Raw genomic sequence first — 230,686 nt, forward strand, 5'->3', positions numbered from 1 at the left:
AAAGCCGATCCGTCGCACCAATAAGGCCTTCGATGAAACCCGCGTGGTCTACGAGGGTGGCTCCGGCGAGCTGCCTCGCGCCACCAGACCCCGCTGGTCGCGTCGCGATATCCGTCCCGAAACCCCGCAGCCCGCTGTGGAGGCAGAGGAAATTGATCCCGAAGACATCCTGATTGATGACTCTCCCCGTCGCACCACCGTGACCGCAGAGCCCGTGGTGGATGAAGTCGATGGCGACGTGGTTCGAGAGCTGGAGCCAGCACGGAACACCCAGGCGGATGCAGCGGTGGATGAGGACACCTCCGACGAGGACACTTCCGATGCGGAGCTGACCGCCAACGACGAGGACGAGCAGGCACTAAGCGTCGACACCGTAGCAGCAAAGGCCCCTGCCGCCGAGGACTCCGTCTCCGAGGAGTCCGCTGTGGAGGCTGAGACGGATGAGGTCGAGGAGGACACTCCTGTGGCCGAAGACGCCTATGAGTTCGACAGCTCCTATACCGGCCCCTCCGATCTGCTACACCCAGCAGCTCACTATGAGGACGCAGACGAGGTGTCGGAGGCCGAAGCGCCTGCCGATGACACCGTTGAGCACGAGGTAGAAGCCACTGATGAGGATCGTGAGTTTGCTGCTTCTCGACGCGGCCGCGGCTGGTACGACCCCGAAGCCGACGCCAATCTCGCCCACGCCCGCTACCAGCGCCGCCAGCGCACCACGATCGGCCTAGGCGTGGCAGTCCTTTTGGGCGTTGTGCTCGGCGTCGTTGCTGGGGGCTGGGCCTGGCTGTGGAGCGTCGCTGCAGTGCTCTTGACTGTGCTCTACCTTTCTGCCCTGCGTAAACAAGTACGTGCCGAACAACAACTCCGCCAGCACCGACTGCGCCATCTGCGCCGCGCCCGCCTTGGCGTTCGCACGGACCGGGACGAAGAGATGGGTGTGCCCGAGCGCCTGCGCCATCCCGGCGCTGTTGTCCTCGACATGGACGATGAGAGCCCTGACTTCGAATACCTCGACACCAGGGATGTCAGCGCCGATTTCTACTACGATTACTACGATGAGTACGAAACGGCCTACAATGGCGGTCAGCCGCGTCGCGTAAGTTAGAGTATGTTTGCTCTCACCCTGCTGTGACGCAGTCTGGGGCCATAGCTCAGTTGGTAGAGCGTCGCGTTCGCAATGCGAAGGTCGGGAGTTCGATTCTCCTTGGCTCCACAGAGTACATTTCCCCTAGTGGTTATCCACTAGGGGTTTTGTTGTGTTCACGCTGATTGAGGGCGTTTTTCGTGGCATACAGGGGAAGGTCATATATGGGCGTGAGAGAAAGAGCAGAAGGCAGTGCGTTCCACGATCCACACCTAAGCAGAACCATATTCCTCCGAAGCAGCACACCACTGATCTGAATCCTCGTCATTTTTGGATCTCTAGAATTGACGATTGTGAGCCAACGGCCGGTCTGCTCGATATCGTGGGAGGTGACCTAGAGCAATGGCAATAGATCTACGACAGGCAACGAGGATTGCCCAAGGCTTAATCCCTCGTGGACATGAGCTCAAAGATCGAGTGCTGCATGGTGAGGGCCGCTTCGTATTCTTCGATGCCAATGTCGACAATGGCGAGGAGACTGACAGCATGCCGCTATCTATTGGTGATTTTCCCGTAGTCATTGTATGGGAGACTGATGGGTCAACTATGAGCGGGAGTGCGGCACCAACGTGCATTCCGCGAAGTTACGCGGAGCTGAACCTTAGTGGCCGTGTGGAACGGACTGAAGAGGACGTCGCTAGTGAACTCGCTGCGGAGCGCGAAGCAGAGGATCGTGCGTGGGCTGAGTATCAGAGCTCACGAGAGCACGGCGCTCATTAATACCGATCTCGCACGTATAGCGAAGAAGGAGCCACAGGGGGTGAGAGTCCCCACCGCCCCACGTGCATGCTGGGGCCACGTGGTACTCATTGAGCGAGCACCTCGGCACTGCTAGAGAGCTAGGTTGATATTTGAGGTTTCTGCTGGTGAGCTGACCACGTGGCGGCGACCGCCGGCATGTGCAGGCTTGAGCGCAGGGGCAGAGTGATTCGTGGGGAAGGTAGCGCTGATGGATTTTCCGAAGTTTGATGATCAGAAAAGCGTGTACGACTACGTAATGTCGGCGGGCCCTCAGCTATCTCCAGAGGATATGGCTCGGGTTCAAGAAGAGGCCGATGACGGTGATTACACCTTCGCCGTGCAACTCTACATGCTTATGGCAAAAGATTACGGCATGGACGACTATATCCCCTATACCGTGCGGGAAAACCTTCAGCTTTTCAGAGGAGACTACGGTTTTCCCACGCTTGCTCAGTTGTTGTCTGTTGATCCGGACACCATGACGGTGTGCTAGTCCATCGCTCTTGTACGCCATCTCCTTTTTGGGCGTGGTGGCGTTGGCTTCCTATGTGGGTGAAGCTGGGCTTGATTCCACCTGCGGCTAAGAGTCCCGCAGTGCTTGGTTGTGGATCGATCGCCGGTAGGGTGGAGGCACACTGATCGCCGCCTCCCCGGGGCTAGGAATTACAGTTCTGCCGGCCACGCGACCGAGAACATCCGGGAAGATGTCGGTTATTGAGCATGCGCATCCAGTTCAGCTATCCGTTCACAGTGGCGCCAACAACGACGATTGTGCACCGCGTTGATACAGAGATATCTGGCGAGTGGCCGCACAAGGCGCTGGAATGACACCCGAGAAGGCGTCAGCTGGGGGAGCCCACGGTTATGCATACTGAATGGGGGCTCTTAGGGTACGCTTATTTGGCTCATGGGCCGTGTGTTTGTCCCCGCATGAGGCGGAGAAGGTCACCCGGTGTGTGAGTGTGAGCGGGCTTTTGCCACGTGAGCGGGGTGCGAGTTGAGAAAAGTTTAATGGCACGGGTGTGCTTGATGGGGTAGGCAGAGCTGGTTGCGATGCGGGTGCGTCTAAGATCACAGAAATTTTATTTTCAGCCTTCTATCAGGTGCTTTAGTTCCGATCCTGCCGGGTGTTCATCCTTTGTTCATCTTTGGTTCTTGAGGCCGTTATGTCGGTTGTTTCTACTCTGTGCAGATCCTCGTCCATGCTCAACACGGAGATATGTGAACTACATGCAGACCAAGAGTCGTGAACATACCGCTACGGAAGCTTCCGAAGCGGTGCAGAGCGATGCCGCTATCCCGCGCAGTCCTCTCTCCTTCATTCCGCTGAAGGGGGCCGCAGCCAATGCCCGCGACTGGATTGGCGTGGTCCTCGGTATTTACGTGCTGATCACGGCCGTGAAGGTCATCGGTTCCGGTTTTAAAATTGCCACCGGTGATCAGGCGGAGGCCCTGTTCTCCTTCGCCTCTAACCCGCTTGTGGCCCTGATGATTGGTCTTTTGGCCACTGCCTTGACTCAATCTTCGTCCACCACCACCTCCATCGTGGTTGGTCTTGTGGCCGGCGGATTGCCCATGGCAGTGGCTATTCCCATGCTGATGGGTGCGAATCTCGGAACCACCATGACCAATACCTTGGTCAGCTTGGGTATGGCGCGAGATAAGGATGCTTTCCGACGCGCCTTCGCCGCAGCCACCGTGCATGATTTCTTCAACCTGATGGCCGTGCTCATTCTGCTTCCGCTTGAACTGATGTTCGGTGTGTTGGAGAAGAGCTCCAATTGGATGGCTACCCACACTGATGGTTCGGATGGCGGTATCGTTGCCGCAGTCTTCAGTGGTATCGGTTCCTTCGTCAAGACCATCACGACCCCGCTCGCGGACCTGTTCAAGAGTGGTGTTGGTGCTCTCGGCTTGAACGATGTGTGGACTGGCGGTCTGCTCATTGTGCTCGGTGTTGTGTTGATCCTCGCCGTGATTAACAACATCGGTAAGCTGCTCAAGGTACTCATGGTGGGTAAGGCCAAGGATGTGCTGCACAACGCCATCGGACGTGGCCCCATCACCGGTATTTTCTCCGGTGCGCTCATGACGATCATGGTGCAGTCCTCCTCCACCACCACCTCTCTGGCAGTGCCGCTGGCTGGCTCCGGCACCTTCACGCTGCGACAGATTTACCCCTTTACTATCGGCGCCAATATCGGAACCACCATCACCGCGCTGATTGCCGCCTTCGGCTTCACTGGCGCGGAGGGCACCCTGGCTATGCAGGCCGCCTTCGTGCACTTGCTGTTCAATGTGTTCGCCACCCTGATTATCTTCGGCCTTCCCTTCCTGCGCGGGCTTCCTCCGCGCGGAGCGGAAACGCTGGCACGGGTCTCCGCAGAACGCAAGATTTGGGCCGTGCTGTGGACCGTGGGCGTGTTCATCGTGGTCCCCCTCTTGCTGATCTTGGCCACTAATCTCTTCTAGGGAGCTGATTCATGTCCGAACATAGCGCGCCTGATCTTGAGTCAAGGCTCAAAGCCAAGCTCGTCGAAGCGGAAAAATATGCAGCAAGTATCCGCGAGGACATCGCTGCTCTTGTGAAGAAATCTGATGATCCTGACGATGTTGCGGAACGGAAGATGCAACATGAAGCAGTCAATCATCTCGATGAGTACGCGCAGCAGACGCACGTGCACTGGCGCACCGTGCTGCAGTTTTTGGAAGAAGCCATTGCAGAGTTGCGCGCTGGCCACGAGGGGCAGGACGCGGAGCTAGCGTCAGATGACCACGAGGCGGCGTCGACAAGCGTCGAGAGCGGCGCTGTGAGCAGCACAGCGGAGAAGGCACCATCGGTGCAGTCTGTGCCTCGCGCCGATACTGATAACGTTGCCCCCGACGATACGCACGAGCCCTGATACCTGAGGGAAACCCCAAGCGATGGACGAGCGCTTGGGGTTTGGCCGTTCAGGGGCCGGTGTAGGCGCGAGGACACGAACACCTATAGCGGAGACGAATAACACGATCGAGTGTGTGGTCCTTAGTGTCTCGGCATGAGGACTGCTCATCAGGCACCGAGGGAGTATCCTTGGTTGCACCCCACTTTTCCCAGTGAATAAAAACATCAAAGCAGGAACGAAACTGTGTAATAAGGGTTCGCGCTGGCACCACGCGCCGCGCAGGCCTTCATTGCAGTGAGAGGTCACCTGCTCGGTGGCTGTGAGGAAGACGGATCCATGAGTGAACGAAGTGATACCGAACTGGAAGCTCGACTGGAAGTCAAACTTGCCGAGGCTGAGGAATATGTAAGCCGTTTACGCAAGGAATTGGCGGAATTGCGCTCACGCAAGGCCCAAGCTCAGGCAGAGCGCGCCATAGTTGAGGCCGCCGAAGAAGAACTACGCGAGGCCGATCAGCATGCTGCTACTGATGAGCTCGACAAGTACATGCAGCGCACCGCCGTACAGTGGCGTTCCGTGCTGGAATTCCTAGAAGACTCGATCGCGGAACTGCGACGTGATCGCGAGCGATCCAGCGAATCCAGCGAGGAGCCGCGGGTGTCCGCCGAAGACGCTTTGCTCAACACGTTGCCGCCAAAGCCGTCCAATGGGGAGACTGACTAGTCTGACTCGTGGCTGCTAGGTGAGGGTGGGGACAGCTCGCCACACCTCGGCCGTGCATCTTTGGCATGCTGGAGGCATGGACTCGTACGGAGACGATGTATTCATCAAAAGACCTAACGAGCACGGGGCGGCCCTCGCTGAAGCCGCTGGGCTGAGGTGGCTCAAAGAAGGCGCGCCCGCCGCGATCGTGGAGGTGCTCGATGCCTCAGAAACAGCCATCGTGACTGCCCGAGTCACCGAGGTGCGCCCCACCGCAGAGGCGGCGTATGAGGCGGGCCGGCAGATCGCGTTCATGCACCGCGCTGGAGCAGCAGCGCATGGTGCACCACCCGCCCCAGGTGGCGAGGCGTTTCGGGGACAGAATTTCATCGGCACGAAACCCCAAGACTGCACGCCCTGTGAGCGGTGGGGCAGCTTCTACACTCAGCAGCGCGTACTGCCCTTTGCCGAGACCGCGCGGCAGCAGGGAACTCTCTCTGAGCAGGACTATCGCGACGTGCTCGTCGCCTGCCAGCGCATTGAGGCGAGTGACTATAATCCGCCGGTGGCTCGGATCCATGGTGATCTCTGGGCTGGTAATCTGCTTTTCTCTGCAGAGGGTCCCATCCTTATCGATCCCGCCGCACATGGTGGCGCCGCACTGACTGATATAGCCATGTTGGCGCTATTCGGTGCCCCCTTCTTCGATCAGATTGTGCAGGGCTACCAGAGCATCTCCGCGCTCGAGGAGAACTGGCGGGAGCTCATCCCGCTGCACCAGATGCACCCGCTCGCCGTTCACGCAGCCACCCACGGTCCGTCCTATGGCCGCGAGCTGGGCGAGGCGGCACGCTCAGTGATGTCGCTATGGAACTAAAGCGGATGCGCCCTATGTCCTCGCCGCGAGGGCACTGCGGCGCGCTGTGATCGCGCGGCTTTATTGAGACGGTCGTGGCCGCGCTGGGGTGTTAGTCTTAGAAACCATGGATAGACCAGCAATGAGGGACGCAGCGCTGTTTCTCCTGCGCGCCGTGCTCGGCTTCCTCTTCATCGCCCATGGCTGGCAGAAGGTCGCGATCGACGGCATGGATGAGACCATCGGCGCCTTCAGCGCGATGCACGTGCCGCAGCCCAAGCTCTCCGCCTATATCACCATGATGGCGGAGCTCGCCTGCGGTGGTTTATTGGTGGTGGGTTTTCTCACCACCATCGCCGCGGCTGTATTAGCTCTGGTCATGGCTGGTGCCCTGTATTTCGTGCACCTCGACTCGGGGGTATTTGTCGGCACGGGCGGGTTTGAATACGTGTTGCTGCTCATCACCGCCCTCATCATGGTGATCGTCTTTGGCTCGGGCCGGGCCAGTATCGACGGAGTGCTCACCAGATGATGGACTGCGCACAAGTCCAAGCGGCGCTATCTGCCCGTCTGGACGGCGAACCCACTGGCATCAATGATGACGCGCTCGATGCGCACCTGTCCCAGTGCAGCGACTGCCGGGCCTTTCTCAACGAGGCCGCGGCATTGAAGCGCAGCCTGAATTTTTGTGTTGCCGACGACTCCGATGGGGCGGGGGTGACCCCTCCCGATCTCTCCGAGATGATTCTCGCTGGGGTGGAGCCGCAGCGGCGTCGCCAAGCATCACGTCGCGCAATCGGGGTGGGCATCAGCCGCGTGCTGCTGGCGATCTGTGCGCTGGCGTTTTTGTTCTGGGGCATCCAACTCTTCGCCGCCGCCGCTTCCGTGCAACAGACATGGGAGGCAAGCGAGCTCGATCCTTATCTCGCGCGGATGCTTGTCGAAGGCGCCACCGTGCGGTTTGCTCTAGCCTTTGGCCTCGTATTCGCGGTGTGGCGCTCCCGCATCGCGATGGGTCTCTTACCCGTCTACGGGGCGCTATTTACCTTCAGCCTCGGCTTTGGCGCCCGCGATATGGTGTTGGGGGCGATCGATCGTGACAGCGTGTACTGGCTGCTACTGGTGGGGCTCAGTGCTGTGGTGCTGCTGTGCTACTGGCTGGCTGATCGAGGACTGGTGGCGCTGGAATTGGCGTGGCGGCAACTATCCGCCATGCCCATGCAGAGCACCGATCTCCGCTAACGCCAGCTGCGCAGCCACATGATGGTGAAGTAGTAGTCATCGCTGATCAGCATCCCGTAGAAGATGGGGGAGTAGATGGCGAAGAACACGACTGTCGCAACGAGATAGCTCACCGCAAGCACGCTGCCCACATGCCAGGTGTGCAGCCGCAATCGCGCCACCGGATGCGAGGTGGCTAGGGGGTGCCGTCGCAGCGTGGTGCCTGCGCCCCACATCTGATTCAGGATCAACGCTAAGCCGATGATGATGAACGGGATGAGCGGCACGGCGTAGAAGAAATACATTTGGCGATCATAGGAGAAGAGCCACGGAACATAGCCGGCGCTGAAGCCGAGCAGCACCATGAGATAGGTGCCGCGGCCACGCAGAAAGAACTGCACGATCGCCCACACGAGAACGGGGACGGTCAGCCACCAAATAATCGGCGTGCCATAAAGAAAGATCATGCGCCGGCAGGTGGAATCGCCGCACGCGATATCGGTGTCGGAATAAAAGAGCACCGGCCGCAGGGCGGCCAACCAGCTCAAGGGCTTGGACTCCCAAGGGTGCTCGTGGCCATTGGAGTTGGTGAGCGAGGAATGGAAGCTCAGCATCTTGTCGTGGTAGTACACCCAGCTCGCCAAGGTATCGGGAAGCGAGGCATACCACGCACCCTCCTCAATCTTCCCCTCCTCGGCGGCATGCCGAAAAGAGGAGGTCTCTGCGGCGAACCAGCCGCGCCAGCTGAAGATATAGCAGGCCACGGGGAGGATGACGAGGTAGACAAAGGCCTTCGGGGCATCGCGAAATAGTGTTCGGGTCACGGCCTTCTTATCGCCGGCCCCGGCACGAACCCACGCATCCCACCACACGGTGATGACGCCGAAGAAGGCCATGTAGTACAGCCCCGACCACTTCACGGATAGCGCTAAGCCAAAGAACAGCCCGCAGGCGAGCAGCCACGGGCGCAGCCCAAAGCGCAGCGGTGCCGAGCCGGGCTGAAGGGCCCGTGTGGTCACTTCTTCGCGATCGCGGATAAAGGCGTAGCAGGCGCAGAGAACAAAGAACACCAGATAGATGTCCAGCATGCCGAAGCGGGAAATAACTAAGAGGACGCCGTCACACAGCGCAATGATTCCGGCGAAGAGGGCCACGCGAGACGAGCGGGAGATACGGCGGGCGAGCAGCATAATGACGAGCACCAAGGCGCTGCCACAGAGGGCAGCCATCACGCGCCAGCCCAAGGGGGAGTAGCCAAAGATCGCTTCGCTCAGCGCAGTGAGGCGCTTGCCCAAGGGCGGGTGCACTACGAGCCCATAGCCCGGGTTGGATTCGATCCCGCCGCCCGCGAGCAGGCCGAGCTGGCCGTGAATGCTGCGCAGTTGGTCATATGCCTGGGGCACATAGTGCTTCTCATCGAACACGGGGGTGCCGCTGGCGGTGTGGGCGCTCAGGGCGATGAAGCGAGTGAAAAAAGACAACGCCGCGATGATGACAAAGATGAGGGTGTCACAGCGGCGCCACACCAGCTCAGAGCTCAGCGGGCCGCCGCGCCAGGCGCGCCCACGCACCGCTGTCGAGCCCACATGGGGCTCACGATTGATGAGCGGGGCCGCAGCACGAGGCCGGTCTGGGGAATCGGAGGGCGGCTCTACAGCGCCATGCGCACTCGCCGAAGCTGAACTCATGGCTACTTAGTCTAAATGTTGAGCCGGACACCGCTAAAGGGCGCTAAAGGGATTGCCGCCAACTCCTCTCGCTCGGTGCCGCCGCGCCCGGCAGAGTACGCCTTCCTCGGCGCTCGCCGGGATGTGAGAAGCTAGAGCTCATGAGCATCTCCTCCGCGCGTCACCCTGCACCACCGACCTATGCTGACTCGCTGCCCCGCGGGGTGATTATTGCGGCTACGCCTCTGGGCAATATCTACGATGCATCGCCGCGCTTGGTCGCCGCCTTGGCGCAGGCAGATATTATCGCCGCCGAGGACACGCGCCGCACCCGCTCCCTCGCGGCGGCGCTGGGGGTAGAGATCAAGGGAAAGGTGATCTCTAATTTCGATCACAATGAAAGCGCACGGGTGGAGGACTTGATTGCCGCCGCTGCGGCCCACTCGGTGCTGGTGGTCACCGACGCCGGCATGCCCGCGGTATCCGACCCCGGCTTTCCCCTCGTGCAAGCCGCTCACGATGCGGGCATAGCGGTGACCTGTCTGCCCGGCCCCTCGGCCGTACCCACCGCCTTGGCTCTGTCGGGTCTGCCGGTGGGCAAGTTTTGTTTCGATGGTTTCGCCCCGCGCAAGGCGGGCGCGCGCCGCACCTGGCTTGCTAGTTTGCGCACAGAAGAGCGGGCGGTGTGCTTCTTTGAATCCCCGCATCGCATCGCCGCGACTCTTCAGGAGGCCGCGGAGATTCTCGGCCCCGAGCGGCAGGCGGCGGTGTGTCGGGAGCTGACGAAAACCTATGAACAGGTCAAACGCGGCGGTTTGGCGGAGCTTGCCGACTGGGCGAGTAATGGTGTCAAGGGCGAGATTTCGGTGGTGATCGCCGGCGCGACCGGGGCGGCGGAGACCCCATTGGAGGAGCTGGTAGCCCAGGCAGTGCAGCGCGTTGCCGCGGGAGAGCGGGTGAAAAACGTGACCAAGGAGCTGGCTCAGCGTCATAAGGTGTCCAAAAACGAGCTCTATGATGCCGTGATCGCCGAGCGCGATGCGAGGAAGACTGGGCCCAGCGCCGCGGCTGAAGGCTCTGCTGCGGATGCTAATAATGGGAGTGAGCCAACAACTGAGCGTGGATCAGCCTCAGTCTGAGCGAATTGTTATCGTCTTGTGACATTTCGCTTATCGACGCTGCCCTTCGGGCATGCTCAAACTCACCCCTGAACAGGGGAAAAGCTGCTATCTGTGGAGCTTCTAAGCCAATGCTGAGCTAGCTCTGAGGAGAGGGGAGAAACCCTATGCTGCGACTTTCTGCCCAGCGAAGCGCTCTCTCCTTTTGGCAATGAGGTGAGTTTTCACCAAGCTAGAAGTATGAGCACTTCTGACCAGAATGACGCGGCAGGCACTCCTGCCGCAGACGAGACCGGAGGAACCGGTGCGGATGCCCACGTGGTAAACGCGACGGCTAATGCGGCCCCGAATTCCGCAGGGGCTGAACGCACCTCGGGAAGTACTGAGGACTCCAGCGGCACGACCGCCGCGGGCGAGTTCGCCTCACTTCTCGATTCCGAGGACGAATTCAACTACAAGGAAGCAGCCGCCGAATTTAATGATTACGGCGCCTACGAAGACAAGAATGCCCCTCTGAGCTGGGGGATCATCATCCCCTCGATGGCTGTGGTGATCGCTATCGTGGTGTGGGGTCTGACCCTGCCCGATAGCTTCGCAGCCTTCGCTAATGATGCCTTCGCGCAGGTGATTGACAAGCTCGGTTGGGCCTTCGTGCTCTTCGGTACCGTGTTTGTCGCGTTCATCCTGTACGTGGCTCTGAGCAAGTTCGGACATATCAACCTCGGCGCCGATGATGATGCGCCGGAGTTTTCTACGCCTAGCTGGATCGCCATGATGTTCGCGGCCGGTATGGGTATCGGCCTGATGTTCTTCGGTACTTCCGAGCCGCTGACCTTCTTCCGTAATGGTGTGCCTGGGCACCCAGACCACCAAGCCTCGTCGGCGTTTGCGTCCACCCTGTTCCACTGGACCCTGCACCCGTGGGCGATTTACGCGATCGTGGGCTTGGCTATCGCCTATTCCACCTTCCGCCTTGGCCGTAAGCAGCTGCTGTCTTCGGCCTTTATCCCATTGATCGGTGAGCGCGGTGCCAACGGCACAATCGGCAAGATGATCGACATCCTCGCGGTGATTGCGACCGTCTTCGGTACCGCCGCGTCTCTGGGTATTGGCGCGCTGCAGATCAAATCCGGCTTGGACGCTTCTGGTGTGATCGAGGATCCGCAGAACTCCACCGTGGTTGTGATCGTGCTGATCCTGACCGTCTGCTTCATCATTTCCGCAATGTCGGGTGTGGGCAAGGGCATTCAGTACATTTCTAACGCCAACATGGTGCTGGCTGCGCTTCTCGCTATTTTCGTGTTCGTCTTGGGGCCAACAGTTAACGTGCTCAACATGTTGCCCACCTCGGTGTCCTCGTACTTCTCCCAGTTCTTTGAGATGGCCGCCCGCACTGCTAACAACGGCAACCCCGAGGCCGCGGCATGGGTCTCCGGCTGGACCATCTTCTACTGGGCATGGTGGATCTCGTGGAGCCCCTTCGTGGGCATGTTCTTGGCCCGCATTTCTCGCGGCCGTACCGTGCGTGAGTTCATTCTCGGCGTGCTGCTGGTGCCCACCGCAGTGTCCGCTGTGTGGTTCTCGATCTTCGGTGGCACCGCCATCACCTTCGAGCAGCGCGGTGAATCCATCTGGGGTGACGGCGACAGCCAGCGTCAGCTCTTCGACTTGCTGCATCAGCTGCCGGGCGGCTTCATTGCCGGCTTCGTAGCGATGGTGCTGCTGTCCACCTTCTTCATCACCTCGGCGGACTCCGCCTCCACCGTGATGGGCTCGCTGAGCCAGAACGGCGCGATCGAGGCCAACCGCTTCGTCTCTGCCGCCTGGGGTATTCTTACCGCCGGCATTGGCCTGACCCTGCTGCTCATCGGCGATGGCCAGGACTCCCTGCAGAACCTGCAGAACGTCACCATTGTGGCTGCCTCGCCCTTCCTCGTGGTGATCATCCTGCTCATGGTTGCCCTGCATAAGGACCTGAGCAATGACAAGCTCTATCTGGATCACAAGGAGCAGCAGCGCTGGGCTATGAAGCTGGCCCGCGAGCGCCGCGTGTACAACGAGTGGAAGCAGGCGCAACAGCGCCGTTCCGAAGTGCGTCGCAAAGCGCGCAAGATGATCTAATCTTTTCGCCACTGGCTCCTGACCGCCTTCTCCTTAAAAAAGGGGAGGGCGGTTTTCTGTGTGTCGTGGGCGGGCGCCTCGGGCTGGACGATGGTGTCCAGACGTGGCAGTAGACTGTGGCTCTATGAGCCATACGATATCTACCCAGCACCTTGGTGAGCTGACTCTCAGCAACATCACCTTCACGCAGCCTTTGAGCGCCGACCCCGCAGACGAGCGCACCATCGACGTGTTCGCCCGCGTGGTCACAGCCCCAGGTGGCGAGGACAAGCCTTATCTGCTGTTCTTGCAAGGCGGCCCGGGAGTGGAAGCACCCCGCCCCTGTGCTCAGCCTGCCGAGCCCTCGTGGCTGCCCACGGCCCTCGAACGCTATCAAGTGGTGATGCTAGATCAGCGCGGCACTGGCCAGTCCAGTCCCGTCGATGAGCGTATTCTTGCCGGCAATAGCGCCGCCGAGGTGGCCGAATACCTCACCCACCTGCGCGCCGATGGCATCGTTCGTGACGCGGAGGCCCTGCGCGAGATTCTCCAGGTGGATACCTGGTGCACCCTGGGGCAGTCCTTCGGTGGTTTCACCACCTTGCACTACCTCAGCACCTACCCCGAGTCGCTGGATACCTGCTATTTCACCGGCGGTTTGTCCGCGGTGGGCCACTCCGTGGATGAGGTGTATTCCGAATGCTATCGCCGGATGCGCCGCAACTCGGAGGAGTTCTATCGACGCTTCCCCGAGCTGCGGGAGACCATGCGCCAGCTGCTCGAGGCGGCCCGTGCCGGGGAGATCGTGCTGCCCGATGGCGAGGTGGTCTCTGAGACTCGGTTACGCTCGCTGGGGCACCTGCTCGGCTCCGATGACGGCTGGCTGAAGCTCTATCAGCTCCTGCAGTTGGATCCCCAGTCCAGCCAATTCGCCTATGATCTTGCTGGCCTGCTGCCCTATGGGGGCCGCAACCCGCTCTACTATGTGCTGCACGAATCCTCCTACGCCGATGGCGGGGCCACCAACTGGGCGGCGCAACGCTGTCTGCCGCAGGAGTTCCGCGAGGATCCCACGCTCTTGCTCGGCGAGCATGTGTTCCAAGAGTGGTCCGAGACAGTGCCCGCCTTCCAGCCGTGGGCAGAGGTGGCCGAGATTCTCGCTGCTCATGAGTGGCCCACGCTCTACGACGCCGAGGCATTGCGGAACGCCGGGGTGCAGGGGGCAGCTGCGGTCTACGCCAATGACGTATTCGTGCCCCTGAACTTCTCCCTCGAGACCGGGGAGCTGCTGGAAAATGTCGCACTCTATATCACCAGCGAATATGAGCACGGTGGATTGCGCACGAGCCAGAACGGCGCGGTGCTGCGGCGTCTCTTCGAGCTCGCCGCGGGCCAGCGGGTGCGCTAAGCGCCGTGGCGGTGGGTACGGGGCGTGAGGGTGGCGTCGATAAGCGAATGACGCCTAAGTCTTAGACTTAGCTGTCTATCAATTATGCTCGTAGGCATGTCTGAATCTGTGCTCGTCTCAGTAGCTTGGCCCTACGCCAATGGCCCCCGCCACATCGGTCACGTGGCAGGGTTTGGCGTACCGTCCGATGTATTTGCGCGCTACCAGCGAATGCGTGGCCGCAACGTGTTGATGATTTCGGGAACGGACGAGCACGGCACGCCGCTACTTGTGCAGGCGGAGAAGGAGGGCGTGGCCGTCCAAGAGCTCGCTGATCGCTACAATCGCCAGATTGTGCAGGATCTCGCCGGGCTGGGGCTGACCTATGACCTGTTTACCCGCACCACCACCCGCAACCACTACGCCACGGTGCAGGAGCTCTTCCGCGGGCTCTATGACAACGGCTATATGGTCAAGGAAGTCACCCAGGGGGCAATTTCTCCCTCCACGGGGCGCACCCTGCCCGACCGCTATATTGAGGGCACCTGCCCGATCTGCGGCTGTGATGGCGCCCGCGGCGATCAGTGCGATAACTGCGGTAACCAGCTGGACCCAGCGGATCTGATTAATCCGGTGTCCAAGCTCAACGGGGAGACCCCGGAGTTCCGCGAGACAGAGCACTTCTTCCTCGATCTTCCTGCCCTCGCCGAGGCGCTGGAGACGTGGCTGACTGAGCGCAAAGACTGGCGCCCGAATGTGCTGAAGTTCTCGATGAACCTGCTCAAGGACATCCGCCCGCGCGCCATGAGCCGCGATATCGACTGGGGCGTGCCCGTTCCCATCGAGGGCTGGGAAGAGAACAACGCCAAGAAGCTCTATGTGTGGTTCGACGCGGTCGTGGGGTATTTGTCCTCCTCCATCGAGTGGGCCTATCGCATCGGCGAGCCGGAGGCGTGGCGCGAGTTCTGGAACAACCCAGAGACCCGGTCCTATTACTTCATGGGCAAAGACAACATCACCTTCCACTCCCAGATCTGGCCGGCGGAGCTGCTGGGCTATCGCGGCCAGGGCGCTAAGGGCGGTGAGGCCGGCCCGCTCGGCGAGCTCGATCTGCCCACCGAGGTGGTCTCCTCGGAGTATTTGACGATGTCGGGCTCGAAGTTCTCCTCCTCCAAGGGAGTGGTGATCTATGTCAAGGACTTCCTCGAGGAGTTCGGCCCCGATCCGCTGCGGTATTTCATCGCCGTGGCCGGCCCAGAGAATAATGACACCGACTTCACCTGGGACGAGTTTGTGCGCCGCGTGAACAACGAGCTGGCCAATGGCTGGGGCAATCTGGTCAATCGCACCGTGTCCATGGCCTATAAGAACTTTGGCGAGATCCCCACCCCGGGCGAGCTCACCGCCGCCGAGCAGGCGCTCTTGGAACAGGCCGAGCGGGCCTTCGTGGAGGCTGGGGAGAACCTTGAGCACTCCAAGTTCAAGGCCGCGATCAACCAGGTGATGCACATTGTGGGCGAGGCCAATGCCTATATCGCGGAGAATGAGCCGTGGAAGCTGGCGAAGGACGAGACCCAGCGGGAGCGGCTCGCCACTGTGCTGTGGACCGCGCTGCAGGTGGTATCCGACTGCAACACCATGCTCACTCCTTTCATCCCGCATACCGCCCAAAAGGTGCACGAGACCCTGGGCCGCGAGGGTGAGTGGGCCGCCACCCCGCAGGTGCGCGAGGTAGCCGACGATATGCCGGTGGAGCCGGTGGGTGTGGGCCTGCCGGAGAAGAACAAGACCTACCCGGTGATCATGGGCGACTACACCCAGCAGCAGGCGGCGTGGCAGCGCGTTGAGTGTGTTCCCGGCACGCCGCTGTCCAAGCCGAAGCCGCTGATCCAGAAGCTCGACCCGGCCTTGGCCGAGGAGGGCCCCTCCTGGGCCCCGGTGGCAGGCTAGAGCCATGGGAAAGAAGAAGCGACCTACGCCCACCCCGCTCGCCGGGGCAACGGGGCTTATCGACGCCCACACCCACCTCACCTCCTGCCCCGATGAGCCGGCCGCGGTGGTCGAGCGCGCCCGCGCTGCTGGGGTAGAGGCCATGGTGACCGTCGGCGATGGCCTGGCGGAAGCCGAGGCCGCCTTGGCCGTGGCGCAGCAGCTCGATCAGGTGTGGGCGGCGTGCGCCATTCACCCCACGCGGGCACGTGAGCTTGACGACGCCGCCCGCGCCCGCTTGCGCGAACTGGCCGCCGATCCCCTGTGCGTCTCCATCGGTGAGACCGGGCTTGATACCTACTGGATCGGCAAAGAAGAGTGGTGCGCCCCGCTGGAGGCGCAGGAAGAAGCGCTGCGCTTTCATATTGACCTCGCAGTGAGCAGCGGCAAGGCGCTGATGATTCACAATCGCGAGGCTGACGCGGAGTTGCTGCGGGTGCTCGATAGCTCCCCGCAGCCTAAGACGGTGATTCTGCACTGCTTTTCCTCGCCGCTGGAGGTCGCCCGCGAGGCCATCGAGCGCGGCTATGTGCTCTCCTTTGCCGGCAATGTCACCTTCAAACGCAATGATGAATTACGCCAGGCGGCGGCTTTGGCACCCATGGAGCAAATTCTCTATGAAACGGATGCGCCCTATATGACGCCCGAGCCTTTCCGCGGCGCCCGTAATGAGCCGGCCTTCATCGGCCACACCGCCCAGTGCATCGCCACGACCCGCGGCATGGCGCTCGAGGAGTTTAGCGCTGCAGTGGCGGCGAACTTCCGGCGGGTGTATCAGCTCGCGGACTGATCATGGGCGTCGAGTAGTGTGCGGAGCACCTGCAGCACGCCCTGCTCGCTATTGGAGGGCGCGATAAAGTCTGCGCTTTCGGCGATGCGCGGGTGAGCATTGGCCATGGCCACGGCGATGCCGGCCTGCTGGAGCAGTTCGAGATCGTTGAGGTAGTCGCCGAAGGCTAAGGTCTGGCTGGGCGAGATCCCCAGCTGGGCGCAGAGTTCCCGCAGGCCGTGACCCTTATCGGCGTCAGCCGCCATGATGTCGATCCAGTGCTTACCGGATACGGTCACCTGTGCCTGCTCGTAGAACTCAGACAGATGCGGGTAGATGCTCTCTTCCACCGAGTCGAAGCCGAACACCGCGATCTTGATGATCTCCTCCGGGTTGAGCTCGGATACTGCATCCACCTGCTGCATCGATGCGTAGTAGCGCCGCGTCTGCTCCAGAAAAGCCTCATCGCCGCGATCGACATAGGCCACCTCGGGGGTGCAGGCCACAATGCCGATATCGTGGCCGCGGTCGCGCAGCCGAGCGATTGTGTCCAGTACCTTGCCCACGATGTCTGGGGAGATCGTGCTGCTCGACACCGTGGTGTCATCGAGCACCACATTGGTGCCATTTTCTGCAATGAAGTTGCGTGGCGGGTTGTCTGCGGCGGGGTGGGCGAACTGCTCGCGCAAGGTGGCGTATTGCCGCCCCGAGGCAGGGGCAAAAAAGATACCAGCGCGGTTCAGGCGGTTGAGCAGCGGCCAGAACCCTTCTGGGATCATGTGATCATCGCCCAGCAGGGTGCCATCCATATCGGCGACGACAAGTGCGATGCTGTGCTCGCGGAGTAGGCCGGCGGGGATATCAGTGGGGCTGGGCATAACGTCCTTGTCTTAGGGGAGTCTCGTTCCGGGCGGCGTTTCTTCCCTCATGTCTGCTCGCAGCGGAGCTTAAGGGGAGAATCCTCATCCTAACGCGCGCCCACCCGGTGCAGCCCACATGCCTGAGCGCCGGCTGTGTCCAAGAACACTCCTAGATAGCGGGGGTGGCGGCACGGCCGTGCAGAGGGGGTTTTTCTTCGCCGCAGCAGTACAGCTGAGGGGGTAGGGGCAGGTGTGACGGCTGTGGTTTCTCTGAGGATAGGTGTCTCAGCTGCGTGGTCTGAAATATAAGACTCGCTAGCTCTAGGGGCTACATCCTCTAGACATCACAGAATTGTTACCGTACTGTTACATCCATTGCGCCAGCGGGGGAGAAGTACCCTGTGTATCTCGCCGCCTGAGCGCCACGACATGACGATCGCACGACACCTTAAGGGTGAAGGGAACACTAGCTTTCATGGGACACCGCACCAAGGCTCGCATCAATGGCACCGGCTCTAGCTCGACTCCGCTCAGGGTCGCCACCGGCGGCATGTTGGCCACCCTGCTGGTGGGCGGTGTGGTCTCCGCCAATGCGGTGAGCAAAAATGATGTCACCATTAATTTCAATGGTGAGACCATTAATCTCGCCACCGCGTCCGATACTGTCGGTGCCGCGCTGGATGAGGCAGATATTCCCGCCGCCGACCGCGATCTCGTTAGCCCCAGCCCGGAGAGCGCGATCGCTGATGATCAGACGATCACCGTGCGTAGCGCCAGGCAGGTTGCGCTGGTGATCGACGGCGAGGAAAAGACCGTTGATTCCACTGCGCTGACCGTAGATGAGCTGCTGGCCGAGCTCGGCATGGTGGATCCCTCTGATCTCATCTCCCTCGACGGCACCACCGTGATTCCCCGCGACGGGCTCACTGTGGACGTGGTGAAGTCCAAGATCATCACCATTAATGATGGCGGTTCCGTGACCTATTCCAAGGTGGCCGAGCGCACCGTGGGGGATGTGCTCAAGGAGCGCGGCATCACCTTGGGCGATAAGGATGAGGTAAGCCCCGCACTCGATACACCGCTGAAGCGTGGAATGACCATCGACATCACCCGGGTGGAAGAAAAGGAAGTGACCGATACCGAGTCCTTCACCGCCGATCCGGTTTATGTTGATGATGCCAACTTGGAACAGGGCAGCGAAGTGGTGGAGCGCGAAGCCACCCCGGGCGAGCGAGAGATCACTCGCAAGGTCACCCTCGTCAATGGCAAGGAGGTGGCCTCCGTGACGATCAAGACGAAGGAACTGCGCCCCTCCACTCCCGCCACCATCAAGCGTGGCGTGAAGCCGGCCGCTCCGGCCGTGGCCAATGGCAGCGTCTGGGATCAGCTCGCCCAGTGCGAGTCCGGTGGCAACTGGAGCATCAACACCGGTAATGGCTACTCCGGTGGCCTGCAGTTCGCCCCCTCCACCTGGCAGGCCTATGGCGGCGGCGAGTACGCCCCCACCGCCGGCCAGGCCACCCGCGAGCAGCAGATCGCCGTGGCCCAGCGGGTACAGGCCGCGCAGGGCTGGGGCGCATGGCCCGCCTGCACCGCTAAGCTGGGCATTCGCTAAGCACCCTGCTCGCTCGGGTGGGTCGGCGAGTTCCTGCTCGCGTCCGCTGCCTGCTGCGCCCACCCTCTGTGGTGGGCGCTTCGTGCTATCTCCGCCGCCTCGGTAGTGGGAGGTAATGGATCAGCCACTACACTGAAGAAACTATGACTACCGCACCGCCGCATGCCGAGGATGGAGGAGTGTCCCCGCAGGGCAGCGCCGTCCAGCTGCTTGGCCCGAAGGAGATTCGCGAGCTCGCCGAGAAACTCGATGTGAGCCCGACGAAGAAGCTGGGGCAGAACTTCCTGCACGATCCCAACACCGTCCGGATGATCATCGCCGCCGCCGAGATCACCGGCGCGGACGATGTGATCGAGATCGGCCCAGGGCTTGGTTCGCTCACTCTCGGATTGCTGGAGGTGGCCCGCTCGGTGACGGTCGTGGAGATCGATCCGCGGCTCGCCGGAGAGCTACCGGCCACTGCGGCCGCTCGCGCCGGTGCCGCCGCAGCGACCCTCAGCGTGCACAATCGCAACGCCTTGGAGTTCCAGCGCAGTGACTGCGTCGTGGCGCCGACGGTGTTGGCGGCGAACTTGCCCTATAACGTCTCCGTGCCGGTGCTCATGCACATCTTGGCGGAGTTTCCCTCCCTGCGGCGGGTATTGGTGATGGTGCAAAAGGAAGTGGCCGATCGGCTCGCCGCCGCGCCGGGCAGCAAAATCTATGGGGTGCCCAGTGTGAAAGCCGCCTACTACGGACAAGTGCGCCGCGCCGGGCTGGTGGGCAAGAACGTGTTCTGGCCGGCCCCGAAGATCGACTCTGGTCTGGTGCGTATCGATTGCTATGAGCGCGAGAATATGCCCTGGCAGGCCAGTGCCGCGGAGGTATTTCCCATCGTGGATGCCGCCTTCGCCCAGCGCCGCAAAACCCTGCGGGCCGCACTCTCGGGGCACTTCGGCTCAGGCGAGCGCAGCGCGGCGATCCTTAGCCGCGCCGGCATCGATCCCACATTGCGCGGCGAACGCCTCGGGGTGCGTGAGTTCGTCGATATCGCCCTGGCCGCCCGAGAGGAGGCCGCAGAATGAGCTTAGCGAGCACCTCGGTGCGGGCCTGCGCCAAAATCAACCTTTTTCTCGGAGTAGGGGCGGCCCGCGAGGATGGGTTCCACGAGCTGACGAGCGTTTTTCAATCCCTGTCCAATCACAATGTGGTGCGACTCAGCCCCGCTGCGGGGCCGGCGCGCTTGAGCGAGTATGTGGGCGCGGTGAGCGCCTCGGGCCTGGCCGCTAGCGCGGTGCCGCTTGACGCCAGCAATCTCGTGGTGGGCGCCGCCACCCGCTATCTGCAGGAGCTACGCAGACGGAACCCGGATATCACCCTGCCGGTGATAGATATCCACATCCACAAAGGTATCCCCACCGCTGGTGGCATGGCCGGCGGCTCCGCGGATGCTGCCGCCGTGCTGCATGCGCTCCAGGGCTACGGACCCTTGCCACAGGAGCGGGTGCTAGAGATCGCCGCCGAGCTCGGCTCGGATGTGCCCTTTAGCCTCGTAGGTGGCACGCAGTTAGGCACCGGCCGCGGGGAGCAGCTGGTGCCGATGCTCAGCCGCGGCACCTATCACTTGGCCCTAGGGATTCAGAAGCAGGGGCTGCGCACCCCTGAGGTGTTTCGCAAGCTCGATGAGATGCGCCAAGCCGGCAAGGCCGGTGCGTCCAGCACAGACACTAGCGCCCTAGCTACCGCTTTACTCAGCGGTGATCCGGCCGCGGTGGCGCGGCAGCTACAGAATGACTTGCAGCCGGCGGCGCTGTCGCTGATGCCGACGCTGCGGGCCACCCTCGCCGCCGGCACGGCCGCGGGTGCACTCGCCGGTATGGTTTCCGGCTCGGGCCCCACTATGGCATTTCTGTGCGAGAGCGCCGAGGCGTCCGAGGCCGTGGCCGAGGAGCTGCGCGATTCGGGCACCGTTTTCGATGCCTTCGCCGTACACACCGTGGCTCGCGGTATAGAAACACTCGAGTCTTAAGCCGTATATAACGTAGTTCGCCCACCTTTCGACGCCGACTAGTGAGAAGGACATACCTGCCGACGTGGCTAATTTGATCAACCTAGAAAATGTCACCCAGAGCTTCGGGATGAAGACCCTGCTCGACTCCGTGAGCCTTGGCGTGCAATCGCACGATCGGATCGGCGTGGTGGGGCTGAATGGAGGTGGTAAAACCACCCTCATTGAGATCCTCTCCGGGCAACTCGACCCGGATTCGGGACGGGTCTCCCACAATAAGGAGCTGCGCCTTGCCGTGGTGACGCAGCGGGCCAAGCTGGACGATACCCGCACCGTGGGGGAGGTTGTGCTGGAGCAGCTGGGGCTAGAAACCTATGAGTGGGCCTCTAATGCCAAGGTGCGTGACGTGCTCTCGGGTCTCGGGATCGTGGATCTCGGATTGGATACCCCAGTCTCTGCGCTCTCGGGCGGTGAGCGTCGCCGCACCCACCTAGCTGCCGCGCTGGTGCGCGAGCTGGATCTGGTGGTGCTCGATGAGCCCACCAACCACTTGGACGTGGAAGGCGTGCGTTGGTTGGCCGATCATCTGCTTCAGCGCAATCTCGCGGTGGTGGTGGTCACCCACGATCGCTGGTTCCTCGACACCGTGGCCACCCACACCTGGGAGGTCCACGACGGCACCGTGGACGTGTATGAGGGAGGCTATAACGACTGGACCTTCGCTCGCGCCGAGCGCGCCCGCCAGGCGGATGCGATGGAACAGCGCCGCCGCAACCTCGCCCGCAAGGAACTGGCGTGGCTGCGTCGTGGGGCACCGGCCCGCACCTCGAAGCCGCGCTACCGGATTGAGGCCGCCGAGGCGCTGATCTCCGATGTGCCGGCCCCGCGCGACACCGTGGAGCTCATGGCCTTCTCCAAGCGCCGCCAAGGAAAAGTGGTCATTGAGCTCGAAGATGCCACGATCTCCACCCCCGATGGCCGGGTGCTGGTGCAGGATCTCACCTGGCGGCTCGCGCCGGGCGAGCGCATCGGCCTAGTCGGGGTGAATGGCTCGGGCAAAACCACCCTGCTGCGGGCCCTTGCGGGGGAGCATGCGCTTGATGCTGGGCGCCGCATCGAGGGCAAAACGGTGCGGCTGGGCTGGCTGCGCCAAGAATTAGATGACCTCGATCCCGAGCGCCGCGTGCTTGATGCGGTGGAGGATGTGGCCAGCTATGTGGAGCTGGGCAAAAAACAGCTCTCGGCCTCGCAGCTCGCGGAGCGCTTAGGCTTTTCCGCCAAGCGCCAGCGCACCCCGATCAAGGATCTCTCTGGCGGCGAGCGGCGGCGGCTACAGCTGACCCGCGTGCTCATGGCGGAGCCGAATGTGCTGCTTCTCGACGAGCCGACCAACGATCTCGATATCGATACCCTGCAAGAGTTGGAATCCTTATTGGACTCCTGGCCGGGCACCCTGGTGGTGATCTCCCACGACCGCTACTTGATTGAGCGCATCGCGGATTCCACGTGGGCGCTGTTCGGAGATGGTGCGCTCACCAACCTGCCAGGCGGAATTGAGCAGTATCTCACTCGCCGCGATGAGATGGCAGCGGCGGAAGGTTCGGGGCCACTGAATGTGGGCACGAAGGAGGCGTCGTCAAGCGAAAAGAAGGTGGATCAGAAGCAGTGGCGGGCGCTGTCGAAGAAGTTGTCCGCCACCGAGCGCAAGCTGGACAAGGTGCGCGCGGAGATCGACTCCCTCAATGAGCAGATGGCTGCCGCAGCGCAGGCGGTGGATCAAGAGGCGATGATCGGGTTGGACGCCAAGCTCAAAGACGCGGCAGCGCGCGCTGAGGAGCTGGAAATGCAGTGGCTAGAGTTGGGCGAGCAGATGGAAGCCTAGCGCTGGTGGCCGTGGGGGCGGATTTTTCGTAGGCTGGGGCCATGATCTTGATCAATGTGAAATTCACCGTCAAGGACGAGTACGTGGAGACCTTCCGCCAGGAAGTCGCCGAGTTCACCGAGGCCACCCGGGCTGAGGAGGGCAATCTCTTCTTTGAGTGGTACCGCTCCACCGACGAACCGAACAGCTACATCCTCATCGAGGGCTTCAAGGACGACGCCGCGGAGCCGCACGTGAACTCCGATCACTTCCAGAAGGCATGTGTGGATATGCCGCGCCTGTTGGTGAAGACCCCGGAGATCATCAACACCCTGATCGAAGGCAAGACCGAGTGGGATAAGATGGCTGAATTCTCCGTGGAGGAGTAATAGCCGAAGGGTAGCGGCGTTAGGGGCTAGGACACGCGATGTGGACTGGCCCCTTAATGCTGAATAGAGTGATTTTTTCAGCGATTCTTAAGGTACTCTGGTGTTCATGAGCAAGAAGGACACACAGGATTTCACTGACCCGCCGAAGCTATCGAAAAAGGCCTATGAGGAAGAGCTGAAGCACCTCCAAGCTGAGCTGGTGGATATGCAGCAATGGGTGGTGGAAACCGGTGCCCGCGTGGTGATCGTCATGGAAGGCCGCGACGCTGCCGGCAAGGGCTCCGCGATCAAGCGCATCACTCAGTACCTCAACCCGCGTACCTGCCGCATCGAGGCATTGCCCGCGCCGAACTCCCGCGAGCAGGGCCAGTGGTACTTCCAGCGCTATATTGAGCGCCTGCCCACCGCCGGTGAGATCGTGATCTTTGACCGTTCGTGGTACAACCGCGCCGGCGTGGAACGCGTGATGGGCTTTTGCACCTCCGCTGAGTACCGTCGCTTCCTGCACCAGGCCCCCATCTTCGAGCGGCTGCTGGTGGAAGACGGAATCATGCTGCGCAAGTACTGGTTCTCCGTCTCTGATGAGGAGCAGGTGAAGCGCTTCCGGTCGCGTCGCAATGATCCGCTGCGCCGCTGGAAGCTCTCACCGATGGATCTGCAGTCCATCACCCGCTGGGAGGACTACTCCCGCGCCAAAGACGAGATGTTCATCCACACCGACATCCCCTCCGCGCCGTGGTACACCGTGGAATCCGAGGATAAGAAGCGCTCCCGCATTAACGTGATCAGCCACCTGCTGTCCACGATTCCCTATGAGAAGATCGACCGCGAGCTGCCGGAGATCCCCGAGCGCCCAGAGTCGGAAACCAACTACGATCGGCCGCCGCGCTCTGATTTCCGCTATGTGCCAGATGTGGCCGCGAAGCTGGAAAAGCGCAAGCTCGAGGGCGGCTCGAAGAAGGACAAGAAGAGCAAGAAGTCGAAGAAGTCCAAAAAAGACAAGAAATAGCTCCCACCGGCCGCAGTCGCGCGCGCATTCTCCCCGCAACAGTGGGGAGGGTGCGCGTTTTTCTGCACCCTGCGCTAAGAACACGCGGGAGAGAAGAGCCCGTAGGTATGGGCCCTGTGGTCATAGCCTAAGGTGAGTGTTCGCCGCCACATAATTTGGCATTTTGTGACACACTGTGTACATGACTACAGGACATTCCACTACAGGCGCCCAGGGTGCCGCAGCAGAGAAAACAGTAATCGCAGAGGTTCGTGGCTCGGTCGGCTTCTTAGAGCTCAACCGCCCGAAGAGCCTCAACTCCCTCGACACAGAGATGTGTCAGATCATTCACGATGCCTTGGACGAGTGGCGCGAGGATGACGCCGTGTCCGGAGTGGTGATCTACTCCAATAACCCCAAGGCCTTCTGTGCCGGTGGCGATGTGCGGGTCATCCGCGAGGCCATCCTCGCCGGCCAGCCCGAGGTGGGGGATCACTTCTTAGACGTCGAGTACGCCATGAACGCGGCGGTGGTGGACTTCCCCAAGCCCTATATCGCCCTCATCGATGGCATCGTCATGGGCGGCGGCTTGGGTGTATCGGTGCACGGCAGCCGGCGCGTGGTATCGGAGCGCTCCTGGGCCTCCATGCCGGAGATGGCCATCGGCTTCTGCCCCGATGTGGGCGTCACCTACGCCTTCCAGCGCATGGTCAATGCCACCGGCTCCCACTCCTTCCCGCTGGCCAAGTTCCTCGTGCTCACCACTTGGCGGCTGAACCCGCAGGACATGTTGTGGTCGGGTCTCGCCACCGACTATGTGCCCACGGAGAAGTTCGAGCAGCTCCGCGAGGCGCTGGAATCGGCCGCTGACGCCGACGGCATGAACGCGGTCATCGATAGCTTCGCCGAGCCGCTTGAGGGCGAATCCCAGCTGGCCGAGCTCATGGAGCATATCGAGACGGTCTTTGATGCTGCCTCGTGGGAAGAGGTAGTGACACAGCTGCAGGAGTGCCCCAGCGAGGAGTTCCGGGACCTCGTCCGCGGCCACCTAGCCCAAGCCAACCCCGCGTCGTTGGTGGCCACCATGGAGCTGATGGATGCCAACGAGCGCGTGGAGAATGTGCAGGCGGCACTGGCCAATGAGTTCGCCGTGGGCAAGGTGCTGCGCGAGGACAAGAACTTTGTCGAGGGCGTGCGTGCCGTGCTGGTGGATAAGGACCGCGATGCTGTCTTCGATCCGGCCACGACCGCCGAGGTGGATGTGGAGAAATACCGCGCTGCCGTGAAGTAGTCGCTACAGACGAACAACGCAGCCGACCGAGTGCGCATGAGCCTGGCCGGCTGCGTTTTCTTATGCGCTGGGCCGCCAACGGCCGCCACTGGCCGCCACCGGCTGCGGCTTAGGCTGCGCTGTGGCTGAGTTCTGCCTCGGTGGATGCCGTGCTGGTTTGGTTGCGGCGACGACGCTCCATACGGGACCATTCCACGAATCCCCACGCCACGAACCCGCCATAGGCGAGGTAGAGCACGGCCGAGGGGTAGTAGCCGGCGGCGAGCAGCAGCGGCACGCCGACGATGTCCACGCTGAGCCACAGCAGCCAAAACTCGATCCAGCCCTTGGCCATGCCAAAGGTGGCCAGCAGAGAACCGGAGAAGATCCACGCATCCGCCCACGGCCCCCACGAGCCAAGCGCGGAGAATATCTGGGCGCAGACTACGGTGCTGATCACCATGAAGGTGAGGATGGCGAGGCGTTGTCGCGGCGTGGCCCAGTGGGGCTCCACGGCGGCTTGGTCGGTGGAGCGATCCCGCTTGTTGAGGTTGCGCTGCCAGCCGTACCAGCCATAGGCGCTGACCACCAAGAACATCACTTGGCGGGCCGCTTGGCCATAAAGATCAAGATTCTGCGGTGTGTGGAACACGCCGCCGAGGAAGACGGTAAAGAGCAAAACATTGCCGATGATGCCCACCGGCCACGCCCATACGCGCCTTTTCAAACCAAAAATGGCGGAGCCAATGCCAAAAGCATTGCCTATGATTTCGCGCCACAGAATAGGGGCACCACCGATGATGACGGTGGCATCAAGAAGCTCGACTATAGGATTCATTCGCTGACCTACACGCTTTCATGTTTCGGTTGAGCAGAAAACAAATCCTCAGGTGAAACACAACATAGGTCAGCATCGCAGCCACCGCGCCCCGAGGCTACAGGCCACAGCAGGGTGGCAGTCTCGCATGGTGCGGCGCGCTCAGCGCCTAGGTTCTCTTCCATCCGGACTATTACCGTCGGTCCCGGAGTTTCACCGAGTCTGCTACAGCCGAAGCTGCGGCTCGTGGACTATCACCACCGGTGGGGAATTACGCCCCGCCCTGAGAACGTCTCTTACTATAGCGCGCGAGCGAGGGCGAGCACAGAAACTAGATGGATGGAGGTTGGGACACGGGGGTAGTTCCATCGCTGCTAGGGGTACCCGAAGGGTTCTGTGGGCGTTGTGACGCTGGTCTGTCTGTTGCCAATCCAGGTGCCGCCGGCCGCGGTGGCATGGCCGCGCTGCGATAGAGCACACACCGCCTAGCGGTGTGGAGATCCCCAGTCAGCGCCGCGGACTGGGCGCCTTCGGCGCGCAGAAGCGCAGGGATGCCGTTGGTCTGTGCCATTTGGACGATCGCCGGATGAGCAGTCACGGAAGGATCCGTGGCGGGCGGGTAGTCGGTTGGCACTTGCTGGGCGTCGCGCAGCACATCGGCGAAGCTCATGCCGCGGCCATAATCCACCACGATGGACTCGCGGGTGTTTACTCCCACGATTTGCCCAGCCACCCGCAGCTCATAGTGGCCCTCGCCGCAGGGCCGATAGTCGCATTCAAACAGCCGAGCCAGCCCATCGATGCTGCGTTCCATATCCGGTGAGGCTGGCATGAAAGCTCCAGCGTGAAAGAGTGTGCGATGAAAATCTGCGGCTGTGGGAGCGGGAACGGCCGCCATGATGGTGGCGCCATCGGCGGTGGGCAGATAGAGCACGGGGTCATTAGAAAAGAGTGTGCGTATCCCCGCCGCGAGTTCTTCCGCGGTGGCGAGGCTGCGATAGGCATGCGGTGCAGCAGCATCAGTGCTAGCACCGTCCTCGAGGGGTTGTGCTGCAGTCTCAAGGTCCAGCTCTGGGGGCCGAGGTGCCACCCATTCGTGCGCAAGTTCAGGGATGGAGAACTCTTCAGCTGCCTCAGCGATACGCGGGTGCAGCCACTGCCACACGCCATTGGGCAGGATCATAGCGAGGCGCTGGCCGGTGATCTCGCTGGAGCGTTGCCCAGAGAAGCTCAGCCGGACCTGCAGGTTCTCGTCGTCGGTATCGCCGGCCTCCACCGCAATCGCCGTGGACAGGGTGGGAAGGAAGGCGGCGTCGAGACAGGCTTGGTGAAAGTAGCCGTCGGCGCGGAGTTCAGCAATGTTGCGTGGTGCGGGGATAGTCACAAGCCCGCATTCTACCCAGCTTTGGCTTCAGAGCGGGATGCTTATCGGCGCCACCCCGCATCCACCAACCACCACCGGCGGGTTCGCGGCGCAAGCGTTCAGACGATCTGACAATCAGAGGGGTCATTCAGCCATGAACAACCACGATCCGCCCAACGCCAACGAGGGCGAGCACACGCAGGGCGACGAGAATCAGGGCGCGTTCGCGGCGGAGAACAACATCCAGCAGGCCACCCCAGAGTGGCCATCCGCATGCCCAGTACAACAACCCGCACGGCAATCAGCAGAGCAACCAGCCCTTCACCTAGCAGGCCAACCAGCAGGGTACGGCCCCGTTTTACTCCGGCACTGAGAACCATTAGTCCAACACCACACATTAGGGGCCGGCGGCTCATGCAGACGCCGCTGGCTTTCCTCAACTCAACGCTGGGGGCGGAGTTAAAGCACTTCCTGCAGGCGCTGTGTGATGTGAGTTTCTCGAGCTTCATCGCCATCAAGTTCGCCAAGCCCATTCACGTGGTCACTCGTGGTCACTATCGTTCTGGTAGTTCTGGGCTACGTGTTCTGGGTGTTTATGTGGTTGTTTGTGGCAGCGGATATCGGTGCCCCGGACGTGAGCGCTATGGCGGCCTTCTTCGCCATCATCGCGCCGCTCTTTTTTTGGGGGGATTCCGGCGCTGCTACAAATCGTGGGCGTGCGCCTGGCGCCGGAGATGACCATCGCCCTGGTGTGCACGGCGCAGAACACCTCTGCACTCTGCGAAGCCACCGTGGGGCGCTAAAGAAACGCATCCCACACACACGGGGCTGCGACTCTGGGCTCGCCTCCGTCCGGCAGCGGCACCCAATCCTTGCTCGCTCCCTGCACACAAGGGGTATTATCGCAGGGAGAACCAGTTCTCCCGAGGATATAAGGAGTGTCCCTATGTGTCGTCCTGTGCCGTGTCCCACCTGCGGTAAAACTACGTGGGCCGGGTGTGGTGAGCATATCGCCCAAGTAAAGGCGACGGTGCCGCCGGAGCAGTGGTGCGATGGCAAGCACGAGAGCAAGGCTCACTAGCGCCCCTGCGCCATAGCCCCCAGCGGCGGGCTAGTCGGCTACCAGCGGGAAGAGTTCGAACTCGGGGTGTTCCTTCTCAATGAAGCTCAGACGCCACTTGTCGCCAAAGAGCGCGATGAGTTCGCCGTCGGTGCGGGTGAAGATCTCCACGCCGCGCTGCTTATTCAGCTCGGGCGCGGTGGCGGCGGTGGTGCGTCGCGCCACCGAGTAGGGGACCGGCTCGGTGATGGTCTCCACGTTGTATTCCACATCCATGCGGGCCTGCATCACTTCGAACTGCATGGGGCCGACAGCAGCCATAATGGGGGCGGCGTCGCCGCGGGCCTCGTTTTTCAGGATCTGCACCACGCCCTCGGAGTCCAGTTGTTCCAGCGCTTTGCGGAATTGCTTGTACTTGCCCAGGGTTTTCGCCCGCAGGGTGCGGAAGTGCTCGGGGGCGAACTGCGGCATGGGCGGGAATTGTACTTCCCGGCCGGCGTAGATGGTGTCGCCCGGGGCGAGCGAGCCGGCGTTGACGAGGCCGACAATATCGCCGGGATAGGCGGTGTCCACGGTGTCGCGGGTGCGGCCGAAGACGGTGAGCGCGTACTTGGTGGAGAAGCTGCGCCCGGACTGGGCGTGGGTTACTTGCATGCCGCGGTCGAATTCGCCGGAGACCACGCGCATGAAGGCGAGGGTATCGCGGTGCTTGCGATCCATGCCGGCCTGCACCTTAAAGACCACACCGGCGAAGTCGCTGTCCAGATCGCGGTGATCGTCGATGGCAGAGGTTGCGGCGGCCACCACGGCCGGGTCCGCGGAACGGGGCGCGGGCTGCGGCGCCAGGGCGCAGAGAGCGTCGAGGATCTGGTGCACACCGAAGTTGAGCATCGCCGAGGCGAAAATAGTGGGGGAGGTGGTGCACTCGAGGAAGAGCTCGGGATCATGCACCGCGCCATCGGCGGCCATGAGTTCTACTTCCTCGGCAGCAGTTTCCCACGCCATCTCTTCCTTGGCGGCGGCCTCCTCGGGGCTGTAGTGCTCCTCGGGGGCAATGGTGGAGCCCCCGGCGGTGCGCAGGAAGTGAATGTATTCCTCCGCCTCGCCATCGGAGTTGATGCGGGCCAGACCACGGAAATCACCGGCGGCACCGACCGGCCAGAACAGCGGGGTAGGCTGCAGCCCGATCTTGGAGACGATCTCATCCATCAATTCCAGCGGTTCTTTACCCACGCGGTCCCATTTGTTCACCACGGTCACAATGGGCAGACCGCGGGCCTTACACACGCGGAAGAGCTTGAGGGTTTGGGGCTCGAGGCCCTTGGCGCCGTCGATAAGCATCACCGCGGCATCCACGGCGGTGAGCACGCGATAGGTGTCCTCAGAGAAGTCGGCGTGGCCGGGGGTGTCCACCAGGTTAATCATGTAGGGCTCGCCCTGGTGGCCTTCGGGCGCGTACTCGAATTGCAGAGCGGAGCTGGCGACAGAGATGCCGCGCTCCTTTTCCATATCCATCCAGTCGGAGACGGTGGCTTTGCGCCCAGCCTTGCCGTGCACCGCGCCGGCTTCGGCGATCATGTGCGCGTGCAGCGCCAACGCCTCGGTCAGGGTGGATTTACCGGCGTCGGGGTGTGCGATCACGGCGAAGGTTCTGCGGCGCGAGGCCTCGTCAACTACTCTGCTCATGGTGTTTCATCTTAACGCCTCGGTGTCTGAATCAATCGCTCGCACACATGCCTCCGCGGTGCGTTCGATTCAGCGCGTAGTGGATGAGACGGCTCCGCCCACCCCGCCTGCGGAGGCGGTGGCACAGATCGCGGAGCTCTTCGCCGGCGGGCGCGCCGCTGCGCTCACCGGCGCGGGGGTGTCTACGCCCTCTGGCATTCCGGATTATCGCGGGCCGCAGGGCTCGCTCGCCCGCTCGCGGCCGATGACCTATCAGGAGTTTCGCTATGATCGCGTCGCCCTGCACCGCTACTGGGCGCGGGCCTTTGTGGGGTGGCGGCACATGGCCGCAGCTCGGCCGAACTCAGTGCACTATCAGCTGGTGGAGCTAGAAGCTGCGGGCCTGATCACTGGGGTGATTACCCAAAACGTTGATGGCCTCCACCGCGCCGCCGGCAGCACAAGCCTGGTGGAACTCCACGGAGATCTCTCCCGCATCGAGTGCTTGAGCTGCGGGGAAATCATGCCACGAACGCTTATCGACGCCCGCCTGCATGCCGCCAATCCCGGCTACATTGAAAAAGCCGAGGCTAGGCGCGGTGCGGTGAACCCCGATGGCGATGTTGCCCTTGATGAGGAGATCGTTGCGAGTTTCCATCTCGTGGGCTGCCCCCACTGTGGGTCTCAGCTGCTCAAACCCCATGTGGTCTACTTCGGCGAACCGGTGGACCCGAGGCGGAAGGCGGCGGCCCATGCCCTAGTCGAGGAGGCCGATTTCCTGCTGGTGGCTGGCTCCTCTCTGGCGGTGATGAGCGGCTATCGTTTCGCCATCGAGGCGCAGCGCGCCGGGAAGCCGGTAGTGGTGATTAATGGCGGGCCAGGGCGAGCCGATGATCGCGCCGAGGTGCTGTGGCGCAGCGATGTGCAGCAAGCCTTCGCAACACTCATTGACGCCACGGGGTTGGCCTAGAGCCTTCATCTACGTAGAGGCAGAGTGCTGCTGCTATTCGCAGGCGATGCCATCTCCCTCGCGGTCAAGCTGGGACTGTATCCCGGATCGCCCTTGCACAGCAGCGCGGCGCCGGCTGCCCGAGCTACTGTGTAGTCGCCTGTGCGGGAACGGGCCTGGGTGCTGGTGTGGTTCACACTCTACTTCTTGGTGTTGGGGACGTGTTTTTGCGGGCGTGCGAGATGGGTGGTACTCGTCTCCGTATCCAATGAGCTGGTTACCGTCGAAGTCGCTACTTTCATCCTCATGGAATGGGCTGCTGTTAGCGGCTGCATTTTCTAGGATGCCCGCACTATAAAGAGCTGAGGGAGACACTCGGGTGGGGCGGTCCGAACACCTCAGCGAGCAAACATGCTGTGGATGTCGATCGAACGCTGACATAGAGCGCTACGAAAGTCGTCTCACTATTCTCTAGGGGCCGGCACTGGTACGGCAGATCATGCTCGGTTAACGCGGTTCTTAGATGGCCGCAGGAGTGGATTATGTGATCAGCCGCATCGCCGGTGCCGCAAGCACTGACGCCGGTCAGGGTAGCGAGAACGGTGGCACAGCGAGCCCTCGGAAGCAGGTAGGTGACTCACGCCTAGACATCCCACCTCCTGCTGGCCTAGCCTTGGGGTTGCGCTGTTATCTCACAGCTGGGCCTAGAAAACGAGAGTGCACAGGTCTGATCGTGGGATTAAAGGTGCGTGTAGAAGCTGTTCATCCCCTAGTGAGAGGCAGTGGCATGCTTTCTGGGTTCCTCGATCCCACGTCCACCCTTGCGATCGTGTTGCAAGTCGCGATCATTCTCTTCTGTCTTCTTCTCGGCACCCGCTACGGCGGAATCGGGCTTGGCCTGATCTCTGGGCTCGGGCTGATGGTGCTGGTCTTCATTTTTGGTTTGGTGCCCGGCGAGCCACCTGTATCGGTGATGCTCACGATTATCGCGGTGATTGGCTGCGCATCCACCTTGCAACAGTCCAAGGGCTTGGATGTGATGATGCAATTCGCCGAGCGGCTGTTGCGCACCAAGCCGCACTTGATCACGATTCTTGCGCCGCTAACCACGTGGACACTCACAGTGCTGTGTGGCACCGGCCACGTTGTGTACACGATGTTTCCCATCATCGAAGACATCGCGGTGAAGAAGAAGATCCGTCCCGAGCGGCCCATGGCTGCGGCGTCCACTGCGGCGCAGATGGGTATCACCGCCTCGCCGGTCTCGGTGGCCACGGTATCTCTTGCCTCAATCTTGGCCGAGAAAGCTGGGGTAATCGATCAGGCTTTTTCCATCCCGCAAATCCTCTCGGTGGCGCTGCCGGCTTCTCTGAGCGGTGTGTTGCTGGCCGCGTTGTGGTCCACGCGCCGCGGCAAGGACCTCGATGATGATCCTGAGTTCCAGCAGCGGCTACAAGATCCCGAGTTCGCCGAGACGATGCGCAGCGGCAACACCTCGCTGCTTTCGCAAACCTTCGATACAAGCGCCTACCGAGCGGTGGCGGTGTTCTTCTCTGCGATTGCTGTGGTGGTGCTGTTGGGTGCCGTTGAGGGGCTACGGCCCAGTTTCCCCACCGAGGATGGGGTGATGAAACCGCTATCGATGAATCTCGTGATTCAGATGGTGATGCTGGTGGCCGGTGCTATCATCCTGCTGTGGTGCGAGGTGGATAAGACGAAGATCGCCAATACCACCGTGTTCAAAGCGGGTATGACGGCGGTGTTCTCCGTCTTCGGAGTGGCCTGGATGGCGGATACCTTCTTCAGTACTCACATCGACGCACTCAAAGACGGCCTAGGCGATGTAGTGGCGTCCGCGCCGTGGACCTATGCCTTGGTGCTGCTCATTGTGTCCAAACTGGTCAACTCCCAAGCTGCGGCGTTGGTGGCTATCGCGCCTTTGGGCTTGAGCCTCGGAGTGGATCCGGTGCTCATCGTCGGCTTCTACGGAGCGGCCTACGGTTACTGGATCCTGCCCACCTATCCATCAGATCTGGCGTGCATCGGCTTTGATCGCACCGGCACCACTCGGATCGGGAAGTTCGTGATTAACCACTCCTTCCTTATCCCGGGTGCCATCAGTGTGGCTACCTCCTGTGTGGTGGGCTCGCTGCTTGCCCAACTCATCCTCGGATAGACGGTGGAGATCCACTCTAGCGCCGGTTGGTCGTATTCTGCGCGGCGCTGAGCGAGTCGGTGGCTGCCAACCAGGCCCCCTCGGCGGCCCGGGCAATGGCCTGCTCCATCTCTGGAGACGGATCGATAGGTCCCAGCACCCACACGGGGATGGCTACCGGTTCGCTCTGTGGCGGACGGCCGATACCGATGCGCACCCGCACATAGTCCCGAGTACCCAAAGCGGCGCTGAGCGATTTCAGCCCGTTGTGGCCATTTTCATTGCCGCCGCGTTTGATCTTCACCGCCCCAGCGGGAAGATCCAGCTCATCGTGGATCACGATCACGTGCTCGGCATCCAGTTCGAGGTGGCGTTGGAGAGCCTCGATAGCCTCGCCCGAGTTATTCATATAGGTATGCGAGCGGGCCAGCACAATGCTGCGGCCGTCATGCTCCAGTGCGGCGATACTTAAGGGGGCACCGGCGACCGGGGTGAGGATATCGCCGCGCTGCGCCAAGATGTCATCGAGAGCCATGTAGCCCACGTTGTGGCGGGTGGCCTCATAGTTACTACCGGGGTTGCCTAGTCCTAGAATCAGGTAATCGATGCGCTCGGGCAGGCTCGTGGTGGGGGTGGGAGTCCGCGAGCCGAGGCGAGCGAAGAAGGAGCGGAGGGAGTCGCTGAGGTTTTCAAATCCGTGCACGCATCGATTCTTGCACATAGGCTCAACGGCTATGAGTTACCTCCTGCACGATCGAACTATCACCCTCATTGCCGCGCCCATGGCGGGTGGGCCATCGACCCCACAGCTGGCGGCGTCGTTGTGGACTGCGGGTCACCTCGGCTTCCTCGCGGCGGGGCGCGCCAGTGCTGAGGCCTTGCGGGAGGATATGCGCACTGCCGCAAAGCTAGCCGGCGGGCTGAACGTGGGCGTCAACCTTTTCGCCCCGCACCCGCGGCCGCGCTATCTCGAGACCCACTCAGAAGAGCAGTGCGTCGCCGAGCTGGGCAGCCGTTGGAAGCCTGAGGTGGACTACAGCTTCGGCTGGGAGGAGAAATTCGCGGCCGTGCTCGAGGCGAGGCCGCTGGTGGTGAGCTCCATGTTTGGCTGCTTTTCCGCAGCGGAGGTGCAGCAGGCCCGGGAGCGCGGGATTGAAACGTGGGTGACTGTGACCAGCCCCGACGAAGCCCGCCAAGCTCAGCTGGTGGGCGCGGATGCGGTGATCGTGCAGGCAGCCGCCGCCGGCGGCCACCGCGGCACGTGGAATCAGGAGGACGAGCCCACCACCGTGGGCCTGCCGGAGCTCTGTGCCGCCGTCGCGGCCGGCTGCGAGCTGCCGCTCATCGCCGCCGGTGGGCTGAGTACCCCAGAGGCTGTGGCGGATGCCCTGGCGCTCGAGGGCGTGGTGGCGGTGTCCTGTGGCACTGCCTTTCTCTTGGCCGAGGAAGCCGGCACCTCCGAGAGCAATCGTGCGATTCTGCGCGAGGGCCAGCTGCGCACCGCTGCCACGCGCGCCTTCACTGGGCGAGTGGCCCGTGGGGTGATCACTGGGGTGAATGAACACGCTGCGGCCACCATGCCGCCGGTGTTTCCGCATCTCGCTCCCGCCCCAGCGGGGCAGAAGGCGAACCGGGCCTGGGCCTATTGCCTCGCTGGGGAAGGAGTGAACGACTGCCTCGAGGCCCCTGCCGCCGAGATCGTGCAGCAGCTGACGTCCGCCGCCAGCCGTCACTAAGACCGCTGGGTGATTCCCGCCCCCACGCCACTAAGGTCAGCTACACTTTTACTAGTTAAGGCTATGGTAATCAGGCCGGCTGTCTGTGGATCGCGGGGACGCGGCGCGAGGTGGCGTCGATAAGCGTCGATGAGCGCGGAGGAGGGGCAAGGATGAAGCTGGAGAAGGTTCGCCGCAATTTGGAGAAGGGCAAGACGAAGAAGAAGTGTTGCCGTTCTAAGAAGCGCTGCTGCTCGTGTCCGGTGGTGTGCCATCGACTGCGCAAGGCCAATGCCTTGGATTTGGACGATAAGGCGCTGAAGAAGGCGATCGCCAAAGCGCGTAAGTGGTAGTGCGGATCACAGCCGAGTAGGGGGTGGCTCACATCCGTGCGACCGGATGGGGGAGAACAGACATAAAACTCCCCCGACAGGTGAGAAAGTGGGGTGAAAACGGCCCCCTGAAAACCACATCTTCGCTACCGTTTGAAGTGGACATTGAAGCATTCACCCATCACTAGCGGAGGATAAGAACGTCACTATGACCGACGCCCACACCCCCAACCCCAGCGACTGGAGCAAGCGCATCGAGCTCGCGGAGCAGATGATCCCACTGATCGGCCGCCTACACCGCGAGAAGAATGTGGTTACCTCGATCTTCGGCCGTCTGCTGGTGAATCCGTCGGACATCGAGATCATCAAGATGCACCGCTATGCGCGCCGTGTGGTGGAGCGCGAGCTGCCTTTGGAAGACACCTTGCCCGTCTTCCAGACCTTGCTTGAGCTGGATCTCGGTACTGCCTCCATTGACGTGGCCCGCCTAGCCATCGGGCACAAGAAGCACGGTGGCGATTTGCGCGCCTATCTGGAGGAGCAGCTGGCGGATGTGATCGGTGATAAAGGCACCGATGTGCAGCGCGATGTGGTGCTCTATGGCTTCGGCCGTATTGGTCGGCTGTTGGCCCGCATCCTTGTGGCCCGTGAGGCCCAGGGGCGTGGCACCCGCCTGCGCGCTGTGGTGGTGCGTAAGAAGTGTGCGGATGACATCGCCAAGCGCGCGTCGCTGCTGCGCCGTGACTCCATCCATGGCGCCTTCGAGGGATCGATCACCATCGATGAGGAGAAGGAAATCATCTGGGCCAATGGCACCCCCATTCAGATGATCTACGCCAATAGCCCCGAAGAGGTGGACTATACCGCCTATGGCATCAACGACGCCATCGTGGTGGACAACACCGGTGTGTGGCGTGACCGCGCTGGGCTGTCCCAGCACCTCAAGTCCAAGGGTGCATCCAAGGTGCTGCTCACCGCCCCGGGCAAGGGCGATATCAAGAACATCGTCTACGGCATCAACCACACCGATATCGAGGACTCGGACGAGGTCCTCTCCGCCGCGTCCTGCACCACCAATGCCATCACCCCGGTGCTCAAGGCCATCGATCACCGTTATGGCGTGGAGTTTGGTCACGTGGAAACCGTTCACTCTTTCACCAATGATCAAAACCTGATCGATAACTTCCACAAGGGCGAGCGCCGCGGCCGTGCCGCCACCTTGAACATGGTGCTCACCTCTACCGGCGCGGCGAAGGCCGTAGCGAAGGCCCTGCCGGAGCTCGAGGGCAAGCTCACCGGCAATGCCATTCGTGTGCCTACTCCGGATGTATCCATGGCGGTGCTGAACCTCACCATGAAGAAGGACGTGGATGCCGATGAGGTGAATAACTACCTGCGCACCGTGTCGTTGAAGTCCGAGCTGCGCCAGCAGATCAACTACATCAAGTCCCCCGAGGTGGTGTCGAATGATTTCATCGGCTCCACCCACGCCGGCATCGTCGATGGTTTGGCCACCATTGCCACCGGCAATCACCTGGTGCTGTATGTGTGGTACGACAATGAGTTCGGCTACTCCAACCAGGTGATCCGCATCGTGGAGGAGATCGCCGGCACTCGGCCGCGCGTCTATCCGCCGCGTCGCGCGCTCTCTGAGCTGGACTAATACCTGCAGAAAGCAACGCCCCACCCTCGGTCTCGGGTGGGGCGTTGTGACGCTTATCGACGCCGACTCGGCGGGCTCTGCAGCCCAGCCGGCGACGGGGTTTAGACCGGCTCGGGCGAGGAGCCAGATTCTTGCTTGCGCTGCACCAGCTTCGCAGCATGCGGGTCCTTGCTCTTCTTAGCCCAATAGAGCAAGCTCCACGCCACGGAGGCGATAAATAGTGCCAGCATGGGGCCTAGAATCCAGCCGGGGCCGAACTGGTAGATGATCGGCACAGCGAGCGCAGTAATCACGCCGCCGCCGAAGAAGGGCTCAAATACCAGCTGCTTATAGCCGAAGGCCTCGAAGGCGGGGCTTTCTCCATCGGGGTCGGCGATGCGCATGAGTATCAGGCCGGTAGCGGTGACACCCATGGACTGTCCGAAATCACCGATACCACGCTCGAGCCAATAGGAGGGGATTGCGCGCGGCACCAGCCACAGCAAGATGACGACGTTGATGATGATGCCGCCCACGCACAGCAGCACGAAGGGCCAGAAGTTATCGGCGATCGCCTGTAGGGAAATGGTGGCCAAGGCAGCCACGATGAGCATATCCAGCGCCAAGCCCTGCAGGCGCAGCATCATATTGGAATCCACTAGGTAGTCATAGCCGGTCTTATTCAGCAGGATCTGCACGATGATGCCGCCGATCATGGCGATCGGGAACAGCGGCACATAGCGCAGCAGCTCTACCTGATCTGCCCACAGCATCTGCTCCACCCACTGCAGGAACTCGAGGATGCAGATACCGATGAGGATAGACAGCCCAATGAATGCGGCGTGCAGGGACAGTGGCTCGATAGAGGAGGGGCGAGAGGTCATCATCGCGGCGGTGTACTGCTCATCGCGGCGGAAGAGGCCACGCTGTTCTTCGAGAGAGCGATCCTTGACTTCGGTGACGATCGTGGTGCGGCCGGTGCGGATAGCCCAGTTGATCACGCCCACGCCGATCACGATGCCGCCCACGAGGCCTACGGTGGCTACGGCCACGGCGAGGTCGCCGCCTTCGGGGAATCCCACCTCGTGGAAGACGTCGATCATGCCGGCGGCAGTGCCGTGCCCACCCTCAAAGCCGATTTCGATGAGCGCACCCGCCATGGGTGACATCCCAAAGAGGGGAGCCAGCACCAGCATGGCAAGCAGCATGCCCACCACATACTGGCCAGAGGCGAAGGCCACGCCCACCGAGAGCTGCGGGCCGGCCAAGTGATAGACCTCTTTGGGCTTGGGCAGCTTTTGGCCCAGGAAGAGGGTGGCGAAGACGACAGAGATCAACAGCCCCGGCAGGGTCTTCCACACGCTGAGCATGTCCTCGCCAAAGAGGCCTCCAGCCTGCAGGTTCTCTGTGGCGGTAGTCTCGCCAAACCAGCCGGCGATGGTGCCCAGCACCTCGGGGCCGAGAAACAGGGCGAGGGTACCAGCAATGATAGAGCTGGGCAGGAAGAGGTTCTGCGTCCACCGAACGCGCATACGCACGACCTTGCCCACGAAGAGCACGACTAAGAGCACGACGAGCGCAAAGCCAACGGAGTTGGGGGTCATGGCTGGGACATCTCCTTTTCTATTTTCTAGGGTGCACATGTGGCGCACCACACACAACATGAGAGTTATGAAGTACCTTAGCCTGTGCTGTACGGAATAAATAGAAAAGCTGATACGGCCCCGAGAATGCAGGGGTGTTGTCCCTGCAACGCCTCCGTTGACAAGGCCATTGAGACCCGCGTCGATGAGGCGACAGGCGTACGCACTGCGTGCTGCGGAGGACTCATGGGTGAGCGGCCATTCCGCTGTAGGTGGTGCATGCTTTCCACCCCGTGGCTGCGCCGCTGTCGGTGAACACCGTGGCTATTGTGATTCCGTGCTCGGCGAAGCCGGAGACACAAAGACCCGCCTCATCCTCGCACGACAGGCTGGAATAAGGCGGGTAGAAGCGGGCACTGCGCCGAAAGCGTGCTTAGCGCAGCGCCGCGAGAGCAGCCTCGTAGTCCGGTTCGGTGGCGATCTCCTCTACCAGCTGGGAGTGCAGCACGGTGCCCTCGCCATCTACGACGATCACGGCGCGAGCCAGCAGCTGGGCCAGCGGGCCATCGGTTTGCACCAGGCCGAGGTTATCGCCGAAGCCACGGCGGAAGTCCGAGGCCACCTGCACGTTCTCCAAGCCTTCGGCGCCGCAGAAGCGAGCCAAGGCGAAGGGAAGATCGCGGGAGACATTGACCACCACGGTGTTGTCCAGCCCCGCAGCGAGCTCATTGAACTGGCGCACGGAGGCGGCGCAGACGCCGGTATCTACCGAGGGGAAAATGTTGAGCACCACGCGGCGCCCAGCGAAATCAGCATTGGTGACAGTCTCGAGCGAGTCATTCGTCAGCGAGAACTCGCCGAGACGCGAGCCCACCTCGGGCAGCTCGCCGGAGACGGTGACGGGGTTTCCTTTAAAAGCAGTATGAAGAGTCATGTCTCCTTTGTACCCGAATACCTCAGACGCCGACGTCCGAGAGATAACGCAGCACCGCTTTCACGCGGCGGTTGTCCTCCTCGGGGGAGAGCCCCAGCTTCTGAAAAATCGCGGCAATATGTTTCGCCACCGCCGCGCCTGAGACCACGAGAAGGCTGGCGATCTCCGGATTGGATAATCCCTGAGCCATGAGCGCCAGCACCTCACTTTCTCGGGCGGTGAGATCACTCATGCCCTGCTGGGAATGCACCATGGCCTGGGCTACCTGCGGATCAATCACCATGCCACCGGCGGCCACCGTGCGCAGCGTACGGATGAAATCAGCGACATGCCCCACCGAATCCTTCAGCACATAGCCGGTGCCGGCCACGCCCCCAGCCATCTCCAGCACGGTGCGGGCATAGGCCGGCGCCACATACTGGGAACAGACCACGATGCCCAGCTCGGGGTAACGCTGTCGCACCGCCACGGCCGCGTGCAGGCCGTCATCGCTCATTGACGGCGGCATGCGGACATCCGTGACCAATAGGCTGATCTCCGCGGAGTGGGCGTCGATAAGCGGCATGACCTCCTCGGCCGAGGAGCACTGCGCGAGCACATGAAAGCCCTGGCGTTCCAGCATGGCTGCCAAGGACTCCCGCAGCAGGCCGGAATCATCGGCTAAGACGATATTCATAGCGAGTGATCCTTTCTCTCCGCAGTAGAGCTGAGGGTGCCGAGCACGATGCTGGACTCCCCGCGATGCAGCAGTAGCGGCACATCCGCCACCACCTGGGTGGGCCCGCCCGGCGGCGAGTTCACCTCCATCGTGCCCCCGAATGCCGCCAAACGTTCCTTGATACCGTGCAGGCCACCACCGGGCACGATATGGGCGTCACCTGGGCCGGTATCGAGCACCGAGATCCGCAGCCCGGAATCGACCGTGATCAACACATCCACCCGCGCCTCGGGGGCGTATTTGCCGATATTGCTCAACGCCTCAGACACAAAGAAATACCCGCAGGCCAAGACCCCCTCCGGCAGGGTAGGAAGCGGATGTGGGCAGGTCAGCGAGGAACGCAGCGGCATCGACTGCAGCAGCTCCTCCACCGCAGCCACCAAGCCGGCGTCGCTGAGCATGTGCGGATGAATCCCGCGCACCGTACTCCGCAAGGCCGCCAGCCCCTCATCCAGATTGCGGTGGGCCTGCTCTAAGAGGGCACGCAGCTGCGGATTATTCTCCACCGCGGGATCCAGCTCGGCCTCTCCCAGCGCCATCGCCGCCGCGACGAAGGACTGCTGGGCACCATCGTGCAGGTCCCGCTCAATGCGCCGCCGCTCCACCTCATAGGCATCCACGATGGTGCGACGAGAATCAATCAGCTCGCGGATCTCCTCATCGCGGTCGCGTCGAGGCGCAGCAGCTCGGGTGCGGAATCGGGGAAACAAACCTGCCATGGCTCCCATTCTAAAAGGGCCGCCGGCCGCCCTCGCCGTGCTGGCGGCGGTGGGGGTAGTGCTAGGACTACGTGGAAAACTAGCCTCTAGGTTATTGGGAAAGACCAGCGTAGAGCCTTGAATTAGAGATATGACAACACACTCACTACTCAGCGCGCAGAATCTGTCTAAGAGCTTCGGCGCGGAACATGTACTCCACGACATCTCCCTCGAGATCGGCGCCGGCGAGGCCGTGGCCGTCATGGGCCCCTCCGGCTCCGGTAAATCGACACTGCTGAACTGCCTCGCTGGGGTGCTGGTGCCGGATGCGGGATCGGTGATCTACAACCAGCGTGATATCACCACCATCAGCGACACCGAGCGTTCACGCATCCGGCTGCACGATTTCGGCTTCGTATTCCAGGACGGCCAGCTCATCCCCGAGCTCAGCAACCGCGAAAACGTGGCCATGCCCCTACAGCTGCGGGGCAGCTCGCGTTGCGCGGCGCTGCGCCAGGCCGATGAACTACTAGCGAAGCTGGGCATGAGTGGCCATGGCGGCAAGCTGCCCGGCAATATCTCCGGCGGGCAAGCCCAGCGCGTGGCCGTAGCCCGCGCCATCGCCGGCGAACCGACAATCATCTTCGCCGATGAACCCACCGGTGCCCTCGACCAAGCCACCGGACACGAGGTGATGCAGCTACTCACCGCTTTAGTCGAGCGCAGCGGCTCCACACTGCTCACGGTGACCCACGACAGCAACGTGGCACAGTGGTGCGACCGGCTCATCGAGATCCGCGATGGGCGGGTACACACGGACCGGCGCATCGATGGCTCCCGTACCCGCACCGCCACCGCCCACGCGGCTATGCGACGCGGCGCCGGGGAGGGGCAACGATGAACCCCACCACAGCCTCCTCCACAGCGCCCACCAACACCCCACAGCCGCAGCGGGTGTATCGCGGTGCAGCGAATCTGCGCTCGATCGCCTACCAGGTGTTTTCCGCCCGCATGCGCCGGCGCGATGGCTCAGGGCTCTTGACGCTCTTGTCGATCGCAGCGTTTACCGCGGTGACCGCAATCGTGATGATCGTGGCCTCCGGTACGTGGATGTTTGTCTACCGAGAACAGCACCCGCGCGAACTCGCGGTCCAAGCCATCGCTGCGGATCCGACGATGTCGACGCTCCTCGGGTTTTATGTATTCCTCGCCGGTTTCGCCTGCGCCCTGCTGATCGTCCCCGTGCTCTCGCTGACCAGCTCAGCCACCCTGTTGGGAGCCCGCATGCGCGAACGCCGACTGGCCTCCTTCCGTCTGCTCGGGCTCTCCCGCTCAGAAGTCAATCGAATGGGCCTGATCGACACCCTCGTGCAGGCCGCGGTGGGTGTGGTGCTGGGTACGGGCGGAGCATTGCTCTTGCTGCCATTCTTTCAGCGCCTGTCCTTTCAAGGAGACACGGTGCGCTATGAGGAAATCTTGGCACCGTTGTGGCTCTATGCACTGCTCGATATTGCACTGCTAGGTTTTGTCACGCTCTCGGCCTGGTGGAGTTTGGTGCGGATCAATATTTCCCCCTTGGGAGTATCGCGCCGTTCCGCGCCGCGGGCCCTGCGTTTTTGGCGGATCGCCGTGCTCCTTGTTGCCATCGGCTTGTTGCTGCTCACGCCCGCACCGCGGCTGAGTTCTGGGCCGGCCCAATACGCCAAATCTGTGCTGGTGATTGTGGTGTTCCTGCTCAGCGTGGATGTGGTGATGCCGCTGGTGATGCAGCTGGCATCGCGGCTATTCGCCCGAGCCCCGTGGCTGCTGGTCAGCTGGACGGCCCGCCGGATAGCGCTGGAACCAGTAAAAGCCTGGCGACGCGTCTCCGGAGTAGCAGCCGTCTCGCTCATCGTGGCGGTTCTCGCCTCCGCACCCTTTCAGAACCCCAACGACCCTGATTTCCAAGACGCAGTCACGCAGATGTTTGTTGAGTTTGACAGGGATATCACCACCGGCGTGATCTTCACCATCACCTTCACCTTCATTCTGGCCGGTATTTCCGCGATGATGAATCAATGCTCCGCTGAGTTCGAACGCGCGCCCCAAACCCTGGCGCTGCACAAGATGGGTGTGCCCAATCGCGTCGGCCTGGCTGTCTCGTGGCTCGAGATGCTCGGCCCCCTCGTGGGCACCTGTGTGATGACCTTCATCTTCGGCCGCATCCTCTTTTTGCCCTATTCCAGCTATCAGGAATTCACTGACACCGATCCCACCGTCTTCGAACACCCCGCCTCGTGGATCGCTATCGTCGTTGCCGGTGTGGTGGTGATGGTCGTGGCACTGAGTGTGACTCTGCCGGTGCGCTCGCGCGTACTCGCCGGGGCGAAACGGGTGCGCCGCGCCGACTAGCCAGTGACGCTCTGCTCGATCAGATCGGCTGCATCGCTGCACACAAAGGGCAGCTCGCGGCGCTCGCGGGTACTGAAGGGCTTGAGCACAAAGCTCGCCGGCGCCTGGGAGCCCGGCGGGCGTCCGATGCCCACCCGAAGGCGCGGAAAGTCCTGAGTTCCCAGCGCTTGCGCGATCGAGCGCAGCCCATTATGGCCGGCCATGCCGCCGCCCATCTTGTGCGCGACCTGGCCAAAATCGAGCTCCATATCGTCGTGCACCACCAGGATCTTGCTCGGGGTGAGCGAGAAGAAACGCGCCAAGGCCTGCACCGGCCGGCCGCTGAGGTTCATCGCACACAGTGGCTTGGCCACGATGAGCCGCTGCTGGCCCAGACGCAGCTCCGCGATCTGCGTGCCGGATTTTTTATGCACGCTAAAGCGTGACGACGCCATCCCACGGCCCGCCAACTCATCGGCCACCATGAACCCGATATTGTGGCGGGTCTCGGCGTATTTAGAGCCTGAGTTTCCCAGCCCAACCACGATAAAATTTTCCATGTTTCCTCACCCTAGTAGCAGCGATACCGCCGCGGTTTCCGAGCCTAGGATCAGCTGCTGTGGGCTCAGCCGAGCTCGGGCGCATCCTCTGGCAGCGATGACGCGCGGGGAATGAAATGGGAGGGCAGCAGGAGCTTGCGGTGGGGCTTGCCATCCATCAACCCGGCAAGTTCATCAATGACCACACCAGCGAGCTCGGCGAAGTCCTGGCGAATAGAGGAGAGGGGAGGGGTCAGGTAGGAGCTGACTTCATCATCGTCAATCCCGATGAGCTTATAATCCTTCCCCGCGGTGAAGCCGTGTTCGGCGAAGGCGCGGGCGCAGCCGACCGCGATTTTGTCATTGCCGCCGATGACGGCCTCGGGCAGGCCAACGTTGAGGATCTCCTGCGCGGCAGCATAGCCATCACAGGCGCCCCAGCCCCTGCCGCCAAAAAGCGAGAAGGAGTGCTTCTTCAAACGGCTATAGCGCTGGTAGATGACCATACGCTCCCGAGCGTCGATATATTCCCGATCGCCGGTAATCATGGCCGTATCGGTTACTCCTTGGTCCCACAAATGGTCTAGGGCGGAGTGGAGGCCGGAGACTTGGTCGATGCCGATGGTGGACATGCCGTCAATGCCGTGGTCGACGGAGCTGATCATCACCCCAGGCGCGCCCGTCCAATGCTCGAAGAGCGGCAGAAGGCTGCGGTGTTGGAAGAGGATGACTGTCGCCAGTACTTGTTGGGAGCGCAAATAGTCAAGGGCGGACTGCGCCTCCGCGAAGTCGGCATTGGCCGAGGAGGAGGTGAGCACATGCCATCCCCGGTGTTTGGCGTGGGCCTGCAGCTCGGCAAAGAGGGTGATCAAGCCGTGAGACATCGTGCCCACAGAAAGGACACCAATGGAGCGGGAGGAACCGGAGGCAAGCATTTGAGCCGCTGCGTTGGGCCGGTAGTCGAGCTCGCGCATCGCGGCATAGACGCGTTCACGGGTGGCTGGTCGCACGGAAGAATGGTTATTTACCACTCGAGACACAGTTTGCGTGGATACCCCCGCTAACTGTGCCACATCCTGCATAACTGCCTTTTTACGCACGCCGGTAAGTGTACATGACGCCTAGGACACCCGAGAATGCGGGTGGCCTAGGCGTCATACAGTCTGTCGAAATTCGTGAATCTATTCTGGAATGACAATTCCCTTCGTGAGAATAATGTTTCCGTAGAGAGCGGTGTCCGTGGTCGCAACAACTGCGAAACACTTCTTTACTTGCTCATAGAACTCAAATCGCTCGAAGTGCTTCACGGTATGGCCCGGATAGCTGCGTTCGGCGATCTCTGCGAATTCGCTCCATACAGGAGGCTCTGGATCGTCTCCCACAGTTTCCATGAGGCCGATCTGCCATGGATTATAGGGATCCAAGGGCATCAGCTTGAGGATTGCGTCCATCATGTCAGCCACGGTGTGACCATCTGCGTGGATGACCGTGGAATTGAGGGTGTAGCCTGGGAAATTTCCATCTCCAATGACGATGCGATCGCCATGTCCCATGCGGGCCAGGGTGTAGAGGAGTTCCGGTGAGATCTTCTCTGGGATATTGCGGAGCATGTGTTCTCCTTAGTGTGAAAAGAGGTGACGATGAGGGGGCGTGAGAGTGATTATGTATTCAGCCTCCTATGCGGCAGCCGGTGCGGTTTCGCCAGGGTTCTTGAAGCGGAGCGTAAACACTCCGTAGGACAGCACCACAATGAAGCAGACGAGAACAACAATGAACGAGTGGGCGGTGCCGATAGTATCGACGAGCAGGCCTTGTACCGGGGGAAGAATAGCGCCACCGACGATGGCCATAACAAGTCCAGCCGAACCGAATTTGGTGTCTTCTCCGAGTCCGGTGAGTGCCTGGCCATAGATAGTGGGGAATAGCAAGGAAATACAGGCGGAGAGAGAAGCGATAGCGATCAAACCGATGATGTTTCCGGTGAGAATACCGATCAAGGTGAGGACGACACCCAAGGAGCACATGATGATCAAGAGTCGGCGGGCGTCGATGATGCCCATCAGGGCGGTCATGACGAAGCGGGCAACGAGGAAGCAGATCAGGGAGACCTGGAGCCAGATTCCCGACTCGGCGTTGGTCTTGCCGACGACATTGGTGGCGTAGTGGATGACGTAGGTCCAGATACAGGTTTGGGCGCCAATGTTGAAGAACTGGGCAACCACACCGAAGGAGTAGCGGCGATTGCTGATCAACCGGCCCAGGCGTCCCGAGCTCGGTACCGGAAGAGCGACTGCGTCGTCTCCGGCACTCCGGGAACGGTCAGGAATCTTGACCAGCGCGATAGCAATGCCGAGCACCAGGTACAGGATGGCGAGGCCCACGAAGGGAATCATCACGGCCTTGAGCTCGCCCGAGACCATAGAGGTGAGTTCCTCCTGGGGCAGCGATGCTCGTTCTTCTGCCGTGTGCTCGTGGATATTGGGCAGGATCATGATGGCCGCAACCAGCACACCCAAGTTAGAACCGATGGGGTTGAAGGATTGGGCGAAGTTCAGGCGCCGCGTCGAGGTCTCTTCCGGACCCATGGCAATAACAAACGGGTTAGCGGAGGTCTCGAGGATAGACAGGCCTGCGGCGAGGGAGAACAGGGCCCCAATAAAGGCCACGAAGGTCATGCTCAGGCTCGCGGGGTAGAACGCAAAGGCACCGGCAGCAGCAAGGAAGAGGCCGATACATACGCCACCCTTGTAGCCCAACTTCGAGTTAATGAAGGCCGCCGGAATGGCAAGCAGGAAGTATGCCCCATAATAGGAGAACTGCACGAGCGAGGATTGGAACGTCGACATCGAGAAGACCGAACCAAACACCTTGACGAGAGGCGCGGTCATGTCGGTGGACATACCCCAGGCTGCGAAGCAGGACACCAGAAGGATGAAAGGAACGAGCATTCCATCGTTCAGGTACTTTTTACGTTCCTTCTTCGGGGGCGTTGATTGTGGACTGCTAACGGAAGTGTCAGTCATGATCTTTTCTTTCAGTCGTCCGTCGGACAGACGGTGGTGATCACCCCAGCGTTGCGAACCCATTCCGCTAGATCTGCAGGGGGAACGTTCAGGGTGAGGAGCTGGTTGATGATGTTTCCTAGGGCCGTGGCCTCAGGATCCGTGACGTGGATGCTTTCGCCGAGGGCGGCGGCTGTCCTTTGCATGAGGAAGAGGTTCTTTACTCCGCCTCCCATGACATAGGTTTTCCCCGTGGATCCGGTCAGAGTGCGAAGCGTGTGGATCGCATCTGCTTGGGCTCGGGCGATGGAATCAAATACGACGCGCAGGATTTCGCCTCGTGTCGAAAGGGTGACGTTGTGTTCACGTGCTGCCTGCACGACGCGATCCGGCATGTCTCCAGGGGCGCTGAAGCGCGGGTCGCACACATCGATGATGGCGCCTGGATTTGAGGCGTCCGCTAGCAGCCGGTTGAGTTCTTCGTAGCTTGGATTTCCCCAGGCGCGCCGGCACTCTTGGGCGACCCAGAGCCCAGTGAGGTTGAGCTCGGCTCTGTTATCGCCCCGTGCGGTGGCTTCATTGGTGACCCCTCGGGAGTAGGCCTCCTCTGTCACCACCGCTTGTGCGGTTTGTGCGCCAACAACGGACCATGATCCGCAGGAAATAAACATGGCGTCTTCGGGATAACCACATTCCCGAGATAGCGATGAGAGTGCACAGGCGGTGTCATGAGAGCCAGCGGCGATGACGCGGACGCCATCAGAACGGGTGCCGATCACACGCCGCTCGCTGGTGATAGAGGGGAGTCGTTGCCGGTCGATACCCGCTGTGGCGAGTATCTCCTCGGACCAATCCTCATGACTTGCCGCGAGAAGCCCCGAGGTAGAGGCGATTCCTCGCGACGCCCACGCCTGTGTGGGCTGATCAAGCACGCAGCGGGCGATGAAGTCCGGGAGGAACATCACCGTGCCTGTGCTGGGCGGTTGCAGTGCGAGGCGATACACAGAGTTAATGTCTTGGGGGAGAACGCCGGAGGCGTGGTATTGCTCCGTCTCCGGCATTCGTGATGCCATCAGGCTTCGACCTCGGGCGCCGGCACTATCCCGATAGGAGCGTGCCTGCGACAGAGGATTATTGTTTTCGTCAACGACGACGAAATCGACTCCCCATCCATCGACAGCAACTGAATCAATTTCTCCGGCCGCGTGGAGTGCCTGGGTGGCTGCGTCTTTGAGCGCATCCAAATCCCAGTACAGGTTTCCCTGTTCATCGGTGCAGACGTGGTGTTCTGCACGAAACACTTCCGACCTTGTCAGTTTCTTGGAACCTGTGTCCCATGCACCAACAATTCCACGAACAGAGGACGAGCCCATGTCGATTGCCAAAGTCCTGATGACCCGTGACATTATGTGATCCTTATCTCTTGTCGCTCAGTACACTGCGCAATTAGGCAAAGAAGGGACCATAGGTTTCGCAGGCGCGGAAGTCGGCGCTTTCCTTGTCTGCGGTTCCAAGGAGACCCCATGCGCGCGGACGGAAGATCTCTGCATCGTCCACGTTGTGCATGTTCACTGGGATACGGAGCATGGCGGCGAGAGTGATCAGCTCCTTGCCGAAGTGGCCGAAGCCGATGGCGCCGTGGTTCGCGCCCCAGTTGTCCATCACGTCATACACTGAGGTGAATGCGCCCTTGCCCGTCAGACGCGGGGCGAAGAACGTGGTGGGCCAGGTACGGTCCGTGCGGTTCTCGATCTTTGTGGTGGCCTCTTCGCTCAGGGTGACGGTCTCACCCTCGGCGATCTGCAACACTGGGCCGACGCCCTTGACCAGATTCAGACGAACCATGGTGACAGGCATGTTCGGAGCGGTGCGGAAGTGGGTAGAGAATCCACCGCCACGGAAATACTCGTGGGTTGCCGCATGGAAGGTGGTGGCCTCCATGACAGCCTTCTGGTCCTCTTCGGTGACTTCCCAGAAAGGCTTGGTGCACGGATTACCGTCGGCGTCCTTCATCACGCCGGTGGCGTCGAGAGTGGTGGCGCCGGAGTTACGCAGGTCCAAGAAGCCATTCGCGGCCCCGCCGGTGGGCTTTTCGCCAGTGACGCGCTCAATGGCCTCAGGAGACCAGTAGGTGCGCACATCGGAGAACATCTGCGTGCGGTTGGTGAGCAGATAGTTGAGGAGCATGCTGGCACCATTGAGAGTGTCATTCTCCGTGGCCAACACCACCGGGCGGCGGGCGCCGTTCCAGTCGAAGGTGGTGTTCAGCATGGTCTCCATGAAGTCACCATTGGGGTAGGTGTCGGTCCACTGACGCTGACCCTGGAAGCCGGAGGCGATGGCGTTGAAGCCGCATGCTTCCTCCTCGAAGCCCAGCTCGGCGAGCTTGGGGTTGCCTTCCATCATGTCGCGGCCGATGAGAGCCATCTTGGTGATGAAGTCCCACTGCTCTTCGACGTCCTCGCGCGGCTCGGGGTTGAAATCCTTGCCTATCTGGACGTTCTCACGCACCCATGCGCGTGCCTTCTCATACTCTTCGGGATCGAAGATGCCTTCGTTGATGCGGCGAATGAACTCGGTCATGTCCACGGACTCCACGCGCATGCCGAGGTAGTCCTGGAAGAAGTGGCGATCGATGGAGGAACCAGCGATGCCCATGCAGGTCGAGCCCATCTGCAGATAGCCCTTACCGCGCATCTGGCCCGCAGCAACGGCTGCACGGGAGAAGGTCAGGATCTTGTCAGAGACCTCTTCGGGGATGTCGGTGTCATCAGCATCTTGAACGTCGTGACCATAGATGCTGAATGCGGGAATGCCGTACTGAGCGTAGGCGGCGAGATTTGCGGCCAGCGTCACGGCGCCGGGGCGCTCGGTGCCGTTATAGCCCCAGATGGCGTGGAAACGGTTGGGATCCATGTCCATGGTTTCCGTGACATAGCACCAGGCGGGAGTCACGGTGAGTTCGGCGATGACGTTCTGGCCAGCGAAAAGATCGTCGCAGGCAGCTGCTTCGCCGGGGCGGCCGATGGTGGTTTCGGCGATGACGACCTCAACGGGCTCGCCGTCGAGGTAACGGAGATTCTTAGTGATGAGATCGGCGGCAGCGTGGGCCATCCACATCGTTTTATCTTCGAGTGATTCGCGGACTCCGCGACGACGGCCGTCAATGGTGGGTCGGATGCCAATCTTCGGATGATGAACCATGAGTACTTCTCCTTCGGGAGGTAATGTCACCCCAGTATGGGGGATCTGGAGCGCCGTGGCCGATGGGGACGAATGGGCCTAGTCATCGGTCCGTGGGCACTGTCTCATGCCCGTATGTTAGCGCTATCAAAAGTCTAACACCGGCCCTACAGGCGGGGAAGGGCTTTCGACATCTTTCTCGCTGGCCCCACACGTACGGGGTGGGTTTTGTGGCGTTAGCCCAGCGTAAAGACGACTGAGACGGTCGTCACTCTGACTCGCGAGGGTGGGAAAGGCTGGAGAGAAGGGCCACCCAATGGGGGTAGTTATCCGACGGTGTGTGGCCAGAAAGGAGAGCGCAGCATGATAACGCTCACACGTGACAGCACAAAAGAGCCCACCATGACGATGGTGGGCTCTTAGGTATGTTGCTTTGCGCTTGTGCGGCTTAGCGCTTGTGCGGCTGGCCGTAGGTGGCGATGGCGGCGCTGGCCTCTTCCATCTGCTCGGGCGTGAGGATGCGCGGGGTGCCCGCAGCTCGGGCGTTGAGGTAGACCTTGGACAGCCATTCAATGGACTGTGCCTTGGTGTAGGCCTCGGCCAGGTCTTTACCTGCGGCTACGGAGCCGTGATTGCCGAGCAGGCATGCGGTTTTGCTCTGCAGTGCGGCCTCGACGTTGTCGGCGAGCAATTGGCTGCCATAGCGGGCGTATTCCGTGACGGGGATCGCTCCGCCCATGGTGGCGGTGATGTAGTGGATATTGGGTAGCTCTGTCACTCCTTCAAGGCTGGCCACGGTGGTGGCATAGGCGGAGTGCGTGTGCACGATCGAATCGAGGCCGGTCGTCTGCAGTGCCTGGAGGTGGAGGTGTATCTCACTGGTGGGGCGATACTGACCTTCGACCTGCTCTCCGGTGTCGAAATTGACCACGCAGATGTCTTCCGGGGTGATCCCAACGTAAGGCAGTCCGGTGGGGGTGATGGCTACGAGCTCACCTGCGCGAATAGAGATATTTCCGGCCGTTCCCACGACCAGCCCGTCGGATGCGAAGTGCTGGCAGTAGTCGGCGATGAGTGTTCTCTCTTCTGAGAGAAGCATGGTGTCCTCCTGGCGATTGGGTCTGCGAGTAGAAGCCGTGGGCGTCTATCACTGTCGTGTCTATGTGATGACTAGCGATATATGCAGCTAGAGGCTATAAAACGAGAAATGATAGCGCTCTCATTTGTCATGTTACTACTCTTCTTAGCGATCGGCATAGCGTATGTGAAATAAAGTGAGCTATGACAAGTACGGCGCAAACACCCACTAACGGGGGTAATATGGCAGATATGGCTGTGTTCATGTCCACCGCGGTTCCCTGCGGTTCGCTGCGCCTGGGTACAGCGCAGCACTACTCCGCAGTCTCATCGTCTGAGCAGTGGAAGGTAGAAACACGCTGCACGCAGGCGATTGTTGCCTAGGCAGCGGCGGGCACGGCGCAGCACAGCGCGGCGGCTCTCCCTTGGAGCGGCGCAGGGTAGGGCGTCAGCAGTGGCCCGTGCGGGGGTAGTGGCCTAGGCGGAAGGTTCTGCTCGGAAATCTGCGGTGAGCAGCTGTACTTCGAAGGGATCCTCGGCTAGACCGGTGAAGCCGCGGCTGCTGAGATGGACCTGCTCGACGGCGATGGGCTGCACCGCACCACTGGCGAGGATCTCCCGAGCGATCTGTGCCGCCGCGGTCTCGCGGCTCTCGGTGTCTGTGGTAGTTAATGCGGTGGCAATCTCTGCGTCCACGCTCTCATCGCAATAGCGGGCGATGTTATAGCGCTTGCCGCAGGTGGCATCGGAAGCGAGATAGCTGAGTGTGTCCGCGGCACCGCTCATGTAGTTGCGTGAGCCGAGAACAAGATCGAAACGCCCGTCCAGGATCCGGTTTTCCAGCGCCCCATAGCTATCAATGCTGAGCTGGACCTGGAAACCAGCCTGCTCGAGCTGCTCGGCGATCTCCGATGCGAGCTGGGGAAGCTCGGGGATATCAGAGTAGGTGGCTATGGTGATATGGGTGGGGCCATCCTCTAGGTCGTCTGTAGCCGGGGTGTTCAGCTTGATCGGCTTCGTTGTGCCATCGCCGCGTTCGGCGGCGCGGAAGAGCGTATTCTGCAGCGCATTCGTATCCGCAGGGTAGCTATCGCGGACCAGCGCTGGCATATCGAGTGCCTCAATCGCCGCGCTGCGCACATCGGCGCGGGTGAAGATGCCTTTGTCCGTGTTGAAATACAGCAGACTAGTGCGCGGGGTGGATACCGTCATCACCTCGGCGCGCTCGCTCACATCGCTCAGGCTCGCGGCTGGCAGGCCCGCCGCGACATCGAGCCGGGAGCTTGCCACTTCGCGGGCCAGCTCGTCCGGATCGGCGGAGAAGGTGACATCCACGTTGAGCACCGTGGGCTGATCGCCCCAGTAGTCCGCATTGGCCTCAAGGTGGGCCTGTCGTGGAGTGGCCTCCTTCCACACATAGGGGCCTGTGCCGAAGCCGATCGGGGTGATCACCAGGCGCTCATCTTCTGTGGTGTAGGCCTGAGGAGAAAGAATCATGGTGCCCGGATCCGCGAAGCGCTGCGCCAAGATCGGATCCTGACGATCGGAGGTGACCGTCACCTCGAGAGTGTTCGTGGCGGTGGCCCGCAGCGCCGCCGAGCCGAGCCCGCGCGGCCGGAAAGGAGAGGCAAAAGCCTCGTTGAGTGAGTTGGCCACGGCATCGGCATCCATGGGGGTGCCATCATGAAAATCCACCCCAGAGCGCAGCTCAAACACCACGGTGGTGGAGCTGGGCTGCTCCCAGGACGAGGCCAACCAGCCTTCGGGAGTGCCGTCGGGGGCGATGCGCACGAGCGTTTCCGAGGAACCTAACCGCGTCGCGATGGAGGCATCCGCGCTGAAGGGCGCGAAGCCGGCGACAGGGGAAAACGCCACGCCGAGACGGGCAGAGCTGGCGTTGGGGGTACCAGAATCGGCGGAACAGGACGCAAGCCCAATCGATAGGGCACACACTGCCGCCAGGGCAGTGGTGGTGGCAACGTTCATGAGGCAAGAAGCTTTCTAGATAAGCACCGAGATTCACCTCATGGTAGCGCGCCCAGATACACCACCACCCTAGGCACGCACAGGGGCGCCTAGGGTGGTGGTGCGAGGCGGCGTCGATAAGCATCGCGCCACGGTGAAGGAGATTACTCCTTGTCCTCGGAGTCCTCCTCGGAGTCCGCATCGTCCTCGTCCACGGTCGGGACGTCCTCCGGATCCTCGTTCTCGGCCTCGCCCGGCTCGACATCCTCGGTCTCCGGGTAAACGACGCTGAGAACCAGCACGTCTTCATCGGCAGCCAGGGAGCAGTTGCCGGGCATAGCAACGTCCTTGGCTAGGATCTGGGTGCCGACCTCGAGGCCCTCGATGTCGATCTCGATCTCTTCCGGAATGGAGAGCACGTCGGCCAGCAGGAGCAGGGTGTCTGCATCCTGGTAGACGAGGGTGCCCGGAGCCGGCTCGCCGGTGTAGGAGATCGGCACCTCGACCTCGACCTTTTCGCCGCGGGAAATGGCGTAGAGGTCGATGTGGTCGATGTCGAAGCTCAGCGGGTTCTGATCAACGTGCTTGATCATGGTGAGGTGCTCCTCGCCATCGACGTTGAGGTTCACAATCGCGTTCACACCGTGGTTACGCACGATGGCAGTGAACTCGATGCGGTCGACGGTGGCGTGCACCGGGGCCTCCAGGTGCTTGGAGTACACCACGAGGGGGATCAGGCCGTCGCGGCGGGCACGGCGGGCAGCGCCCTTACCGAACTCAGTGCGAGCGCTTGCCTTGATATCAATTGCCTTAGTAGCCATTGTTATCTCCTTAAAAGTTTGTGTTAGTGGTCAGCGCACCGCAGACGGATTGTGCTTGATCGCGCCGGAACCAAGTGCAGGTCCACGACACGAAAAAAGCCCGCAGGCAGTGCGTGGCATCTCGCATCGCCGCAGGCTAGAAGCCCCAATAGGTGGGGCTGAGCTCTTGGATCGCGTCGATAACGGGGCTTGGGTTACAAACCCCCTCGCCGAGACGAACGGAAGTCTAGCACAACCCGCAGGTTATCCACCAAAGACAACCCGATTTCGGATGCGGCCGATCCCGTCCACGGAGACCTGAACCACATCATTATGGGAGAGATACTCGCCGCGACCATGCCCCACACCCGCTGGGGTGCCGGTGGCGATCACATCGCCAGGATTGAGCGTGTACAGCTGTGAACAGAAGGAGACGAGATCCGCTGGGCTAAACACCAGATCCGATAGCGGCGCATTCTGGCGCTCTTCGCCATTGACCACGGTGTGCAGTCGTGCCTCCGGGTCCAACTCATCTGGGGTGACCAGCCATGGCCCGAAACCGCTCGTGCGCTCCAGGGACTTGCCCTGATGCCACTGTTGGGTGCGTTTTTGCAGCTCACGGCAGGTGAAATCATTGATCACCGAAAAGCCAGCGATGGAATCCGCGGCCTCCTCCGGTGTGACATTTCGGGTGCGCTTAGCGACGATCACTGCCAGCTCACCCTCGTAGTCTGCAGTGTCCTGAGCGAAAGACGGCACCTGGATATCGTCGAAGGGGCCGATCAGCGCCTCGGGAAACTTGATGAACAAGGTGGGCACATCGGGGCGTTCGTGGCCCATTTCCTCGATATGGGCCGCGTAGTTCAGGCCGACACAGATGATCTTGCTGGGGCGCGGAATCGGCGGAGCCAAGGTGTGTTGCTCAAACTCCACCGTCAGCTCCGAGGCGTGTGCGGCGAGCTCGCGCCAATTGGGCTGCTGGAGCAGCTCTGCCACATCGGCAAACTCACCGACAAGAGTGGCCGAGTGGTCATCGTCGACGCGTCCCACGCGAGTCCGATCTGGGGTGAGTGGGGAGCGAAAGGTAGCAAGCTTCATGTCCACCGAGGCTACTTGTCCCGTGGCTGGAGTGCAGTGCGGCCGGCACGGAAGGGGTAGGCCGCCCACCAGCGGGCCCAGCGGTTGTTTAAAGTTGAAAGGACACACACAGGTGCGAGGAAGGAGGATGCGGGTGCGGTTCTTCAGAAAGAAAACAGCGACCTCCGCGGCAGAACGCAGCCAGGCGGAGAAGCGCGACTCCGCTCATGATGGTGATACCCGAGTGCACAGTGGCGCCGGCCACTGGTGTGATGCAGGAGCAGCGGCGGACATTGCACCCGAATCCGCGATCGTGCTTGAAACCGCGATGACCGGCCTCGATGCCCCTATCGCCGTGTTTCGCACCGAGGATGACGAGTTCTACTGCATCGACGACACCTGCACCCACGAGGATGCATCGCTCGCTGAGGGCTGGGTGGAAGGCTGCGAGGTGGAATGCCCCGTGCACGTGGCAGCCTTTTGTCTTAAAACTGGGGACGCGCTCACCCCACCCGCCAGCGAGCCCGTGCGTACCTACCCAGTACGGCTCAACGACGGGCACGTGTGGGTGCTACTAGGGGAGTGAGGGGCTAGGTCTCGGCTCCGCGGAGATAGCTCAGATCCGCGGGATTGACGGGGATCTCAAAATCTAACTTCATGCGCACAACGTCAACGTTGCCACCTTTCCCCGGCATCCGTTCTTGAGTCGCGTCGCGTGAGGTCACTGGGCCAAGGTAGAAGAAATCAGTGCCTTCGCGATCATCCCGCTTGGCGAACATGTGGAGGTCGACCGAGTTATTGATGATCGGAATGAGTTCCTTGCTCTGCAGGGGGCGTTTTCCACGGGTGTACCAGGTCATGGTCTCCGGGGAGTCGAGATAATCCTCGTAGCGGGTGCTCTCAGAGAACCCATCACCCTTGTGGTGGGTGATGTAGATCGGGCAGGTGTTCGTCTCTTTATCTATCCTGTAGCCCTGAATCACGCCGCGTTCATTGCGCCTCCAGTTGAAAAGCCGGCAGAAATCTTCGCGGTTGTATAGCTTGCCTACGATCATCTTTCCGTCGATGGAATGCTTCTCCTTGTTGAGGAATAAGCTCGTTTCGATGATGTCGTCGACATGAGCCTTGAACAGCTCGGATGAGCGATAGTTCTCCAGGAACATCGAAGAAAGCCTGAGGCCGTTGCCTTCTCGCGTGATGACAGGAAACTCTGGCTCGGTTTTCCAGCAGTCGAATTCTCCGGTGAGCACGCGGACCGCGCTATCAATGGTGGCGCGATCGGATGTTGTGCCGTAATCGGCAAACAAAGCGCGGGTCTCGTCGATCGTTGTGGGGCCATCGATGAGACGACGAAGCAGTAGCGGCTCGTGCGGGCGCTTACCGTTGAGAATCCTCAGAGAGAGCAGATTGAGCAAGCCTACTTGAGTCTCGCTTGGGTGCTCCTCGCAAAACTTCACGTGGCACAACAACGACCAATAATTCCTATCAGTCGGTGTACGTTTTTTCTTCGTAAGGGCCATGGCCTCGGGCTCAACATTGCCGAAGCGGGCGAAGTCATAAAGCGTGGGTACTTTGTTGAGCCGAGCGCGAAGATCTTTGATATCAAGCTTCAATCGGTGGATGGAATCTATGGGTGCTTGACTAATAGCGTCGAGGATGCGTTGCTGGGCGATGTTATCGAAAGAGATATGACTGAGTCCGGACACTGCTTTCGCTGCACGCGCGCCGTCTCGAAGGACACCCTTAATTCTGGTCTCACCAGTGAGAGCCATCGGTACCAGATAATTGTTCTTGTAGTTACCGATGAAGTCGATGACACGAAGATTCTCTTTGCCCGGGTACTTCCGTAGGCCGCGACCGAGCTGCTGCGTAAATACAATGACTGACTGCGTGGGACGCAGCATTACGATCTGGTTGACCTTCGGGATATCGATCCCCTCATTGAAGAGATCCACCGTAATAATGTAATCCAGCTCGCCGGACTCTAGCCGCCGCACCATGCGCTCGCGCTCCTGGTGTGAGTCGGTCGCGCTGAGAACCACAGTGCGAAGGCACCGCCCGAATAGTTCAGACTCATTGAGCATGTGAGAAAGGTCCTGCGCCTCTTCGGTGCGACTGCAGAAGATAAGACCACACACATCCCGCACGCGACCATAGACGCGTAGTTTCTCCAGAAGATGCTGCACGCGCTCCTTGGCGACCAGATATTTCAAATCTGTGACGTCATCTACGGTGTTGCCGTCTTCCGCGACATAGTCAGCTACACCGTAATAGTCGAAGGGCGCCAGCATATCGTTCTCCAGTGCAGTGCCGAGGCGGATCTCGAAAGCTACGTTGAAATCGAAGAGCTCATAGACGCTGCGATCATCCGTACGCTCGGGAGTCGCAGTGAGCCCCAAGAGGAAATCAGGCGTGAAGTGGTCCATGATCCGGCGGTAGGAGTCAGCGGCTGAACGGTGAGCCTCGTCGATAATGATGTAATCGAACTGATCAGGGCTCAGGCTGTCCAAGCTGCTGTGGCGAGACATCGTCTGCACGGTGGAGAATACGTAGCGAGGCGTAGCATTCCGTTCATTGCCGAGGAATACAGAGAACTCGTCATCCTCTGCGTCAATCACGCGACTGAACTCCTTGCGCGCTTTACGCACAATCTGTTCCCGATGAGCAAGGAACAAGAGGCGAGTCGGTTGTGCTGCACGTGCGGCAAGTGCGGCCAGAATGGTCTTGCCGGTGCCAGTGGCGGAAATAATCAGTGCTTTCTGAGCGCCGGTGCTGCGCAGCTTAGTGAGCTCTTCCAACGCATGAAGCTGCATGTCATTGGGGGTGATGCGTTCTCTCGTGCGTAGTTGGGTGTCCCGCTCAGGAAAAGCTGGCGCCTGGCGGCGCGAGCGATACTCCTCGATCCAGTCCCGAGTCAAAGGAACGGAGATACCACGTTGGTAGGTCGTGGCGTCGTGTAGCTGATAGGCGATGTCCCCGTGTTCCATCGCGCTGAATTTGACGTTCCACTCCTGATTTTTCATCAGTGCTTTACGGGTCATATTCGCACTGCCGACAATGGCGGTGACACCGAAAACCGTGGAGAAAATATAGCCCTTGGCGTGGAATCCATAAGCGTGATCATCCACCACGCGAACCTCAATATTCGGAAGTTGGAGCAGCTCCTCGAACATTTCCGGCGAGTTGAAATCCAGGTAGGTGGACGTGATGATCGTCGCCTTACCCGTGTACTTGAGTAGGTACGGCTTGAGGAGGGCAAGAGCGCCCGGGGTAATAAACGCCACCGAGAAAATAAAGGAACTACACCGCTCCATCTCTCGGGTGATAGCGGCCAGCATTGTGTTGGGATCGCGATTATCGATCAGATGAGGGGTTTCATCGCCCTGTGGTGCATGGTCCTGATCAATAAAGCCATGGTGAAGATCGTCCAGCAGCTGCGGTGTGGGATTGGTGTTGCTCATGCGTGTGCCAGGATCTCCACGGTAGGAACATCGGCCGGCGCCCATTCCACGTCGTTTAGCTCCTCTTTGCTGAGCCAGCGGACCTGTTCGTGCTCGGTCAGTGTGGGCTCCTCCCCGGAGGGCAGAGAGCACACGTATGTGGCCAGTTCGATGATCGCGAAATCATACTCATGCCGCGTGGTGGTGATGTGTTCTTCGATCCGGGCGTCGATCAGTAGCTCTTCTTTGAGCTCGCGGGCGAGGGAAGCCTCCGGTGTCTCTCCCTCTTCAATCTTTCCACCCGGGAACTCCCAGAAGCCGCCGAGGCTCTTTCCCTGTCCTCGTTGGGCGGCAAGGATCTTTCCGTCTCGTTGGAGTACGGCGCCGGTCACTCGAATGGTCTTCTTCATCACGCCTCGCGTCATCGGGGGTTAGTGCTGTTTGACGCTGTAATTGTAGCAATCGTCCCGGACACCAGACCCTGATATTGGCTGATGCGGAGTGTTCCATCAATCGGAACGAGAACTGTCGACCATAGTGACCTGAACCATATTGTGGACTGGAACGTAAGGACGCTAATAGGAAAGAGGGGCGCTAGGGGCATGTCTACACAGTTGCTTGCGATGTCGCACAGTCCATTGCTCAATGTTCTTGAGCCACCGAAGGACGTGCTCGAAGAACTCCACAACGCTTTCGAACAGGCTCGAAACTACGTGAAGTCCTACGACCCGGAGCTTGTGGTCCTCTTCTGGCCCGACCACTACAACGGATTCTTCTATGATCTGATGCCGCCTTATTGTGTGGGCTACGAATGCGTGAGCGTTGGAGACTGGGGCGGACAGGTTGGGCAGCTCACTGTGCCCACCGAGTTGGCAGAGGAGCTCGCTCAGTTCATCATTTCCAGTGATATCGACGTGGCTATCTCGCGTCGCATGGAAATCGACCACGGGGGAGTGCAGCCGCTAGAGGTGATCTACGGCGACATCGAGGGGATCCCAGTTATTCCTATCTTCGTCAATGGAGTCGCTCGCCCCTTCGTATCAATGGAACGTGTGCGGCACCTGGGTGAGGCTGTGGGACGCTTCTTTGCGGATCGCGATGAACGGGTGCTGTTCATGGCATCGGGAGGTTTGTCCCACGATCCTCCGGTGCCGCAATGGGCTACGGCCACCGAAGAACAAAAGAAACTCTTGCTCAACGGCCGTCATCCCACGGAAGAAGCCCGGCATGCTCGAGAGCAGAACGTCATCAACAACGCTGTCGCATTTGCCAAAGGTGAGGCCCCTATTCAGGACCTTAACCCGGAGTGGGACACAGCATTTATGCAGGTGTGTGCCGGCAAGGATCCGACTGGATTCGATAGCTACATCGCTGACGAGATGGACGAACAAGCAGGCCACTCCTCCCACGAGGTACGCACCTGGGTGGCGGCGTTTTCCGCACTTGCGGCCGCCAATCCCGAGGCGGAAGTCCATTACCAGTACTACAAGCCAATCAAGGAGTTCATCGCGGGCTTCGGAATTATGGCGAAAGGATAGGGCGCAGCTATGAATGATGCGAAAGAAAAGGTTGCCGCAGCACTGCTCGAAGCTTATGACACTAAAGAAGCCATCGAGCCGCCGCGCAACACCATTCCTGATCTAGATCTGGACGGTGCCTATGTCATCCAACAGTGGCAAGAACGTGCACTGAAGGAGCAAGGGCGCACCATCCTCGGTAGGAAGATTGGGCTCACATCCATCGCGATGCAGCGGCAGCTTGGCGTTGATAGCCCCGATTTTGGTTTTTTCACCGATCAGCAGCTATTCCACGATGGGGACCACATTGATGTCTCCCAGTTTATCGCTCCAAAAGTGGAGCCTGAATTGGCTTTTAAGATCAATCGCGATCTGGGCGCTGATGCCACGTTTGACGAGGTTGTCGACGCAGTGGAGGAAGCCTATCTCGCAGTAGAGATCATCGACTCCCGCGTTCAGAATTGGGATATCCGTCTCGTTGACACAGTGGCAGACAATGCCTCGTGTGCGGCAGTCATTTTGAGCTCCAATCCAGTTGACATACCTATCGGGCAGTTGGCCGAGGTTGAAGCCGAGATGACGGTGGGAGAAGGCGCGCCGCAATCAGGAATCGGTTCGGCAGTCATGGGGCATCCATTAAAGCCCCTCGTCTGGCTAGCCGGTGTGCTCGCTGAGCAGGGAACCCCGCTCCAGGCAGGAGAAATCATTCTTACAGGTAGTTTCTGCGGCGCCGCAGCGGTACATGCGGGAGAAAGCGTTCGCGTGGATTACGGCAAATATGGAACTTTGACAGCCACTTTTAGTGAAGGGCAACAATAATGAGTAAAAAGATCACGGCAGCCATCGTTGGTCCGGGAAATATCGGCACCGACCTCATGTACAAACTCCTAAAATCAGAGGTCATTGAGCCGGTGTACATGGTGGGAGTCGATCCGCAATCGGAAGGGCTCAAGAAGGCAAAAGACAAGGGCTTGATTACATCGGCCGACGGCGTCGAGTGGCTGGTCAAGCAGGACAGGTTGCCGGATATCGTCTTTGAGGCAACCTCCGCCAATGCGCACCTCGCAAATGCCCCGCTTTATCGAGAAGCGGGAATTCGGGCAATCGACTTAACCCCCGCGGCTGTGGGACCCTACTTCTCTCCCAGTGTGAATCTGGACGAGATCAAAGACCTCGACAACGTCAATATGATCACGTGTGGCGGACAGGCTACGGTCCCTATCGTCTCTGCTGTGTCCAGCGTTGTTGACGTGGAATACGCGGAAATCGTTGCCTCGATTTCCTCTCGCTCCGCAGGACCAGGCACGCGTGCCAATATTGACGAATTTGTAGAAACTACAGCTACCGCGCTGGAAAAGCTGGGCGGGGCGCGGCGAGGCAAGGCCATTATCGTGCTCAATCCCGTTGAACCGCCAATGAATATGCGCAATACCGTCTACTGCTCGTTGCCGGCCGAGGCCGCACAGGAAGGCGAACTGCAAGACAAGGTTCTCGCTGCAATCGAGACCATGGTTGAACGCGTGAGTTCCTATGTTCCCGGCTATCACGTCACCGCTACTCCGCAGTTCGATGAAGCACGACCGGAATGGAATGGCTGGGGTCGCGTCACTGTGTTGCTTGAGGTAACCGGTGCCGGCGATTACTTGCCGGAGTACGCAGGAAATCTGGACATCATTACTGCAGCAGCTGTGGACACAGGCGAACGACTCGCGAGCCTGATCTAGGAGAGGATTTTTCACCCATGAGTATTCGTATTAATGACACAACGCTGCGCGATGGCTCACACTCGGTGCGCCATCAGTACACCGAGGAGCAGGTGCGCACAGTCGTACGAGCCCTCGATGATGCCAATGTAGAGATGATTGAGGTTACTCACGGCGATGGCCTGGGCGGATCATCCTTCAACTATGGCTTCTCCAAGGTCAATGAACTCGATCTGATCGCAGCTGCGCGCGATGAAGCGAAAAATGCCAAAATCGCTGCTCTCGTCCTACCTGGCGTCGGGCGCGTAGATGACATCAAGGAAGCACAAGCACGAGGGGTAGACGTGATTCGCGTCGCCACCCACTGCACCGAAGCCGACGTGTCGATCTCTCATTTCCAAGCGGCCCGCGAGCTGGGCCTCGAGACAAGCGGCTTCCTCATGCTCTCGCATCGCTCGGAGCCAGCTGCTCTCGCACAACAGGCGCGGATCATGGTGGATGCTGGCTGCCAGTGTGTGTTCGTCGTGGACTCGGCCGGTGCAATGATCATGGAGCAGGCATCAGACCGCGTGAAGGCGCTCGTGGACGAGATCGGTGACGATGCCCAGGTGGGCTTCCACGGTCACCAAAACATGTCTTTCGGCGTGGCCAACTCCGTCCTCGCGGTTCGCGCAGGGGCGAGCCAAATTGATGGTTCTCTCGCCGGGCTAGGCGCCGGGGCTGGCAACTCGCCGACGGAAGTCCTTGCCGTAGCATTCGAGCGGCTAGGAATTGACACTGGCGTGAAGACCAAAGAAATCCTGCACGCCGCGGAGGATGTACTCAAACCTATGGTGGATCGACTGCCCGCTATGGACCGCGGGGCGATCGTTCAGGGGCAGATGGGCGTGTACAACTCCTTCTTGCTCCACGCCGAGCGCGCGTCGGAACGCTATGGAGTGCCTACGCAGGACATCCTCGCGGAGGTGGGGCGCCGAGGATACGTCGGCGGGCAAGAGGACATGATTATCGATGTTGCTGTCGACCTCAAGCGAGCCGGCTAGAAGCATAGAGTGAATGCTCTACAGTGGCCTCCCACCTGAGAAGAACTCATGTGGGAGGCCACACGTGGTGTGTGCACCAGTGCACCCCGGCGGTAGCGCTAGCCGGCACGTATCGCGAAGCAGGAAAATGCCTACGTGCTGGGGCTAGTCGTCAAAAATCTCGGGGCGGTTTTTTCTTTGCCACTGTTGTACAACGCGGCTTGCCGCTACACAGATCTTCCTGAGGGGAGGAAGAACCCTTGTCGGATCAAAAGAATCCGAAGGGCCAGACACGCTCATTGCCGCCTGCGGCACATTGTGTATGCCGAATATGGGCGCTGCTACACAGTTCAGGCCTAGTGTGATCTCTTGGCGGTCGTAGGCGATTCCGGTGTCATGAATTGTGGCGAGCTCACGCTTAAATTGCGCAGGATCCGTGATCGTGAACGGGGTCCAGCCGCGCAGCCCGGAGGCCAAGACAGTTTCGGTGGCACCTTCATCAAAAGCGAGCATCGCTTTGCCGACGCCTGTGCAGTGCGCTGGTGCCCGGCCACCAATACGGGATGGGGCATCAACTCCACGCGCAGAAAACAGCTTGTTGACGTACACGACCTCGGTGCTGTCGAGATAGGCCAGGTGCACGGTGTGCCGGGTGTGTTCAAAGAGTGCGGCGAGATAAGGCGTGAGCTGCTCGCTGACGAGCTCTGAATGCTTACTGCTTCGCTCTGTGATGAGTTCGAAAAATAGCGGGCCAAGCCGGTAGACATCGCCGGAGCGTTCAAGCGCGTCGTTGTCTACCAGCGTTCCAAGGAGGCGGTGTGTCGTTGTTTTTGAGAGCTCGGCCCGTCGGGCGAGTTCACTGAGTCCGATGCCCATCGCGTCGTGGGTGGTGAAGCATCTCAAGAGACTCATCGCTTTGTCTACTGCTCCGCGAGTGTCTTTCGTTGGCTGTTCTCTTGTCATAGGGGGCTGACCTCATGAGTAACTGATGTACGTAGGAGACGTACTGCGATCTTTAAGCACTGGGTGGGTGCGGGGTGGCGTGGTGAACGGTGGCCACGTTTAGAGTGTCATCTTTTCTATTTTAAATACTTTCAAATACCCCTATGGGAGGGTGGGTAAGGTTTGGGGTGCGGGTGGGGCGGACATCTAGTTGAAACTGTACTCCCTGGGCGACGTTCCGGAGGGTGGAACGGACTCTTTAGAAAAGTTTGACATCAGTCACATAATTAAGCACACAAGATATGAATCAGCTCACATAGCAATGTCTTTATGGTTGTTGGCCACCCTCTGTGCTGAGGGGAACGGACCGTGATGGCGCCGGTGGGTTGATTCAGCACAGTAGAAAACCATGCCGTAGTGGTTGTGGTCTTTCGGGTTCGATCTATCCCCTGGGATGGCGCCGCCGAGCATGGTTTCCACAGTGTGACACGACAGGATAACGAAAGTAGGGACGGAGAAAATGGCAACTCCGAACAACCCGAGGCCTCTTGCTGGGCTGCAGCGCCCCGAAGGCCTTGATGCCAATACAGACATTGGCGGAATGGTCGACCCGGACGCAGGACTGATTGATCGCCGCATTTTCAGCGATCAGGAAATTTACCGGCAGGAGATGCGTCGGATTTTCGCACGCTCGTGGCTGTTCATTGCACACGAGGACCAGTTCGAAAAACCGGGCGACTTTTTCCAGACCTACATGGGAGAGGATCCGGTGATCGCCTCGATGAACAAAAAGAGGGAGATCCGGGTCCTGCTGAATAATTGTCGCCACCGAGGTGCGCGAGTGTGCCGTGCTGACCATGGTCGCACGAAAAACTTCACCTGCACCTATCACGGCTGGACCTATGATCTCGACGGCGAGCTCATCAACCTTCCTGGTAAGGGCAACTATGACTCCTCCTTTAGCGCAGCCGACTGGGGACTAGTTACCGCGCCTCGCGTGGAGTCCTACAAGGGACTCATCTTCGCTAACTGGGATGAAAATGCAGAGCCGCTTGAAGAAGCGCTGGGTGATCTCACCTGGTATCTCGATGCTTTTCTCGATCGTGACCCAGAAGGCACCTGCGTTGTTGGGGGAGTGACCAAGTGGGTCCTCGAGGGCAACTGGAAGCTCGCGGCGGAGCAATTCGCCACGGACTGGTACCACGTCAATATGTCCCACGCCTCGGCGTTGATGGTGATGTCGCCATCGGGCAAGGGGCCGAAGAAAGCCATCGCAGAGCGAACTGGCAAGCAGTTCACCAGCGAGGCAGGCCATGGTGCCGGCTTCCCGGTGCATCCGAAAAACCGCTTTGATGCCCAACCCGTGCACGAGTACTACGACTACGAGTTCCTGCGCGATCGCCTGTCGCCGGAACAAGTCACGGGTCCGATGACCAATGGGCACGGCAACGTATTTCCTAACTTCTCCTATCTTCCCGTCAACGGCTCGATCAGGGTGTGGCACCCCAAGGGGCCAAACAAGATGGAGGTATGGGCGTGGACGGTACTGGATAAATCGATGCCGGAGGACGTCAAAAAGGCCCAGCGGTTGTATAACCTTCGCACCTTCGGGCCATCTGGAATTTTCGAGCAGGACGACGGAGAGAACTGGTCGGAAGTACAGGCGAACGCCCATGGCTTCATGATTCAGGGAACTGCTCTGAACTACCAGATGGGAATCGGTACCGAGAAGCACAACGAAGGCTTCCCCGGCACCACCTCGGAGCTCTATTCCGATGCTGCCGGTCGAGGGTTCTACCGCCGCTGGAAGGAACTCATGAACACCCCGGCCTGGCACGAAAACTAAGACCGCGCCGGTTCACCCACCACTATCTATGTCACTAGAAAAGGTTCACCCATGTCTGAAGCAATAAAAGTCGCCGTCATGGACGATATCGAGCCTGAAGAGGCCATCGTCGTCGATACCGATGTCACCGGTTTCTCGGAGCCCATCGCAGTGTTCCGCACCGAGGATGATGAGTTCTACGCGCTCAATGACACCTGTTCCCACGAAGACGCCTCGCTCGCCGACGGTTGGATTGAAGGCTGCGAAGTGGAGTGCCCAATTCACACTGCGAAGTTCTGCCTGAAAACGGGTGCGGTGCAATGCATGCCTGCTACCGAAGATGTGGCAAGCCACAAGCTCGAGCTGCGCGGAGAAGAGATCTGGATCTATCCCGGTACTCCCGCTACCGCTGAGTAGATACCGCTCATCGGCATAAAGAATTGTCTTCATACTCAAGGAGCTGAAAACTCGTGGCACACACACTCATTATCGGCGGCGGAATCGGCGGGTTCAGCCTCGCTCAGTCGCTGCGCAAGCTGGGGTGGGATGGGCTCATCACTATCGTGGACCCTCATGGCCTGCCTTATGATCGCCCGCCTCTGTCTAAGGAGATCATGCAGGGCACAAAAAAGCATGACGATCTATTGCTCGCCCCGGCTGAGTGGTTCGAGGAAAACCGAGTTGAGGTAGTCCAAGGAGAAGCTATTGCCGTGGACGGCGTCAATAAGACCGTCACACTGAAGGACTCGCAGAAACTCGGATACGACAATCTCGTTATCGCCACCGGTGGCGTGCCCCGGGTGCTACCCCTGCCCGGTTTCAACCACCCTGAGATTCTCTCACTGCGCACCATCGAGGACGCGGAGACCCTCCAGAGCAGGCTTAGCCCGGGGGTTGATCTCGCTATCGTCGGCGCGGGTTTGATCGGTGCGGAGCTCGCTGGATCTGCTGTCGATCTGGGAGCGCAGGTCACGCTTATTGACCCAGCACCCGTTGCTCTGGTGCCAGCGGTGGGCGAGGAGATCGCTACTCGCCTGCACAACATGCATGACGATCATGGCGTCACTTATATCAATGGGCTTACTGAAGAGATCAACTACCACGACGATGGTGATCACGCGTTCACCGTGAAGATCAAGGGGCACGATTCCCTGGCTGCGGATGTCGTCGTTGTCGCAGTGGGAATCACCGCAGAGGAAGCGCTTGCTCGCTCAGCAGAACTTGATTTCGACAACGGCATTCTGGTGGACGAAGCACAACAGTCCAGCGTGCCAGGGATCTGGGCTATCGGCGATTGTGCTCGTACACGGCGCGAGGATGGAGCGCTCGAACGCCGCCATGAGCATTGGGAGAACGCGGTACACACTGCACAGACTGCCGCCGCCGCGATTGCAGGGGCGGATCTTCCGCAGCATGGTGCGGGCTGGTTCTGGTCGGATCGCTATGGCGTTCATGTCGAGGGAGTAGGCGACATGAGCCTTCCTGGAAGCACGGTCGTTCGCAAGGACAGCAACGGGCATCCCGCGGTGGCGTTCCGAATCACTAACGACGGTCGCGTCGTGGGCGCCGCTGCCGTTGATGACTCGATGGCGGTGCGTGCAGCACGACGAATGATTGATCGAGGCTTAAGCCCCGATCCGGACAAGCTCGCCGACCCTGGCGAGAATCTCAAAAAATTGGCTCGATAAGTAGCCCGGGGGACTGTAGAGGAGACATGTAATGACTGACTATTTACGCAGGGACGATGCGGTCGTGGGGGAGCTGGTGGACATCCAGCGCGCCTATGAGTTGCAGAACTTTTATTATCGCGAGGCGGATCTCCTGGACGATGGCCGCTATACCGATTGGTTGGAGCGCTTCGATGATGACTTGCTGTATTGGGCGCCGACCCGATCCAACCGCCTGCGGCGGCAGCAGGCGCTGTCCATCGCCGCTTATGGGGAAGCAGCCTTCTATGACGAAACGAAAGAATCGCTGGCATGGAGAATCCGGCGTTTTGATTCGGGCATGGCGTGGGCTGAAGACCCGCCTTCACGTACGAGGCATCTGATCACCAATCTCGTGTTCCGACACGCAGAAGTCGCTGGCGAGGAAGTTATTGAAGCCCGCAGTAACTTTCTCGTGTGGCGTACTCGGTTGGAAGAAGAAAAGGATGTATTCGCTGGTACCCGGACGGATCTCGTCCGCGTCACCGACGAGGGATACAAGATTTTCGATCGACGCATTCTCCTGGATATCAACGTCTTGACCTCTAAGAACATTTCGACGTTCTTCTAGCTGGCAGCCACGGACAGGAGAGGATTCATTATGGCGCAACAGAGGTTTCACGATCAGACAGTCTTTATCACCGGTGCGGGTTCCGGATTGGGAGCAGCGCTCGCGCGTCGATTCCATGAACAGGGCGCCAACGTGTCCTTGGTCGATGTGTCGTTGGAACGAGCACAGGCGGTAGCTGATGAATTAGGGGCATCCCGGGCGCTGGCCTGCAGCGCCGATGTGCGGCAGCCGGAAGCGCTCCATGCCGCGGTGGAGGAGACATGCCGTGCCTTCGGAGGGATCGACACTGTGATTCCCAACGCTGGCATCTGGGACTACAACCGCTCGCTCACGAAGCTCAACGGAGCGGAACTTGCCGCGGTGTGCGACGAAGTTTTTGGCATCAATGTCAAGGGCTATGTCCTCACAGTTGAGGCTACGTGGCGAGAACTCGTGAAATCACGCGGCTCCATCATTATGACCTTGTCCAATGCCTCCTTCTACGCTGCCGGCGGCGGTCCGGTGTACACCGCAGCCAAATTCGCCGATAGAGGGCTCATGCTCCAGTTCGCACACGAACTGGCACCAAAGGTTCGCGTCAATGGAGTGGCGGTCGGCGGAATGCGTACTGACCTTCGTGGCCCGGCGGCCGCAGGATTGGACAGTCGCAGCTTTAAAGACACCATTGATCGCCGACCAGAGGGCGGCAATCCCTATATCCCATTGCACGACATTTCGACAGACCCGAGCAGCTTCACTGGGCCCTACATCATGCTCGCAGATCGCGAGGACGGGGCCAACATAACTGGTTCGGTAGTTCAGATCGACGGAGGCATCGCCGCGCGCGGCTTCCACACAGCCGCAGGAGGCGATTCCTTATGATGATTACCGGCGTAGTCCACAATCCGGACTCCCTGGACATCAACCCCGTGTCACAGATCGCACGACATGCCCAGTACAGGCCCGACGCCGTAGCGTTGGTCTATGAAAACAGAAATATCACCTACGCGGAGCTACACGAGACTCTGCAGCGTTGGGTTCTGCACCTCGATGAAGCAGGTGTGAGACAGGGCGATCGTGTGGCTTATATAGGCGTGAACTCCGCGAGCTTTTTCTACACCATGCTCGCCACATGGTGGTTGGGCGCCACGTTCATGCCCTTCAATTTCCGACTCTCAGCGCCGGAGATATCAAAGCTGCTGATGCAGGGGACTCCGCACACAGTCGTCGTCGAAGGCGAATATGTGGGAAAGGCCATGACGGTCTATGGAATCGAGCGTCAGCATATTGTGTCCGTCGACGATGATGAGCTCAGTCCACCGGATAAGACGATCCCTGTTTACTGGCACTCCACGTCAGCTTTCACCACCCCAGATGAGACCAATCCCGCGCCAAAGATTCGGCCCATGGGGATGAAGGATCTTGCGCTGTTGCTCTTCACCTCCGGCACAACCGGATTGCCGAAGGGGGCACAACTCACCTTCGGGAATCTGTGGTGGAACCAGATCAACGTGGACTCCATGGTGGATGTGCGCCCGGGCGATGTCACGCTGGCCACGGCTCCTCTTTTCCACGTGGGTGCGCTGAACTCGTTTTCCATTCGGTCTCTTGTGCGTGGCAATACCGTGTTGATTCACCGACAGTTCAACCCGGGCCGCGTGCTGGAGGATATAGAGAAGTACTCTGTGTCCACATCGTTTCTTGTGCCTGCCCAACTAGAGGCCATGTTCAAGCACCCGAACTTCGGTTCCTCGGATCTACGCTCAATGCGGGCCACAATTTGTGCTGGAGCTCCTGTTCCGCCCGTATTGATCCACCGCTATATGGAAAAAGGGATCAATATTCAGCAGGCGTGGGGGCTCACAGAAACCTCACCCTTCGCCACGTACCTTCCGCCAGAGATGACTGTCTCCAAAATCGGTTCCTGCGGCATTCCAATGCCCTATACCGAGGTGAAGCTCATGAACTCTGACACCGGGGAAGAGGTGAAAGAGCCCGGCGTTTCGGGTGAAATGTGGGTGCGCGGACCTAATGTGGCCACAGGATATTGGAACAACCCCGAAGTTACGAATACCGCCTACACCGCGGGATGGTTCCATTCTGGGGACATCGGTATTCGCGACGAAGACGGCTTCTACTACGTGGTGGACCGTCTCAAGGACCTCATTATCTCCGGTGGAGAGAATGTGTATCCGGCAGAGGTAGAGCGTGTGGTCGCTGGGGTGGAAGGTGTGCTGGCCAATGCGGTTGTCGGCCACCCTGACCCCGATTGGGGCGAAATTGTGGTGGCGGTCGTCCAGCTGGATGAGGGTGCGACCCTGACGATTGAGCAGCTGCGGGAACACTGCGAGCATCACCTAGCTCGCTACAAGCTGCCGAAGAAGCTGGTGCTTGTCGACGCCATCGACCGCAACTCAGCCGGCAAGGTAAACAAAATCGCTATCCGGGAACACGTGCGAGAAGTGCTTGCGGTGGAACATGCTCGAGACGCAGCTGCGACGCGGGAGGACGCCGATGCTTAAGATCACGCCCATTGTTCGCTCGTCTTTGAAGCACACGTACCCCTATGGCGCGGAGGATGTCGAGATGTCGCTGGGCACCGCGGAACGTATGCGTGCCAGCATTGCGGAAGCCTTTCGAGCTAATCCCCGCTGCCGCCGCGTGATTGTGGGAGTGGCTATCGACGATCTCGATGGGGTGAGAGCATGCGAAGCGGCGGGGATGCATTTCGTCGTGGACGTCGAGACTCGTGACGGCGAGGAGCTGAATCTCATGGTCGCCGAACCTGACCGAGTCAAGCAGCAAGCTACAGATATTGACTCATTGGAGCTGACATGACATTTGAAGAAAAGTGGAACGACTTTTACTCCCGTGTGGATGACATCGCCATCACCCTCGGGCTCTATCCGATAGAAGGCTCGGCTGAGTGCGTCAAGGTGGGAATGCCCTTGGCTAAGGAAGTCTCGCAGCCGGCCGGAATGTTCGCCGCTCCCGCGCTCTTTGGCCTCGCGGATATCACCGCCACATGGTTGGCGATGCACAACGTGGCGGAAGGCGTGTTCCCTCTTGCAGTGTCATCGACGGTGAACGTCGTGGCGAACACCAGGAAGGGCGATGCGATTGCCACCGCACGGATCGTCCGCGCCGGGAAGACGATCATCGTCACCGATACCGAGGTTCATTCCAGTGCGGATGGCACTTTGCTCGGAAAGTTCCTGACCACCTATTCGGTGCCGCGGCCGCGGGACTAATCCTCCGCATCGGATTGTCCCGCTCAGCGGAACATACACCCACCTAAAGAATGTGATGAAGGATACAGTAACCGCTATGACTGAGACACAGATCCCTGATTTTAAGACAGATCCCTTCTTCGGTCTGGAAGATAAGTGGCTTGAGACCGCACCAGGTGAGATCACCCACTACCACGAGCTTGGTGAGGGCACCCCGATCCTCTTCCTGCATGGCTCCGGAACCGGGGTTACCGCCGCCGCGAACTGGTGGCTCAACCTCCCGCAGATCGCCGAGTTTGGCCGCTGCATCGCGATCGACTCGATTGGCTATGGCCAAACCGTGGTGGCAGAGGGCACCGAGTATGGCATTCGTCAATGGGTAGAGCATGCGATCCGCGTTCTCGATGCACTGGGCATTGAAAAGACCTGGATTGTGGGTAACTCCTTGGGCGGCTGGCTCGCCTTCCAATTCGCTATCGATCATCCGGAGCGCCTCGCTGGAATTATCTCCATGGGTACCGGAGGAGCCAAGCTCACCGGTGCGCTCAAGGGGCATTCGAACCCCACCCTGACCCGGGAAGGCATCCGTGACACCCTCGAACTGTTCGTGGTGGATAAGAGCCTGATCACCGAGGAACTTGTGGAATTGCGCTACAACTCCGCGCTCAATGACACAGCCAGTGATCGTCTCAAGGAGGTTGTTGCTGCCCGTGATCGTGACCGTAACGAGCTGCCGCTAGACTTCGACAAACTCGCTGAACTCGACATTCCGGTATTGCTAATCCACGGCACCCAGGACAAGGTGATTCCCGTATCGCGCACCTGGGACCTGCTGAATGTTGTGCCACATGCAGATGTGCATATCTTCTCCCAGTGTGGTCACTGGTCGCAGGTAGAACGTGCTGACGAGTTCAACCGAGTAATTAAGCAGTGGCTCGCTGAACGTCTCTAGGACGGATCGTTCTTCTCACTTCTCGCTCCGCGCTTCGGCGCGGGGCGAGTTGTTATGTCTGGACTAGCAGCACCCGGCGTCGATAAGCGCAGAAGCGGCCGTCGCCTCGAAAGTGAGGTGACGGCCGCCCTAGACGCCGGAGCGGGTTTAGGCCTCGCCCTCGAAGAGGGTGGTCACCGAGCCGTTTTCGAAGATCTCATGGATCGTCTTGGCCAACAGCGGGGCGATGGGCAACACGGTGAGGTTGTCCCAGCCCTCGGGGTTCTGCGGCAGGGTGTCGGTGGTGATGACTTCCTTGGCACCGCACTTGGAGAGGCGCTCGCGGGCGGGATCAGAGAACACGCCGTGGGTGCAGCCGATGATGACATCGCCGGCGCCGGCTTCCTTGAGCACGTTCACGGCACCAGAGATCGTGCCGCCGGTGTCGATCATGTCGTCGAGCAGCACGCAGGTGCGGCCTTCGACGTCACCGACCACGCGGTTCGCGGTGACCTTATTGGCTTCGTCCACGGAGCGGGTCTTGTGCACGAAGGCCATGGGGGAGTCGCCGAGAATATTGGCCCACTTTTCGGCCATCTTCACACGGCCAGCGTCCGGAGAAACCACGCAGATGTTGTTGAGCTCGTAGTTGCTCTTGATGTAGTCGGTGAGGATCGGCATGGCGTGCATGTGATCGACGGGGCCGTCGAAGAAGCCCTGGATCTGGTCGGTGTGCAGGTCCACAGACACGATGCGATCCGCGCCGGCGGTCTTGAGCAGATCAGCCACCAGACGGGCGGAGATGGGCTCGCGGCCGCGGTGCTTCTTGTCTTGGCGGGCGTAGGGGTAGAAGGGCAGGATCGCGGTGATGCGCTTGGCGGAGCCGCGCTTGAGCGCATCGATCATGATCAGTTGCTCCATCAGCAGCTTGTTCAGTGGCTGAGTGTGGGACTGGATCACGAAGGCGTCACAGCCGCGTACGGATTCCTCGAACCGCACAAAGATTTCGCCATTGGCGAAGTCGCGGGCGGTGGTGGGGGTCAATTCGGTACCCAGCTCACGTGCCACTTCCTCACCGAGGGCCGGGTTTCCCCGGCCGGAAAACACCATGAGGTTCTTTTGGTTATCTGTCCACTGGCCAGTCATCGTAATTCGATGCCTTACCTTTCCTTATGCTTGCTTGGGTTTGCGGGCGGCAGCTGCAGCGTCGGCAGCTGGGGTGTTTGGTCGCTTGCGCTCTACCCACCCTTCGATGTTGCGCTGTTTGCCGCCCGAGACTACGAGCGAACCTGCAGGTACATCATCTTTAATTACTGTACCTGCCCCGGAGTACACGCCGTCACCAATGGTCACCGGAGCGACGATCATGGTGTCGGAGCCGAGGCGCACATGGCTGCCAACGACGGAGCGGTGCTTGTCCACGCCGTCGTAGTTGACGAACACCGAGGAGCAGCCGATGTTGGAGTCCTCGCCCACCTCGGCATCGCCGATGTAGGTGAGGTGCGGAACCTTGGAACCGCGGCCAATCTGGGCGTTTTTGGACTCGACGAAGCCGCCGAGCTTGCCGTTCTCGCCGAGATCGGTGCCCGGGCGCAGGTAGGTGAACGGGCCTACGGAGGCGCCAGCGCCGATGCGGGAGTCGAAGCCGTGGGTGCGCACCACTTGGGCGCCTTCGCCCACCTCCACGTTGCTCAGCGTGGTGTCGGGGCCGATCTCGGCGCCATCAGCGATGATGGTGCTGCCCTTGAGCTGGGTGCCGGGGTGAATGGTCACATCTTGGCCGATCTGCACGGTGCAGTCGATGAAGGTGGTGGCGGGATCGTCGATGGTGGCGCCGCCGCGCATGGCGGCCTCGCAGAGGCGACGGTTGAATTCTTTGCTCATCGCGGCCAACTGCACGCGATCATTGACTCCCGACACGTAGTAGGGGTCGGCGAGCTTGTGGGCGCGCACCAGCTTGCCGGCGGTGCGGGCGATCTTGATCACGTCGGTGAGGTAGAGCTCACCCTGGGCATTGTTGGTGTCCAGCTGGGTGAGCGCTTGGCGGAGCAGCGCGGCATCAAAGGCGTAGACGGCCGAGTTGATCTCGGTGACGGCGCGCTGGGCGTCGGTGGCGTCTTTTTCCTCCACGATCTCGGTGACGCGCCCATCTTCATCGCGGATGATGCGGCCATAGCCGTGGGGATTATCCACCGCGGTAGTCAGCACGGTGACCGCGGCCTGCGGGGCGCTGGTGTGCGTGCGCACGAGCTGCTGCAGGGTTTCGGCGTTGAGCGCCGGGATATCGGAGGTGGTGACAACCACGGTGCCGGCGAAGTCAGCCGGCAGGGCCTCCAGACCGACGCCGACAGCATGGCCGGTGCCGTTTTGCTCCTCCTGTACCGCGGTGTGCACGGTCGGGGAGTGCGGCAGAGCTGGGGTCTCGGCTTCAATGGCGGGGACCACCTGGTCGCGGCCGTGGCCGACAACGGCAATGAGATGGGTGGGGTTGATGCCCGCCGCGGCGTGCAGGCCATGAGCCAGCATGGAACGGCCGGCAACATGGTGCAGCATTTTCGGAGTGGCGGACTTCATGCGGGTGCCAGCACCCGCAGCGAGCATGATCACTGCGGTGGCGGCGGGAGTATGGGAAGTATCTGACATAAAAGATTAGGCAACTTTGTCTCGATAGCGTTTCGTGTACGGCTCTAAAAGTACCATTAGCTGAGCCCAGAAACGGGTGAGTTCGAGGCACTGGGGTGTGGTGTCTGCGTGACGGCGTCGACAAGCGAGAAGGGACTGCTGGGGCTAGGAGGATGGGCTGGAGACATCGGTGATCCTGCGGGAAAAGAGCACTCCCAGTGCGCCTAAGCCCGCGAGGAACACCAGCGCCCACTCCTCGCCGAAGTAGGCGAATAGCCCAGAGATCGTGCCGGTGAACAGCAAGATGATACCCATGGTGGTGTTGGCCACGGCCACATAGCGCGTGCGCACATCGCCCTCGGCCATGTCCACGATGTAGGTTTTGCGGGCCACGCGGATCGCGGTATGCGCGAGGGTGACCACGAAAAACAGTGCAGGATACAGCCAGGGGTGCCAGCTGGTGGGCGCCCACCAATAGCAGGAGACCACAGCCACCAAGGCTAGCGAGGAGACGGCTGCGCCGAGCGTCATCACCCATTTAGAGGAACGATCCGACCAGACCCCCGAAATCTGGCCACCGAGCACCGCGGCGAGGCCGGAAGCCACGAGGAAGGATCCCAGACCAGCAAGCAGATCGGTGCTTTCTTGGGAGAGAGCCACAATGAACGCCGGCGACAGCGCGGAGACCAAAAGCAGTGAGCGCAGAATCACAAAGTTACGGAAGTCCCGATCCCCACTGAGTAGGGTGCGCACGTCGCTGAGCCAGCCGGAGGTGGGGCGCTGGGATTCATCGGGAGTTACCGCGGGCTCCTGGATGCGGTGGAATACCAGCGCGCTGATCAGCCACAGCCCTGCGGCGAGGAGGATGAGCGCCGCCAACAACCAGTCGGGAGCACGATCGCGCATGAGCCGCACCTCGCCGCCGACGGCGATGGCCACTATGCCCCCGATCATCGTGGAGGTGCCGTTGATGCGGCCACGGCGGCCCTTGGTGATGGTGCGCCCCTGCACATCTTTGGATGCGATCGAGCACAGGGAGCGGGAGAGCGCAAAGCCGAGGAGGGCGAGGATCACGCACAGCCCCAGCCACCAGCCCTCGAGCAGTAGGGCGCCCAGACCGATGATGGCGGAGGTCACCGCTTGGCCGAGCGCTCCAGCCACCCAGATGCCGGCGCGCCGCTCATGCCGCATCACCCACGGGGTGAGTGGCGCCTGCGGCAGCATCGGCCCCGACTCTCGGATGGGCACCAGCAACGCGATAAAGAACGCGGGAGTGCCGGCGGCGGCGAGCAGCCACGGCAGCACGGTCTTGGCTGCCACGAACTGATCACCCACATTTTGCAGGCTGTTGGCAGCAATGAGGCGGCGACCATTGGCCTTTTCCTGTGCGGACGCTGCCGTGGCGTCGTCAGGTTGCTGCGTGTGCATCGTGATTCTCCCTGTGGTGCGTCGGGGCGGGGTAGCCGTACGGGCTGCGAGCGCGGGATATACCCAGCGCTGCGAGGTAGTAGTTCATGTGATGCTAAGCCCTGCGCTGCAGTGCCGCAGCGCTAAGGGCGCACTGTCAAAAATGCGGCTGTACTAAGTGGTATGTGCTTTTTAGGCAGCTCAAAGGGGCATTGTCGACGCTGGGAAGGCGAGGAAAGAGTGTGCGAAAAAGCGCAGTGGAGGTGTCCGAGGCGTCGTTACACTCAGTGAAGTACACACACGTATCGCAGCAGCGCTAAGGGAGACATGCATGAGCACACCGAGCAGGAGCACAGAGACCGGCCATACATTCCGAGGGTTCGCCGTCCTCGACCTTGAGACCACGGGGGTGCGCAGAAGCGACAGGATCCTCGAGATCGGCATCGTTCTGCTCGATACCCAGGCACAGCCCGAACGCTATTGGCGTAGCTTGGTGCAGCCGAATCGTGGCTTCGACAACTCCCATATTCACTACATTGAGCCTAAGGATCTCGTGAATGCCCCCAGCTTTGAGCAGCTGGCTCGCCGTCTCGCCGAGGTCCTGCAGGGGCGCATTGTAGTGGCCCATAACGCCTCCTTTGAGCGCCGCTTTCTCAGCGATGAATTCGCGCGAGTGGGGGTGCAGCTACCGAGCCCTGCCTGGATACTCGATACCTGCATACTTTCGCGCCGGCTCCTGCCTGGCTCGCCGGGGAAGCTTTCTGCCTGCCTCGAGGTGATCGGAGTGAACAACCTCGCCGCCCACACCGCGCTCGCCGACGCCGCCGCCACCACCGAGCTCTTCGTTGAGCTACTGCGCAGGCACCCCGAGCTGTGCGCCGATACATCGCCGCTGATATTCACTGCTGCGCACTGGGCAGCCCTGCCGGAGTCTCATGCTCCCTGCATCGCTCGGGCGGACGGCTTATTCGGCAGCGAAGCCTCCGGTCCGATTAGCGAGTGGGCTGCGGCGGGAGAGGACGCCGCCTTCGCTGCGGAGTCCGCGTGGCTGCGGCGGCTCACCACCGCCATGCCCTCTACTGGCGATGCGCAATCCGATCGCTACTGCACGGCCCTGGCGCAGGCGATGGTGGACGGCCGGCTCACGAAGGAGGAGCTCGAAGAGCTGGTTCGGGTGGCGCAGACCTATGGGCTCGAGGCCGAGGACATCAGCGAACTGCATGAGCACTACCTCAAACAACTGGTGATTGAGGCCTGGGCCGATGGGGTGGTCACTGAACGTGAGCGCCTCTGGCTCGGCCATATCGCCGAGCAGCTGTGCATTGGCCATGCGCGCTTTCGGCAGCTGCTCGCTCGGCCAGGCGAGCAGGAGGGGCAGGAGGGGCAGGCCGCGGTGGCGGCGGAGGTGTGCACACTCGCGCCGGGAGATCGTGTCACCTTCACTGGGGCGATGATCACCCCGCGCGAAACCTGGGAGGCCCGCGCCCGCGAGGCTGGATTGAGTGTAGGCGGGGTGATCACATCCTCGAGGCTCGTGGTGGCCGCCGATGTGCACACCATGTCCGGCAAGGCGAAGAAAGCGCGCGCCCTCGGTGTGGAGATCATTGATGAGGTGAGCTTCGCCCGGGCGTTGGCGGCCATGACGGCGTCGATCAACGCCACAGAAAAGGACACCGAGGCCCACGGCCACGCCGAGCTTGTAGCGGCAGTGTTCCCGTGGCTGGAGACGGCGAATGTCGCCGAAGCTCCAGACACGATGGATGTGGTGGAGGCCTGGCTGGGGCGGGGGACCACCACAGCGCTGGGGCAGCTGTCTCCCTATCTTCGGCCTGGGTTGGTGCCGGAGAGCGCGCTGTGGACAAAGGTGCGGCGGCGGCTGGGCCTTACTCCCGAGGTGGGTATCACCGAGCTCACCGTCGAGGAGCTGGCGGATCTGCCCGGGATTGGGCGGGTGCGCCTGCAGAAGTTGCTGAATGAGGTGGTGCTCTTGGCGTTGGATGAGTATGAGACGGGCGGCTCGGAGGATGCCGCAGAGGGCGACAAGGCTCCCGCGGACGCTGATCACTTGGTGGAGCAGCGGCTCTTTGCCGACCCCGCCCTGAGCGATGCTTCCGTGCTGCTGGATTGGTTGGCGTTGACTGGTACGGCTGCGGACCTCTTGGGGGAAGAGGAGAAGATTCCCGAAAGCGTTGCAGCCGCGGCTGCTGCCCTAGATGGACGGACAGAGACCGTAGCAGGGGCTGCCTGCGTGGAGATCGCTGAGGTGGTGGCCGCTGATGCGCGCTTTGCCCCGATTCTCGATGAACGCCTAGCTGGGTCGGCGTCCCTGCAAACCCTAGGGGATCGCTTCGGGGTGAGCCGCGAGCGAGTCCGGCAACTCGAGAGCATGCTCTGCGCCGGGCTTGGCGCTATTGGGCCTGTGTGCGAGCTGGTACAAGCCGCCGTGCGCGAGCGCGTGGGCATCGCGCGACCGGTAGAGGAGATCTATCGGCTGCTGCCCGCGCTGCGTTCCGCTCCCGCAGGAGTGGAGACGGACCTATTGACAATCCTGCCCATGGTGGGTGCGCCCGGATCATGGGGGCTGGAGTGTATTGACGGCTCCGAGTCCGCAGGCGCGGGCACCGGCCGCTGGCTCGTCCGGGCCGGCTTTGCCGCCGCGGTGGACAAGGCCATTGCCGCCGCTGCCGATAACTATGGCGTGCTCACACTAGAAGAACTCGCGAATGCCGTGGGTGCGGATACTGCCTTGATGCGGGAGTGGATAGACACCCACACCCCCTATGCGCTCTATAAAGACCATGTGCTCAGCGACACCGGATCGGTGGTCGCTCGGGCCAGTGCGGTGCTGCGCATTGAGGGCGAGCCCATGAGCACGGAGCAGCTGCACGCGGTGCTGTCTGATCGCAGTAGCCGCTCTATCGATGGCAGCCTATCCAGTGCCGAGCATGTGCAGCGCTGCGGGGCGCGCACATGGGCGCTGCGCGAGTGGGGTAAAGAAGAGTGGACCACGATCTCGGATTTCATCGGGGCGCGGCTGGCGCAGGCGAATGCGGCCGATCCCGAGCGTCGCACATCGGTGCCGCTGCGGGAGCTTATCGCCGAGGCCACCGGATATGGGGTGGCGGAAAACTCGGTGCGGGCTTTTGCCGCCACCGGCGACTTCGTGGTCGAGCACGGCCAGGTGCGCTACCGCACTGAGGAGGAGGCGCTGGTCAATCACGCCCTGCCCGAGGAGACCAAGGGGCTCTACCTCCGCGACGGCGAGTGGAATCTCCTGCTGCGCGTGAGTCACGATCACGTGCGCGGCTCCGGCACCGGCATCGGCCTCGGCGTGCTCGCCATCTATGATGTGGCCTTCGGTGAGACGCGAATGATTCCCAGCCGGCTGGGGGAGCAGCGCCTGACCTGGGGTAAAACCACTGCCTCGCTGGGCACGATCTCCCGCTTTATTCAGGATCTCGGACTCGAAGAGGGCGAGCGCATGTGGTTGCGCTTTGGCGAGAGCTTCGACATCACCCGCGCCCCCGCCGAGCGCGAGGACGCCGAGGGCTTGGTGCTGCTCATCAACCGCATCGGCCTCGACGAGGAGTTCCTCGATGCCGATGGTGCGCTGGTGGACTGGGCGTGCCCCGAGGTGGTGATCGCCGCGCTCAATCTCGCGATGGGGTTGCCGGCGGAGTGTGCTCGCCGGAAAACCGTGCGCCAGTTGCGGGATCGCGGCGATGATGAGCTGGCCGAGCTGGTCCGCACCTTCTAGGGCCGCAGGGACGCTCCGTCCGTACCGCCCCGAGCCTCCCCCGCGTACCGAGCGGTCTATCTCAAAATACCAGCTAGGCGCACTACCGATCCAATATGGTGGCCATTTATCGGGGGTAGTGCGCGAAATGAATAGACAGGGGTGTCTATGATGGCGGCATGCACACACCAACTATTCCCGTCATTGACTTCTCTCGGCTACGCAACCCAGAGCACCCCGGATATGAAGACGAGCTTCATGCCTTGCTCCAGGCGGCGCACGAGGTGGGCTTTTTCTACCTTGCCCACCACGGCATTGCCCCCCGCGCCCGCGAGGGGCTCTTGGCCGAGGCTCAATCCTTTTTCGCCCAGCCCGCAGCGCAAAAGCGGCGCATCTCCCAAATACATTCCCCGCACTACCGCGGCTATACCGCCACCGGCACCGAACGCACCCAGGGCTTGCGCGATTGGCGCGAGCAGCTGGATATCGGCCCTGAGCTGCCCGCCGAGCTCGAGAAGGTGCCGGAGCAGCCGTGGAAGATCCTGCAAGGGCCCAATCAATGGCCTGCGGATCAACCCGAGCTCAAAGACCGCGCGCTGGCGTGGTTTGCCCAGCTCGAACAGATCGGGGCCGGCCTGCTACGGGCATGGGCGGTGGCCTTCGGCGAGGAGGAGGACTTTTTCGCCGAGGCCTTCCGCGCCCCGCACTCGCTGCTGAAGATCGTGCACTATCCCGGCCACGATCTCTCGGCCACCCGCCAGGGCGTCGGCGCGCACCACGACGCCGGTTTTATCACTCTGCTCACGGTGGAGGAGGGCTCGCGCGGCCTGCAGGTGCTTGTCGACGGCAGCTGGGTGAATGTTCCCGCCGTGGAGGATTACCTCATCGTCAATATCGGCGAGCTGCTCAGCGTGGCCACCGGCGGCTACCTTAAGGCCACCCCGCACCGGGTGCTGCCTTCCGCGCCGGGCACGGACCGCTTCTCCATTCCCTTCTTCTATAGCCCCGCGCTCGATGCCGAGGTGCCCCGCATCAACCTCCCGCCGGAGCTGCGTGACTCCCCCACGGAGGTGGGCGTGGATCTCGATGGCGAGCAGATCTATAGCACCAATGGCTTAAACGCCCTGAAGTCTCGGCTGCGCGCCCACCCTGATGTGACCCAGAAATATCACCAATACCTCGCGGATAACTTCGCGGATATCGTCGATAAGCACAAGAAAGCAGCCTAAAACCATGATTAAGAAGATTGCCGCCGCCGCAGTGTGCGTCCTGGGCCTCAGCGCCTGTAGCGCCCAGCCGGATGAGAACACACTCACCGTTGTCGCCTCGCCCGAGCCGCATGCCCGGATTCTGGAATATATCGCAGACGAGGGCCTCGCGGAGGGAGTGGAGCTGGATGTGAAGGTGATCCAAGGGGGAATCGACCCCAATCATGTGACCACCCACGGCGATGCCGACGCCAACTTCTTCCAACACCAGCCCTACCTAGAGGAATGGAGCGAGGAAAACGACGATCACAGCCTACGCAGTGTCGCTAGCGTCCACCTCGAGCCACTGACGCTGTTTTCTACCAGCATTGATTCCCTCGAGGCGCTGCCCGACGGCGCCACGGTGACCATCCCCAATGACCCGGTGAATCGTGCCCGCGCCCTAGCGCTACTTGCCGATACTGGGCTGATCGAGGTGGATGATCGCGGCGCCGAGACGGCCGTGGAGGACATCACCGCTAATCCGCGCGATCTGACCATCACGCCCGTCGACGCCCGTCTGCTGCCGCAGACGCTCGAGGATGAGGATGTGGCCGCAGCGGTGATCAATGGCAACTTCGCACTCGAAGCCGGGCTGAACTACGCAGAGGATGGTCTTGCCTCAGAGAAGCCGGAGAATAACCCCTATGTGAATATTCTGGTGGCGCCGGAGGATAAGGCAGACTCGCCGGCGGTACAGGCCCTCGCCCAGGCGCTTGAGTCCCACGAAGTCGCCGATTTTATCCGCGCCGAGTACCAGAGCGCAGTGCTGCCCGCGCACTAACACTGTGACCCGAGCCGCACACGCGGGGCGGCGGGGACTCTTACACTGGAGACTATGAGCGCAGATACCCCACGGAAAATCATTCTCGATTGCGATCCCGGCCACGATGACGCCGTGGCCATCATCCTCGCCGGCGGCAACCCCGCCATCGACCTGGTGGGCATTACCACCATCGGCGGCAACCAGACCTTAGAGAAGGTCACCCATAATGCCCGCGCCGTGGCCACCGCAGCTCGGCTGGACACCGTGGTCTATGCCGGTTGCGACCGCCCGCTGGTGCGGCCGCTGAGCGTCGCCGCCGATGTGCACGGCGAGACCGGCCTAGATGGGGCCACCCTGCCCACACCGCGGGTGCCGCTCGGCGAGCAACACGGCGTGGACTTCATCATTGACTCCATCATGGCCAGCGAGGACGGCGAGATCACCCTTGTTCCCACCGGCCCGCTGACCAATATCGCTCTCGCGGTGCGCAAAGAGCCGCGCATTGTGCCCAAGGTCCGCGAGGTGGTGCTCATGGGCGGCGGCTATCACACCGGAAACCGCACTGCCTGGGCCGAGTTCAATGTCTACGTGGACCCGGAAGCCGCACATATCGTGTTCAACGCCGGCTGGCCGGTGACCATGGTGGGCCTGGATCTCACCCACCAGGCGCTCGCGACCCGCGAGGTCGAGCAGCAGATCGCGCAGCTGGGCACCGATTGCTCCCAATTGGTGGTGGATCTATGCGGTTTCTTCCGCGAGGCCTATAGGGAAAACCAAGGCTTCGACGATCCGCCGGTGCACGATCCCTGCACGATCGCCTATCTCATCGATCCCGAGTGTGTGGCCACCCGCCGTGCCCCCATCGACGTCGAGTTGCAGGGCAGTCTCACCACCGGCATGACCGTGGTGGATTTCCGTGCCCCCGCCGGCCCCGAGTGCCCCACCCAGGTCGCGACCACCTTGGACCATGGCCGTTTCTGGCAGCTGGTTACCGAGGCCATCGCGGCCGTAGAGGACAAGCCCGAGCTCTAGCCGCTCGGCGCTTGCAGCCTGCAAGATACGCCAACGCCCAGCCTCGCCCCGATAGAGCAGGGGAGAGGCTGGGCGTTGGTGTGTATAGAACCCGTAGCCCGCGCGGGGCCGGTGCGGGTATTAGGAGCGGGCGGTGTGGCTAGCGACCGCGTTCAGGCCGGCATCGGTCATGTGGAACATGAGCTTGTGCGGGCTGCGGGCAGTGGTGTCCACGATGCCGGTGATCCAGCGATCATTGGAGCACATTTCGTGGCCATCGGAGATCGGCTTGGTGTCTACGAAGGTGGCGCCACCATCACGGGAGGCGTTCACCTGTGCCCACTGCAGGTGGCGCTCGACGTCATTGACGGCGCGGGCAGGAATGCCCAGCGGCACATTGGGGATCACGTTGATCAGGCACACGCCGCCTTCCGCATTGGCCACATGCGGCATGCCGACGACCTTCACTCGGGCATTCGGGGCAAAGCGCTTGGCCTTGGCGATGGAGTGGCGGATCGCGCCGTAGAGATCGCGCTCAATATCGGGCAGGGACTGGCTGCTCATCCGCGAGTAGGTGTCATTGCCGCCGGCGAAGATGACCACCTCGGAGGTGCCGTTGTTGAGCTTGCCGCGCCGTGCCGCGGTGTCAATGGCGAAGTCCACGCGCATGCCGCCGCTCATGAAGCTGGCGCCGGGGCAGGTGAAATCATCCACGGGCTTGTTCGAGACGCGGGCATAGGTGCCGGAGAAAAGACCATCGCTGCCGCATCCCACCTGGTTGAGGTGGGCGTTCGGGGTGATGACGCGAGCCTGCTCAGGGAGCTTGGAGGCAACGAAGTCCTCGATGCTCGGATTGGCGGGCATGGAATCGCCAACCACGACGACATTGCCGGGGGCCGCGTGGGAGGGGGCCGGCAGGGCGGCGGAGATTCCCATAGCAGCGGCGGCGGCGGTCACAAGAGACAGCACCTTAGTGCGGGTCTGAGATGCAGACTTCATGAAGTTCTTTCCAATCGGGTCACGGAAAACATCAGCACCGCCCGTCGGCGGCATCACTGATCTATATCGCTGGGGAGCTTATCAGGTGTTACCTCAATGAGACTTTACTCTTGTCACAGAGGTTACAGAGTGGGTGTGTAGGGCCGCAAAAATATGTCTCGATGCTGAGCGGGAGCTATGCCCGAATGGGGGGATGGGTGAGTGGTGCCCGTGGGGGTGCGGACCGCGCGGGCATGCCGGGCAGGTATCGAGCGTGTTACCGGCTAAAGGCAGCAGTGCAGCAGCTCTGCGAAGAAAGGGGGTAAACCCGCTCGATCGGGGGTGCATAATGTGTTCCGACTGGCGGACTATGTGCAGTTCAGGTGGGGAAATAAAAAAGCTTCCCCACCAGGACTCGAACCTAGAATGACGGTACCAAAAACCGTAGTGTTGCCAATTACACCATGGGGAAACGCACATGCCCTACGGCCGTGCGCTAGAAATCCTACAACATAGCGTCGGGGGCGTGCCAATCGTTGGTGGGGGAGGTATGAGGGGAAAGATGAGACTGAGAGATGCATAAGCGTATAGGCTCTACGGCATGGTTAAGCGGAGGATGACCGGCAAGCAGCGCCGCGAGCAACTAGTAGAAGTAGGACGCACAGTATTTGCTGAGCGCGGGCTCAAGGGCACCAGCGTGGAGGAGATTGCCTCTCGCGCAGGGGTGTCCAAGCCGGTGGTGTACGAGCACTTTGGTGGTAAAGAGGGGCTCTATGCCGAGGTCGTGGACCGCGATACGCAGCTGATGCGCTCGGTGATTGAAAATGCCCTGAACTGTTCCGGCTACCGCCGCCGGGTGGAATCCGCGGTGATGGCCTTCTTGTCTTTCGTGGAAGACCACACCGATGAGTTCACCATCCTTACCCGCGATGTGGACCCCGAGCAGCACAACACCTATTCCACGCTGCTCAATGACACCGTGGGCAAAGTCTCCTATATTCTGGCCGGTGCTTTCGAAAAGTCGGGGCTCAACCCCGATGTGGCGGTACTTTACGGCCAGGCGCTGGTGGGTATGGCCTCCTCCACGGCGCAGTGGTGGCTGGATGTGCGCGAGCCCAGTAAAGAAGTGGTGGCCGCGCACATCGTTAATCTCTGCTGGAATGGCCTGGCCGGCATGGTGGCTGATCCCAGCCTGCGCGATCCGGAGCTGAAGACGGTCGGCGAAAACGCCAAGTACTATCAGCCCACCGAAACCCCCGAGGCCCTGCAGCGCGCCCATAGCCGCCGCACCGCCCAGGACGACAGTACCCACAGCGATGGCGCCCAGAATCCGGCAGGTGGAGACTCTGCGGCAGGTTCCACCCCAGCTGCGGACTAACCCGATACCTGAAACTCCCCCCCCCTGCTACCGGCGCGCTGTCGCGCCGGCTCTGCTGCTGCCCACACCTCGCCTACGAGTAGTATCAGCGCGGTAAGGTGCACGGCAGCGCAGGGGACTGGCCTGCCGCGCCCACGGCGGCGCTCGTCGGCGACCGCGCTGTGTAGAATTCATCCACCGTTTTTAGGAAGGCATCGCCCAGCCGTGACTCACGAGGCGTCCGCATCATCCACCCCCATGCTCAGCGGCCTGGCCCGCACGGCCGCAGAGGATAAGAAGTTCGCTGGATTACTCACCCATGTGGGCGATCCGCGCCTGCACCTCTCGCTCGTTGATCAGGCCAGGCCGTGGACGATAGCGGCATTGGCGCACAAGGCACGGCTGTTGGTGGTCACCGCCAATGGCCGCGAGGCCGAAGATCTCACCGCAGAGCTGAAGGCCATGCTGGGGGAGAAGGTGGCCTTTTTGCCCTCCTGGGAGACGCTGCCGCATGAGCGCTTGAGCCCCGGGATGGACATCGTGGGCCGCCGCGCCCAGACCTTGGATAACCTGCAGGATTATCGCGTGGTGGTCACCCCAGCGCGCAGCTATTGCCAGCCGGTAGTGAATACCGAGCAGCATTCGATCCGCCTGCAGACCGATAGGGAATGCGATTTTGAGCAGTTGCGCGCCCAGCTGGTGTTTTTCGGCTACTCGCATGTGGATATGGTGTCTCGCCGCGGTGAGTTCGCCACCCGCGGCGGGATTATCGATGTCTTTCCCACCACAGCCGATCAGGCGGTGCGCATCGAGTTCTGGGGCGATGAGGTTAGCGAGATGCGCGAGTTCGCGGTGGCGGATCAGCGCGCCATTGCCGACCGCGTTCTCGAGCAGCTCTCGATTTATCCCGCACGCACGCTGCTCATCGACGATGAGGTGGCTGGCCGCGCCCGCGAGCTGGCGCGCACCTATGCGCATCACCCCGCGCTGGGTGAGCTGCTGGATAAGATCTCTACCCACACCTACGCCGACGGCATGGAGGCGCTGCTACCGGTACTCAGCCCGCATGAGCTAGTGCCGCTGCTGCAGGTCTTGGGCAGTGGCTGGCATGTGCTGGAGCTGGCACCGCAGAAAATCATGGCCCGCATCAGCGATCTCATCGCCACGGATGAAGAGTTTTTGGCCGCCGGGTGGGAGGTGGCCGCGATGGGCGGCACAGCGCCGGTGGCTAGCGCCGATCTGGATCTGTCGGCCGGCTCCTATGTGGGCATCGATGCGCTTCACGACGCCATGCTCGCCCAATCCCAGCCGCACTGGACCGCGGCAGAACCGGGGATTCTGGAGGCCAGCGAGGATCTCACCCTGCCCTTGGAGTTTTCGCTGCCGCCGCAGCCGCGGGGTGATCTCAAAGAGATTGAGTCCATGATGAAAAAGCTGCTAGCGCATACCCTCGCTGGTGGTAAAGCCGCCTATATTGCCCCGGCCAAAGGGGCGATTAAGCGCATGCGGGAGCGGTTTAAGGAGCAGGGAATCCGCACCACCGTGGCCTCCCCCGGCTGGCAGCCGAGCGATGGCGAGGTGACGCTCTATCAGGCCTTCGCCCATAACGGTGTGGTCTTTGACGGCCCGAATCTGGTGGTGATCACGGAGACAGACCTCACCGGCAACCGCGTGGGGGATATCGCTGGGGCGAAGCGTCGTCCAGCGAAAAAGCGCAATAGGGTGGATCCGCTGGCGCTGAAAAAGGGCGACTATGTGGTGCATGACACCCATGGCATCGGCCGCTTTGTGGAGATGACCGAGCGCACTATCACCACCGGCGATGGCACCTCGCGGCGCGAGTATGTGGTGTTGGAATACGCCTCCTCGAAGCGGGGCGCGCCGGCAGATAAGCTCTATGTGCCCATGGACTCCATCGACCTGCTGAGTAAGTATGTGGGCGGGGAGACCCCGACGCTGTCGAAGATGGGCGGCTCGGACTGGAAGAACACCAAGCGCAAGGCGCGCGCCGCGGTGCGCGAGATCGCCGGCGAACTCATTGAGCTCTATGCCAAGCGCCAGGCCGCCCCCGGCTATGCCTTCGCCCCGGATTCGCCCTGGCAAAAGGAGATGGAGGATAACTTCCCCTTCGTCGAAACCGAGGACCAGATGCTGGCCATTCAAGCGGTGAAGGAGGACATGGAAAAGCCGGTACCGATGGACCGTGTGGTCGTCGGCGATGTGGGCTATGGCAAAACCGAGGTGGCGGTGCGCGCCGCCTTCAAGGCCGTGCAAGATGGCAAGCAGGTGGCGTTGCTGGTGCCCACCACGCTGCTGGCGCAGCAGCATCTATCCACCTTCGAAGAACGCATGGCGGGCTTTCCCGTGACCATCCGTGGGCTATCGCGTTTTACCTCCACTGCGGAGGCGAAGGAGATCATCAGCGGCTTGGCCAGCGGCGAGGTAGATGTGGTGATCGGCACCCACCGCCTGCTGCAGACCGGTGTGACCTGGAAGAACCTCGGGCTGGTGATCGTGGACGAGGAACAGCGCTTCGGCGTGGAGCACAAGGAACACATCAAGGGCCTGCGCACCCACGTGGACGTGCTCACCATGTCTGCCACCCCGATCCCGCGCACCCTCGAGATGTCCATGGCCGGCATCAGGGAGATGTCGACCATCCTCACCCCGCCCGAGGATCGCCACCCAGTTCTGACCTATGTGGGCGCGGCCGAGGACAAGCAGATCGCGGCGGCGATTCGGCGCGAAATCCTGCGCGATGGGCAGGTGTTCTTCGTGCACAATAAGGTCAAAGATATTGATAAGCGCGCCAGCGAGCTGCGTGATCTCGTGCCCGAAGCGCGGATCGTGGTGGCCCACGGCCAGATGAGCGAGCAGCTGCTGGAACAAACCGTGCAGGGCTTCTGGAATCGCGACTATGACGTGCTGGTGTGTACCACGATCGTGGAAACCGGCCTCGATATCGCCAATGCCAATACCCTCATCGTGGAAAACGCCCACCATATGGGCCTGTCGCAGCTGCACCAGCTGCGCGGGCGTGTGGGGCGCTCCCGCGAGCGCGGCTATGCCTACTTCCTCTACCCCAAGGGAGTACTGCTCACTGAGATCGCCTATGACCGGCTTTCCACCATCGCCCACAACAATGACCTAGGTGCGGGCATGGCCGTGGCGATGAAGGATCTGGAGATGCGCGGCGCGGGCAATGTGCTCGGCGCCGAACAGTCCGGGCATATCGCCGGTGTGGGCTTCGATCTGTATATGCGGCTCGTGGGCGAGGCCGTGGAGACCTTCCGTGCTCTCGCCTCCGGTCAGCCCCTCGACGCTACCGAGAAGGAATCCACCGAAATCCGCATCGACCTGCCGGTGGATGCCCACATCCCCGATAGCTATATCAACTCCGAGCGGCTGCGTCTCGATATGTATCGCACTATTGCCGCTGCGAACACCGAGGAGGAGCTGGGCCGCGCCGTAGACGATATGAGCGATCGTTTCGGCCAGCCGCCGGTGGAGGTCCAGCGCCTGCTCACCATGGCACGGCTGCGCCGGGTGGCTGCCCGTGCGCAGGTGGCCGATATCGTGGTCCAGGGCAATCGCATCAAGATTCACCCCGTGGAACTCAAAGACTCCCAGCAGGTGCGGCTCAAGCGGCTCTATGGTGGTTCTACCTATCGCGCCGCCGCCAAGGCCGTGATGGTGCCGCTGCCCAAGGCGGGGCGCACCATCACCGATCCGCAGCTGCGCGATGTCGAGCTTGTGCAATGGGTGGCGGATTTCCTTTCCACCATGTTCCAGCTGGATCGGGTGAATGTGAGCACAGGCGTGGAATCCGCCATGGAGACCGTCGCCCCGGTGGTGAGCAGTTCCACTGCGGAGGGGAGTCGCAACACTAGTAGTGGTGGCTCCGCTGCTGGGACGCGGCGGCGCCGGGCGGGCCGGGGCGGCACGCGCACCGCCGCCGAGATCGATGAGCAGATGGATATCGAAGATAAGCGCGAAGCTAGGCGGCGGAAATACCGTTTGCGCTGAGAAGCGGCGCCGCGCCACCGGCAGCAGGGAAAAGCCTCCCCGGCAGGATATGTGTTCCTGCGGGGAGGCGTCGATAAGCGCGGTGGGGCAGCGCTAGAGCGAAAGGCTGCCGGTGGACAGCCCGTAGATGGCGATTGCGCCACCGGTGATAACGAGCGCCACAATCACCCATTCCACGGGGTTGAACACCCGATCGCCGCTTGCTTTTCGGGTCCACACATACGGCACCAGCCCAGGGATGACGAGCAGCGCGCCGAAGAGCACGTAAGTGACATCGGCGGCATAGAACAGCCACAGCGAATACACGGTGGCAATCAGCGCCACCATGCGATGTTTTCTGTTCGCGTGTGCCGCAATATCCGGCCCGGAATCATCGAAGCGGATACCGGCCTGCGGGTGTGCCACGCCGCGGCCACGGGTGGTCAGCAGCAGCAAATAGATAGCCGAGAACACGTAGGGCAGCATGTACATCATGGTGGCCAGCTGCACCATGGACACGTAGGTGGTCTTATTAACGAAGAAGATAACCACCGAGATTTGAATTACCACGGTGGATACGAGCTGCGCCCACACCGTGGCACCCTGATCGTTGACAGCGCCCAGTTTTTTGGGCAGCAGCCCGTCCGTGGCCATGAGTGCGATCGGCTCGGCGCAGAGCATCTGCCACGACACATAGGCGCCCAGCACCGACAGACACAGTCCCAGTGATATGAGCGCTCCACCCCACGGGCCCACCACGGCCTCCAGCACGCTGGCCATGGAGTTATCCGGCAGCGCCGCCAGTTCCTCCTGGGTGAACACGCCATAGGAGAGGGTCGCTACGGTCACTAGCAGGGCGAGCACCGTGAAGAAGCCGAAGACGGTGGCTTTGCCCACATCAGAGCGGGTGCGGGCCTGTTTGGAATAGACGCTGGCGCCCTCGACGCCGATGAAGGCCCACACGGTAAAGAGCATGATGCCCTTGACCTGATCCATGGTGGACCCCACCGAGCCCTCGCGTGCCCAGATATCGAGGGTGAAGGTGTCCCAGCTAAAGCCCACAAACGCCACCAGCAGAATGAAAGCGGCAATCGGCAGCAATTTTGCCACCGTCGTCACCATATTCAGCACCGCTGCCTGTCTGATGCCGCGAGTGAGGGCGAAGTAGATCACCCAGGTCATGATGGATACGGCCACCGCTTGAATCCACCGGTGCTCATCATTAAAGATCGGCACGTAATGGCCGATCGTGGAGAAAAACAACGTGGCGTAACCCACTTGGGCGATCACGGAGCCCAGCCAATATCCCCATGCCGAGGCGAAGCCGACGAAATCGCCGAGACCGGCACGCACGTAGGAATACACGCCTGAATCAAGATGTGGTTTACGTACGGCCAGAATCTGGAACACAAAGGCAATCGAGAGCATGCCCACGCCCGCAATTGCCCAGCCGATGAGCATCGCGCCGGGCCCCGCAACAGAACCCGCATTTTGCGGCAGAGCAAAAATGCCGGTTCCGATCGTGGAGCCGATAATGAGCGACACGAGCGTCCACACGCGCACGGTCGGCCGATGAGAGTTCGTGCCCGAGACCACGGGCTGAGATGTATTGGTCACGCACATACCCTAAAACACGCTGCCGGAAAACTAAGAAGCATCGGGTTTCCGTCTGGGGGTAACGCGGTACGGTGAGGCCATGCGCACTATTGTTCTCGATGCCGATAATGGTTTTGCTGTACCGCTGGAGTACATCGCAGATTTGAAAGGGCCGGTGCTTATCGACGCAAACCTGCCCAGCAGCGTTCGCTCCCAGCTCTGCGCCCTCGGCGCGGAGCCCGCAGCGGAGGCGCCGGTGCGGGTGTGCGCCAGCCCCAGCACGCACGCCATGGCCGTGATGGAGCGGGCGCTCGATATTGGAGAGTGGGAGCGCAGCCAAAGCCATAGCTCACTGGTGCCCTATCTGCGGGAGGAAAGCGAGGAGTTCATCGCCGCGGTCGTCGCCTGGGAGCGTGGCGAGGCCAGCGCGGAGGAGTTAAAGAAGGAACTCGCCGATGTCTACCTCCAAGTCCTGTTCCACGCCGAGCTGGCCCGCCGCCGCGGGGATTTTTCCATGGTGGAGGTAGCCCAGGCCTTCGTGGAGAAACTACAGGGGCGCGCCCCCTATCTCTTCGATGGCACCACCGAGATCGTTGCCGTGGAAGAACAGAAGAACTTGTGGGAGCAGGGTAAGCAGACGGAGCAGCGCCGCGAGCGGGGCGATTCTGTATATTAAACGTCCATGGCTACTGGAGGACGACGCGCGCTCGGCTGCGGCTGCAGCACGTTTTTGGCGATCATCATGGTGATCGCCGTGGTGGGGTGGGCGCTATCGCTCTTGGAGGGTGCCAGCCCCATCCGCCAGTTGCGGCCCGTGCCCGATAACGTCCCGCCGGCCGCTGGGGCGGAAGTGCCGGCCATCAATATCGATGATGCCGGGCGCACCTCCGACAAGCTCGGCTACTGGGCCGATCCGCTGGCCGCGGAGATGTCTATTCCCGCCCCGGCGCTGCGCGCCTATGCGAATGCGGAGCTGATCGCTGCCGCCTCTTGGCCGGAGTGCCACCTGAAGTGGAATACCCTCGCCGGTATCGGTTTTGTGGAGACCCGCCACGGCACCTATTCCGGCAAGGTATTCGGCGGCTCCAGCATCGGCGATGATGGCGTGGTCTCCCCGCCGATCATCGGCGTGCCGCTCGATGGTTCGCCCGGCTTCGCGGAGATTCCCGATACCGATCAGGGCGAGCTCGACGGCGATGCCCAGTGGGATCGCGCCGTGGGCCCGATGCAATTCATTCCCGAATCCTGGGGCCGCTATGGGCGCGACGCCAATGGCGATGGGGTAGCGGATCCGCATCAGATCGACGACGCCGCTCTCGGCTCGGCCACCTTGCTCTGCTCGAATGGCCGCGATCTGGCCACCCCAGAGGGTTGGGTCGATGGCATCCGCTCCTACAACATGTCCAATGACTATCTGGTGCGGGTGCGCGATGCCGCCGCCTCCTATGCCTTGGGGCAGCCGGCGCTCTAGCGGTGTGAGTTTGTTCCCACATTGCCGCCTGCGACGGCAGGGGCGCGCATTTCGTGCCACAATTGAGCGGTGAAGCGTGACTTTCGCAACCATCTCGCAGCCTATCCTGCAGAAATGTTGGCTATCGGACATCAAACATGTGGTTTTGGGTCCGTATGTCACAAAAATGCGCTAGAATCGGGCATGTTGGTGGAAAGATCGCACACGCATTTCCACACCCCAGCAATCTGTCTAACGGCTTAGGAGGCCATAGTGGCTGAGATTATGCACGTATTTGCACGCGAGATCCTTGATTCCCGCGGTAACCCCACCATTGAGTGCGAGGTCATCTTGGATGATGGCTCGCACGGTCGCGCCGATGTGCCCTCGGGTGCATCCACCGGTGTGCACGAGGCACACGAGCTGCGCGATGGCGGTGACCGCTACCTGGGCAAGGGTGTGCAGAAGGCAGTGGAGAACGTCAACGAGGAAATCGCTGACGCTCTCGCTGGTCTCGAGGCCGATGACCAGCGCCTGATCGACCAGACCCTCATCGAGCTCGATGGCACCGACAACAAGTCCCGTCTGGGCGCCAACGCCATTCTGGGCGTGTCCATGGCGGTGGCTAAGGCTGCCGCTGACTCCTCCCTGCTGGAGCTTTTCCGCTACGTCGGCGGCCCGAACGCCCACGTTCTGCCCGTGCCGATGATGAACATCCTCAACGGTGGCGCTCACGCCGACTCCGGCGTGGACGTCCAAGAGTTCATGATCGCCCCGATCGGTGCCGAGACCTTCTCCGAGGCCCTGCGCATCGGCGCCGAGGTCTACCACACTCTGAAGAAGGTTATTAAGGAGAAGGGCCTGTCCACCGGCTTGGGAGATGAGGGCGGCTTCGCTCCCTCCGTCGAGTCCACCAAGGCTGCCCTCGACCTCATCGTCGAGGCCATCGAGAAGGCCGGCTTCACCCCGGGCAAGGACGTTGCCCTGGCACTGGACGTTGCCTCCTCCGAGTTCTTCAAGGACGGCAAGTACCACTTCGAGGGCGGCGAGCACACCGCCGAGGAGATGGCCAAGGTTTACGAGGAGCTCATCGAGCAGTACCCGATCGTCTCCATCGAAGATCCGCTGCAGGAAGACGACTGGGAGGGCTACACCAACCTCACCGCCACTATCGGCGAGAAGGTTCAGGTCGTCGGCGACGACTTCTTCGTCACCAACCCGCAGCGCCTGCAGGAGGGCATCGACAAGAAGGCCGCCAACGCGCTGCTGGTGAAGGTGAACCAGATCGGTACCCTCACCGAGACCTTCGACGCTGTCGAGCTGGCCCACCGCAATGGCTACCGCTGCATGATGTCCCACCGCTCCGGTGAGACCGAGGACGTCACCATCGCCGATTTGGCTGTGGCCCTCAACTGCGGCCAGATCAAGACCGGTGCCCCGGCTCGCTCCGAGCGTGTTGCTAAGTACAACCAGCTGCTGCGCATTGAGCAGATCCTCGGCGACGCCGCTGTCTACGCTGGCGCCAGCGCCTTCCCGCGCTTTCAGGCATAAACGCCGCAGAGCGCGCGCTCACCCGCGCTGATCACCACCGCGCCCCACGGCCGGCACCCACACTGGGTGTCGCGTGGGGCGCGGTGTGCTGTGTGGGGCTAAACTTAGGCGCATTATGGCCACAGGAGATACCTCGCGATCGGTACCGGTGAAAAACAAGGCACACTTCGCCACCCCCACACGCAGCGCCAGCCTGCCCCGCACCTCGGTGACCCGCGGCATGAGCCCTGTCGGGATCGTCGTGCTCGTCGTCGCCCTGCTGCTCGCGCTCTGGCTTATCGTGCTGCCGTTGCGCACCTACTTTGACCAGCGCTCCGATATCTCCAATCTCAACTCCTCCATCGCGGCCAAACAAGCCGAAAAGGAGCGCCTGCTTGACGAATTGGAGAAAAACAACTCTCCGGCCTACCAAGACGAGCAGATTCGCCGCCGCCTCGGCGCCATCGCAGAAGGGGAAACACCCTTCCGTATTCTCGATCCCTCCATCACACCCAGCGACGGGGTGACGTCGACAAGCGCAGAAGAGCGCGCCGAGAACCACACCTGGTACACCGATCTGTGGCACAGCGTCACCGACCCCCGCGCCACCCTAGTGGAGCTCAATCACGACGTAGACAGCGATCGCGGGGACGAGCCCAATATCTCTAATTTGCCGCTCGAACCCCTCGAACCACAACAACAACCCCAGCCCGCCGACGCCGAGCCCGCCGCACCGCCACAGAATTAACTCCGCGCCCTGGATCGTGAGACACTAGAGCGCATGAGCGTACGCGATGCAGATCTAGACGAGATCCAGACCCAGCTTGGCCGCCGCCCCCGCGGCGTGCGCGCCGTCTCCTACCGCTGCCCCGATGGCGCCCCCGGGGTCATCGAAACCGCGCCGCGACTCGAAGACGGCACTCCCTTTCCCACCCTGTACTACCTCACCGACCCGCGCTTGACCGCAGAGGCCTCGCGGCTCGAGGTGGCGCACGTGATGAAATGGATGACCGCGCGGCTCGACAGCGACGCTGACCTCGCAGAGGATTACCGTCGTGCCCACGAGTTTTATCTTGAAAAGCGCAATGCTATCGAGGATCTCGGCACCGACTTCTCCGGCGGCGGCATGCCCGATCGCGTCAAGTGCGTCCACGTGCTCATCGCCTATGCGCTATCGGAAGGTCCCGATCGGGTGCGCCTCGGCACCGAGGCCGTAGCGATCGCCGCCGACCACGGGAAACTGCGCGGCACCGCCATCCCCGCCGACTGGCCCACCTGCGCCGAGCTCGGCATCGACCTCGAGCAATTCGACTTCTCCAACGCCGAGGTGAAATAACATGACCCGCCTCGCCGCCGTCGATTGCGGAACCAACTCCCTGCGCCTGCTCATCTCCGAAGTCCGCGACGGCCACGTCCGCGACATCTACCGCGGCATGGAAATCGTGCGCCTCGGCCAAGGCGTCGACGCCACCGGGGAATTCGATCCCGAGGCGCTCGAACGCACCCGCATCGTGCTCGAGCGCTACGTGGACATCATGAAGATCGAGCGCGTCGAAGCCGTGCGCATGGTGGCCACTTCCGCCACCCGCGACGCCGGCAACCGCAATGAGTTCTTCACCATGACCAGCAAGCTGCTCAACCAGGTAGCACCCAACCGCGGCGCCGAAGTAATCAGCGGCGAAGAAGAAGCCCAGCTCTCCTTCAGCGGCGCAGTCAGCGACCTCAAAGAACTCCCAGGGCCCTACTGCGTGATCGACCTCGGCGGCGGCTCCACAGAATTCGTGGTGGGCACCAGCGACGGCGAGATCCTCGGCTCCCACTCCAGCCAGATGGGCTGTGTGCGCCTGACCGAACGCATCATGCGCTCCGACCCGCCCACCAGCACCGAGATCGACATCGCCGCCGACTATGTGCGCGAACGCCTCGGCGAAGTACGCGCCATCGTGCCCATCAGCGACGCCGTCACCTTCGTCGGCTGCGCCGGCACCTTCACCACGCTCTCCGCGCTCGCCCAAGGACTCGAAGCCTATGAAGCCACCGCGATCCACGGCAGCACGCTGCGTTTCGACGCCCTCCGCGTGCTCTGCGGGGACCTATTGGCACAAACCTCCACCCAGCGTGCCGCCCACCCCGTGATCCACGAAGGCCGCGCCGATGTCATCTCCGGCGGGGCGATGGTCGTCGAAGGCATCACCACCATGATCGAAGAGGAAACAGAGGTCCACGAGATCATGATTTCCGAAAAAGACATCCTCGACGGGATCATCAATGAGCTCGCGCGGCAGCGCGGGGAACTCGAATAAAGAAGCGTTGCAGCGGCGGGGAGGTGGCGTCGATAAGCGCGAAGGGGCGGAGACAGAAAAACGTCCCCCCAGTCGGACTCGAACCGACACTGAATGGATTTTAAGTCCACCGCCTCTGCCAATTGGGCTATAGGGGGCTCACGCGCTGCGCGCGCTCGAACCAGTGTAAAACATCGCGCGCACAGCGAGCGAATTTGCCCTGCCCGCGGGTCGGGAAAGGAAAGTGGGGTCCGAGGGAACTAACACGGGGGCGGAAACGTTGAATAGGACGTAAGCGCGATAACGTGACACAACAATCGCAGATAAACGAAGCTAAGAAAACCATGAAAGGACACGGGCAAACTAGTGCGTAGCAGCAATCCAGTATTTAGCTCTCTCACCCAATCGGGACAGCGAGGCGGCCAAGCCCCCGGTTATCAGAACGACCCCTATGGGCAGGGCTATCGCGGCCAGCAGGCGGCACAGCAAGCCGCGATGCAGGGCTACTACCAAGATCCCAGCTTCAACCAAGCCACCGCCCAAGGCGCTGAGCGGCCCATGACCGTCGACGATGTCATCGCTAAAACCGGCATCACCCTCGGCGTGATCATCGTCGGCGCCATCATCACCTACGCGATCGGTGTTGCTAATCCGGGCCTCGCCATGATGCTCGCCGGCATCGGCGCCATCGGCGGCCTCATCACCGTGCTGATCTCCGCCTTCGGAAAGAAGTACGGCTCCGCCCCCATTACCCTGACCTACGCAGCGTTTGAAGGCCTCTTCGTAGGCGGCATCTCCTTCATGTTCACCAACATGGTGGTCGCCGACACCAACGCCGCCGTGATGATCGGCCAAGCCGTCATCGGCACCGTTGGCGTGTTCATCGGCATGCTCTACGTGTACAAGACCGGCGCAGTGAAGGTCACCCCGAAGTTCCAGCGCATCATGACCGGCGCCCTCATTGGTGTCGTCGTGCTGGCCATCGGCAATATGCTGCTCTACATGTTCACCGGCAACAACCCGCTCACCGACGGTGGCCCGCTCGCCATCATCTTCTCGCTCGTGTGCATTGGGCTCGCCGCCTTCTCCTTCCTCAACGACTTCAACATGGCCGACCAGCTCGTGCGCCAAGGCGCACCCGCCAAGATGGCCTGGGGCGTCGCGCTCGGACTCGCCGTCACCCTCGTGTGGCTCTACACCGAGATCCTGCGCCTGCTGTCCTACTTCCGGAACTAGAGCAGACACAACCCACACGTGGCGGCGACGTCATGTGTGGGTTTTTTCGTGCCTTAGTGGGGGTGATTGGTTGGTTTGGGTTTGTGGGGCTGGGGTGTGGGTGGCTGAGTTTGAGGCTGTGTTTGAGGCTGTGTTTGAGGCTGGGTTTGAGCGAGGCCCGGCAGCGGTAGATTTCGCGGCCCCGAAAGCCCCCATAACCCATCAGAGCCCGGATCGCACGCCAAAGAAGCACGCCAAGACGTGCAGTTTCAGCGAGCGCAACGGGCGGGGGAGGGGCTAAAGTGGGGGCTGGTTGAACAGAAGTACGTTTTATTCGGGGGAAAATCAATGTACTCGGGGGATCAGCACGCGCTAGACAGCGCTGCGCAATGGCTCGAACACCACTCTGCGAGCCTTGAATCCGGCGACATCGAGCTCGCCGCGATTCATCAACATCGTGATCGCCTCAAATCCGTGCTCACGGCCCTCGCCCGTTTCGAGCTCCAGCTCGCCCGCGCCGCCGATACCTGCAGCACCACCGAGCTTTGCGGCTCGAACAAATCCACCCTGTACCTCACTGAGTCCTATGGCTGGTCCAAAGCCAAAGCAAAGGACTTGCGAGCTCAGGGCCGCGGCTGGTACGACAGCGTTATCGACGAGCCCGCAAGCACAGACGACAACCGCATCGCTGTCACTAGGCGGCGGGAAGAAGCAGAACGCATTCGCGCCCGCGCCCGGGACCTCGCCAACCGCCAGGGCCTCACCGCCGAGCAGCGCCTCACCATCGAGCGCGGCCTGAAGTGCTTGCGCTCCAAGGCCGCGGTCCCGCGAGAAGCGATCCGCCTCCGCGCTGTCGAGCGCGCGGCCCACTGCAGCGTCGAGGATCTCAAGGCATTCGTGATGAGCCTCGTCAACGAACGCAACGACGAGCTCCCCCGCGACACCCTGCGCGCCCACCGCAACCGCGGTTTCTTCATCGGGCCCCAAGACAGCGATGGTGGTGCCCGCATCGGCGGCTACATCCCGCCCTACGCCCTCGCCATGCTCAAAACCCAACTCGATGTCGCCCAATCCACCGCGCGACCTCTCCGCACCGACACCACCTGCCACCGCACCAAGCGCCAACGCCTCGCCGACGCGCTTTTCGCCATCCTCGGCCGCCCCGCGTCACCCCAGGAACCGAAACACCCGCTGGCCCACGTTCTCGTGTCGCTGTCTGCCAAGGACCTCGAACTCCCACCCCGCGCCGGCGCCAACGCCCTCTTCCATACCACCTGCGGTATTCAACTCTCGGCCCTAGACCTGAGCTTCCTCGGCATCGACGCCACTGGGCACGTCGCGCTTCACGACGCTACCTCTGGCCAAATCAAAGCCCTGCGCACCGAAAAACGCTTCGCCGATGTCGCCCAACGCATCGCCTTATTCGCCACCGAGCTGGTGTGCTCCCACCCCGGATGCAACCAACCGGTCACGGCGTGCCACGTCCACCACATCGATCCGTTCTCACGGGGCGGCCCCACCGACCTAGACAACCTCACACTCATGTGCCCGCAACACCACTCGGACACAGATGACAGCGGCATCCATCCGCACAAATATCACGCAGAACGAGACCCCGACAGCGGCATCGTCTATCACACCAAAGCCGCCACACCAGAAGAACCCTACCCAGAGAAACGCTTCAACAGAAGCACCTTCTCCCAACAATCAGCCGCGGCAAAAATCCGCCGCCAACACTGGCCCGACAGCGCGCCACCGACAAGAGACGACCCCTAGCGTCGAGCCCCACACAGCGCTAGTCCCCGCCGGCATACACCATAAGCCTGGCCACCAGAAGAGGTGACCAGGCTAGAAGTCGTGGTGGAAGCCCCTTAGGGCGATTGCTCCTTGCCATCGATAGACAGCGATGTAAAAGCGAGCCCAAAAGGAGTGTGCACGGGATCGCCAAGAGTGACAGCGACGCGCTTTTCTTGCTTTTTTGAGCGATCAGCAGAGTCCCGCGTGCGCCCGCGCTGCTTACGGGCGGCCTCAGTACGCTTCTTTTTACTAGACAGCGATGCGGTATGCAGTCTCGCGGTTCCGGTGGCGCCATCAATGAGCCATTCCTCCCACGTGATGTCGTCTACGTAGTCGCTGTCTGTAGCGCAGTTGAGCGAAATCCGCTTGGGCCGTATTTCTGGGGTGGAGACGCAGTCTATATAGCGCGGCAGGTTCACCGGAATCGCATCGCTGTCTGGAGTGGCGATTTTATGTGGTGAGTCCTGCTCGAGACTGGGCGTGCAAGCCGAAAGCGCGACCGCAGTGCAGGTCACTGCGATCGCGAGGATCGTTGAACGCATGAAAAGTGGATCGCTGTCAGCTTTGGTTGCGCAGGGTGGCGTACTTCTCGGAGTTGTAGGGCTCCGCGGAGATCACGGTGACGCTGATGCTCACGCCGGAGGGGGCGGTGTATTCCCGTGTTTCGCCTTCGGTGGCGCCGAGGACTGCGGCGCCGAGGGGGGACTGCTCGGAGTAGGTTTCGAGGTCCGGGTTTTCGCTGGCGGCGGCGCGGGTGCCGATGAGGAAGGTTTCTTTGTCGTTTTCGTCGCCGTTGTAGTAGACGTGCACGACGGAGCCGACGTTGGCGACGCCTTCTTCGACGGCGGAGCGCTCGGTGGTGGCATTGGCGAGGATTTCGGAGATTTGCTTGATGCGGGCTTCTTCTTGGTCCTGCATCTCGCGGGCGGCGTCGTAGCCTGCGTTTTCCTTGAGGTCGCCTTCTTCGCGGCGCTCGTTGATTTCGGCGGCGACGACGGGGCGGTGCGCGATGAGCTCGTTGAGCTCGGCTTCGAGCTTGGCCTTGGTCTCCGGGGTGATGTACTGCTTTCGGGCGTCAGACATAGTTAGCCTTTATACCTTCCCGTCGTTGGGTGGTGGGTTGGGTGCATCGCTGTCAGCGAGAAATTCTAGGTCGCCATAGTATCAGACGCCCTAGTCTTCGCCTTTGAGGTAGTCAGGGATGGTGTTGGAGCATCCGTAGATGTCGGCGACCACGGGAATGTCGCGGGTGGTGATTGTGGTGTTGTGCCGGGTGGTGTGCTCGCCGCCGCTGGGGATGTAGATTTCGCGCCGCCCCACTTCCACGGCGTCGTAGTTCATTGCTGTCACTATGCAGTATGCAGGCTTATCGACGTCATCTCGCGTGATATCCACCGTCGCTGCAATCATGTTGTCCTCGACTCGTTCAAACTTGGTGATTTGCCCGTCGACGCTTCCCGCCTGCAGTTTCTGGGAGTATTGCACGATCACGATGACAGTCACGATGGCGAAGATGACCGCGCCGACAGCGATGATCTTTCCGGAGATCGTTCCGCGCTTGCTGTCATAGGTGGCGGTGGGCTCTGTGCTCTGGTTGTGCGACTGCGACGTGGGGCTGGGCATGGCGTGCTTTCTGGGGTGTCGAGGCCTTCGATATCAAAATGTTGATCGCTGTCATTCTAGCTTGTTGGCTTCAGCTATTACGATGGTGGGATGCTTGTGCCTTAGCGCAGGCGAATGAATTTTATTTTCTCAACGTTTACGGGAGTGACTGTCACGTGACTATTCCTTCGGATGCTGTATCTGAGCCGGGCACGGATCGTGCTGGCGCTGCTGAGCGGCCTCGCCCCAAGGAGGGTTTGCGTCTTTTGGCTATCCATGCCCACCCGGATGATGAGTCGAGTAAGGGCGCGGCCACGATGGCTCGTTATGTGGATGAGGGCGCGGATGTGCTGGTGTTGACCTGCACTGGCGGTGAGCGCGGGAGCATTTTGAACCCGAATATGAACCGCTCTGGCGTGTTGGAGAATATCGCCGAGGTGCGTCGCGAGGAGATGGCGGCGGCGATGCGTGCGCTCGGCACCTCTAATATCTGGTTGGGTTATGAGGATTCTGGTTTGCCGGAGGGCGATCCTTTGCCGCCGTTGCCGGAGGGGTGCTTTGCTCTCGCTGACAGCGATGAGGTCACCCGCGAGGTGGTGCGCGTGATGCGTGATTTTAAGCCGCACGTGATCATTACTTATGACGAGAATGGCGGCTACCCCCACCCGGATCACCTGAAGGTGCACGAGGTGTCGATGAAAGCGTGGGCGCTGTCTAGTGATGAGAACTTTTATCCGGAGGTGGGGGAGCCGTGGACGCCGCTGAAGTTGTATTACACCCACGGCTTTATCCGACAGCGTTTGCAGATGTTCCATGATCGTCTGGTCGCGGAGGGCCGCCCGTCGCCTTATGGTGGTTTTTTGGAGCGGTTGCGTTCGGACAGGGGCGATACGTTGGCGCGGGTGACGACGCAGGTGCATGCGGCGGAGTATTTTGAGCGCCGTGATGATGCGTTGCGCGCGCATGCGACGCAGATTGATCCGGCGGGCACGTTCTTTGCGACCCCAGTGGAGTTGCAGCGCGAGTTGTGGCCCACGGAGGAATTTGAATTGGCCCGTACGAGGGTGAAGACTGAACTACCAGAGGATGATTTGTTCGCTGGGATCGATAAGGATTAACTGACGTGCTGTACGAGATTCTCGCCCAGGCTGACCAGCTGGAGGGCCCGCTCGGCCCCGAATTCGGTAAGGCTTCGCCGATCGGCTTGTTTGTGCTGGTTGTGTCGCTGGTGGCGGTGTTGTTCATTGGTTGGCGCCTGTCGCGCCGCATTGCTCGGTTGAACCGTCGTCAGCGTTTCGCTGAGGACAATGGCCTCGATGTTTTCGATACGGAGGCGATCGATAAGGCCCTCAAGGAGGCCGGCCTTTACGACCAAGCCAAGCGCACTTGGTTTTAGCTGTTTTCGCTTATCGACGCACACCTCTCGGCCCCATTCGCCGGGCCCGCGGGTGCGCCGCCGCTGTCGTGGTCCCACGGCAGCGGCTTTTTGTTGGAGACAGCGGGCGCGGAGAATCGCGATCGCTGTCTCGTGGAGATAAACTAGGGGTTTGTGAGGATTGTGCCGAAGGTTTTGTACCCGCTCTATGAGAAGCGTCTCGAGCGGGACGTTCGGCGTATCACGAAGGAGCTGCGCGGCGCCCGTTTGCCGAAGCATATCGCGGTGATGGCGGATGGTAATCGCCGGTGGGCGCGCGAGGCGGGTTTTTCTGATGTCAGCCATGGCCATCGAGTGGGGGCCCAAAAGATTGCTGAGATGGTGCGCTGGGCGGATGAGCTCGGTATCACCTTGGTGACGGTGTATTTGCTGAGCACGGAAAATCTGGCGCGTTCCTCCTCGGAGCTGGAGCAGCTCTTCGAGATTTTGGCGGATGTGGCGCGCGAGTTGTCGGATCCTGATATCAATTGCCGAGTGCGTTTGGTGGGGCACACGGATTTGTTGCCGGATTCGCTGTCTGCGGCGCTGGGGGAGGCCGAGTCGCGGACGAGTGAGCACACGGGCGTGGTGGTCAATGTGGCGGTGGGATATGGCGGCCGCCAGGAGATTGTGGACGCTGTGCAGGCGTTGATTCGCGATGAGCTCGCTGCCGGTACCCCTAGTGATCAGTTGGCGGAGGCGGTCACGGTGGATGCTATTTCTACGCATCTTTACACCAAGGGTCAGCCGGATCCGGATTTGGTGATTCGTACCTCTGGCGAGCAGCGGCTGTCGGGCTTTTTGTTGTGGCAGGCAGCGTATTCGGAGATTTGGTTCACCGATACCTATTGGCCGGCTTTCCGCCGTATCGATTTCTTGCGGGCGTTGCGTGAGTATTCTTCGCGTTCGCGTCGTTTTGGGAAGTGAGTATGGTTGCGATCGTTTTTTCTTCCACCTATGGCTCCACTGAGCGCTATGCCCGCGAGCTTGCTGCTCGCGTTGCTGCCCCCTGCATGACGCTTGACGACGCCACCTCCCAGCTCGGTGAGCACACCGGCTGTGTGGTGGTCTTGTCACCGAATTTTGGCGGCCAGTTCCGAGGTGTCGAGTGGGCACGTTCGCTGTCTCAGCAGGGGATTGCGACGGCGTTTGTTGCTGTGGGGATGACTCCGCTGCCGCAGGCGCGGGAGAAGGACCAGCTGCGCGGCGTCGTCAATTGCCCGGATATTGCGCGTTTTTATTTGCCGGGGCGTTTGGCCTATTCGGAGCTGTCGCGGATGCATCGGGCGACGATGTGGACGATGACGAAGCTGCTGCGGGCGAAGCCGTCGTTGAGTGTTGCTGAGCAGGCGATTGTCGATGGCTACGGCAAGGACATCTCCCGCATAGATTTCTCCGAGCTTGCCCCGATCGAGGCGTGGCTACGCGCCAACTAGCACGAGGCGAGAGCCACGGCCTTTATTGAACTAGGTTCATACCGCGATCGCTGTCATAGTTTACGCATCCGCACTCGTTGGACGGAGTGATCGATATTCTTCCGGAGCACCAGCGACGCTCGCACCCTAGTGGGCAGGATGTTTTCCACGAGGTTGGGCAGGTTCACGGATTGCCAAATTTCGCGGGCGACCTCGCGGGCGGAGTCGTCGTCGAGGTTGGCGTAATGGGAGAAGTGGGCGTTGGGTTGCTGGAAGGCGGAGTGCCGGAGCTTGAGGAAACGTTCGATGTACCAGCTCTCGATGTGTTCGGTGGCGGCGTCGACATAGACGGAGAAGTCGAAGAGGTCGCTGACCATGAGTGTGGGGGAGGTTTGGAGGACGTTGAGTCCTTCGAGGATGACGATGTCGGGGCGTTCGACGTCGATGGTTTCGCCAGGGATGCGGTCGTAGAGGGTGTGGGAGTAAACGGGCGCCTGGACGAGGGCTTTGCCGGCTTTGACATTGGTGACAAAGCGCAGCAGCGCCCGCCGATCATAGGATTCGGGGAATCCTTTGCGGCTCATTAGGCCGCGGCGGTGGAGTTCGGCGCTGGGGTAGAGGAAGCCATCGGTGGTGACGAGGTCGACGCGGGGGTGGCTGTCCCAGCGGGAGAGGAGCACTTGCAGTAGGCGGGCCGTGGTGGATTTGCCGACCGCCACGGAGCCGGCCACGCCGATGATATAGGGCACCCGGGTGAAGGGGTCGTCCAAGAACTCGGCGGTGGCTTGGTGTAGGCGCTGCCGGGCGGCGACTTGCAGGTGGATGAGGCGCGAGAGCGGCAGATACACCTCGGCGACCTCGTCTAGGTCAATGGATTCGCCGATACCGCGCAGCTGAATGACTTCTTTTTCCGTCAACACCTGCGGCATGGATTTACGCAGCGTGCGCCATGAGTTGCGGTCGAAGTCGAGATAGGGGCTGGAATCGTTGGCGCGGACCATAGTCTCTATTGTGCCCTCTTGGCGGCGTGGCGAAAACATCAACCCCGCTGTCTAGGCGTGTGATCGGAGTAGGGTACTAGATGTATGTGGGTTTAGTCTCGCCCCGAGAGTTAGCTACGGTTAGAAGTACGCTCGCGGCACTACTGGCTTGTCTACGCCACCCCGCTGCCGCACAATCACCGTGATAGGGAAGGACCTTCATGAGCGAAAATACCCCGGACATCCGCTACCAGTCACTTGCCGAGCTCGATCCTGATGTGGCTGCCGCTATTGGCGGCGAGCTAGGCCGCCAGCGCGACACCTTGGAGATGATCGCCTCGGAGAATTTTGTGCCGCGTGCGGTGCTGCAGGCGCAGGGTTCGGTGCTGACGAATAAGTACGCCGAGGGCTACCCGGGGCGCCGTTACTATGGTGGCTGCGAGCACGTGGACATTATCGAGGACCTGGCGCGGGAGCGCGTCAAGGCGCTGTTCGGTGCCGAGTTCGCCAATGTGCAGCCGCACTCGGGTGCGCAGGCGAATGCCGCGGTGCTCATGGCTTTGGCTAATCCGGGGGACAAAATCATGGGCCTGTCTCTGGCCCACGGTGGTCACCTCACGCACGGGATGAAGTTGAACTTCTCTGGCAAGCTCTACGAGGTTGCCGCCTATGAGGTGGATCCGGAGACGTTCCGCGTGGATATGGATAAGGTCCGCGAGCAGGCCCTGGCCGAGCGCCCCGATGTGATCATCGGTGGCTGGTCCGCCTATCCGCGCCACCAGGACTTCCAGGCCTTCCGCGAGATCGCCGATGAGGTGGGCGCGAAGCTGTGGGTGGATATGGCGCACTTCGCCGGTCTGGTGGCCGCGGGGCTGCACCCCAGCCCGGTGCCGCACGCCGATGTGGTCTCCTCCACGGTGCACAAGACCCTGGGTGGGCCGCGTTCGGGTGTGATCCTGGCTAAGCAGGACTATGCGAAGAAGATCAACAGCGCTGTCTTCCCGGGCCAGCAGGGCGGGCCGCTGATGCACGCCATCGCCGCCAAGGCCGTGACCTTCAAGGTGGCCCAGACCGACGAGTTCAAGGATCGCCAGGCCCGCACGATTGAGGGCGCGAAGATCCTGGCCGAGCGGTTGATGGGCGAGGACTGCGCCGCCGCCGGCGTGGATGTGCTCACCGGCGGCACCGATGTGCACTTGGTGCTGGTGGATCTGCGCAATTCCGAGCTCAACGGCCAGGAGGCCGAGGATCTGCTGCATGAGGTTGGCATTACCGTCAACCGCAATGCTGTGCCCTTCGATCCGCGCCCGCCGATGGTCACCTCGGGTCTGCGTATCGGCACCCCGGCATTGGCCACCCGCGGCTTCGATGCCGCTGCCTTCACCGAGGTCGCCGATATCATCGGCAGCGCCCTGGCCGCCGGCAAGAACGCCGATGTGCAGGCGCTGCGCCAGCGCGTCGATGCCCTGGCCGCGAACTATCCGCTCTATGACGGCCTCGAGGACTGGAAGCTCGCCTAAACGCCGCGAAACGCCGCAACCACCATCTCGCTCCACGCTGGACTGAGATGGTGGTTGTTGTGTGCTCGGGGGTTAGGAGTTCGTATTCTCCTGGAACTTCTCGCGCTCCTCGGCCAGCCACGCGGGCATGGTCGAGAGCAGTTCTTCGATCTCGGCGGTGGTCAGCGGCGCGTCCATGTCATGGCGCTTGAGCGCGGCGATGGTGATGCCGAGCTTCTCCGCTACCACCGGGCGCGGATGCGGGCCCGTCTCGCGCAACTCGTTGAGCCACGCGGGTGGGGTGGTGCGCAGGGCCTTCAGCTCCGCGTGCGTGATCGCGGTGATGCGGAACTCCTCTGGGCAGGCGGGAAAATAGATTCCCAGCTTCTTGGCGGCAGTCTCCGGTTTCATTGCGGTGCCGGAGGGCTGGATCGGGGTGCGTGCAGATTCTTCGTTCACAGGGTTCACGGTAGCATTTATCGTCATGGAACTCGTGATCTCGTATGTGAAGGGCACCGCCCCCGGAAAATGGTTTGCCCGCATGCGGGAGCGTACCGATATCAGCTTCCGCTCCTTCGAATCCTATGATGCGCTCGCTGACGTTGCCTCTGGCGAGGCCACCGTGGCGCTGGCGCGGCTTGTCGACGCCACCCCGCCCGCCAGTCTCGACCCCTACCACGTGGTCATTCTCTACGAGGAGCAGCCCGGCATCGCCGTGCCGGTGGATTCCGAGCTCACCCTGCTCGATGAGATCGACGCCGAGGACATCGCCGAGGAGATCATCACCATCACCGCCCCTGATGAGCAGGGCGTGGTGGATGTCGCCGCAGTAAAACAGGCCCTCGATGTGGTCGGCGCGAATGTGGGCGTAGCCCGCGCCCCGCGGCCGCTCTTGCGTTCCTTCAACGTCAAGTCCTGTGCGCACCGCGACTTCCGTGGCGGAGATCCGACTAAGATCGCTGTCATATGGAAAAAGGAAGATGACTGCGAAGAGATCCAAGAGTTCATCGGCATCACCCGCGGCCGCACCCCGCGCAGTACCCGCCAGGATTCTGCTGCTGGGGAGCAGAAGAAGCGTTCGGCCCGAGAAAAAACACGTGCCAAGCAGCAGCGGCGTGGACAGCGGCCAGGGGCTGCTGCCAAAAGAAAGGGAGCACGGCGTGCGAGAAAGCGTCGATAAGCGCGAGAAAAGCGCAAGCTCACAGACATATTTTGCGGCGCAATTCCGCAATGAGAGAAGATAATGCGCATGGCACAGCGAGATTTCCGTATCCGGCCGATGACGAAGGCCGACTATCCGCAGGCCCGCGCGATTTATGAGCAGGGGCTAGACAGCGGTCACGCCTCCTTCGAGACCAGCGGTCCTACGTGGGAGGAATTCGCACAGAAGAAGCTGCTCAAAACCTGCTTCGTCGCGGTGGAAGAAGACGATGATGAGAAGGTGCTCGGCTGGGTGTCCGGGGCGCCGGCATCCTCGCGCTCGGTGTATTACGGCGTGGTGGAAAACTCGATCTACGTGGGCACGGACGCCGTGGGGCGCGGTATCGCCGGCGCGCTGATGGATACGCTCATCGATGTGTGCAACAGCCTGCACTATTGGTCGCTGCACGCCTGGATTTTCCCCGAGAACGAAGGCTCCAAGCGGCTGCACGAGTCCCGCGGCTTTGAGCGTGTGGGCACGATGCATCACATGGGGCGCATGACCTATGGGGAGCTCAAGGGGCAGTGGCGCAACGTGGATCTCTACGAGCGGCTGCTGGATAAGCCGGAGGATTATGATCCGGACAATCACACCCACGAAACCCTCGACCGCCTCGATCACGACGACACCGAGGCCTAATACGACGGCCATACCGCATACAGCCCACCGGTACACGCGTAGCGCATCCGGTGGGCTGTTTCTTTAGTGGCTCAGTGTGTCGCAGCTAGCGCGAGCCGGGCCCAGGCTCAGGGGTGTTTTCGGACTTGTTGGCTGGCTCGGAGTGCTCGACGATGCGGGTACTCGATGGCGCTTGCGTCGCAACGGTGGGGACAGCCCCAGCATCGCTGTCAGCGTCTAGGGTCTCCCGCAGTTTCTCGTGCTTAATAAAGAGCAGAAGCAGCAAGGACAGCGCTGCCATCGGCATCACGTACATAAAGACCGGGGTGAGGGCGTCGTTGTAGCTGGAAATGAAGGCCTCGCGTACCGGCCCCGGCATGTTTCCGACGATCCCAGGGGTGATCGCATTGGTGTCCACACCCTCGTGCTGGGCGAGCGCAGTTTGCTGTTCGAGCGACAATTGTCGGCTGGCCTCGGGGATTCGAGTGGCGAGGAGGGAAGAGAGATTGCCAACGAAGATCCCGCCGACGAGGGCGGAGCCCAAGGCGGAGCCGATCTGGCGGAAAAAGTTATTCACCGCGGTCGCCGTGCCCACCACGGCGGCGGGCAGCGTGTTTTGCACGATGAGCACCAGCACCTGCACGGAAAGCCCGAGGCCGAAGCCGAGCAGGAAGAGGTAGGTGGCGATGTGCCATACCGGGGTTCTGGGCTGCATGGAGTGGAAGAGCACTAGGGTGGCGAGCACGATCATCATGCCGAGGATGGGGTAGATGCGGTAGCGCCCGGTGCGGGTGATACGCATGCCGGTCCAGACGCTGACGCTCAGCATGGATACCAGCATGGGGATCATCATGAAGCCGGCCTCAGTGGCGTTGAAGCCGTGCACCATCTGCATGTAGGTAGGCAGGTAGCCGAGCACGCCGAACATGGTGATGCCCAGCACGAGGCCCACGGTGGTGGTGAGCGCGAAGTTGCGGTTGGCGAAGAACTCCAGCGGCACCAGCGGGTTGGTGGCGCGTCGCTCCACGGCGATCAGCGCAACGGCGGAGACCAAGAAAGCGATGATCAGTCCCACGATGATCGGATCGGACCACGCATAGCGTGAGCCTCCCCAAGTGGTGAAGAGGATCAGCGTGGTGGCTGCGCTGACCATGAACAGCGTGCCGAGATAGTCCCAGCGCAGCGTCGTCGAGCGTGCGGGGAGCCTGAGCACCACGGCGGCCACCACGATCGCGATGACGCCGAGGGGCAGGTTCATCCAGAATGCCCAGCGCCAGCCGGGGCCTTCGGTGAACCAACCGCCGAGCAGCGGGCCCAGCACCGCGGAGAGACCAAATACGCCTCCCATGACGCCCATATACCGGCCGCGTTCGCGGGGCGGTACCACATCGGCGATGATCGCTTGGGAGAGAATCATCAAGCCGCCGGCACCAATGCCTTGCACCGCACGTCCGCCGATGAGCACAGCCATGCCGGTGGCCAGCCCGCCCATGACAGAGCCGAGGAGAAAGATCATGAGTGCCGCGATAAAGAGCTGTTTGCGGCCGATGAGATCGCCCAACTTGCCGTAAATGGGCAGCATTACGGTTTCTGCGAGCAGATAGGCGGTGATCACCCACATCATGTGGTCCACCCCGCCGAGTTCGCCGACGATGGTGGGCAGGGCAGTAGCGAAGATCATCTGATCCAAGCTGGCGAGCAACATTGCCACCATGAGTGCGGACAGCACCCACCAGACGCGTTTCTGCTCTTCAGGAGAAAGTGATGAGGGTCGTCGTTCTTTCTGGGGTTTCTTCATGGTTAGGCGTACTCCTTCATGGCTCCGGCGAGTTGCTCTAATGCGCGGGCGCATTCCTCACGCAGTGCGGTGTAGTTTGCGTGCGGACGCTGCAGCCAGCGGTGATGCCCTAAATACAGGGAAGTGGATACCAAGGCGGTGGTGGCCTCCGCCTGTTCTTGTTCGCAACCTAGTACCTCGCGGGTGAGTTCGGTTAGCGATCCAAGGGCAGCCATCATTTGGGCGCTGCGCTGGGCGGCTAAATCGTGATTGCGGTGCATAATTTGTTTGCGGTGCCGCCTTAAAGCATCCTCATCCGCCCCCATGCCGTCGATGACGGTGCTGAGGTGCAGCTCGAGGAGATCGGCGAGCAGATTCCTATGGGGCGCGGCCAGAAACTTGGCCCGTTCCTCCGCTGACAGCGGCCGTGGTCCGGGGCCGATCACCGCCTGTTCCTTGGAGTCGCAGTAATTAAAAAAGGTGCGCTTCGAGATGCCGACCTGTGCACAAATCTCGTCCACCGTGACCGCATCAAAGCCGCGCGCGGCCACCAGCTGCGCCGCGCTGCAATAAATGGCCGCCAGAGTTTCGCGGCGCTTCTTGTCTCTGAGGTTTTCGTGTGTCATGCCCGCCATTTAACTCCTAAAAATACACTCGGTGCAAACTTGCACCTCACGCATTTTTCTCGGCTTGCGGCAGAGCTGGAGCGTTTGTCGACGCCAACCTCTAGCCCCCGCGCCTTATCGTTCGTCCTCATTGCATCGGACATGGGGGCGCACAAAAGGCGCGCCCGAAGGCGCGCCTGTGGGTGATGTGAGAAGGGAGTGTTTTAGGAGTCGCGATCCGTGTTGCACATATCGAGCACGTTCAGGCGACGGTCCAGCTCCTCTTCGGTGAGCGTCTCGCCATCGACGTAGCCGAGATCAATCACGGTCTGGCGAATGGTCTTGCCTTCCTTCAGCGCGGTCTTGGCTACCTTGGCGGCAGCCTCGTAGCCGATAGCGGAGTTCAGCGGAGTGACGATGGAGGGGGAGGACTCCGCGAGAGTTTGCATGCGCTCCTCGTTCGGCTCGATGCCATCCACCAGCTTCTCGGCGAAGACGCGGGAGGTATTGGCCAGCAGGCGGGCGGACTCGAGCACGTTGCGGGCCATCATCGGGATGAACACGTTGAGCTCGAAGGCGCCCTGGGCGCCACCGAATGCCACAGCGGCGTCGTTACCGATCACCTGGGCGGCGACCTGGGTGGCGGTCTCGCACAGCACCGGATTGACCTTGCCCGGCATGATGGACGAGCCCGGCTGCAGATCCGGCAGGTGGATCTCGCCAAGGCCGGTGAGCGGGCCAGAGCCCATCCATCGGATATCGTTGGCGATCTTGTTCAACGACACGGCGATGGTGCGCATAGCGCCGGAGAACTCCACCAGGCCATCGCGGTTAGCCTGAGCCTCGAAGTGGTTGACGCACTCACGCAGCTCCTCAACACCAGTGAGCTTGACCAGCTCGGCGGTGACCTTCTCGCCGAAGTCGGCCGGGGTGTTCAGGCCGGTGCCCACGGCGGTGCCACCAATCGGCAGCTCGCCCAGGCGGGGCAGGGTGGCCTCGACGCGCTCAATGCCGGCCGCGATCTGGCGGGCATAGCCGGAGAACTCCTGGCCCAAGGTGACCGGAACGGCATCCATCAGGTGGGTACGGCCGGACTTCACGACCTCTTCCCAGTCCTTGGCCTTCTTCTCCAGAGACTCCTGCAACACCTTCAGGCCGGGGATGAGATCCTTCACGGCCGCCTCGGTGGAGGCCACGTGGGTGGCGGTGGGGAAGGTGTCATTGGAGGACTGGCCCATGTTCACGTGATCATTGGGGTGCACCTCCACGCCATTGTTCTTGGCGATCGAGGCGATGACCTCGTTGGTGTTCATGTTCGACGATGTGCCGGAACCGGTCTGGAAGACATCGATCGGGAACTCGGCGTCATGCTTGCCCTCGGCGATTTCCTTCGCGGCGGCAATAATGGCATCGGCCTGCTCGGCCGGGAGGTCGCCGGAGTCCTTGTTCACCTGGGCGCAGGCTGCCTTAAGCAGGCCCATGGCGCGGATCTGAGCGGACTCGAGACCGCGGCCGGAGATCGGGAAGTTCTGCACTGCGCGCTGGGTCTGGGCGCGCCAGAGAGCGTCGGCGGGGACCTTCACTTCGCCCATGGTGTCGTGTTCGATGCGGTACTCAGTCATAAAAACCACCTTAAAAGTTGGTGACAATGTGTCAGTCGTGCGAATTGCCCGGTACCTCAGCCACACGCAGACGCGGGGCAGGGGGTAGTGCAGGCACTGCTTTTAAGTATGACTGATTTTTCTGCCGCGGGTAGGTCTGTGGCCGCCAAGAATCCCCCGAGCTTATGTGAGCTTCTTCACTAACGTACAGAGCGGTTTACTATTTATAGACAGATATGTCTACTATCGGGTGGTCTATCGCCCGTGGTGCCGTCGTGGCATGCGCGGGAGAAAAGCAGTACCTCATCCGCTGTGCGTTCACCGCACACCAGTTATAGACACAAGGGGTTCGACCATGATCATCACTGGCCTTGCGCTCGGCACACTTCTTGGCGCAGTTCTGCAGCGCGGACGCTTCTGCGTTACCGGTTTCCTGCGAGATATCTACCTCCGGCGCACGTTCCGTCCTTTCGTAGCACTGCTGGTTGTTATCAGCGTGCAAGCCCTCGGAGTGCAGCTTCTCACCAGTATGGGGTTCATCCAGCCCGAATTTGATCCCTTCGCGCCGGTGGCGGTGATCGTGGGCAGCCTGCTATTCGGTATCGGCATTGTTCTCGCCGGCGGCTGCGCCTCCGGTACCTGGTACCGCGCTGGCGAAGGGCTGGTGGGATCATGGATTGCACTCATCGCCTATGCCTTGTCCGCGGCAGCGATGAAAACGGGCGCCCTGCGTGGACTGAACGACTGGGGGCGGAGCCTGCAGACTGAGCATGTTTCCATCGCCGAAGACTTCAACATTGCGACGTGGGTGTTGGCCCTGGGACTCAGCGTCGTCACTGCCGTCCTTGTTTGGCACTACTGCTCGACCACGACGCAGCAGCCGACCCGCGCCGTACGTACTGATACACCGCGATTGACGCGCGTGCTGTCTGCACCCATTCCGCTCTATCGCGCGGCCGTGCTGGTCGGTCTCATCGGAGTGGTGGCGTGGCCTTTATCGGCTGCCGCCGGGCGCAATGATGGTCTGGGAATCACCGGCCCATCCAAAAACGTGATGAATTATCTCGTCACTGGCGATAGCGCCTTCCTCGACTGGGGAGCGCTACTCGTGCTCGGCATTCTTCTCGGCTCGATTATCGCCGCGTCTCTCAGTGGCGAGTTCCGCGTGCGCGTGCCGGATGGTCGCACCGCCGTGGCTTCCTTGGCTGGCGGTGTGCTCATGGGTGTGGGCGCCAGCTGGGCTGGGGGCTGCACCGTGGGCAATGGCATGGTGCAAACCAGCCTGTTCAGCTACCAGGGCTGGGTCGCGCTTCTGTTCACCACCCTCGGGGTATGGCTGGCAGCGAAGTTCTATCTCACTTCCCCCACACAGCAGGCACCAGCCACCAGTGGGGATTCCCTCCCCGCCACCTCTGAGCGTCTCTCCGCTCCGCTTGTCGACGCTGGGCACGGGCAGGTAGCCCTCGCTACCCGTCCCGCACCCCGTTTCACAGCGGTCGATGTGGGGCTTCGTGCCGCAACGTCCACCCGCACTGTCGAATCGATCGGCGAGGGGCACTACGCCCTCGATAGCTGCGGCGACGTGTGCCCCTTCCCGCTGCTCAAACTAAAAAACGCGGTTGCTGAGCTTCATACCGGCGACCAGATCACGATCACCTTCGATTGCACCCAAGCAACTGATGCCATTCCTGCGTGGGCTGCGGAAAACGGCCATAGCGTACTCGACTTCGTGCAACGTCGCGCCGCAGAGTGGGAGATCACCCTGCACGTAGGCGCGCCGAAGGCTTAGTCGGACTCAGGATCCGACATAGTGGGCAGGGCCGGGGTGTGCGGGTGGGCGAAAAAGAGATCCTGATCCGCCCACAACCCGGCGGTCTGGCCTTGGGCCTGCGCTTGGGCGACGAAGGTCAGCGGCTGCGGCATCGTGCGCGCAAGCGCAGTATCGCCCGCAGCGAAGACAAGAGGATTGCTGGTGCGCTGCTGGGCGTCGACGAGAATGTAGGGGCCCTGGGTTTCCAACTCGAGATCGGCGCTGAGATCCAGGCTGGCGCTGGTGGGGGCCTGGAAGAAGACGTGATCGAGATGATGCTCCTCCTGCGCAAGCTCGTCTGAGGAAGAGTCGAGAGCGTCCGTGTGCAGCACACAACCGCCGGTGTCGCCGGCCTGAAGGCGCTGTGCCCGGGCATGAAGCACCCGCACTCCCAGCGCCTCGAGAGCAGTGCGATGCTCCGCGGGTGGGAGCTCCTCGGTGATGAGGGTGACGCGATCGCTGAGACGTTGACGCAGATAGAGCGCTTGGTAGGAGGCGAGAAGCCCAGCCATGGGGGCATCCGGCTGCTGAATGTGCACCACTGCGATGGCGGAATCCTTGGCCTCGTAGCCGTGGCAGTAGGGGCAATGCAACACCTCGGTGCCCCACAGCTCGGCGGCGCCGGGCAGCAGATTGGGGTGGTCATGCTGGCCGGTGCCAAGGATGAGGCGCTGGGCGGTGATCGCGCGGCCATTGCTGAGGGTGACTTCCACGGCATCGACTTCCTCGCCGGAATCGTCGAGCGCGCGAAGGGTGCGGGCGGAACGCACGTGGCCTTGCAGGGCAATCACAGTGTCGAGGGCAGCGACCGCCGCGCGCGCCTGTGCGGTGTAGTCGGTGGGAGCGATCCCGTTGTTCGCGGCGAGCATATTAATGGCAGGGGAGGGGGCGTTGCGGTAATCGCCGGAATCGATGTGGATGGTGAGCCGTTGTTGCCGGCCGAGCAGCAGCGCCGCGGTCATGCCCGCAGGCCCTCCTCCCACCACGATCACCTCGGCGTCAATAGCGGGCAACTGGGTGGTGTCTGTCATCGTGTGTACCTCCATAGCGTGAGTGCAGTGTTCATCGTGGGCATGCGAGTCTCGTCCTCGCCTAGGTATGGATGGGGTTTATGCATCGTGATAGTTCGCAAGGATAGCGGCACGCCGGTGCCCGCGGGCCCGACGCGAGAGGCTCTCGCGCCGGGGAGCCTGCTCAGTTCCGCGCTCTGCTCGAGTGGGGCTGTCGGCAGTGACCGTGTGATTGCTCGTTCTGTCGGCAACGAGGCGCCGAGCATCAGGTGCGGTGCTGGATTCGGATGCCGAAGATGAATCGACGATCTTCGCTACGAGCGCATCGACTGTGGGATTGGTAAGTAGATCCACGACCGTGACATTCATGCCCTGTGCCTGCAATCGTTGCTGCGCGGCAACTAAGTCCAGCGAAGTGATGGATTGCTCGAAGAAGGGACGCTGTGGATCAAGATCGTCGAGGCTCGCGGTGTCGCTGAGTGTGGAGTGCACAAGCTCCCGGATTGCCGCAGAGTCGGGATGCCGCTGCGCACTAGTCTCGCTGTGCCTGGACTCTGGTGTGATGTGCGAACGATTCAGCAACGAGAGGAACGTATCGAAGAGACGACCCAAGGTAGCTGCATCGACGACGGTGGAATCAAAATCCCAGTTAATTACGAGATCTCCCTGCTCTTCTGTACGGAACGCCTGGACATCGAGCAACATCCCAGGGGTTTGAGAGATGGCATAGACGGTCTCGCCGAGAGCGGTGAACAGCTGCGAGGCGTCACCAGGGGCGCTGCCCAACGCACTCGATATCGAAACGACAGGCAGAGCTACACCGGCGTTTCTGGCAGCGCGCAATTGGTCATTGCCATGGGCCATGCCGTGTGGCGCATTGATTCTCGCATCCATGCTCTCCCAATACTGCGTATGCAATGCCGCCTTCGCTGCCGCTTCGCCTTGGCTACACGGCACCGTCAGAACTGCGGTATGGGTGAGTTCTCCCGCTGGGCCATCAGGATCCGTGATAGCTGCAGGGTTTGTCGTCAGAATGAGACTGCAGTCCTCCTCGGGAGAAAGAGTCTGGGCGACACACCAGATGATGTACTGGGTCAAAGAGGCAGAGTAGTGCATCGCGTCCTCCTCCAATGTGGAGGCCAGATGTGCCGGTACAACATGGCGTAGCCTGTGCCAACAGTGGCGACTTCCCGCCGGGTGGTGTGGGTCCGTTGGTTCGGAGCCGGCACCGACAGCGGTGAGGGGTAGGGCCGGTGATGGCGCAATGGGGGCTCCCGGTTCCGCCTGCCGAATGGGGGCAGCCGCGGCGGGGAGGGGGACACGATCCCATTCCCGTGTGCACCCAGGCTGAAGATACTCCTGCTCGATGACACGGGTGATGCGTAGGGCAGTGGGCGCATCGAAGAACAAGAGATCCACATCGACAATCACTCGCCACTGTCTGTGACCGGTGTGGATGGCAAGCACCTCGATCAAAGGCGCGTGCCTGGAGTCAAGAACCCGAGTGGCACGCTCCTCGCGAATGCCCGAGAGTCGGTGCTGCTGTTCGTTTTCGGAGAGATCGCTGAGGTCAAGGGTAGCGACGTCGATTCCAGCATCAGGGTCGCGGCGGGCCGTTGCGTTGGCCGTTGCGTACAGCTTAAGGCAGTCGAAGACGTCCACCGTGCGTGTGCACGCCGCCTGGAGCCGTTGCGGGTCTAGCTCCGAACAGTGAAGCTCTGTGTAGTAATGCGCGGCTGTCTTGGCACCATAAAACGGTGTTTGACGGCCGATGAAATAGGCAAGTTGCATCTCGTTAAACGGCACATCACAGTTGTCAGCGTCATGAGCGTCTACACGCGCCGTACTGGGAGGAGTTGTTCTACCGATAGCGTCGAGCGCAGCGTCGTCCACTTCGACCAACTCCGCCATCGTGCTCTGCGGTGCTGGGGCACACGCAGTCCGATCAGATGTCTGCGGGTTTTCCGAGTTCTTGAGACCAAGGAGCTGCTCTAGTTGGTCGACAGCAGAAACACACTCTTCGATGCGTGCTAAGGCATCGGCAATACGGTGCATACGTACCGACAGTGGTTCCGCCGTCTGGCCACGTTGCGCCCCTTCCTCCGCGTGCTCGCTGTTCGACGAAGGCGAGTAAAGGACGCTGCGCTCTGGGGGTGAGTCCACCGTTGATGGGTGTTGTAAGGGGCTGTCGGCCGAATGACGAGGGCGTGGTGCATCCTCTGGAGTCGTCGTATCAGTCTCAGAGGACGTACTCCTGAGAGATTCTATGAGCGCTCCTGTCGTTTCAGCCTTGGTCAACGTCGTGAGTGAGGGGCGCGTTCCGGTGTGCTCCTCAATGAGCAGCGCTAGCTGGACGAGGCCGACGCTGTCGAAACCGAGAGCGAGTAAGGGCAGGTTCTTCCAGTGCTCGTGGTCAGTACGGGCGGAAATGAATGCATGCACTGCATCGTCGAAATCTGGGCTTTCGCTCTGTTCTTCTGTCTCTTCTTCCGTACGGATAGGTCGTGGGGTGTAGTGGGCTGCGCTATCCACCGCGGTCGCCGTGCTGAGGTTGCTCTCTGCGGGGGCAGGCGATTCCTTTTCGCTCTCCGTGGACACCTCTCCCGTGGAGGAGTGCTGAGTTGGCGCCGCATTTTTCTTTCGGGAGGTGCTGAAGGGATCGGGTAGTGCGGAGAAATCAACCTTTCCATTGTCGGTCAACGGCAGGGCGTCTAGTGTGACGATGCGGTGCGGCACCATGTAGTTGGGCAGCGAGTCTTTGAGCTGCTGGTAATAGTCAGAGGCGGCTGAGTTGTCATGTTGCGCAACATAGGCGATCAGCCTTTGCCGATTGTCTGGTCCTCGAACTGCGGTGACGACAGCACCGCGAACATTGGGCATGCGTTGCAGTGCTGCTTCGACGTCGCCAAGTTCGATACGGAAACCATTAATTTTTACTTGGCGATCATTTCGACCTAAGAATTCGATGGTGGAATCACTCCGCCATTTACCGATATCGCCTGTGCGGTAGAAACGTCGTTGCAGCACGGGATGAATGATGAAGCGGTCATTCGTTTTTTCTTCATCCGCTAGGTAGCCGCGGGCCACTCCGTGTCCACCAATGTGTAGCTCTCCGGGTTGGTCCACTCGGCAGGGTAGGCCGTCTTCATCAAGCACCAAGAACTCTTGGCCACGGAGGGCACGGCCATAGGGAATACTCTTCCACGACTCGTGCACCGCTGTGATGGGATAGGTGATGGACCAGATAGCCGCTTCGGTCGCGCCACCAAGGCTATGAATATAGGTAGAGGGGCTGAGAGACCACATACGTGTGGGCAGCGTGATGGGAAGCCAATCACCAGAGAGAAGTACATGCCGCAGGCTGCGAATCGACGGTGGCTGAGGGTTGGTTTCCAGTGCATCGATAACGAGCTCGAAGGTCGCGGGAGCGGAATTCCACACTGTGATTCCGTGCTTCTCGATGAGCGTGGCGAGGTAGGTGGGATCGATGGCCTCGTGGGGATCTGGAAGGATCACGCATCCCCCGACACCGAGCATCCCAAACACGTCGTACACAGACAGATCGAAACTGAGCGACGACACCCCCAACACGCTGTCATCTGCGGTTATGTTGAATCGGTCATTAACGTCATCAATGGTTACGCGGGCGTGACGGTGCTCGATTGCGACACCTTTGGGCTCTCCTGTGGAACCCGAGGTAAAGATGATGTAGGCCAGATCGTCGGGGCTGGTGTGGCTCGGTGCTGGTGCTAAAGAGTGTTCTTCCTTTAGAGCAGTAGCGCAGCTGGTGTCCAGCGTCCCGTCGTAGCGGAGCGCGACCTGACTCAGCGAATAGGTCTCTGCCAGGGCGCGGAGAGCTTCAGATTCATCGGACAGAGTGAGGATCGTCGATGGTGTCGCCCGCTTCACGACTGCCTCGATTCGAGCTGCTGGCCACGCGGGGTCAACGGGCACATAGGCCGCCCCGCTGGCACATACAGCCAGCGCAGAGACCACTTGAGCGGCTGACTTTGGCATAGCGATGATGACACGGTCACCAGCATTGACCTGTGTGCCAAGGGTCGTGCGCAGTGCGGAGACGCGCTCTTCTAGCTCTCTGTGCGTCAGAGTAGTGCTAGTGGTGATGACTGCGGGACGCTCTGGATAGCGCTTGGCGGCTCGCATCCAAGGAGTATGGAGCAGACCGTCGTCCTCGGGGACACCGGCATCTGCTGGGGCATCCATCTCGATGTGGAAAGGCATCCATCCTAGACTCGGTCGATGCCACGCATCGCTCGTGGCGAATTGGGACATTGCTCGGAGAGAAGAATCTGCGAAGCTCGTCCACATGTCCTCTGGCCATTCTCCGTCGCGCACATCCCATACGAGCACGAGGTCATCACCTGCGGTGAATACGAGATGGTCGACCAAAACCTGCGGAGTTTGAGACAATCCGAGCTGCTTGTTCCCAAGCCACTCTTCGGCATCAGTTGTTCCTACGCCGAGAGTGGAGGTGAACACGATGGGATCGGTTGCACTAAAAGGCGAAGCGTGTTCGTGCAGCTTCCGACGCTTGCGCTCGGCGCTGGCAGGGTAGGCGCGGTGATCAACGCACTCCCACAGCCGATCGGTGATTTCTTTAATCGTGTGCTCTGCAGGAACGGTGTAGTTCAACGTAGGAACATCACAGATGGCATTGCTGCTGAAGTCGCCAATGACATCCGATTGTCCCGGAGGACGATCATAGACGGTGAGGTTAATGGAGAAATCCTCATCGTTCACCCGGAATCTATCTAAGAGCACTGCATATACCGTCAAGAGCAATCCCGTGGGGGAGACGTGGTGACGTTCGCACTGCTCCACTATCCGCGCCCAGGTCTTCCCATCAATGCGACGCTGGTATCGAGTAGTGGTGTCTGCGGCGTCCTGTGGAGCGACAGCCAAGGTAGGTGGGGGGCAGAGTTCCTGTTTCTCCCACCATGCCTGGGCATCGTGCGACTCCGGCAAGGGAGAGTGCTGGCGAAATGTATCGTGAGCGCTCATCTCAGAAAACGGCATATACACTGCCTCCTTCCAGCGTGTGAGTAGGGTGGTAAAAGACGCATAGTCGAGAAGAACTGCATCCGTGCTGAGTAAAAGATGCACGCTGTGGTCAGGCAAGAGGATCGCCGTGATCGCGAACATCGGCCAGCGCATCGGGTCGAAGACAAGGTGCGAATGGCTGCGGCGCAGCATCATCAAGCGCTCCTGCGCAGTCTGCTGATCGCTGGCACGTAGGTCGACGCGTTCAATCCGAAAATCGCGGCAGTCGATCACCGCCTCCCGCAGGCAGCCCTCAGCTGTGACCGCGCTACGCAGAGTGATTTCCGAGGCGAGCACTCGACGAAAGGCGACGTCAAGGACGTCAATTGCGAGTTCAGCTGGGGTGGTATCCGGCGCGTCATCTAAGAGATATCGGGCTGCGGGACTGCGGGTGATGGCGTCGATATCGAGAATGTACTCGTTGAACCAATGGGATCCCACCCCACCAAGTTCAAACTCGTGGGAGCGCCCAACCCAATACGCAGTCTGAAGAGCGGTGAGTGGCATCTCTTCGGCAGCGTCCGCGGAGGAAGGAAGGGGTGAGGAATCTTCGGCCTGCACCTGAGCACTGGAGTCTGCTCCCATTTGGGGGTGGTAGCGCCGTGCGAGCTCGCCCAAGGTGAGTGTGCCAAGAAGCTCGCTGAGAGGGATCTGTATCCCTAAGTCCTGGCGCAAGGTTTGTTGGATTTTAAGGGCCTGAAAGGATGTGACTCCGCATTCACGCAGTGTGAGGAGTTCGGGATTGGGCAGTGCACCAACGTTCTCAGTGAGGTTTTCACTGTCGAGGGCAGTGAACAGGGATCTCAGTGCGTAATGGGCAACGTTGCCAATTGGAGAATTCATAGTTAGATTTTTACCTCAAAGAGTGAAGGTTGCCTAGGCTTCGTTAAGCGTGGTTTCCAATGAAGCGTGATGAAGGGAAAAAGATTCACGATGAGCAGCTCCGAAGAGCGCGTGGACTATGGAGTTTTTATGCGCATCGTTGCCCCAATCCGTCGCCGGCTGCTGTTCGCTTCGGTCTTGCAGGCGCTGTCCTCGTTCAGTGCTGTGGCGGGAATGCTCTGCACCGCAGCAGTGGCAGGATGGCTGGTCACCGACCTCGGAACTGGGGCTCTCCCGTGGCCGCTGTTGATAGGAGCCATCCTCGGATTCCTCGGCCAAGCGATCTTTTTGGGTGCGGCGACCACGGTGAGCCACCTAGCCGATACTTTTCTCCAGCGTGAGCTGCGCGGGGATATCGCCGATTATCTGCAACGGCAGCCCATGGACGAGTTCGCTGAAAAAGACTCAGCGGCAGTGAAACGAATGCTCACAGATGATGTTGGGGCCCTACACAACGTCGTTGCGCATGCGCTTATCGACGCCGTAGCCTCGGTTCTCACACCAGTATTCGCCCTGATCGCCCTGGCGGTTCTTTCTCCACAGGCTGGACTTATTGCCTGTGTTCCGGCTCTAATCGGGGCCGGTATTCAGCTCTATCACGGGCGCACCGCGATGGCGAAGATGGACGAGTATTTCGCACATGTTTCCGCCCTCGACAGTGCAAGTGTCGCCGCCGTGGAAGGTGTCGCTGTCTCGAAAGTCTTTTTCACCGTTGATGATGAGACGGCCTCTGCCGATCAATTCCGGAAGGCCGCGACGCGTTATAGCCGTTTCGTCCACGCATGGGCGATGGATGTGGGACGCAAAATGACGGCGGCGGAGATCCTCCTGAGCCCCGTGCCCGCTTTTGTAATCGCCATTGGAGTTGGGCTGCTGTTCGACGTCGGCACCGCGGCGATCGCCTATGCCGCCTTGCTCGCGCCGATGGTGGGAGCTCCCATCTTGCCGCTGGCCTATGCCGCACAACACATCAGCGCCGGGCTGGCCGCAGCGCAACGCTTAGATGCGGCGCTGGGGCAACGCGCAACGGACAGCCCCCGCGATGAGACTCACGGCGTACACAGCCAGTGGCCTGAAGACTGGGAGTCCATCGAGCTGCGTGAGGTGAGTTGTTCGCGGCAGGGGCATCGCGTCCTCAACCGGGTAAGCGGGATCATCCATCGCGGGGAAAGCGTGGCCATAGTTGGACCTTCTGGAGGCGGAAAATCAACACTCGCGCAGGTCCTCGCGGGGCTGTATTCCCTCGATGAGGGCGACATCATCATCCATGCCCCCTCGGGAGCGGTGAGCATTACGCAACTACCGCTGGGAGCAATCGGTACGCATGTCGCCTTCGTAGGCCAACACCCAGGAATTTTGCAGGCGAGCATCGCAGACAACGTCACCATGGGGCGCGAAGCACTCAGCGCCGGCATCGATTCCTGTCTGCAGCAGGCGCAACTCGATGAGCGGGTATACGCCCTGCCAGAGGGCACGGACACCATTCTTGGCCGGGAAGCCTCTTTTAGTGGCGGTGAACGCCAAAGGCTCACTCTCGCCCGCGCTCTCTACCAGCGAAAGCCCGTACTCATTCTCGACGAACCTACCGCTGCAGTTGATGTGCTCGGCGAGCGACGCATCGATCAGGGGTTGGAAGAACACCACCAACAAGGAGTCACCATTATCAGGATTGACCACCGACTCACCTTCGCCACACAGGCGCGACAGGTGTGGGTGATGGACCGCGGCAGCATTGTCGAACACGGTAGTCCGGCGGACTTACGCGCCCAGCGCGACTCGGTATTCAGCCAGCTTTGTGCGGGGATTGTAGGTCCGAGATGAGTACTCACAGCACACATTCGAATGCCGCAGCACGGTCCACATTTCGCGGACTGGTGCTCTCTCTTGACGCTCGTGATCGCCGCCGCGTCGGGATAGCGATCGGCGTGGTAGCCGCTGCCAGCCTGGTGGAGGTCGCGGCAATAGTCATGGCCACCGTGGCACTGACCGAGGACGCTCCGCTGTGGCCGGCGTTTCTGCTCGCTGCGGTGTGGGTGCTCGTCTCCAGTCTGGGCGTCATGGCGAGTAGGGGCGCAGGATATTCCTTGGCCGAAGGACTCTTAGAGCGGGTGCGCTGCACTCTCATCTCGCTTCCTTATGGCTGGTTCCGCACGGACCGCAGGGGCGATCTCGCGACTCTGACCACGGGGGACGTGATGCAGGCCATGTCGATTCCAGCGCATCTTCTCCCGCGTCTCATTCCAGCGGTGATCGTGCCGTGTTCCTTGGCAGTGCTGCTGACATCGCGTGATCTCCTCCTTGGAGGGATCCTCTGGGTGCTCTTGCTTTTCTGTTGGGGCGCGGCAGTATGGGGGCGCGCTATGGTGGCCGCCAGCGACGGTCGCTTGCATGAAGCCCAAGAACTAGCCGCTAGCGCGGTGATCGAGTTTGCTCGCCTGCAACCGACTCTGCGCTTGGCTTCTGCCCAAAGCTTCGGCCGGCAGCGCATCGATACCGCACTCGATCGCGTTCGCGACGACACCGCACGCATGATCCGCTTGGTCCTGCCAGGCGTGACTGTATTCGCCTTCATGGTGCAGCTCACCATTGCGCTGAGCCTGGTGGTGGCCGTTGTGCACGGAGTTCACAGTGGGCAGAGCGGTATAGCAATTGTGCTGAACATTCTGCTGCTGTTGAGGTGTATCGAACCTCTACGCGGTGTCGCTGAACTCGCAGCAGCGCTGCGCATGGCCCGGAATGCAGTGCAGCGGCTGCTGGATTTCTTCGCTACCCCACAACTACAGCAGGACCCTGAGCGTGCTGCTCAGCCACCCAAAATCAACCCCGAGACGGGAAAGCCCGCGGCGTTCTCGCTGGAACACGCGAGCATGTACTACCCGAGCTCCACCTCTGGGGTCGATGACCTCACCCTGGACTTCGACGGACCGGGTCTGGTTGCGGTTGTCGGCGCGTCAGGATCCGGGAAAACCACCCTGCTGTCCCTGCTGGCACGCTTCGGGGATGTTGATTCCGGAACAGTGCACCTTATGGGGCGGGACGTGCGCGGGATGAGCGTCGAGGATATTTCCGCTCACGTCAGCGTGGTTTTTCAGGACACCTACCTGCTCAATACCAGTATTCGTGACAACATTGTCCTTGCTCGACCCAGCGCTAGCGCTGCAGAGATCGAGCACGTCATGGACATGTGCGGGGTAGAGGATCTCGCGCGGCATCTTGAGGATGGCGTTGACACCGTCGTGGGCGAAGGCGGCGAGCGGCTCTCGGGTGGAGAAAGACAGCGTGTGGCCATCGCCCGCGCTCTACTCAAACAAGCACCCGTGGTGTTGCTTGATGAGGTCACCTCCGCGCTCGACGCCTTCCAGCAGCGGATCATCATGCAGGCCATCGAGCAGCTGCGGCAAGATTCCACCGTTGTGATGGCGGCACACCGGTTGAGCACAGTCGTGTCAGCCGACTGCATCGTCGTCATGGATTCTGGACGCATCGTCGATGCCGGCACCTACAGCGAACTGCTGTCGCGCTGTTCCACATTCCAAGCGATGCACTCGTCTTCTGCGGAGCGAGGAGGGGATAGCCGGTCATGACCAGTATGGATCCAGTCTCCCCTGATCTCACAGCCGGGCGCGTCCACGCGTTAAAAGTGCACCATGTCTACCGAGAGCAGGCCGCATATGACTCGATATCTCGAGTGCTGAGGAATGTCGATCACGCTCACGTACCGGCGCATCTCACACCGATTCTGCGCCGCTGGGAAAGCATTACCTCGAACCCCGACGCCCAGCAGAAACGATGGAGGGAATTGCTTGCTCAGGACGCCGGTGACGTGCCCCAGTCATGTTCGTGGGCCGAAGTCCGCGTGCGTGGCGAGGAGCTACTTTCCGAAGCTGGGTGGGACGAGAGCACCATCGACAATCAAAAAAATCTTGACGCATTTTTCTCCACCTGTGATGCCGAACTCGAGTCGCTCATTGTGGGAGAAAACACCGTGCGACAGATACTTTTCGACAACGATGCACTCAGTGCCGCGTCGGCTATGTATCAGAACAACCCGATCAGTAGTGCCATCAATACCAACGTGGCGACCCAGCTTGCTGCCCGCGCAGCGCGCTGCCCATCCAGGCTCGCCGTGGCAGAGATAGGCGCGGGTACAGGCGCGCTCACTGACCCAGTTCTTGATGCTCTCCGGAACACACACGTGGACTACACCTTTAGCGACGTCTCGCGGTGGTTCCTGCATCGTGCAAAGCTGCGCTACGCAGGACGTCCCGGTATGAACTTCGGCATCGTCGATATCAATGATGCCCCTGGTGAGGCTTTGGATTCCCTCCATTCAGGCTCGGGGTTCGATGTAATCGCCTGTGGAAACGTTGCCCATAACGCACTGAGGCCTGTGCAACTGCTCTCGGAGTTGTCCGCACAACTGCGGCCGAAAGGGAGCATGTATCTCATCGAGACAGGAACAGAACATCTTCCCCTGCAGATCTCGATGAGGTTTCTGATGGCGCCAGATCCGAATGGGCCGCGCCAAGAATTTCAGGATGCCCGCGGAAGCAGCGGACGCATTTTTCTCAACCGTGAGGAATGGGTAGAGGCAGCCACGGCAGCGGGTCTCACCGTTAAAAGCCGGTACCCAGAAAAACACCACCCCCTGGAATGGCTGGACCAATTCAGCCTAGAGCTCATCAAGGAGGAATCAGTCTCGTGACTCGGGCTAACCCCGCTATCGCCGTCGTATCTATGACGTGCAGGTACCCCGGTGCCGACACCCCAGCGCAACTCCTTGGCCTCCAAGTAGACGGTGAATTCGGCTATGGTCGCCGCACACCGTCGCAGGACGCAGGTGCCTCCGCACTACATCGCCATCCGCATTTTGTTCCCGTCGTCGGCGATCTCAGCCACATGGACGCATTCGATGTTGAGGCACTCGGATTGAGTGAGAGCGCCGCGCAGTCTACTGACCCGCAAATGCTGCTGGCGATGGAATTGGTTGGTGAAGCGCTTGATCTTGCCGGTTTTACAGGGGAAGAAGAGTGGGGAGTTACCGGTGTTTTTTCTTCCTGCGCAGAATCGGTATATCTCCACGACAACCTTTCTGATGATTTCGATCCGAGGGGCGGCACGGATCCTGTCCGCAGCCTCGATCTGCACTCCCGCAACGTTGCGGATTATCTGCCTCTACGCATTGCGTACCGGTACAACCTCACTGGTCCAACGATGAGTATCGGCGCAACGTGTGCATCGTCTTTGGTGGCTGTTCATCAAGCCTTCAATAGCTTGCACGTGCATGAGTGTGATACCGCCATCGTCGTTGGCGTGAGCCTGAAAGACGTGGGGGCGCATCTGGGCGGCTATGTCGCTGTTCCTGATGGGCCATACTCGCCGTCTGGCTTTACCCACTCCTATGGCAGTGACGCCGATGGAACCGTGTTCACCCAAGGCGCGGGCGTTATCGTATTGCGGCGAACGACAGACGCGCTGCGTGCGAACCAGCCCGTGCTGGGAATGATCGCAGGCTCCGCTGTATCTAATGATGGTAGGTATGGCCGAGCCAGCTTTAGCGCCCCATCAGTAGAAGGGCACGTCGCCGCCATTGAAGAAGCTTTGGCAGTCTCCGGTCTTGAAACACAAGATATTGGGCTGTTGCACGGTCACGGCACAGCTACGGTGTTAGGCGACGACGTAGAGATTGCGGCCTTTTCCCAAGCATACGGGCAACGTCACGACGATGACCTCCCTCTATGTTCGATCAAAGCCCACATTGGTCACACTGATAGTGCAGCGGGCATCGCTAGCCTCATTGCTTCGATTCAGGCCGCGGCTACTGGTATTCAGCCGCCTGCGCACACCGCGAATTCGCCACACCCATCGCTTGCGCGCACACAGAACCTTAAGCTCCTTTCTTCCCCGCGTACGTGGGATGCAGCGCAACGGTGGGCAGGAGTAAGTGCACTGGGCATCGGGGGCGTGAATTGCCACGTTATCGCCGGATATGATGAGCGCTGCACGCCGGTGCAAAACACTGAGGCGGAGCGGGACAGTGTTTCTCTGAAACCGCAGGAAGATCCTCTATTTTTGCTCAGTTCGCATACCGCAGACAGCGTGCGAGACATGGCGCGGCGTGTTGGAATCACTCTCGCTACTCATCCTGATTGCAGCCATCAACTCGCTGGGATGCTGGCCGTGCATCGATTGCAGCGACGCTATCGGGCGGTCTATTCCCTTTCCCAGCTGCGTGCACGTGCATCCGATACACACGACGATGCCATCGCCGAGCCCACCGTTGTCGATAGTGGGAATAACCCCGCCCTACTGTGGGTATTCCCCGGTGCTGGTGTGCCACTGCGGGGAGCTGCAGCGGGGCTGCATCGTGCCGAGCTAGGGCATGCCGGTGAGCAAGAATTCTGGACGCACCTGCATGACTTGTGCCAGCGCTTTCACGAAAAAACCGGCACAGATTGTCTCGCATTTTTGACCGAGGACGTTGCTGCCGAGCAGGCCCAGCATGAGCCTGTTGCACCCCTTCTCCTCTTGTCTTCTCTCTTCGCCTACAGCGTCTCGCTTGCCCGTGCCGCACAGGCGGAAGGGATCATGCCGGACGTGATGCTTGGTCATAGTGCCGGCGAGTATGCTGCGGCAACGATCGCAGGCACGCTCTCGGTTGATGACGCCGTTTCACTGGTGTGCGCCCGTGCACAAGCAATGGAGAACGCACCAGAAGGAGAGATGCTCAGCGTGGGGCTGGGCGCGACAGCCCTAGAGGAACTCTGTCGTGACTCCGCCACAGACGCTTCTGTTCGTGCAGCGTTTCAGGCCTGCGATATCGCTGCAATCAATGCGCCCAATGCCGTGGTGCTGAGTGGGCCGCGTCGGGACATCGCTGTGCTTCGACACGCTGTGGAAGAAGCGGGCGCAACGACCCGAAATGTCGGTATTGCGGCAGCCAGCCATTCCCGGCTCATCGAAGGAGAACTGGCGGCGTTTCGCGAGGTAGCCACTACTGTCGGATCACCCACTGGGCAAGGAACCATGGTGAGCTGTCTCGACACGCAGGTCCACGGTGCTGGGGAGAAGATTGACCCCGAGTATTGGGTGCAGCATTTGCGCCAGCCGGTGCGTTTCGATGCGGCGGTGGACACAGCCATCGACGCACTCGAGCGCCAAGGATATGACGGTGTGCTCGCCTGCCATATCGGGCCCGGTTTGGGGCTTGCGAAAATGGTCGCCCGGAGGCCCATCTGCAAGGCGAGTCTCAGTCTTGCCCCAGCACAGCAGAACCCAGGTATTACTCCACACCAGCTGGTGCGCGGACATGTGTGGGCGGCCGGCCGCGACTCTGCAGCCTCCGAACTCGTCACAGACGAGGGCTTTGCTCCCCACTTAGTGGCAGAGATGGGGTTTTCTTATCGACGCACCCCGACGGTGAAACCGAGCCACAGCAGCACCCAGGCCAGTCGCCGATCGCGCACGGTTCAGGCCCAAATTCCCAAGTACTGCTTGGTCGATGCGCCCGAGGCTGGGGACACCGAACGCTCGTACGTGTTCGCTTATTGGCCCCCTGAGGCTCGCCACCAGGCTGCCACACTCGATCCGAGTGTGCAGTGGGTGGACTATGGTGCACAGGACCACGCATCGTGGGCCGACCTCGATGGTGTGGTGTTCTTCCCAACGCTGCTGTCCACGCAGAAGACTGCGCCCGCACTCGATCGGGTGCGAGCGGAGCTAATGGCCTACGTTGAGCTGCACAAGCTATGGAGCCAGCCGTCAGAGTCTCAGCAGAGTGGTCCAGCGCTGCTCGTTGTCTCTCACGCCAGCGCCGCAGTCACTTCCGCAGATAGCCCCGAAGCTCATCGCGCGGCCACGATAGCGGCCGCTCGAGTATTCGCTCAGGAGCATGGCGGGATCGCCTGGGCCACCGTGGATCTCGAGGAACCGCTGGGAACCCAGGCACACCCACATCTTCTCGCGAGGATGCTCAACCGCAGCGCGGGCGGTGGATTCCACTATGCGCAGCGCGGTGGTGTGCTGCTCCAACGAAGCTGGGTTAGTGCCGAAGATAATCCAGCGTTGGATGCTGTGCTGCACAAGGACACGCACACCGACGGCGCTGCAGCGTCGGCCCCGGCGCTGCAGGTCTTAGTGCTTGGTGGCACAGGCCGTGTCGGTAGCAACGTGTGTCTGCACCTAGTTGGCCACGGCCACGAGGTGACGGTGTGCTCGCGCACGGCGCCGGCCGCACAGGGGCATCAAGCTCGGCTGGCCGCGGCGATCGCTGCCGGGGAGCTGCGCTGGGAAGCCGCAGATGTCACCGATGAAGCCAGGGTGCAGGAGATATTGGCCCACGAAGATTACGACGTGTGCATTTTCGCTCCGGCGGAGATTGATCTGCTCACCTTTGAAGAGATGGATGAGGACGGGCTCAGCCGCGTCATGTCGGCCAAGATTGCAGGTCTGGAGTGTTTGGCCACAGCCATTCAAGACAGCGGCAGCAGCCCACGTGTCCTCGTGATGTCCTCTGCAGCAGTAACTATCGGTGGTTTCGGGCTAGGTGGATATGTTGCTGCCAGTGCCTTCATTGATGCCTGTGCTACCGCCCGAGGATGGACGGTGATCGACTTCGATCGTTTCCGGCTGGGAAGTGAAGAGGAAAACACCGCTGCCTCGGAAGTCTCTTTGCGTCACGCTATCGATATCGATGATGCTTTGAATGTCATTGACAAGGTTGTGCGGGAAGAAAGTACGTCTGACACCGGATTACACTTCGCGCTATCTGCTGGTGAGCTCAACGCTCGATCCCGCACGTTGGTCACGCGTCGAGCGACCACGCCAGCGTGCGTGGAGCAGCAAGAAGAAGCTGCATTATGGACAACTCAGCAACGCGCAGTAGCAGAAGTGTGGGCGGAGGTTCTAGGTGCACGTGACCTCAATCTTGACACCGATTTCTTCGCCGCGGGCGGGCACTCGCTCCTCGCGACCCGAGTGCTCTCGTTGTTGCAACAGCGGCACGGCATACACGCCCGGCTGCGCGATCTTCTCGATTATCCAACGGTACGGACCTTCGCAGACCACCTCGACCACGGGGAACATAGCGTCGATAAGCGCGACGCGCATGCTCCGGACCCAGCCCCCACGGAAGCTGTGGCTTCCACCCTCGGCACTGCTCACGAACCATTTCCCTTGACCCGTATTCAGCACGCCTACTGGGTGGGCCGAGGCGATGGCTATGAACTTGGTGGGGTGGCGTGCCAGTTCTACCTCGAGTACCGTGCGCCGGAGCTCGATATCGCTCGGTATCAGGCGGCATGGGATGCCACAGTGGCACACCATCCCATGCTGCGCGCTGTCATCGTGGAAAGCGGAGAGCAGTGCATTCGCGATCGCCGAGCCCCCACGATCGACGTGCATGATGCACGCGCCACCTCGGCTGAGACGCAGCGCAGGCTCGTGGAACGCACCCGAGAGCGCGTTTCGCGCCGGGTGTCTGATCCCGCCGTAGACTTCCCAGTGTTGGTGGAAATTGTGCGCACCGATGCCGGCGATCATGTAATGATCGCAGTCGATGTGCTCATGGTGGATTCCGCATCATGGCTCATCGTCGACTCCTGTGTGCAGCACTACTACGAGCACCCCGAGGTAGCTCTGGAGCCGCTGCCCTTGACATTTGAGGACATTCAGCGTTTCCACGCCAGCCAACCGACGGAGACCGCACAGCGTCGGCGGGCCCGCGACTATTGGGACTCTCAGCTCGACGGATTCCCTGAGGCACCTGCTATTGCGCGCCATCCCGCTCATGGTGCGCCTCGCTTCACACGATTGAGCGGCCGTGTCCAGGGCCAAGCCCTGGCAGAGCTGCGTCAGCGTGCTCAGCAAGCGGGAGTGTCGCTCACCAGCCTGCTACTCAGCGCTTATACCCACGTGCTTCACGATTATGCAGAGCAAGAAGATATTGCTGTCTCGGTGACCCATTTTGATCGCCGGAGTGCGCTTCCTGCCGAATGGGCAGAGCAGGTCGACTCGGTGGTTGGGGAATTCTCCTCCATGCTGCTCCTGCGCAGTCACGCTGATGCTGGAGAAGCGTTGCAGGACGATCGACTGAGAGCGACCAACCGAGAACTTTTTGATGCCTTGGATCATCGCGCGATGTCCGGAGTGGAAGTGCTTCATGCGCTGTCTCGTGCGCGCGGACACGTCGTCAGCGTTCCGGTGGTATTCACCAGCATGGTCGACTTCGAACAAGACCATGACCACAGTTGGCTGGGCGAGTATGTCACCGGTATCTCCCAAACTCCGCAGGTGTGGCTGGATCACCAGGCATTCTTTCATCGCGGTGAGCTTGTACTGCAATGGGATGTTGCTGATGTCGTGGACATCGATGAAGCAGAAATCTTCTTCGAGAAGTATCTTCGGATCCTCGGCGGCACCACCGACATCACAGCGCAGCAAGCTCAGGACGGCCAGCAGCACAATCAGGACCGGCTCGAATCCTCCTCGTCCAAGGACACCGCGGCGGACGAGCAGGCATCCTCGGTTGCGGAGGAGGAACAGCTCAGCGGCGATGCCACTGATCTTGTAGAGGTCGTGCGTCAGGCTTGGGCCGATCTTGTCGGCGTGCCTGCTGAGTCCATTCAACGAGACTCCACCCTCCTCGATATCGGGGGAGACTCACTCTTGGCTGTTCGTATCGCGAACACCCTGAAATCCCAGTTGGGGTGCACCCTTCCGGCGCCACTGATGAGGGCAGATGTCACCGTCAGCGAGGTAGTGGACAAGCTCGCACAGCTGCTCGCACCGTCCCCAGCAGAGCACCCAGAAGGCCAAGCCAGCATCGAGCTCAAGCGTGCCGATCCTCAGCAGCGTTTCCCGCTGATGTCTCTCCAACAGGCATATTTTGTGGGCCAGACGCAGGCGCTCGACGTGTCGTATCCGACCGCGCACGTCTATACCGACGTTCCGCTGTGGAATATGCAGATCACCGACCCAGCGGAGGCGACGAGAATCCTGCGTTCTGCCTGCCGCCGTGTGGCTGTGGCGCACCCAATGCTGCGTGTGAGCATTGATGAAGACTCACTTCAATATTTCCGGCCAACGTCGGCAGACGTTATCGATTCATGCGTGGAGGTGCGTGTTGTCGATATGCGTGGGCTGACTGCGCCGGAAGAACTCGAGGCAGCCCTGCAGCAGCACCGCCACACTATGACTCACCAAGGACCGAATCCAGTAAACGGTGGAGCTACCGCGATAGTCGGGGCACTACTTCTGCCTGGCGGTCATGGTCGCTTCTTCGTCTCCTCCAGCCTCCTCGTTCTCGATGGCTGGTCTGCGTCACTATTTGACCGGGCACTCCTGAAGGCACTGTGTAGTGAAGAGCCGCTACCTGAACTCGACATTACTTTCGCGGATTACGCGCTTTCTGTGCAGGAGTATGAACAAGATGCCGTGGATACGGACCGGCAATGGTGGAGCGAACGGCTTCCCACTCTTCCTGCGCCTCCAGTGCTTCACCCCGCAGATGGTTCTGCCACTGTGGCTAACAGCGCTGGTTCGATGCTCATGCTAGAACGCAGGATTTCTGCAGCGACGTGGTCACGCATCTGCCAACGGGCACGTAAAGAAGGTGTCACTGCTACCACGGCAGCAATGACGGCTTTCGCGCTTGCTTTAGCAGAGCACACTCACCGTGGTGCGATGCTACTTAATACGCTGCAGCACAATCGACACGGCATACACCCAGATGTGATGGACCTGATGGGACCCTTCTCGCGCACAGCTTTAGTGTCCCTCGAACTTGGGAGGAATGATTCCTCTGGCGCGCAGCCGACGATGCGAGAAGTGGCGCGGTCAATTGCTGCTCAATCTGGTGAGTGCTTGTCCCACAACCTCATAAGCGCAGTGGACATCAGCCGAATGCTGCTGAAGAACATGGGCCGAGCACGATCTGTGGCGCCGATTGTATTCCAGTCCACACTCGGAATGGACGCAGCGTTGGGCGGTGACTTGAGTACCAATGCTGGCCCTTTGGGAACGATAGATATCTCGGAGTACTTCCAGCAGGTTCGCACGCCTCAGGTGGAGCTTGAACTGCGTTGTTTCGAGCTCTACGGGGAATGTGTGTTGTCCATGGCCGCTCTCCCGGAGCGGTTTGGGGATGTGCCATCGTTGATTCTCGATCGGGTACATGAGCTCTTATTGGAACTGGGCAGCGAATCCGCGTGGCACAAAACTGTCGAGATCCCTCAAGAGCGCATGGCTCTGAGCGATTATCTCACGGCAGGGGAGAATGAGAATTCTCATAACTCGCCGCAGAAACACGTGCGTGAGATCCCCGCTGAGCTAGAGAAGTGCATTGAAAAGCTGTGGAACGAGCTCGTTCCTATTGCAAGCGAAGAACACTTCTTTAGGGCCGGAGGCGATTCCTTGCTGGCCGTGCAACTTATACAAAGGTTGTGTTCCACAGCGCTGGAGTGCGTGGACAGCCACCAGCTATCAATGGCAGAAGTAGCCCCAGAGTTTTTTGCGCACCCCACTCGGGAAGGACTGGCGCAGGCGTATATATCTGCCGCTGCGCAGGGGGAAGAAGGAACCTCCGACGGCGATGAAAGCGCCGCAGATTCGCACAACGTGTCTGCAGAGCCGCCTCGGGTAAAAGAGATTGATATCGCGAGTGTGGTTCGAGACTGTTGTCTGCATCTCACCCGAGGCGAGGGAAGGCCAATATTTTTCATTCACCCCTCTGGAGGCGACGCATTGTGCTATCTAGAATTAGCGAGGCGCCTAGAAACGGATCGTCCATGCGTGGCGATTATGGATCCGCAGATTGCCGGACACGACGTTCTCGGCGCGAGTATCGCCGAGATGGTTGAGCTTTACTATAGTTTGATCAAAGAAATATCACCGGATGGTCCCTACACGATTGGCGGTTGGTCAATGGGGGGAACATTGGCTCACGAAATCGCGTGTGCTCTTCGCAAGCAAGGGGATTCGGTTGATCTTGTGTGGATGGTGGATTCTAATTCTCCAGAAAGAATTATCGATATTCTCAATCAAGGCGAAGCGCTGTCTCTGAGCGAAGAAGAGCGTCAAGAGTGTAGCGACAATCGCATGATGTTGCGGCAGCTGCGTTCTATCGAAGCCTATCTTGGCCTCGACGGTGATAGCGGCCCCGACTCCGATGTAGACACGTTGTGCGACAAACTCGAAGCGCACGGTGTAGACGTGTCTCCGAAGGCGCTACAAGTGCGAAACGACATATTTTCTCGCCATATTCATGCGCTTTATGATCATCGTGCGCACCTGCTGGACCAAGAAGTAGCTGTTCTTCTGGTGCGGGCGGATCAGCGCTCCCCCCGAAACAGCGGGGAAGGCATGGGCGTCGATGACTGCACGGACGAGCACCTCGGGTGGGATTCCTGGATCGATGGCCCCTTCGAGGTACATGGCGTGCCAGCACACCACTATTCGATTCTTCGGCAACCACAGGCAGCCCGGGTGGCCACGCTGCTCTCGCAAGCAGTGCGCACCCACGCTACGGGAACCCATACAACGGGACGAGCGCGGTGCTCGCCCGCCGCCGCAGCTGAAGAAGGCGATAAGCCTCCCTGATGGGGTGCTGATCGTGCCTAGCACATTCCATCCCTCTCATCACCCATCCTTTCGCCCGAGCGCGAAAGCCCACTCTCATAGGAGACTGACATGGCAATGAACCGCCGCCGATTCCTCTCTGTCACCGGCTTAAGCATCGCCGGTGCCGTACTCGCAGCCTGTGGCTCTAGTAACAGCGACAGCAGCAGTGCACAGTCCTCGTCCTCCGGTGGCGCCGATTCCGCGGACGCGACCCTGACTTTCGCCTCCGTTGCTGCAGGCAGCCAAGCCTCCATCGACCCCCATGGCTCGCTGTTCTCCGAGTCCGATTGGTTCCGCCTCAGCTGCGTGTACGATCAGCTGCTCCTCAGCGATGACGGAAACCTCGTGCCGCGCCTTGCAACGAAGTGGACCCCGAACGAGGACTCCACCCGCTGGGTGTTCGATCTTCGCGAGGACGCCCAATTCGCGGACGGCTCCCCGCTCACCGCGAAAGACGTGTTCTACAGCCTGAACCGTATCGACGAAATGAAGGAACAAAACGGTGTGCGCTTGGGCACCGTGGACATTAAGGCCTCGCGCATTGTCGATGATTACACCATCGAGCTGGCGACCTCCGTGCCGGATGCGGAGCTGCCGCGCATGCTGGCTGGTTTCATCCTCGTGGTCAAGGACGGAACGACCGAATTCGATTCGCCGATCGCTTCCGGCCCATTCGTGCAGGATGCGCTGGAAGGCACCAATGCCGTCCTGAGCCCCAATGAGCACTGGTGGGGTAGCGATGCTCGGGCACAACGAGTGGAGATCATCGGCTTCAGCGATCCGCAGGCGATGGCAAACGCCGTATCCACCGGCGCAGTCATGGTTGCCTCCTCGCTCGCCCCAGCAGCCGCGAAGTCTCTCGAGCAGCAGTCCGGCTACACCATCCGGCAGCGCCCCGGCTACGAGACCTATCCGCTGCTGCTCCGCGTTGATACTGCCCCCTTCGACAAGAAGGAAGTTCGAGACGCCATCAAGCTCGCGCTGGACCGGGAGAAGCTCGTTGAGCAGGTCTTCCTAGGCTATGGATCTGTGGGCTATGACATGATCAAGCAGAACGATCCCTCGGTGCCGAAGGATGTCACCCCCATCAAGCGCGATGTGGAGAAGGCCAAGAAGCTGCTGGCCGAGGCGGGACACCCGGATGGCCTGGATCTGACGCTGCACAGCACCCAGTCCTACCCCGGGATGATGACCACCGCTACTGTTGCCGCAGCGCAACTGGAAGAGGCGGGCATTCGCGTCACGATCGAAGAGCACGCCCCTGACACCTATTGGTCCACCGCCTACACCGTGGAGCCCTTCACTGTGGGCATGTACACCAACACTCCTTTTGCGGTGACCGTGCGCCAGACGGTGCTCTCCTCCGCTGCTTTCTCCGAGACGGGCTTTAAGGACCCAGAGTTCGACAAGGACTTCGCTGACGCTATGAGCATCCAGGACGACAAGGAGCGTAACGAGGCCCTCGGCAAGCTGCACCACCGTATGGCAGAAGAAGGCGGCTGGGTCGTGTGGGGCTTCGGTAGCGGCTTGGACTGCATGGCAGATGGAGTCAGCGGCTGGCGGGATGGCTCCGCCCGCTACACCCTCGATGGGGTCGAAACCGCCTAATTCCGCACGACGCTAATCAGCTAGTCAGCTAAACAGGAGCCGCGATGAAAAAAGCCCCACCCACCGCCGATAGCAAGGCGCCGAAAGGTGCAGCGGTGATGAGCCGTGTGCTGAGCAATGTTGGCTCTGCATTTGTGACCTTGCTGGTCGTTGTGAGCATCGTGTTCCTGATTACTGCGTGGCTTCCTGGAGACTTCGCCTCCCAGCTCGCTGGGGCGAACCAGGATGCCGCCGAGCGCCTGCGCACCCACTATGACCTCGACAAGCCGTTGGTGTACCGGCTGGCTAGCTGGTGGTGGAGCGCCCTGCAGCTCGATTTGGGAACGAGTTGGATCGGGGGCACCGATGTGTTCAGTACTGTCACCCATCGATTAGGTGCCTCATCTGCCGTCGTGCTGCCCGCGTGGATCTTGGCGATGACCTTCGGTATCGGTGGGGCACTGATTCAGGCCGTGCTGCGCGGTCGCCCGAGCGCTTTTGTGCTCAGCGCATTCGTCGCGGCCTGCGCTGCGATCCCAGAGGCCATTGTGGTGGTGCTGCTCGTCCTGCTTTTCGCGGTGAAGTGGCGGCTACTACCGGCTGTGACCATGATCCCTCTCGGGGAATCACCGTGGGGATCGCCCGAGCAGCTCGTGCTCCCAGTGCTCGGGCTGGCCATCCCCGTTGCTGCTTGGGTGGCGCGGATCCTGCGCGGCCCCGCAGAGGAGCTGCTCGCTTTGCCCCTGTATGTCTCGGCCCAACGACGCGGCATGCCGTTGCTGCAGCGGCTCTGGCGTTGCGTGGCAATCCGGATGGCACCCGTGGTGCTCCACACTGCGGCGATTAGTGCCGTCGGCCTGCTGGGAGCTGGTGTGGTGGTGGAAGCGCTACTGAATTATCCCGGTGTGGGCGGGCTGCTCGCCAGCGCCCTCGGGGCACGCGACATGCCGGTGGTGCAGGGAATCGCCCTGGTGCTGTCCTGCATCGCAGTCGTGGTCTACACCAGCGCTGATGTGCTCAGCGTTGCCCTCGAGAGGCGGGTGAAGCGATGAGCGGGAAAAGAATGCGGCAGCAGCCACGCACCAGCGTGGCCGGCGCCGAGTCCCGCCGCAGCAGGCGGTGGCCAGGAACCCAGATAGCAGCTGTAGTAGTCAGCCTGCTGATGGCGCTGGTGTGCGCGCTGGTGCTCTACGGGCCAGTGCGGGCCGGCGATACGGTGCACCCAGTGTCGTTTCCCTATGACCAACAGGTGGGGCTGCTGGGCACCGACGCCTTGGGGCGTGACGTGGGACAGCGATTATTAGCAGGCGGTGCTCGTCTTTTGGTGGCGCTGCCGATTGGTGCTGTGACCACCCTCTTCATCACTGTGCTGTCCCTTCTCGCTGTGCAACGCCCGCGGTGGAGACGGGTGGCCAACCGTCTGTCCACATCCCTGTTAGCGATCCCGGCAATGGTGGTGGTGCTTGCGGCGGCGAGTATCTTTCCGGCGTGGATCGCGGTATCAGCGGCCATGTTATTACTCGGGGTGCCGCAGGGCATGCGCCAGCTCAGCGCGGCGGCGGCGCCGCTAACGACCGCGGGCTTTATCGAATCTGCTCGGGTGCGCGGCGAAAGCACCGCCGCTATTGCTCTCCGGGAGATGGTGCCGGCGTTGTTTCCCCTCATCGTTGCCGATGCCGCAGTGCGGTGTCTGGCCGCGATGCAGTTGATGGTGAGCGTGCATATCCTCGGGCTGGGGCCCACGGCTCCCACGGCGGATTGGGCGCTCATGATCCGAGAAAATCTCTCTGGGGTCATGCTGAATCCAGCAGCGGTTATTGCCCCGACCTGCGCTATCGTTGCGCTGCTACTCGTCGTCGTCTTGTTTTTCGATGTGCTGGTCAATGCCGTGCAGCCGCCAACTCTGCGCTCTGCGCACACCCCGCAGCGTCGCGGAACCAACACTGCGGCCGCCGCGGCGCCGGAACACGGGCCTGCGGCAGCACACGAGACCGCGCCCTCTGCGCGCATCGCGGTGGAGCAGCTGCGCCTAGCATATCCGGGCTCTACGCCCATCGAGGTGCAGTCCTTGCGTGTCCAACCGGGCGAGATCCTGGGGATCAGTGGTGCTTCTGGCAGTGGAAAATCCACGCTGCTCTCGCTGCTCGCCGCTTGTCCCGCACCCGCTCTGCAGGTGACGGGCCAGGTGTGGCTGGGCGGTAGGCGTTTTCCCACTGATACGCACGCAAGCGAGCACAGCGATAGGTGGTGGCGACGCTGGCGCCGCGAGCATTGCGGTCTCGTCGAGCAAGACGCGGCCACCACCGTGGATACGGCTCGTTCCCAATGGTCGATTATTCGAGACGGCCGGCCTCGGCGCGCGATCGATAGGGAAGCGGTGGATGCGGTTGCTCGGAGCGTGCGCCTCGATCCAGAAAAGTTTGACTCCTTGGCGCGCATGTCCGGCGGGCAGTGCACTCGCTTGGCACTAGTGCGTGCCCTGGCCCATGCGCCAGAGATTCTCGTCTTGGACGAGCCCACTACTGGTCTTGACTCCGCCGCCGTCGATGCGGTGGCGCGCGTGCTCGAGGATGCGGCAGCCCGCGGGGTTGCCATTGTTCTCAGCAGCCACGACCCGGACTTTCTGCGGCGAGTGTGCGATCAGGTTGTGGTGGTGGAAGAACAGGACACACGCACCATCATCAGGCCCTCAACCGTGGCTAAACTGCCCTGCGGAGACACAGCAGAGCGGCAAGAACACCCGCCACATGCGGGCAGCGGTTCCGCTGAGGTGTCGCCGCGCCCGGAGGCGGGGCAGGGCACTGTGTTCCAAGATCATGGTGGCCTGAGCGTGCAGGGCATGGAGGTGTACACGGCGAAGGGGGAGCTGCTTCTCCACGACGTCCACTTCCGCGTGCCCGCCGGCAGCTTCACTGTGTTGAGCGGCCCGAGCGGCTGCGGGAAAACTACGCTCATCCGCTATATCTTGGGGCTTCTCGGACCCGGCCCGATTCGCGCGGAGTGCGCCTACGCCGCCCAAGACGCCGCCCAGGCGCTGCATCCTATGTTTAGCCTGCGGCATCAGGTTCGGCGCGCCGCGGTCTGCGGCGGGCACCCGAATCCGCAGGCGTACGCGGACGAGTTGCTTGCCTCGGTGCGGCTGAGCGCGGTGGCGGATCACAAGCCAGCCGCATGCTCGGGCGGGCAGCGCCAGCGCGCCAGCATTGCCCGTGCTCTCGCCGCCGGCCGGCCCATTCTGGTGGTCGATGAGCCCACCACCGGCCTCGACGCACAGCACGCCACGGAAGTCGTGGATCTGCTCGACCAGCTGGCGCAGCAGGGAACTACGGTGCTGGCGATCACCCACGATCCCACTGTGCTGCACCGCGCCGATCACGTGATCGACGTCAGCCGTTGGAGCGTGGATTCCTAGACGCTGCAGATACACCCCGTGCAGCACGGTAGGACAGAGAAAAGCGTCGATAAGCACGATACTTATCGACGCCATCTCGGGGCGATTAAATCCCGCCGCGGGGAGTGTCCGTGTGGTCCTTCGCTACCTCGCCCTCAGCGTAGAGCGGCATGTCCGCATCGGCCCGGTAGAAGGGCGCGTTATTGGGCGCCAGCGGCTCGCGGCCAGCGATGAGATCGGAGGCCTTCTCCGCAATCATGATGGTCGGCGCGTAGATATTGCCGTTGGTGATACCGGGCATCACCGAGGCATCCACCACATACAGCCCCTCGGTGCCGTGGACCTGCATGGTCTCCGGATCGACTACCGCCATCTCATCGGAGGCGGGCCCCAGCTTCGCGGTGCAAGAGGGGTGAAGCGCGGTCTCGCCGTCGTTGCGCACCCACTCCAGGATCTCCTCGTCGCTTTGGACGGAGGGGCCGGGGGAGATCTCGCCGTCGGTGTACTCGCGCATGGCCTCGGTGTCCAAGAGCTCGCGGGCCACGCGGATCGCCTCTACCCACTCGCGCTTGTCTTGGTCCGTACTCAGGTAGTTGAACAACATGCTGGGCTTGGCGTGCGGGTCATCGCTGGTGATGCGCACGTGGCCGCGGGCATCGGAATACATCGGGCCCACATGGAACTGGAAGCCATGGGCGGCGCCGGAAGTGGTGCCGTCGTAGCGGATCGCCGCCGGAAGGAAGTGGAACATCAAGTTGGGATACTTTTCCCCCTCATTCGAGCGCGCGAAGCCACCCGCCTCAAAGTGGGAAGAGGAGACCGGGCCCTTCTTGGACACCAGCCACTGCGCCCCAATGAAGGGGCGCTTCCACATCTTCAGAGCCGGCATGATCGACACCGGCTTGGTCACGTTGTACTGCACATAGACCTCGAGGTGATCCTGCAGATTCTCGCCCACGCCAGGCAACGGGGCCACCACGTCGATGCCGTGCTCCTGGAGCAGCTCCGCCGGGCCGACACCCGAGAGCTGCAGCAGCTGCGGAGTGTTGATGGCGCCGCCGCACAGAATCACCTTGTCGGCGTACACGCGGCGGGTATGGCCCTTCCACTCATATTCCACGCCCACGGCCTTGGTGCCCTCGAATAGGACACGGCGGGTGAAGGCGCGGGTGCGCAGCTCGAGATTGTCTCGGTCGAGTGCGGGGTGCAGATAGGCGCGAGCCGCGGATTGACGAGTGCCGCCAACAATATTGCGGTCGAAGGGGGCGAAGCCCTCCTGGCGGTAGCCGTTGACGTCATTGGTCAGCGTGTAGCCGGCTTCCTGCACAGAGCGGAAAAACGCTTGGAACAGCGGGGTCTGGGCGGGGCCCCGGGTGAGCTTCAGCGGGCCATTGTGGCCGCGGCGGGGATCATCCTCATCCGCCGCGAGGGCAGTCTCCATGCGGTTGAAATAGGGCAGGCAGTGGGCATAATCCCAGTCCTGCATCCCCTCAGAATCCGCCCACTTTTCATAATCCATGGGGTTGCCGCGCTGAAAAATCATGCCGTTGATGGAGCTCGATCCACCCACCACCTTGCCGCGGGCGTGGTAGATGCGGCGGTTGTTCATCTCCGGCTCGGGGTCGGACTCGTACTGCCAGTCATAGTGCTTGTTCCCGATGGGGAAGGAAAACGCGGCAGGCATATGCACGTAGAGATCCCACAGTGAATCCATGCGGCCGGCCTCGAGTACCAGCACATCAGTATCGGCGTCCTCGCTGAGGCGGGCAGCAATCACGGAACCGGCGGAGCCACCGCCCACCACAATCACATCGCGTCGCTTCTCCTGCACGAATTCCACAGTGTCCTCGGCGAGCCCGAGACGCTTTTTCACACCGTTCTTCAGGCTGTCGCTAAAACCCAAGATGAACAATCCTCCTCTTGACAGAAGTCTGACAAATGATCACAACCTACCGAACTAATGCTAATGACTTTCGTGTCCCGCTGGCTACCACACAGTGTTCCGTAGCATGTCAGCGGCGTCCTACAGTGCCCTACGCTGGAGTAATGAGTGTCGATTCGGCAGGCAGGAGGGGCGGGGGAATACCTCGACAAGGGGGCTTAGTCGGTTGTTTTCTGGGGAAGTTTAATGCACCCTCGAAAGCACGTGGAAGGTTTTTTCATGTTTAACTCCCTTTCATAAGTACGTGTGTGGACAAACATATTTTTAAGGAAGTGAGAGCGTGAGCCTAGAGTCCAGATCAACAAATAGAAAAGAAAGAAGTGACGAGCGCCAAGCCGAGGATTCGTCTGGCGTGGCAGCCGCAGAAGAGCGCAGCACCAGCGACGGCATCGCGCAGAAGCCAAAGGTGAACATGCCGGTCTTCGCCATCTCTGTGCTGGGCGTATTCGCCATGGTGCTGTGGGCTGCTCTCGCGCCGGAGTCCGCCGAGTCCGCGCTGGGATCGATCACCGCCTGGATCTCGGTGAATCTCGGCTGGTTCTATATTCTCACCGCCACCGCGGCGGTGGTGTTTGTTCTGGTGATCGCACTCGCCCGCACCGGCACGGTGCGCCTCGGTCCGGATCACTCGCGCCCCCAATTTGGTCTCTTCTCCTGGTCCTCAATGCTCTTTGCCGCCGGTATCGGCGTGGACCTCATCTTCTTCGCCGTCGCCGAACCGGTGACCATGTACTACAACCCGCCAGTAGGGGATGCGGAAACCCGCAAGGCCGCAGAGGACGCGGTGGTGTTCGCGCTCTTCCACTACGGCATTAGTGGCTGGGCCCTCTATGCGCTTATGGGCATGGCCTTTGGCTATTTCGCCTATCGCTTGAACATGCCGCTGGCCTTGCGCAGCGCGCTCTATCCGCTCATCGGGCGCCGCATACATGGCCCCATCGGCGACTCGGTAGACATTGCCGCCACCCTCGGAACGGTATTCGGCATCGCGGCCTCCCTCGGCATCGGCGTGGTGCAGCTGAACTACGGCTTGAAGATGGTCTTTGGCATCGAAGAAGGGCCCGCCGCGCAGATCATCTTGGTCACGATCGCCGTGGCGGTCGCCACCGTCTCCGCCGTATCAGGTGTGGATCGCGGCATTAAGCGGCTCAGCGAATTGAACGTGGTCATCGCGCTGGTGCTCATGTTTTTCGTGGTGTTCACGGGGCGCACCGCCTTCCTCTTCGATTCGCTCGTGATGAACGTGGGGGACTACGCCGCGAACTTCGTGGATTGGACACTTGATACCTACGCCTTCTCGGAAACCCCGCAGGCTACCCGCGACTGGTTAGCCTCCTGGACTCTCTTCTTCTGGGCATGGTGGGTGGCCTGGGCGCCCTTTGTGGGGCTCTTCCTTGCTCGCATCTCCCGTGGCCGCACTATCCGCCAATTTGTGTTCGGCACGCTCACCATCCCGTTCCTCTTCATCGTGATGTGGATGAGCTTCTTCGGTAACTCCGCCTTGGATCGCATCATCGGTGGAGACGACGAGTTCGGCGCCGTGGCCATGGCGGAACCCCAGCGTGGGTTCTATGACCTCATCCAGTCCTATCCCGCCGGCATGATCCTGGTGGTGCTGGTGACCGCTGTGGGGCTGCTGCTCTACATCACCTCGGCGGACTCGGGGGCGCTGGTGTTGTCGAACTTCACCTCGAAAATCGAAAATAGCCGCCAAGACGGCCCCAGCTGGTCGCGCATCGTGTGGTCGGCCATTGTCGGTGTGCTCACCCTCGTGCTGTTGGCCATCGATGGAGTGGTGACCGTGCAATCAGCCACCATCGTGATGGGCCTGCCTTTCACCGTGGTGATCTATTTGATCATGTACAGCCTGTGGAAGTCCTTGCGCATCGAGGCCTATAAATCTGAGGCTCGCATGGTGGCCATCCACTCCGCGATGTCGGGTCGCCTGCGCAGCCGTGGCGGCTGGCAGGGCCGCCTCGAGCGGGCCATCAACTGGCCCTCGGCCGAGGATGCACAAAGCTACATGGTGGATGTGGCGAAGCCGGCCATGGAGAAGGTGACACAAGAAATCCGCCATCTCGGCTTCGCTAGCCTGCTGCTGTACTCCGAGGTTCCCGATTCCGAGGTCAGCCAGCTGGATCTCACCGTCAGCTTCGGCGAAGAGAAGGACTTCCGCTTCCAGATCTACCCAGTGGTGGGCGAGGTTCCCTCCTATGCCGGCAAGGCCACCGCGGACTCCGAGTGCTACTACCGGCTCGAGGTGCACGACCTCCAGGGATCCTTGGGCTATGACGTCTACGGCTATAGCGAAGAGCAGCTTCTTAATAGCGTGCTCGATCTCTTCGAACGCCACCTAGAGTTCCTGCACATGCAGGAAGGAAACCGCGGCAATACCGACGTCTCCGATGGGGCCGCCCCTGCCCGCGTGTGGGAAGAGAACTAGCCACGAGCCTGCCCGTTGGGCAGGCGCACCACAGTGTCCGATAGTCCGCGTCCCTACGCCACCGGAACAAGATAGGTAGCGTGGACTGTTGGCATAAACCATTCTGAAATATTCCCCGATGAAAAAGGAGTGTGTTCGACGTGGCCACAACCCCGTCCGAGCCCGTATTCGACCCCACCACCTGCGCTCTCCTCGAGGGAGTGCACGGGGCTGAGGGACCCGCCTCGTTGTTTATTGCCGGCCGCTGGCAGCCAGCAGCGTCCGGCGAGACCCGCACGATCAGCTGCCCGGCAGACGGCAGCGTCGTAGGAGACGTCTCGGAAGCCGCCGATGCGGATGCGGAGCGGGCTATCGCTGCTGCGCGCGAGAGCTTCGACGCCCAGGTGTGGAGTCAGGTTCCCGCGGTGGAGCGCGGCGCCCTGCTGCTGCGCGTTGCTGCCGCTATCCGTGACAATAAGGACACCTTCGCCTGCGCCGAAGCTGCCGATACTGGCAAGCGCGTCGTGGAGGCCGAGGCCGATATGGATGACATCATCTCCAGCTTCGAGTACTTCGGCACCTTGGCGCAGCATGATGCGGGTCGGGTAGTGGACCCAGGAAATGAGAATGTGCGCTCGCGTGTCGATGTCGAGCCCATTGGTGTCTGTGGCCTGATCACTCCTTGGAACTACCCATTGCTGCAGGTGGCGTGGAAGGTGGCCCCGGCGCTGGCAGCCGGCAATAGCTTCGTGCTCAAGCCCGCCGAGCTCACTCCGCACACCGCGATGCTGCTTATGGCAGTGCTGCGGGAGGCCGGGCTTCCCGATGGGGTGGCCAATCTGGTCACCGGCGCCGGTGCGGCCTGCGGCAACCCGCTATCCCAGAGCCCCGATGTCGATATGGTCTCCTTCACCGGCGGGCTGCAGACCGGCAAGCTCATCGCCCGCAACGCCGCAGAGACGATTAAGAACATCGCTCTCGAGCTGGGGGGTAAAAACCCGAATGTGATCTTCGCGGATGCGGACTTCGACGCCGCCGTGGATAACGCACTCAATGGCGCCTTCGTCCATTCCGGTCAGGTGTGCTCCGCAGGTGCCCGCATTATCGTGGAGGAATCCATCGCCGAGCGCTTCACCGAGGCTCTGGTACAGCGCGCCAGTGCCATCAAGCTCGGTGGCCCGCGGGACGAGGCCGCCGAAACCGGTGCACTGATTTCGGAGGAGCATCTGAACAAGGTCTCCGCCTATGTGGACCGCGCCAAGGAACAGGGCGCCACTATCGCCTGCGGTGGCCGTCGCGCTACCGCGGAGGATTCCTCCGCAGGCAATGGCACTGGTGCCACCGATCTTGCCGCGGGCTATTTTTACTTGCCCACCATCATCACCGGCTGCGATCAGAGCATGGACTGCGTACACGATGAGGGCTTCGGTCCTGTAGCCACCATCGAGACGTTTACCACGGAAGACGAGGCTGTACGCATTGCCAATGACACCACCTATGGCTTGGCTGGTGCGGTGTGGACCAGCAACGCCGGTCGCGCCGAGCGGGTAGCCCGCGGCATGCGCCACGGAACCATCTGGATCAATGACTTCCACCCGTATCTGCCGCAGGCAGAGTGGGGCGGGATGAAACAGTCCGGCATCGGCCGCGAGCTGGGGCCGACCGGCTTGGAGGAGTACCAGGAAAAGAAGCACGTGTATCACAACATTGCTCCCGCAGTGACTGGCTGGTTCGCCGAGTAGTGTCCAGTCAGCAGCCGACTAGCGCTCGGTAGCGCCGGCGCAGCCCGCACACCAGACAACACCACCCCTCTGGCGGTATCGGATGATCATCCGAGTTCCCCGCCAGAGGGGTGGTGTGTGTCTACCCAGTCGTCCGTAGAGGGCAGCAGTGGGGGTGAGTCTTAGTCCAGCTTGGTGTAGTCCACCACGGAGTACTCCTGCAGCTTGGCCAGCTGGTGGGTGGATTCAATGAAGCGGATGGTGCCGGACTTCGAACGCATCACTAGCGAACGGGTGGTGGCGCCGTTGCGGCGGTAGCTCACGCCACGCAGCATGTCACCGTTGGTCACGCCGGTGGCCACGAAGAAGCAGTTGTCCGAGGACACCAGATCGTCGGTGGTGAGCACAGTATCGAGTTCCAAGCCGGCGTCCTTGGCCTTTTGCACCTCGGCGTCATCGGTGGGGGCCAAGACGCCTTGGATCTCGCCGCCCATGCACTTCATGGCGCAGGCGGTGATGATGCCCTCGGGGGTGCCGCCGGTGCCCATCATGATGTCCACGGAGTTAGTGTCCTGGGCGGCGGCCACGGCGCCGGCCACATCGCCGTCGCGAATGAGGCGCACCTTGGCGCCTGCCTCGCGGATATCCCGGATCAGATCGTTGTGGCGGGGGCGGTCCAGCACCACCACGGTGACGTTGGTGGGATCAATGCCCTTGGCCTTGGCTACGGCGTGGATGTTGTGCTTGACCGGCGCCTCGATGTCAATGGTGCCGGCGGCCTCGGGGCCCACGGCGATCTTGCGCATGTAGAACACTGCGGAGGGATCGTACATGGTGCCGCGCTCGGCGGCGGCGAGAACAGCGATGGCGTTCGGGCGGCCCTCGGCCATCAGGGTGGTGCCGTCCACCGGGTCGACGGCGATATCCACCTCAGGGCCCTCACCGGTGCCCACCTTTTCGCCGTTGAACAGCATGGGGGCTTCATCCTTTTCGCCCTCACCGATGATCACGACACCACGCATCTGCACGGAGTTGATGAGCTTGCGCATGGCGTCCACAGCGGCGCCGTCGCCCTTCTTCTTCTGGCCGCGACCAACCCAGCGGCCGGAGGCAAGCGCGGCCGCCTCAGTCACGCGAACAAGCTCCAACGCCAGGTTCCGATCGGGGATCTCCAAAGAATGGTTAGACATAGGTGTAAAGCCTCCTGCAGGCAAGTAGCGCTTCGCTCACATCATCATGTGAGAGCCGGTTAGGTGAGCGTGGGTGGCGGTGGCGCATAACCACCGAGTGGGAATGAGAACCCAGCTGCACAACCCACACTGTCTATTGTTGCACTCTTGTGCAGCGCGTGCGGCGATTTATGCACCCGAAATGGGGCTCTGTGGCGGCTGTCATGCCCAAGCGGGCATTCGTCGGCCGGAGCAATTGGGAGTGGCCTCTACGTCTCTGCCATACTTGAGCCCGTGGCGAGCGAAAAACCCAAATTGTTCCAAGACAGCCGAGATATCGGCATGACCCTTCTGGTGATCATGGGCATCGCGGCAGCGTCGGTGGCGTTTACCGGTTTGTGCACCTTTAATACCGGCACCCCGGAAAACGGCCCGGTGCAGGAAGTCGATGCCTCCACCGTGCTGCACATGGAGGCGCGGGCCGTGGACTTTGAGCTGCGCCAGCCCGCTGACCCCGAGGGCTGGATCACTAATTCGGCGCGCCGCAGCAGCGTCAATGGCCAGCCCGCGGTGATTCAAGGATGGGTGACAACAGGCGGCGCCTATCTTCAGCTGATGCAGAGCAATCAGCCTTTGGAGGATGTGCTGCGAGCCAATGACTCGGGTCTAAAAACCAAGGGCGAGCCCGTGAGCGTGGCCGGCATGGATTTCACCACCTATATCAAGGAGGATCGCCACGGGCGTGACCTCTGGGGAGCGGATCTCGGAGACGTGCGCATTGTCTTAGCCGGTAGCGCCGATGCCGAGGATTTTGCCACGCTCGCTGAAGCCTACGCGGCGGCAACACCGATTGAAGTGAGCGTCGATAAGCCTTAATGCACGAGCGCTACTCGGAGAGCGCATCCTCCACCTTTGTGCGGGCCCCCGCCAGCTGCTGTTCACAGCGCTTGGCGAGGGCCTCGCCGCGTTCCCAGTACTTCAGTGACTCGTCGAGCGACATCTGCCCGAGCTCCAGAATGCGCACGATCTCAATGAGCTCATCGCGCGCGGCCTCGTAGTTCAACTCCTCGATGGGAGTGAAGCTGTCATCATTCGGGGTGCCGTGGCCATAGGTGTTGGGGTTGGACATGGAAATCTCCTTGGAATTTTTAGTCTTTGGGGAAGGTCTGCATGGACACTGCGGCGATGGAACCATCGGCCACTCTGATGCGCATATTGGTGGCTGGGCCAGCCTGCTCGATGGAGGTGACCACCTCCGGATCAGAGCCATCCCGAGGCAGCGCCTGCACCACCGCATAGCCACGGGCTAAAGTGGCGGCCGGTCCCAACGCCGTCACCTGGGCGCGCAGGCTGGAGGTCTGGGTTTCGGCGCGAGAAAGACTGTGCTCTATGGTGCGGCGAATCCGCTCGCGCGCCTGGCTAATCTGCTCCTCGCGCTGGGTGATCGGCAGATAAGGATCGGCGAGCACCGGACGGCTGCGTAGTGCCTGCAGCGCCTCCTCCTGGCGGGCCACCCAGCCCCGCAGCGCCTGGGCCAAACGGCTACTGGCCTCGGCCAAGAGCTGGCGCTCGGCGACCACATCCGGCACCACGCGCTTGGCGGCATCGGTGGGGGTCGCGGCGCGCAGATCGGCCACATTGTCCAGAATGGGGGTGTCCGGCTCGTGTCCGATCGCAGAGACCACAGGAGTGCGGGCTGCGGCGACTGCGCGCTGGAGTGACTCCTCAGAAAAGGGAAGAAGATCTTCCACCGAGCCACCGCCACGTGCAATGATGATCACGTCCACGCTCTCATCCTCGTCGAGGGTCCGGAGCGCGTCGATAATCTCCGGCACCGCGCGCGAGCCCTGAACGGCGGTATTGATCACCCGATAATCGACCTCCGGCCAGCGGTCCTTCGACACCGCCAACACATCGCGTTCGGCGGCCGAGCCGCGGCCGGTAATCAGCCCAATCCGGTTGGGCAAAAAGGGCAGCGCTTGCTTGCGCTCTGGGGCAAAGAGCCCCTCGCGCTGCAGCGTTTCCCGCAGCTGGGCAATGCGCGCCAGCAGCTCGCCGATGCCGACGTGGCGGATCTCCGTCACCCACAGGGAAAAGGAGCCGCGCCCCTCATAAAACGCGGGGCGGGCATAACACACCACCCGGTCGCCGGTGGTCAGCGGCGGTTCATGGTGGAGCACCATCTGCGTGGGCACAGTGAGCTGCACCGAGGTTTCTTTCTCCACATCACGCAGCGTGAGATAGGACAGCTTCCAACTCGGCTTCGTACTAATTTGTGCGAGCTCGCCTTCCACCCACACGTGCCCCAGCCGCTGAATCCAGCCCTTGACCTTGGAGTTCAACAGACTGACGGACCAGGGGCTCTCTGCCGAGCTTGCCGCTTGTTGATTCATAGTCTTCTTTGCCTATGCGCTTATCGACGTCGCCTCCCCGCACATTCACCGCACGGGCAGCGCCCTGAGCGTCGATGATGCGGCGAGGAAAAGAACAGACATTCAGTCTAGCGGGCTAGGCATGGCTGTGTGGTGTGCATGCACGCAAGGCAAGTACTGTTGAGCGCATGAGTTCACCTGCTACCTCAACTGCGACGAACCCCCACGCCGCTGGCGTGAAGAAAATTCTGCTGGCCTCGCCGCGCGGCTATTGCGCGGGCGTGGACCGGGCAGTCGAAACCGTTGAGCGTGCGCTGGAGAAATACGGCGCTCCGGTGTACGTGCGCAAAGAAATCGTGCACAACAAATACGTGGTCGAAACCCTAGCTAAGGCGGGGGCGATCTTCGTCGACGACACCGACGAGGTTCCGCCCAACGCCCACCTCGTTTTTTCCGCCCACGGCGTGTCCCCGGCGGTGCACGCGGCCGCCGCGGAGCGCAACCACGACACCATCGACGCCACCTGCCCGCTGGTGACGAAGGTGCACAACGAAGTCAAGCGCTTCGCCAAGTCCGGCTATCACATCATCCTCATTGGCCACGAAGGCCACGAGGAGGTGGAGGGCACCGCGGGCGAAGCCCCGGATGTGGTGCACCTTGTGGATGGACTCGAAGGAATCGAGGCCCTGCCCGAGTTTCTGCACGAGGAAAAACTCATCTGGTTATCGCAGACCACCTTGTCGGTAGATGAAACCATGGAAATCGTCGACAAGCTCCATGAGGTCTACGACAATCTCGAGAACCCGCCGAGCGATGACATTTGCTATGCCACCCAGAACCGCCAGGTGGCGGTGAAGAAGGTGGCCGAACAAGCGGAACTGATCATCGTGGTGGGCTCACAGAACTCCTCTAACTCCAAGCGCCTAGTGGAGGTCGCCCTCGATGCCGGTGCCGCCAACTCCTATCTGGTGGACTACGCCAACCAAATTGATCCCGCGTGGTTAGAGGGCGTGAGCACGGTGGGCATTACCTCCGGTGCATCCGTGCCGGAAATCCTGGTTCAAGAGGTGGTGGAGTACCTCGAGGGATACGGGTTTGGGGATGCCGAGGAAGTAACCACCGCGCAGGAGAAGATCGTCTTTTCTCTGCCGCGGGTGCTGCGTCCCAGCGATCGCACCAAGAAGCGCTAACGCACGACGAGATAGCGGCCAGCGCGGCCCCGACGGAGGTGTCGGGACCGCGCTGTTCTTTGTGCTTCTGCTCTGTGTGGGCGTTTAGTACCCGCGGCGGGGAGGTGTACGAAAGCCGTAGGAGTCGGGGTCGTCGGGGCGCCCAGGGAAGGGTTCGCGCCGGGGCTCGCGGCGCGGATTATGGGGTGCGCGGGAGCCGCGATAGCTGCGCTGCTTGTCCTGCGCGCCACGCTGCTCTGAGCGATAGCCTTCCGTGTGGGTGCGCGGGGGCATATCGCCGCCTCGGGTCGTGCTGAAGTCGCGGGAGGCGCGTGGCTCGCGCATCCCCCGAGAGTCCAGGCGGCCGCTCAGCCGGCCGCGCTCATCGCGTTTGAGGCGACGGAAACGGTTCTCGTGGTCCGGCCGTCGGATGCGGGGCGTGCGATGCTGCTGTGCATCTGCACGGCGCGGGTATGTGCCGTCGTTCGAGGCACCAGGGCGGGGCGTGTCCTTCGGACGGGGGCCGGTGTGCGGCTGGGCGCTACCGCGGGGTGCCGCCGAAGCGGGATCGCCGGGCGTGGGAGCAGGCGGTTGCGGTGCGCCCGGCGTGCTCGGTGCGCTCGGCGTGTGCGGGCGAGGAATACGCGGGGAGCGGATCTCCTCATAGTCGCGGGCACGGGTCGGCGCCTCGGGGCGGGCCGGTGCCTCGGGATGGTGAGGCGCGCCCTGTTCGAGGGGACTAGAGTGCTCGCTGGCCGGCTTGTGCTCCCGCGGGAAGCCACGCTTCTTCGAGCGCTTACGATCCCCGCGGTTGCGCTCCAACAAGTCTTCGACGGTGACCTCGGAATTGCCCGACTCGCCGCGATAGCGGCGGGAGCGGTTGGCCGCCTCCCGGGCGCGGGCCGTGGTACTGAGATTGCGGCGATCCGAATCGCTGGCCCGTTTGCGCTGGGCGCTGAGCTTGCGCTCGAGTTTCACATTGGTGCGGCGATGATGCAGATAGCGCAGCACCGCGATCGCCGCAGCGCTGAGGGTGACCACGATGAGAGTGGGGAAGAACTGCGCGAGCGGATAGATCAGAGTCAAAAGCTCCGTCTTGGATAATCGCCCATCGCCGCCGTTGACGGAATTGGACTTGCCCAGCAAAAGCGCCGCACACGGGGTGGCGATACCGAAGATCACAGGAATCTGCGCCACGGTGAGGGTCAGGCCGCGGGGTTCCACCCAGAGCACCGTCGCAAGGGCACCCACGGCGAAGGCCATGAGGTATAAGGCGCCCAAGGACTGCTGATTGAGACTGATCACAAGCCCGGTGAAAAGGGATGCGATCAGGATCGAGGTGGAGGACCACGTGGGCAAACCCGAAAAACCACCGCGCGGTGAAGAATGGCGGTGAGCTGAGGGATTATGTCGTGGCTGGGTTGGCACGAACCGATATCTTACCTATTCACCATGTGTTAATCCACGAGGAACGCCGCCACGGCGGTGTTCTCAGGCTTCTCAGAATACGGCGATCTAGTCTGTCAACCCCTCGTGCCGAGCGCGCATCCCCTGCGCATGAGGATAATCTGGCTGAGCTGCGTGCCGCGGCCGGGCGGGGGAGGTGCGGATCTCAGCGGGGGCAGTGATCGGCCGTGCAGTGCCACCAACCGAGGATGTTTCTTTTAGCTTCCTCGCGCTCACCAATACCCGCGAGTCGAGGGAGGCCATGGCCGCGTTATAGGTGTCTACTGATTTCTCGAGGCTGGCGCCCATGCGGGTGAAATGCTCGGTCATTGTGCCGAGGCGGCGGTAGAGCTCATCGCCGAGCTGCTGGATGGCGGCGGCCTGCTCAGAGACCTCATAGTGTTGCCAGCCCAGCGCCACAGTGCGCAGCAACGCCATCAATGTCGATGGGGTGGCGAGCACGATATCGCGGGAAAAGGCGTATTCCAGCAGCTCCGGATCGGCGCCGAGGGCGGCGTCGAGGAAAGGATCGGCGGGAACAAAAAGCACGACGAATTCGGGAGTGGGCTGAAACGCTGACTGGTAGTCCTTGCTGGACAGGGCAGTGACGTGGCTGCGCAGCAGATGCGCGTGCCGCCGGAGATAGCCGGCGTGTTCTTCCGGATCGGTGGTTTCAAGCGCATCCAAATACGCGCTATAAGGGGCCTTGGCATCCACCACGATGTGCCGCCCACCGGAGAGGTGGATGAGCATATCTGGTCGGACGCGGCTGCCCTGTGCGCTCACGGTGGTTTGGGTATCGAAGTCCACATGCTTCACCATGCCGGCAAGTTCCACCACCCGTTCGAGTTGTACCTCGCCCCAGCGGCCCCGCACCGTGGGGTTTTGTAATGCCGTGACGAGTTTGGAGGTGTGATCCGAGAGCCGTGCCGAGGTACGCAACATGGTGTGGAGGTGGCCGCTGAACTCGGCATGGGCCTGGGTTTGGCGGCGCTCCATCTGGTTGAGGTGCTCGTTGAGCGCAGACATCGTGGCCTGCAGCGGCGCCAGATGAGACTCTAGGGCTGGGGCAGGGGAGAGTGCCGGCTGGTCTTGTGCTTCGAGTGCTTGGGGATCCGTCGGGCGCGCCTGCCCATCTGCGCCCCGCTCAACGTTGCCGCGGGCTATCCAGCCGAGCACCAGGCCGACCACGAGCGCAATGAGGGCAAGAAGGATCGCGGCAAAGCTAGTCATGGCTCCCCACCTTAGAGGCAGAGCCGGACACGGGGCCTACTTTTTAGAGCGATTGTCGAACAAATTAGCGATAAAGTTCGGGGCGTCGCGGTGCGAGCGCTTCGCGTCGTCGTCGGCGTTGTCGCTGCCAGCATCGCTGCTGAAGCGCAGTGGGAGGAGCAGGCGGGTGTGTCGCTCGCGGGCTTCTTTCTCGGTGTGCTTGCCGGAGATAGAGCCCTGCTGCGTGATGAAGGAAATATCCTCGGCCCGCTTCTCGCCGGAGCGGAGCGAGACCACATCCGAGATATAGCGCAAAATAACGGCCACGGTTGCCGCGAACGGCACGGCGAGGAAGGCGCCGATAATGTTGAATAGGCTACCGCCAATGGTTACGGATACCAGCACGATCACCGGGTGCAGGTTCATCGCCTTGGACTGCAGCATCGGCTGCAACACATTGCCCTCAAGCTGCTGCACTGCCAGCACAATGATGAGGATGATGATGGCCTGCTTGATACCCAGTGAGACCAGCGCCACCACAACGGCGAGCGCCCCGGCGACAAAAGCACCCACGATGGGGATAAAGCCGGCCAGAAAGGTCAGCACGGCAAGGGCCAGCGCCAGCGGAACGCCCACCACTATCAACCCGAGGCCGATGAAGAAGGCGTCGATGAAGGACACCACCGCCTGCACCCGGATATAGCCGGAGAGCGTGACCCAGATACGAGACAGCAGTTCTGTGAGATGCCAGCCCACGCGCCGGCCGGTGAAGCTACGCATCCAGGGCAGGAAGCGCTCGCCATCTTTGAGGAAGAAGAAGGTGAGCACCAACACCACGACGAGTGTGAGCATCACGGATGCGGCCGCGCCCAGCCCGGCGAAGAGCTCGCCGGCGATATTGCCCGATTGCTCCTGTAGCCATTTGGTTCCGGACTGAAAGGCCTCGGTGAGGTCCTTTTCTTGCAGGTTCAGTGGCGGCCCTTGTAGCCAGAGCTGGAAGCGTTGCACCGCTTCCAAGGTTTGGAGATACAGCGTTTGGGACTGCCGAATCATCGACGGCGCAATCAAGGAGACAATCGCGGCGAGCAGCGCCACCGCCGCTAATAACACAAGAATCGCGGCCAGCCCGGCGGGCACCCCGAGCTTGCGGAGCCGCTTCGTGGGCCCCACCAGCACCGAGGAGACGAGCAGGGCGAGGATGAGGGGAAGCAGGCCCTTCCAGAACTGTGTGGCCAGCCAGCCCGCCCCGAGCGCGGTGGCGAAGATGATGAGGATGCGCACGCACCACCATGCGAAGTCCTTAATCAGATCCGAGATCACCACGGAGCGATCGATGGGATCAGATTCCAGTGCTTCGAAGGTGCTGGACGCCTCATCGTTCAGGCTCGTGGTTTCCGCCGCGCGGTCCTGTTCTGGGCGGGCGGAGTCGCTGCCGTCATTAGTGGAAGTGCTCACGTCATTTATCTTGCCCAAAAAACCTCTCGTGCGAAACCGTGAACGCTCAGCCCGTGGTGGAGCAGGCTTATCGACGCACACCTCACCAAGACCGAGCCTCGCGGCTGTTAGGATTAGGCCTCGTGAGCCTTACACTTGGAATCGTCGGCCTGCCCAATGTGGGCAAGTCCACGCTGTTTAATGCCCTGACCCGCAACGACGTGCTAGCTGCGAACTATCCCTTCGCCACCATCGAGCCCAATGTGGGTTTGGTGGAGCTTCCCGATGCACGCCTGAACACTCTCGCGGAGATTTTTCACTCCGAGCGCATTCTCCCTGCCACGGTGTCCTTCGTGGACATCGCCGGCATCGTGAAAGGCGCTTCTGAGGGCGAGGGGCTCGGCAATAAGTTCCTCGCGAACATCCGCGAGGCCGACGCCATCTGCCAGGTCGTGCGCGCCTTCTCCGATGAGAACGTGATCCACGTGGATGGTGCAGTGGACCCACGCTCGGATATCTCCGTCATTGAGACCGAGCTGATCTTGGCAGACCTGCAGACCATTGAGAAGGCCCTGCCGCGTCTGGAGAAGGAAGCCAAGAAGGATAAGGACAAGGCCCCGATGGTGGCCGAGGTGAAGAAGGCGCAGGAGATCCTCGAGGATGACCGCACGCTCTTCGCCGCATCCGTATCTGGGGATGTGGACCTCTCCCTTCTCCGCGAGCTGCACTTTTTGACCTCTAAGCCCTTCTTGTACGTGTTCAACGCCGACGAAGACGTGCTCAGCGATGACACCCGCAAGCAGGAGTTGCGCGAGCTCGTCGCCCCCGCCGATTGCGTCTTCCTTGACGCTAAGACCGAGGCGGAGCTTCTCGAACTTGATGAGGAAGAAGCAGCAGAGTTGCTCGAAAGCGTCGGCCAAGATGAGCCGGGCCTGGCCTCTCTGGCTCGCGCCGGCTTCGAGACCCTTGGTTTGCAGACCTATCTCACTGCCGGCCCGAAGGAAGCCCGCGCCTGGACCATCCACAAGGGCGATACCGCGCCCCAGGCCGCTGGCGTGATCCACACCGACTTCGAAAAGGGCTTCATTAAGGCTGAAGTCGTCTCCTTCGAGGATCTCGCTGCCGCCGGATCGATGGCAGAGGCCCGCGCTCACGGCAAGGTGCGCCAAGAGGGCAAGGACTACGTCATGACTGACGGCGACGTGGTGGAGTTTAAGTTCAACGTGTAACCCCTGGTGTATGTGACAGGTCGCGAGCAGACCTATTGCTGCAACTCTTTGACACTGCGCAGTGGCTTAGCTGATCGCGCGAGCGGTTAAAGTGAGCGTGGGAAAGGAGCCTCGACATGAGTCTGAAATATGAACTGGATGCGTACGTCCAGAAGACCGTCGACGAGCAATGGGAACGTCGCGCAGGCCGGAAGGTGCCCGACGCCGATGACCTTCCGCTGAAGAACCTTGCTGTCGAGCTTGAGGCAACTGTCCTCTACGCAGATCTTGCATCGTCGACGAAGATGGTCAAGGCTCACAAGGACTGGTTTGCTGCGGAGGTCTACAAGAGCTATCTCTACTGTGCAGCGAAGATCATTCGAGCGCGGGGCGGTATCATCACGGCCTACGACGGGGATCGTGTCATGGGTGTGTTCATCGGGGACTCGAAGAACTCCGCCGCCGCGAAGTGCGGGCTCCAGATCAACTGGGCATCGAAGAAAATCGTGGCAGCGAAGATCGCCGAGAAGTACCCGAAGAGCGCCTTCGTGCTCAAGCAGCGGGTTGGAATCGATACCTCGAAGCTTTTCGTCGCCCGAACAGGCATCCGAGGCAGTAATGACCTGGTGTGGGTTGGGGACGCAGCAAACAATGCGGCGAAGCTGGCCGCGCTCGATCCTCACTACCCGACCTACATCACCGCCGACGTCTACAGCAGGCTGAATGAGACCTCGAAGTTCGGGGGTGTTCCGAAGCGGGACATGTGGACTGACCTGGGGACCTCCGACATGGGCTATCGGATCTACGGTTCGACGTTCAGGTGTTCGGTCTGACACTGGAGGTCAACTGAGGGAGCTAATCCACTCGTACATCTCTCGGATGATGGGATTTCCTTGGTACACGGTTCCGATGCCGGACGTCCACTGCGGTCGGAGTAGGGCTTGGTTGTTCTTGTTCAGGTTCGTGTAGAAGACTTCCCCGACGACGACTGGACTCGATCCCCAATCGCGCCCCGCCAGGTGCGCTAGATGAGCTGCCCTGTTGACGACGTCGCCCATGTACACGACGTCGTTGATCGTGCTGCCGCTGTACCCCGCCTTGATCATGAGGACCCGCCCGTACTCGACGCCTATGCCGATGCTGAGCTGGGTGATCCCTGCCTTCTCGTAGTGGTGGTTGAGGAGCTCGAGGAGAGTATTGGCCTGCGCTGCGGTAGTGAACACATCGTCGATGTGGTTGACGTGCGTCGTCCTATAGGAGGCCCATACGCAATCGCCGACGATATTCACCTCGCGCACATAGGAGCTGGAATTTAGGACTGCGACCATTTCCGAGATGAAAGATCGGTAGATTTTCGCAAGAACGGGCCTCTTGTGCTTCGACGTCAGGCCGGACGAGTCTCGGATGTCAATGAAGATCGCCGAGCACATGCCATAGAAGCCGTTGGAGAACGTGAGCTTGTCTCGGCCAGGGAGCCCGTCTACCTCCTCATACGCCCCCGCCGGCTGATCCAGGATCGCTTTGATCCGAGCCGAGCTGGCCGTCCAGTCATACGGGCTATAGTTGCCGTCCATTTGCGTCCTACCTGTTCGTGATGCCGACAACGAGGGCTAGGACTGCGATCGCGGCTCCTGCAACGAGAGCGCATCGGATGGCCCACTTTGCGGCGGTTGCTTTTACCGTGGCAATCCGAGCATTGACATGTATCTGGTCAGCGAGATCTTTCGTCAGCTCAATAGGCTCAGAGGTCAGTGTTTGGAGCACCTCGCTGTACTCCTGTCTCTTGCCCCTGAAATTTCGATCGATGCTGGCAAAGAAGAGCCTGTTTATCGCGTCCCGATCCGCATCCTTGTCCCTCATTCTCGGTGTAAGTGTCCATCCGCACAAAGCGCCGGTCATGAAAAGCAAGAAACAGGCCGTGACAACGAGAGTGTCGAACAGTGCAGTCCGAGTAGTAAAGTCCTTTGCGAGGTTGAATGTCGTCGTTGCCATCACCCCGGTGAAGGCAAGCGTCACGCTGGCCTTCGCATCCGAGTGCCGAATCCACTCGTTCACCAAGGCGAGCGTCTTCCATGCGTGATCTGGGTTCGGTTCGGGCGAACTGACAGGTGTGGTTGCGTTGTGCGGATGACCCGCGGTGGCCCGTCGTCCACCGCGCCAGGACGGCATTCGAAACATAGCTCTAGGGTACTAAGGTCGACATAGATGCTTCAGGACCGTCCGTTACGCGCGCGTTTCAAGTGGGGCCCGGCAGCTGGCAGCCACGGGATAGAGCTTGAAGGCGGTTTGCGCTCCTGCCCCGCAGCTGCAGAGCGACCGCAGCGGACGCACCACCTGTCGATCCAGAGGTTGCTCTGGACTGGAACGTGGTGGAGTTTAAGTTCAACGTGTAGGATTATCCGACCATCCAGTTGTTCCTCATTGATCAAAGGGATCCGCAGTTTTTATTCGCTTCAGTTAGGCCGCCTGCGGCGATCGGAGAGCGTGAGGACCAACTCGTGCGCTATCGGGGGTGGTTAGAATTAATTTTAGAGCTGGTTACATCGACCGAAACGGGCTGCAGAACTGGGCGGATAAGCGCAGTTCGCAATCTGAATTCCCTCGTCTCGTGCGGCGTCTCATACTTGAGACGACACCGAGTTTGGTTGAGATTAGTATGCCTGCGGGCGATGGTGTGGCGATTGGTGGTTGGGACGGATTTGTTCGCGCGAACGAATCCACACCTTGGGTTGAGCACGGACTATCTGTGTGGGAATTGTCGGTTAATTCAAAGCCTAGAATCAAAGCCAATGACGACTACTCCAAGCGAACAAGTACTCCAGATGGCACGCCGACGTCCAATTGCACTTATGTGGAAGCGATACTACGTCCTTGGAGTGAACGGGCTGAATGGGCTAAAGCAAAACGAGCCGAGAAAGTGTGGCGAGACGTCAGAGCCTTGGGTCTCGACGAGATAGAGGCATGGCTTGAGGCAGCACCGATCACTTGGGCTTGGCTCTCAGAGAGATTCGGGTTATCGCCTTACGGCCTTTGCACGGGAGAGACATGGTGGCGTCAATGGGCAGCAGCAACAAAACCAGAATTGACGCCGGAGGTTGTACTCGCTGGCCGGGCCGAGGCGGCAGAGGATCTCAAGCATCGGCTCGTTTCGCCAGGTTTCGTTACGACGATTGCTGGTGCCTCGAAGTATGAGTTATGCGCCTTCATCGCTGCGGTCGCCGTCAAACTCGGCCAACAAGGCGAGGGGCAGATACTCGCACGCCTAGCGTTCGTTCATGAGGTATCCACTTGGAGGATGCTGGCGGCTTCCTCTGAACCTCTTATCTTGGTCCCGTGTACGCCCGATCTGGAGCGCGAGATTCCATCGAGCAGTGTGCACAGTGTCTGCGTACCGGTCGAGTCTAGTGCAAGAGCGGACGTGACTGTTCCGGCATTGGGTGCTGCAGAGGTAGCAGCCGCGCTGGGAAACGCTGGGGTTACGGAGTTAGAAAAAGCGGACGCTCTTGGAAGGCTCGCACGTCGAAGCTTGACTGGGCTGCGGCGAAGCCTGGCCGCAAAAGCCGCCCTGCATCGACCTGCTTGGGCAGACAAAAATTCGTCTCGTAACGTTCGGTCAATTTTACTGGCTGGCTCTTGGAGAGAAGACGTAGACGGGGATCGTTCCATTCTTGAGACGCTCACAGGGGTCGGCTACGAGCATTTTAGGGAGGCGGTCTCAGGGACCGCTGACAGTCCCACCGATCCACTCATCATCTGTACCTATGAGGCTTGGCATCTTGTATCGGCCGAGGACGCGTGGATGTTGCTTGCGTCCAAACTGACCCTTGACGACATGGAGAAATTTAAGATCGTTGTCGAGAAGGTCCTCATGGAGGTGGATCCGGCTCTCGGTTTATCGCGGGACCAACGGTGGAGAGCAGTATTTGATGGTAGGACTCGCTGCTATTCTGATGAACTTCGTCGTGGCCTCGCTCAGTCATTGGCCCTATTGGGAATCAACGGCGGAGCTGTCGGTTGGTCGCGCGGAGTATCGGGTTTAGATTTCGTAAAAGAAATAATTCGAAAGTTGTTCGAATGGGCGCTAGCGGACCGAACTGGGAAAGCGTGGCAATCACTCGCTGATGTGTTTCCGCTGCTCGCTGAGGCCGATCCAGATACCTTCCTCGAGGCGGTCGATGCAGCGACCGCAGGCGATAAACCTTTGTTGGTCACCATGGTTGACGACAATACAGAGGATTTCTTCATCTTATCTGGCCGCTCTCCCCATAGGAGACTATTGGAGTCCCTTGAACGCGTGGCCTGTTCGACCGAGCACTTCGGACATGCCGTCAGTCTTTTGGCCCGATTGAGTGGACTCGATCTAGACGGCCGAATGTCATGTGGGGCCGCTGATTCGTTAGCTGCCATTTACCGGCCGACGTATCCCTGCAACTCCGTCGATCCGGAACGGCGGATCACAGTGCTCGACACGTTGCGGCAAAGGTATCCCGACGTTGCTTGGGAGCTGGAAATTAGTATGCTCCCCACTGGGGAGAAGACACTCATTCCGATCAAGACACTAGCGTTTAGAACTTGGAAGCCAGACGAGCATGTAGTGACCTTCGGCGAGCTTAGGAAGATAACAACTGCTGCGGTGGAGCGCTGCATAGAGGATGCAGGTGAAGACGCGCAGCGTTGGTCAAAGATCCTTTCTTGTTCTTCGGCAATGTCGAAGGCGGATCGAGGTCGTGTTGTGGTTGCCTTGGAAACGATGGCCAAACAGGCAGATGTATCGACTGACTTCCAGTACACGGTGTGGCGAACACTCGTGGAACTTATTGGTCGTCATCGAAAGTTTGCGGGTTCTTCATGGGCGCTACCCGACAAAGAGATAAGTAAACTCGACGCGCTGGCTTCGTGTTATCAGCCAAAGTCCTCTTACCTTCGATTGGTCCGACTTTTCCAGTCATGGACTCCGTATATCGGTGTACACAGACCGGGCGACCATAAGGGCTTCGAGCGCGAACTCAAACGCCAACGCATTGCAGCTATTCAGGAGATTGAAGCCGAGGGCGGATTCGGTGCCGTCACGAGACTGGCACGCGACGCTTCGGTACCGATTTTTGTCGGCGCTGTCCTAGCGGACGTAGGTCTGACCCACGACGAAGAAGTTCTTGCATGGTTGGTCTATGATGACCAAAATCTCGTTGACGCTGCGACGGTGTACTTCTCCGATCGCTACAGACTCGAAGGATTCAAGTTCATCGCTGACTTATTCGAACGCGATGATCTCACGGTTGATCAACGTGCTTGCCTCCTGCTTGCCGTCAGCGATGACCTGCCACAAGTGTGGGCCTTGGCTGCTAGAGAACCCGAGCTTGATGCGAGGTACTGGGCGGCGTTTCCAACGCAGGGCTTGGGGCAAGACTTTGACAAGCTCGACGAAGTTGCCGCACGTCTGGTTCAAGCTGGCCGATACGCCGATGTATTGTATCTCATAAGCATCTATTCGGACCGTGAAAAAATTAGGCAGTGCCCGCAAACAGCGAAACTCACTGTGCGGGCTCTGTACGGGCACTTAGCAGATCCAATTCAGTCTGCAGCTGCTCGCAACCTATCGGCTTACAATTTTGAGCAGCTTTTGGCCTACCTCGAAGTCATGCGCGAGCATCTTGATCCTGGCGACTTGCTTCGACTGGAGTGGTTGTACCTTCCAGTGCTCGACTATGACGCTAAAGTCCCAACACTGTCTGAAAGTTTGGCTACCGATCCTAGGCAGTTCGTCGAAGTCGTATGTGCCGTTTATTCCGCCCAGACGAAGTACGAAGATGAAAAACTCGCGGAGGACCAAGGTGGCGGCAGGCATTACGATGCTTCCGCGTCACGCAATGCATCCAGCCTACTCAGCGTCTGGGACTCGCCGCCTGGGCTCGTCGATGGCGTCATGAATGCAGAGTTGCTTCGTTTTTGGATCGACAGTGCAGTAGATCTCCTCGCTGAACGCGGTCGGACCGCAGTGGGGCTTCAGCACGTTGGACAGGTTCTCTGGCATAGTCCACCAGATGATGATGGGCTCTGGCCTGGGTGCGTTGTACGGGATCTTTTCGAAGAAGAGCGACTCGATCATCTCGAAGAAGGATTTTACCTTAAGATTCTTAATAGCCGTGGTGTTTCAAGTTGTGGTCTCGAGGAGGGAGGTGAGCAAGAATTAGAACTTGCTGAGCAATATCGTGCCAAGGCTCAATTATTCGCTGATGACGCGCCTCGTGTGGCTCGTATATTTAAACGAGTCGCCGAAAACTATGAGAGGGAAGCGCGACGCGAAGAGGAAGACGCTGAGCGTTTCCGGCGTGGACTCCAATGATTGACATGGTTTAGCTTAGTGATCCGGAACCGTAGCGCCTTGTTAGTTTTACCGAACTGATTATTTGACGAATGTGAATGTACAAGTCAGCGAGCTATGAAATATCCTCGATTCCTAGTTCAAAATATTATAAGGGCTTCACAACCGAAGTTAAGTACCGCCAATTGCATTTCTCCTCATCGCTGAATACTTCCAGAACTTCCGGCCATCCAGCGCCTCGAATGTTGAAGAAGCATTATGTGGACCGGTTTATATCAAGGCATTCAGCCAAGTGCTGGTTGATGGAGGTATCAGCTCGGCGAAGTTAGCTCTAGAAACTAGTGCGGCTTCGGTCCTCTTGAAGTTCGTTTCTAGATGCTGAGCGGATAGAGTCGAACGATTGTTTAGCCACCTCTTCACCGTCGGTCCTGCCGCATCGGTACGCCCAGACCAAAGCTGGCACGCAGCCATGGAGCTGGAACCACCGCACTCCGGTACCGTTCCACCCTGTGGCTAGAGTTCGCGCCCGTACATTCCAACCATCCACCCCACACGAATCATACCCACCCCTGTGCGTGAGAGACGCCGCGTATGTGAACCGCAACTGCGGTCGCCGAGGAACTTCAGCACACCTCAGCTGCACCTGCGTGCTCCCATACTGCTCTACTTTTCCGACGCTAGCTTCTCGATGACCCGCAGCGCGTGGGGGAGGGCTGCCATACCGTCGACGGAGCCACGGCCTTTGCCTTTTCCCAAGCGCGCTATGGCATCGACAATGAGTCGGATATTGCCCGCATTGATCGTCAGCACATGCTCATAGAGGCGTTTGCGGCGCGACTGTCAGAAAAGCGCGTGCCGTGGGACATTCCGGAGCTGATGGATATCGTCCACGACTTGGGGCCGCACATCACTACCTCGGAGGGGTTGATCTCGATGAACAACGCCACCAAGGCACTCTCGGCCACGCGAAATGGTTCGGTGCAGGCAGCAACCATGCCCTTTGTTCCTGCCGCGGACGGTATCAACGTTGAGCCCGCGCCCGAGGCCGAGCAGACTTGGGCGCGCTTGCGCGACGAGCAGGAGAGCGTGCATTAGAGCGTCGATAAGCGCCTAGCCGCGCCTCCCTTCCGTCGCCTTACGGCAGGGAGGGGGTATAGCGCAGCGAGTTGGGGCGCAGCTCCACCTCCGTGGCAATGCGCAGGTTGGAGGCCACCGTTTTCTTCTCACGCAGCTCGTAGAGCCGTGAGACCACCCGATCGCGCACCGTGTAGGGCGACATGGTGTTCAAATAAATCTTGGTGCCGCCCTCAAAACCGGCAAGCGTAGAGACACGCCATTTGATCATCACGCGCCACGGCATCGGCAGATCCAAGTTGATGGGCTTGTGGTGCCATTCCTCATTGCACGGAACCTCGGCGCCGGTTGCGGCGTGGCAGGCGTGGATGAGATCACTCATGCCATCGCGCTCATCATCAGTGTGATTCCACGGCTCGGAGCGCGCCGACTTAGAGAAGATCTCCAGAGTGGGGTAGCGGTGCCCGAACCCGGCAAAGCACACGGCGTGATCATTCTCTGCGATCACGAGATTGTGGCGGTGGGCATAATCCACAGCCCACTCGTTATACATATTGGGATTCGCGCGCAGCCGTGAGATCTCGCCCTCTGCCTGTACCCCGCGATCATCGATGGCCACCAGCTGCTTGTGCAGGTGATCGAAGGAGGCGCCGGCGGGTTTCAACCAGTTTTGGAACACCGCAACATAGGGGGCATAGCGGTTGTGGCGGTAGAGATCCCGCATGGAGTCCACGGTGAAACGGATGAAGGCGCGGTGCTCATCCACGCTGAGGGTGCCCGATGAGGCCAACCCTGAGGTGTCGGTGGCGTCGTCCTTAAAATGGCGCCGTCCGATAATTACGTCATGGCCGCCGGCGAAATAGCCCGGCGCCTTGGCGAGCAAGTCCTCCTCGGTGGTGGCCATCACCTGGGCCTCGGGGATACCGGAGGCGCGCATACGGGTCCGCACAATATTGAGCACATGCTCGCGGCCCTCGGGATCCGCAATATAGGTGTGCATGCGCTGTGAGGTCTCCTCATCGATGGTCAGGTCATAATTGGCCTGCCAATAATCAAAGGAAAGGATCTCGAAGAGGTTCGGCACTCGGCGGAAGGCGTAATTCTCATCCAGCTCGCTCGGCAGCAGCCCGCGCTTGATCTCCCAGCCGAGATCGGTGCGCACGATGCGTGATTTCTCCGGCGGGGTCTCGAGCAGGCGGGCCGCGCCAAAGGCACAGGAGGTGTCCCGGTCCTCGTCCCGTAGGGGCGTGGTCTCCACCTTCGGCACGGCGAGTGGGCGATTGCCGCGGCCGGGCACCGTCCACACCTCCGTGCCGGAGAACGGGTTAATCTGCTTGATTGTGCCGTCCGCCATCGTTTGCAAGGGGGCGGGTCGGGAATACATGGGAGAACTCATGGACTCTAGCGTATTAGCTGCACCCTCGACTAGCATGCAAGCATGGCACAGGTCATCTTCGATTGTCTCGTTCCCACCGCAGAGATTCCCGAGCTCAAGCAACGCTGTGAACTGCTACTTTCTCGCCTCATCGAGTACAACAAAGTAGGAGAAGCCCAGCTCCGCGCCGTCGAGCAGAACCCAGCCCTTCTCGAGGGTGTGGAAAAGGCGCTGCGCGACACCTACGCCGAACAGCACGAGGGGCGAGAGCTCGCTAATGCTGAGGTGATTCGAATGCTCATACGCATTGAGCGCCCCGCCCACTCTCTCAACGGGCTGGTTATGGTTCTCTCCCGGCTCTTCACCCCCGCCGCCGCTCTGCCGCGTGATCCCGCTGCCCTCGAAAACGAGATGGCTTTCGAGCTTCCGGCTCGCTATCCCTGGACCGTGCAGGTACATCCCTAGCCATCGTTACTGTTCCGTTCTGTTAGCTCGCTAGTGATATCGCTGCCAGCTCATGTGAGGGGCGCTACACTGTGCTTCTGTGGCTAAAACAAGTGCGTAGCTAGACAACTGTTCTCGGCCACAATCGACATCCCGAGCCCACCGCGATCAAGGATATTTCATGGCGCCCCAGAACTCTTGGAATGGCCGCGAAGACGCATATCGTCCCCAGAACGCAGCAGAGGACACCCGTTTTTTACCCCGCCCCGGCAAGCCTGGACCGCAGGGTGCGAGCAACCAGGCCTATGACGGCCAGTGGGATACGCCTGCTCCCGCCGGCGGCCCCGGTGGCCCCGGTGGCCCGACCGGCCCCCAGGGGTCGGGTGGGGCTGGCGGGGCATCCGGCGGCCGATTTGCCTTCGGCCCCTTTTTCATCGGACTCGCCATCGGTCTCGTGGTGGCGCTCGTCGTTGGTATCGCCGCGTGGATGATGGCCGGCAGTGAGAAACGCGCCCTTGCCGCGGAGGTCGACGGCATCCAAGAGACACTCACTGCCTATGACTCGGCAAGCACCTTCGTGGAAGCCAATGAGTACATGTGCGAGGAGCACAAGGGCAACCCTGATCACCTCGCTTTGCTCGATAAGCTGGCGGGGGACACTGGGGCGGAGCCGGGCATGGAGGCCGTGACCGTGGAAAAACTGCATTTTGTGGGCAACGATCGTCAGCGCATCCGCTTTGAGGACAGTAAATACCCCACCCTGCTGAAAAAGGAGGATGGGGCCTGGCTCGTGTGCGATCCTTATGTGAATATGCGGCAGCTGAGCGAGGCCTATGAAGATGGAGTGGACTCCCTCGTGGGATCGCTCTTTGGTGACGGCGGCCTCGACCTCTTTGGCGACCTCGGCGGCCTCGAGACCCTTGAAGGGCTCAATGACATCACCGGGGAGAGCATCGAGGACTGGGAGCAGCAATACCAGGACCTAATGGGCCAGCTAGGGCTCTAAGCTCAACGCCGCGGCGGTTAGTTCCGAGCGCAGTCTGCGGCGAGCTGCTTGCCGGCGGCGCGCAATTGCTCGGCCACATCCATCCCAGGGGCGAGTTCCTGCACCATCGCTGGGCGCTGCTGTGCCTCATAGCGCCCGCACACCACCACGGCGGTGGTATCAGCTGCAGCAGCCAACTCGCTGATATGGCCTACCACCTTGCCGCCGAAGGAAGTATCGTCCACTCGGCCCTCGCCCGTGACCACCACATCGGCGGCAGCAATCTTCTCGGCAAGGCCGTGGTGGGCGGCCACAAACTCCGCGCCGGGCACGAGCTGAATGTGCTCGTTCGTGCCATGGATCAGCCCCGATAGCCAGCTCAGGCCCACCGGGAGCGCTCCCGCCGCGCCACAGCCGGCGGTGGCAGGGTCCACATCGCAGACCGAGCACAGCTGCGCAATACCGGCATCCAGAACCTCGATATCTGCGTCGCTGGCACCCTTTTGCGGCCCAAATACTGCCGCCGCCCCCTGCGCTCCGGTGGCGGGGTTCGTCACATCCGCCAGCAGCACCCAGTCCACGGCGGCGGCCTTCACGTTCAGCTGCGCGGTATCGATGAAATCAAGATTGCGCAGATCCCCGCCGCCCTGGCGCAGCATATAGCCGCGGTGATCCATGGGCACCGCCCCGAGGGCGACGAGAATGCCGGTGCCGCCATCGACGGTGGCAGTGCCGCCCAAGCCGAGCACGATGCGTTGCGCGCCCCGCTCCACCGCATCGGCGATGAGCACGCCGGTGCCATAGGTATCCGAGCTCAGCGGGCTGTGTCCTTCGCCGACCTGGGGCAGGCCAGAGGCGGCAGCAACGTCGATCACCGCGGTGGCTGGGTTGGAGCCCTGGGCCGGAATGAAGGTATAGGTGGCGTCGATAAGCCTGCCATCGGCGGAGGTAGTGGGCAGAGTGATCGGGGTTCCGGCAAAGAGACTGGATGTTCCCTCGCCGCCATCGGCCATGGGGGAGGCGATGACCTCGGCGTCCGGAAGCACCTCGTGAATACCGGCGCGAAGATGAGCGCAGGCCTGCTGTGCTGTGGCAGTGCCCTTAAAAGAATCGGGGGCCAGAAGAAACGTCATTGGGCGATTAGTCATAGCTTCACAGTGTATAAGGCCCATCGCTTCCCACAGGCACGCTTTCGGAGTCCTCTGTGCTGCGCTGGCTTATTATTCTCACTAGAAAGTCAGTACACGGTGCTGCGCGGCGGCGATGCGGCGCGGGAGCAGAGAAATCTCGACCGTAGTCCTTAAAGGAGCGGTGATGACAAATACACGATGGCGCACGCGGCGCGCAGCGACGATAGGCCGCAGCACGAGGGCAGTCGCTGCGATTCTGGCGGTCATGGCACTGGCCGGGGCTGTTCTAAGCCCCGTGGGCGCGACTCCCGCAGCCGCAACACCTCCCGCAGCCGCAACACCTACGGCGGGCGCGAGCACGGGGGTGGAAGGCCCCCGCGTGGCGCGGCCATCTCTTGCGAAACGGGTGCTGCTCGACTCCAAGGTTCGCCCACTACAGCCGCAGGGAACCAATGATCCTTCCTGCCGCGCCACCGCAGAGCGGCAGGAGGCTGTGATTCTGGTGCATGGCACGGATTCCACCTTCTATGGCGACTACGCGGAATTGGGGCCACGGCTCGTGGACGCCGGCTGGTGTGTGTTTGGACTGGACTATGGCATGGGGCCGGACCCAGATCGGGGTTTCGGCTATCGCCCGCTCGAAGAATCGGCGGCACAGGTGGATGAGCTGGTACGTGCGGCGCTGGCCACCTCTGGGGCGACGGGCGTGCACATCATTGGTTTTTCCCAAGGCGCCTCGGTGGCCCGCATGTGGGTGAACTCTATAGATCGGGGTGAGCTCACCCGCAGCTGGATCGGAATCGCCTCGCCGACGCGCGGCGGCGGCCCGGCGCATCTCGGAACCGTGGTGGATCATCTCCACGAGCAGGCGGCGGGGGAGTCGAGCGCAGTGCTGAGCCGAGGCCTTGATCGCGTGCTGCAGCCGAGCCTGCAGCAGCTACTGCGCGGGTCGCGGGCGATCGAGGAGCAGAACACCCCAGCAGAGACCGTGCCGGGGCCGCGCTATACCACTATTTCCACGCGGGTGGACGAAATGATCTGGGATGTGGACGTGCAAAAGATCTCTGGCCAGAAAACGCAGAATCTGGTGCTGCAGGAGGTGTGCCCGCAGAATCTCGGCGGGCATATGTATTCTCCCTACAACCCGACTGTGCTCAGCGCGGTGTTAAACCTATTGGACAATTGGCAAAGCGGGGGTGAATGGGGGGAGATTGACTGCCGCCCGGTTCCTCTCGGCTTCGATATGCCGGAGCTGATTGTGGTGGACAACCTGCGGAAACTGAGGGGTGATACGGCGAACCATGAAGGTGTGACATACGTAACACATGGCTAAGTTGCGCATACTCCCCCTGAGCAAGAGACTGGATATCGGTAAGACGATAGAAATTCATCCCTCGAGTTCACGAGGGATATGGGAATTGGAGAATTATGACGAATACCGCCACTAAGAACGATGATGTGCAGTCTGTTGACGCACAGATCTCGGAGTACTACAACCGCTTGTGTCAGCGTAACGCCGGCGAGCCCGAGTTCCACCAGGCGGTCCTCGAGGTTCTGGACTCCCTCAAGATCGTTCTCGACAACGATCCGCACTATGCGGACTATGGTCTGATCCAGCGTCTCTGCGAGCCGGAGCGTCAGCTGATCTTCCGTGTGCCGTGGGTTGATGATCAGGGAGAGGTTCAGGTCAACCGTGGTTTCCGCGTGCAGTTTAACTCCGCTCTCGGCCCCTACAAAGGCGGCCTGCGCTTCCACCCCAGCGTGAACCTGGGCATCATCAAGTTCCTCGGCTTCGAGCAGATCTTCAAGAACTCCCTCACCGGTCTGCCTATCGGCGGCGGCAAGGGCGGTTCCGACTTCGACCCCAAGGGCAAATCCGACGCCGAGATCATGCGCTTCTGCCAGTCCTTCATGACTGAGCTGCACCGCCACATCGGCGAGTACCGCGACGTACCCGCCGGTGACATCGGAGTGGGCGGCCGTGAGATCGGCTACCTCTTCGGTCAGTACCGTCGTCTGGCTAACCAGCACGAGTCCGGTGTCCTCACCGGCAAGGGCCTCGAGTGGGGTGGCTCCTTGGTGCGTACCGAGGCCACCGGTTATGGCTTGGTGTATTTCACCAAGGAAATGATGGCTGCCGATGGCGAGTCCCTCAATGGCGCCAAGGTGATCGTCTCCGGTTCCGGCAACGTGGCTATCTACGCCATCGAGAAGGCCCAAGAGTTTGGCGCTGTGGTGGTCGGCTGCTCCGATTCCCAAGGGTGGATCCACACCCCGAACGGTATCGACGTGGCCAAGCTGAAGGAGATCAAGGAGGTTCGCCGCGACCGTATCTCCGCCTACGCCGACGAGGTCGAGGGTGCTACCTACCACTCCGACGGCTCTATCTGGGATCTCGAGTGCGATGTGGCCCTGCCCTGCGCCACCCAGAACGAGCTCAACGGTGAGCACGCCCAGAAGCTTATCGACAACGGCTGTAAGTACGTTGCTGAGGGCGCCAACATGCCTTCCACCCCGGAGGCTGTTGAGGTCTTCCGCGAGAGGAAGATCGCCTTCGGTCCCGGTAAAGCCGCCAACGCCGGTGGTGTTGCTACCTCCGCACTGGAGATGCAGCAGAACGCTTCCCGCGACTCCTGGTCCTTCGAGTACACCGACGAGCGTCTCCACGTGATCATGCGCAATATCTTCCGCGCATGTAAGCGTACCGCCGAGGAGTACGGCCACGACGGCGACTACGTCATCGGCGCTAACATCGCCGGCTTCAAGAAGGTTGCCGACGCGATGCTGGCGCAGGGCGTTATCTAACACCCTCCCCGCGGGATGATATCCCGCTACTGACACACCCTGTCCTGTGGTCCTTGTGGCCGCGGGGCAGGGTGTCTGTCGTTGCGGGGTTAAGAAAGCGTAGTGGCGTTTTCTTCGCCTGCATACTCCCATGTCACTCCACCCCGAGGCGGTTGCGTCACGGTAGAGTAAGGCCCATGTATCGCGTCTTTGAAACCCTTGATGAAATGGTCCAAACCGTAGAGCAGGCCTATGGCGTGCCTATGACCCCCAATTGCATGGTGCCGCGCAATGACATGCTCATGTTGCTTGATGAGCTACGCAATGCCCTGCCGGTAGAAATTGACGATGCGCAGGACGTATTGGATAAGCGCGACGAGATTGTGCATGAGGCCACTACCAAGGCCGATGCCATCGTCGGCGAGGCGCAGGCCGATGCCAACGAGATTATGGATACCGCTAACCGCGATTCCGAGGCCATGGTCAATAACGCCCAAGATCGGGCCCACCGTCTCGTAGCCGAGGCAGAGGATGAGGCCCGACGGGTAACCGATGATGCTCACCGCGAGGCGGAGGATCGTATCGATCGCGCTGAGGCGGAGGCAGAGCGTCTCGTGGCCCAGGGCAATGACTCCTATGATCGCTCCGTGTCCGAGGGCTTGGCGGAGCAGCAGCGTTTGGTCTCCGAGTCCGAGGTGGTGCGTCGCGCCAACGAGGAGGCGCACCGCGTAGTGGATGCCGCCCATGCCGATTCCAATCGACTGCGCGCCGAGTGCGATGACTATGTGGATGCCAAGCTGGCCGAGTTCGAGGACAGTCTCAACGCCACCCTGCGTGTGGTCTCCCGCGACCGCACCGCTTTGCGACGCGGCGCCGGCGCCGTAGGAAGCGGCCGTTCGAGTGATAACCAGCGCTACGACTACGGCGAGGAGCTCTAGCCCGCCGCCGCTGTTGACTCCCGCGCTTTCGCCCGCGCGGGGCAAGCAACGTAGTCTAGAGTGCATGACATCACCACTGACATTCGATGTAGCACATCTGCTTTCGCCCTCGGCGAATACGGACTATCAATCCACCACCGGCCCCGCGCCTGAGCGCATCGGGCTGGAATTGATTGCTATTGACCAGGGCTCGGAGCTGGCCGTCGACGCCACCCTGGCCCCGCTTGGTGATGCCATCATGGTTGATGCCACCGTGCACGCCACCTTGAGCGGGCAGTGTGCCCGGTGCCTCGAGCCGCTGAGCGTGGAGCAGGACTTCCGTATTTCGCGGGTCTATTCCGAATCCGCCGACTTTATTGATGATGACGCCGCCGGTGACGAAGATGCCGCCGATGCGTTGGAGGATTCTCTCGGCCACATTGATTCCGGCCGCATCGACTTATTGGATGCCCTGACCACCACGGTGGGTCTCGAGTTACCCTTTAGCCCCACCTGCGAGGACTACGGCGACGAGTGCGATTATGATCTCGTGCCTGCCCCCGATGGGGTATCGGGCGAAGAAGAGGAAGACCGCATTGATCCGCGGTGGGCAGGATTGGAGAAGTTTCAGTGAGTCGTCGTAAACAGCGTATTCCCCGCGAAAAGGCATGGGAGCAGCGTTTTCACGAGGTCGATCATGCCCCGCTGCTGCAGGCGCTCGGTGTGGAGCTCTCCGATGACAGCCTGAAGCTCGCCCTGACGCACCGATCCTTTGCCAATGAGCACGAGCATTTGCCCAATAATGAGCGGCTCGAGTTTCTTGGCGACGCCGTCCTCGGGCTGTCCGTGGCCACTCGGCTCTATCACAACTATCCGAACAGCCCCGAGTCCGATATCTCGAAGATGCGGGCCTCTATTGTCTCCCGCTATGGCTTGGCGGATATCGCCCGTGAGATCAATCTCGGTCCCCATATTCTATTGGGCAAGGGCGAGCTGATGACCGATGGCGCGAATAAGGATTCCATCCTAGCCGACACCACCGAGGCGCTGCTGGGTGCCATTTATATCGAGCATGGTTTCGCCGTGGCCGAGCAGGTGGTGCTCACCCTCTTCGGGCACAAGATTGAAACCGCCCGCAGCACGGGGCTGCACGTGGACTATAAGACGGCGCTACAAGAACGCGCCGCCGAGAATAAGCGGGAAGCGCCGATCTATCACTGCACCGCTGTGGGGCCTGATCACCAGCGCCACTTCACCGCCTATGCCGTGATCGAGGGCCGCCTCGTGGGGAGGGGAGAGGGCCCCAATAAGAAATCGGCCGAGCAGCAGGCCGCCCGCGAAGCGGTGCCCGCTCTCGAGCACGACTGGGATACCCTGCCGCTTTTCGACGCCGCCAGCGTGGACTAGTACCCCCATGCCGGAACTCCCCGAGGTAGAGGTGGTGCGCAGCGGCCTGGCTCCAAGGTTGGAACAGCGCCGCATCGCATCGGCCCGCATCCTGCATCCGCGGGCTATCCGCCACAATGAGGACTCGCCGGAGGCGTTCGCCGCCCAGCTGTGTGGTCGCCAGATTGAGGCGGTCTCCCGGCGGGGAAAGTTTATGTGGCTGCGTCTCGATGGTGAGGAAGCAGTAGTGGTGCATCTCGGTATGTCGGGGCAGATGCTGCTCAGCACGGATCCCCATGCCCACGACTCCCATCCGCACCTACGGGCTGCCCTGCAGCTGGAGAACGGGCCTGCCGTGTGGTTTGTGGATCAGCGCACCTTTGGCTACTGGCGCCTAGATGAGCTGGTGTCTCTGGGCGAGCAGGAGCAGCGCATACCGGCGTCGATAAGCCATATCGCACGCGATCTGCTCGATCCCGAAGTATCAATGCCGCAGGTGGCGGCGGGGCTGAAGCAGCGGGCGCGCCCGATTAAGGCTCTGCTTTTGGAACAAACCATCGTTTCCGGCGTCGGCAATATTTATGCTGATGAGATGCTGTGGGCAGCAGGAATTGCACCGACGCGCTCTGCCCAGCGCATCAGCCTACAGCGGCTGCGGGCGCTGCTGGAGTCCGGGCAGCAGGTGATGCGGCGGGCCCTTGCTCAAGGCGGCACCAGTTTCGATGATCTCTATGTGAACGTCAATGGTGCGTCCGGCTATTTCGCGCGATCGCTCAACGCCTATGGGCAGGAAGGGCTCCCCTGTGCGCGCTGTGGCACTGAGATAAGAAGAATCACAGTGGTGGGGCGCTCCACCTATTTTTGTGGCCGCTGCCAGCACTAACCGCTTGCGTGACTAGCATTACGGTAGGAAGAATTCGTGTCCGGCGGTATATTTTTCCTCATGGAATCTTTAACCGCTGCGATTGACTCATTTAATGAGTACTTCTGGTACCTCGTCATCGCCCTTCTGGTCATTGCGGGCCTGTACTTCGGTGTGCGCACCGTGCTCGTCCAGCTCCGGTTCGTACCGGAGATGTTCAAGTCCATCACGGAAAAGCCCTCCGATATCTCGGAAGGCAAGCAGGGCGTCTCCGCCTTTAAGGCCTTCACCATCTCCGCGGCCTCGCGCGTGGGCACCGGCAACGTTGTCGGTGTGGCCATCGCTATCGCCACTGGTGGTCCAGGTGCGGTGTTCTGGATGTGGCTGTTTGCGCTACTCGGCGGCGCCACCGCCTTCGTGGAGTCCACCTTGGCGCAGGTATATAAGGTGCGCGATGAGGATTCCTACCGCGGCGGACCCGCCTACTACATCACCAAGGCCTTCAACGCACGCTGGCTGGCGCTAATCTATGTCATCGCCATCGTCACCACCTATGGTTTCGTGTTCAATGCGGTGCAGTCCAACTCCATCGCCGCGGCCGTCACCCTGTCCTTCGATATGGACACCATGACCGCCAAGATGATCATCGGCGCCCTCATGGCGGCGGCGACCTACGTGGTGATTTTCGGCGGCATCCGCCGCATCGGTGGCTTCACCCAAGTGGTTGTCCCGGTGATCGCCGTGGCCTATATCCTCATGGGCTTCATTGTGGTGGCGCTGAACATCACCGAGGTGCCCCGTATGCTGGAAAATATCGTGCTCAACGCCTTCGGTATCCGCGAGTTCGCCGGAGCCACCCTCGGCGCAGTGATCATGAGGGGTGTGCAGCGTGGCCTGTTCTCCAACGAAGCCGGTATGGGCTCGGTGCCCAATGCCGCTGCGACCGCGAGTGTCTCTCACCCCGCCAAGCAGGGCCTGATCCAGACCCTGGGCGTGTACTTCGACACCCTCGTGGTGTGTACCATCACCGCCTTCATCATCCTGCTCTCCCGCGGCGACTACGCGGCCAGCGATGGCGGTATCGAGCTCACCCAAACCGCACTGGCATCCACCGTGGGCACCTGGGGCATCCACTTCCTCACCGTCGTGATCATCTTCCTGGCCTTCTCCTCGGTGATCGGTAACTACTACTATGGCCAATCCAATATCGAATTCCTCACCAAGTCCCCGAAGGCCCTCACCATCTACCGCGTTGTAGTGGGACTGTGCGTCTTCGGTGGCGCGCTGGGCACCGTGCCGCTGGTGTGGTCGCTGGCCGATGTGTTCTCCGGTTTGATGGCCACGATCAACCTGGTGGTCATCATCCCGCTCGGCGGCGTGGCTGTGGCCGTGCTCAAGAACTTCTCCGAGCAGCGGGCCAAGGGCCAGAACCCCGTCTTCCACCGCGATGATGTGCCCGGCCTGCGCGGCTGGGACGGCATGGAATGCTGGGACGGCTCCGATCCGCTGACCTGGCGCGAAGAAAAAGCAAAGGATTTCTAATCGATGTGCCCGTCGAGGGATGACTCCTTAGCAGCAGCGAGCGGCAGGGAGCCGGACGCCTCCCACGCCGCGGATGCCGCTGTCACGCGGGTTACGGCGTGGGTGCACGGCCACGTCCAAGGCGTAGGTTTTCGCTGGTGGACCCTGCAAAACGCGAAAGAGCTCGGGCTCGCTGGGTATGCGAAAAATTTAGTGGACGGCCGGGTCTGCGTGGTTGCCGAAGGCACGGAGACGGCCGTGGCGGAGCTGGTGCAGCGGCTGAGCGAGCAGCCCAGCAGCCATCACCGGCCCGGCTCAGTGGAGACGGTGATCCCGCACTACACCGACCCGCGCGGGGCGAGCGGTTTTCACACCCGCTAAAATCTGTGCGGTGATCATCGCACGCTGGCCCATGCGCGTGCTGCCTATCGGGGCAGTTCGTGGATGGGCAGCCCAGCGCCTCTGCCTAGCGAGGGGCGCGAACTGGGGCCATGCCGGGAGGAATTCAAGGTGTATTTGAAGTCGCTGACTATGAAGGGCTTTAAGTCCTTCGCCAGCGCCACCACCATGAAGTTCGAGCCCGGCATTTGTGCTGTCGTGGGGCCCAATGGGTCCGGCAAATCCAATGTGGTGGATGCGCTGGCCTGGGTGATGGGGGAGCAGGGCGCGAAAAGCCTGCGCGGCGGCAAGATGGACGATGTCATTTTCGCCGGCGCCGGCGGGCGCAAGCCCCTCGGGCGCGCCGAGGTGACGCTGACGATTGATAACTCCGATGGCGCCCTCGACATCGACTACTCCGAGGTCTCTATCACCCGCCGGATGTTCCGCGATGGCGCTTCCGAATACGAGATCAACGGCTCGCGCGCCCGGCTGATGGATATTCAAGAGCTGCTCAGTGATTCCGGCATCGGTAAAGAGATGCACATTATCGTCGGCCAGGGAAAGCTGGCCGAGATCCTCGAATCCCGCCCGGAGGAGCGCCGCTCCTATATCGAAGAGGCCGCTGGGGTGCTCAAGCATCGCCGCCGCAAGGAAAAGGCGCAGCGCAAGCTGGTAGGTATGCAATCGAACCTCGATCGCCTGCGCGACCTCACCGAGGAGCTGGGCAAGCAGCTCAGCCCGTTGGCGCGTCAGGCCGAGGCGGCGCAGAAGGCTGCCACGGTGCAGGCGACGGTACGGCACAACCGGCTGCAGTTGGCCGGCGATACCATCACCCGCTTGGACGCCGCCTGCGCCGATGCGGAAGTACACCACCGCCGCGCTATTGATAGCCACGCCCAAGCGCGTGCAGATCTGGAGCAGGTGCAGGCCGCCGCCGCTGAATGGGACGCCGCGGTGGACGAGGTGACCCCGCAGCTCGAGCAGGCCCAGAACCTATGGTTCGAGCTGTCCTCCCTCGCCGAGCGGGTGGACGCCACCTTACGCATCGCCAGGGAGCGCACCAGCCGCGCCGCCGAGGAGGCCTATCAGGGCCCGGATGCCGCGCAGATACGCGAGAAAGCCGAGCTGGCCGAGGAAGAAGCCTATGAGCTCTCCGAAGACAAAGAAATGGCGGCCGCCCAACTTGAGGAGATTTCCGGCGAGCTGGCCACGGCACGGGAGAACTACGAGCGCGCCGAACGCGAACACCGCACCCGCATCGCCGCCATCGCCGATCATCAGGCTGGGGTAGCGCGTCTGGTCGAGCGCGTCGATAGTGCGCACAAAGCCATCGCCGCCGCCGAGCGGCGCGTGGAGGAACGCGAACAGCAGGTACGCCAGGCCGCCAGCTCCCTCGACGAACTGAACAAGGAGCTCGCGCAGGCGAAGAAGGCACTGCAGCACACCACGCTGCAACGCGCCCCTCTGGTGGAGGACTCCCGCCAGGCGCAGGCCGAGGCCCGCGCCGCCGAGCAGCGACTCGAGGAGGTCAGCGCCGAGCACCGCGAACTCGACGTGGCCATCTCCCGGCTGGAATCGAAGGTGGAGGTCTTAAGCCAGCAGCGTCCCCGCGCCGCCCTGTCCGCGGATGTCGCCGCAGACTATAGCCAGCTTGCCGAACACGTGCGGGTCGATACCGCCCTCGCCCCGGCATTGGCGGCGGCACTGGGCTGCCACGCCGAGGCGCTCGTGGGCGAGCTGCCCGATGCCCAGCTCCGGGCCCGGCTCGCCGCCGAGAACACCACCGCCACGGCGTTTATCGCCAGCGGCGAGGCCGATCCCTGGCGTCTTGACACCGATATCGGCGCGTATCGCTGGCTCTTGGATGAGGTGGAACTATCCACCGCGGTGTCCTCGGCACTGACGCGGATGCTGGTGGATGTGGTGATCGTGCCCGATATCGCCGCTGGCCGGGAGCTGGTGGAAGCCGATCCGCGGCTCCGCGCCGTTACCCCTGCTGGGGCGGTGCTGGGGCATGGCTGGCTCATCACCGATAGCGGCAGCGGCGATGCAGAGGCTGTGGGCTCCACCAGCGTGGAGATCGCCCAGCAGATCAGCGATACTGAGGCCACCTTGGCCACTCTGCTGCGCCGCCGCGAGGATATGGCCGGCACCCTCAGCGGCACCAAGAAGGCCGCTGAGGATGCCCGCGTGAACGTGGCCGCCACCACCGCCGCGCTGCGCGAGTTCGACGCGGTGGATAAAACCAAGGCCGCCGAGGTCGATCGGCTGATCAAGGCCACCGATAATCAGGAGCGGGAACACACCAGCCTCTATGAGCGGCTCGATAGGGCTAGCAGGGAGCTCGAGCAGGCGCGCGAGGATTATCGCACCGTCTCCGAGCTGTTGGCCTCGGCCGAGGATGAGGACAGCCCCACCGAGGTCTCCAGCGCCGAGAAAGACAACCTGGCCGCGCATGTGGAGCAGCTGCGTTCCATGGACACCGAGGCACGGCTGCGGCTGGGCCAGCTCGAGCAGCGCGAAAACGCAGCCCTCGGCCGAGCCGCGGCACTGAAGTCGCAGGCGATGCAGGCCGAGCAGCAGCGCGCCCGGCACGAGGCACGGGTGGAAAAGCGCAAGCAGGAGACGCGCCTGGCCGCCGTGGTGGCGGAGCTAAGTGAGCGGATGCGCGGCAGGGTGGCGGCGGCACGGGAAGCCGTGTCCACTCAGCGCCACGAGCTGGAGCAGCGCAAGGCCTCCGTGGTCAGCAGCGCCCGCCGGGCGCGCGAGGAGCTATCTGCGGCCACCCAGAAAACCTCCCGCCTTGGCGATGCCCGCCACGAGGCGGAGATGGCGCTGTCCACCGCTCGGGTGCGGCTGGAGGAAAGCGTCGTCAAGCTCAGCGAGCAGACTGGGGTGGATGCTGCGACGCTGCGCAGCGAGCACGCCCCCGGCCCGGGCTTTGATCGTGCCGCCACCACCCGTGAGTTGAAGCAGGCAGAAAAGCAGCTGGCCGCCCTGGGCAAGGTCAACCCCTTGGCCCTCGAGGAGTACAAGGCGCTGGAGGAACGCTATGACTATCTCAGCTCCCAGCTGGCCGATGTGGAGCAGGCCCGGGCGGATCTGGAGGATGTGATCGAGTCGGTGGACGATCAGATCCTCACCCTCTTCACCGAGGCGTGGCGGGATGTGGAGCAGGAATTCCCCACGGTCTTTGCCACGCTCTTTCCTGGGGGCGAAGGGCGGCTGCTGCTCACCGACCCTTCCGACATGCTCGGCACCGGCATCGACGTGGAAGCCCGCCCGCCGGGCAAGCGCGTGAAACGACTCTCGCTGCTCTCCGGTGGCGAAAAATCGCTGACCGCGGTGGCGCTGCTCGTCGCGATCTTCAAAGCCCGACCCTCGCCGTTTTATGTCATGGACGAGGTCGAGGCGGCGCTTGACGACGTCAACCTGCGGCGCCTCATCGCGCTGTTCGAGGATCTCCGCGAAACCTCGCAGCTGATCGTGATCACCCACCAAAAACCCACCATGGACATCGCCAACGTGCTCTACGGAGTGACCATGCGCGGCGATGGCGTCACCCAGGTGCTCTCGCAGCGCATGAGCCCGCACAGCGAGCCCCGCAGTGTCGATCCGGCCGTGGGCGAGCCCGCAACCTAGCGCCTCGGGGCGTGCCCGCACCGGCAATCGGGAGTCGTGGTGAACTGGCGCGGCACGTGGACTACGCTAAGACTCTTAGCGCAGGCATGCCACGCGCTGCGTCGAGTACCGCACAGTATGTGATCAAGCAGTAGAAGGGGACCACACCAACTTATGAGCACCGGCGCCGGTAGCAGAACCAACACAGCCGCCGATTCCTCCTCCACGGAATTTCTACTCGGGTGGGCCTTCCGCACCGAGCTGGAACTCAAGCAGGAGTTCGAACACACCCCCACCTTTCCCCTCCGGGAACTGAGCTCGGATGCACTCGAGCGCATCGAGCGCTTCTATGGGGCGTTTCTATCGCGGCAGCTCGCCGACGGCGCCCAGCTGGAGGAGCTCATGGTCTCCTCGCCGAACCTCGCGCTGGCCACCCTGCTCAACCGGGCCTCCACGATGATTGACGCCGAGAGCTTCTTCATCGAATACCTCTCCGGCATGGCGCTGCCCACCACCGAGGACATGGTGGCCGCCGCCGATAGTGCGGCGCGCCGGGTAATCGCAGCCACCGAGACCACCGTACCCGAGGGCATGGCGGAGACTCCGGTGCTGGTGCTTGCCGCCCACATCGGCGTGACTGCCGCCGAGATCCCCGGACTGCTCGAGCTGCTCGACGCCCAGAACGGCGAGGTAGACGTGGCCTTCTTGGCGGAGACGGAGGAGCTTCCCGTCACGGCTGCGGTAGCCCAAGCCGCCCCCGAGCTGCTTGCGGAGGTGCTGCAGTCGGTGGAGACCTTCCGTCAGTTCGCCGCCTCCCAGGGGGCGACATGGCGGGTGCGTCGTGACGAGTGGCCGAGCCCGGCCATGGTGCAGCCAGTGGCGGAGCATGTGATCGCCGAGCTGCGCGAGCGGCCCGTGGGCACCGAGGACCGTCAGCACGCCGTGGGCGTGGGCACTCGCGAGTTGCGCCCCCGCATCATGTGGAACGCCGCCCGCCGGAAGGTGTGCTTGCGCCTGCCGGAGCAAAAGGTGGTGAACCAGCCGAATGAGGAGATTCAATGGCGGGTGTCTATCGACGGAACCACCACCGTTTATCGCACCGGACGCCCCTGGGGCGAGCAGCGCCCCTACTCTGAGGCGCTCGATATCGCGGTGGAGCACCAGACCCGCGAGATCGCCATCCACGATGTCACCACCGAGTTGAACTGGGTGGTGCCGGTGATCGACTCAGAGGATCCCACCCTGATCTTCACCCCCAAGGGCGCGAATGTCACCGACAAGGCCTCCTTGCACTATCCCGAGCTGTGCGTCGTGTGCCCGAATGACGCCCAAGTGGTGGACGTGGTCACCGGCCGCGACCTGCCGATCATCGACACGGTGGCTGTTGAGGGCTGGGATAAGTGGCAGTGCGTGCGCGTGGATACCTCCGATGCGGCGAGCCTGAAGATCGACCGCGATGGCGCCGGCGAGCAGAATGTGCGCTGCGTGGACGCCCGCCAGCGCGTGATCTTCCGCGATCCCTCCCCGGCCGCCGCCTGCGTGCGCACCACCAGCGGCCTGCCGGTGCACTCCGAATCGTTGCTTGCTGAGTTCCCGCCCACGGTGTCGGGACAGGCAGAAACGTGGTATCTGACCATCTCGGCCTTCGCCGGCATCGGCGAGGAAGGCATGGAGGTGGCCCCAGCCGAGCCGCTGGAGGTGCCCGCAGAGGGCGGCGTCTTCGATATCTTTGATCCTTCCGCGTGGGAGTCGCCGTGGGTGGGGGAGTACCTCATCCGTTTGCGCGGTCCCCGCAATGAGTCCTTCCGTCACGAGTGCGCCCTGGTGGAGGGACTGCACACCCAGAGCGAGGTAGCTGGTGGGTCCCTGACTTTCCGTATCCCCGCCCAAGGAGGGTTGTCTCCGGCGACGCTGCGCATTAGCCACGGCGAGAAACCTTTTGATGTGGTGCCCTCCCGCGTGGAGGTGGCCGCTGATGCCGCGGGTGTGGATTTCGCTATCACCACTGAGGAAGGCGATCAGCTGCCGCTGCGCTATACCCCGCCGCGGCTACTTTTCGAGCTGCCGCTGCAGACCCAACCGGCTTCGTGGCGCACCACCCGCGCCCGCGTCCAACCCGCCGAGTTCGATCCGCAGGGCATGGTGCGCCTGCGCGTGCCCGCCGGCGGCGGCGTGAGCCAGCCGAGTATTTCCGTGCGGAATAACCACGGCACCCCCTTGCGCACCGCGAAGATGACGCGCCTCGATGACTACACCTTCGCCGCGGATATGTCGCGGCTTGTGGGCTCGATGAACGCCATGCCCGCCGGCCGCATGGATCTGGAGTGGGTAGACAAGGCCGTGAATCGGAAGGTCTCCGTCGGCCTCGCCGATATCAACCCTGCTCCCTTGACCTCCGGGGTGGAGCTTGTCGACGACACCCTGCACTGCAGCGATCTGCCGAGCGATCACCGCGTGGGCGCCTGGATCTGGCCGTTGACGGCCCCCTGGGCGCTGGCGAACACGATCGACGAGATCAGCGCCCAGACCCCGCTGCCGGAGGCCTATCGGGGCGCTGGCGATCTGGCCATTCAGCTCTTTTCCTCTGATCCCTATAGCGTGCAGCGTCCCGCGCGCACTCCCGCAGAAACGGCATCGACCATCGCCCAAGAGGGCTACTATCGCAGTGGCTCGGCGGGCTTTACCGAGTTCTCCGCGTTTCTCGCCGGCGAGTCCGACTCCGCTCCCGACGATCCCGCGATTATGCCGATGCTCTGGGACTTCCTCGCCTCCGAGGATAGGGCCGATACCCCGATGCGGCGTGCCATCACCGCGGTGGTGCGTACCCACCCGCAGCAGGCCCTGTCAGGGCTGGCCTCCTCGCTGGTGCCCAGCGAGTTGCAGCCGGGCTGCGTAGTCTCCTCCGGGCTGGTGGCCACCCCGATGTCCGGCACCCACGAGGGAGCCGAGGCCACCGTGGACGCCACGGAGATTCACCGCAATGCCTGGATCGGTGTGCTCAGCACCCTGGCTGGGCTGCCGGAGCTGGCCGCAGCCCTCGAGGAAGAGTCCATAAGCCCCGAGACTCGCCAGCGGCTGCGGGCCGTGATGAAGCAGCTGGAGGACGCCGCTGGCAAGCGCTTGGTGGAGACGCTGAGCACCGGCCGCGACGCCACCTTGGACACCGCCTGCATTGACCGTTCGACGGTGCAGATCGCGCACATGGATCCGGCGCAGCAGGAGATGCTGCTGGAGATGTTCTTCTCCCAGGCGGAGATCGTGCCGGGGCCGATGATGGCGGATTCCACGCGATTGATGGCGGTATTTGAAACCTTCAAGCACCGCGAGCAGCTCTCTGAGATCTTGGTGCGGCACAAGCTGATCAAGCCGGCCTTGACGCTGATGCGCGGGATCAAGGGCGCGCAGCGCCGGCTCTATAACTCGGCACGTATCCGCTTCGACAAGTTGGATGGCGTGGATACCGATAACCCGCAGGATCTGTGGGCGCTAGCGCCGGTGGTGTCCATGATTTTCGCTCTCGCGGCGCGTATGCATGCCCACGACATGCTGGGCAAGTCCAAGCTATTGGATGAGGTGGGCCCGGGCTGGGCCGAGATGGCCACCGTGGTGCCGGATCTGGTGACCGGCGACGTGGTCTCGAGCGAGGCGATGGTGCTGGCGGAAAAGTATCCATCGCTAGCGAGCTAGAGATACTAACGTGGACGGGGATATCCCAATGAAGACCCACTAGTGAGGATTGACGCTATGAATACCACTTATATTATTGCGGCGGTTGTTGTCATTCTGCTGCTGCTGATCGCGGTCATTGTGATCGGCTTGAAGCGCAAGCAGGCCAAGACTGTCTCCTTCGAGAAAGAGGAGGAGACCAAGGAGCTCACCCGCGAGGAGAAATCCGGTAACTATCAGGCGCAGGGCGGCTTTAACTTCGCCCCCGCCGCCGGTAGCGGTTCTACCCCGAAGAAGAAGGAGCCCGAGCTTCTCGACGGCCAGCGCCTCGACAGCCCACAACCCTCCACGACCCCGCAGGACACCCCGCAGCCCGAGCCCACCGCAGTGGAGAAGCCGGCACCGGAGCCTGTAGCGGAGCCTAGCGAGCCCACCGCAGCGGAGGAGCAGATCAGCTCCGTCGAGGAGGGCGAGGTTGATCGGGTAGAGCAGGACGCCGTGGCGCAGCCGCCGCGTCCCACCGAGTCCGAGGCCGAGACCCCGGCCGAGTCCGAGCCCACCGCCGCTGCGGAGCAGATCAGTTCCGTCGAGGACGCCGAGATCGATCGGGTGGAGGCCGAAAAGGCCACCGAGCAGCCTGCGCCAGCCCCGGTCGAGGACGCCCCGACCGAGGTGGAGGATCAGGCCCGCAGCGTCAGTGACGGGCCGGCGCCGCTGACCCAGTCCGCGTCGTCCGAGAGCTATGAGCAGCCGGTCGTTTCCGAGGGCGAGACTGCTGCCGAGGACGATACTGAGCAGCAAGAGGGCGTCGATAAGCCTGCTGCTGCGGCGGCGGAGGAGGAGTCCGATACCGCCGTGGTGGAGCCCGAGCCGGCCGAGGTCGAGCGCGAGGACATCGCACCCGCCGAGGGGCGTTTAGGCAAGCTCCGTGGACGCTTGTCGCGTTCGCAGAATGTGATCGGCCAGTCTGTGCTGGGTATTCTCTCCGCCGGCGATCTGGATGAGGATGCCTGGGAGGAGATCGAGGACACGCTGATTATGGCTGATCTCGGTTCCACGGCGACGATGAAGATCGTGGATGATCTGCGTGAGAAGATCGCCGCCCGCGGTGTGTCCAGCGAGCAGGAGGCACGGGCCATGCTGCGCGAGACCCTCATTGAGGCCTGCCAGCCGGAGCTCGATCGCTCCATTCGCGCCATCCCCAATGAGGGCAAGCCGGCCGTGGTGCTGGTGGTGGGTGTTAATGGCACCGGTAAAACCACCACCACCGGCAAGCTGGCGCGCGTGCTGGTGTCTATGGGCCACGACGTGGTGCTGGGCGCCGCCGATACCTTCCGTGCGGCCGCCGCCGACCAGCTGGATACATGGGGTACTCGGGTGGGTGCGACCACCGTGCGCGGCAAGGAAGGCGCCGATCCGGCATCGGTGGCCTTCGACGCCGTAGCACAGGGCATCGAGCAGCACGCCGATGTGGTGCTCATCGATACCGCCGGGCGTTTGCACACCTCGCAGGGCCTGATGGATCAGCTGGGCAAGGTCAAGCGCGTCGTAGAGAAGAAGGCCGAGGTGGACGAGGTGCTGCTGGTGCTGGATGCCACCGTGGGCCAGAACGGGCTGATTCAGGCGCGCACCTTCCGCGATGTTGTGGACATCTCCGGTGTGGTGCTCACCAAGCTCGACGGCACCGCCAAGGGCGGTATCGTGTTCCAAGTTCAGGAAGAGCTGGGTGTGCCCGTGAAGCTCGTCGGCTTGGGCGAGGGAGCAGACGATCTTGCGCCCTTCGAGCCGGAAAGTTTCGTCGACGCACTCTTGGGCTAGAGCTACCCCCGTGACCGCATGATTACCGCCTCCTATCTGTGCAGATAGGGGCGGTTTTCTTATGAGGGGGTGCCGCTTTCTATAGGCCAATAGAATTTATTTTTCTATTGGTCTATAGTTATTTTTTGTTGGTGATAGATACCCGACGATAACGAGACACAGCAGCAAGAAAGGAAGAAAACATGGAGGGAAACGCAAGCTGGATGCTCATGTCCGCTTCCTTGGTGTTGCTTATGACTCCCGCACTCAGCATGTTCTACGGCGGAATGTCCCGCCAGAAGTCCGTACTGAACACGATGATGATGTCCTTTGGGGCGATGGGGGTCGTCATCCCCATCTTCATTCTTTATGGATGGTCCATGTCCTATGGCGGCAAGGACCTCGCCGGCATTGTGGCCGATCCCTTCACGGACTTCGGCCTGCGCAATGTGATGACCGATGGCGCCGGCGACTACGTGATGAGTGAAGCCGGGTACCCGGCGATTATCGACGTCGCCTTCCAGGTGACCTTCGCCGTGATCTCCGTGGCCCTTATCAGTGGTGCCATCGCGGAGCGCGTGAAGTTCTCTTCCTGGCTGGTCTTTGCCGGCCTGTGGGTCACCTTTGCCTATTTCCCGCTGGCGCACATGGTGTGGGGCGGCGGATTGCTCTCCGAATCCTCCCACTCCATTGCTGGATGGTTGTTCGGCTCCGAGGGCGAGGACGCCCTCATTGGACCGGTGGACTTCGCCGGCGGCACCGTGGTGCACATTGCCGCGGGCACCGCGGCGCTGGTGCTGGCCGTGGTGAGTGGACGCCGTCGGGGCTTCCCGCGCCACGTGCACCGCCCGCACAACCTGCCCATGGTGATGATCGGCTCCGGTCTGCTTTGGTTCGGCTGGTGCGGCTTCAACGCCGGTTCCGCCTTCGCCGCCGATGGCCTAGCGGGTCTGGCATGGATGAATACCGCCGCCGCAGCCGCCGCCGGAATTATCGGCTGGCTGGTAGTGGAGCGCTTCCGCGATCACCACATGACCTCCCTCGGTGCGGCCTCGGGCGTGGTGGCAGGCCTGGTGGCGATCACCCCGGCCGCCGGTGCTCTCGACCCAGTGGGCTCCCTCGTTCTCGGCGCCGTTGGCGGTGGACTCGCAGCGTGGGCAGTGAGCTGGAAATACCGCTTCGGCCTCGATGACACCCTCGATGTGGTGGGTGTGCACCTGGTTGCTGGCCTGTGGGGCACCATCGGCCTGGCGCTGCTGGATACCACCATCGGCATCTTCTACGGCGGCGGTAGCGATGGCTTCGCACTGCTGGTGGTGCAGTTCGCGGTGGCACTCGCGGCCATGGTTGTCTCCGCCGCGGTCACCGTGGTCATGGCCCTGATTATCCGCAGCACCATGGGCTGGCGCATCGAAGAAACCGATGAGGAAAGCGGAATCGACTACCGCATCCACGGCGAGACCGCCTACGAGACCTCCTCGATGCGCTTCTAGCGCAGTCCCGGTGGGTGGCACCGGAGTTCATCGCGAGTCCGGTGCCGCCGACGCAGACCATGAGAAATAACTACACTTCGTAGGTACAACCTATTCACGCGGCGCTGGCGCCGCGTGCACGGCGAAGGCGCGGAGCGCATCGATCTCATACGAGTCCTATCGATCGCAGCTCGGCGCAGACACCGATACCGCTATCTCCAAGGAGTGACTGTCCCATGAAGCTTGTTACCGCCATCGTTAAGCCTTTTACTCTCAACGACATTAAAGAAGCCCTCTCCCAGATCGGCGTGCTGGGCATGACCGTGACCGAAACCCAGGGCTACGGCCAGCAAAAGGGCCACTCTGAGGTCTACCGTGGCGCCGAATATGCCATCGACTTCGTGCCGAAGATCAAAATCGAGACCATCGTGGACGATTCCCAGCTCGATGAGGTTCTCGATACCATCGCCGGGGCCGCCCGCACTGGCAAGATCGGCGACGGCAAAATCTGGGTGAGTCCGATCGACCAGCTCGTGCGCGTGCGTACCGGCGAGCGCGGCTCCGACGCCCTGTAAATTTACGCCGCTATTTTCTCTAGCCTCCGGGCCCACATGTGTTGGGTACCGGGGGCTGTTTTTATGCTGATGACTATGAAGCTCTCCCATACCGCCGCTGTGTTCCGCAGCGACACCCTCGATTTCGTGCACCAGACGGTAGCCACGGTGCAGGTGCCCCCAGGATGTGCTCTCGCGGCCACCGGTTCTTTCGCGCGCGGAGAAATGACGCCGCATTCCGATCTCGATCTGGTGCTGCTCATTCCCGATGATTTCGACGGCGATCTTTCCGAGGTGTGGTATCCCATTTGGAATTCGCGCATCGCCCTTGACCACAGCGTGCGCACCACCGCCGACTGCCTCTCGGTGCTGGCCACCGAACCCAGCGCCAGCCTCGCCTTGCTGGATCTATGCCATGTCAGCGGCGATGAGGAGCTCAGCGCCTTCACCATCCGCGCGGTGCGGCACCGTTGGCGGCAAGTGCTGCCGCGCAAATTCGACCACATCGCCGATGAGGCCATTAAGCGCTGGCGGCGCTCGGGCTCGTGCGTGTCCATGACTCGGCCGGATCTGAAAAACGGGCACGGCGGGCTGCGCGATATTGAGTTGCTGCGCGCGCTCGCCCTCGGCAATCTCGTGGACGCCCCCGATCTTTCCCGCGAGCGCCGTTTGCTTATCGACGCCCGCACGCTGCTGCACACCGCCGCCCGTCGGCATCGCGATGTCCTCGACCCCGAGTTCGCCGTGGACGTGGCCGATAAGCTCGGCTTTACCGATCGTTATGAGCTGTCCAGCGCCATCGCCGAGGCCGCCCACAACGTGGATGTGGCCCTGACGCGGGCCCTCGATAGCGCCCGCGATGTGATCACCCGCGTCCCGCTGACCCGCAGCCGCCGCCAGCCGGTGGACTTAGATGTTTTTGCCCAAGGCGATCACGTGTCCTTGGCGCGCGATACTAACTTCGAGGATCCGGGCCTGCCGCTGCGCGTTGCTGCTGCAGCCGCCCGCCACGGGCTGCGGGTGTCCACGGCCGTGTGGTCCTCGCTGCGCACTTGCCCGCCGCTGCCGGAGCCGTGGCCAAAGCCCTCAGTCGAGGACTTTTTTACCGTCCTCTCCAGTCCCGAGCACACCCTCGAGGTGGTGCGGTCGATGGACCGCTTTGGATTATTCAGCCCGCTCGTGCCGGAGTGGGAGAGAGTGCGGGGGCTCATGCCCAAAGAACCCACGCATATTCACACCATCGACCGCCACTCCATAGCCGTGGTGGAAAACTGCGCCAGCGAAACCATCGCGGCGGCACGCCCAGACCTGCTGCTTCTGGCCGCGCTCTTCCACGACATGGGCAAGCGCTGCGGCCGGCCGCACGCCATCGTGGGCGCGGAGATGGTGGTGGCACAAGCCCAGCGCATGGGTTTCGCCGCGGCCGATGTGGAGGTGCTGCGCACCTTGGTACTCGAGCACACCACCCTCGCGGAATTGGCCACCACCACGGATGTGAGTAGCGAGGATAGCGTCGATAAGCTGCTCGATGCGGTGCACTACGATCAGCTCATCCTCAACCTTTTGGCGCTGTTGACCAAGGCAGATGCGCGCGGCACTGGGCCGGGGGTATATAGCTCCACGCTGGCCTATGGCATGGACATTCTCGTGCGCAATGCCGAGCGGATGCTCACCTGTGTTGTGCCGCAGCCGCCGCAGATTGAGCAGGTAGAGACCATCGAGGTAGTGCGCCGAGGCGCGCACTACCGGATCCTGGCGCGTATTCCGAACCGCGCCCAGCTGATGACGCTGTTGGCCACCGTTCATGCCAGCGGCCTGCGGCTGCGCAAAGCCGGCGTCAATGGCGACTGCGTGGCCCTCAAGGCGCGACCGCGTTTCGGCGCGGAACTCGACATTCAGCATTTTGTGCAGTCCTATAAGTCGGGAGTACACACCACCCCGCCGCAGGTGCACACCTCCATGGTGGCCACCTATTGGTATGGCCGCACCGTGGAGGTGCGCGCGCCCGATGTGCACGGCATTCTCGGGACGCTATTGAGCGTGCTGCCCGAGGTGGAGTGGCTGAGCCTGCGCCGGCCCGGTGCTACCTGCATTGCCCAGTTTTGTCTCGCCGGCGAGTATGACTCCGCGCAGATCGAACGTGACGTGACGCGCTGCCTGCTCAACGGCTAGCATAAAGCCGGTATAGGTAATGTATAGCGAGACAAGACGTACATCTAGGGGAGAAACTTTTCGTGTTTGAATCACTATCAGACCGGCTCACAGGGGCGCTTAAGGATCTACGCGGCAAAGGCAAGCTCACTGAAGCTGATATTAATGCCACCGCCCGCGAGATCCGGCTGGCGCTGCTCGAGGCGGACGTCTCGCTGAGTGTGGTACGCGGCTTTATCAAGCGCATCAAGTCCCGGGCAACCGGCGCGGAGGTTTCTAAGGCGCTCAACCCAGCGCAGCAAGTGATCAAGATCGTCAACGAGGAACTCGTTGACATTCTCGGTGGGGAGACTCGCCGGCTGAACTTGGCCAAGAACCCGCCCACGGTGATCATGCTCGCCGGTCTGCAGGGTGCTGGTAAAACCACCCTGGCCGGTAAGCTGGCCAAGCACCTCGCCGGACAGGGGCACACCCCCATGCTGGTGGCCTGCGATCTGCAGCGCCCCGGCGCCGTGCAGCAGCTGCAAATCGTTGGTGAGCGCGCCGGTGTGCCCACCTTCGCCCCCGATCCCGGCACCGCCCTCGGCAGCGAGCACGAGATGGGCACCTCCCATGGCGACCCCGTGGAGGTAGCCCGCCAAGGTATCGCTGAGGCCAAGCGAGCTCAGCACGACATCGTGATCGTGGATACCGCTGGTCGTCTCGGTATCGACGAGACGCTGATGACGCAGGCCCGCAATATTCGCGATGCCGTGAACCCAGACGAAGTGCTCTTCGTCATCGACGCCATGATTGGTCAGGATGCGGTGCATACCGCCGAGGCCTTCCGCGATGGCGTGGACTTCACCGGCGTGGTGCTGACCAAGCTGGACGGCGATGCCCGCGGTGGTGCGGCGCTGTCGATCCGTGAGGTCACCGGCAAGCCGATTATGTTCGCCTCCTCCGGCGAGAAGCTCGAAGATTTCGATGTCTTCCACCCGGAGCGCATGGCCAGCCGCATCCTCGGCATGGGCGATATGCTCTCCTTGATCGAGCAGGCCGAGCAGAAGCTGGACCAGGAAGAGGCGATGAAAACCGCCTCCAAGCTGGGCACCGGAGAGCTCACCCTAGAGGACTTCCTCGATCAGATGCTCAGGATCCGCCGCATGGGGCCGATCGGCAACATCCTCAAGATGCTGCCCGGTGGTTCCCAGATGTCGCAGATGGCCGACATGGTGGATGAGAAGCAGCTTGACCGAATCCAGGCCATCATCCGCGGCATGACCCCCGCCGAGCGCGAGGACCCAAAGATCCTCAACGCCTCCCGCCGCAAGCGCATCGCCACGGGCTCCGGTGTGGCCGTTTCGGAAGTGAACCAGCTGGTGGAGCGCTTCTTTGAGGCGAAGAAGATGATGAGCAAGATGGCCGGCCAATTCGGCATGCCGGGCATGGGCGGCGGCCGCTCGGCCACGAAGAAGAAGCCGAAGGGGCGCAAGAATAAGAAGGGCAAGCGCACCAACAAGGGCAAAAACCGCGGGCCGAAGCGGGGCGCAATGCCCGGAATGGGTGGCGGCATGCCCTCCCCAGAGGAATTGGAGAAGCTACAGCAGCAGATGGGCGGCATGGGCGGCGGCTTCCCCGGTATGCCGAAGATGCCGAAGGGCATGGAAGATATCGACCTGAGCAAGCTGGACTTCGGTAAAGGCAAGTAGTTAGCTCGGCTGCCGCGCCGCTGCGGCCCGATAACTCACAGGCGGCCTGGACTTCCCTTGAGGAGGAGTGCAGGCCGCCTGATGCTGTCTGTGTGCCCGTCGCGCCCAGGGCGAGGGCGCCTAGCGCATGTTCACCGGATCGTTTTCATCGAAGAAGGTGGTGGTGGGGGCGGCGTCCGGATCGCCGAGCTTGTCGGGGTCGATATCGGCAAACATCTTTTTCAGCTCGGCCCGCAGCTTCTCTTTCAGGGTGTAGGCATAGGCCTCCGAGATGTGGTTGCGGTCGCGGTAGACGTAGACATTGCCGATCACCGGCGGGCAGAAGTCCTCCTCGCAGAACCAATCAGCGGTATCCACCGAGCGCATATTGTCGAAGCCGTCCAGGATCTCCTTGGCGGGATCTTCGTCCGCGTAGACGAGGTCTCGGTCCACGCCGCACTCTTCAGCGCTATTGCCCTGGGCCATGCACTGGGTGCGGTTGAAGGGCGAACCGTCTTCATTCCAGCCCCAGGGATTATCGCGCAGGCCCAAGAAGGGGATACCGGCCTCGTCCAGCAGCTCCCACACCCGCTCATAATCAAAGGGCACATGGTCGGGGCCCTCGCCGCTCAAGAACTGCGGGCGGGTGGAGGTGGAGAGCACCAGATCCGGCTGGGCTGCCAGCAGCAGATCCAAGGACTTGTGGTTATAGCGGGCGCACGTATCCTCCGGGCCGTATTCGCCCTCGTATTGTAAAAAGAGCGGGCAGCCCTGGCGCAGCTGCGGGATGATCCGCCACCCCTCTTCCTTGGCAATGTCGATGAGTGCCGATGAGTATTGCTCGGCGTGGCTGCCGCCCACCAAGTAGATGGTTTTGCTGAAGTTATCCAATTCGCCATAGGCACAGGGCCCATCCTCCCCATCGGGATTGGAGGCGGTGGTGGGGAAGTAGGCCGGGGGCTGGGAAGAAAAGGCCATGCAGCGATCCCAGCCGATCTGTGGGTAGAGATCACCAATCAGCTCCGGATCCGGCTGTGGGTCCACATCCTGCGGCACAGTCGCCCCGCTGAGTGCCAGCGCCCCGGGATAGAGCTGCGGGTCCAGGGTCTCCTCCTCGGCCTTACTGAGCTGCTGGTTATAGGCCGGTGCCATGGACAGCAGGAGGATGAACACGGTGGCCACGCTGGCGCCGCCCAGCCCCCGCAGTCGCGCCGCAGAATTATTCTGCATCGCTTGGAAGGCGCTCCACGCCACATACTCATCATTCATCGGACGGGAGCGGTGCTGGCGCAACGGCTTTTCCACGAGGGTGTAGGTGAGATGGGCCAGCACCACGGAGATGGCGATGACTGCCACGCCCAGCACGATGCTGGGCTCGGTGAGGTCGAAGTAGATCACCGAGAGGATCAACAGCGGCCAGTGCCAGAGATAAAGGGAATAGGCGATATCGCCGAGCCAGCGCATGCTGCGGCGGCTGAGCAGAGTCGATACCGGGCCGGAGCCAAGGATAATGAACACCGCACCGCCGAGAGGGTAGAGCGTCCATGGGCCGGGGAAGACCTGCGCGCCGTCAAAAAGCAGGCCGGTGCTGAGCACCATGAGCAAGCCCAGTACCGCTAGGGCGGAGCGCAGCTTCTCATTCAGCTGAATCCTGTGCCCATAGATAGCCAGGACGGCGCCGAGGGTGAGCTCCCAGGCGCGGGAGAAGGTGGAGTAGTAGTTAAGCCCCTGATCCTGGTTGTGCAGAATGCACGCATAAATAAAGGAGGTCAGGGTGATGAGAATGAGGATGGGTCCCGCCACCGTGGATACCCGGGTGCGGCGCAAGCGCAGCAGGCGCAGGAGCGCCAGCAGGCCCAGCGAGAGCAGGATGGCGGCCACATAGAATTGGCCCTGCACGGACATGGACCACAAATGTTGCAGCGGGCTGACGCTATCCGAGGCCACGTTATAGTCGGCGTCTTGGCTGGCCAGCTCCCAGTTTTGGTAGTACAGCAGGCTGGCGAGCAGTTGCTTGACCAGCGTGCCCTCCTTCAGCGAGGGCACCATCCACCACACTAGGGCCGCCACCGAGAAGAGCACCACCACCAGTGCCGGCACCAATCTGCGGATGGTGCGCCAGAGTGGCCACCATGGATTGAGGGAGGCTCGCATCCGCTCGGCGTAGCGCAGCTGCGAGCCGAGAAAGAAGTAGCCGGATAGCAGCAGGAAGACGTCGACGCCGCCGGAGACACGGCCGACGAACACGTGGAAGATCACCACAAAGGCGATGGCGACACCGCGCAAACCGTCGAGGTCGTAGCGATATGACACCGATTTCAGCGCATTGCTTTCAGACACTGGGTGAACTCGACTCCTTAGATGCTCGTCTTTTCCGCCCAGCTTAAGCAGACCGAAAAAATATACAGTGACAAGGTCTAAGCCTGTGGCAGGGGCTGATATCGACTGTTTAGCCTACCGACCGCGGGCGCGTTTGACGAAAAGACACGAGCGCTGTGGAGCCGCGGGTGGAGAGGAGAGGTGCTTGGGAGCGGGTTGTGTCTGTCTAGGGGCTCAGGTAGTATTCTTCGAGTTGTCTGCGGTAACTGCCAGTCCCCGAGTACGTCTCGCCTGGCGACCCCACGGTGTCACCCGCAGGTAAATCCAAGGGTTGAACCGGCGCCCACTACATGTGGTAGGCGCGTCTGTACTGCCTAAGTGACAAGAAGAAAAGGAGCCATACATGGCTGTCAAGATTAAGCTCGCCCGCATCGGTAAGATCCGCACCCCGCAGTACCGCGTGGTTGTGGCTGATGCTCGTACCCGCCGCAACGGCAAGGTCATCGAGAACATCGGTATCTACCACCCCAAGGAGGACCCTTCGGTCATCCGCATCGATTCCGAGCGCGCTCAGTACTGGTTGGGCGTGGGCGCTCAGCCGACCGAGCCGGTTCTCGCTCTGCTGAAGGTCACCGGTGACTGGCAGAAGTTCAAGGGCATCGAGGGCGCCGAGGGAACCCTGAAGGTTGCCCCGGAGAAGAAGTCCAAGCTGGAGCTATTCAACGAGGCCCTCTCCGAGGCCAACAACGGCCCGACCGCTGAGGCCATCACCGAGAAGAAGCGCAAGGCCAAGGAAGAGAAGGACGCCGCTGAGGCCGAGGCCAAGAAGAAGGCTGAGGAAGAGGCTGCCAAGGAGGCTGAGGCTGAGGAGGCTGCAGAGTAAACTCTGCGCGCTTATCGACGCCAACCGCACCGCGCCCCGCACATTGTGCACAAGGGAAGCGTGGTGCGGTTTTCTCATGCGCGGACACCGCCAGCGCAGGGCGTGTACGGGCGCTAGTTCACCCACGGCAGAAAGGGCTTTAAACTACACAATCATGGATGAGAAGCTGCAGATTGGGCGCGTGATCAAATCCCACGGCATTAAGGGAGAAGTGATCATTGACCCCACCACCGATGTCCCCGAGGAACGCTTCGCCATCGGCGAGGTGCTCGAGGGGAAGCAAACTGGAAAAACCCTTGAGCTCACCATCGCCGCGGCACGAGTGCATAAGGGGCGGCTGCTGGTGAAGTTCGAGGAGATCGCTGATCGCACCGCAGCCGAGAGTCTGCGGGGCATGCGATTTTTCGCCGACCCCCGCGAGGAGGACGAGGACGAGGGCTTCTACGATCACGAGCTCGAAGGCTTGCGAGTGTACGTCGATGGCGCACACATCGGCGAGGTGCTTAGCGTCGAGCGCGGTGTGGCCCATAACCTGCTGAACATTCAACTCAGCAACGGCGGCGAAAGCCTCGTGCCCTTCGTCGAGGCGATCGTGCCCGAGGTAGATCTTGAGGGCGGAAACATCACGCTGACCCCGCCGGAAGGGTTGTTGGATCTCTGATGCGTCTTGATGTTCTCAGCATTTTCCCTGGCTATGTGGAGCCGCTCCGCCACGCCCTGATTGGCAAAGCGATTGAGCACGACATCGTGCAGGTGGGGGTGCACGATCTGCGGCAGTGGGCCAGCGGCAACCACAAGGCGGTGGATGATTCCCCCTATGGTGGCGGCCCCGGCATGGTGATGAAACCGGAGGTGTGGGGGCCTGCGCTCGATGATGTCGCCGCTGGTACCGGCCCCGCCGCCGAGGTAGAGCTGCTCAGTTCAGCGCAGCGGCATGTGCGTGGGCCAGCCGTGGTGGAGCAGGAGTATGAGACAGTGGCGGAGCAGCGGCCCCTGCTCATCGTGCCCACCCCGGCAGGGCGGCCTTTTCAGCAAGCCGATGCCGAGCGCTGGTCGAGGGAAAGGCATATCGTTTTCGCCTGCGGCCGCTATGAAGGCATCGATCAGCGGGTGGTGGAGGATGCCCGCCAGCGCTATCGGGTAGAGGAAGTCTCCATCGGCGATTATGTGCTGGTCGGTGGGGAAGTGGCGGTGCTCGTGATGGCGGAGGCGATTGTGCGACTGATCCCTGGGGTGCTGGGTAATAAGAACAGCCATGAGGATGATTCCTTCTCCACCGGCCTGCTGGAAGGGCCGAGCTACACCAAGCCCCGGAGCTGGCGGGGACTCGATGTTCCCGAGGTGCTGTTTTCCGGAGATCATGCTCGGGTGGAGAGATGGCGACGGGAGCAGGCGCTGCAGCGCACCGCGGAGCGTCGCCCCGATCTGCTCGAGCACGTAGAACTCAGCGCCGCTGATCGCGCATTTCTCGCGGAGCTGAATCCTTAGCATGCGAGGTGTGCTGCGACGATAATATTGCCCTCTCGACCTGATGCCGGCGGCGGGGTCTACACTGTTATTCGCCATACGCCCGCAGCAGCGGCGCACCGGAGAGTACTCTGCGGCGTCGCGCGGAGGTGGCGCGTGCTCCTGTGTCGCTAGGCGGGGCGGGGTCTCGCGGCGCCAGTGCGGGTGTGTGCGTGCACGAGATCAACGCTATCGATAACGAGAGTTGCGAGATGTCTTCGAGCAATACCCCTAGGACGTATAAGCAGACCAGCCAGCCGCACGAGGAGCCGACGAATCGCCGCGCCATCGTGGGCACCTATAGGGCGGGCACCTTTGACAACAACGGCCGGCCACCGAAACCCAACTGGGCGGTGTTCATCACCTCCGGTATCGGTGTGATCTTGGTGTCCATCTGGGGATTGGTGAATAAGGATTCTGCGGAATCCACACTGAACACCGTCACCGGCTGGATCACCTCTAATTTCGGCTGGTTCCTCATTCTTACCGTGGCGGCCGCCCTGATATTTATGCTTTTCATCGCCTGTTCGCGGGCTGGGTCCATCAAACTTGGCCCGGACCATGCTCGGCCGCAGTACTCGCTCTTTTCTTGGTCCGCGATGCTGTTTGCGGCCGGTATTGGCATCGGATTGATGTTCTACTCTGTGGCGGAGCCCATTAACCAGTACTACGGCCCACCCGAGGGAGAGGGAGAAACTGCGGCCGCCGCCCGCGATGCGGTGGTGTGGACCTTCTTCCACTACGGCATGTCTGGTTGGGCGCTCTACGCGCTGCTCGGCATGGCCTTCGGCTACTACGCCTACCGGCTCAATATGCCTTTGGCGATTCGCTCCGCCCTGTATCCGATTCTGGGCAAGCGGGTACACGGGCCCGTAGGAGACGCAGTGGATATCGCCGCGATGCTCGGCACAGTATTTGGTGTGGCGGCCTCCCTCGGTATCGGTGTGGTGCAGTTGAACTTCGGACTGCAGTTCCTCTTCGGGATCCCCGAGGGGCACGCTGCCCAGATTGGTCTGGTGGTCGTGGCCATCCTCGCTGCGACCGTCTCGGCGGTCGCTGGGGTGGATAAGGGCATCAAGCGTATTTCCGAGATCAACGTCTATCTTGCTCTGCTGCTCATGGTCTACGTGTTGGTCACGGGCAAGACGGCCTTTCTTTTCGACGCCATGATGCAAAACATTGGCGATTACCTCACTAAGCTTCCTAGCTGGACTTTTTCCTCCTTTGCCTATTCCACTACGCCCGCGCAGACTGGGGAGTGGATGCAAACGTGGACCCTGTTCTTCTGGGCATGGTGGGTGGCATGGGCGCCCTTCGTGGGGCTCTTCTTGGCGCGTATCTCTCGCGGCCGGACGCTGCGCCAGTTCATCGTGGGCACCCTGGTTGTGCCCTTCACCTTTACCGCGCTGTGGGCCTCGATCTTTGGCAATACCGCCCTGGACAGGGTGATGGGCGGCGATACGGAATTCGGCCTTCTCACCAACGACAATCCGCAGCAGGGCTTTTTCGTGCTTCTCGACGCCCTCCCGTACGGCTCCGTCATGGTGGCTCTTTCGCTGCTGGTGGGCATGCTTTTCTTCGTCACCTCCGCGGACTCCGGCGCGCTGGTGATGAGCAATTTTGCCTCGCATGTCACCGACTCCCAACAGGATGGCGCCAAGTGGCAGCGCGTGTTCTGGGTGGCCGTGGTGGGGCTGCTGACCGTGACGATGCTGCAGATCAACGGTATCTCCGCGCTGCAATCCGCCACGATTGTGATGGGTATTCCCTTCGCTATCGTGGTGTATCTACTGATGTTTGGTCTGAGCAAGTCTTTGCGCCTCGAGGTATTCGAGCAGCAGTCTAGGAAGGTGGCCCTGCACTCGGCGATCTCCTCGCGGACCGGCAGGAACTCGGAGGAGGATTGGCGCAGCCGCATCCAACGCGCGTCTACCTGGCCGGATCAGCAGCGCAGCCAAGAGTATGTGGAGACGATCGCCCGCCCGGCACTCGAAGATGTGGCCACCCAGATGCGGGAACAGGGCATCGATGCGCTGCTCACCACCTCAGAAGTAGAGGGAACGGGGATCAACCAGCTCGACTTGTTGGTGGATTTCGGTACCGAGGAGAAGTCCTTCCGCTACCAGATCTATCCCGTGCGTGAGCTCAGCCCCGGCTTCGCCCACACCACCGAGACCGTCTACTACCGGCTCGAGGTGTTCTCGCAGAGCGGCTCGCTGGGCTATGACGTCTATGGCTATACCCGCCAGCAACTGATCTCGAATCTCTTGGATCTCTACGACCGGCATCTCGAGTTCCTCCACATGCAGCAATATCTGCCCGGTGGATCGGATCACTCAGATAATGCCTCGTTTGTGGATCAGTGGCCGGCGGAGGACCAGCACTAGCGCCAGGCGCAGGCCGCGCTCACACCCGGATCGATCTCCCCGGTGCCGCTGGAGCCGTACCACAGAGTATCCTCGGCGAAACAGCTCATCACCTGCTCTGTGCGCAGCGGCTCGGCGGCATGTACGACCACGCGGTAGAGGGTGTCCGGCCGTCCGCCCGCTTCGTTGAGCAGCATGTTATCCGGCTCGCAGGACAAGGACACGGCTTCGGTGTGCAGCGAGACCAGCCCAGCGATGCGGGAGGGGACTAGCTCGCTCGCGGCAAGGAGGACATCAGGGGTGCAGAAGACGTGCAGATCGGCGTAGTACATAGCTTTTATCATGCCCCTTCGGCAGCGCGGCTGTCTCGCCGCCGCACTCGCCTCAGTCCACCAGCCCCGCGCGCGGGTGTGTGCGATTGCTAAACTGGCGCGAATGATTGCTCGCACTATCGCTGAAGAACTGGGGCTGAAGCCCAGCCAGGTGGAAGCCACCATCGCGCTTTTAGATGAAGGCAACACCGTGCCCTTTATCGCCCGCTATCGCAAAGAGGTGACCGAGGGGCTCGACGATTCTCAGTTGCGCCTCCTCGCCGAGCGGCTGAGCTATCTGCGGGAACTGGCTGAGCGCAAAGAGACCGTGCTCGCAGCCATCGCGGAACAGGGGAAACTCACCGACGCGCTGCGGGCCCAGATCGAGGCCGTGGACACCAAGGCGCGCCTGGAGGATCTCTATCTTCCCTATAAGAAGCGCCGCACCACCAAGGCAGATAAAGCGCGGGCCGCCGGAATCGAGCCGCTTCTCGACGCTATTCTGGCCGAGCCCACCCAGCCGATCGATACCAGCGCTTATACCAGCGCGGACTATCCCAGGGAGAAGGAGATCCTCGACGGTGCCCGCGCCATCCTCATCGATCGCTGCGCCCTGAATGCCGATCTGGTGGGCGAGGTGCGAGAGCGCGTCTTTCGCCAGGGCGTGATGAGCGCCAGCGTCGTGGAAGGCGCGGAAGGAGCCGGTGCGAAATACAAGGACTACTTCGACTTTTCCGAGCCGCTGAGCAGTCTGCCGAGCCACCGCATCCTAGCGTTGTTGCGCGGGGAGAAGGAGGGCATTCTCAATCTCACGATCGAGGCAGGAGAGGATGCCGACTATGAGGCCATGGTGGCCGCTGCCATGGATATCCCAGTGTCCCACAATGCGTGGCTGAAGCAGGCGGTGCGTTTCGCGTGGCGCACGAAGCTCTATGTCTCGGCGTCGCTGGATGCGCGCATGAGGCTGAAGGAGATCGCCGAAAAGGGCGCCTTGGAGGTCTTTTCCACCAATCTGCGCGATGTGCTGCTCGCCGCCCCGGCTGGGCAGCGGGCCACGCTCGGGATGGACCCGGGCTACCGCAATGGCGTGAAGGTGGCGGTGGTCTCGGCCACTGGGGCGGTGCTCGCCACCACGATCGTCTACCCGCACCAGCCGCAGAACCGCTGGGACGCCGCCCGCGCCGAGCTGGCCGGGCTGTGCGCCGAGCATGGGGTGGAGCTGATTGCGGTGGGCAATGGCACCGCCTCCCGTGAAAGCGACAAGCTGGCCCACGAGATCGCAGACATGATCGCCGCGGCGGGCGGTAGCCGCCCCACCCCGGTGGTGGTCTCCGAATCGGGTGCCTCGGTGTATTCCGCCTCCGAATTGGCGGCCGCGGAATTTCCCGAGATGGATGTTTCGCTGCGCGGGGCGGTCTCGATCGCCCGTCGCCTGCAGGACCCGCTGGCCGAGCTGGTGAAGATCGACCCGAAATCCATCGGTGTGGGGCAATACCAGCATGATGTGAACCAGGTGGCGCTGGCCCGCAGCCTGGATGGAGTCGTGGAGGCCGCGGTAAATGCCGTGGGCGTGGATGTCAATACCGCCTCGGTGCCGCTGCTGGAGCGCGTCGCCGGGATCTCTTCCACCGTGGCGCAGAATATCGTGCACTATCGCGACCAGGAGGGCGCTTTCCGCTCTCGGGCGCAGCTGAAGAAGGTGCCACGGCTCGGCCCCAAGGCCTTCGAACAGGCCGCGGGCTTTCTCCGCATCCACGGGGCTACAGACCCCCTTGATGCCTCCGCCGTGCACCCCGAGGCCTATTCCGTGGCGCGCCGCATGGCCGAGTCCACGGGCTTGAGCGTCGGCGAGCTCATCGGCAATAGCCGCGTGCTCTCCCGCCTGGCACCCGCCGATTTCGCGGATGATCGCTTCGGTGTGCCCACGGTGAGCGATATCCTCGCCGAGCTGGACAAGCCCGGCCGCGATCCCCGCCCCGAGTTCGCCACCGCCCGCTTCAAGGAAGGCGTGGAAAAAATCAGCGATCTCACTCCCGGCATGGTTCTCGAGGGCACGGTGACCAATGTGGCGGCCTTTGGCGCCTTCGTGGATGTGGGCGTCCACCAGGACGGTCTCGTCCACGTCTCGGCAATGGCCCATCGCTATGTCTCCGACCCGCATGAGGTGGTGCGCTCCGGACAGGTGGTGCGGGTGAAGGTGCTGGATGTCGATGTAGACCGCAAGCGCATCTCATTGACATTGCGGCTTGACGACGACGCCTCGCAGCCAGCCACCCCAGCTGCAGGTGGATCTGGGTCTGCCGCGAAGCCCCGGCGGCGCCCTAGTGGCAAGCGGGGCGGCGCGCAGCGTCGCAGCGACCAAGGCTCCATGGCCGAGGCGCTGAAACGCGCCGGGTTCTAGGAGAAGCGGGCTGCACGCAGCCCTAGAGGACGGTGTCCGCCCAGCTGGCCAGCCCCTCAAACGAGGAGGAGGCCTGGGCGTGGCGGCGCTGCGGGATCCGGCCCGCGGCGCGGGCATGGGCGCCCGCCTGCACGGCGAGTTTCATCGCGGTGGCCATGCCCACCGGATCCTGGGATCGGTTGACCGCCGAGGCCAAGAGCACCCCCGCGCAGCCCAGCTCCATGGCGCGGGCAGCATCCGAGGCCGTGCCTACCCCTGCATCGAGCAGCACCGGCACCTGGGCGCGGGAGCAGATCAGCTCGAGATTGTGCTCATTCACAATGCCCAGTCCCGTGCCGATCGGGGAGCCTAGCGGCATCACGGCATGCACCCCTACATCCTCTAAGCGTTGGGCAACCACCGGATCGTCCGAGGTATAGGCCATCACCGTGAAGCCATCGAGCACGAGCTGCTCACAGGCATCGAGGGTTTCCACCACATCGGGCAGCAGGGTGTGTTCATCGGCGATTACCTCCACCTTGATCAGATCCGTGCCCAGGGCCTCCCGGGCGAGGCGCGCGGTGAGCACGGCATCACGGGCGGTGCGACACCCGGCCGTATTGGGCAAGGTGGCGATACCCAGTCGGGAAAGCAGCTCGAAAATAGACTCCCCGCTGGTGTTGGTGCGCCCAGCGTGGCGTCGCATAGCCACCGTGGTCACCTGCGTGCCGGAGGCGAGAAGCGCCTGTTCTAGGATGTCCTGGGAGGTGGCCCCGCCGGTGCCCATGATGAGGTGCGAGGAAAACTCGTGTGCGCCAATACGCAGCATAAAAACTAGCCTCCTTGGGCGGCGGTGAGGATATCGACGGTGTGATCGGCGGAGAGCGTATGCTCGCCCCACTCTGCCGCCGGCACCACGGTGGCGTCCACGGCCACGGCGATGCCCGCGGTCTCCGCGGAGCCGGTGTGCTGCCGCACTAGCTCGGCCACGGTGATCGGGGAGGAGAAGCGCTGGGGTGAATCATTGATGGTCAGGGTGAACATAGGGGTGGATATACTCCTCACAACGTGCTGGGTCGTTCGTGCCGATAAGGGTTGCAGTGCTCGAGATCCTGTGGCTCGCCGCCTTCCACGAGCTCGAGCGTGCGGCGCGCCGCCCAAGAGCTGAGCAAAATGCCGTGCCGGAAATAGCCGGTAGAGACAATGAGATTGGCGATGCGGGCACGGCCCAGATAGGGCAGATCATCCGGTGAGCCGGGCCGTGCGCCGGTGGCTGCCTCGATAAGCTCACATTCTTCGAGCCCAGGCATGATGCGGATGGCGTCGCGAAGCAAATCATAGACCGCCCCCACCTTGGGCTCTTGCAGATGATCCTCGCGGGTGCTCGCGCCAATAGCGATGGTCTGATCCACGGCGCGCGGAATGATGTAGACGGGGCGATCCTCCACGAAGCCGCGTATCACCTTGGTGCACAGCGGCTGCAGGTGAGCAGGCACCCGCACGCGCAGAATATCGCCGTAGACCGGGCGCAGCTGCACCGGATTATCCCAGCCGGTGATTTCCCCCACGCCCAGCCCGGCGGCAAGAATCACCTGCTCGTGCTCATCCACCGCATAGGTGGCGGCGCTGGTGTGCAGAGCCTGCACGCGCTCTGCGGCGTCGAGATGAGTCACCGCCTCGGCACGAAGCTCCACCCCGAGCGTGCGACAGGCATCAAGCAGGGCGCGGGCGCAGACGCGAGGATAGATCTGAAAATCCCCAGGGATGCTCACCGCACCCGTCAGGCGCGGGCTCAGCGCCGGCTCCTCGCTGCGGGCCTGGCGGGTGGTGATGCGGGCGGCACGCATCTCGAAAGCGTGTTGATATAGCGCGAGCTCTTCCACATGCTGGCCATCGGCGTGATCGGCGGCCACCACCAGGGTGCCGGCATCATCGAATCCCAGCGGCAGCTCGGTGTGCGCGGAGAGCTCCGCCACGAGCTCCGGCCAATACCGGGCCGCATCCTTCATGAGCGGAAAGAGTGCCTCTTGGCGGTACTGCACCTCCGCCACCGGGGCCAGCATCCCGCCCGCATAGTGGGTGGCCCCCGAGGCGGGGGAGGGATCGAAAAGCCGCACCTGATGCCCGCGCCGCGCAAGACTAAAAGCAGTGCTCAGGCCCACAATTCCGGCGCCAATGATCGTCACCTTAGACATGGCTCAACCCCCGCAGCACCTGCTGCACGGCCGCGCCGGGATCGGGAGCATGATGCAGGGCGCGCACCAGCGCGACGCCGGCCACCCCGGTGGCGCCAAGCTCGGCGGCATCGCCGGGCTGGACATCGCCGATGGCCACCACGGGCAGGGTGGAGAGCTCTACCAGCTCCGGATAGCCCGCTAGACCAATGGGGGCGCGACCGGAATCCTTGGTGGGGCTGGGCCGAAAAGGCCCGCAGCCGATGTAATCAATCACCTCGGCCACCTCATTCGCGGCGGCGACGAGCTCGCGGGTGCCGGTGGTCAGCCCGATGATGGCGTCGGGGCCAAGCAGGGCGCGGGCGGCGCGGACGGGGATATCGTCTTGGCCGAGGTGCACTCCCGCAATCGGCGCGCCCGCGGCACGGGCCGCCAGGGCCACATCAACGCGGTCATCGACGAGCGTGCGCGTTGTCGGTGCCACCTCGTGCACAGCGTGGGCCACGGCGCAGGAAAGATGATAGAGATCGCGGGCAGAAATAGGCTTCGAGCGCACTTGCACGACGCCCGCGCCGGCGCGAGCGCAGCGCACCGCCGTGTCCACGACCCGCACGGGATCGTCGGCGGCGGTGACCAGATAACAGCGATAATCAACGGTGTCGCCCATAGGCATGCTTCCTTCGTCGGTGCTAACCACAGCAGGTTCTAGCGGTGTGTTCTCAGCCTCTCGCCACTGCGGCGACGAGGCACCCGCGCATGGGGATTAGTGTACGCGCTCTAGTCGCTCGCGTTGCTCGTTTCGCTCAGCCGAGCGTTGATCTCTGCGGCGATCTCTGCGGCCTGCCCCTCGGGTACCACGATGGTCGCGCGCTGCTGCTGCAGGTGCACGCGCACCGCATTGCCGGGGCCGGGGATAACGAAGAGGTCCGAGCCATTCTGGTTGATTCCATAGCCGCCGTAATCCCAGAAGCCGACGCGGTCGATAGTCTCGACGTGGTGTATCTCCGAGTAGGGAAACATCGTGAGTTCTGGGGAGCGGAGGATCAGGGCGGCGTCGTGAAGCTCGATGCGCGTGCGGCTGCCGAGACTCGCGGTGGCGATGATGATCCCGAGGACAAAGATCATGGTGGCGGGGGAGATGAGCACCAGCAGCAGGGAAAGAAGCAGGAGGAGGAGTGTTCCCCATGGGATGCGGCGGGTGGTTTCTTCCCAGACACGGGGCGCAGACTCGACGCGCAGCGGCGCTATTGTCTGGCGGCGCACCCAGCCACGGAGTAGTGCTGCGAGAAACACCGAGAACAGCATCGTGATCAGACCCGGCAGCCACGCCGTGCGCACCGTCGCGAGCTCTGTCTCATTGAGACCGCGTTGGGGCAGCAGGACATCGAGGAGCAGCGCCAGCATGAAACCAGACGACAGCACCGCCGCCGCGCCGAGGCCGCACACCCGCCGCCGGACCGCCAGTCCGCCCAAGAGCAGGGCGAGGGGGCCGAAGAGCCCCGCCAGAATAAGAATTAGCGGCAGTGGAGAACCAAAGTTATTGGGCGGGCCGCTCAGGCCCCAGTGCGTGGCGATGGACGCGGGAAGCTCGGGCAGCAGCGCGAGCAGAATCCACACTAGCCCAGGTAGCATAATTGCCAGTGGCAGCAGCAGATAGGCGATCACGAAAGGTCTACGGGGCAGCTGGGACCTCATGCCATAGAAGTATAGGAGCGAATGGGGCTGGTGGGTGCGCCACGCATGGAGAATACGGCGTGGCGATCATTTGTTATTGCTGGCTGAGCATGGCATAATCTCGAAAGTTGTCTGCCTCATTGATGGCAGCTTCTGTCACTGTCTCGGATACGAACCAGCCGAGCGCCCCGGCACGTGGGGAAAAGCCGCTAGGTTCCTCTATTCAGCACAAGATTCAAAGGATTGTTTCATGAACATTCTCGACAAGGTAGATGCAGCATCGCTGCGCGACGATATCCCGACTTTCCGTCCCGGTGACACCGTGGACGTGCACGTGAAGATCATCGAGGGCGGCAACCAGCGCGTCCAGGTCTTCCGCGGCGTTGTGATCCGTCGCCAGGGCGGTGGCATCCGCGAGACCTTCACCGTCCGCAAGGTGTCCTTCGGCATCGGTGTGGAGCGTACCTTCCCGGTGCACTCCCCGAACATTGATCACATCGACGTGATCACCCGCGGTAAGGTCCGCCGTGCGAAGCTCTACTACCTGCGCAACCTGCGCGGTAAGGCTGCCAAGATCAAGGAGCGCCGCTAGTACTAGCGCGTCGCCTCTGGCACCGGCCGTCGTCCCCTTCGTGGTGGGCGGCGGCCGGTCTGTTTTTATCCCTGCGCCCGCAGAATAAGGCAGCGCGGAGCAGGCCATGGTGCGGGTGCCGGCTGCATTTTTTGGCTCTGCGCAGCGCCGGATTGTGGTGGCTAGGGCTGTCGCGTCCGGCTGCTAGTATTTATCCCTATGACTGAGCGCCCCGATCACGAGCTAGACGCGACCCCCTCCGACTCGCCGACGCCTCCGGCTGCGTCGAAGGACGCCACAGCCGGCAGTTCCGCTCACTCGGATCAGCCTCAGCCCCAAGACGGCGAGGACACCGCAGCAGACACAGCCGCCGAGGACACCACCGCGGCGGACACGGCTGCCGAGGATGACGCGGAGGATGAGGAGGACGATGGCGGCAAGCCGTGGTACATCGAGATTCCTCTCGTTATCGCCGTGACCCTGGTGATCGTCTTCGTGCTCCAGACCTTCGTGGGTCGGGTGTATCTCATTCCCTCGGCGTCGATGGAGCCTACCCTGCACGGCTGCCCCGAGTGCACGGGGGACCGCATTGTGGTGGACAAGCTCACCTATGACTTCACCAAGCCTGAACAGGGCGATGTGGTGGTGTTTAAGGGCCCGGAGTCTTGGAACCAGAACTTCGTGTCCACCCGCTCGTCGAATACCCTCATTCGCGGCCTGCAGAATATCGGCGCGTTTGTGGGCGTGGTCGCCCCAGATGAGAATGACATGGTCAAGCGCATCGTTGCCACCGGTGGACAGACCGTGTCCTGCCAAGAAGGCGATCCCGGCGTGATGGTCGACGGCACGAAGGTGGATGATTCCTATGTGCTTGATCCCCCGACCTATCCGGTGGATAGCGCCAATGGCTCCGATGCCTGCGGTGGCGCCTACTTCGGCCCCGTCGAGGTGCCGGAGGGGCACTACTTCGTGATGGGCGATAACCGCACCAACTCGGCCGACTCCCGCTATCACCTCGGCGATGAGCACCAAGGGACGGTGCCCGAGGAGAACATCATCGGCAAGGTACGCTTCATCATCCTGCCGCTGTCCCGCATTGGCGGCGTCGACTAGCCCAACGCCCCACAGCAGCGTGCGGAAAAAGAAATACCTGCGCACCTACGAGGCAGAGCTCACTGCAGCCGGCCTTGGTCCAGTCGCAGGCGTTGACGAAGCGGGGAGGGGAGCCTGCGCCGGCCCGATCACCATCGCTGCCTGCGTGCTCCCCGATCGGCCTCTGCGCCCCTTAGCGGAGGTCACCGATTCCAAGAAACTCACCCCAGCCGCCCGCGCTCGGCTGGCGCCGCTGATTAAACACCACGCCCTGGCGTGGTCAGTGATCCACATTTCCGCCGCCGATATCGATGCCCGCGGCTTGCAACATGCCAATATTTCCGGAATGCGGCGCGCCATCTATGCCCTCGATATCGCTCCTGGATTTGTGCTTATCGACGGCTACCGCGTGCCCGGGCTCGCCCGGCCCAGCCTGCGCGTGATCAGCGGCGACGCCGCGGCGCGCTGCATTGCGGCGGCCAGCGTCTTGGCCAAGCATGAACGAGACGCCCTCATGCTCGAGCTCGATGAGTGCTATCCCGGCTATGGACTGGCCGGGCATAAGGGCTATGGCACGAAACTCCACATGGACGCGGTGCGCCTCAAAGGACCCAGCCCAGTTCATCGCTATAGTTACAGAAACATTCAGGAAGCTTGTAGCACGTGGAAGGAAACGCGATGAGCGCCGAAGAGCTGGAAAACTACGAAGCAGAAGTAGAGCTGAGCCTCTACCGCGAATACCGCGATGTGGTGAGCCAGTTCTCCTATGTGGTGGAAACCGAGCGTCGCTTCTACCTCGCCAATGCCGTGGAGCTCATCCCGCACACCGAAGGCGCCGAGGTTTACTACGAGGTGCGCATGTCCGATGCGTGGGTGTGGGATATGTACCGCTCCGCTCGCTTCGTGCGCTTCGTGCGCGTCATCACCTTCAAGGACGTCAACATCGAAGAGCTGGATAAGCCAGAGATGATGATGATCGATTAACAGCTGAGCCGCCGCCGTGCTCATAGCCTCGGCGGCACCGAGTAGTACTGCACTCTGTGGATAGCGCACCCCGCTATCCACAGATTTTTTCTTATCTTTCTTCTTTCCCTGCCAGATGCTCGATCGGGAATCACACTAGGGGCGCATCCCCGCCACAGCGAGGCGATGGTCCCTATACCCCTGAATCGACACCTGAAGGCAGAATTCGATGACACTAGCTACGTCCAGCGACGGCTCCCTGACCCCACACCAGCGCCCGCCGCGGCCCGCCGCGGCCTCCTCCGCGCACAACGCGCGGATCGGCCGTACCGGAGAAGAGCATGCCGCACGGCTGTATGAATCCACCGGCGCCCGCGTGGTGGCCCGCAACGTGCGCTACCGATGCGGCGAGATCGATCTCATCGTGGAAGATCTCGACGGCACCATTGTGTTTGTGGAGGTCAAAACCCGCACCGGCACCCACTACGGTGGGGCGGAGGCCGTGACGGCCCGCAAATTACACCGCATGCAGCGCGCGGCGCTGCGCTGGCTCGAACGCAAGCCCTATACCCCGATTCGCTTCGATGTCGTGCTCATCAGCCCCGCGGGCGTGGAATTGTTCAGTGGGGTGGACCATGGCGCTCGCTAAGACGATCTCCGCCGCCTTCGATGGCGTCACGGCATTTAGCGTGACGGTGGAAGCCCACATTGGCCCCGGCCTGCCGCGCACAGACATAGTGGGGCTGGGCGATACGGCCATTAACGAGGCCCGCGACCGCATCCGCACCGCCGTGAAAAATAGCGATCTGCCATGGCCCAAGACACGGATCATCGTTAATCTCTCGCCGGCGAATGTGCGCAAGTCCGGCGCCCAATGCGATCTAGCCCTCGCCATGGCGATATTGGGGGCGCGCACTGCCACGCCACTGGAACACACCATGTTCCTCGGCGAGCTCGGACTCGATGGCCAGCTCAAACCCTGCTGCGGCATCCTTCCCATGCTGCGCGCAGCCGCCGAGGTAGGGGTGAAAACGGTGGTGATTCCCCGTGCCCACGCACGGGAGGCCGAACTCATCGATACTCCCTCGGTGTTGGTGGCCGATACCCTCCGCGAGGTCTATGACTGGATCAACGGTAGCGGTGGGCTACAGCGGATAAGCCCCACCGAGCACACCGCACAGTCGGGCCGCTCCACGGTCGATCTTGCGGATATTGCCGGACAGAAGGAAGCGAAGCACGCCGTCGAGGTGGCCGCTGCTGGGGGACACCACCTCTTTCTCGTGGGGCCGGCCGGCTCCGGAAAATCCATACTGGCCGCAGCGCTGCCCTCCATCCTGCCGCCGCTGAGCCGCCACCAACAGATTGAAACCACGGCCGCGCATTCTGTCTCCACCCACGGCTGCGAGGACATCATCACCCGTCCGCCGCTGATCGCCCCGCACCATAGCGTCAGCAGCGCTGGATTGATCGGCGGTGGCTCCGGGAAGGTGAAACTCGGTGCCATCTCCTTAAGTCATAATGGCGTGCTTTTTCTCGATGAGGCCAATGCGATCGCCGCATCCGTGCTGGATAGCCTCCGCGTGCCGCTGGAAAACGGCGCCGTGGTGCTCAACCGCAGCGACAAGGTCGTCACCCTGCCCGCCAGATTCCAGCTAGTCCTTGCCGCTAATCCCTGCGCCTGCGGGGCGGATAGCGATTCCGCGTGTACCTGCAGTGGTGCGGCCCGCGCCCGGTATCTGAACAATATTTCCGGCCCCATCCGCGATCGCATCGACGTTATCGCCCGTACCCACCGGGTAGGCGGGGTGCTTTGCGATCACAATTCCGAAACCTCCGATACCGTGCGCCAGCGCGTCGCCGTCGCGCGGGAGATCGCGGCCCGGCGCTGGGCCCCGGTGAACCCTCACGGATGCACGAATGCTGTGATTCCCGCGCCGCTGCTGCGACGACACTATGCCGCGGACGAGGAAGCCATGGCCTATGTGGGGGCCTTTTTGAGTGCGGGGGAGATCTCCCAACGCGGGGTGGATAAGGCCCTGCGGTTGGCGTGGACGCTCAGAGACCTCGACGACACTGGTGCCGGCGCCGCCGCGCGGCCCACCCTCGACCACATGGCCCGTGCTCTAGAACTGCGCACCGAGGAAGGAAAACTACAGCGATGAAAAACTCCGAACGCCTCCACGCCTGGGTGTATCTCAACTACGTTCTCGAAGGCCCCTCCCGGGCCCTGCACGCGCTGCTAACAGCAGGGCACAGCCCTGAAAAAATAGCGGCCGGCATTCGCCACGGGGAGCAGTGGGTGGGCGTGCTCTCCCGCAGTGCCGAACGGCGCGCGCACTTCTGCGAAGAACACGAACTACTGCGGCAGGCTAAGCAGCTGCAGACCCGCTTTATCTGCCCCGATGATCCGGAGTGGCCCCGGGAACAACTCGATCGCGCATTCGGCTTCGCCGCCTCCGGCACCTCGGAGCATCTGCGAAGCTATGCGGCCGATGCTGTTGCACCCCATGGCCTATGGGTGCGCGGCGGTGATCTCTCTGCGGCGGTGGCGCGCTCGGTGGCGATCGTCGGTACCCGCGCTATGAGCTCCTATGGGCAGCGCGCGAGCGGAGAGATCAGCCGCCAGTTAGCCGAGCAGCACTGGACCATCATCTCCGGCGCCGCGCTGGGGGTAGACACTGCCGCTCATACCGCGGCCCTCGACGCTGGGGGATGCACCGTCGCCGTCGGCGCCCACGGGGCGGGACGCTGCTATCCGGCGAAAAACACGGCCCTTATCGAGCGCATAGTGCGCTCCGGCGGTTGCTGGGTGAGTGAATACCCGCCGCTAACCCCGCCGGCGCGGCATCGCTTCCTCACTCGGAATCGGCTCGTGGCAGCGCTCAGCACAGGCACTGTGGTGGTCGAAGCCGGCTGGCGTTCCGGCGCGTTGAATACGCTGGCTTGGGCGCAAGGGCTCGGCGCTGTCGCCATGGCGGTGCCCGGCCCCATCACTGGGGCGGGCTCCCTTGGTTGCCACGACAAGATCAAGCGCGGCGATGCGCAATTGGTTGTCAGTGCGGCCGACATCATGGGGCTGGTAGGCAGGATCGGTGAGGTCGACGTGGATGGGCAGTGCGAACTGGCCTTTCCCAGCGACCCGATCCAGCAACTCAGCCGCAATGAACTCAAGGTCTATGACAGCCTGCCCTGCCGTAGCGATCAGAGCCGCACGGCAGCCCAGGTGGCGGAGAGTGCTGGGCTTAGTGTGGCGCTGACAGTGCATCTTCTGGTGGAGCTGCAGCGCCGCGGACTCGCCCATAGAGATGGTGTGAACTGGGCAAAGAGGATTTCCGGAAAAATAAAATAAAAAAGTTTTACCCAAGAGGTTGCGCATTAGGCATGCCTTAACTTACGATACAAGGGCAGCCTAAGTTAGAAGTTAGCGGGTTCGGGCTGACTCCCGCTAATAGCTAAGCTGTGCACTATGGGTGAACATCAGCGCTCAGCGGAGACGTCGAATACTCCTGTCGCGACGTCTCCGCTGGCGTGTTCTCATACTATGACTCCAGCATTCACTGTCGCTCTTGACGACTACTGCGATCACCTCTCCTATGTCGGCGATCGATCCACCGCCACCGTCCGTGGCTATCGCTCCGATCTTGTGGGCTATCTTTCTCGACTACGCACGTGGTCGGACTTTAGTCTCAGCAGCATGCGCCTATGGCTGGCCGAGGCGCTCGAGCAAGGGCTCTCGCGGGCAAGCATGGCCCGTCGCACCGCCGCACTGCGCTCCTTTTCTACCTGGGCCTACAAGGCTGGCTATATCTCGACGGATGTGGGACATAAGCTCCATACCCCGAAACCGGGGCGTCATTTACCTACCGTCGCCAGTGCTGCCCAAGCAGAGGAGCTACTGAGCGACTTACCCACCGACACGCCGGTGCAGCTGCGCGATAGGGCGCTGCTGGAGCTGCTCTATGCCTCCGGTATGCGCGTGGCTGAGCTGTGTGGGCTCGATCTCGAGGATGTGGATATTCCAGCGGGGAAGGCTACGGTGACGGGTAAGGGCAATAAGCAGCGGGTGGTGCCCTTTGGGGCGCCCGCGCGCCGCGCGCTCGTCGAATGGTTGGAGCAGGGGCGCCCAGAGCTCGCCCAGCCTGTCGAGACAGCACTCTTCGTGGGTGTGCGCGGCAAGCGCATCGATCAGCGCCAAGTGCGGCGCGTCGTCGAAGCAGTCACCCTCCAAGCAGGCCTAGCACCGCTGAGTCCGCACGAGATCAGGCACAGTGCGGCCACCCACATGCTCGATGGGGGAGCGGACTTAAGGGAAGTGCAGGAGTTGCTGGGTCATGCCTCCTTGCAGACCACACAGATATATACCCACGTCTCCACGGCGCGATTGCACGAAGCCTTCCGTCACGCCCATCCCCGAGCGGACTAATGTGTGGCCGTCCCGTGTGTGGGCTTGAGCCGGATCGTGGGGCGGGAGAGAAGGCTTAAAGGATTAATGTACTCGCCATCGCGGCGTGCACCCCACTGTAATCCTGGGTAGCGGGTGGTGGGGGCGGCGAGTGTGCCGATGATCTCTCCAGCGCGCACCAGATCCCCGCGCCGTACTGTGTAGTGCACGGGCTGATAAGTGGTGCGCACCCCATCTGAATGGTCGATCGAGACAGTGGGGGTGCGGGCCACCATCCCGGCGAAAGCCACCACGCCCTCATCGGCGGCGAGTACTGCTGCGCCGATATCGGCGGCAAGATCCACTCCACGGTGGCCCGGCAGCCAATTCTGGGCGGGCTTCGCAAAAGCCCGAATCACGTGCGAGGCGTGGGTGTGGCCCGTGGTGGGATCCACGTAGGCCACGGCCATTGGTGCGGTGGCAACGTGCAGCGCGATCACGGACAGAACAACAAGAAAACGGGTCATGCTCATGAGGGTGGGGGATTCTCGCGAGAGTTTCCTTCTGCCCGTCTCAAATTAGCGCGATCTGTGCATGGTGGTGCGCATGTGACGATTTCGCCGCTGAGCTGTGCACACGCACGATTGTGACAGTGAACGCGGAATTGCTCCCACGCACAACGTGGGCTAATGTTTAGCCAGCAGTGTGTCCGTCGGCTGTGTATGCATCGACGGGGCTACTGACTACGCGCGGTCGCGTGTGCCCTTGCCCTTAAAGGGTGCCGCCATAGCTGCATGGTCCCCACGCCGTGAGGTGTGGGGTGCAGTGAGGTGAAAAGTGGCCGCTAGGGTGCAGGATAAAAACCTGCACAATTGACACTAACCGAATCTAGATTTTCCCAGAAAAGGAGCATTCCCATGGCAGTTGTAACCATGCGCGAGCTTCTCGATGCTGGTGTGCACTTTGGCCACCAGACTCGTCGTTGGAACCCGAAGATGCGTCGCTTCATCTTCACCGAGCGCAACGGCATCTACATCATCGACCTGCAGCAGACCCTGACCTACATTGACGAGGCTTTTGAGTTCGTCAAGGAGACTGTGGCTCACGGCGGCAGCATTCTGTTCGTCGGTACCAAGAAGCAGGCTCAGGAAGCTGTGCAGAACGAGGCCGAGCGCGTTGGCATGCCCTACGTGAACCACCGCTGGCTGGGCGGTATGCTCACCAACTTCCAGACCGTGTCCAAGCGTCTGCACCGTATGAAGGAACTGCAGGCCATGGACCAGGCCGAGGACGGCTACAAGGGTCGCGGCAAGCGCGAGATTCTGATGCTCACCCGTGAGCGTCAGAAGCTGGAGCGCGTTCTCACCGGTATCGCCGACATGAAGAAGATCCCTTCTGCCATGTGGGTTGTGGACACCAACAAGGAGCACATCGCCGTTGCTGAGGCGAAGAAGCTCAACATCCCGGTCGTTGCCATCTTGGACACCAACTGTGATCCCGATGAGGTCCAGTTCCCGGTTCCGGGCAACGATGACGCCATCCGCTCCATTAACGTTCTCACCAAGATCGTGGCCGAGGCCGTGATCGCTGGTAAGCAGGCACGCGAAGAGCGCGAGCTCGCCGCAGCCAAGGAAGCCGCTGGAGATAAGGACGCTGCCCCCAAGGCTGAGGCCGGCGAAGAGGTCGCTCCGAAGGTTGAGGCATCCGAGGCTGCTGAGGCAGCTGCCGATGCATCGGCTGAAGAGAAGTAACCTTTTCGAGCGCACACTCGTACAGAGCCCTCACTCGCACTGCGATACAACTTCACTGTCGTTGTTTGTGCGGTGGGGGCTGTGTTATTCGCCCTGAATAACATCACATCATTCGCAGTGCGTATCGACGCCCCCTCCACTTCACTGCAGAGCGGCATGCTCTCATCTAGGGTTAGGGGGCGATGGACCGTGAATGGTACGGGACCGCAACGCACGTGTTGTGGACAACTAAACATCCAACAAAATCAAGGAGGATCGTCACGTATGGCAAACTACAGCGCCGCTGACGTTAAGAAGCTCCGCGAGCTCACCGGCTCCGGAATGATGGACTGCAAGAAGGCTCTTTCTGAGACCGATGGCGACTTCGACAAGGCTGTCGAGCTGCTGCGCATTAAGGGTGCTAAGGACGTGGGCAAGCGTGCCGAGCGCACCGCCGCCGAGGGCCTGATTGCCGTCTCCGGTGCCACGATGATCGAGGTCAACTCTGAGACCGACTTCGTGGCCAAGAACGCCGAGTTCAAGGAATTCGCAGCCAAGGTGGCTGACGCCGCTGCTGCTGTGAAGGCAAACTCCGCTGAGGAGCTCAACAACGCACCGCTGGATGGCTCGACCGCCGGCGAGGCTATCCAGGAGCTCTCCGCCAAGATCGGCGAGAAGCTGCTGCTTTCCAGCGCTGTCACCCTCGAGGGCGAGAACATCGCCGTCTACAAGCACCAGCGTGCAGCCGACCTGCCGCCGGCAGTGGGCGTGTTGGTGGCTTATACCGGCGAGGGTGAGGCTGCCGAGCAGGCTGCCCACGCCGCCGCTATGCAGGTTGCCGCTATGAAGGCGCAGTACCTCAACCGTGACGAGGTTCCTGCCGACATCGTCGAGTCTGAGCGTGCTACCCAGGAGAAGATCACCCGCGAAGAGGGCAAGCCGGAGCAGGCTATCGCCAAGATCGTGGAGGGTCGTATGAACGGCTTCTACAAGGACGTCGTCCTAGAGGACCAGGCTTCTGTTTCTGACAACAAGAAGACCGTCAAGCAGGTCATGGACGAGGCAGGCGTGAAGCTCACCGGCTTCGCTCGCCTCGAGGTTGGCCAGCACTCCTCTTAATCTCTAGGCGCTGAGCGCCGAGTAGACCTGTATCCCGTAGCCACGGGGTGCAGGTTTTTTCTTGTCCTTAGAGCAGGAAGAGCGAGGGTGGCGTCGATAAGCCGAGTGCGTGGAGCACGTCATCGGGGCGGCGGGTAGAATACGCAAACGAACCAACCGCGTCGACGAAAGGTGACAACTATGGCCGAGGGTGCCACTCGTGAGGGATATAAGCGCGTCATGCTGAAGCTCGGGGGTGAGATGTTCGGCGGTGGCACCGTGGGCATCGATCCCGATGTGGTGGAAAATGTGGCGCAGCAGATCGCGAGTGTCGCCCGCGAGGGGGCGGAGGTTGCCGTGGTCATCGGCGGCGGCAACTTCTTCCGTGGCGCACAGCTGCAACAGCGCGGCCTAGACCGCAACCGCTCGGACTATATGGGCATGCTCGGCACCGTGATGAACTGCCTCGCCCTGCAGGACTTCCTCGAGCGCGCCGGCATCGACTGCCGAGTGCAAACCTCCATCAATATGGCACAGGTGGCCGAGCCCTACCTGCCGCTGCGCGCCAAGCGCCACTTGGACAAGGGGCGTGTGGTGATCTTCGGCGCTGGCATGGGTCTGCCGTACTTCTCCACCGACACCACCGCTGCGCAACGAGCCTTGGAGATCGACTGCGAGGTGCTGCTCATGGCCAAAGCCGTGGACGGGGTGTACTCGGATGATCCCCGCACCAACCCCGACGCCGAACTATTTACTAAGATCACCCCGCGTGAAGTGATCGAGCGCGGCCTAAAGGTGGCCGATGCCACCGCGTTTAGCCTGTGTATGGACAACAACATGCCGATTCTCGTGTTCAATCTGCTGCAGGAGGGCAATATCGCCCGCGCCATCAAGGGCGAGTCCATCGGAACTCTCGTCCAATCCTGATAGATTGGGACGATGAACCTGTGAGAAGCAGACCGTCTCAGGTGCCGCGGCGTCGGGGCCGGTCTGCTGCTCGCTCTAGTGAACGCCCACCGCGCGGACGTCCGCGCACCCAGATATAGAGAAGTGAGAAATACACCATGAGTGAGATGATCGAGGAGATCCTCTTCGACGCTGAAGGCCGTATGGAGCAGTCTGTGGAGTATGTCCGCGAGGACCTCACCACTATTCGCACCGGTCGTGCCAATCCCGCAATGTTCAACGGTGTGATGGCCGAGTATTATGGGGCGATGACCCCCATTACCCAGATGGCTACCATTTCCGTTCCGGAACCGCGCATGCTGCTGATCAAGCCTTATGAGCAGAGCCTGATGGGCGAGATCGAAAACGCCATCCGCAACTCCGATCTGGGTGTGAACCCCACCAACGACGGCCAGGTGCTGCGCGTGACCATTCCGCAGCTGACCGAGGAGCGCCGCCGCGACATGGTGAAGTTGGCTAAATCCAAGGGAGAGGACGCCAAGATCGCCATCCGCAATATCCGACGCGATGGCAATCAGCACCTGAAGAAGATTCAAAAAGATGGCGACGCTGGCGAGGATGAAGTGAAATCCGCGGAGCAGCAGTTGGATAAGATCACCCAGAAGCACGTGGCCAAGGTGGACGAACACGTCGAGCGCAAGGAAAACGAGCTGATGGAGGTTTAGGCCTTCACCTCGCAGGACAATCCTGAGGGCACCCCGAAGCGCTTTATCGCCGAGTCGCTGCCACGGTATGAGGCCAGTGCAGCGCCGGTGTGTCCTCCTGTTGAGCGTTGCGGTCCTACCGGTAGGTAGTGCGTGGCGCTCAGCGCGTTAACTGCACACTTTGGAGGGGCAGTGGAAGAGAAGAACCGGGGCGAGCTGATCAAGAATCCCCTTGGTCTCAGCGGGGAGCACCTGCCGAAGCCGAAAAACAAGGCGGGTCGTGATCTCAAAACCGCCATCGGTGTGGGCGTGGGCCTCGGTGCTCTCGTGCTCACCTGCATCTTCCTCATCCCTTATGGCTGGTATCCACTCGTGGCGCTCGCCGTCGCCGGCGGCACTTGGGAGGTGGTGCACCGCCTCCGCGAGCACGGCTATGTGGTCCCGCACTGGGTGCTGATCATCGGCGGCCAAGGCATGGTCTGGCTGTCGTGGCCCTTCGGGGTAGACGGGATGGCCGCCGCCTATGTCACCACGGTCCTCGCGCTGATGTTTGGCCGGCTCTTTCACCGCGGCCGCAGCACCGCCCCTCAGAACTATCTCCGGGATATGAGCATGGGTATTTTCGTGCTCACCTGGATCCCCATGTTCGGCACGTTCGCCGCGCTCATCTCCAGACTCGACGATGGTCCCGCGGACCCCAAGTGGTATGTGGTTACCTTCATGCTGTGCGTGGTCGCCTCCGATGTCGGTGGTTTCGCCGCCGGCGTATTCTTCGGCTCGCATCCCATGGCGCCGGCGGTCAGCCCCAAGAAGTCCTGGGAAGGCTTCGCCGGCTCGATCGTCCTCGGCACGATCACCGGTGCACTCTGTGTCACCCTGCTGCTCGCCGGCTCAATCTGGGCGGGCATTCTTCTCGGCCTCGGCCTCGTTATCTGCGCGACTCTTGGTGATCTCGTCGAATCCCAATTCAAACGCGAACTCGGCATCAAAGACATGTCTACGCTCTTGCCCGGCCATGGGGGACTGATGGATCGCCTCGACGGCATGCTGCCTGCAGCCATGGTGACATGGCTGGTGCTCTCCACCATCACGGTGGAAGCCGCAGTGGTCTAATACCGGAGCGCACACACCACCGCTGCGGGGCCGCTGCACGTGTGTGTGATGGCCATCGATACAAGTGAAGATAAAGCGGTGTAGCAGTGGCGACTATGCTGAAACATCATGATGGCACATAACTCTATAGATGAGGCAGCGTCCGCGAAGGAGAACGCCGCCACCTCGCATAAGTGGCGCGCACTCATCATCCTCGCGGTGGGGCTGGCGCTGATCGTGCTCGATGGCACCATCGTGGGTGTATCCATGCCCACGATTATTCGCGAACTTAACCTTGATCTTTCGGAAGCCCAGTGGGTCAGCAGCGTCTACTCGGTGGTATTCGCCGCCCTGCTGCTCGCCGCCGGACGCATGGGGGACCGCTACGGCCGGCGTAAGTTTTTCCTCGCCGGGCTTTGTATCTTCGCTAGCGGCTCGATCCTGGCCGCACTCTCCAGCTCCGTGTCCACACTGATTGTGGCCCGCGTGGTGCAAGGCGTGGGTGGAGCCTGCATTCTGCCATCGACGCTATCCACCACTAACGCCATGTTTCGCGGCAAGGATCGCGCGGCAGCCTTCGGCGTGTGGGGCGCGGTGATGAGTGGCGCCGCCGCCCTCGGCCCGCTGCTCGGCGGTGTCATCACCGAATGCGCCGGCTGGGAATGGATCTTTTGGGTCAACGTTCCTCTGGCCCTCGGCCTCGTCGGCGCAGCATTCGCGTGGGTGCCCGATACCTCCGCCGAGCCCATCGGCAGTGCGCAGCATCCTGCGGGCGAGAGAGACGTTCTCGGATTTAGCCTTTCCGCGATCGGCTTCGGCACGCTCGTATTCGGCATCATTGAAGGCCCCAAACTGGGCTGGTGGACAGCAATCGCGGACTTTCACCTCGGCTCCGCACAGTGGCCGCAGCACTGGCCCTCTGCCGCTGGCATCGCACTGGTGATTGCCGCGATGTCCTTGAGCGGCTTCGTCGCCACCGAGTTGCGCCGTGCTCGCACCCAGCAGTCGGTCTTGCTGGATCTCGGCATGTTCCGCTATCCCACCTTCACGTGGGGCAACCTCACCGCCTTGCTGGTGGCGGTAGGCGAGTTCGCGCTCGTCTTCGTGCTGCCGCTCTACCTTGTGTCCTCGGCGGGACTGTCTGCCTTGGCTACAGGGCTGGTGCTGGCAGCGATGGCGATAGGTGCCTTCCTCTCTGGTGCCGCAGCCCGCCATCTGGCAGCCAGAATCGGCGCTCCGGGTGTCGTGCTCGTGGGCTTGGGGCTTGAGGTTTTCGGCACGCTGCAGCTCGCTGCTGAAGAAAGGGTAGGGCAGCCCTTGTGGCTCGTGGTCTTCGCCCTAGTGGTCTATGGCATTGGCCTCGGCCTCGCCTCGGCGCAGCTCACCTCGCTGGTGCTCGGCGATATCCCCATTGCCCAGTCCGGCCAAGCATCCGCGACCCAGTCCACCGTGCGCCAGATCGGCTCCGCCCTGGGTGCCGCCATGGCCGGTGCTACCCTCTCTGCCGCCCTGGCATGGAAGTCCGCAGACTTCGTCGGCAGCCAAGCGCAGCTAGCCGAGGCCATGCGCAGCTCCGCCGGTGGAACGCTGGTCGGCCTGCGCCAGCAGGGCGCACCCGAGGAGGTGATTGCGCCTCTGGCGCGCGTCTTCGCCGAGGCCACCAAGGTATCGCTCTATGCGGCCGTGCTGTGTCTGGTCATTGGTCTGCTCGGGGCGTTGATGGTGCGCCGTTCCACCAAGAAGCGTCCCTAAAACCCAGCGTTTTACCGCCCGCTGCAGGGCAGGAGAGAGGTAAACAGCGGGGTGCCCTTAAGCATGAGAGCACCCCGCTGGTAGCTAATGCGACGGGTAGTTATTGGCGGGCCTTTTTTACCTGGCGCCGCAGCTCAAACATGCGCACGATGCCGGCCATGGCCATAATGAGTGCCCCGGCGATAGCGGCGAGCAAAAAGCCCACGCCAGCGGGGAACTCAAAGGTCCAGGCGAAGAGCTGCAGCTCCACTGGCTGCTGGTTCTGCATGATGAACACCAGCAAGAGGATGAGCAGCAGGGCGCCGATAATCAGCGCCGCCCACGTAGAAGAGGCGAGAGTGCGGTTGAGCTTGGCTGGCTTCTTCTTCGCCGTCGCGGAAGTCTCCGCCTGGCTCTGCTGCTTCGGCGCGCTATCCTCGCGGCGGGCTGGGGTAGCGGAGCTCTCGGCGCGCTCGGCTACGGCGTCGTGGGCGCGGGTGGGGTGGGAGGAGCCGAGGATCGAGTCGTCATTAATACGCGGGTGCGGCTCGGAGCTGGGATTGGGCTCAGCGGGGGTGGTCACGGATGTCTCCTCGTGCGGGGTGTACAGATCGTGCAGGGAAAGAGAGAATTAATCTCTAGGAAGTCTTAAACACCGTCAGTATAGTGGATTTCCTCGGTCCTCCTTCCTCGTGAAACAATGGGGCCTACTATGTCTGAACCCGTTCGCCTCCAGTTCAAAGCCCCGCAGCGCGGCATGCCGCCGCTGCACTTCGCCGATCTCGATCCCGAGGAGCGCATCTCCGCTGTTACTGAGCTGGGGTTGCCGAAGTTCCGTGTCAACCAGATTGCCCGTCACTACTATGGGCGGCTCGAAGCCGACCCGCTGACGATGACCGACCTGCCCGAGTCCGCTCGGCAGAAGGTCAAGGACGCACTCTTTCCCGAGCTGATGTCCAAGGTACGCGTCACCGAAGCCGATGCGGGTGCTACCCAAAAAACTCTGTGGCGGCTTAATGATGGCACGCTGCTGGAGTCGGTGCTCATGCGCTATCCAGACCGCGCCACCCTGTGCATCTCTTCCCAAGCCGGATGCGGAATGGCGTGCCCTTTCTGCGCCACCGGCCAAGGCGGATTGGATCGCAATCTTTCCATTGGTGAGATCGTGGATCAGGTGCGTCGGGCGGCGGCCACCATGCAGCAGGAGGGTGGCCGTCTGACCAATGTGGTGTTCATGGGTATGGGCGAGCCGCTGGCCAATTACAAGCGCGTATTGAGCGCGGTCAAGCAGATCACCCGCCCGGCGCCGGAAGGTTTCGGTATCTCCATGCGCAATGTCACCGTCTCCACCGTGGGCTTGGCGCCGGCGATCCGGAAATTGGCTGATGAAAATCTCAGCGTCACCCTCGCGCTGAGTTTGCACACCCCAGATGATGAACTGCGCGATAGCTTGGTGCCGGTGAATAATCGCTGGTCCGTGGCCGAAGTGCTCGACGCCGCCCGCTACTATGCGGACGCGACCGGCCGCCGCGTGTCCATCGAATACGCCTTGATCCGCGATATCAATGATCAAGACTTCCGTGCGGACATGCTGGGCAAGAAGCTGCACCAGGCCTTGGGCTCTCGCGTACATGTGAACCTCATCCCCTTGAACCCCACACCAGGATCCAAGTGGGATGCCGCACCCAAACAGCGCCAGGACGAGTTCGTGCGCCGCGTAATCGCCCAAGGCGTGCCCTGCACGGTGCGCGATACCCGCGGCCAAGACATTGCCGCCGCCTGCGGTCAGCTCGCGGCGGAGGAACGGGCCAGCTAGCTCACGCGTCAGCCAGCTCACGCGTCAGCCAGCTCACGGGCTCGCAATGCAATAATCCCCCATGCACCTGCTGGGTGCCTGGGGGATTATGTGTGCTGTGTGAAGGAGGGAGTCCTTAGACCAGCAATCTGAACAGCGCTGTGCTTACTTCTCCACAGCAGTGCGGTTCGGGACGGTCGTGGGATCGATGTTGAGCGCACGCAGCTCGGAGTCGCTCAGCTCGGCGTACTTGCCCGTCATGGCGTGCTGCTGGTAGGTCCACACCGGCTCCTGGTGGCCCTCCGGCTTGTTGTGGGCGGTCACGGTGCGCACTTGGTTGAGCTTGGGGGCGAAGAGCTGAAGGAGCAGCGCGATAGCCACCAGCGTGGCGAGTACGAGCAGCCAGATGGTCTCCACGTGGCCCTTGTGGTTACCGAAGTTGTAGCCGAGGAGGAAGAACACGGAGACCCAGCCAGCAATCTGGGTGGGGATCAAACCGAGATCGTGCCAGCCCCACTTCGCCGAGGGCTCGTCGAGGGTGCTTACGCCGTTATAGACTTCCGGCTCGATGTGGTGGGAAGCGCCAGACACAGTCTTTTCTCCTTCTTAATAAACGCTTAAAGTTCTCCGTCTATCTTTGCACATTCTTAGGTTTCATGGAAGTTGTTTTGCTCGCTCCGTGTCGCAGCAGCGGCCCCTTCCCAACCGTGCTTTTCGCGCTAGCCTCACACGGGGGATAGGCGGCGGGCCGCGGGGCGCAGAGCTTCTTGGTAGTGTCCGCAGCCGCGCTTGTGGTGCGAGTGCAAGAATAAAGGCATGAAGACTCGCGTCATCCTCTTAGGAAGTACAGGTTCTATCGGCACACAGGCCCTCGAGATCATTGAAGCGAATCCCGATCGCTTTGAGGTTGTGGGGCTGTCCTGCGGTGGCCGCTCCGTCACGCTCGCCATTGAGCAGGCCCGCCGCTGTGGACTGGCGGCCGAGCAGGTGGCCATCGCCGATGATATGGCGGCGCAGACAGCCTCGGAGGCGCTCGGCGGAACCGTGATCTCCGGTGCGGATTCCTCCGCGGAGCTGGTGCGCAGCCAGCAGGCCGATATCGTGCTCAATGGTCTGGTGGGCTCCCTCGGCCTGGGGGCCACCCTGGCCGCACTGGAGTCGGGGGCACGCTTGGCGCTGGCCAATAAGGAGTCGCTCGTCGCTGGCGGCGATATCGTGCTGCGCGCCGCTGCCCCCGAGCAGCTGGTGCCGGTGGATTCGGAGCATTCGGCGATGGCCCAGTGTCTGCGCTCCGGCAGGAGCGACGAGGTCGCTCGCTTCGTCTTGACCGCCTCGGGTGGCCCCTTCCGTGGCTGGGACCGGGAGCGCATGTGGGAGGTCACTCCCGAGCAGGCCGCCGCGCACCCCACGTGGTCGATGGGGCAGATGAACACTCTCAACTCTGCCACCCTCATTAATAAAGGACTTGAGCTTATCGAGGCCAGCTATCTTTTTGATATCGACCCGCAGCTCATTGATGTCACCGTGCACCCGCAGTCGATCATCCACTCCATGGTCACCTTCATCGATGGCTGCACCATTGCCCAGGCCTCCCCGCCGTCGATGAAGCTGCCGATCTCTCATGCCCTGGCATGGCCGGAGCGGGTCAAGGATGCTCAGCCCGCACTGGACTTCTCGCAGTCTTTCGATTGGGAGTTCGAGCCGGTGGATAATGCCGCCTTCCCCGCGGTGGAGCTGGCCCGCCACGTCGCCTCGCGCCGCGGGAGCGTTCCCGCGGTGTATAACGCCGCCAATGAGGAAGCTGCAGAGGCGTTTTTGCAGGGCCGCATTCGCTTCCCGCAGATCGTGGATGTGGTGGCAGAGATCGTCGATAAGGCCGAGGATTTCGCGATTCCGCCCCGCGACGTGGCGGATGTGCTGGCCGTGGAAGACAGGGCGCGTTCCTTGGCGCAGCAGGAGATTCGCAGCCGCGAGCGCTAGCTGGATAGTTACCTCGCCGGCGCTGTAGTATGCGAGGGGCTAGCTCGAGGCAGAAGGCGGTGGAATCGTGAGTTACACAATGGGTGTGGTGCTTTTCGCGCTCGGTATTGCGATCACGATCGCATTGCACGAGTGGGGCCACCTGCTGGCGGCGCGCGCTTGTGGCATGCGGGTGCGGCGCTACTTCATCGGTTTCGGCCCCACGTTGTTCTCCTTCCGCAAAGGCCACACCGAATATGGTCTCAAAGCGATTCCTTTGGGCGGGTTCTGCGATATTGCAGGCATGACCTCGGTGGATCCCGTCACGGAGGACGAACGCCCCTACGCCATGGTGTACAAGCCCTGGTATCAGCGCGTGTTTGTGCTCCTCGGCGGGGTGCTGATGAACCTAGCTCTCGGTCTGCTCACGCTATATCTGGTGGCCGCCACCGCCGGGCTGCCGAATCCCGATCCGGATCTCAGCGCCCGGGTCGGCGAGGTGCGCGAGGGGCCGGCCGCTGTGGCGGGCGTGCGCCCGAGTGATACGATCCGCGCGATCGATGGGCAGTCGATGGCCACCTTCACCGATGTGCGCGACTATGTGGTGCAGCGCCCCGGCGAAGAGATCACGGTGCACGTGGAGCGCGATCACCGCCCCGTCGATCTGGATGTGCGCGTGGATTCGCGCACAGTGGAGGGCCAAGAGATTGGTGTGATTGGGGTGGTCAATGCGCCGATCCCTGATCTCTACCTCAGCTATGGCCCTCTCGAGGCGGTGCCCGCCACCTTGCACTATTCCAGAGCGATGCTGCATGCCACGTGGCAGGGGGTGGCCTCGCTGCCCGCTAAGCTGCCCGGGGTGGCTCGGTCCATCTTCGGCGCCGAACGCGAGATGGATTCGCCCATGAGCGTGGTGGGTGCGTCCCTCGTGGGTGGGGAGCTCGTGGAGCGTTCGCAATGGTCGATCTTCGCCATGATGCTCGCCAGCCTGAATTTTTTCCTCGCCCTGTTCAACCTGCTTCCCTTTGTGCCCCTTGATGGTGGCCATATCGTGATCGTGTTCTATGAGAAGCTTCGCGACGCCATCCGCCGGATGCGCGGTCTCGCCCCAGCGGGGCCGGCCAATTACGCGGCCCTCATGCCGCTCATTGTGGTGATGTGGGCGCTGCTGATGGGCATCGGTGTACTGATCATCGCCGCCGATGTGGTCAACCCTGTGCGCCTATTCGGCTGATAACATCAAGATTCAAAGCCCAAAAAATCTCTTAAAGGAGAATCTCTCTGTGAGTACCCCGATCGGTCTCGGCATGCCGGATGCCCCGCTGCCCACCCTCGCGCCACGTCGCACAACCCGCCAGATCATGGTGGGCGATGTGGGCGTGGGATCCGATTATCCCATCTCCGTGCAGTCGATGACGACCACCAAGACGCACGATATTAACGCCACGCTGCAGCAGATCGCCCAGCTCACCGCGTCCGGCTGCGATATTGTGCGCATCGCCTGCCCCAAGACGGTGGATGCGGAGGCGCTGCCTGCCATTGCGAAGAAATCACCCATTCCCGTGGTGGCAGATATTCACTTCCAGCCGAAATACATTTTCGCGGCGATCGACGCCGGCTGCTCGGCCGTGCGCGTTAATCCCGGTAATATTCGCGAATTCGATGGCCGCGTCAAAGAAGTGGCGAAGGCCGCCGGCGAGGCCGGCATCCCCATCCGTATTGGCGTGAACGCCGGCTCGCTGGATAAGCGCTTCTTGGAGAAGTACGGCAAGGCCACCCCGGAGGCGCTGGTGGAGTCCGCGGTCTGGGAGGCTGGGCTCTTTGAGGAGCACGGTTTCGGCGATATTGCCATCTCGGTGAAGCACAACGATCCGGTGGTGATGGTGGAGGCCTACCGCCAGCTCGCCGCACAGACCGACTACCCGCTGCACCTCGGCGTCACCGAGGCCGGTCCGGCCTTCCAAGGCACCATCAAATCCTCGGTGGCCTTCGGCGCGCTGCTCGCCGAGGGTATTGGCGATACCATTCGTGTCTCCCTCTCCGCTGATCCGGTGGAGGAGATCAAGGTGGGCGATCAGATTCTGCAATCGCTGAACCTGCGCCCCCGCAAGCTGGAGATCGTCTCTTGCCCCTCCTGCGGTCGCGCCCAGGTGGATGTCTACACCCTGGCCGAGGAAGTCACCGCAGGCCTGGAGGGCTTCGAGGTGCCGCTGCGCGTGGCCGTCATGGGCTGCGTGGTCAATGGCCCGGGCGAGGCCCGCGACGCCGACCTCGGTGTGGCCTCCGGAAACGGCAAGGGCCAAATCTTCGTCAAAGGCGAGGTCGTGAAGACCGTGCCCGAATCCAAGATCGTGGAAACCCTGATTGAGGAAGCCACCCGCATCGCCGAAACCATGGAGGAGACCGAGTCCGGTTCGCCCTCTGTGACGGTGAGCTAAACCCACCCTGTACTGACGTTGTTCACCAGCCCCTGCGCGCTAGCTGCCAGGGGCACGGCAGTGCTGATGGAGGGCGGCGTCGATAAGCGTGCGCGACGGGCCTAGTATAAGGGGCATGACTCAACGCCCCCGTTTGCAAGTACCTGCCCGCAAGACTCCTATCCGCGCCGTGCCGGATCATATTGAGCGTCCGGAATACGCGTGGAAGGACGAGGTGCAGGAGGCCATTGGCGAACCCTATGTGCAGACCCCCGAGACCATCGAGGCGATGCGCGAAAGCTCCAAGATCGCCGCGAATGCCCTGCGTGAGGTGGGTAAGGCCGTTACTCCAGGAGTGACCACCGATGCCCTAGATCGGATCGCGCACGAGTACATGTGCGATCACGGTGCCTATCCTTCCACGCTGGGCTACCGCGGCTTTCCGAAGTCCTGCTGTACGTCGGTGAATGAGATTGTCTGCCATGGCATTCCCGACGCCACCGTGGTCCAGGACGGCGATATCGTGAACGTGGATATCACCGCCTATAAAAATGGTGTGCACGGCGATACCAATGCCACCTTCCTCGCCGGTGATGTCTCCGAGGAGCACCGGCTGCTCGTGGAGCGCACCAAAGAAGCAATGATGCGCGGCATCAAGGTGGCCAAGCCGGGCCGCGAGGTCAATGTGATCGGCCGAGTCATCGAATCCTATGCCAAGCGCTTCGGCTACTCCGTGGTGCGGGACTTCACCGGCCATGGCGTGGGCCCGACATTCCACAATGGGCTCGTGGTGCTGCACTACGATTCCCAGGCCTATCGCGATGTGCTCGAGCCGGGCATGACGCTGACGGTCGAGCCGATGATCAACCTCGGCGGCCTCGACTACAGGATGTGGGACGATGGCTGGGTGGTGCAGTCCACCGACGGTGCCTATAGCGCCCAGTTCGAGCACACTCTCGTGATCACCGAGGATGGCAACGAGATCCTCACCTTGCCCGACGAGGACTAGAGGCACAGAAGAACTCCCGTGGTAGCTCTATTGATCGCCGGCACCACTTCCGATGCCGGGAAATCCATTATCGCCGCCGGGCTGTGTCGGGCACTGAGCCGTCGCGGCTATGCGGTGGCCCCCTTCAAGGCACAGAACATGTCCAATAACTCGGCGGTGTGCCCCACCGGCGGGGAGATTGGGCGAGCCCAAGCCATGCAGGCGGCCGCATGCGGGCTGGAGCCGCATGTGGACTTCAACCCCATCCTGCTCAAGCCCGGATCGGATCGCACCTCGCAGCTGGTGGTGCGCGGCACCGCCCGCGGACAGGTATCCGCCACTTCCTATGTGGATCACCGCCTCCAGCTGCGGGAGGTTGCGGCGGCTGCGCTCGGCGACCTCGAGAGCCGCTATGACATCGTTGTCTGCGAGGGCGCCGGCTCGCCGGCGGAGATCAACCTGCGCGCAACAGATGTAGCCAATTTCGGCCTCGCCGAGGCCGCGGATCTGCCGGTGTATGTGGTGGGCGATATCGACCGTGGGGGAGTGCTGGCGCATCTCTATGGCACCCACGCGATTGTCTCCGCCGCGGACCGGGCCCGCATCAAGGGCTTTGTGATCAACAAGTTCCGCGGGGATCAGAGCCTGCTCGAGCCCGGGCTGGAGGAGCTGCAGCGGCGCACCGGGGTTCCCACCGTGGCGGTGCTGCCCTATATTCACGGGCTGTGGCTGGATGCGGAGGACTCCCTGCAATCGGTGATCGGCGCGCCCGTTGGGCCACCCACCTCGGCCCTGGGCACCCAGCGGCTGCGGGTTGCGGCCGTGCGGCTGCCGCGAGTGTCCAATGCCACCGATGTGGAGGCGCTGGCCTGTGAACCGGGCGTGACCGTGACCTGGAGCGTCGATCCAGATGAGGTGGCCTCCGCCGATCTGGTGGTGCTGCCCGGCTCGAAATCCACGGTGTCGGATCTGCAGTGGCTGCGCAGCAGCGGGCTGGCAGATGCGATCGTGCAGCGCAGTGGCCCGACGCTCGGTATCTGCGGCGGCTTCCAAATGATGTGCCGCCACATCACCGATGGGGTCGAAGGACCCACCGATGCTGTAGGACTCGGGCTTTTCGACGCCACCATCGAGTTCCACGAGACCAAAACCCTCACCCGCACCCCGCAGGGCGGCTATGAGATCCATCATGGGCGGGTGGCGGCTAATGCCGAGCAGCCCTGGCTTAATGGCGAGGGCTGCGCCACAGCGTTATGCCGCGGCACCCATGTGCACGGCCTACTCGAACACGATGCCACCCGCCGCGATTTTCTCGCCTGGGTGGCAGAGACCGCCGGCAAGCCTGGGTTTGTGGTCAGTGACGATACCTCCTTCGCCGCAGAGCGAATGCGCCAGCTGGATCTCATCGCCGATACGGTGGAGCAGCACTGGGATCTTGGGCAGCTCTGCGCGGACCTCGGGGCCTAAGCTGGCGGGCGCTGCCGGGTGCTACGAACCCTTAGGCGGCGTCGTGTGGGCGATGCTGCGGCCCGCGATAGGAGAGCCCGCCGCTGAGCCCGAGCGCTGCGGCGGCGATATAGCTCAGGGCCAGAGCTTGGGGCGGGGCATAGCTGGCCCACCAGCTGCTGGGGGTGGCGGCGATAACGATGGCGTAGGTCATTACTGCAGCAATGATGGCGGCTGCGAGCCGTAGGGGCCAAGTGCCGCGGGAGCGATAGCCGCGTAGATCCATAATGCTCCACACGCTCAGCACGAGGGTGGCTACAGCGGTGGCCACCACCCCGGAGCGGGTGAGCAGGGTATCCGAGCCGAGGGAGATATAGCCGGTGGCTAAAGCGCCGCTGATAATGCCAAAGACGGCTGGGACGCAGCGCCGCGGCAGCAGCAAGAATCCACCGAGGGCACAGGCCACGGCCGCGACAGGCATGGCGTAGAAGGAGGCGAGGGTCACGGTGGAGTGAAGCGTTGGCGAACCCAGCTGCCGGACGACGAGGGTGGCGCAGCCACTGATCAAACTCACCACCGCGCCCGCCCCGCACAATAGGTGGGGCCACCGTATCGGCACATGCTGGTATACGAAACGCCGAATGGCGAGGAGCCCAATGGCACCAGAACACACCACCATGGTCACGGCTGCCAGGCCGGAGTACCACAGCGATTGATGCGTGAAGTTCGTGCCTAGGGCAGACAAAGCTATGGTCACAGCTACAGCGAGGCTGAGTGTGGCCACGGATGCGGGGTGACGGGATACTGGTGCAGACACGATGGTTTATGGATTCTACGCCGTGGGGGAGAAGAGAGAAAAGCGGCAGGCACGGGCGCGGCAGTGACCCTCGCAGGCGTCTGTGCTGCGCGGGAGTGCGGCGCTCGGCTGCCGCTGCTTTCGTCGTTCAGGCGGGGCGAGGAGCTAGGAGAAGTCCAATCCCAGCAGCGCGTTTTCCACCAGCTCGGGGAGTGCGGGGTGGATCCAGTACTGCTCAGTGGCGACCTTGCGCACATCCAGCTTGAAGGTCATCACGGTGATCAGCTGGTGGATCAGGGTAGCGGCCTCGGGGCCGATGAAGTGCGCACCCAGCAGCTGGCCGGTGGCGCGATCGGCGATGAGCTTCACAAAATTGGACTCATCTTCCATCGCCCAGCCATAGGCCACATCGCCGTACTTTTGGATCTTGACGGTGATGTCATAGCCCTTATCGCGGGCCTGCTCTTCGGTCAGTCCCACGGTGGCGATCTGCGGGTGGGTGAACACGGCGGAGGGCACGTTCTCGTGCGGCATGGGGCGCAGATCCTCGGGGTGCAGCAGGTTGTGGCGCACGGCGCGCATCTCCGCATTGGCCACGTGCTTCAGCAGGTAGGGGGAGCTGCAATCGCCCAGAGCCCACACGCCCTCGCAGCTGGTGCGGCCGTAGTCGTCCACCTTAATGCGGGGGCCGTCGAGTTCGATGCCGGACTTTTCGGCGTCGAGCTGGTCGCCATTGGGCACGCGTCCCGTGGCGGCGAGGAAGACATCGGCCTCGAGCACGGTGCCATCGTCGAGGGTCACCCGAACCCCATTCTCAGTGTTGCTGGCCTCCCTGATGTCGTGGCCCAGATAGGTATTCCACGTCTTTTCGGCCATCTCGGTGAAGTAGGTGGTGAGATCCTCGTCGAGGGTTTTCATCATGCGCGGGGAGCGGTTGATCACGGTCACCGTGGCGCCGAGATCGTGGAAGACATGCGCGAACTCGGCGGCGATGAACCCGCCGCCATGAATGATGATCGACTCGGGGAGATCCTCGAGGCGCATGATGTCTTCGTTGGTGTAGTAGCGGAAATCCGTGCCGGCATAGGGCGGGACAATCTGCGGGCGCGACCCCACGGCCAGCACGATCTGCTCGCCGGAGATTACTACTGGGGTATCGCCATCTGCGGTGGCGATGGTCTTGGTGTCCACAAAGCGGGCGTGGCCATCGTAGACATCAATATTCGGGGTTTCTTCGCCGCGGCGATAGGCCTCGCCGCCGGCGGCAATCTTATCGATGCGCTCGCCGAAGACGCGCTCGCGCAGGGCCGGCCAATCCACGGAGTTGAACTGGGTATCGAGGTTATAGCGCTCGCTGTGGGCGGCGGCGCGGGCCTGCTCTGCGGCGTAGACGAACATCTTGGTGGGAATGCAGCCGACGTTGAGGCAGGTTCCACCAAAGACGCCCTTTTCCACGATCGCGATGGACTTATCCTCAAACTCCGGGCCGGGAATCGAGTTCCCAGAGCCGGTGCCAATAATCACGAGGTCATAGTGTTTGTCCGCGGTAGTAGCCATGGGGGAAATCTCCTTCAAACACGGGTCATAGTTGGTGAATACGAGTTGTCGTTCTCCCACAGTAGTGCTCATGTCAATCGGGCGCTGTCGCGTCTTCTCTGATCCGGCGTGCGCTAGGGCGTGTGCCTGCGATGCCGGTGCATCCAGTCCACCGTGAGCTCGAGCGCCTGGCTGCGTGTGGGCTGGGCGGACAGGTACACATCGTGCATCGCCTGCGGCAGCGCGGTGATACTCAGCACACTCGATAGGTGCGGAGCCCGCGCCCAGATATCGGCGACCTCTAAAACGATGTCGCTGCTGTGGGCGTCGGCGAGCATATCTCCCTCGCCGCTGCGCTCGGCGGTGAGTACCAGGCTCGCGATCTGGGTGCGTAATTCATCGCGGGCGAGTCGTTGCTGGGATTGAGCCACCGCCCGCAGCCAGCTGAGTCGTTTCGGAAAACCTGCCAGTGGCTTGAGCTGGAGATCGTAGGCCCATTCGCCGCCATAATCGCGATGCAAGGACTTGCCGTAGCTGGGATCGGGTTGTTGGCGCAGCAGTGCCTCGGGGCGCAGCCGCGTAATCGCTCCCGCGAGCCGCGGAACGTGGGTGCGCAGCCACGGCGGGCCAAGCATCTCCAACCAGGGGCTGTTATAAATCACCGAGTCCACGGGCAGGGTGGTCTGGGCTAGCCATTCCGCCACCGCCAACGCCCCTGTGGAGTGAGCGATGAGGCTGACGCTGGAATGCGCGGCCACCACCGGCTTGAGAGTGGCCTCTAGGTCCTCGCAGTACAGCCGAATATCACTGACATGGTGGGGCGTCTGCCCTTCGCGCAGCGCGCGGCCACACTTGCGCAGATCCACGGCATAGGTGGTGACTGCGCGGGAGTCGAGATAGCGCGCCACATGATCGTGGAAGAAATAGTCGGTCATCCCATGCACCATCACTGCGGCGTGTTCATGCTGGCTGGTGTGGCGCACCAGTGCTGCGCACACAGGGCTTTCACCATCGGGATCGGCCCCGAGCTCGCAGAGCGCATACTCGTAGTCCGCGCCCAGACGATCGGGCCGCCACTGCAGAGGCTTATCGACGTTCACTTCGCTTCATCCCTTACCTTCTTGGCCATGGAGCATTCTCGCGCGGCCAACTTTACGCGCCCAGATCGACGGGAAAGCACAGATGATGCAGTACCCGTGTAGGCACCATGCGGTCTGGCCGCGCTGGGCTGCGGTGTGCACCTCTCGCGCTGGCCGGCTCGAGCACACCCGGTCAGCGACGGCGGCGCTGTTCACGGCGCGATGGCTAGTCCACACAATCAAAAAGGTGGAGGCGGAGTGCACGCCCAGTTTCGCTCTTTTGGGGGTAAAAAAGAGGTGGTTTCATACAATTCCCTGTGCTTAGGGCCGGTGAATAATGCTGAGCTCTTGCTGTGAAAACGCCAGCGTGATGGTGCCTTCTTTGCTGTGTCGACGCGCGCCGCGCCGACAGGGGCGCAAAAAGGGTAGTGGTAGGACCTCTAAAAGAGTATTTGTTGGCCTGCGTAGGCGCGTAAACTTGAACCAGCACAAACGCACCCGCGCCCCGCGTGCACCCGTCTCGAGTGCCGGTGGTTGCGAGGCGTTTGTAGGGGTCGCGCCCGTTCTGCTGTGTCTGCTCGCCGCTCGTCGTTTCTGTGGTGGTGGGTAGTTCAGGCTGAATTCTGTGCGGGACCTAATAGAGACAATGCACAACGCGTGAGAGCACCGTAGATAGAGAATTAAGGAAGTTGGACTGACGTGTCAGATTCCAAGGCAGCTACTGCCCAGGTACGCGATGAAGTGGATGTAGCGTTTGTTGGCGCCGGCATCATGAGCGCCACCCTCGCCGCAATGTTGAAGCAGCTGGAGCCCTCGTGGAGCCAGCTCATTCTGGAGCGGCTCGACGCCCCAGCTCAGGAGTCCTCCTCCCCCTGGAACAACGCAGGAACGGGCCACTCCGCCCTGTGCGAGCTCAACTACACCCCTGAGGTCAAGGGGCGTATTGACATTGACAAGGCCATCAACATCAACGAGAAGTTCCAGGTGTCGCGCCAGTTCTGGTCGCACCAGCTGGACACTGGGATTTTGAAGGATCCGCGCGAGTTCATCAACCCCGTGCCTCACGTGTCCTTCGCTCACGGTGAGGACCAGGTGGCATATCTGAAGAAGCGCTTCGATGCTCTCAAGGGTCACCCGCTCTTCCCGGGCATGGAGTACTCCGATGACGACGCTGTCTTCTCCGAGAAGCTGCCGTTGATGGCGCAGGGCCGTGACTTCGCCAAGGAGCCGGTATCTATCTCGTGGACCTCCGCTGGTACGGACATCAACTACGGTGCCCAAACCAAGCAGTTCATCGAGGGCCTGAAGGAGGCCGGCACCGAGCTGCGCTACGGCCACGAGGTGAAAAACCTCAGCCAGGATGGCAAGAAGTGGAAGATCACCACCACCAACGTGCACACCGGTGATACCTCCGTGATTACCGCAAACTTCGTGTTCGTCGGTGCCGGCGGTAT

182 protein-coding genes, 2 tRNA genes, 1 pseudogene and 2 riboswitches (2 of these 187 only partly in view) are annotated in these 230,686 nt (G+C 61.7%); of the genes and pseudogenes, 122 read left to right on the top strand and 63 right to left on the bottom strand.

The annotated features are described in order from the left end of the window. The 9 genes from glpR to GBB18_RS00305 form a co-directional block, all read left to right on the top strand. A protein-coding gene (gene glpR, locus GBB18_RS00265; protein WP_151640358.1) for a gephyrin-like molybdotransferase receptor GlpR crosses the window boundary here: on the top strand, positions 1 to 1,105 show its 3' portion. 77 nt of this gene lie to the left of the window's left edge; 1,105 of the gene's 1,182 nt are visible here — the last part of the coding sequence; the start codon falls outside the window, past its left edge; its stop codon occupies positions 1,103 to 1,105. Between the two features lie 35 nt (positions 1,106 to 1,140). Then, positions 1,141 to 1,213: transfer RNA gene (locus GBB18_RS00270), tRNA-Ala, on the top strand. Positions 1,214 to 2,093: 880 nt separating this feature from the next. Beyond that, positions 2,094 to 2,378: a hypothetical protein gene (locus GBB18_RS00275; protein ID WP_151548942.1), complete on the top strand. Its 285-nt coding sequence runs from the start codon at positions 2,094 to 2,096 to the stop codon at positions 2,376 to 2,378. A 737-nt stretch (positions 2,379 to 3,115) separates the two neighbouring features. Then, positions 3,116 to 4,357, top strand: a complete 1,242-nt coding sequence (locus GBB18_RS00280) for a Na/Pi symporter (RefSeq protein WP_225990197.1) — start codon at positions 3,116 to 3,118, stop codon at positions 4,355 to 4,357. 11 nt (positions 4,358 to 4,368) lie between these two features. After that, a complete protein-coding gene (locus GBB18_RS00285; RefSeq protein WP_151640360.1) occupies positions 4,369 to 4,788 on the top strand; it encodes a hypothetical protein in 420 nt (139 codons plus the stop codon). A 318-nt stretch (positions 4,789 to 5,106) separates the two neighbouring features. Continuing rightward, entirely contained in the window at positions 5,107 to 5,493 is a 387-nt protein-coding gene (locus GBB18_RS00290; protein WP_151548939.1) for a hypothetical protein, read from the top strand. A gap of 76 nt (positions 5,494 to 5,569) precedes the next feature. Next, the gene (locus GBB18_RS00295; RefSeq protein WP_151548938.1) at positions 5,570 to 6,349 is read left to right on the top strand and encodes a fructosamine kinase family protein; all 780 of its coding nucleotides are present in this window, start codon (positions 5,570 to 5,572) and stop codon (positions 6,347 to 6,349) included. A 106-nt stretch (positions 6,350 to 6,455) separates the two neighbouring features. Further along, on the top strand, positions 6,456 to 6,860 hold the full coding sequence (locus GBB18_RS00300; protein WP_151548937.1) for a DoxX family protein: 405 nt from the start codon (positions 6,456 to 6,458) through the stop codon (positions 6,858 to 6,860). Further along, the gene (locus GBB18_RS00305; protein WP_151640361.1) at positions 6,857 to 7,570 is read left to right on the top strand and encodes a zf-HC2 domain-containing protein; all 714 of its coding nucleotides are present in this window, start codon (positions 6,857 to 6,859) and stop codon (positions 7,568 to 7,570) included. Before GBB18_RS00300 ends, GBB18_RS00305 begins: the two co-directional genes overlap by 4 nt. Here the strand turns inward: GBB18_RS00305 and GBB18_RS00310 are convergent. Further along, positions 7,567 to 9,237 carry a dolichyl-phosphate-mannose--protein mannosyltransferase gene (locus GBB18_RS00310; RefSeq protein ID WP_151640362.1) on the bottom strand — a complete coding sequence of 557 codons (1,671 nt, stop codon included), beginning with the start codon at positions 9,235 to 9,237 and terminating at the stop codon, positions 7,567 to 7,569. The two genes, GBB18_RS00305 and GBB18_RS00310, sit on opposite strands and share 4 nt — an antisense overlap. A 140-nt stretch (positions 9,238 to 9,377) precedes the next feature. Between GBB18_RS00310 and rsmI the strand changes: the two are divergent. The 5 genes and pseudogenes from rsmI to GBB18_RS00335 all read left to right on the top strand — a co-directional run. Next, positions 9,378 to 10,253: pseudogene (gene rsmI / locus GBB18_RS00315) on the top strand (16S rRNA (cytidine(1402)-2'-O)-methyltransferase); the annotation flags it as partial. 321 nt (positions 10,254 to 10,574) lie between these two features. Next, a complete protein-coding gene (locus GBB18_RS00320) occupies positions 10,575 to 12,455 on the top strand; it encodes a BCCT family transporter (RefSeq protein ID WP_151548933.1) in 1,881 nt (626 codons plus the stop codon). Positions 12,456 to 12,579: 124 nt separating this feature from the next. Continuing rightward, positions 12,580 to 13,842, top strand: coding sequence for an alpha/beta fold hydrolase (locus GBB18_RS00325; RefSeq protein ID WP_151640364.1), 1,263 nt, complete (start codon positions 12,580 to 12,582; stop codon positions 13,840 to 13,842). A 96-nt stretch (positions 13,843 to 13,938) separates the two neighbouring features. Then, positions 13,939 to 15,771, top strand: a complete 1,833-nt coding sequence (gene metG / locus GBB18_RS00330; RefSeq protein WP_151548931.1) for a methionine--tRNA ligase — start codon at positions 13,939 to 13,941, stop codon at positions 15,769 to 15,771. 4 nt (positions 15,772 to 15,775) lie between these two features. Beyond that, complete coding sequence (locus tag GBB18_RS00335) at positions 15,776 to 16,600, top strand: TatD family hydrolase (protein WP_151640365.1); 825 nt, start codon at positions 15,776 to 15,778, stop codon at positions 16,598 to 16,600. Here GBB18_RS00335 and GBB18_RS00340 read toward each other — a convergent pair. Then, positions 16,585 to 17,457, bottom strand: coding sequence for an HAD family hydrolase (locus GBB18_RS00340; RefSeq protein ID WP_151640366.1), 873 nt, complete (start codon positions 17,455 to 17,457; stop codon positions 16,585 to 16,587). The two genes, GBB18_RS00335 and GBB18_RS00340, sit on opposite strands and share 16 nt — an antisense overlap. A 457-nt stretch (positions 17,458 to 17,914) precedes the next feature. On the opposite strand from GBB18_RS00340, the gene GBB18_RS00345 reads away from it, so the two are divergent. The 7 genes from GBB18_RS00345 (at position 17,915) to GBB18_RS00375 (ending at position 25,570) form a co-directional block, all read left to right on the top strand. Continuing rightward, positions 17,915 to 19,054 (top strand): resuscitation-promoting factor, encoded by a 1,140-nt coding sequence (locus GBB18_RS00345; RefSeq protein WP_151640367.1) that lies wholly within the window; start codon positions 17,915 to 17,917, stop codon positions 19,052 to 19,054. Positions 19,055 to 19,197: 143 nt separating this feature from the next. Continuing rightward, positions 19,198 to 20,118 carry a 16S rRNA (adenine(1518)-N(6)/adenine(1519)-N(6))-dimethyltransferase RsmA gene (gene rsmA, locus GBB18_RS00350; RefSeq protein ID WP_151640368.1) on the top strand — a complete coding sequence of 307 codons (921 nt, stop codon included), beginning with the start codon at positions 19,198 to 19,200 and terminating at the stop codon, positions 20,116 to 20,118. Next, positions 20,115 to 21,062: a 4-(cytidine 5'-diphospho)-2-C-methyl-D-erythritol kinase gene (locus GBB18_RS00355; RefSeq protein ID WP_151640369.1), complete on the top strand. Its 948-nt coding sequence runs from the start codon at positions 20,115 to 20,117 to the stop codon at positions 21,060 to 21,062. Before rsmA ends, GBB18_RS00355 begins: the two co-directional genes overlap by 4 nt. A 64-nt stretch (positions 21,063 to 21,126) precedes the next feature. Further along, positions 21,127 to 22,923 (top strand): ABC-F family ATP-binding cassette domain-containing protein, encoded by a 1,797-nt coding sequence (locus GBB18_RS00360; protein WP_151548925.1) that lies wholly within the window; start codon positions 21,127 to 21,129, stop codon positions 22,921 to 22,923. A gap of 41 nt (positions 22,924 to 22,964) precedes the next feature. Then, positions 22,965 to 23,291, top strand: a complete 327-nt coding sequence (locus GBB18_RS00365; protein WP_151530073.1) for a putative quinol monooxygenase — start codon at positions 22,965 to 22,967, stop codon at positions 23,289 to 23,291. A gap of 106 nt (positions 23,292 to 23,397) precedes the next feature. Further along, positions 23,398 to 24,300, top strand: a complete 903-nt coding sequence (gene ppk2, locus GBB18_RS00370; RefSeq protein ID WP_151640370.1) for a polyphosphate kinase 2 — start codon at positions 23,398 to 23,400, stop codon at positions 24,298 to 24,300. Positions 24,301 to 24,481: 181 nt separating this feature from the next. Next, on the top strand, positions 24,482 to 25,570 hold the full coding sequence (locus GBB18_RS00375; protein ID WP_151640371.1) for a 3-hydroxyisobutyryl-CoA hydrolase: 1,089 nt from the start codon (positions 24,482 to 24,484) through the stop codon (positions 25,568 to 25,570). 109 nt (positions 25,571 to 25,679) lie between these two features. On the opposite strand, the gene pnuC is transcribed toward GBB18_RS00375, so the two are convergent. The 3 genes from pnuC to GBB18_RS00390 form a co-directional block, all read right to left on the bottom strand. Further along, on the bottom strand, positions 25,680 to 26,387 hold the full coding sequence (pnuC, locus tag GBB18_RS00380) for a nicotinamide riboside transporter PnuC (RefSeq protein ID WP_151640372.1): 708 nt from the start codon (positions 26,385 to 26,387) through the stop codon (positions 25,680 to 25,682). Between the two features lie 148 nt (positions 26,388 to 26,535). Further along, positions 26,536 to 26,661: riboswitch (FMN riboswitch) on the bottom strand. A 36-nt stretch (positions 26,662 to 26,697) separates the two neighbouring features. Further along, positions 26,698 to 27,750, bottom strand: coding sequence for a hypothetical protein (locus tag GBB18_RS00385; protein WP_151640373.1), 1,053 nt, complete (start codon positions 27,748 to 27,750; stop codon positions 26,698 to 26,700). 1,090 nt (positions 27,751 to 28,840) lie between these two features. After that, entirely contained in the window at positions 28,841 to 30,475 is a 1,635-nt protein-coding gene (locus GBB18_RS00390) for a peptide chain release factor 3 (protein WP_151640374.1), read from the bottom strand. Between GBB18_RS00390 and GBB18_RS00395 the strand changes: the two genes are divergently transcribed. Next, entirely contained in the window at positions 30,474 to 31,424 is a 951-nt protein-coding gene (locus GBB18_RS00395) for a Sir2 family NAD-dependent protein deacetylase (RefSeq protein ID WP_192795850.1), read from the top strand. The genes GBB18_RS00390 and GBB18_RS00395 overlap by 2 nt on opposite strands. Before the next feature lie 766 nt (positions 31,425 to 32,190). Beyond that, entirely contained in the window at positions 32,191 to 33,579 is a 1,389-nt protein-coding gene (locus tag GBB18_RS00400) for an anaerobic C4-dicarboxylate transporter (protein ID WP_151640375.1), read from the top strand. Positions 33,580 to 33,595: 16 nt separating this feature from the next. Here the strand turns inward: GBB18_RS00400 and pth (GBB18_RS00405) are convergent, their stop codons facing one another. Beyond that, complete coding sequence (gene pth / locus GBB18_RS00405) at positions 33,596 to 34,261, bottom strand: aminoacyl-tRNA hydrolase (protein ID WP_225990198.1); 666 nt, start codon at positions 34,259 to 34,261, stop codon at positions 33,596 to 33,598. 31 nt (positions 34,262 to 34,292) lie between these two features. Here pth (GBB18_RS00405) and GBB18_RS00410 point away from each other — a divergent pair, with 31 nt between their 5' ends. The 3 genes from GBB18_RS00410 to GBB18_RS00420 all read left to right on the top strand — a co-directional run bounded on the left by GBB18_RS00410 (position 34,293) and on the right by GBB18_RS00420 (position 37,268). Beyond that, a complete protein-coding gene (locus tag GBB18_RS00410) occupies positions 34,293 to 35,294 on the top strand; it encodes a nitronate monooxygenase (protein WP_151640377.1) in 1,002 nt (333 codons plus the stop codon). Positions 35,295 to 35,446: 152 nt separating this feature from the next. Next, positions 35,447 to 35,626, top strand: coding sequence for a hypothetical protein (locus GBB18_RS00415; RefSeq protein WP_151530084.1), 180 nt, complete (start codon positions 35,447 to 35,449; stop codon positions 35,624 to 35,626). A gap of 187 nt (positions 35,627 to 35,813) precedes the next feature. Next, a complete protein-coding gene (locus tag GBB18_RS00420; protein ID WP_151640378.1) occupies positions 35,814 to 37,268 on the top strand; it encodes a glyceraldehyde-3-phosphate dehydrogenase in 1,455 nt (484 codons plus the stop codon). 101 nt (positions 37,269 to 37,369) lie between these two features. Here the strand turns inward: GBB18_RS00420 and GBB18_RS00425 are convergent, their stop codons facing one another. The 4 genes from GBB18_RS00425 to GBB18_RS00440 all read right to left on the bottom strand — a co-directional run bounded on the left by GBB18_RS00425 (position 37,370) and on the right by GBB18_RS00440 (position 41,201). Continuing rightward, positions 37,370 to 38,851 carry a sodium/glutamate symporter gene (locus GBB18_RS00425; protein ID WP_151640379.1) on the bottom strand — a complete coding sequence of 494 codons (1,482 nt, stop codon included), beginning with the start codon at positions 38,849 to 38,851 and terminating at the stop codon, positions 37,370 to 37,372. A gap of 412 nt (positions 38,852 to 39,263) precedes the next feature. After that, positions 39,264 to 39,764 carry a thiol peroxidase gene (gene tpx, locus GBB18_RS00430; protein WP_151530087.1) on the bottom strand — a complete coding sequence of 167 codons (501 nt, stop codon included), beginning with the start codon at positions 39,762 to 39,764 and terminating at the stop codon, positions 39,264 to 39,266. Positions 39,765 to 39,786: 22 nt separating this feature from the next. Next, a complete protein-coding gene (locus tag GBB18_RS00435; RefSeq protein WP_151640380.1) occupies positions 39,787 to 40,440 on the bottom strand; it encodes a response regulator transcription factor in 654 nt (217 codons plus the stop codon). Beyond that, positions 40,437 to 41,201, bottom strand: coding sequence for a sensor histidine kinase (locus tag GBB18_RS00440; protein WP_151640381.1), 765 nt, complete (start codon positions 41,199 to 41,201; stop codon positions 40,437 to 40,439). The genes GBB18_RS00435 and GBB18_RS00440 overlap by 4 nt, the downstream gene beginning before the upstream one ends. Before the next feature lie 130 nt (positions 41,202 to 41,331). Between GBB18_RS00440 and GBB18_RS00445 the strand changes: the two genes are divergently transcribed. Both GBB18_RS00445 and GBB18_RS00450 read left to right on the top strand, forming a co-directional pair. Next, positions 41,332 to 42,081, top strand: coding sequence for an ABC transporter ATP-binding protein (locus GBB18_RS00445; RefSeq protein WP_151640382.1), 750 nt, complete (start codon positions 41,332 to 41,334; stop codon positions 42,079 to 42,081). Next, a complete protein-coding gene (locus GBB18_RS00450) occupies positions 42,078 to 43,571 on the top strand; it encodes an FtsX-like permease family protein (protein ID WP_151640383.1) in 1,494 nt (497 codons plus the stop codon). The genes GBB18_RS00445 and GBB18_RS00450 overlap by 4 nt, the downstream gene beginning before the upstream one ends. Here GBB18_RS00450 and pth (GBB18_RS00455) read toward each other — a convergent pair. The 10 genes from pth (GBB18_RS00455) to GBB18_RS00500 form a co-directional block, all read right to left on the bottom strand. After that, on the bottom strand, positions 43,568 to 44,110 hold the full coding sequence (gene pth, locus GBB18_RS00455) for an aminoacyl-tRNA hydrolase (RefSeq protein ID WP_151640384.1): 543 nt from the start codon (positions 44,108 to 44,110) through the stop codon (positions 43,568 to 43,570). The genes GBB18_RS00450 and pth (GBB18_RS00455) overlap by 4 nt on opposite strands. Positions 44,111 to 44,175: 65 nt before the next feature. Next, positions 44,176 to 45,171 carry a LacI family DNA-binding transcriptional regulator gene (locus GBB18_RS00460; RefSeq protein WP_225990216.1) on the bottom strand — a complete coding sequence of 332 codons (996 nt, stop codon included), beginning with the start codon at positions 45,169 to 45,171 and terminating at the stop codon, positions 44,176 to 44,178. 99 nt (positions 45,172 to 45,270) lie between these two features. Beyond that, positions 45,271 to 45,699 carry an RbsD/FucU family protein gene (locus tag GBB18_RS00465; protein WP_151548905.1) on the bottom strand — a complete coding sequence of 143 codons (429 nt, stop codon included), beginning with the start codon at positions 45,697 to 45,699 and terminating at the stop codon, positions 45,271 to 45,273. A gap of 66 nt (positions 45,700 to 45,765) precedes the next feature. Then, on the bottom strand, positions 45,766 to 47,112 hold the full coding sequence (fucP, locus tag GBB18_RS00470) for an L-fucose:H+ symporter permease (protein WP_225990199.1): 1,347 nt from the start codon (positions 47,110 to 47,112) through the stop codon (positions 45,766 to 45,768). A gap of 11 nt (positions 47,113 to 47,123) precedes the next feature. Beyond that, positions 47,124 to 48,497, bottom strand: coding sequence for an FGGY-family carbohydrate kinase (locus tag GBB18_RS00475; RefSeq protein ID WP_151548904.1), 1,374 nt, complete (start codon positions 48,495 to 48,497; stop codon positions 47,124 to 47,126). A 40-nt stretch (positions 48,498 to 48,537) separates the two neighbouring features. Then, complete coding sequence (locus GBB18_RS00480) at positions 48,538 to 50,295, bottom strand: L-fucose isomerase (RefSeq protein ID WP_151640386.1); 1,758 nt, start codon at positions 50,293 to 50,295, stop codon at positions 48,538 to 48,540. 427 nt (positions 50,296 to 50,722) lie between these two features. Beyond that, a complete protein-coding gene (locus tag GBB18_RS00485) occupies positions 50,723 to 51,373 on the bottom strand; it encodes a class II aldolase/adducin family protein (RefSeq protein ID WP_151530097.1) in 651 nt (216 codons plus the stop codon). Between the two features lie 455 nt (positions 51,374 to 51,828). After that, entirely contained in the window at positions 51,829 to 53,337 is a 1,509-nt protein-coding gene (locus tag GBB18_RS00490) for an ABC transporter substrate-binding protein (RefSeq protein WP_151640387.1), read from the bottom strand. Positions 53,338 to 53,480: 143 nt separating this feature from the next. Further along, the gene (locus tag GBB18_RS00495) at positions 53,481 to 54,137 is read right to left on the bottom strand and encodes a 50S ribosomal protein L25/general stress protein Ctc (protein ID WP_151640388.1); all 657 of its coding nucleotides are present in this window, start codon (positions 54,135 to 54,137) and stop codon (positions 53,481 to 53,483) included. A gap of 243 nt (positions 54,138 to 54,380) precedes the next feature. Next, complete coding sequence (locus GBB18_RS00500; RefSeq protein WP_151640389.1) at positions 54,381 to 55,214, bottom strand: fumarylacetoacetate hydrolase family protein; 834 nt, start codon at positions 55,212 to 55,214, stop codon at positions 54,381 to 54,383. A 133-nt stretch (positions 55,215 to 55,347) separates the two neighbouring features. Between GBB18_RS00500 and GBB18_RS00505 the strand changes: the two genes are divergently transcribed. Further along, positions 55,348 to 55,779 carry a bifunctional 3-phenylpropionate/cinnamic acid dioxygenase ferredoxin subunit gene (locus GBB18_RS00505; protein ID WP_370513251.1) on the top strand — a complete coding sequence of 144 codons (432 nt, stop codon included), beginning with the start codon at positions 55,348 to 55,350 and terminating at the stop codon, positions 55,777 to 55,779. Positions 55,780 to 55,783: 4 nt separating this feature from the next. On the opposite strand, the gene GBB18_RS00510 is transcribed toward GBB18_RS00505, so the two are convergent. Together GBB18_RS00510 and GBB18_RS00515 are read right to left on the bottom strand one after the other, a co-directional pair. After that, entirely contained in the window at positions 55,784 to 58,654 is a 2,871-nt protein-coding gene (locus GBB18_RS00510) for a DUF3427 domain-containing protein (protein ID WP_151640391.1), read from the bottom strand. Next, complete coding sequence (locus GBB18_RS00515; protein ID WP_151640392.1) at positions 58,651 to 59,043, bottom strand: (deoxy)nucleoside triphosphate pyrophosphohydrolase; 393 nt, start codon at positions 59,041 to 59,043, stop codon at positions 58,651 to 58,653. The genes GBB18_RS00510 and GBB18_RS00515 overlap by 4 nt, the downstream gene beginning before the upstream one ends. Positions 59,044 to 59,235: 192 nt before the next feature. Here GBB18_RS00515 and GBB18_RS00520 point away from each other — a divergent pair, with 192 nt between their 5' ends. The 4 genes from GBB18_RS00520 to dmpG are packed head-to-tail and all read left to right on the top strand — an operon-like array spanning position 59,236 to position 62,896. Further along, positions 59,236 to 60,171 (top strand): 3-carboxyethylcatechol 2,3-dioxygenase, encoded by a 936-nt coding sequence (locus tag GBB18_RS00520; protein ID WP_151548897.1) that lies wholly within the window; start codon positions 59,236 to 59,238, stop codon positions 60,169 to 60,171. A gap of 9 nt (positions 60,172 to 60,180) precedes the next feature. Next, positions 60,181 to 60,969 (top strand): 2-keto-4-pentenoate hydratase, encoded by a 789-nt coding sequence (locus tag GBB18_RS00525; protein WP_151640393.1) that lies wholly within the window; start codon positions 60,181 to 60,183, stop codon positions 60,967 to 60,969. After that, a complete protein-coding gene (locus GBB18_RS00530) occupies positions 60,969 to 61,874 on the top strand; it encodes an acetaldehyde dehydrogenase (acetylating) (protein ID WP_151640394.1) in 906 nt (301 codons plus the stop codon). Before GBB18_RS00525 ends, GBB18_RS00530 begins: the two co-directional genes overlap by 1 nt. A gap of 17 nt (positions 61,875 to 61,891) precedes the next feature. Next, positions 61,892 to 62,896 (top strand): 4-hydroxy-2-oxovalerate aldolase, encoded by a 1,005-nt coding sequence (gene dmpG, locus GBB18_RS00535; RefSeq protein WP_151640395.1) that lies wholly within the window; start codon positions 61,892 to 61,894, stop codon positions 62,894 to 62,896. Between the two features lie 144 nt (positions 62,897 to 63,040). Here the strand turns inward: dmpG and GBB18_RS00540 are convergent, their stop codons facing one another. Next, positions 63,041 to 63,838 (bottom strand): IclR family transcriptional regulator, encoded by a 798-nt coding sequence (locus tag GBB18_RS00540; RefSeq protein ID WP_151640396.1) that lies wholly within the window; start codon positions 63,836 to 63,838, stop codon positions 63,041 to 63,043. Positions 63,839 to 64,337: 499 nt separating this feature from the next. On the opposite strand from GBB18_RS00540, the gene GBB18_RS00545 reads away from it, so the two are divergent. The 9 genes from GBB18_RS00545 (at position 64,338) to GBB18_RS00585 (ending at position 72,080) form a co-directional block, all read left to right on the top strand. Further along, entirely contained in the window at positions 64,338 to 65,663 is a 1,326-nt protein-coding gene (locus tag GBB18_RS00545) for an aromatic ring-hydroxylating dioxygenase subunit alpha (protein ID WP_151640397.1), read from the top strand. Positions 65,664 to 65,714: 51 nt separating this feature from the next. Further along, the gene (locus GBB18_RS00550) at positions 65,715 to 66,059 is read left to right on the top strand and encodes a non-heme iron oxygenase ferredoxin subunit (protein WP_151640398.1); all 345 of its coding nucleotides are present in this window, start codon (positions 65,715 to 65,717) and stop codon (positions 66,057 to 66,059) included. 53 nt (positions 66,060 to 66,112) lie between these two features. Beyond that, complete coding sequence (locus tag GBB18_RS00555) at positions 66,113 to 67,330, top strand: NAD(P)/FAD-dependent oxidoreductase (protein ID WP_151640399.1); 1,218 nt, start codon at positions 66,113 to 66,115, stop codon at positions 67,328 to 67,330. 31 nt (positions 67,331 to 67,361) lie between these two features. Further along, positions 67,362 to 67,919, top strand: coding sequence for a 3-phenylpropionate/cinnamic acid dioxygenase subunit beta (locus tag GBB18_RS00560; RefSeq protein WP_151640400.1), 558 nt, complete (start codon positions 67,362 to 67,364; stop codon positions 67,917 to 67,919). Positions 67,920 to 67,949: 30 nt separating this feature from the next. Then, positions 67,950 to 68,780 carry an SDR family NAD(P)-dependent oxidoreductase gene (locus GBB18_RS00565; RefSeq protein WP_151640401.1) on the top strand — a complete coding sequence of 277 codons (831 nt, stop codon included), beginning with the start codon at positions 67,950 to 67,952 and terminating at the stop codon, positions 68,778 to 68,780. Next, on the top strand, positions 68,777 to 70,420 hold the full coding sequence (locus GBB18_RS00570; protein WP_151640402.1) for an AMP-binding protein: 1,644 nt from the start codon (positions 68,777 to 68,779) through the stop codon (positions 70,418 to 70,420). Before GBB18_RS00565 ends, GBB18_RS00570 begins: the two co-directional genes overlap by 4 nt. Further along, positions 70,413 to 70,736 carry a hypothetical protein gene (locus GBB18_RS00575; RefSeq protein WP_225990200.1) on the top strand — a complete coding sequence of 108 codons (324 nt, stop codon included), beginning with the start codon at positions 70,413 to 70,415 and terminating at the stop codon, positions 70,734 to 70,736. The genes GBB18_RS00570 and GBB18_RS00575 overlap by 8 nt, the downstream gene beginning before the upstream one ends. After that, entirely contained in the window at positions 70,733 to 71,149 is a 417-nt protein-coding gene (locus tag GBB18_RS00580; protein WP_151640403.1) for a PaaI family thioesterase, read from the top strand. Before GBB18_RS00575 ends, GBB18_RS00580 begins: the two co-directional genes overlap by 4 nt. A 76-nt stretch (positions 71,150 to 71,225) precedes the next feature. After that, entirely contained in the window at positions 71,226 to 72,080 is an 855-nt protein-coding gene (locus GBB18_RS00585; protein ID WP_151548884.1) for an alpha/beta fold hydrolase, read from the top strand. 147 nt (positions 72,081 to 72,227) lie between these two features. Here the strand turns inward: GBB18_RS00585 and GBB18_RS00590 are convergent, their stop codons facing one another. From GBB18_RS00590 to GBB18_RS00600, 3 genes are all read right to left on the bottom strand, one after another. Further along, entirely contained in the window at positions 72,228 to 73,205 is a 978-nt protein-coding gene (locus GBB18_RS00590; RefSeq protein WP_151530107.1) for a ribose-phosphate diphosphokinase, read from the bottom strand. A 24-nt stretch (positions 73,206 to 73,229) separates the two neighbouring features. Next, complete coding sequence (glmU, locus tag GBB18_RS00595) at positions 73,230 to 74,702, bottom strand: bifunctional UDP-N-acetylglucosamine diphosphorylase/glucosamine-1-phosphate N-acetyltransferase GlmU (RefSeq protein WP_151640404.1); 1,473 nt, start codon at positions 74,700 to 74,702, stop codon at positions 73,230 to 73,232. A gap of 144 nt (positions 74,703 to 74,846) precedes the next feature. After that, positions 74,847 to 76,109, bottom strand: a complete 1,263-nt coding sequence (locus GBB18_RS00600; RefSeq protein ID WP_151640405.1) for an MFS transporter — start codon at positions 76,107 to 76,109, stop codon at positions 74,847 to 74,849. A gap of 310 nt (positions 76,110 to 76,419) precedes the next feature. Between GBB18_RS00600 and GBB18_RS00605 the strand changes: the two genes are divergently transcribed. From GBB18_RS00605 to GBB18_RS00620, 4 genes are all read left to right on the top strand, one after another. Then, the gene (locus tag GBB18_RS00605) at positions 76,420 to 79,845 is read left to right on the top strand and encodes an exonuclease domain-containing protein (RefSeq protein ID WP_151640406.1); all 3,426 of its coding nucleotides are present in this window, start codon (positions 76,420 to 76,422) and stop codon (positions 79,843 to 79,845) included. Between the two features lie 158 nt (positions 79,846 to 80,003). Continuing rightward, a complete protein-coding gene (locus GBB18_RS00610; RefSeq protein ID WP_151640407.1) occupies positions 80,004 to 81,053 on the top strand; it encodes an isopenicillin N synthase family oxygenase in 1,050 nt (349 codons plus the stop codon). A gap of 4 nt (positions 81,054 to 81,057) precedes the next feature. Further along, a complete protein-coding gene (locus GBB18_RS00615) occupies positions 81,058 to 81,855 on the top strand; it encodes a MetQ/NlpA family ABC transporter substrate-binding protein (protein WP_151548879.1) in 798 nt (265 codons plus the stop codon). A 54-nt stretch (positions 81,856 to 81,909) separates the two neighbouring features. Beyond that, positions 81,910 to 82,869 carry a nucleoside hydrolase gene (locus tag GBB18_RS00620; protein ID WP_151640408.1) on the top strand — a complete coding sequence of 320 codons (960 nt, stop codon included), beginning with the start codon at positions 81,910 to 81,912 and terminating at the stop codon, positions 82,867 to 82,869. 120 nt (positions 82,870 to 82,989) lie between these two features. Here GBB18_RS00620 and GBB18_RS00625 read toward each other — a convergent pair whose 3' ends face one another. Further along, entirely contained in the window at positions 82,990 to 83,847 is an 858-nt protein-coding gene (locus GBB18_RS00625) for a GDSL-type esterase/lipase family protein (protein ID WP_192795851.1), read from the bottom strand. Between the two features lie 580 nt (positions 83,848 to 84,427). Between GBB18_RS00625 and GBB18_RS00630 the strand changes: the two genes are divergently transcribed. After that, positions 84,428 to 85,204: a TetR/AcrR family transcriptional regulator gene (locus GBB18_RS00630; RefSeq protein WP_225979097.1), complete on the top strand. Its 777-nt coding sequence runs from the start codon at positions 84,428 to 84,430 to the stop codon at positions 85,202 to 85,204. Positions 85,205 to 85,441: 237 nt separating this feature from the next. Next, entirely contained in the window at positions 85,442 to 89,209 is a 3,768-nt protein-coding gene (mfd, locus tag GBB18_RS00635) for a transcription-repair coupling factor (protein WP_151640645.1), read from the top strand. Between the two features lie 93 nt (positions 89,210 to 89,302). Here mfd and GBB18_RS00640 read toward each other — a convergent pair whose 3' ends face one another. Beyond that, a complete protein-coding gene (locus GBB18_RS00640) occupies positions 89,303 to 90,805 on the bottom strand; it encodes an amino acid permease (protein WP_225980133.1) in 1,503 nt (500 codons plus the stop codon). A 79-nt stretch (positions 90,806 to 90,884) separates the two neighbouring features. Here GBB18_RS00640 and GBB18_RS00645 point away from each other — a divergent pair, with 79 nt between their 5' ends. The 6 genes from GBB18_RS00645 to GBB18_RS00670 all read left to right on the top strand — a co-directional run bounded on the left by GBB18_RS00645 (position 90,885) and on the right by GBB18_RS00670 (position 96,067). Further along, a complete protein-coding gene (locus GBB18_RS00645) occupies positions 90,885 to 91,460 on the top strand; it encodes a MazG nucleotide pyrophosphohydrolase domain-containing protein (protein ID WP_151640410.1) in 576 nt (191 codons plus the stop codon). Between the two features lie 6 nt (positions 91,461 to 91,466). Further along, complete coding sequence (locus GBB18_RS00650; RefSeq protein ID WP_192795852.1) at positions 91,467 to 92,255, top strand: lytic transglycosylase domain-containing protein; 789 nt, start codon at positions 91,467 to 91,469, stop codon at positions 92,253 to 92,255. A 252-nt stretch (positions 92,256 to 92,507) separates the two neighbouring features. Continuing rightward, positions 92,508 to 93,785 carry a phosphopyruvate hydratase gene (gene eno, locus GBB18_RS00655; protein WP_151548874.1) on the top strand — a complete coding sequence of 426 codons (1,278 nt, stop codon included), beginning with the start codon at positions 92,508 to 92,510 and terminating at the stop codon, positions 93,783 to 93,785. A gap of 115 nt (positions 93,786 to 93,900) precedes the next feature. Further along, positions 93,901 to 94,512 carry a septum formation initiator family protein gene (locus GBB18_RS00660; protein WP_151640411.1) on the top strand — a complete coding sequence of 204 codons (612 nt, stop codon included), beginning with the start codon at positions 93,901 to 93,903 and terminating at the stop codon, positions 94,510 to 94,512. Positions 94,513 to 94,545: 33 nt separating this feature from the next. Then, positions 94,546 to 95,100, top strand: a complete 555-nt coding sequence (locus GBB18_RS00665) for a DUF501 domain-containing protein (protein ID WP_151640412.1) — start codon at positions 94,546 to 94,548, stop codon at positions 95,098 to 95,100. Between the two features lies 1 nt (position 95,101). Beyond that, on the top strand, positions 95,102 to 96,067 hold the full coding sequence (locus GBB18_RS00670; RefSeq protein ID WP_151640413.1) for a Ppx/GppA phosphatase family protein: 966 nt from the start codon (positions 95,102 to 95,104) through the stop codon (positions 96,065 to 96,067). A 63-nt stretch (positions 96,068 to 96,130) separates the two neighbouring features. On the opposite strand, the gene GBB18_RS00675 is transcribed toward GBB18_RS00670, so the two are convergent. Further along, positions 96,131 to 96,204, bottom strand: a tRNA-Leu gene (locus tag GBB18_RS00675). A gap of 208 nt (positions 96,205 to 96,412) precedes the next feature. Here GBB18_RS00675 and GBB18_RS00680 point away from each other — a divergent pair. Then, positions 96,413 to 97,282 (top strand): Bax inhibitor-1/YccA family protein, encoded by an 870-nt coding sequence (locus GBB18_RS00680; protein WP_151548870.1) that lies wholly within the window; start codon positions 96,413 to 96,415, stop codon positions 97,280 to 97,282. A gap of 327 nt (positions 97,283 to 97,609) precedes the next feature. After that, positions 97,610 to 99,037 (top strand): HNH endonuclease signature motif containing protein, encoded by a 1,428-nt coding sequence (locus GBB18_RS00685; RefSeq protein WP_151640414.1) that lies wholly within the window; start codon positions 97,610 to 97,612, stop codon positions 99,035 to 99,037. 95 nt (positions 99,038 to 99,132) lie between these two features. Here the strand turns inward: GBB18_RS00685 and GBB18_RS00690 are convergent, their stop codons facing one another. From GBB18_RS00690 to GBB18_RS00700, 3 genes are all read right to left on the bottom strand, one after another. Beyond that, complete coding sequence (locus GBB18_RS00690) at positions 99,133 to 99,600, bottom strand: hypothetical protein (protein WP_151640415.1); 468 nt, start codon at positions 99,598 to 99,600, stop codon at positions 99,133 to 99,135. A 16-nt stretch (positions 99,601 to 99,616) separates the two neighbouring features. Continuing rightward, the gene (gene greA, locus GBB18_RS00695) at positions 99,617 to 100,141 is read right to left on the bottom strand and encodes a transcription elongation factor GreA (protein ID WP_151640416.1); all 525 of its coding nucleotides are present in this window, start codon (positions 100,139 to 100,141) and stop codon (positions 99,617 to 99,619) included. A 90-nt stretch (positions 100,142 to 100,231) separates the two neighbouring features. Continuing rightward, positions 100,232 to 100,681 (bottom strand): DUF4307 domain-containing protein, encoded by a 450-nt coding sequence (locus tag GBB18_RS00700; protein WP_151548867.1) that lies wholly within the window; start codon positions 100,679 to 100,681, stop codon positions 100,232 to 100,234. A gap of 236 nt (positions 100,682 to 100,917) precedes the next feature. On the opposite strand from GBB18_RS00700, the gene mca reads away from it, so the two are divergent. The 4 genes from mca (at position 100,918) to GBB18_RS00720 (ending at position 103,510) form a co-directional block, all read left to right on the top strand. Next, on the top strand, positions 100,918 to 101,778 hold the full coding sequence (gene mca / locus GBB18_RS00705; protein WP_151549010.1) for a mycothiol conjugate amidase Mca: 861 nt from the start codon (positions 100,918 to 100,920) through the stop codon (positions 101,776 to 101,778). Positions 101,779 to 101,783: 5 nt separating this feature from the next. Continuing rightward, the gene (locus tag GBB18_RS00710; protein ID WP_151528450.1) at positions 101,784 to 102,056 is read left to right on the top strand and encodes a hypothetical protein; all 273 of its coding nucleotides are present in this window, start codon (positions 101,784 to 101,786) and stop codon (positions 102,054 to 102,056) included. A gap of 153 nt (positions 102,057 to 102,209) precedes the next feature. Then, entirely contained in the window at positions 102,210 to 103,001 is a 792-nt protein-coding gene (locus GBB18_RS00715) for an isoprenyl transferase (protein WP_151548866.1), read from the top strand. A 2-nt stretch (positions 103,002 to 103,003) separates the two neighbouring features. Continuing rightward, positions 103,004 to 103,510, top strand: coding sequence for a flavodoxin domain-containing protein (locus GBB18_RS00720; protein WP_151640417.1), 507 nt, complete (start codon positions 103,004 to 103,006; stop codon positions 103,508 to 103,510). Between the two features lie 53 nt (positions 103,511 to 103,563). On the opposite strand, the gene coaA is transcribed toward GBB18_RS00720, so the two are convergent. Beyond that, positions 103,564 to 104,490, bottom strand: coding sequence for a type I pantothenate kinase (gene coaA, locus GBB18_RS00725; RefSeq protein WP_151640418.1), 927 nt, complete (start codon positions 104,488 to 104,490; stop codon positions 103,564 to 103,566). 200 nt (positions 104,491 to 104,690) lie between these two features. Here coaA and glyA point away from each other — a divergent pair, with 200 nt between their 5' ends. Beyond that, the gene (gene glyA / locus GBB18_RS00730; RefSeq protein ID WP_151548864.1) at positions 104,691 to 105,989 is read left to right on the top strand and encodes a serine hydroxymethyltransferase; all 1,299 of its coding nucleotides are present in this window, start codon (positions 104,691 to 104,693) and stop codon (positions 105,987 to 105,989) included. A 72-nt stretch (positions 105,990 to 106,061) separates the two neighbouring features. On the opposite strand, the gene GBB18_RS00735 is transcribed toward glyA, so the two are convergent. Further along, positions 106,062 to 106,454: a DUF5997 family protein gene (locus GBB18_RS00735; protein WP_151640419.1), complete on the bottom strand. Its 393-nt coding sequence runs from the start codon at positions 106,452 to 106,454 to the stop codon at positions 106,062 to 106,064. Here GBB18_RS00735 and GBB18_RS00740 point away from each other — a divergent pair. Next, positions 106,453 to 107,148, top strand: a complete 696-nt coding sequence (locus GBB18_RS00740; RefSeq protein ID WP_151548862.1) for a LysR family transcriptional regulator — start codon at positions 106,453 to 106,455, stop codon at positions 107,146 to 107,148. The two genes, GBB18_RS00735 and GBB18_RS00740, sit on opposite strands and share 2 nt — an antisense overlap. Positions 107,149 to 107,217: 69 nt before the next feature. Beyond that, positions 107,218 to 107,808: a GNAT family N-acetyltransferase gene (locus tag GBB18_RS00745; protein ID WP_151640420.1), complete on the top strand. Its 591-nt coding sequence runs from the start codon at positions 107,218 to 107,220 to the stop codon at positions 107,806 to 107,808. A gap of 85 nt (positions 107,809 to 107,893) precedes the next feature. Here GBB18_RS00745 and GBB18_RS00750 read toward each other — a convergent pair whose 3' ends face one another. The 3 genes from GBB18_RS00750 to GBB18_RS00760 form a co-directional block, all read right to left on the bottom strand. Next, positions 107,894 to 109,585: an MDR family MFS transporter gene (locus GBB18_RS00750; RefSeq protein WP_151640421.1), complete on the bottom strand. Its 1,692-nt coding sequence runs from the start codon at positions 109,583 to 109,585 to the stop codon at positions 107,894 to 107,896. 2 nt (positions 109,586 to 109,587) lie between these two features. Further along, a complete protein-coding gene (locus GBB18_RS00755; protein WP_192795853.1) occupies positions 109,588 to 110,190 on the bottom strand; it encodes a TetR family transcriptional regulator in 603 nt (200 codons plus the stop codon). A 203-nt stretch (positions 110,191 to 110,393) separates the two neighbouring features. Beyond that, positions 110,394 to 111,791, bottom strand: a complete 1,398-nt coding sequence (locus GBB18_RS00760) for a class II fumarate hydratase (protein WP_151548858.1) — start codon at positions 111,789 to 111,791, stop codon at positions 110,394 to 110,396. A 334-nt stretch (positions 111,792 to 112,125) separates the two neighbouring features. On the opposite strand from GBB18_RS00760, the gene GBB18_RS00765 reads away from it, so the two are divergent. Next, positions 112,126 to 113,559 (top strand): YeeE/YedE thiosulfate transporter family protein, encoded by a 1,434-nt coding sequence (locus tag GBB18_RS00765; RefSeq protein WP_151640423.1) that lies wholly within the window; start codon positions 112,126 to 112,128, stop codon positions 113,557 to 113,559. Here GBB18_RS00765 and GBB18_RS00770 read toward each other — a convergent pair. Further along, positions 113,556 to 114,611, bottom strand: coding sequence for an NAD(P)/FAD-dependent oxidoreductase (locus GBB18_RS00770; protein WP_192795854.1), 1,056 nt, complete (start codon positions 114,609 to 114,611; stop codon positions 113,556 to 113,558). The two genes, GBB18_RS00765 and GBB18_RS00770, sit on opposite strands and share 4 nt — an antisense overlap. 78 nt (positions 114,612 to 114,689) lie before the next feature. Further along, positions 114,690 to 120,494, bottom strand: coding sequence for a non-ribosomal peptide synthetase (locus GBB18_RS00775; RefSeq protein WP_151640425.1), 5,805 nt, complete (start codon positions 120,492 to 120,494; stop codon positions 114,690 to 114,692). 90 nt (positions 120,495 to 120,584) lie between these two features. Between GBB18_RS00775 and GBB18_RS00780 the strand changes: the two genes are divergently transcribed. From GBB18_RS00780 to GBB18_RS00810, 7 genes are all read left to right on the top strand, one after another. After that, positions 120,585 to 122,354 (top strand): ABC transporter ATP-binding protein, encoded by a 1,770-nt coding sequence (locus tag GBB18_RS00780; protein WP_192795855.1) that lies wholly within the window; start codon positions 120,585 to 120,587, stop codon positions 122,352 to 122,354. Further along, complete coding sequence (locus GBB18_RS00785; protein WP_151548853.1) at positions 122,351 to 124,117, top strand: ABC transporter ATP-binding protein; 1,767 nt, start codon at positions 122,351 to 122,353, stop codon at positions 124,115 to 124,117. Before GBB18_RS00780 ends, GBB18_RS00785 begins: the two co-directional genes overlap by 4 nt. Continuing rightward, entirely contained in the window at positions 124,114 to 125,238 is a 1,125-nt protein-coding gene (locus GBB18_RS00790) for a class I SAM-dependent methyltransferase (protein WP_151548852.1), read from the top strand. The genes GBB18_RS00785 and GBB18_RS00790 overlap by 4 nt, the downstream gene beginning before the upstream one ends. Then, positions 125,235 to 134,129, top strand: coding sequence for a type I polyketide synthase (locus GBB18_RS00795; protein ID WP_192795856.1), 8,895 nt, complete (start codon positions 125,235 to 125,237; stop codon positions 134,127 to 134,129). Before GBB18_RS00790 ends, GBB18_RS00795 begins: the two co-directional genes overlap by 4 nt. A gap of 90 nt (positions 134,130 to 134,219) precedes the next feature. Then, a complete protein-coding gene (locus tag GBB18_RS00800) occupies positions 134,220 to 135,758 on the top strand; it encodes an ABC transporter substrate-binding protein (RefSeq protein WP_151640428.1) in 1,539 nt (512 codons plus the stop codon). Positions 135,759 to 135,856: 98 nt separating this feature from the next. Further along, the gene (locus GBB18_RS00805) at positions 135,857 to 136,789 is read left to right on the top strand and encodes an ABC transporter permease (RefSeq protein WP_192795857.1); all 933 of its coding nucleotides are present in this window, start codon (positions 135,857 to 135,859) and stop codon (positions 136,787 to 136,789) included. Then, the gene (locus tag GBB18_RS00810; protein ID WP_151640430.1) at positions 136,786 to 139,149 is read left to right on the top strand and encodes an ATP-binding cassette domain-containing protein; all 2,364 of its coding nucleotides are present in this window, start codon (positions 136,786 to 136,788) and stop codon (positions 139,147 to 139,149) included. Before GBB18_RS00805 ends, GBB18_RS00810 begins: the two co-directional genes overlap by 4 nt. Positions 139,150 to 139,234: 85 nt before the next feature. On the opposite strand, the gene betA is transcribed toward GBB18_RS00810, so the two are convergent. Beyond that, positions 139,235 to 141,001, bottom strand: coding sequence for a choline dehydrogenase (gene betA, locus GBB18_RS00815; RefSeq protein WP_192795881.1), 1,767 nt, complete (start codon positions 140,999 to 141,001; stop codon positions 139,235 to 139,237). Between the two features lie 421 nt (positions 141,002 to 141,422). Here betA and betT (GBB18_RS00820) point away from each other — a divergent pair, with 421 nt between their 5' ends. After that, positions 141,423 to 143,513 (top strand): choline BCCT transporter BetT, encoded by a 2,091-nt coding sequence (betT, locus tag GBB18_RS00820; protein WP_255441551.1) that lies wholly within the window; start codon positions 141,423 to 141,425, stop codon positions 143,511 to 143,513. A 131-nt stretch (positions 143,514 to 143,644) separates the two neighbouring features. Beyond that, positions 143,645 to 145,234, top strand: a complete 1,590-nt coding sequence (locus GBB18_RS00825; RefSeq protein WP_192795858.1) for an aldehyde dehydrogenase family protein — start codon at positions 143,645 to 143,647, stop codon at positions 145,232 to 145,234. Between the two features lie 161 nt (positions 145,235 to 145,395). Here GBB18_RS00825 and glpX read toward each other — a convergent pair whose 3' ends face one another. Next, a complete protein-coding gene (gene glpX / locus GBB18_RS00830) occupies positions 145,396 to 146,403 on the bottom strand; it encodes a class II fructose-bisphosphatase (RefSeq protein ID WP_151640432.1) in 1,008 nt (335 codons plus the stop codon). 273 nt (positions 146,404 to 146,676) lie between these two features. Here glpX and GBB18_RS00835 point away from each other — a divergent pair, with 273 nt between their 5' ends. After that, entirely contained in the window at positions 146,677 to 147,258 is a 582-nt protein-coding gene (locus GBB18_RS00835) for a DUF4245 domain-containing protein (RefSeq protein WP_151640433.1), read from the top strand. Between the two features lie 10 nt (positions 147,259 to 147,268). Here GBB18_RS00835 and GBB18_RS00840 read toward each other — a convergent pair whose 3' ends face one another. Both GBB18_RS00840 and xseA read right to left on the bottom strand, forming a co-directional pair. After that, a complete protein-coding gene (locus tag GBB18_RS00840) occupies positions 147,269 to 147,511 on the bottom strand; it encodes an exodeoxyribonuclease VII small subunit (protein ID WP_151640434.1) in 243 nt (80 codons plus the stop codon). Between the two features lie 19 nt (positions 147,512 to 147,530). Next, positions 147,531 to 148,775 (bottom strand): exodeoxyribonuclease VII large subunit, encoded by a 1,245-nt coding sequence (gene xseA / locus GBB18_RS00845; protein ID WP_151640435.1) that lies wholly within the window; start codon positions 148,773 to 148,775, stop codon positions 147,531 to 147,533. A gap of 167 nt (positions 148,776 to 148,942) precedes the next feature. On the opposite strand from xseA, the gene GBB18_RS00850 reads away from it, so the two are divergent. Continuing rightward, positions 148,943 to 149,944 carry a 4-hydroxy-3-methylbut-2-enyl diphosphate reductase gene (locus tag GBB18_RS00850; RefSeq protein ID WP_151548841.1) on the top strand — a complete coding sequence of 334 codons (1,002 nt, stop codon included), beginning with the start codon at positions 148,943 to 148,945 and terminating at the stop codon, positions 149,942 to 149,944. A gap of 84 nt (positions 149,945 to 150,028) precedes the next feature. Here the strand turns inward: GBB18_RS00850 and GBB18_RS00855 are convergent, their stop codons facing one another. The 3 genes from GBB18_RS00855 to GBB18_RS00865 form a co-directional block, all read right to left on the bottom strand. Then, positions 150,029 to 151,351: a DUF6542 domain-containing protein gene (locus tag GBB18_RS00855; RefSeq protein WP_370513253.1), complete on the bottom strand. Its 1,323-nt coding sequence runs from the start codon at positions 151,349 to 151,351 to the stop codon at positions 150,029 to 150,031. Positions 151,352 to 151,438: 87 nt separating this feature from the next. After that, positions 151,439 to 152,602: a DNA recombination protein RmuC gene (locus GBB18_RS00860; protein WP_151548839.1), complete on the bottom strand. Its 1,164-nt coding sequence runs from the start codon at positions 152,600 to 152,602 to the stop codon at positions 151,439 to 151,441. Positions 152,603 to 152,638: 36 nt separating this feature from the next. After that, the gene (locus GBB18_RS00865; RefSeq protein WP_151548838.1) at positions 152,639 to 154,036 is read right to left on the bottom strand and encodes an AI-2E family transporter; all 1,398 of its coding nucleotides are present in this window, start codon (positions 154,034 to 154,036) and stop codon (positions 152,639 to 152,641) included. A gap of 122 nt (positions 154,037 to 154,158) precedes the next feature. On the opposite strand from GBB18_RS00865, the gene ychF reads away from it, so the two are divergent. Continuing rightward, on the top strand, positions 154,159 to 155,244 hold the full coding sequence (gene ychF, locus GBB18_RS00870) for a redox-regulated ATPase YchF (protein ID WP_151640437.1): 1,086 nt from the start codon (positions 154,159 to 154,161) through the stop codon (positions 155,242 to 155,244). Positions 155,245 to 155,360: 116 nt separating this feature from the next. Next, positions 155,361 to 156,056, top strand: a complete 696-nt coding sequence (locus GBB18_RS00875; protein ID WP_151640438.1) for an adenylate/guanylate cyclase domain-containing protein — start codon at positions 155,361 to 155,363, stop codon at positions 156,054 to 156,056. Positions 156,057 to 156,065: 9 nt separating this feature from the next. On the opposite strand, the gene GBB18_RS00880 is transcribed toward GBB18_RS00875, so the two are convergent. Beyond that, positions 156,066 to 156,797 carry an adenylate/guanylate cyclase domain-containing protein gene (locus GBB18_RS00880; protein WP_151640439.1) on the bottom strand — a complete coding sequence of 244 codons (732 nt, stop codon included), beginning with the start codon at positions 156,795 to 156,797 and terminating at the stop codon, positions 156,066 to 156,068. Positions 156,798 to 156,804: 7 nt separating this feature from the next. Beyond that, entirely contained in the window at positions 156,805 to 157,239 is a 435-nt protein-coding gene (locus tag GBB18_RS00885; RefSeq protein WP_192795859.1) for a Pycsar system effector family protein, read from the bottom strand. 625 nt (positions 157,240 to 157,864) lie between these two features. Here GBB18_RS00885 and GBB18_RS00890 point away from each other — a divergent pair. Next, on the top strand, positions 157,865 to 161,566 hold the full coding sequence (locus tag GBB18_RS00890; RefSeq protein ID WP_151640441.1) for a hypothetical protein: 3,702 nt from the start codon (positions 157,865 to 157,867) through the stop codon (positions 161,564 to 161,566). Between the two features lie 681 nt (positions 161,567 to 162,247). Beyond that, positions 162,248 to 162,640, top strand: coding sequence for an LCP family protein (locus GBB18_RS00895; protein WP_151640442.1), 393 nt, complete (start codon positions 162,248 to 162,250; stop codon positions 162,638 to 162,640). Between the two features lie 40 nt (positions 162,641 to 162,680). Here GBB18_RS00895 and GBB18_RS00900 read toward each other — a convergent pair whose 3' ends face one another. Continuing rightward, the gene (locus tag GBB18_RS00900; protein WP_151640443.1) at positions 162,681 to 164,015 is read right to left on the bottom strand and encodes a DUF4921 family protein; all 1,335 of its coding nucleotides are present in this window, start codon (positions 164,013 to 164,015) and stop codon (positions 162,681 to 162,683) included. A 42-nt stretch (positions 164,016 to 164,057) separates the two neighbouring features. Here GBB18_RS00900 and GBB18_RS00905 point away from each other — a divergent pair, with 42 nt between their 5' ends. Together GBB18_RS00905 and GBB18_RS10595 are read left to right on the top strand one after the other, a co-directional pair. Continuing rightward, a complete protein-coding gene (locus GBB18_RS00905) occupies positions 164,058 to 164,459 on the top strand; it encodes a hypothetical protein (RefSeq protein WP_151640444.1) in 402 nt (133 codons plus the stop codon). A gap of 160 nt (positions 164,460 to 164,619) precedes the next feature. After that, positions 164,620 to 165,444: a hypothetical protein gene (locus GBB18_RS10595; protein ID WP_192795860.1), complete on the top strand. Its 825-nt coding sequence runs from the start codon at positions 164,620 to 164,622 to the stop codon at positions 165,442 to 165,444. 17 nt (positions 165,445 to 165,461) lie between these two features. On the opposite strand, the gene GBB18_RS00915 is transcribed toward GBB18_RS10595, so the two are convergent. Next, positions 165,462 to 166,571: a glycerate kinase gene (locus GBB18_RS00915; protein WP_151550447.1), complete on the bottom strand. Its 1,110-nt coding sequence runs from the start codon at positions 166,569 to 166,571 to the stop codon at positions 165,462 to 165,464. 361 nt (positions 166,572 to 166,932) lie between these two features. Here GBB18_RS00915 and GBB18_RS00920 point away from each other — a divergent pair, with 361 nt between their 5' ends. The 15 genes from GBB18_RS00920 (at position 166,933) to ffh (ending at position 189,356) form a co-directional block, all read left to right on the top strand. Then, the gene (locus GBB18_RS00920) at positions 166,933 to 167,886 is read left to right on the top strand and encodes a triacylglycerol lipase (protein WP_192795861.1); all 954 of its coding nucleotides are present in this window, start codon (positions 166,933 to 166,935) and stop codon (positions 167,884 to 167,886) included. Between the two features lie 95 nt (positions 167,887 to 167,981). Beyond that, the gene (gene gdhA, locus GBB18_RS00925) at positions 167,982 to 169,358 is read left to right on the top strand and encodes an NADP-specific glutamate dehydrogenase (protein WP_151548822.1); all 1,377 of its coding nucleotides are present in this window, start codon (positions 167,982 to 167,984) and stop codon (positions 169,356 to 169,358) included. Positions 169,359 to 169,534: 176 nt separating this feature from the next. Beyond that, a complete protein-coding gene (locus GBB18_RS00930) occupies positions 169,535 to 170,275 on the top strand; it encodes a DivIVA domain-containing protein (RefSeq protein WP_151528499.1) in 741 nt (246 codons plus the stop codon). A gap of 64 nt (positions 170,276 to 170,339) precedes the next feature. After that, positions 170,340 to 170,888 carry a DUF177 domain-containing protein gene (locus tag GBB18_RS00935; RefSeq protein WP_151548821.1) on the top strand — a complete coding sequence of 183 codons (549 nt, stop codon included), beginning with the start codon at positions 170,340 to 170,342 and terminating at the stop codon, positions 170,886 to 170,888. Beyond that, a complete protein-coding gene (gene rnc / locus GBB18_RS00940; protein ID WP_151640446.1) occupies positions 170,885 to 171,661 on the top strand; it encodes a ribonuclease III in 777 nt (258 codons plus the stop codon). The genes GBB18_RS00935 and rnc overlap by 4 nt, the downstream gene beginning before the upstream one ends. 7 nt (positions 171,662 to 171,668) lie before the next feature. Next, positions 171,669 to 172,523, top strand: coding sequence for a bifunctional DNA-formamidopyrimidine glycosylase/DNA-(apurinic or apyrimidinic site) lyase (mutM, locus tag GBB18_RS00945; protein ID WP_151640447.1), 855 nt, complete (start codon positions 171,669 to 171,671; stop codon positions 172,521 to 172,523). A gap of 60 nt (positions 172,524 to 172,583) precedes the next feature. Beyond that, on the top strand, positions 172,584 to 174,044 hold the full coding sequence (locus GBB18_RS00950) for a sodium:alanine symporter family protein (RefSeq protein WP_151640448.1): 1,461 nt from the start codon (positions 172,584 to 172,586) through the stop codon (positions 174,042 to 174,044). 3 nt (positions 174,045 to 174,047) lie between these two features. After that, positions 174,048 to 174,404, top strand: coding sequence for an acylphosphatase (locus GBB18_RS00955; RefSeq protein WP_151640449.1), 357 nt, complete (start codon positions 174,048 to 174,050; stop codon positions 174,402 to 174,404). A gap of 129 nt (positions 174,405 to 174,533) precedes the next feature. Continuing rightward, a complete protein-coding gene (gene smc / locus GBB18_RS00960) occupies positions 174,534 to 178,046 on the top strand; it encodes a chromosome segregation protein SMC (RefSeq protein WP_192795862.1) in 3,513 nt (1,170 codons plus the stop codon). A gap of 153 nt (positions 178,047 to 178,199) precedes the next feature. Then, positions 178,200 to 181,712: a hypothetical protein gene (locus GBB18_RS00965; protein ID WP_151548815.1), complete on the top strand. Its 3,513-nt coding sequence runs from the start codon at positions 178,200 to 178,202 to the stop codon at positions 181,710 to 181,712. A gap of 57 nt (positions 181,713 to 181,769) precedes the next feature. Beyond that, entirely contained in the window at positions 181,770 to 183,509 is a 1,740-nt protein-coding gene (ftsY, locus tag GBB18_RS00970; protein ID WP_151640451.1) for a signal recognition particle-docking protein FtsY, read from the top strand. Between the two features lie 182 nt (positions 183,510 to 183,691). Then, a complete protein-coding gene (locus GBB18_RS00975) occupies positions 183,692 to 184,981 on the top strand; it encodes an ammonium transporter (RefSeq protein ID WP_151640452.1) in 1,290 nt (429 codons plus the stop codon). A gap of 215 nt (positions 184,982 to 185,196) precedes the next feature. Continuing rightward, the gene (locus tag GBB18_RS00980; protein ID WP_151548812.1) at positions 185,197 to 185,535 is read left to right on the top strand and encodes a P-II family nitrogen regulator; all 339 of its coding nucleotides are present in this window, start codon (positions 185,197 to 185,199) and stop codon (positions 185,533 to 185,535) included. Positions 185,536 to 185,610: 75 nt separating this feature from the next. Continuing rightward, the gene (locus GBB18_RS00985; protein ID WP_151640453.1) at positions 185,611 to 187,686 is read left to right on the top strand and encodes a [protein-PII] uridylyltransferase; all 2,076 of its coding nucleotides are present in this window, start codon (positions 185,611 to 185,613) and stop codon (positions 187,684 to 187,686) included. A 62-nt stretch (positions 187,687 to 187,748) separates the two neighbouring features. Then, the gene (gene ffh / locus GBB18_RS00990; protein ID WP_151640454.1) at positions 187,749 to 189,356 is read left to right on the top strand and encodes a signal recognition particle protein; all 1,608 of its coding nucleotides are present in this window, start codon (positions 187,749 to 187,751) and stop codon (positions 189,354 to 189,356) included. Between the two features lie 120 nt (positions 189,357 to 189,476). On the opposite strand, the gene GBB18_RS00995 is transcribed toward ffh, so the two are convergent. After that, on the bottom strand, positions 189,477 to 191,675 hold the full coding sequence (locus GBB18_RS00995) for an acyltransferase family protein (protein WP_151640455.1): 2,199 nt from the start codon (positions 191,673 to 191,675) through the stop codon (positions 189,477 to 189,479). A 382-nt stretch (positions 191,676 to 192,057) separates the two neighbouring features. Between GBB18_RS00995 and rpsP the strand changes: the two genes are divergently transcribed. The 4 genes from rpsP to betT (GBB18_RS01015) all read left to right on the top strand — a co-directional run bounded on the left by rpsP (position 192,058) and on the right by betT (GBB18_RS01015) (position 196,430). Continuing rightward, positions 192,058 to 192,537 carry a 30S ribosomal protein S16 gene (gene rpsP / locus GBB18_RS01000; RefSeq protein WP_151528513.1) on the top strand — a complete coding sequence of 160 codons (480 nt, stop codon included), beginning with the start codon at positions 192,058 to 192,060 and terminating at the stop codon, positions 192,535 to 192,537. Positions 192,538 to 192,691: 154 nt separating this feature from the next. Next, complete coding sequence (gene rimM / locus GBB18_RS01005; RefSeq protein WP_151640456.1) at positions 192,692 to 193,198, top strand: ribosome maturation factor RimM; 507 nt, start codon at positions 192,692 to 192,694, stop codon at positions 193,196 to 193,198. After that, positions 193,198 to 194,025, top strand: coding sequence for a tRNA (guanosine(37)-N1)-methyltransferase TrmD (trmD, locus tag GBB18_RS01010; protein WP_151640457.1), 828 nt, complete (start codon positions 193,198 to 193,200; stop codon positions 194,023 to 194,025). Before rimM ends, trmD begins: the two co-directional genes overlap by 1 nt. Before the next feature lie 230 nt (positions 194,026 to 194,255). Next, positions 194,256 to 196,430 carry a choline BCCT transporter BetT gene (gene betT / locus GBB18_RS01015; RefSeq protein ID WP_151640458.1) on the top strand — a complete coding sequence of 725 codons (2,175 nt, stop codon included), beginning with the start codon at positions 194,256 to 194,258 and terminating at the stop codon, positions 196,428 to 196,430. Here the strand turns inward: betT (GBB18_RS01015) and GBB18_RS01020 are convergent. After that, a complete protein-coding gene (locus tag GBB18_RS01020) occupies positions 196,427 to 196,753 on the bottom strand; it encodes a hypothetical protein (protein WP_151640459.1) in 327 nt (108 codons plus the stop codon). The two genes, betT (GBB18_RS01015) and GBB18_RS01020, sit on opposite strands and share 4 nt — an antisense overlap. A 91-nt stretch (positions 196,754 to 196,844) precedes the next feature. Between GBB18_RS01020 and GBB18_RS01025 the strand changes: the two genes are divergently transcribed. Continuing rightward, positions 196,845 to 199,121, top strand: a complete 2,277-nt coding sequence (locus GBB18_RS01025) for a Tex family protein (RefSeq protein ID WP_151640460.1) — start codon at positions 196,845 to 196,847, stop codon at positions 199,119 to 199,121. Between the two features lie 22 nt (positions 199,122 to 199,143). Here GBB18_RS01025 and GBB18_RS01030 read toward each other — a convergent pair whose 3' ends face one another. The 5 genes from GBB18_RS01030 to GBB18_RS01050 all read right to left on the bottom strand — a co-directional run bounded on the left by GBB18_RS01030 (position 199,144) and on the right by GBB18_RS01050 (position 202,969). Further along, positions 199,144 to 199,929, bottom strand: coding sequence for a thiazole synthase (locus GBB18_RS01030; RefSeq protein WP_151640461.1), 786 nt, complete (start codon positions 199,927 to 199,929; stop codon positions 199,144 to 199,146). Positions 199,930 to 199,934: 5 nt separating this feature from the next. Continuing rightward, positions 199,935 to 200,144 carry a sulfur carrier protein ThiS gene (gene thiS, locus GBB18_RS01035; RefSeq protein WP_151548802.1) on the bottom strand — a complete coding sequence of 70 codons (210 nt, stop codon included), beginning with the start codon at positions 200,142 to 200,144 and terminating at the stop codon, positions 199,935 to 199,937. 17 nt (positions 200,145 to 200,161) lie between these two features. Then, a complete protein-coding gene (thiO, locus tag GBB18_RS01040) occupies positions 200,162 to 201,295 on the bottom strand; it encodes a glycine oxidase ThiO (protein WP_151640462.1) in 1,134 nt (377 codons plus the stop codon). Further along, entirely contained in the window at positions 201,288 to 201,941 is a 654-nt protein-coding gene (locus GBB18_RS01045) for a thiamine phosphate synthase (RefSeq protein WP_151548800.1), read from the bottom strand. The genes thiO and GBB18_RS01045 overlap by 8 nt, the downstream gene beginning before the upstream one ends. Continuing rightward, a riboswitch (TPP riboswitch) is annotated at positions 201,933 to 202,038 on the bottom strand. Its footprint overlaps the gene before it by 9 nt. A gap of 13 nt (positions 202,039 to 202,051) precedes the next feature. Continuing rightward, positions 202,052 to 202,969 (bottom strand): DUF1648 domain-containing protein, encoded by a 918-nt coding sequence (locus GBB18_RS01050; RefSeq protein WP_151640463.1) that lies wholly within the window; start codon positions 202,967 to 202,969, stop codon positions 202,052 to 202,054. 229 nt (positions 202,970 to 203,198) lie between these two features. On the opposite strand from GBB18_RS01050, the gene rplS reads away from it, so the two are divergent. The 8 genes from rplS to GBB18_RS01090 all read left to right on the top strand — a co-directional run bounded on the left by rplS (position 203,199) and on the right by GBB18_RS01090 (position 209,997). Then, complete coding sequence (rplS, locus tag GBB18_RS01055; protein WP_018019112.1) at positions 203,199 to 203,540, top strand: 50S ribosomal protein L19; 342 nt, start codon at positions 203,199 to 203,201, stop codon at positions 203,538 to 203,540. Between the two features lie 198 nt (positions 203,541 to 203,738). Then, the gene (lepB, locus tag GBB18_RS01060) at positions 203,739 to 204,632 is read left to right on the top strand and encodes a signal peptidase I (RefSeq protein WP_225990202.1); all 894 of its coding nucleotides are present in this window, start codon (positions 203,739 to 203,741) and stop codon (positions 204,630 to 204,632) included. A gap of 19 nt (positions 204,633 to 204,651) precedes the next feature. Continuing rightward, a complete protein-coding gene (locus GBB18_RS01065) occupies positions 204,652 to 205,293 on the top strand; it encodes a ribonuclease HII (RefSeq protein ID WP_151640464.1) in 642 nt (213 codons plus the stop codon). After that, positions 205,290 to 205,595, top strand: coding sequence for a DUF2469 domain-containing protein (locus tag GBB18_RS01070; RefSeq protein WP_151528524.1), 306 nt, complete (start codon positions 205,290 to 205,292; stop codon positions 205,593 to 205,595). Before GBB18_RS01065 ends, GBB18_RS01070 begins: the two co-directional genes overlap by 4 nt. 208 nt (positions 205,596 to 205,803) lie before the next feature. After that, positions 205,804 to 206,223: a YraN family protein gene (locus tag GBB18_RS01075; protein WP_151548797.1), complete on the top strand. Its 420-nt coding sequence runs from the start codon at positions 205,804 to 205,806 to the stop codon at positions 206,221 to 206,223. Continuing rightward, positions 206,210 to 207,736: a YifB family Mg chelatase-like AAA ATPase gene (locus GBB18_RS01080; RefSeq protein ID WP_151640465.1), complete on the top strand. Its 1,527-nt coding sequence runs from the start codon at positions 206,210 to 206,212 to the stop codon at positions 207,734 to 207,736. Before GBB18_RS01075 ends, GBB18_RS01080 begins: the two co-directional genes overlap by 14 nt. After that, complete coding sequence (gene dprA, locus GBB18_RS01085) at positions 207,733 to 208,923, top strand: DNA-processing protein DprA (RefSeq protein ID WP_151640466.1); 1,191 nt, start codon at positions 207,733 to 207,735, stop codon at positions 208,921 to 208,923. The genes GBB18_RS01080 and dprA overlap by 4 nt, the downstream gene beginning before the upstream one ends. 192 nt (positions 208,924 to 209,115) lie before the next feature. Beyond that, positions 209,116 to 209,997 (top strand): tyrosine recombinase XerC, encoded by an 882-nt coding sequence (locus GBB18_RS01090; protein ID WP_151640467.1) that lies wholly within the window; start codon positions 209,116 to 209,118, stop codon positions 209,995 to 209,997. Here GBB18_RS01090 and GBB18_RS01095 read toward each other — a convergent pair. After that, positions 209,994 to 210,482, bottom strand: a complete 489-nt coding sequence (locus tag GBB18_RS01095) for a murein hydrolase activator EnvC (protein WP_151640468.1) — start codon at positions 210,480 to 210,482, stop codon at positions 209,994 to 209,996. The two genes, GBB18_RS01090 and GBB18_RS01095, sit on opposite strands and share 4 nt — an antisense overlap. Positions 210,483 to 210,872: 390 nt before the next feature. Here GBB18_RS01095 and rpsB point away from each other — a divergent pair, with 390 nt between their 5' ends. The 6 genes from rpsB (at position 210,873) to GBB18_RS01125 (ending at position 217,237) form a co-directional block, all read left to right on the top strand. Continuing rightward, the gene (gene rpsB, locus GBB18_RS01100) at positions 210,873 to 211,706 is read left to right on the top strand and encodes a 30S ribosomal protein S2 (RefSeq protein ID WP_151528530.1); all 834 of its coding nucleotides are present in this window, start codon (positions 210,873 to 210,875) and stop codon (positions 211,704 to 211,706) included. A gap of 264 nt (positions 211,707 to 211,970) precedes the next feature. Beyond that, a complete protein-coding gene (gene tsf, locus GBB18_RS01105) occupies positions 211,971 to 212,804 on the top strand; it encodes a translation elongation factor Ts (RefSeq protein ID WP_151640469.1) in 834 nt (277 codons plus the stop codon). Between the two features lie 180 nt (positions 212,805 to 212,984). Beyond that, positions 212,985 to 213,710, top strand: coding sequence for a UMP kinase (gene pyrH, locus GBB18_RS01110; protein WP_192795863.1), 726 nt, complete (start codon positions 212,985 to 212,987; stop codon positions 213,708 to 213,710). A gap of 146 nt (positions 213,711 to 213,856) precedes the next feature. Beyond that, on the top strand, positions 213,857 to 214,414 hold the full coding sequence (frr, locus tag GBB18_RS01115; protein WP_151640648.1) for a ribosome recycling factor: 558 nt from the start codon (positions 213,857 to 213,859) through the stop codon (positions 214,412 to 214,414). A gap of 171 nt (positions 214,415 to 214,585) precedes the next feature. Then, positions 214,586 to 215,506, top strand: coding sequence for a phosphatidate cytidylyltransferase (locus GBB18_RS01120; RefSeq protein WP_151640471.1), 921 nt, complete (start codon positions 214,586 to 214,588; stop codon positions 215,504 to 215,506). 108 nt (positions 215,507 to 215,614) lie between these two features. Next, positions 215,615 to 217,237 carry an MFS transporter gene (locus tag GBB18_RS01125; protein ID WP_225990203.1) on the top strand — a complete coding sequence of 541 codons (1,623 nt, stop codon included), beginning with the start codon at positions 215,615 to 215,617 and terminating at the stop codon, positions 217,235 to 217,237. A gap of 100 nt (positions 217,238 to 217,337) precedes the next feature. Here GBB18_RS01125 and GBB18_RS01130 read toward each other — a convergent pair whose 3' ends face one another. Further along, positions 217,338 to 217,799: a lipopolysaccharide assembly LapA domain-containing protein gene (locus tag GBB18_RS01130; protein ID WP_225990204.1), complete on the bottom strand. Its 462-nt coding sequence runs from the start codon at positions 217,797 to 217,799 to the stop codon at positions 217,338 to 217,340. A gap of 129 nt (positions 217,800 to 217,928) precedes the next feature. Between GBB18_RS01130 and rlmN the strand changes: the two genes are divergently transcribed. Beyond that, positions 217,929 to 219,032, top strand: a complete 1,104-nt coding sequence (gene rlmN, locus GBB18_RS01135) for a 23S rRNA (adenine(2503)-C(2))-methyltransferase RlmN (RefSeq protein WP_151528534.1) — start codon at positions 217,929 to 217,931, stop codon at positions 219,030 to 219,032. Positions 219,033 to 219,176: 144 nt separating this feature from the next. Here the strand turns inward: rlmN and GBB18_RS01140 are convergent, their stop codons facing one another. Next, positions 219,177 to 219,602, bottom strand: a complete 426-nt coding sequence (locus tag GBB18_RS01140; protein ID WP_151548790.1) for a DUF2631 domain-containing protein — start codon at positions 219,600 to 219,602, stop codon at positions 219,177 to 219,179. Positions 219,603 to 219,827: 225 nt separating this feature from the next. On the opposite strand from GBB18_RS01140, the gene dxr reads away from it, so the two are divergent. The 5 genes from dxr (at position 219,828) to GBB18_RS01165 (ending at position 225,842) form a co-directional block, all read left to right on the top strand. After that, positions 219,828 to 220,991 carry a 1-deoxy-D-xylulose-5-phosphate reductoisomerase gene (gene dxr, locus GBB18_RS01145; RefSeq protein WP_151640472.1) on the top strand — a complete coding sequence of 388 codons (1,164 nt, stop codon included), beginning with the start codon at positions 219,828 to 219,830 and terminating at the stop codon, positions 220,989 to 220,991. A gap of 64 nt (positions 220,992 to 221,055) precedes the next feature. After that, entirely contained in the window at positions 221,056 to 222,204 is a 1,149-nt protein-coding gene (locus GBB18_RS01150) for an RIP metalloprotease (protein WP_192795886.1), read from the top strand. Positions 222,205 to 222,277: 73 nt separating this feature from the next. Continuing rightward, positions 222,278 to 223,408, top strand: coding sequence for a flavodoxin-dependent (E)-4-hydroxy-3-methylbut-2-enyl-diphosphate synthase (gene ispG, locus GBB18_RS01155; RefSeq protein WP_151528856.1), 1,131 nt, complete (start codon positions 222,278 to 222,280; stop codon positions 223,406 to 223,408). Positions 223,409 to 223,523: 115 nt separating this feature from the next. Beyond that, positions 223,524 to 224,396 carry a type I methionyl aminopeptidase gene (gene map, locus GBB18_RS01160; RefSeq protein WP_151548788.1) on the top strand — a complete coding sequence of 291 codons (873 nt, stop codon included), beginning with the start codon at positions 223,524 to 223,526 and terminating at the stop codon, positions 224,394 to 224,396. 18 nt (positions 224,397 to 224,414) lie between these two features. Further along, positions 224,415 to 225,842, top strand: a complete 1,428-nt coding sequence (locus GBB18_RS01165) for a cobyric acid synthase (RefSeq protein ID WP_151640473.1) — start codon at positions 224,415 to 224,417, stop codon at positions 225,840 to 225,842. A 31-nt stretch (positions 225,843 to 225,873) separates the two neighbouring features. Here the strand turns inward: GBB18_RS01165 and GBB18_RS01170 are convergent, their stop codons facing one another. From GBB18_RS01170 to GBB18_RS01180, 3 genes are all read right to left on the bottom strand, one after another. Next, positions 225,874 to 226,638, bottom strand: coding sequence for a hypothetical protein (locus GBB18_RS01170; protein WP_151640474.1), 765 nt, complete (start codon positions 226,636 to 226,638; stop codon positions 225,874 to 225,876). 144 nt (positions 226,639 to 226,782) lie between these two features. Then, on the bottom strand, positions 226,783 to 228,174 hold the full coding sequence (gene mtr, locus GBB18_RS01175; RefSeq protein WP_151640475.1) for a mycothione reductase: 1,392 nt from the start codon (positions 228,172 to 228,174) through the stop codon (positions 226,783 to 226,785). A gap of 113 nt (positions 228,175 to 228,287) precedes the next feature. Continuing rightward, positions 228,288 to 229,253 carry an alpha/beta hydrolase gene (locus GBB18_RS01180; RefSeq protein WP_151640476.1) on the bottom strand — a complete coding sequence of 322 codons (966 nt, stop codon included), beginning with the start codon at positions 229,251 to 229,253 and terminating at the stop codon, positions 228,288 to 228,290. Positions 229,254 to 229,931: 678 nt separating this feature from the next. Between GBB18_RS01180 and mqo the strand changes: the two genes are divergently transcribed. Beyond that, a protein-coding gene (mqo, locus tag GBB18_RS01185) for a malate dehydrogenase (quinone) (protein WP_151548783.1) crosses the window boundary here: on the top strand, positions 229,932 to 230,686 show its 5' portion. Its footprint extends 748 nt past the window's final position; the window shows 755 of its 1,503 coding nt (coding positions 1-755); the start codon lies at positions 229,932 to 229,934; its stop codon lies beyond the right edge, outside the window.

It is taken from the genome of Corynebacterium sp. 11A (genome assembly GCF_008930935.1).
In the GTDB taxonomy this organism is placed as follows: Bacteria; Actinomycetota; Actinomycetes; order Mycobacteriales; family Mycobacteriaceae; genus Corynebacterium; species Corynebacterium megadyptis.

Bases quoted from the DNA above. Each gene is read 5' to 3' on its own strand.
- GBB18_RS00355 (WP_151640369.1), top strand. From the start codon at position 20,115: ATGAGCTTAGCGAGCACCTCGGTGCGGGCCTGCGCCAAAATCAACCTT.
- GBB18_RS01020 (WP_151640459.1), bottom strand. From the start codon at position 196,753: ATGATAAAAGCTATGTACTACGCCGATCTGCACGTCTTCTGCACCCCT.
- GBB18_RS00365 (WP_151530073.1), top strand. From the start codon at position 22,965: ATGATCTTGATCAATGTGAAATTCACCGTCAAGGACGAGTACGTGGAG.
- GBB18_RS00805 (WP_192795857.1), top strand. From the start codon at position 135,857: ATGAGCCGTGTGCTGAGCAATGTTGGCTCTGCATTTGTGACCTTGCTG.
- GBB18_RS00550 (WP_151640398.1), top strand. From the start codon at position 65,715: ATGTCTGAAGCAATAAAAGTCGCCGTCATGGACGATATCGAGCCTGAA.
- GBB18_RS00275 (WP_151548942.1), top strand. From the start codon at position 2,094: ATGGATTTTCCGAAGTTTGATGATCAGAAAAGCGTGTACGACTACGTA.
- GBB18_RS01080 (WP_151640465.1), top strand. From the start codon at position 206,210: ATGGCGCTCGCTAAGACGATCTCCGCCGCCTTCGATGGCGTCACGGCA.
- gdhA (WP_151548822.1), top strand. From the start codon at position 167,982: ATGACGAATACCGCCACTAAGAACGATGATGTGCAGTCTGTTGACGCA.
- GBB18_RS00930 (WP_151528499.1), top strand. From the start codon at position 169,535: ATGTATCGCGTCTTTGAAACCCTTGATGAAATGGTCCAAACCGTAGAG.
- GBB18_RS00290 (WP_151548939.1), top strand. From the start codon at position 5,107: ATGAGTGAACGAAGTGATACCGAACTGGAAGCTCGACTGGAAGTCAAA.
- GBB18_RS00790 (WP_151548852.1), top strand. From the start codon at position 124,114: ATGACCAGTATGGATCCAGTCTCCCCTGATCTCACAGCCGGGCGCGTC.
- frr (WP_151640648.1), top strand. From the start codon at position 213,857: ATGATCGAGGAGATCCTCTTCGACGCTGAAGGCCGTATGGAGCAGTCT.
- GBB18_RS00515 (WP_151640392.1), bottom strand. From the start codon at position 59,043: ATGAAGAAGACCATTCGAGTGACCGGCGCCGTACTCCAACGAGACGGA.
- GBB18_RS00475 (WP_151548904.1), bottom strand. From the start codon at position 48,497: ATGTCACGGGTCATCAGGACTTTGGCAATCGACATGGGCTCGTCCTCT.
- greA (WP_151640416.1), bottom strand. From the start codon at position 100,141: ATGTCTGACGCCCGAAAGCAGTACATCACCCCGGAGACCAAGGCCAAG.
- GBB18_RS00880 (WP_151640439.1), bottom strand. From the start codon at position 156,797: ATGGACGGCAACTATAGCCCGTATGACTGGACGGCCAGCTCGGCTCGG.
- GBB18_RS01125 (WP_225990203.1), top strand. From the start codon at position 215,615: ATGATGGCACATAACTCTATAGATGAGGCAGCGTCCGCGAAGGAGAAC.
- GBB18_RS00700 (WP_151548867.1), bottom strand. From the start codon at position 100,681: ATGCCCAGCCCCACGTCGCAGTCGCACAACCAGAGCACAGAGCCCACC.
- rlmN (WP_151528534.1), top strand. From the start codon at position 217,929: ATGTCTGAACCCGTTCGCCTCCAGTTCAAAGCCCCGCAGCGCGGCATG.
- GBB18_RS00450 (WP_151640383.1), top strand. From the start codon at position 42,078: ATGAACCCCACCACAGCCTCCTCCACAGCGCCCACCAACACCCCACAG.
- GBB18_RS00525 (WP_151640393.1), top strand. From the start codon at position 60,181: ATGAATGATGCGAAAGAAAAGGTTGCCGCAGCACTGCTCGAAGCTTAT.
- GBB18_RS01075 (WP_151548797.1), top strand. From the start codon at position 205,804: ATGACACTAGCTACGTCCAGCGACGGCTCCCTGACCCCACACCAGCGC.
- GBB18_RS00345 (WP_151640367.1), top strand. From the start codon at position 17,915: ATGGGACACCGCACCAAGGCTCGCATCAATGGCACCGGCTCTAGCTCG.
- GBB18_RS00440 (WP_151640381.1), bottom strand. From the start codon at position 41,201: ATGGCAGGTTTGTTTCCCCGATTCCGCACCCGAGCTGCTGCGCCTCGA.
- GBB18_RS00670 (WP_151640413.1), top strand. From the start codon at position 95,102: ATGACCCGCCTCGCCGCCGTCGATTGCGGAACCAACTCCCTGCGCCTG.
- GBB18_RS01090 (WP_151640467.1), top strand. From the start codon at position 209,116: ATGACTCCAGCATTCACTGTCGCTCTTGACGACTACTGCGATCACCTC.
- GBB18_RS00605 (WP_151640406.1), top strand. From the start codon at position 76,420: ATGAGCACACCGAGCAGGAGCACAGAGACCGGCCATACATTCCGAGGG.
- GBB18_RS00295 (WP_151548938.1), top strand. From the start codon at position 5,570: ATGGACTCGTACGGAGACGATGTATTCATCAAAAGACCTAACGAGCAC.
- GBB18_RS00935 (WP_151548821.1), top strand. From the start codon at position 170,340: ATGACATCACCACTGACATTCGATGTAGCACATCTGCTTTCGCCCTCG.
- GBB18_RS00765 (WP_151640423.1), top strand. From the start codon at position 112,126: ATGATCATCACTGGCCTTGCGCTCGGCACACTTCTTGGCGCAGTTCTG.
- GBB18_RS01025 (WP_151640460.1), top strand. From the start codon at position 196,845: ATGATTGCTCGCACTATCGCTGAAGAACTGGGGCTGAAGCCCAGCCAG.
- GBB18_RS00875 (WP_151640438.1), top strand. From the start codon at position 155,361: ATGAGTCTGAAATATGAACTGGATGCGTACGTCCAGAAGACCGTCGAC.
- GBB18_RS00510 (WP_151640391.1), bottom strand. From the start codon at position 58,654: ATGAGCAACACCAATCCCACACCGCAGCTGCTGGACGATCTTCACCAT.
- lepB (WP_225990202.1), top strand. From the start codon at position 203,739: ATGACTGAGCGCCCCGATCACGAGCTAGACGCGACCCCCTCCGACTCG.
- GBB18_RS00570 (WP_151640402.1), top strand. From the start codon at position 68,777: ATGATGATTACCGGCGTAGTCCACAATCCGGACTCCCTGGACATCAAC.
- GBB18_RS00495 (WP_151640388.1), bottom strand. From the start codon at position 54,137: ATGGCTACTAAGGCAATTGATATCAAGGCAAGCGCTCGCACTGAGTTC.
- GBB18_RS01030 (WP_151640461.1), bottom strand. From the start codon at position 199,929: ATGCTGCGTATTGGCGCACACGAGTTTTCCTCGCACCTCATCATGGGC.
- GBB18_RS00305 (WP_151640361.1), top strand. From the start codon at position 6,857: ATGATGGACTGCGCACAAGTCCAAGCGGCGCTATCTGCCCGTCTGGAC.
- trmD (WP_151640457.1), top strand. From the start codon at position 193,198: ATGCGTCTTGATGTTCTCAGCATTTTCCCTGGCTATGTGGAGCCGCTC.
- GBB18_RS00610 (WP_151640407.1), top strand. From the start codon at position 80,004: ATGCACACACCAACTATTCCCGTCATTGACTTCTCTCGGCTACGCAAC.
- map (WP_151548788.1), top strand. From the start codon at position 223,524: ATGACTCAACGCCCCCGTTTGCAAGTACCTGCCCGCAAGACTCCTATC.
- GBB18_RS00485 (WP_151530097.1), bottom strand. From the start codon at position 51,373: ATGCTTCTCTCAGAAGAGAGAACACTCATCGCCGACTACTGCCAGCAC.
- GBB18_RS00750 (WP_151640421.1), bottom strand. From the start codon at position 109,585: ATGAAGAAACCCCAGAAAGAACGACGACCCTCATCACTTTCTCCTGAA.
- GBB18_RS00660 (WP_151640411.1), top strand. From the start codon at position 93,901: ATGGCCACAGGAGATACCTCGCGATCGGTACCGGTGAAAAACAAGGCA.
- GBB18_RS00340 (WP_151640366.1), bottom strand. From the start codon at position 17,457: ATGCCCAGCCCCACTGATATCCCCGCCGGCCTACTCCGCGAGCACAGC.
- glpX (WP_151640432.1), bottom strand. From the start codon at position 146,403: ATGTCTAACCATTCTTTGGAGATCCCCGATCGGAACCTGGCGTTGGAG.
- rplS (WP_018019112.1), top strand. From the start codon at position 203,199: ATGAACATTCTCGACAAGGTAGATGCAGCATCGCTGCGCGACGATATC.
- GBB18_RS00325 (WP_151640364.1), top strand. From the start codon at position 12,580: ATGAGCCATACGATATCTACCCAGCACCTTGGTGAGCTGACTCTCAGC.
- ppk2 (WP_151640370.1), top strand. From the start codon at position 23,398: ATGAGCAAGAAGGACACACAGGATTTCACTGACCCGCCGAAGCTATCG.
- dxr (WP_151640472.1), top strand. From the start codon at position 219,828: ATGAAGACTCGCGTCATCCTCTTAGGAAGTACAGGTTCTATCGGCACA.
- GBB18_RS00745 (WP_151640420.1), top strand. From the start codon at position 107,218: ATGGCACAGCGAGATTTCCGTATCCGGCCGATGACGAAGGCCGACTAT.
- mfd (WP_151640645.1), top strand. From the start codon at position 85,442: ATGCTCAGCGGCCTGGCCCGCACGGCCGCAGAGGATAAGAAGTTCGCT.
- GBB18_RS00985 (WP_151640453.1), top strand. From the start codon at position 185,611: ATGAAGCTCTCCCATACCGCCGCTGTGTTCCGCAGCGACACCCTCGAT.
- GBB18_RS01045 (WP_151548800.1), bottom strand. From the start codon at position 201,941: ATGGGCGACACCGTTGATTATCGCTGTTATCTGGTCACCGCCGCCGAC.
- GBB18_RS00850 (WP_151548841.1), top strand. From the start codon at position 148,943: ATGAGTTCACCTGCTACCTCAACTGCGACGAACCCCCACGCCGCTGGC.
- GBB18_RS00690 (WP_151640415.1), bottom strand. From the start codon at position 99,600: ATGCGTTCAACGATCCTCGCGATCGCAGTGACCTGCACTGCGGTCGCG.
- GBB18_RS00975 (WP_151640452.1), top strand. From the start codon at position 183,692: ATGGAGGGAAACGCAAGCTGGATGCTCATGTCCGCTTCCTTGGTGTTG.
- GBB18_RS00395 (WP_192795850.1), top strand. From the start codon at position 30,474: ATGGTGTTTCATCTTAACGCCTCGGTGTCTGAATCAATCGCTCGCACA.
- metG (WP_151548931.1), top strand. From the start codon at position 13,939: ATGTCTGAATCTGTGCTCGTCTCAGTAGCTTGGCCCTACGCCAATGGC.
- GBB18_RS00965 (WP_151548815.1), top strand. From the start codon at position 178,200: ATGAGCACCGGCGCCGGTAGCAGAACCAACACAGCCGCCGATTCCTCC.
- GBB18_RS00500 (WP_151640389.1), bottom strand. From the start codon at position 55,214: ATGAAGCTTGCTACCTTTCGCTCCCCACTCACCCCAGATCGGACTCGC.
- pyrH (WP_192795863.1), top strand. From the start codon at position 212,985: ATGGCCGAGGGTGCCACTCGTGAGGGATATAAGCGCGTCATGCTGAAG.
- GBB18_RS01095 (WP_151640468.1), bottom strand. From the start codon at position 210,482: ATGACCCGTTTTCTTGTTGTTCTGTCCGTGATCGCGCTGCACGTTGCC.
- rimM (WP_151640456.1), top strand. From the start codon at position 192,692: ATGGATGAGAAGCTGCAGATTGGGCGCGTGATCAAATCCCACGGCATT.
- GBB18_RS00540 (WP_151640396.1), bottom strand. From the start codon at position 63,838: ATGACAAGAGAACAGCCAACGAAAGACACTCGCGGAGCAGTAGACAAA.
- GBB18_RS00280 (WP_225990197.1), top strand. From the start codon at position 3,116: ATGCAGACCAAGAGTCGTGAACATACCGCTACGGAAGCTTCCGAAGCG.
- GBB18_RS00775 (WP_151640425.1), bottom strand. From the start codon at position 120,494: ATGAATTCTCCAATTGGCAACGTTGCCCATTACGCACTGAGATCCCTG.
- GBB18_RS00520 (WP_151548897.1), top strand. From the start codon at position 59,236: ATGTCTACACAGTTGCTTGCGATGTCGCACAGTCCATTGCTCAATGTT.
- rpsB (WP_151528530.1), top strand. From the start codon at position 210,873: ATGGCAGTTGTAACCATGCGCGAGCTTCTCGATGCTGGTGTGCACTTT.
- GBB18_RS00955 (WP_151640449.1), top strand. From the start codon at position 174,048: ATGTGCCCGTCGAGGGATGACTCCTTAGCAGCAGCGAGCGGCAGGGAG.
- GBB18_RS00770 (WP_192795854.1), bottom strand. From the start codon at position 114,611: ATGACAGACACCACCCAGTTGCCCGCTATTGACGCCGAGGTGATCGTG.
- GBB18_RS00390 (WP_151640374.1), bottom strand. From the start codon at position 30,475: ATGAGCAGAGTAGTTGACGAGGCCTCGCGCCGCAGAACCTTCGCCGTG.
- GBB18_RS00575 (WP_225990200.1), top strand. From the start codon at position 70,413: ATGCTTAAGATCACGCCCATTGTTCGCTCGTCTTTGAAGCACACGTAC.
- tsf (WP_151640469.1), top strand. From the start codon at position 211,971: ATGGCAAACTACAGCGCCGCTGACGTTAAGAAGCTCCGCGAGCTCACC.
- rsmA (WP_151640368.1), top strand. From the start codon at position 19,198: ATGACTACCGCACCGCCGCATGCCGAGGATGGAGGAGTGTCCCCGCAG.
- thiS (WP_151548802.1), bottom strand. From the start codon at position 200,144: ATGTTCACCCTGACCATCAATGATTCACCCCAGCGCTTCTCCTCCCCG.
- GBB18_RS10595 (WP_192795860.1), top strand. From the start codon at position 164,620: ATGGCGCCCCAGAACTCTTGGAATGGCCGCGAAGACGCATATCGTCCC.
- GBB18_RS00565 (WP_151640401.1), top strand. From the start codon at position 67,950: ATGGCGCAACAGAGGTTTCACGATCAGACAGTCTTTATCACCGGTGCG.
- GBB18_RS00860 (WP_151548839.1), bottom strand. From the start codon at position 152,602: ATGACTAGCTTTGCCGCGATCCTTCTTGCCCTCATTGCGCTCGTGGTC.
- GBB18_RS00425 (WP_151640379.1), bottom strand. From the start codon at position 38,851: ATGACCCCCAACTCCGTTGGCTTTGCGCTCGTCGTGCTCTTAGTCGTG.
- tpx (WP_151530087.1), bottom strand. From the start codon at position 39,764: ATGACTCTTCATACTGCTTTTAAAGGAAACCCCGTCACCGTCTCCGGC.
- GBB18_RS00980 (WP_151548812.1), top strand. From the start codon at position 185,197: ATGAAGCTTGTTACCGCCATCGTTAAGCCTTTTACTCTCAACGACATT.
- GBB18_RS00320 (WP_151548933.1), top strand. From the start codon at position 10,575: ATGAGCACTTCTGACCAGAATGACGCGGCAGGCACTCCTGCCGCAGAC.
- rpsP (WP_151528513.1), top strand. From the start codon at position 192,058: ATGGCTGTCAAGATTAAGCTCGCCCGCATCGGTAAGATCCGCACCCCG.
- GBB18_RS00420 (WP_151640378.1), top strand. From the start codon at position 35,814: ATGACCGACGCCCACACCCCCAACCCCAGCGACTGGAGCAAGCGCATC.
- GBB18_RS00580 (WP_151640403.1), top strand. From the start codon at position 70,733: ATGACATTTGAAGAAAAGTGGAACGACTTTTACTCCCGTGTGGATGAC.
- GBB18_RS00560 (WP_151640400.1), top strand. From the start codon at position 67,362: ATGACTGACTATTTACGCAGGGACGATGCGGTCGTGGGGGAGCTGGTG.
- GBB18_RS00490 (WP_151640387.1), bottom strand. From the start codon at position 53,337: ATGAACGTTGCCACCACCACTGCCCTGGCGGCAGTGTGTGCCCTATCG.
- GBB18_RS00735 (WP_151640419.1), bottom strand. From the start codon at position 106,454: ATGACGATAAATGCTACCGTGAACCCTGTGAACGAAGAATCTGCACGC.
- GBB18_RS00840 (WP_151640434.1), bottom strand. From the start codon at position 147,511: ATGTCCAACCCCAACACCTATGGCCACGGCACCCCGAATGATGACAGC.
- mutM (WP_151640447.1), top strand. From the start codon at position 171,669: ATGCCGGAACTCCCCGAGGTAGAGGTGGTGCGCAGCGGCCTGGCTCCA.
- GBB18_RS00900 (WP_151640443.1), bottom strand. From the start codon at position 164,015: ATGAGTTCTCCCATGTATTCCCGACCCGCCCCCTTGCAAACGATGGCG.
- GBB18_RS00545 (WP_151640397.1), top strand. From the start codon at position 64,338: ATGGCAACTCCGAACAACCCGAGGCCTCTTGCTGGGCTGCAGCGCCCC.
- GBB18_RS00630 (WP_225979097.1), top strand. From the start codon at position 84,428: ATGGTTAAGCGGAGGATGACCGGCAAGCAGCGCCGCGAGCAACTAGTA.
- GBB18_RS00400 (WP_151640375.1), top strand. From the start codon at position 32,191: ATGCTTTCTGGGTTCCTCGATCCCACGTCCACCCTTGCGATCGTGTTG.
- GBB18_RS00950 (WP_151640448.1), top strand. From the start codon at position 172,584: ATGGAATCTTTAACCGCTGCGATTGACTCATTTAATGAGTACTTCTGG.
- ftsY (WP_151640451.1), top strand. From the start codon at position 181,770: ATGAATACCACTTATATTATTGCGGCGGTTGTTGTCATTCTGCTGCTG.
- GBB18_RS00685 (WP_151640414.1), top strand. From the start codon at position 97,610: ATGTACTCGGGGGATCAGCACGCGCTAGACAGCGCTGCGCAATGGCTC.
- GBB18_RS00740 (WP_151548862.1), top strand. From the start codon at position 106,453: ATGGAACTCGTGATCTCGTATGTGAAGGGCACCGCCCCCGGAAAATGG.
- GBB18_RS00530 (WP_151640394.1), top strand. From the start codon at position 60,969: ATGAGTAAAAAGATCACGGCAGCCATCGTTGGTCCGGGAAATATCGGC.
- xseA (WP_151640435.1), bottom strand. From the start codon at position 148,775: ATGAATCAACAAGCGGCAAGCTCGGCAGAGAGCCCCTGGTCCGTCAGT.
- GBB18_RS01050 (WP_151640463.1), bottom strand. From the start codon at position 202,969: ATGAGGTCCCAGCTGCCCCGTAGACCTTTCGTGATCGCCTATCTGCTG.
- GBB18_RS00720 (WP_151640417.1), top strand. From the start codon at position 103,004: ATGGTTGCGATCGTTTTTTCTTCCACCTATGGCTCCACTGAGCGCTAT.
- GBB18_RS00465 (WP_151548905.1), bottom strand. From the start codon at position 45,699: ATGCTCCGCAATATCCCAGAGAAGATCTCACCGGAACTCCTCTACACC.
- GBB18_RS00435 (WP_151640380.1), bottom strand. From the start codon at position 40,440: ATGAATATCGTCTTAGCCGATGATTCCGGCCTGCTGCGGGAGTCCTTG.
- GBB18_RS00335 (WP_151640365.1), top strand. From the start codon at position 15,776: ATGGGAAAGAAGAAGCGACCTACGCCCACCCCGCTCGCCGGGGCAACG.
- GBB18_RS00645 (WP_151640410.1), top strand. From the start codon at position 90,885: ATGCGCACTATTGTTCTCGATGCCGATAATGGTTTTGCTGTACCGCTG.
- fucP (WP_225990199.1), bottom strand. From the start codon at position 47,112: ATGACTGACACTTCCGTTAGCAGTCCACAATCAACGCCCCCGAAGAAG.
- GBB18_RS00285 (WP_151640360.1), top strand. From the start codon at position 4,369: ATGTCCGAACATAGCGCGCCTGATCTTGAGTCAAGGCTCAAAGCCAAG.
- thiO (WP_151640462.1), bottom strand. From the start codon at position 201,295: ATGTCTAAGGTGACGATCATTGGCGCCGGAATTGTGGGCCTGAGCACT.
- GBB18_RS00445 (WP_151640382.1), top strand. From the start codon at position 41,332: ATGACAACACACTCACTACTCAGCGCGCAGAATCTGTCTAAGAGCTTC.
- glmU (WP_151640404.1), bottom strand. From the start codon at position 74,702: ATGTCAGATACTTCCCATACTCCCGCCGCCACCGCAGTGATCATGCTC.
- betT (WP_151640458.1), top strand. From the start codon at position 194,256: ATGTCTTCGAGCAATACCCCTAGGACGTATAAGCAGACCAGCCAGCCG.
- GBB18_RS00460 (WP_225990216.1), bottom strand. From the start codon at position 45,171: ATGCAGGATGTGGCACAGTTAGCGGGGGTATCCACGCAAACTGTGTCT.
- GBB18_RS00480 (WP_151640386.1), bottom strand. From the start codon at position 50,295: ATGGTTCATCATCCGAAGATTGGCATCCGACCCACCATTGACGGCCGT.
- GBB18_RS00915 (WP_151550447.1), bottom strand. From the start codon at position 166,571: ATGACTAATCGCCCAATGACGTTTCTTCTGGCCCCCGATTCTTTTAAG.
- GBB18_RS00785 (WP_151548853.1), top strand. From the start codon at position 122,351: ATGAGTACTCACAGCACACATTCGAATGCCGCAGCACGGTCCACATTT.
- GBB18_RS01070 (WP_151528524.1), top strand. From the start codon at position 205,290: ATGAGCGCCGAAGAGCTGGAAAACTACGAAGCAGAAGTAGAGCTGAGC.
- GBB18_RS00800 (WP_151640428.1), top strand. From the start codon at position 134,220: ATGGCAATGAACCGCCGCCGATTCCTCTCTGTCACCGGCTTAAGCATC.
- GBB18_RS00300 (WP_151548937.1), top strand. From the start codon at position 6,456: ATGGATAGACCAGCAATGAGGGACGCAGCGCTGTTTCTCCTGCGCGCC.
- GBB18_RS00590 (WP_151530107.1), bottom strand. From the start codon at position 73,205: ATGACTGGCCAGTGGACAGATAACCAAAAGAACCTCATGGTGTTTTCC.
- GBB18_RS00665 (WP_151640412.1), top strand. From the start codon at position 94,546: ATGAGCGTACGCGATGCAGATCTAGACGAGATCCAGACCCAGCTTGGC.
- pnuC (WP_151640372.1), bottom strand. From the start codon at position 26,387: ATGAATCCTATAGTCGAGCTTCTTGATGCCACCGTCATCATCGGTGGT.
- GBB18_RS00410 (WP_151640377.1), top strand. From the start codon at position 34,293: ATGAGTTACCTCCTGCACGATCGAACTATCACCCTCATTGCCGCGCCC.
- GBB18_RS00620 (WP_151640408.1), top strand. From the start codon at position 81,910: ATGAGCGCAGATACCCCACGGAAAATCATTCTCGATTGCGATCCCGGC.
- GBB18_RS00310 (WP_151640362.1), bottom strand. From the start codon at position 9,237: ATGAGTTCAGCTTCGGCGAGTGCGCATGGCGCTGTAGAGCCGCCCTCC.
- GBB18_RS00625 (WP_192795851.1), bottom strand. From the start codon at position 83,847: ATGAAGTCTGCATCTCAGACCCGCACTAAGGTGCTGTCTCTTGTGACC.
- GBB18_RS00585 (WP_151548884.1), top strand. From the start codon at position 71,226: ATGACTGAGACACAGATCCCTGATTTTAAGACAGATCCCTTCTTCGGT.
- dmpG (WP_151640395.1), top strand. From the start codon at position 61,892: ATGAGTATTCGTATTAATGACACAACGCTGCGCGATGGCTCACACTCG.
- GBB18_RS00760 (WP_151548858.1), bottom strand. From the start codon at position 111,791: ATGACTGAGTACCGCATCGAACACGACACCATGGGCGAAGTGAAGGTC.
- GBB18_RS00375 (WP_151640371.1), top strand. From the start codon at position 24,482: ATGACTACAGGACATTCCACTACAGGCGCCCAGGGTGCCGCAGCAGAG.
- mtr (WP_151640475.1), bottom strand. From the start codon at position 228,174: ATGGCTACTACCGCGGACAAACACTATGACCTCGTGATTATTGGCACC.
- ispG (WP_151528856.1), top strand. From the start codon at position 222,278: ATGCCGGATGCCCCGCTGCCCACCCTCGCGCCACGTCGCACAACCCGC.
- glyA (WP_151548864.1), top strand. From the start codon at position 104,691: ATGAGCGAAAATACCCCGGACATCCGCTACCAGTCACTTGCCGAGCTC.
- GBB18_RS00415 (WP_151530084.1), top strand. From the start codon at position 35,447: ATGAAGCTGGAGAAGGTTCGCCGCAATTTGGAGAAGGGCAAGACGAAG.
- GBB18_RS00600 (WP_151640405.1), bottom strand. From the start codon at position 76,109: ATGCACACGCAGCAACCTGACGACGCCACGGCAGCGTCCGCACAGGAA.
- GBB18_RS00810 (WP_151640430.1), top strand. From the start codon at position 136,786: ATGAGCGGGAAAAGAATGCGGCAGCAGCCACGCACCAGCGTGGCCGGC.
- GBB18_RS00650 (WP_192795852.1), top strand. From the start codon at position 91,467: ATGGCTACTGGAGGACGACGCGCGCTCGGCTGCGGCTGCAGCACGTTT.
- pth (WP_151640384.1), bottom strand. From the start codon at position 44,110: ATGGAAAATTTTATCGTGGTTGGGCTGGGAAACTCAGGCTCTAAATAC.
- GBB18_RS00905 (WP_151640444.1), top strand. From the start codon at position 164,058: ATGGCACAGGTCATCTTCGATTGTCTCGTTCCCACCGCAGAGATTCCC.
- coaA (WP_151640418.1), bottom strand. From the start codon at position 104,490: ATGGTCCGCGCCAACGATTCCAGCCCCTATCTCGACTTCGACCGCAAC.
- GBB18_RS00780 (WP_192795855.1), top strand. From the start codon at position 120,585: ATGAGCAGCTCCGAAGAGCGCGTGGACTATGGAGTTTTTATGCGCATC.
- GBB18_RS00755 (WP_192795853.1), bottom strand. From the start codon at position 110,190: ATGACACACGAAAACCTCAGAGACAAGAAGCGCCGCGAAACTCTGGCG.
- dprA (WP_151640466.1), top strand. From the start codon at position 207,733: ATGAAAAACTCCGAACGCCTCCACGCCTGGGTGTATCTCAACTACGTT.
- GBB18_RS00615 (WP_151548879.1), top strand. From the start codon at position 81,058: ATGATTAAGAAGATTGCCGCCGCCGCAGTGTGCGTCCTGGGCCTCAGC.